Origin of the sequence: Micromonospora mirobrigensis, from assembly GCF_900091555.1 — a bacterium.
Classification (GTDB): Bacteria; Actinomycetota; Actinomycetes; order Mycobacteriales; family Micromonosporaceae; genus Micromonospora; species Micromonospora mirobrigensis.
In genome coordinates this window covers 1-230686 of sequence record NZ_FMCX01000001.1, presented here as the reverse complement: position 1 = coordinate 230686, position 230686 = coordinate 1, and the positions used below count along the sequence as shown (strand labels likewise).

Genomic DNA, 230686 nt, shown 5'->3' with positions numbered 1-230686 from the left:
CGAGCCCCGCAGTCGCGATCAGAGGTGACCCTGTGACCCGACAGACGCTGCACGAGGGCTGGACGCTGCGGGCCGTACCGGGGGCCGGGGTGCCGGCCGAGGTCGCCGAGCGGGCCGTGCCGGCCACCGTGCCGGGTTGCGTACACACCGACCTGCTGGCCGCCGGGCTGATCCCCGACCCGTTCGGTGACGACAACGAGACCCGGCTGGCCTGGATCGGCCGCACCGACTGGGTCTACGAGAGCAGCTTCGACTGGCAGCCCGGCGACGACGACCGGGTCGACCTGGTCTGCGCCGGCCTGGACACCGTGGCCACCGTGGACGTCAACGGGATCGAGGTGGGCCGGACGCAGAACATGCACCGCGGCCACCGCTTCGACGTCCGGTCGCTGCTGCGGCCGGGCGGCAACACGCTCACCGTGCGGTTCGACTCGGCGTACCGCTACGCCGAGGCGCAGCGGGACCGGCTCGGCGACCGGCCCAACGCCTACCCGGAGCCGTTCCAGTTCATCCGGAAGATGGCCTGCAACTTCGGCTGGGACTGGGGTCCCACCGTGGTGACCGCCGGCATCTGGCAGGAGATCGGCCTGCACGCCTGGTCGACCGCCCGGCTGGCCGACGTCCGCCCGGTGGTCACCGTGGCCGACGGCACCGGCCGGGTGGAGCTGCACGTCGAGGTGGAGCGGGCCGCCGACGCGCCGCTGACGCTGCGCGCCGCCGTGGCCGGCGCGACCGGCGAGGTCACCGTCCCGGTGGGGGAGCGCACGGCCGTGCTGACCCTCACCGTCCGCGAGCCCGAGCTGTGGTGGCCCCGAGGGTACGGCGAGCAGCCGCTGTACGACCTCGACGTCACCCTCTGCGCCATCGACGGCCGGGCGCTGGACGGCTGGTCGAAGCGGATCGGCTTCCGCTCGGTACGCCTCGACACCACCCCCGACGCGCACGGCACCCCGTTCGTCCTGCACGTCAACGACGTGCCGGTCTTCGTGCGCGGCATCAACTGGATCCCGGACCACCCGTTCCTCACCGAGATCACCCGGGAGCGGCTGGCCGAACGCTTCGACCAGGCCCTCGGTGCGAACATCAACCTGCTGCGGATCTGGGGCGGCGGCCGGTACGAGTCGGACGACTTCTACGAGCTGGCCGACGAGCTGGGCATGCTGGTGCAGCAGGACTTCCTCTTCGCCTGCGCGGCGTACCCGGAGGAGGAGCCGTTCCGCACCGAGGTCGAGGCGGAGGCGCGCGAGCAGGTGACCCGGCTGGCCGCCCACCCGTCGCTGGTGCTCTGGACCGGCAACAACGAGAACATCTGGGGTTGGCACGACTGGGACTGGCAGGAGCCGCTCGCCGGCCGCACCTGGGGGCGCGGCTACTACCTGGAGCTGCTGCCCGCCATCGTGGGCGAGCTGGACCCGACCCGCCCGTACTGGCCGGGCAGCCCCTGGTCGGGTAGCGACGACATCCACCCGAACGACCCGGCGCACGGCACCATGCACATCTGGGACGTCTGGAACGACGACGACTACACGAAGTACCGGGAGTACGTCCCCCGCTTCGTCGCCGAGTTCGGCTACCAGGCGCCCCCGGCGTACGCGACGCTGCGCCGGGCGCTGACCGACGAGCCGCTCGCGCACGACTCGCCGGGCATGGCGCACCACCAGAAGGCGATCGACGGGGACCGGAAGCTCCAGCGGGGGCTGGACGCACACCTGCCCGCCCCGGCCGACTTCGACGACTGGCACTACCTGACCCAGCTCAACCAGGCCCGCGCCATCCAGCTCGGGGTGGAGCACTTCCGGTCGTACCGGCCGGTCTGCATGGGCACCATCGTGTGGCAGCTCAACGACTGCTGGCCGGTCACCTCCTGGGCGGCGGTCGACGGCGACGGCCGGCGCAAGCCGCTCTGGTACGCACTGCGCACCGCGTACGCCGACCGGCTGCTCACCGTGCAGCCGCGCGACGGCGGGCTGGCGTTGGTGGCGGTGAACGAGACCGGCGAGGCGTGGAGCGCGCCGGCCACGGTCACCCGGCTCACCCTGGCCGGGGAGCCGAGGGCGAAGACCTCGGTCCAGCTCGACGTCCCGGCGTACTCGGCGGTGACCCTGGCGCTGCCCGCGGACCTGGCCGGGCCCGAGCAGGCCGACCGGGAGCTGCTGGTGGCCGAGGCCGGCGAGACGGCGGAGCGGGCGTTGTGGTTCTTCGCCGAGGACCGGGACATCGACTGGCCGGCGCCGGAGTTGGACGCGGTGGTCGAGCCCGCCGACGGTGGCCAGCGGGTCCGGGTGACCGCCCGCAGCGTGCTGCGCGACCTGACCCTCTTCCCGGACCGGCTCGACCCGTCCGCCGGAGTGGACCGGGCACTGGTCACCCTGCTGCCGGGGGAGTCGGCCACGTTCACCGTGCACGCGGACGGGCCGCTGGACCCGGCCGCGCTGACCGCCCGTCCGGTCCTGCGCTGCGTCAACGACATCCGATGAAAGCAGGGGCCCCTTCTTAACGCCTGGCGTATAGCAGGGGCCCCTTCTTAACACCTCGTCCGAGAGGGACACCGATGAGAAGAAGGCTCGCCGGCGTACTGCTGGCGCTGGCCGGGCTGCTCACCGCGACCGGCGTGACGGCCCCGCCCGCCGCGGCCGCCGCCGGCCGGCCCGGTGCCGGCTTCGTGGTGCGCAAGGGGGACCGGCTCTTCCTGGACGGCAGGCCGTTCCGGTTCGCCGGCAGCAACAACTACTACCTGGAGTACAAGTCCCGCGCGATGGTCGACGACGTCCTCGCCGACGCGAAGGCCGCCCGGTTGACCGTGCTGCGGCACTGGGGCTTCCTGGACATCGGCACCCCGGGCGGCACCGACTCGGTCTCCGGCCCCTCCGACGGGGTCTGGTTCCAGTACTGGGACGGCACGAGACCGGCCTACAACGACGGCCCGGACGGGTTGCAGCGCCTCGACTACGTGCTCTACGCGGCCCGCCGCGAGGGTCTCAAGGTGGTCGTGCCGCTGGTCAACAACTGGCGCGACTTCGGCGGCATGGACCAGTACGTCCGCTGGCGCGGCGCCGCGCACCACGACGACTTCTACACCGACCCGGTGATCCGGGGCTGGTACCGCGACTGGGTGTCGCACGTGCTCGACCGGGTCAACCCGCTGACCGGGGTCGCGTACAAGGACGACCCGACGGTGCTGGCCTGGGAGCTGGCGAACGAGCCGCGCTGCAAGGGCTCCGGGGTCTACCCGACCTCGCCGGGCTGCTCGACGGCGACGGTCACCGGCTGGGCCGACGAGATGAGCCGGCACGTCAGGTCGGTCGACCGCCGGCACCTGGTCGGCGTCGGCGACGAGGGCTTCTTCTGCGACGACCCGGCCGCCGCGGAGTGGACGGTGAACTGCGGCGAGGGCGTCGACGCGGTGGCGCTGGCGAAGCTGCCGGCCGTGGACCTGATGGGCTACCACCTCTATCCGGACCACTGGGACAAGGACGCCGACTGGGGTGTCGCCTGGATCGAGCGGCACAACCGGGAGGCTGAGGCGGTCGGCAAGCCGGCCGTGCTCGGCGAGTTCGGCTGGGCCGACAGGGCCACCCGCAACCCGGTCTACCAGCGGTGGACCGACGCGGTGATCCGCGGCGGCGGAGCCGGCTTCCTCTACTGGATCCTCGCCGGCAGCCAGGACGACGGCACGCCCTACCCCGACTACGACGGTTACACCGTCTACTGCCCGAGCCCGGTCTGCACCACCCTGAGCAACGCCGCCGACCGGATCCGGCGCGGCTGGCGGCCACGCCCGCCGGTCGCCGACCACGACACCGCCACCACCACCGCCGGCACGCCGGTCACCCTCACCCCGACGGGCAACGACATCGCGTACGTGGGCCGGGTGCAACCGTCCACTCTCGATCTCGACCCGGCGCTCGCCGGACAGCAGCGCGTCACCTCTGTCGCAGGTGGCTCCTTTGCTCTGTCGACCGCCGGGGACGTCGTCTTCACCCCCTCGGACGGCTTCCAGGGCAGGGCGACGGGGCACTACACCGTCCGCGACGTCGCCGGGCAACTGTCGAACGTCGCCGACCTGACGATCACCGTCAAGCCGGCGCCCGGCGACCCGATCCGCCTCGCCTCCTGGGAGTCCGGAGTGGAGGGCTGGGGGCCGGGAAGCTGGCAGGCCGACGCCGGCACGGTGGCGCAGACCGCCGCCTTCCACACCGACGGCGCGTACGGCCTGTCGGTCGCGGCGACCGGCGGTGGCTGGTTCGGGGTGACCCTGCCCGCGCCGGTCGACCTGTCCGCCAAGGGCACCCTGAGGTACGACCTGCGGACCTCGCCGACGGCGGGCACCTCCGCGGCGATCGCCCTGCAGACCGGGTCCGGGTTCACCTGGTGCCAGTCCACGTTCGGCTGGGTGCCCGAGGGGACCAGCACCACGGTCGAGGTGGACCTGCTCAACCAGATGTCCTGCGACCCGGCGGCCCTGACCGACGTACGCGGGGTGCTGATCTGGGTCAGCCCGGGCACGCACGACCTGGACGACCTGCGCGCCGAGTGATCCCCGGTGACCGGGCGGCGGTTGGACCCACCGCCCGGTCACCGGACAGGTCTCAGGCGCCGGTCCGTCCGTCGACGAGCTCCCGCACGACGTCTAGGTGGCCGTTGTGGCGGGACGTCTCCTCGATGAGGTGGAGGATCACCCACCGCAGGTCCACGTGGCGGCCGTCGCTGATGGGACGCTTGGCCGCGGTGTCCAGCTCGTGGTCGGCCACCAGGCGACGGTAGCGGGCGCTCTGCTCCTCGTACTCGGCGAGAAGCTGGGGCAGTGGGACGTCGACCGCCTTGCGCATCTCCGGGTCGGGATCGTCGTCGGTCGCCTCGCTGAGTGGCCCGGCAAGCTCCTCGCCGAGGAACATCACCTGGAACCAGTAGTACTCGACCCAGCGCAGATGGCTGATCAACCCGCACAACGTCATCAGCGGCGAATCGGGGAGTGGGGCCCTGCGGGCGTCTGCTGCGGACACGCCCTCACACTTGGCTCGTGCGGTGTCGCGCGCGTAGTCGAGGAAGGTGGCCAGCTGCGTACGCTCGTCCCAGGTGGGCGGCGTGTCGGTTCGTCGAGGCATCGCCGGGAGTCTCCCTCACGCCGGAACCGCTGTCGACGTAATTGATCGGGAGCACCGCCGCGTGCCGAGGCGCCGCCGTGATCCGGCTTCCATGGTCGACACGATCCGACCTAGCCCGGCAGGGCGCCGAGACCGGCCAGCAACTCCCAGCGCTCGGCCTCGGTGAGCACCGCGTACGCGGGCCCGTCGCGGCGGTCGGTCTCCGCCTCGACGGCGGCCCGCTCCGGCCCGTCCGGCAGCGCCCTGATCTCGGCGGCGGTCAGACCGGCGGCCCGCCACGCCGCCCGGTGCGCGTCGGCGCGGTGGTGACGCAGCGAGCCGAGCCGGGTGACCAGCAGCAGCGCGGGCGGGGCGTCGTCCGGCTCGTACGGCGGGCTCATCGCCCGGAATGCCGGCCCGCCGGTCGCCAGACCGTGCTCCAGCACCCGGCCGACCAGCTCCGCCAGGCGCGGGACGGCGGCCAGGCCGGGTAGCACCCCCCGGCCACCGGACCACAGCTCCTCGGCCGCCTCGGCGGTGGCCCGCTGGGCGTACGTCGCCAGCTCCCGGCCCAGCTCGGTGAGGTGCCAGGTGCCCGAGGCGTCGACGGTGGTCACGCCCTGGGCCAGCTCCGCCGCCATGCTGCCGGTGGTGTAGACGAGCGCGTCGGCGAGTGCCGTCGCAGGCATGGGCCGGGCGAGCACCCCGGAGAAGAAGCTGCTCTCGTAGCCGCGGTCGACGCCCCGCTCGGCGTAGAACGCCTTCAAGCGGGGCGCTGCGGCGAACCGGGCTGCCCCGTAGACCCGGTCGACGACCGGGCGGATCAGCCGCGCGTAGCTCTCGGTCGTCCCCACGGACACGGAGCCTAGTGGGACAGGCGTTAAGAAGGGGCCCCTGCTATACCGCAGGCGTTAAGAAGGGGCCCCTGCTTTCACTCTGGGACGCGGCGGTAGGCGCCGTCGCTGGCCGAGGTGGCCATCGAGGCGTACGCCCGCAGCGCCGCCGACACCGGCCGCTGCCGGTCGGTCGGCGTGTAGGGCTTGTCCCGCTTCTCCTCGGCGACCCGGCGGGCCTGGAGCTCGTCGGCGGGAACGTCGAGCGAGATCGACCGGCCGGGGATGTCGATGACGATCTCGTCGCCGTCGCGGACCAGGGCGATCAGCCCGCCGGAGGCGGCCTCGGGGGAGACGTGCCCGATGGAGAGCCCGGAGGTGCCGCCGGAGAACCGGCCGTCGGTGAGCAGCGCGCAGGCCCGGCCCAGCCCCCGGCCCTTGAGGAACGAGGTGGGATAGAGCATCTCCTGCATGCCGGGGCCGCCCCTGGGGCCCTCGTAGCGGATCACCACCACGTCCCCGGCGACGACCTGCTTGGCCAGGATGGCCGTCACCGCGTCGTCCTGGGACTCGTAGACCTTGGCCGGGCCGCGGAAGGTCAGGCACTCCTCGGGGACGCCGGCGGTCTTCACCACGCAGCCCTCGGGCGCCAGGTTGCCGTGCAGGATGGCCAGCCCGCCGTCCGCGCTGTACGCGTGCTCGCGGTCCCGGATGCAGCCGCCGGCCGGGTCGGTGTCCAGCGACGACCAGCGGTTGGTGGTGGAGAAGGGCTCGGTGGTGCGCACCCCACCCGGGGCGGCGTGGAACAGCTCGACCGCCTCCGGCTTCGGTGAACCGCCCCGGACGTCCCAGTCGGTCAGCCACTGGGCCAGCGAGGGGGAGTGCACGGCGTGCACGTCCCGGTGCAGCAGGCCGGCGCGGTCCAGCTCGCCGAGGATGGCCGGGATGCCGCCGGCCCGGTGCACGTCCTCCATGTGGTACTGCGGGGAGTTCGGGGCGACCTTGGCCAGGCAGGGCACCCGGCGGGAGATGGCGTCGATGTCGGCCACGTCGAAGTCCAGCTCGGCCTCGCGGGCGGCGGCGAGCAGGTGCAGGATCGTGTTTGTCGACCCGCCCATCGCCACGTCCAGGGCGACGGCGTTCTCGAACGCGGCCCGACCGGCGACCGCGCGGGGCAGCACCGAGGCGTCGTCGCCGTCGTACCAGCGCTTGGCGATCTCCACCGCGGTCCGGCCGGCCTCGACGAAGAGCGACCGGCGCGCGGCGTGGGTGGCCAGCGTCGAACCGTTGCCCGGCAGGGCCAGGCCGATCGCCTCGGTGAGGCAGTTCATCGAGTTGGCGGTGAACATGCCGGAGCAGGAGCCGCAGGTCGGGCAGGCGGAGCGCTCGATCTCGCCGAGCTGCTCGTCGGTGACCGCCTCGTTGGAGGAGGCGATCATCGCGTCGATCAGGTCGATCTTGGAGTGCACGACGCCCTCGATCGCCACCGTCTTGCCGGCCTCCATCGGGCCGCCGGAGACGAAGACCGTCGGGATGTTGAGCCGCAGCGCGGCCAGCAGCATGCCGGGGGTGATCTTGTCGCAGTTGGAGATGCAGACCAGGGCGTCCGCGCAGTGCGCGTTGACCATGTATTCCACCGCGTCGGCGATCAGCTCGCGGCTGGGCAGCGAGTAGAGCATCCCGCCGTGGCCCATCGCGATGCCGTCGTCGACCGCGATGGTGTTGAACTCCCGGCCCACCCCGCCCGCCTCGGCCACCGCGTCGGCGACCAGGCCGCCGAGGTCCTTGAGGTGTACGTGACCCGGAACAAACTGGGTGAAACTGTTGGCGATGGCGACGATCGGCTTGCCGAAGTCGTCGTCGGTCATCCCGGTGGCCCGCCACAGGGCCCGGGCACCGGCCATCGTCCGACCGTGGGTGGAGGTCCTCGACCGCAGCTCAGGCATGGCTACCAGTGTTGCACCACCGGATCCCCGCCCCGGCCGCGCGCGACCCGTGTCCCAACAGATGCACACCCGGTCCCCCGCCGGGTGCGGTCATCCGGCACAGTTGAGGGCGTGCAGTCCCCACCGGGCATGGTCGCCACAGCGGTGCTGAGCGGGCTGGTCGCCGCGGGCTCCGCCGCGCTGCTGACCTGGTCCGCCCGGCGGCGCTCCGGCGCGTACGCCACGGCCCGCCTGCTGGTCGCGGGCGCGGCGGTGCTCGCGCTGGTCAGTCTGCTGGTCGGGGTGACCGCGACGGTGACCGGCCCGCCCCGCTGGGCCGGTCCGGAGGCCGGGCACAGCGGCTGGGCCGAGCTGGTCGCGGCCGGCACGGCCCTGGCCGGGCTGGCCTTCTGCGGCGGCCTGCTCCGGCTGCCCGGCGCCGGCACCGGCGCGGCGGCGACCGGCCGGCTGGTCCTCGACGGGCTGGTGGTGGCGACCGCCCTCTGGTTCGTCGGCTGGGTGCTCTGCTCCGAGCCGACCCGGCTGCTCGGTGCGGCCACCCCGGTGGCCTGCCCGACGATCCTGCTCGCCTCGATGTCCGCCGCGCTGACCACCGGGCTCGCCGTGATCGTGGTGGTGCGCTCCGCCGCGCCGCGCCGCCGGCTGGCCCTGCTGGCCGCCGGCGGCACGGTGACCACCTGGGGCGGCCTCGCCGTCGCCGCGGGGCTCTGCCAGGCCGGCCCGGCGGTGGTCGCGGTGGGCGCGGTGCTCACCGCACTGGGGTTGGCGGCCTGCGCGGTGGCGGCCCGCCGGGTGGGCCCACCGGGGCAGCTGGACGTCGACCCGATCGGCCGGGACGGCGAGTACGCGTTCGTCCCGATGTTCGGCATGGCCGCCTCGGCGATGTACCACCTCGCCCAGGGCGGCCGGTTCGACGCGCTGGCCATCGTCGCCGGCAGCCTGGAGGGCTTCGCGCTGGTGGCGCGGCAGTACCTCACCCTCAACGACGTGCGCGGGTACGCCGCCCGGCTGGCCGAGCGGGAGCGGCACTTCCGGGAGCTGGCGCACACCGACCCGCTGACCGGGCTGGCCAACCGCCGTGGCCTGCTGCGTGCCCTGCACCGCTGCGCCGAGGCCGGGGTGCCCTGCGTGCTACTCGTGCTCGACCTGGACGGCTTCAAGAACGTCAATGACATGCGTGGCCACGACGTCGGTGACGCGGTGCTGGCCGAGGTGGGGTTGCGGCTGCGCGGCAACCTGCGCCCCGGAGACCTGGCCGCCCGGCTCGGCGGGGACGAGTTCGCGGTGCTGGTGCACGGCGGGCACGCCGAGGCCGACCCGGTCGCCGAGCGACTGCTCGCCCTGCTGGGCCGCCCCTACGAGCAGTTGGACGGGCCGGTCTTCCTCTCGGTCAGCATCGGTCTGGCCGAACCGGCCGGCACCCCGGACGTGGAGCTGCTCCAGCGCAACGCCGACCTCGCCCTGCGCTACGCCAAGCAGCGGGGCAAGAACCGGATCGAGCGCTACGACGCCGCGTACGACCAGCTGCTGCGCCGGCGGACCACGCTGGAGCACGAGCTGCGCGGCGCGATCGACCGCAACGAGCTGCGGCTGGCCTTCCAGCCGGTGGCGTCGCTGCCGTCGGTGCGCCCGGTCGGCGCCGAGGCCCTGCTCCGCTGGCACCACCCGGAGCTGGGCAACGTCCGGCCCGACGAGTTCATCCCGCTCGCCGAGGAGTGCGGGATGATCTCCACGCTCGGCGCCTGGGTGCTGCACCAGGCCTGCTGGCAGCTGTCCCGTTGGCTCGCCGACGGGCACGACGTGTGGGTGTCGGTGAACGTCTCACCGCGCGAGCTGCACGCCCCGGAATACGTGGTGCAGGTGGCCGAGGCGTTGCGGACGCACCACGTGCCACCGCAGCGGCTGGTGCTGGAGGTGACCGAGCACGCGGTGGCGACGGACCTCGACGAGCTGATCCGGCGGCTGGCCGCGCTGCGGCTGACCGGGGTACGGATCGCCCTGGACGACTTCGGGGCCGGCTACTCGTCGCTGGGGCAGCTGCGCCGGCTGCCGATCGACATCCTCAAGATCGACCACAGTCTGGTGGCCGAGCACGAGCCGGTCCGTCCCGTGGGCCGGGACGGGCCCGCCTTCGCCCCGATGGTCGACATCGTCATGCGGTTGGGGCACCAGCTCGGGTTGGAGGTCATCGCCGAGGGGGTGACCACGCCCACGGAGCTGGCCGCCGTGGTGGCCGCCGGCTGCCGCTTCGGGCAGGGCGCGCTCTTCGGCTGGGGGGTGCCGGCCGAGCACCTGGAGGCGATGCTCGACGCGGCCACCTCACCGGCGGCCCGGCCGACGCAGCTGCCGGTGGTGCCCGCGCAGCGCTCCGGTGATCGGTCGGCGGGCAGGTCGGCGCAGGCGGCCCCGGGCGCGCCGGTCCCACCGACGGGTGATCCGTCGCTCTCCGTTAACCAAAATGTGGGATCAGTTGACTCATCGCGTGAGATGCGTCAGGCTTGACCGCATGCCGTCCCAGTGGTCGTCGCGAGTACTTACCTGAGCGCACTCTCCCTCGTCGAGAGTGCGCTGGCCCCGTGCGTTGAGCACGTGGGCTTTTTTGTTGCCGTCGGAACCCGGCGGGGCGGGCACCGCCCGCGTTGCACTCCTTGAAGAGCCACATCACTTCAGCCGAAGGTCTGAACCGCCATGACGAGACCCACGCCCGAGACCCTCGCCCACTCCGCCCGCCGGAATCGTGCCGTCGTCGAGCCCGACGCCGAGCCCACCCCGGCCCCGCGTACCGCCCCCGTCCCGGCCCCGCCGGCGGTACGGCAGCCCGCGCCGGTCCAGGTCTCCGGCGCCGGCTCGCTGGTCCGCTCGCTGGAGGCGCTCGGCGTCGACGTGATCTTCGGTATCCCCGGCGGCGCGATCCTGCCCGCGTACGACCCGCTCTACGACTCCTCGGTCCGGCACATCCTGGTCCGCCACGAGCAGGGCGCCGGGCACGCCGCCACCGGCTACGCGCAGGCCACCGGCAAGGTCGGCGTCTGCATCGCCACCTCCGGCCCGGGCGCGACGAACCTGGTCACGCCGATCGCCGACGCGTACATGGACTCGGTGCCGATGGTCGCGATCACCGGCCAGGTGGCGCGTCCCTCGATCGGCACGGACGCCTTCCAGGAGGCGGACATCCAGGGCATCACCCTGCCGATCACCAAGCACAACTTCCTGGTCCAGACCCCGGAGGAGATCCCGCAGGTGCTGGCCGAGGCGTTCCACCTCGCCGCCACCGGCCGGCCCGGCCCGGTCCTGGTCGACATCCCCAAGGACGTGCTCCAGGCGCCGACCACCTTCGCCTGGCCGCCGACCCTGGACCTGCCCGGCTACCGGCCCACCCTGCACCCGCACGGCAAGCAGATCCGGGAGGCGGCCCGGCTGCTGACCAGCGCCCGCCGCCCGGTGCTCTACGTCGGCGGCGGGGTGCTCAAGGCCCGGGCCACCGAGGGGCTGCGCCGGCTGGCCGAGCTGACCGGCGCCCCGGTGGTCACCACCCTGATGGCGCTCGGTGCGTTCCCCGACTCGCACCCGCAGCACCTGGGCATGCCCGGCATGCACGGCACGGTCTCCGCCGTGTACGGCCTCCAGAAGGCCGACCTGATCGTGGCGCTCGGCGCCCGCTTCGACGACCGGGTGACCGGCAAGCTGGACTCGTTCGCCCCGGACGCCACGGTGGTGCACGCCGACATCGACCCGGCCGAGATCGGCAAGAACCGGCACGCCGACGTGCCGATCGTCGGCGACGCCCGGCACGTGATCGACGAGCTGATCGCCGCGGTCACCGTCGAGCAGGCGGCCGGGCACCGCGCCGAGCTGGCCGACTGGTGGACCCAGCTCGACGACCTGCGCAGCCGCTACCCGCTGGGCTACGACGAGCCGACCGACGGCACCCTCTCCCCGCAGTACGTCATCAAGCGGCTGGGCGAGATCGTCGGCCCGGACGCGATCTACGTGGCCGGGGTGGGCCAGCACCAGATGTGGGCCTCCCAGTTCATCTCGTACGAGAAGCCGTACACCTGGTTGAACTCCGGCGGGCTGGGCACGATGGGCTACGCGGTGCCGGCGGCGATGGGCGCCAAGGTCGGCATGCCGGACACGGTGGTGTGGGCGGTCGACGGCGACGGCTGCTTCCAGATGACCAATCAGGAGCTGGCGACCTGCGCGCTGGAGGGCATCCCGGTCAAGATCGCGGTGATCGACAACGGCAACCTCGGCATGGTGCGGCAGTGGCAGACGTTGTTCTACAACGAGCGCTACTCCAACACCGAGCTGGGCACGCACAAGCACCGCATCCCGGACTTCGTCAAGCTGGCCGAGGCGCTGGGCTGCGTGGGGCTGCGCTGCGAGACCGCCGAGGACGTGGACAAGACGATCGAGGCGGCCATGGCGATCACCGACGCGCCCGTGGTGATCGACTTCGTGGTCGGCAAGGACGCCATGGTCTGGCCGATGGTGGCCGCCGGCACCAGCAACGACGAGATCCAGTTCGCCCGGGGCGTGCGCCCGGCCTTCGACGAGGACGACATCTAACTATGACGATGCACACGCTCTCCGTGCTGGTGGAGAACAAGCCGGGTGTGCTGGCCCGGGTCTCCGGGCTCTTCTCCCGCCGCGGCTTCAACATCAGCAGCCTCGCCGTGGGCGAGACCGAGGACCCGAACGTCTCCCGGATCACCATCGTGGTCGACGCGGAGTCGTCCCCGTTGGAGCAGGTCACCAAGCAGCTCAACAAGCTGGTCAACGTACTCAAGATCGTCGAGCTGGACCCGCAGGTCTCGGTGGCCCGGGAGCTGGTGCTGGTCAAGGTCCGCGCGGACCGCACCGTCCGCGGCCAGGTGCTGGATACGGTGAACCTGTTCCGCGCCCGGGTGGTCGACGTCGCCCCGGACACGCTGACCATCGAGGCCACCGGCACCCCGGACAAGCTCGACGCGCTGCTGCGCGACCTCGAGGCGTTCGGCATCAAGGAGATGGTCCAGTCGGGGCTGGTGGCGATCGGGCGCGGCTCGCGTTCGATCACCGCCGGCCCGGCCCTGCGGGCCGCCTGAAACCCCGACCCCGACGGCGCCCGCGCGCGTCGTCACCCACAGATCCACGACGGGCCGCCCGGACCGCCGTACGAAAGGGAAGTCCATGAGCGTTGAGGTGTACTACGACGACGATGCCGACCTGGGCCTGATCCAGGGGCGCAAGGTCGCGGTGATCGGCTACGGCAGCCAGGGTCACGCCCACGCGCTGTCGCTGCGCGACTCCGGCGTCGACGTGGTGATCGGCCTGCCGGCGGGTTCGAAGAGCCGGCCGAAGGCCGAGGAGCAGGGCCTGCGGGTGCTCAGCCCGGCCGAGGCGGCGGCCGAGGCCGACGTCATCATGATCCTCGCCCCGGACACCGCGCAGCGGGCGCTCTACACCGAGGCGATCGCCCCGAACCTCGCCCCCGGCAAGGCGCTCTTCTTCGGCCACGGCTTCAACATCCGGTACGGCCTGATCACCCCGCCGGCCGATGTGGACGTGGCGATGGTCGCCCCGAAGGGCCCCGGACACCTGGTCCGCCGGCAGTACGTCGACGGCAAGGGCGTGCCCTGCCTGGTCGCCGTGGAGCAGGACGCCAGCGGCACCGCCTTCCAGCTCGCCCTGTCGTACGCCAAGGGCATCGGCGGCACCCGGGCCGGCGCGATCCGGACCACCTTCACCGAGGAGACCGAGACCGACCTCTTCGGCGAGCAGGCGGTGCTCTGTGGTGGCGCGGCGGCGCTGGTGCAGACCGGTTTCGAGGTGCTCACCGAGGCCGGCTACGCCCCCGAGGTGGCCTACTTCGAGTGCCTGCACGAGCTGAAGCTGATCGTCGACCTGATGTACGAGGGCGGCATCGCCCGGATGCGGTACAGCGTCTCCGACACCGCCGAGTACGGCGACCTGTCCCGGGGCCCGCGGGTCATCGACTCGCGGGTCAAGGAGAAGATGCGCAAGATCCTCGGTGAGATCCAGTCCGGTGAGTTCGCCCGCGAGTGGGTGGCCGAGGACGAGGCCGGCCGCCCGAACTTCGCCAAGTGGCGGGCCGAGGGCGCGGCGCACCCGATCGAGGAGACCGGCCAGAAGCTGCGGGCCATGATGAGCTGGGTGGACCGGCCGATCACCGAGACCGCCTGACGCCTCGGCGGACGCTCCGCGACCCGACGCTCTCCCCGGCGTCGGGCCGCGGAGCGGACCTGCCTGTCAGGCCGCGGCCGGGCCCTGCCCGCCCACGAGGCCTGTGAGGGCACTCACCCCCTGGTACGGGACACGCCGACCGCACCGCCACCTACCATCCCTGGTAGGTGCCCAGCCCGCACCTGACGGCCATGGCACGGATCAGCGCAGGGGCGCATCGCGGCGTCCCGACGCACCGGACCGACCGCATACGACGTCTACGAGGACCGATGAATCCTGTCGTACTGATCGCCGAAGAACTCGCCCCCGCCGCCATCGAGGTGCTCGCCCACGACTTCGACGTACGTCACGTCGACGGCACCGACCGCCCGGCCCTGCTCGCAGCGCTCGCCGAGGCCGACGCGGTGATCGTGCGCAGTGCCACCCAGATCGACGCCGAGGCGATCGCCGCCGCGCCGCGCCTGAAGGTGGTCGCCCGGGCCGGCGTCGGCCTGGACAACGTCGAGGTGCCGGCCGCCACCGCGCGGGGCGTCATGGTCGTCAACGCTCCCACCTCCAACATCGTCTCCGCGGCCGAGCAGGCCGTCGCGCTGCTGCTGGCCGTGGCCCGCAACACCGCCGCCGCCAGCGCCGCGCTGAAGGCGGGGGAGTGGAAGCGGTCCAAGTACACCGGCGTCGAGCTCCAGGGCAAGACCGTGGGCGTGGTGGGTCTCGGTCGCATCGGCGTGCTCTTCGCCCAGCGGATCGCCGCCTTCGGCACCCGGCTGATCGCGTACGACCCGTACATCCAGCCGGCCCGGGCCGCGCAGCTCGGGGTCCGCCTGGTCGGGCTGGAGGAGCTGCTGCGGGAGGCCGACTTCATCTCCATCCACCTGCCCAAGACCCCGGAGACCGTGGGCCTGATCGGCGAGAAGGAGCTGGCGATCGTCAAGCCGGGCGTCCGGATCGTCAACGCCGCCCGCGGTGGCCTGGTCGACGAGCAGGCCCTCGCGGACGCGATCGCCGAGGGCCGGGTCGCCGGCGCCGGCGTCGACGTGTACGCCAAGGAGCCGTGCACCTCCTCGCCGCTGTTCGCCTTCGACAACGTGGTGGCCACCCCGCACCTGGGCGCCTCCACCGCCGAGGCGCAGGACAAGGCCGGTCTGGCCGTGGCCAAGAGCGTGAAGCTGGCGTTGCAGGGCGAGTTCGTGCCGGACGCGGTGAACGTGCAGGCCGGCGGCGTGGTCGCCGAGGACGTCCGCCCGCTGTTGCCGCTGGCCGAGAAGCTGGGCCGGGCGTTCACGGCCGTCGCGGGCGGGATCGCCGCCAGCGTCACCGTGGAGGTACGCGGCCAGGTCGTCGACCACGACGTGTCGGTGCTGAAGCTCGCCGCCACCAAGGGGCTGTTCAGCTCGGTGGTGGAGGAGCAGGTCACCTACGTCAACGCGCCGCACCTGGCCGCCGAGCGGGGCGTGGAGGTGGCGCTGGACGCCCAGTCCGAGACCGTCGACCACCCGCTGCTGGTCACCGTCCGGGGCGCGCTGCCCGACGGTCGGACGGTCAGCGTCTCCGGCACGGTCACCCAGGCCGGCACCCGGGACGTCATCAAGCTGACCGAGGTGGACGGCTTCGACGTGGAGATCGGCGCGGAGGGCATCCTGGTCTTCCTGCGCTACGTCGACCGGCCGGGCGTGGTCGGCACCGTCGGCACCCTGCTCGGCGAGGCCGGCGTCAACATCGCGGCCATGCAGGTGGCCCGTCGGGAGGCCGGCGGCGAGACGCTGATGACCCTCACCGTCGACCAGGCGCTCGGCGCCGACCTGCTCACCTCGGCCGCCGAGTCGATCGGCGCGGTCGCGGCCAGCGCCGCGGACCTGCGCGACGAGTAGTCCGGTCAGGACGGTGCGGGGGCCCGGCCGGGAGGCCGGGCCCCCTTCGTCGTCCTGGTCGGTCGGTGGGTGGCGGGTCAGTGGCCGACGCGGGCCGGCGGCGGGTAGACCGAGCCGTCCTGGGCGTCGAAGAGCATCAGCCCGTGCTCCGCGGCCAGCCGTTCGATGTCGAGCAGCACCTGGTCGGCGCAGGTCGGGTCGAGGTTCATCTCGACGTGGTCGGCGGACGCGTGCAGCGGCGCGACCTCCCACGGGGTGCCGGGCCCGGCGGGCCGGTCGGGGTAGCTCGCCGTGATCGCCCGGTAGAAGCCCACGACCCGCGGGTCGGGATGGCGGTCACCGTGCCGCCCCTCGCGGCACCGCTGCACGGCGGCGCGCACGTCCGCGCCGGTGGCCCCGTCGGGCAGGGCCCACACGCTCAGATCGAAACTCACGGCGGACAGCGTGCCATCCGCCGGGGCCGGTGTCGAAACTGCCCCGCCGCAGGTCGTCGGTCGATTTGTCGACGGTGGTGACCGGACGGTCCGCTGTGGAGACTCTTGCGTCGAGTTGCGTCGATTCGCTAGCGTACCGGTGCGGTCACCGGCTGGATCGGCGCCGGCTCGTCTTCGGGTGACGCGGCCTGACGTCCGGCCGCCCGGGCCCGCGCCCCTCGATTGCGCGAGCCACGCGCACTCGTCGCTGGCCGGCCCCCACGGTCGTTGCCGAGACCGTGGGGGCCGATCGCGGACCCCCCCCGCCCGGGATGCGAAGCGCCGGGCGGGCCGCGGGTCAGCGACGACGGTCGGCGAGCAGGGCCCGGTAGTCGGAGCCGGCGCGGAACCAGGACAGTCCCGCCCGTCCGGCTGCGTAGAGCGCGGTAGCGTAGGCGTCGGCGACGGCCAGGTCGGGTCCGACCACAGTGGCGGCGGCCAGCTGGTCGGCCGGTTCGCCGGTGTGCGGGTCCACCACGTGCCCGTGCCGGCCGCTCACCCCGGACGTGCCGACCGCGCCCGCGGTCATCTCCAACACCAGCGGCGGGCGTCGGCCGTCGGTCGGGTGGTGCACCGCGACCCGCCACGGGCCGCCGTGCGCGGCGTGCCCGCGTACCACCAGGTCGGCGCCGGTGAGCACGGCGTAGTCGTGGACGCCGGCGGCGCGCAGCCGGGCCGCCGCCCGCTCCACCGCCCAGCCGCCGAGCAGCCCGCCCGGGTCGAAGCCGCCGGGCACCGCCCAGGCGTCGAACCAGCCGTCGGTGGCGGCCCGCATCGCGGCGCACCGGTCCACCAGGTCGGCCAGCGGCGGGTACGACTCGGGGCTGATCTCGCCCCGGCGCAGCCGGGAGACGAGGCTCTCCGGCCGGCTGGGGCCGTACGTCAGGTCGACGGCGCGCAGTTCGGCGACGGCGTCGCGCAGCGCGTCGCCGAGGCCCTTGTGCCCGAACCAGCCGGGCGCGTTGAGCACGAGGGTGTATTCGGCGGTGGTGGTGCGCACGGTGTACCGGACGGCGAGCCGGTCGGCGGTGTCGGTGGCGGCCCGGTCGACCCGGTGGCTGTACGTGCCGAGGCGCAGGTCGGGGCGGCGGCTGCGGTACGCGGGCTGGGCCGCCGGGCGGTCGGTGGGACGGCGCTCGATCCAGGTCGTCCGTGGTTGCTCGTCCATCCGCATCGCACCCGCTCCTCGCCGTCGCGCCGCGACGCCGCGGCGGATCCGGTCCCGGGCCCCCGTGACCCGTACCCACCGACCCTAGGCAGCGGAGTTGACCACATCATGAATGCCAGCTGGGAGAGGGCTGTGCATCCTGGTATTCCATATTATGGAAGATGCGTACCGGGAAGCGGGACGGCGACGTACGGTGGCCGGGACCGACGAGGTGAGGAGCGGCAGGTGGCACGGATCGCGGTGGTGGCCGGGGACGGGATCGGACCCGAGGTGGTCGCGCAGGCCCGCAAGGTCATCGATGCGGTGCTGCCCGGCGTCGAGGCCACGGAGTACGACCTGGGCGCCGCGCGCTACCACCGGACCGGCGAGGTGCTGCCCGACTCGGTGCTGGACGAGCTGGCCGGCCACGACGCCATCCTGCTCGGCGCCGTCGGCGACCCCACGGTGCCCCCCGGAGTGCTGGAGCGCGGGCTGCTGCTCAAGCTGCGGTTCGCCTTCGACCAGTACGTCAACCTACGCCCGTCCCGGCTCTGGCCCGGGGTGACCGGCCCGCTGGCCGCCGTCAAGCCCGGCGAGGTGGACCTGGTGGTGGTCCGCGAGGGCACCGAGGGGCTGTACGCGGGCGCCGGCGGCAGCCTGCACCGGGACACCCCGGCCGAGGTGGCCACCGAGGAGAGCCTGAACACCCGGCACGGCGTCGAGCGGGTGATCCGGGACGCCTTCGCCCGGGCCGCCGCCCGGGAGCGCCGCAAGGTCACCCTCGTGCACAAGACCAACGTGCTGACCCACGCCGGCTCGCTCTGGGCCCGCGCCTTCGCCGCGGTCGCCGCCGAGCACCCGGACGTGGCCACCGAGTACCAGCACGTCGACGCCGCCGCGATGTTCCTGGTCACCCAGCCCCAGCGGTACGACGTGGTGGTCACCGACAACCTCTTCGGCGACATCCTCACCGACATCGCCGCCGCCGTCACCGGCGGCATCGGGCTGGCCGCCAGCGGCTGCATCAACCCCGAGGGGCGCTACCCGTCGATGTTCGAGCCGGTGCACGGCTCCGCGCCGGACATCGCCGGCAGGGGAGTGGCCGACCCGGTCGCCGCCGTGCTCTCCGCGGCCCTCCTGCTCGACCAGCTCGGCCATCCGCAGGCCGCCGCCCGGGTCACCGCCGCGGTCGCCACCGAGCTGGCCGGCCGGACCCCGGGCGTACCCCTGCGCACCGACGAGGTGGGCGACCGCCTCGCCGGGTACGCGGTGGCCTGACCGGGCCCTTCTCCCGCCCCGGGCCGGCCCGCCGGACCCGTCCCCGGGCTCACCCGTACCCCCTGCGCAGCCGGGCGTCCTGACCTGCATCGGAATCGTTCGATGCGGGCGGACGGCGCTATCGGCTGAACGACCGTTGGGGGTAAGTTTCTGGCACCAGTGATGCGGTGTGCGCTCCCGTACGCCGTTGGAGTCCCCAGGGAGGTCAGTGCGATGAGCGGTGGTGACAAGCTCGATTTCGAGATCCGTCCGAATCCCGCGGCGGTATCGGCAGCCGACCGGGCCGCCCTGCTGGCCAACCCGGGCTTCGGTCGGGTCTTCACCGACCACATGGTCACCATCCGCTACGCCGAGGGCAAGGGCTGGTACGACGCCCGGGTCGAGGCCCGCGCGCCGATCCCGATGGACCCGGCCGCCGCCGTCCTGCACTACGCGCAGGAGATCTTCGAGGGGCTCAAGGCGTACCGGACGACCGATGGCGCGGTCACCATGTTCCGGCCCGAGGCGAACGCGGCCCGGTTCATCGCCTCCGCCGGGCGGATGGCCATGCCGGAGTTGCCGGCCGAGACCTTCGTCGAGTCGCTGCGCCAGCTGGTGGAGATCGACCGTGAGTGGATCCCGGACGGGCCGGACGCCAGCCTCTACCTGCGGCCGTTCATGTTCGCCAGCGAGGTCTTCCTCGGCGTCCGCCCGGCCAACGAGTATCTCTACTGCGTGATCGCCTCGCCGGCCGGCGCGTACTTCACCGGCGGGGTCAAGCCGATCACGGTGTGGGTGTCCCCGGACTACACCCGCGCCGCGCCCGGCGGCACCGGCGCGGCCAAGTGCGGCGGCAACTACGCCACCTCGCTGGTGGCCCAGGCCGAGGCGATCGAGGCCGGCTGCGACCAGGTGGTCTTCCTCGACGCGGTGGAGCGGCGCTTCGTCGACGAGCTCGGCGGGATGAACGTCTTCTTCGTCTACGACGACGACACCCTGGTCACGCCGCCGCTGACCGGCACCATCCTGCCGGGCATCACCCGCGACGCGATCCTCACCCTGGCCGCCGAGTCGGGGCTGCGGACGCAGGAGCGACCGGTCAGCTTCGCCGACTGGCAGGCGGACGCCGCGAGCGGGCGGCTGCGCGAGGTCTTCGCCTGCGGCACGGCCGCGGTGATCACCCCGATCGGTCGGGTGAAGTTCCCGGACGGCGAGTTCCTGGTCGGCGGCGGCGAGCCGGGCCGGACCACCAACGCGCTGCGCCAGCAGCTGGTGGCGATCCAGCGCGGTGAGGCCGAGGACCGGCACGGCTGGGTCCGCCAGGTGCTCTGAGCTGTAGGGAGGGGCCCTTGTCGACGCATCCGGTATGGCAGGGGCCCCTTCTCAACCCTCCGCGCCGGGCCGCGCGGGCACTGCCCGGGCCCGCCCGGCCGCGCGGATCGTGCGGGCGCTCAGTCGAGCAGGTGGGCGCGGAGCGCGGCGAGCTGGGCGTCGGTCACCCCGGCGTGCCGCAGGTAGCCCTTCGCCGAGCCGTACCCGGTGCGCAGCTCGGTGAGGAAGAGCCGCATCGCCTCGGCGGGGGAGGCCAGGAACGGGCGGGGCAGCTCCGGCGCGTCCGGCATGGTGGCGGCGATCCAGGCGCTGAACCGGGCGGACGCCTCGGTGCTCAGCGCGTAGTCGGCGGCGATGTCGTCGTCGGCGACGCCGAGCACCGCCAGGGTCAGCGCACACACCACGCCGGTGCGGTCCTTGCCGGCCACGCAGTGCACCACCACCGGCGCGTTGGCGCTGTCGGCGATCAGCCCGACCGCCTCGGCCAGTCCGGCGGTGCCGGTCCGGGCGAGTCCGGCGTACCGGTCGGCGAGCCAGCGGGCGACGCTCTGCTCCTCGGGGTGCGGGATCCGCGCCCAGTCGTCGTGCTCGGGGTGGATGTGCCGGTAGGTCAGGCCGGGCAGCTCGGGCACCCGACCGTCCCGCTCGACCTCGCGGGGCCGGCGCAGGTCGATCACGGTGCGGATGCCGAGGGCGGCGAAGGCCGCCCGGTCGGTGTCGTCGAGCCGGTGCGGGGAGTCCGAACGGTAGAGCCGCCCGGAGCGGACGGTGCGGCCGTCGAGGCCGGTCGGCCCGCCGACGTCGCGGAAGTTGAACACGGTGGTGAAGGGGCTGCGGCGGTTTGCCTCGGTGGCGTCCACCCCGGACACGGTAGACGGCCGGTGGGAGAACCTCCCACCGGCCGTCGGGTCCGCCGCGCAGGGCGCGGGCGGTACGGGTGTCAGACCCGGCCGGGCGCGTCCGGCGGCAGGGCCGAGTAGTTCTCGCCGTAGTAGCCGCCGAGGCGGTCCCGGTAGGCCGGGTCGCTGTGGCTGGTCTCGTCGTACTCCGGGGCGGCCTTGATCTGGTCCTTGTCGCGGTCCACGTAGACCTTGCGGTCGTCGTGGTCGACGCGGTTGACCGTGCCGGCCGGGAGCATCACCTTCTTGCCGAAGATCCACGGGCCGGTGTCGACGACGAGGTAGCTGTCGTCGACGTCATGGCTGGCCCGGTCGATCTTGCCGATCCCGCCGTCGGTCGCCTCGACCTTGTAGCCGACCAGGTCCGCGCCGGCGACGCCGGCCTCGTCCCGGTAGCGCCACGGGTCGAACGCGCCGCCCGTGGCGCCGGTGGCGTAGCCGGCCGGGTCACCGTGGACCGCGGAGGCGGGGATGGTGTTCGGGGTCTGCGGGTCGAGCCTGTCCATGGGTAACTCCTGCCTCGACTGTCATAGTCGTTATGGGAGAAAAGCTCATGTCGTGTCCGGATAAGTGGTACCCGGCCCGGCCGCCTCCTACACCCGTACCCGCGGCAACGACGACGGGCCGGCGCCGCGGTCGCGGCTGCCGGCCCGTCGGGCTTACGGGTCAGGCCAGTGCGGCCCGGGCGTCCAGGGCCACCGCCGCAGCGTGCACGACGGCCGCGATCCGCAGCGCCTCGTGCACCTGCTCACGGGTGAAGCCCGTGGCGCGCAGCGTCTTCTCGTGCGACTCCAGGCACACCCCGCAGCCGGTGATCGCCGAGACGGCGAGGCACCAGAGCTCGAAGTCGCCCTTGTCCACGCCGGGCCGGGCGATGATCTGCATCCGCAGCCGGGCCGGCATCGAGGCGTACTGCTCGTCGCCGATCAGGTGCTTGGCCCGGTAGTAGACGTTGTTCATCGCCATGATGGTGGCGGCGCCCTTGGCCGCCTCGACCGCCTCCGGCGTCAGGTGGGCGGCCGCCTCCTCCGCGATCTCCCGCAGCAGCTCGCCGTTGCGGGCGGCGACGGCGCAGGCCAGCGCCGTGCCCCAGCCCTGCTCCGGCCGGAGCGTCGAGGTGCCGACGGTCGAGCCGAGGTTGAGCTTGATGTCCTTGGCGTACTCGGGCAGCGCCGCCTTGACCGCGTCCAGACCCATGATCAGGCCCCGGCGCCGGCGAGCAGCCGGGTGGCGTCCAGGGTGGCCCCACCGGAGTTCCAGTTGCACGGGCAGAGCTCGTCGGTCTGGAGGGCGTCGAGCACCCGCAGCACCTCGGAGACGTTGCGGCCGACCGAACCGGCGGTGACCATGGCGAACTGGATCTCGTTGTTCGGGTCGACGATGAAGGTGGCCCGCTGGGCGACGCCGTCGGAGCCGAGCACGCCGCACGCCTCGGTCAGCTCGCGCTTGATGTCGCTGATCATCGGGAAGGGCAGGTCGCGCAGGTCCGGGTGGTCCTTGCGCCACGCGTAGTGGACGAACTCGTTGTCCACCGACACGCCCAGCACCTGGGCGTCGCGGTCGGCGAACTCGCCGTTGAGCCGGCCGAACTCGGCGATCTCCGTCGGGCAGATGAAGGTGAAGTCCTTCGGCCAGAAGAAGACCACCCGCCACTGGCCCTCGTGGGACTTGTGGTTGATCGTCTCGAACGCCTTGTCGGCGTCGAGCGACACGCAGGCGGTGAGTTCGTACTCGGGGAAGCGGTCACCGACGGTGAGCACAGGTCCTCCTTGACAGTGGCTCGTCAGCGGCTCTGGGCCGATAACTGGATCGGTTCCAGATACTTCCGCAGGGCACTTCGTGCCTGCTCGGCTCCCGGACCACTTGTGAAGTCGATCACCGGCGGGCGGGCCGGGACCGGGCCGGCCGGAGCCGGGACGACGGCGACCCTCAGTGACCATCCCGCAATGTGGATTACTTCTCCCAAAACCGGCGGGGCGGTGGCAGACTACGAATCGTGACCAGCACCGTACTGATCATTAGCCCCTGACGCGCCGGCATCCTCCCCCTCGCCGAGCGCGTAGACCTCCCGCATCCGCTGGAGGTCTTTTTGTTTGCTCCGCACCGCCCCCGACCGATCCGCACGCAAGACAGAAGGGACCCCCATGACCTTCCAGGTGTACGACACCACGCTGCGCGACGGCGCGCAGCGCGAAGGGCTCAGCTACTCCGTGGTCGACAAGCTGGCCGTCGCCCGGCTGCTCGACGAGTTCGGGGTGGGCTTCATCGAGGGGGGCTGGCCCGGGGCGGTACCCAAGGACACCGAGTTCTTCCGCCGGGCCCGCAAGGAGCTCGACCTGCGCCACGCGGTCTTCGCCGCGTTCGGGGCCACCCGCCGGGCCGGCGTCGCGGTGGACGCCGACCCGCAGGTGCGCGGCCTGCTCGACGCCGAGACCCCGGTGGTCACCCTGGTCGCCAAGGCCGACCTGCGGCACGTCGAACGGGCACTGCGGACCACCCCGGCCGAGAACCTGGCGATGATCCGCGACACGGTGGCCCACCTGGTCCGCCACGACCGGCGGATCTTCGTCGACGGCGAGCACTTCTTCGACGGCCACCGGCACGACCCCGCCTACGGCGCCGCCGTGGTGGAGACCGCCCTGGCCGCCGGCGCCGAACGGTTCGTGCTCTGCGACACCAACGGCGGCATGCTCCCCTCGCAGGTCACCGCCGTCATCACCGACCTCACCGCCCGGACCGGCGTCGCCCCGGAACTGCTCGGCATGCACGCCCAGAACGACACCGCCTGCGCCGTGGCCAACACCATCGCCGCCGTCGAGGCCGGGGTCCGGCACGTCCAGGGCACCGCCAACGGGTACGGCGAGCGCCCCGGCAACGCCGACATCTTCGCCGTGGTCGGCAACCTCCAGCTCAAGCTCGGGCTCCCCGTCCTACCGGCCGGTTGCCTGGAGCAGATGGTGCGGGTCTCGCACGCCATCGCCGAGATCGCCAACATCGTCCCCGACACCCACCAGGCGTACGCCGGGGCCGCCGCCTTCGCCCACAAGGCGGGGCTGCACGCGAGCGCGATCAAGGTCGACCCGCTGCTCTACAACCACGTCGACCCGTCGGTGGTGGGCAACGACATGCGGATCCTGGTCACCGAGATGGCCGGCCGGGCCAGCGTCGAGCTGAAGAGCCGCGAGCTGGGCCTCGACCTGGCCGGCCATCCGGAGGCGCTGTCGAAGGTGACCGGCCGGGTCAAGGAGCTGGAGGCGGACGGCTGGTCCTTCGAGGCCGCGGACGCCTCCTTCGAGCTGCTGGTCCGCTCCGAGCTGCCCGGCGGGGCGGCCCCCCGACCGTTCGCCCTGGAGTCGTACCGGGTGCAGGTGGAGCACCGGGAGGACGGCGCGGTGGTCTCCGAGGCCACCGTCAAGATCCGGGTACGCGGCGAGCGGGTGATCGCCACCGCGGAGGGGAACGGCCCGATCAACGCCCTCGACGAGGCGCTGCGGGTCGGATTGTCCCGGCACTACCCGGAGCTGCTCGGCTTCGAGCTGGCCGACTACAAGGTGCGGATCCTGGAGGGCAGCCACGGCACCGGGGCGGTGACCCGGGTGCTGGTGGAGACCGTCGACGGTGCCGGCAACGACTGGACCACCGTCGGGGTGCACCCGAACGTGGTCGAGGCCTCCTGGCACGCCCTGGTCGACGCCCTGACCTACGGCCTCGCCCGCACCCGGGTGTAAGGAAGGGCCCCCTCTTAACGCATTTCGTATAGCAGGGGCCCCTTCTTAACACCTCAGCCGGCGGGCAGGCGCAGTTCGGCGAGGACCGCCCGGTGGTCGCTGCCGGGCAGCGGGTGCACGTCGACCGCGCGTACCGCGATCCGGCGGTCGACCAGCACGTGGTCGATGGTGACCGGCGGGATCAGGTCGCCGTCGTACGGGCCCCAGGTGCCCGACAGCCCGGCGCCCACCGCGTCGGCGGCGTCGGCGTACCCGGTGTCGAGCAGGGCGCGCAGCGGCGCGTGGTCGAGCGTGGCGTTGAAGTCGCCGGCCAGGATCCGCAACGGTCCGTCCGGAGTGGCCGGCGGCTGCCCCGCCAGGTCGGTGCGCCAGTCGTCGACCACCGCCACCGACCAGGGCGCCGCCGGGTGGGCCGACTCGACCCGGACCGGTGGCGCCCCGGGCGCGGCGACGGTGGCCGACGCCTGGGTGAAGTTGAAGCCCCGGTTGCGGCGTACCTGGGGATCGCTGAGCGGGAACCGGCTGTAGAGCCCCGACCCGGTGGTGCCCACCTCCGGGTTGAGCTGCCGGTGGGGGAGCAGCGCGCCGAGACCGGCCCGGTCCAGGCCGGCCTCGGCGCCCGGGGTGAACTCCTGCACCACCAGCACGTCGACCCGGTGGCTGCGGACCAGCTCGACCAGCTCGCCCGGATCGGCGTCGCCGTGCAGCAGGTTGGCGGTGAGCAGCCGTACCGGCGGCCCGCCCGCGTCGGGCTGCCGGGCGGGCAGCGCGCGAGGGGCGACCACGCCGACCAGTGCCACCGCCGTGAGGCCCGCGACCAACGCCGGCCACCGGCGCCGCAGGGCGAGCGCCGCCACCAGCGCGAGCAGGCTCCAGCCCGCCAGGTACGGGGTGAAGGCGACCGCCTGCACGAGTGGCCCCCGCTCCAGGCCGGGAAGCCGGACCACGGTCCAGCCGAGGCCCGGCGCGACGAGGGCCCAGCAGAGTGCCGTGCCGCCCCGGCGCCGGCCCACCTCCGCCGGCCGGGTGTCGGTGATCATGCGCCCACGGTAGTCCACGCCCACCGCCCGCCGCTGCCCGTGCGGCATTTCGTGAATGCCGACGGCCTCACGTTTCGTAATTATTGACGGGACTGTTGATAATGCGTCGGACGGTGTTTCGCCATTGACTGTGCGGTTTTGTCGGTGCTACGTTTCGACCTGGTTGAAGAGTCGCAGATCAGCGCAGTAATGCCTGCTCAGAGCGGGTGTACTGGCCGCACGGTCGCCATCGGAAATGTGTGGGAAATGGGCGGTCGTAAGCGCGGATCCTGATGCCGGCCTGCCGGCATCCGTCATTTCCGACCCGCCTACCGCGGGTCGGCCGCATCGCCTCGGTCGCTCAAGGGAGACCTGTCATGACCACATTTTCCCGACGCAAGGTGACGGCACTGGCCGTCGGCGTCCTCGCGCTCACCCTGGCCGGCGGGGGGATCGCCGTCGCCCAGCCCGGCACCAGGGCTCCGCAGGGGTCCGTCCAGCCGGCCGTGCGTCAGCCCGGCAACAGCGGCCAGCCCGCGGTGAGCGCGGCGGACGCCCGCGCCGCCAAGGCCGCCATGTCCCAGCGGATCGGCATCACCTCGACCGGCCCCGGCACCGTGGCGTGGGCCGTGGTCAGCGACGCCGGGGTGCTGCTGCGCGGATCGCCCGACGTGGTCAGCGCCAAGCGCTACGGCACCGGCCAGTACCAGGTGCTCTTCAACTACAACGTCAGCGGCAAGAGCTACGGGGCGACCGTCGGCACAACGGACGCGCTGAACGTGCCCCCGGGCGGCGAGGCCTCGGTCGCCCCGCGGCGCGGGACCCCGAACGGCGTCTTCGTGCAGACCCGGACCTCGACCGGTGGGGTGGGGAACCGGCCCTTCCACCTCGTCGTCCACAACTGACCCGACGCCACGAGCGCCGGTCCCGGGCACCTTCCCGGGGCCGGCGCTTCGCGTTGCGGCCCGGGCCGCTCGGCAGGGACGGGCCGACGCGCGGCCCGTCGACCGGATCCGACGGGTCTTCACCGGTTCCATGCCGGACGGGCAGGGTGTCCTGATATCGCCGCCGCCGCGTGATCAGGCATGGATAATCCGACGTTTGCTGCCCGCCCGCCCGGGAAGCAAGCACCGTGACGGACATCTCGGACACCCTGGCCGGCCTGCCCAGCCCGGCCACGGCCGACCCGGCCGGTGCGGACCTGGAACAGACCCTCCTCGAGGTCAAACGCGTGATCGTGGGGCAGGACCGGCTCGTCGAGCGCCTGCTCACCGCCCTCGTCGCCGGCGGGCACTGCCTGCTGGAGGGGGTGCCCGGCGTGGCCAAGACGCTGGCCGCGCAGACCCTCGCCACCGTGGTCGGTGGCACGTTCTCCCGGATCCAGTTCACCCCGGACCTGGTTCCCTCGGACATCGTGGGCACCCGCATCTACCGGGCGTCCCAGGAGAGCTTCGACATCGAGCTCGGGCCGATCATGGCGAACCTGGTGCTGGCCGACGAGATCAACCGTGCGCCGGCGAAGGTGCAGTCCGCGCTGCTGGAGGCGATGGCCGAGCGGCAGGTCTCCATCGGCGGCCGGAGCTGGCCGGTACCCGATCCGTTCCTGGTGCTCGCCACCCAGAACCCGATCGAGTCCGAGGGGGTCTACCAGCTCCCGGAGGCGCAGCGCGACCGGTTCCTCATGAAGATCATCGTTGACTACCCGAGCGACGCGGACGAGCTGACGATCCTCTACCGGATGAGCAGCGACCGGCCCACCGCGCGGGTGGTCCTCGACCCGCACCGGCTGCGGGACCTGCAACGCCGGGCCGAGGGCGTCTTCGTCCACCACGCGATCGCCGAGTACGTCGTCCGGCTCATCCTGGCCACCCGCGACCCCGGCCGGTTCGGCGTCTCCGACGTGGCGGCCCAACTGGCGTACGGGGCCAGCCCCCGGGCCACCCTCGGCCTGGTCGCGGCGGCCCGGGCCCAGGCCCTGCTGCGCGGCCGGGAGTACGTTACCCCGGAGGACGTCCGGGAACTCGCCGTCGACGTGCTGGCCCACCGGCTGGTGCTCACCTTCGACGCGGTCGCCGACGGGGTGGCCGCCGAGTCCGTGGTCCGCCGGCTGGTCGAGGCGGTGCCACCGCCCCGGGTCGCCGCGCGGCCCGAGTACCCGGCCGACCTGGCGGCGGCATGAGGCGTCGACCGGCGCCCGCCCCACCGGCCGGACCCGGCCTGGGTGCGCTCACCCCGGACCAGCGGCTGCGCCGGCTGGAACTGACCGTCACCCGCCGCCTGGACGGGCTCCTGCACGGCCAGCACCGGGGCCTGCTCCCCGGCCCGGGCAGCGAGGCCGCGGGCAGCCGGGAGTACCGGCCGGGGGAGGACGAGGTCCGCCGGATGGACTGGGCGGTCACCGCCCGCACCGCCGTCCCGCACGTACGCGAGGTCGACGCCGACCGGGAACTCACCACCTGGCTGCTGGTGGACGCCAGCCCCAGCATGGAGTTCGGCACCGCCGAGCTGGACAAGCGGGAGCTGGCGGTGGCGGCCGTCGCCGCGGTCGGCTTCCTCACCGCCGGCACCGGCAACCGGCTCGGCGCCCAGGTGCTCGGTCCGACCGGGCTGCGCCGGTTCCCGGCCCGCGGCGGGCGTACCCACCTGCTCGGGCTGTTGCGCGCCCTGCTCGACGCGCCCCGCGCCGGCGAACGGCCGGGAGCCGACGGCCCGCCGGGAGCCGGTGGCCGGCCGACGGTCCCGGTCGGTTCGGCCCCGCCCGCGCTGGCCGAGGCGCTCGCCGCGGTTCAGCGGGTGGCGCACCGGCGTGGCCTGGTCGTCCTGGTCTCCGACTTCCTCGACGACCTGCCCGACGATCCGGCCGCCGCGGCGGCCTGGGAACCGGCGCTGCGCCGGCTCGCCGCCCGCCACCAGGTGCTCGCCGTCGAGGTGACCGATCCGCGGGAGTGGGAGCTGCCGGACGTCGGCCTGATCACCCTCACCGACCCGGAGACCGGCCGGCGGCGTGAGGTCTGGACCGGTGATCCGGGGCTGCGCCAGCGGTTCGCCGACGCCGCGGCGGCCCAACGCGACCAGGTACGCCAGCTGCTGCGCCGGTGCGGGGCGGCCCACCTGGCGCTGCGTACCGACCGGGACTGGGCGGCCGACATCGTCCGGCACGTGTACGCCCAGCGCCGGCTCGCCGCCGCGCCGGTCGGGGCGGTCCGGGGAGGTGCGGCGTGACCTGGCAGTCACCCGTACGCCTGTGGTTGCTGCTCGGCGTGGCGGCCCTCGCCGTCGGCTACCTGGTCGCCCAGCGCCGACGCAGCCGGTACGCGGTCCGCTTCACCAACCTGCGGCTGCTGGACCGGGTCGCGCCGCACCGCCCCGGCTGGCGGCGGCACCTGCCGGCCGGCCTCTTCCTGGCCATGCTCGCCCTGCTGGTGGTCGGGTTCGCCCGGCCCAACGCCGAGGTGCGGGTGCCCCGGGAGCGGGCCACCGTGATGGTGGCGGTGGACGTCTCCACCTCGATGCTCGCCAGCGACGTCGAGCCCGACCGGCTCGGCGCGGCCCGGGACGCGGCCCGGCGATTCGTCGACGGGCTGCCGGACGAGTTCAACGTGGGGCTGGTGGCGTTCGCCGGCAGCGCCGCCGTGGTGGTGCCGCCGAGCACCGACCGGGAGGCCCTGCACGAGGGCATCGACCGGCTGGCCGAGGGGATGACCGGGGTGCAGGGCACCGCGATCGGGGAGGCGATCAGCACCTCGCTGGGCGCGGTGAAGAGCATCGACGGCAAGGCCGCCAAGCATCCGCCACCGGCCCGGATCATCCTGCTCTCCGACGGCGCCAACACCTCGGGGGCGGACCCGATGGAGGCGGCGGCGTCGGCGGTGGCGGCCAAGGTGCCGGTGCACGCGATCTCGTTCGGCACGCCGACCGGGTTCGTGGACCGGGGCGGCCGGGCGATCCAGGTGCCGGTCGACGGGCAGACCCTCAAGGCGGTCGCCGAGCAGACCGGCGGCGGCTTCCACGAGGCCACCACCCGGCAGGAGCTGCGGGCCGTCTACGACGACATCGGCAGCTCGGTCGGCTACCGCACCGAGCGGCAGGACATCTCCGCCCGGTTCATCGGGCTCGGGCTGGTCTTCGCCATGGGCGCCGCCGCCGGGTCGATGCGCTGGTTCTCCCGGCTGCCCTGAGCCGGCGCCGCGACCCGTACCGAACATGTGAGGAGCGATGCATGGCCGTGCAGACCGGACTGGGCGAGCCCCGCGGCCCCTGGTTCATCTCCCCGGACCTCGGCCCGGACGGGCGGATCGTCCCGGGCGGGCCGGGGTCGGGGCCGGCGGACGGGCCGGGCCGCCGGTGGCGCCGGCCGGGACGGCTGCTGACCGCGCTGGCGGTGGTGGCGCTCTCCACCGTCTCGGGCGCCGCGGCCGGTGGCTGGGTGGCCGGGCGGGACGGTCCGACCGGTCCGGCCGCCGCCTCCGCCGCGCCGGTGCCGGCGGAGCTGGTCACCGCCGCGCAGAAGACCGTGCCCGGGGTGGTGTCGGTGATGGTGGGTGGGGCGGGTGGCGCCTCGGCGACCGGTTCCGGCTTCGCCATCGACGACGAGCAGCACATCGTCACCAACGACCACATCCTGGCGAAGGGGGGCGGGGGCGCGGTGACGGTGGAGATGCCCGACGGGCGCCGGTTCACCGCCCAGGTGGTGGGCCGGGAGCCGGCCAGTGACCTGGCCGTGCTCAAGGTGCCCGCCTCCGCCGGGCTGTCCCCGTTGCCGCTGGCCAAGCCCAACACCACCAGGGTCGGTGAGCCGGTGCTCGCGGTCGGCTCGCCGCTCGGGTTGGCCGGAACCGTCACCGCCGGCATCGTCAGCGCGTTGAACCGTCAGGTACGACTCGGTGCCGGGCGGCACAGCGCGGTGCAGACCGACGCCTCGATCAATCCCGGCAACTCGGGTGGGCCGCTGGTCAACGCCCGCGGTGAGGTGGTCGGGGTGAACACCGCGATCGCCACGATCGACGGCAGCGGCTCGATCGGAATCGGCTTCGCCATCCCGATCGACCAGGTCCGGCAGACCGCCGACATCATCATCGGCAAGGGCGGCTGACCCGACCGGCGAACAGTTCTTAACGGGAAAAGTGTCAGATATCGGCAGTGAGTCCATCGGGGCATGGAAATATCACGCTGGGTATGGATACTGCGTGGGTGGAGCAGCTTCTTCTGGGGGTCCTGCTGCTGGTGGGACTGGTCATCGGATCCGTGCTGGGCGCGGCGTACGCCCGGGCGCGGCGCGGTTGGGCCGACTATCGGACGGCCAGGAGCACGGTGCCCGGCGCCCGCCGGACCGCCTGGCTGCTGATCCGGGCGGTCACCACCAAGGTCGGGGTGATCCTGCTGCTGCTGGTGGGGGCGGTCGCCTACGCCGCCACCGCGCCCGACCACGACCGGGCGGGCCCCGGCCCCTCACCCACGCCGATCACGTCCGGCCGGGCCGGGCGATAGCCTGACCGGGTGGACGACGGACTGCGGGTGACCGACCGGTGGGTGGTGCCCGCCGTCGAGCTGCGGGAACGCTTCTCCCGTTCATCCGGCCCCGGTGGCCAGGGGGTGAACACCACCGACTCCCGGGTCGAGCTGAGCTTCGACCTGGCCGCCACGCCGGGCCTGCCCGAGCCGCTGCGCGCCCGCGCCCTGGAACGGCTCGCCGGTCGGCTGGTCGACGGGGTGGTCACGGTCACCGCCAGCGAACACCGGGCGCAGCTGGCCAACCGGGAGGCCGCCCGGGCGCGGTTGGCCGCCCTGCTCCGCGAGGCGGTCGCCCCACCACCGCCACCGCGACGGCCCACCCGGCCGTCCCGGGGCGCCAAGGAGCGCCGGCTCGCCGAGAAGAAGCGGCAGTCCCAGCGCAAGCGGGACCGCCGGGCGGACGGCGACTGAGGCCGGTCAGGCGCGGCCCCGGGGCAGCAGCCAGTGGTTGAAGTCCCGCCCGAAGACCGAGGTGCAGGTCAACCGGTCCACCCCGGGCTTGAAGCCCCAGAAGTCCAGCCGGCCCAGCCCGTGCGCGGCCAGTTCCTTCGCCGCCGGGTCGGTGGTCGCCAGGTCGGTGTCGTCCAACACGACCAGACCGTGCGGGGTGAGGTGGTGCGGCGCGACCCGGGCGCACACCGTGCGGGAGGCGCCGTCGATCAGGACGACGTCCCACGGGCCACCGTCGGCGATGGACCGCACGTACGGCGAGTCCTCCGACCCCTCCCACCAGCCGTCCGTGCACGGCACGTACCGCAGCTCACCGTTGGACGGCGGGGTGAGCTGGGCGTGCCAGGAGGCGTCGTGCTCGACCGAGACGATCTCCCGGAGCCGGCCGGGCCGGGCGAACCAGGCCGTCGACGATCCGGCGCCGTACTCGAACATCCGCACCGACGGGTCGAGCACCACGTCGAGCCAACGCACCGCCGAGTAGCTCAGCCAGGGCATCGGGGCGCCGGCGCCGTCCACCGGCGGCTTGCCGACCGAGCTCTGCCAGCCCTCCCGGCGCAGCGTGGCGAGCGCCTGCAACGAGGTACGCATCTCGTGGCGCGACCGGGGGATGCCCGGAGCGGTCCGGGCGAGCAGGCCCCGGGCCCGTGCGGTGAGCGGTCTTCTCGGCATGGCGTCGTCCCCCAGCTGGCGATGTCGTCGTACAGGGGGAGCAACGAGGCGCGTGACGCAAGGTGATGCCGTGGTGACGTAGGGGTCAGAGTTGGTCGATCGCCGCGAGCAGGCGGGCGCGCAGCCCGGCCGCCCGTTCGGCGAAACCGCGCTGGGCGGTCGCGTACTCGGTCCGGCCCTGCGCCGTCTCCACCCGCACCGGCGGATGGCCCAGCGCCGCCAGGTCGTACGGGCTGGCCCGCATGTCCAGCGTCCGGATCTCCCGGGCCAGCTCGAAGCAGTCGGCGACCAGCTCGCTCGGCACCAGCGGGGAGAGCTTGTACGACCACTTGTAGAGGTCCATGTTGGCGTGTAGACACCCCGGCTGCTCCAGCGCGTGCTGGGTCTCCCGGGTCGGGGTGAGCAGGTTCAGCGGCCGGGCCGGCGCGGTGAAGAACCGGTACGCGTCGAAGTGGCTGCATCGCACGCCGCGCTCCCGCACCACCTCCGCCGTCCGCTCCGGCGTCAGGCGCAGCGGCCAGGCGTTGTGCCGGACCTCCTCCTGGGTCTGCCGGTAGACCATCGCCCACTCGTGCATCCCGAAGCAGCCCAGGTGGGCGGGGCGGGACGCGGTCGCGGCGAGCAGGTCCCGGATCCAGCTCAGCGATTCGGCGCGCCGCGCGCGTACCCGATCGGTGTCGAGGGTGACCCCGGCGGCGTCGGCGCGGTAGTCCCGGCCGAACTCGGCCGGGTCGGCGTCGCGCAGCGTCACCCCCGCGCCCGGGTGCCAGCGGCGCAGCTGGGCTGGGCGGTGCGAGTAGTAGGTGAAGAGGAAGTCCTCGACCGGGTGCCGGCCGCCGGCGCGGCGGCGGGCCAGGTGCGGGGCGAGCCGGTCGTCCATCCGGCGCTCGTGCGCCGCCCGCCGGGCCCGCCAGTCGGCCGCGTCGAGCACGGTGGCGGGGGCGAGGGCGGCGGTCACCGAACCAGGGTACGACCGCCGCCGGCGCCCCCGTCAGGGCACGTCCACCCGGACCCCGGCGGAGAACACCCCGCTGCGCAGTTCGAGCTGTTTCGGCGCGTCCGTGCCGTTGACCGTGAAGACCAGCGGCAGCACCTTGCGGCTGCCCGCCGACACCGGTTCGGCGAAGACGTCCCGACCCTGGTTGGCGGCCCGGGTGGCGGCCTCGTCGGCACTGACCCAGGTGCCCCCCGGCAGGTAGGCCCGCTGGAGCTGGCCGTGCCAGGTCTGCTGCTCCGGCGTGAGGTTGCGCACCCCGACCGTCGCCTGGCACTCCCGGTCGCTGACCGCCGTCGCCGCGGCGGCGCAGGCCACCCGGTAGACGGTGAACTCGAACGCGGTCTCCCGCAACGGCGCCCCGACCGGGCCGCTGACCGTCCGTCCCACCCAGGCGCCGCTGGTCGGCTGCTTCTGGGTGTCGATGGCGGCGACGCGTTGGGTGGCGGTCCAGGCCGCCGCGCCGACCACTCCGGCGAGGACCGCCGCGGCCACCCCGACCGCCAGCCAGACCGGCGGCGTGCGCCGGCGTCTCGCCGGCCCGGGCGCCGCCGGCTGCGGATAGACGCTGCCCCGCACCGGTACACCCGAGTAGAGCGGCGTGCCGGGGCCACCGGCCGACGCCGGGGGTCGCCCCGGTCCGGCCGCGGTGGCCCGACCGCGGCGTCCGCGCTGCCACCACCAGAGCGCGCCGATCGTGATCACCAGCGCCGCGGTCAGGGCGGCGAGCAGCACCGGGGTACGCCGCCACACCGGCGCCGGGGTCACCTCCGCCGCCGCGACGGTGCCGCCCGACCAGGTCGCCGTGGCGCAGTCGTACGGCTGGCTGCCGTCCTCGCTCAGGGCGCAGGCCGGTGCGGTGACCGCCCGGCCGCGCGGCGGGGCGGAGAGCGCCGTGTGCAGCGTCGTGGTGCTGCGTGCGGGCAGGGTGAGCTGCCAGGTGATCTCACCGGGCGCGGCCCGCCCGGCGGCCCGGGTCGTCGTACCGCCGGCGGTGACCGTGGTGGCCCGGGTGCCGTCGGGCAGCTCCTGGCGCACCGTGGCCGGCACCGGCGTGCCGCTGGCGTTGCGCACCTCGATCCGGTAGCCCGGCGCGGGTGTCCCGGCCGAACTCATCGCCACGGTGACCGCGCCGGGCGCGATCGCCCGGACCAGCTGCCGGGACGGCGGAGTCGCGGTTCCGGAGCCGGCCGCCCGGGGAGTCGCCGGGCCGGCCGGCGCCGCGGTCCCGGCGGGACCGGTCGGCACCGTCGCGTCGGACGCCGCCGGCATCGGTGCCGCCGGCCCAGGCGCGTTGGGCGCCGCCCCACCGGGCCCGGGCGCGTTGGGTGCCGCTCCGCCCGGTGCCGGCGCGTTGGGCACCGGCCCGCCGGGCGCGGGTGCGGCCGGCGCCGCGGGAGCCGGCCCGCCGGGTCCCGGCGCGGCCGGCTCCGGGGCGGGTGGCTCCGGCGCGGGCACGGCGACCGCGACGGGCGCCGCGTGCGGCGCGGGATGGTGGACCGCCGGTACGGCGGCGAGGATGCCGAGGCAGTTGACCAGCACTGCGAGGGCCCTGTGGTGTCGTCTCGATGCAGGCATACGAACGAACCTCCGGAGCCGACGCTAGGGGCGTGGTCACGTCGAGCGGGTACGAAGTCACGATTCCCGCCCCCGCCGCCCAGGGGTGACGTAGGGTGCGCCGGCGCCGAGCCGCCCGCCCGCGCCGTCGCCGGGAGCTACATTGAGCTGGTGCGTATCGCTCGTTTTGCTCATGCCAAGGGAATGTCGTTCGGGGTCGTCGAGGGAGAGCCGGAGGCCGGCCCGCAGGGGCTGACCATCGCCGAGATCGAGGGTCACCCGTTCGGTTCCATCCAGTTCAGCGGCGCCCGGTGGGCGCTGTCGGACGTCCGGCTTCTCTCGCCGATCCTGCCCAGCAAGGTGGTGTGCGTCGGCCGCAACTACGCCGAGCACGCCGCCGAACACGGCAGCGAGGTGCCGAAGGAGCCGCTGCTGTTCTTGAAGCCGTCCACCTCGGTGATCGGTCCCCGGGACGCCATCCGGCTGCCGGTCTTCTCCAAGCAGGTCGAGCACGAGGCCGAGCTCGCCGTCGTGATCGGCGCCCCGGGCGCCCGACGCGCCGACCGGGCCGCCGCCGAGCGGGCCATCTTCGGCTACACCTGCGCCAACGACGTGACCGCGCGGGATCTCCAGCGCTCCGACGGGCAGTGGACCCGGGCCAAGGGCTTCGACTCGTTCTGCCCGATCGGCCCGTGGATCACCACCGGGCTGGACGTGCGGGACCTGGAGATCCGCTGCGAGGTGGGTCGCAACCCGGAGGAGATGGAGGTACGCCAGCTGGGTCGGACCAAGGACATGGTCTTCGACGTCCCGGCCCTGGTGTCGTACATCTCGCACGTGATGACGCTGCTCCCCGGGGACGTGGTGCTGACCGGCACTCCGGCGGGGGTTAGCCCGCTCGTCGACGGGGATACGGTCAGCGTCCGCATCGAGGGCATCGGGGAACTGAGCAACCCGGTGGTCCCGGTCGCATGACACGCATCGGGCCCTGAACCCCCAGGTCAGGGACGGTTTCGGGGGCCCGATTTGGCCTCGGCGGTGCCGGGAGGGTAATGTTTCTTCCCGGCACCGCAAGGCGCCGATGGGGTATGGGGTAATTGGCAGCCCGACTGATTCTGGTTCAGTTAGTCTAGGTTCGAGTCCTGGTACCCCAGCGCTGCCGAGGGTCGCGAGATCCTCCGGCCGCTGGATTCTTCCGAGTTCAGCTCCGACCTCCGCGAGGGGCCGGAGTTGTTCTCTGATAGAGTGCAGCTTCCCTGCCCGCGAGGGTCGGGGGAGCAGTCGAAGTTCTGGCCCCGTCGTCTAGCGGCCCAGGACGCCGCCCTCTCAAGGCGGTAGCGCCGGTTCGAATCCGGTCGGGGCTACAGTGCGGAAGCCCGTCCCACCTCGGTGGGGCGGGCTTCTTCGTGTCTCGGCCCGGTCGTTCCTGGCCCGGCCCCCGTGGTCTGCGGGCCCGGTCCTGCCCACCCCGGCCGCAGGCGCGTCGTCGGATTCCGTTAGACTACTTCCGCACCGCTCGTCAGGGCGGTGATGCGAGAAAGTTCTGGCCCCGTCGTCTAGCGGCCCAGGACGCCGCCCTCTCAAGGCGGTAGCGCCGGTTCGAATCCGGTCGGGGCTACATCCACGACGAGCCCGTCCCACTTCGGTGGGGCGGGCTCGTCGTTTCTTTGCGCATCGGTCGGGCCCGGCCAGCGCGCCGGTCTGTGCGCCCGGCTCCTGGCGACCCGCTGTCGACCTGATGTCGTGAACGGATCACCGCGGCCGGCCGGCCGTGAGGCGGCCACGACAGCACCGGTTGTGGCCGCCGGCCTCCGGGATGCCCGGTCAGAGGCCGGAGAGGCGCTGGCCGGCGCGGACGATGGCCATCGCGTGACGCTCGCCCGGGCGGCGGCCCAGTCGTTCGATCGGGCCGGAGATGCTGATCGCGGCGATCACCCGGCCGGTGCGGTCGCGGATCGGGGCGGAGACGCTGGCCACGCCGGCCTCCCGTTCCGCGACGCTCTGCGCCCAGCCCCGGCGGCGTACCTCGGCGAGGGTGCGCCCGGTGAACTTGGAGCGGGGGAGCAGCGGCATGACCGCCTCGGGCGGCTCCCAGGCCAGCAGGATCTGCGCCCCGGACCCCGCCGTCATCGGCAGCACGGAGCCTACCGGGACGGTGTCCCGCAGGCCGCTGGCCCGTTCGGCGGCGGCCACGCAGATCCGCTCGTCGGCCCGGCGCAGGTAGAGCTGCGCGCTCTCGCCGGTGGCGTCCCGCAGGGCGGCCAGCAGCGGTTCGGCCGCCGTCAGCAGTACGTCCGGCGCGGCGTTGGCGAGCTCGCCCAGGCGCGGGCCCGGACGCCAGCGGCCCTGGGTGTCCCGGACGAGCATGCGGTGGATCTCCAGTGCCTGGGCCAACCGGTGCGCGGTGGCCCGCGGCAGCTTGGTGCGCTCGACGAGTTCGGCCAGGCTGGCGCCGTCGACGCAGGCGGCCAGGATGACCACCGCCTTGTCCAGTACGCCCACGCCACTCATGCTGTGTCCCACGAGCCGAAACATACCTCCCAGAATCTAGGATGTCCAGATCGTGGGAGCCGCGTCACGCCCCACTCGGCCGCCCTTCCGCCGGGCGACCGGTCGGTTCCCGCCCGCCCGGTCGGGTGCCGGATCGACGGACTCCACCCATCCATCATGGACCATCGAGCCCGCCCCGCGCTCCCCGGCGGAGCACTCGTCGCGGTCGCCCCCGTCGGGCAGCCCGGCGGCCGGTTCCCATTTGCGGGCGGCGATGGACCGTATTCGTCGACATGATTCCCGGTCCCCCGGGTGCGACCGGAACCATTTACCCGTACGGCTCCTGGGAACCGGTCGCCCGAGTCGGCCGGAAGACATTGGACCCGCCGTACGCGATGCCCCTGCCAGGCTCGCGCCACCCGCTCCGCCGTTCCACCGTCCCCCCGGACGCCTGACCGGGCCTCGGTTTTCACCCCCGCTCCACGGTCGGTGAGGGTGAATCCCTTGCGACACAAGGGCTTTTTTCCACCGAATGTTTGTGTCCCGGCAGCACAGGGCATACCGTGCGCGCAGAATGGCTCGCGTCGAGTCAGTTGCACAATCGGGAGGAAGTCGTGAACAAGGCCGAGCTCATCGAGGCGCTCGCCGTTCGCCTGGGGGACCGGAAAACGGCGACGGCCGCGCTCGACGCGGTCCTCGCTGAGGTCCAGGCGGCGGTCACCAAGGGCGAGAAGGTGGCGATCACCGGATTCGGAGCGTTCGAAAAGCGCGTCCGGGGCGCCCGAACAGCGCGCAACCCACGGACCGGCGAGGCGGTGAAGGTCAAGAAGACCTCCGTCCCGACCTTCCGCCCGGGTGCCGGATTCAAGGAGATGGTGGCCAGCGGCAAGGTGGCGAAGACCGCCGCGCCGGCCAAGAAGACCACCACCACGGCGGCGGCGAAGACCACCGGCGCCAAGGCCACCAGCGCCAAGGCGACCGGGGCCAAGGCGACCGGCGCGAAGGCCACCGGGGCCAAGGCGACGGGGGCGAAGGCGACCGGCGCGAAGGCGACGGCGGCCAAGAAGACCACCACCGCCAAGGCGACGGCGGCCAAGAAGACCACCACCGCCGCCACCAAGAAGACCACGGCGGCCAAGGCGACCAAGACCACGGCCACCAAGAAGGCCACGCCGGCGAAGAGCGCCGCGAAGTCCACCGCGGCGAAGAAGACCACCACCGCCAAGGCGACGGCGGCCAAGAAGGCCCCGGCGAAGAAGGCTGCGGCCAAGAAGGCAGCTGCCAAGCGCTGACCGCGCCTGGTCCGAGGGCGTCCACCGGAACGGTGGGCGCCCTCAGCCCTTCTCCCCTCGAACCCGTTGCGTCAGAGCCGGTCGGTGCCGATCAGCCGCGGCCCCGCGAAGGCCAGCAGCCACCCCCCGCCCTTCGGCGTGGTGAAGTCGTCCGCCCGCCCGGTCAGCAGCTCCAACGCGCCCGGGATCACCTTGCCCTGGCTGCACAACGCGACCGGCTCACCGGCGCCGCCCAGCTCGGTCAGGCGGGCCGCCGCGGCCAACCGGCGCTCGTCGGGCTGCTGACCGGGCTCCGGCTCGTCCAGGTCGCCCAGCACCTCGATCGGCAGGTCGAGCAGCTCCGCCGCCGGATCGAGGGTCTGCCGGCAGCGTCGGGGGGAGGCGGAGAGCAGGCGTACCGGGCGGACCAGGGCGACCAGCGGGGCCAGCCGGTGGGCCTGCGCCTGCCCGGTGGCGTCCAGCGGCCGGCCGGTGTCCGGCCCCGACCAGGTCGCCCGCCTGCCGGCCTGGGCGTGCCGCACCAGCATCAGGGCGCCGGTCACCGGGGCCAGCGCGGCGAACGTGGCCAGCACCTCCGCGTCGTGCGGATAGCTGACCAGGCGTACGGCGTCGTCGACCGGGAGCCAGCGGATGCCGTCCACCTCGGTGTCCGGCTGGAAACCGCCCTCGCCGGCGGCCCGCATCGACCAGTAGTCGACCGTCTTGGGTCGTCCCTCGCTGCGGTAGCCGACGGTGGGCAGGCGTACCTGCGGCACCGCCCGGACGCCGGTCTCCTCGGCGACCTCGCGGACGGCGGCCAGCAGCGGATGCTCACCCCGCTCCAGCTTCCCCTTCGGCAGCGACCAGTCGCCGTAGCGGGGGCGGTGCACCAGGCACACCTGCACGCCGTCGTCGGCCGGCCGCCAGACCACGCCGCCGGCGGCGTGGATGCCGGTCACGGCAGCCATCGGGTACGCCTGCCTCGGCCGGCCCGCCGCCAGGCCGCCGGGAACTCGGCGCGGGACCGGCGTACCGTCGCGCGTTCCCGTTCCAGCAGCCGGCCCGCGGCCACGGCCAGGTCGTGGTCGTCGGGGTGTTCGGCGGCCAGCGCCACCCAGGTCCGGCCGGCCACCGCCGCGTCCTGGTGCTCGCCGAGCAGGTCCTGCACCCGGGCCAGCGCCCTGCCGAGCCTGCGGGCGTCCGGGCCGGCCACCGGCGTCACCGCCTTGACGGCGTACCGGGCCTGCTTGGCGGCCTTGCGCACCGCGTGCCACTCGTCGTCCGGGCCGTCCGGGGTCAGCTCCGGGGCCTGCTCGGCCAACGTCCGCCACGGCTTGGCGACCAGCTTCGGCAACGCCCTGCGCGCCGGCCGGGCCGCCCGGGCGCGCAACCGGGGGGCCCGGGCGGCCAGCACCAGCGCGTCGACCAGCGCCAGGTAGCGCGGGGACCGAAGGGCCGTGTCCACCGCGGCCAGCGCCGCCTCCTGCCGGACGGTCAGCGCCGCGTCCAGGGCCTCCACCGCGTCCGGCGGAACCGGGCAGGTGGGGTCGGCCGAAGCGGTACGCCGCAGCCGCGCCCGCAGCACCTCGGCGTCCCGGGCCGCGCCGAGCACCTCGCCCAGCCACCTCAGCTCGGCGCGCAGCGCCCGGGCCTGCTCCGGTTCCAGCAGCCGCCGGAAGGTCCGCAGGTCGCTGCGGAGCCGCCGGCAGCCCACCCGCATCCGGTGCACGGCGGTGTCGTCGTCCCCGACCGGCGCGCGCAGCCGCACCAGCGGGTCGTGCGTCAACACCCGGGCCACGCCGTCGCGGATCGCCTCGACGGCCACCTCACCGGCGCTCGGCTTGGCGGGCAACCCGGCCGGCGCGACCGGATCGGCGGGCTCCTGGGCCCGTGGGCCGAGCGCCCGCACGTGCTTGGGCACGAACGCCCCGCCCCGCGCCCCGGCGCCCTCCAACGCCGCGCCCACCTCGTCGAGCAGCGACCGGTCACCGGCCTTGCGTTCCACCTCCAGCTCGCGGAAGGCGTCGGTGGTCCGCCCGGCGGCGTCGAGCACCGTCACCCGGTCGTCGACCAGCTCGGCCAGCACCGCGCCGTCGCGCCCGCACACCTCGTACGCGTGCCGCACGGTCCGCACCACCGCCACCGGAGCCAACCCGGCGCCCCGGGCGTACACGGTGACCAGGCCGGACAGCTCGGCCGGCGGCTCACCGGGCGGACCGGGTCGGGAGATCTCGTGCCGCACCCCCTGGGCGGCGGTCGGCAGCTTGACCGTCCACGGCAGCGGGTCGCCCTCCCGGTGCCGCAGCGAGACGCCGGCCCGGGCCAGCCGCAGGTCCGCGGTGTCGACGTAGGTGGCGACCAGGGTCACCACCGGCACCTCCCGCACCTCGCCGCCGGTGGGCGCCACGGTGGACAGGTCCGGCAGCACGAAGTCGTCGGTCACCGCGTACTTGCGTTCCTCCTCGACCATCACGTCACCCTATGGCCGCTCAGCCGGCCGTGCCGCCGACGCGGCGCAGCAGCGTCTCCTGGAGGTGCACCAGGGGCGTGTCGTCGGCGCCGGCACGCCGGGTCCAGCTGCCGTCGGCGGCCAGCTCGAACGCGTCCACCTCGGGGCTCATCGCGCAGGTCAGCACGTGGTCCAGTTCGGCCCGGGCGACCGGGTCGCTGACCTGCACCAGCGCCTCCACCCGGCGGTCCAGGTTGCGGTGCATCAGGTCCGCCGAGCCCATCCAGAACTCCGCCTCGCCGTTGTTGCCGAACCGGAAGATGCGCGAGTGTTCCAGGAAGCGGCCGAGGATGGACCGGACCCGGATGTTCTCCGACAGGCCCGGTACGCCGGGACGCAGCGTGCACATCCCGCGGATGATCAGGTCGACGTGCACGCCGGCCCGGGAGGCCCGGTAGAGCGCGTCGGTGATCTCCTCGTCGACCAGCGAGTTCACCTTGAACTGCACCAGCCCCGGCATGCCCAGGCGGACGTGCGCGATCTCCCGCTCGATCCGCTCGATCAGGCCGCTGCGGATGCCCTGCGGCGCCACCAGCAGCCGCCGGTACGCGGTCTGCCGGCTGTAGCCGGTGAGCACGTTGAACAGGTCGGTCAGGTCGGCGCCGATCTCCGGGTCGGCGGTGAGCATGCCGAAGTCCTCGTAGAGCCGGGCCGTCTTCGGGTGGTAGTTGCCGGTGCCGATGTGGCAGTAGCGGCGGATCTGGTTGCCCTCCTGGCGTACCACCAGGGAGGTCTTGCAGTGCGTCTTCAACCCGACCAGGCCGTAGACCACGTGGCAGCCGGCGCGTTCCAGGGTGCGCGCCCAGCCGATGTTGGCCACCTCGTCGAAGCGGGCCTTCAGCTCCACCAGCACCACCACCTGCTTGCCGGCGGCGGCCGCGTCGACCAGCGCGTCGACGATCGGGGAGTCCCCGCTGGTGCGGTAGAGGGTCTGCTTGATGGCCAGCACGTTCGGGTCGGCGGCGGCCTGCTCGACGAAGCGCTGCACGCTTGTCGCGAACGAGTGGTACGGGTGGTGCACCAGCACGTCCCCGTCGCGCAGGGTGGCGAAGACGCTGCGCGGCACCTCGCCCTCGGTGAGCCGGGGGTGGGTGGCCGGCACGAACGGCGGGTCCTTGAGGTCGGGGCGGTCGGCCTCGCCGTACACCTGCCACAGGGCGGAGAGGTCGAGCAGGCCACGCACCCGCAGCACGTCGTGGCTGTCCATGTCCAGCTCGCGGACGAGCAGCTCCAGCATGTGGTCGGAGATGGAGGCGGCGACCTCGAGGCGTACCGGCGGGCCGAAGCGGCGGCGGGCCAGTTCCCGTTCCAGGGCCTGGAGCAGGTCCTCGTCGCGGTCCTCGTCGACCTCCACCTCGGCGTTGCGGGTGACCCGGAACAGGTGGCACTCGACCACCTGCATGCCGGAGAAGAGCTGTCCCAGGTGTACCGAGATCAGGTCCTCCACCGGCAGGAACCGCACCCCGGCCTGCTCCCGGTCCACCCGGACGAACCGGGGAACGTTGTTGGGCACCTTCACCCGGGCGAACAGCTCCGAGCCACCGCCCGGGTCGCGGACCGCCACCGCCAGGTTCAGCGACCGCCCGGAGATGTACGGGAACGGGTGCGCCGGGTCCACGGCCAGCGGGGTGAGCACCGGGAAGATGTGTTCCCGGAAGTAGGTGCGCAGCCGTTCCCGCTCGGCGGCGTCCAGCTCGGCCCAGCGGACGATCCGGATGTCCTCGGCGGCGAGCTTGGGCAGCACGTCGTCGACGAAGCAGCTGGCGTGCCGGGTGACCAGGTCGGCGGCCTTCTCGGAGATCAGCTCCAGCTGGTTGCGCAGCGGCATCCGGTCGCCGCCGCGCACCGGCAGCCCGGCGGAGAGCCGGCGCTTCAGCCCGGCCACCCGGACCATGTAGAACTCGTCGAGGTTGCTGGCGAAGATGGCCAGGAACTTCGCCCGCTCCAGCAGTGGCGTGCGCGGGTCCTCGGCCAGCGCCAGCACCCGGGCGTTGAAGTCGAGCCAGGACAGCTCGCGGTTGAGGAACCGGTCGGCGGGCAGCGGGTCGGCGGCCGGTCGCGCCTCGGTCGGCACGGCCGGGTCGAGGACCTCTTCCAGGCCGGCCGAGTCGGCGGCCCCGTCCGGACCGGCCGGGCCGGCGACGCTCGCGGGCGGTGCGCCGGCCGGCTCGGCGGAGGCCGCCGGGTGCGGCGGGCGGCTGAACCGGCCGCCGGCGCCGCGGCGGCGGGCGCCGTTGCGGGACTGCGGGGGCTGCGGTCGGTCGGTGGCGGACGGCTGGCTGGCGGGTTCCTTGCGAGGGGTGCTCACCAGCCCATAATCACCCGATCCGGGTTAACGCAAAATGAACTTGGCCGGGATCATGCCATCGTCGGCAGGGTGACCCGGACCACCTCGCCCTGGGCGTCGACGTCCACCCGGACCCGCTGGCCGAGGCGGAGCAGCCGCAGGCCGGAGGCGTCGAAGGCCCGGGCGGGGAACGGCAGCTCGGTGCCGTCGTCGAGGAGGAGCAGGCCGCTGCGGGTCTGCGCGTCGTAGGTCGCCACGGTGCCCTGCATGCCAGCACCGTACACCGGTGGGCCGCGGCGGCCGGTGCGCTCAGCCGGCGGGGGCGGCGTCGAGCAGCGCGGCGGTGGCCGGGCCGAGCCCGAGCCGGGCGGCGGCGGCCAGGTCGGCGGCGGTGTCCACGTCGCGGCGCAGCGTCGGCCAGGCGCCGGCCAGCGGTAGCGCCCCGCCGGCCGCGTGCGCCGCCGCCGAGCCGACCCCGAAGCGCGGCTCCAGGGGTACGCCGGGCGGTGCGGCCAGCAGCACGGTGCCGGTGCCCGGGGCGTCGGCCACGAACCGGCGTACCCCGGTCGGCCCGTCCTGGGCGGCGGTGAGCGCCTGCGCCAGCTCGGCCGGGCGCAGCGCCGGCAGGTCGGCGGTCAGGCCGGCCACCCACCGCCCGCCGGCGGCGACGGACGCGCCGTGCCGGAAGGCGGCGTTCAACCCGCCGCCCGGCGGCTCGGGCGCCACCCGGGCCCCCAGCGCCGCCAGCTCCGCCGCGACCCGGTCGTCACCGGTGACCACCAGCACCTCGGCGACCGCGGGACAGGCCCGGACCGCGCGGACCGTGTCGGCCGCCAGGGCCAGCGCCAGGCCCTCGTGGGGTACGACCGGCAGCGCGCCCCGCAGCCGGCTCTTCGCCCCGTCGAGGCGCTTCACCGGCACCACCACGGTCCAGGTCGGCTGACGCACGGCATCACATCCTGCCAGCCGGCGGCGGTACCCTCACTGGCCGGACCCGGGGCGAGCAGGCATGATTTCCCAGCGACCACACCGCGGGTGCGGGCGCGCGGGCAACGAGGAGGCAGGGTGACACGGCGCAGGCTGGGATTCTGGCAACGGTTCGCCGTGGTGCTGGTCAAGCCCGTGATGACCGTCTGGAGCCGGCGCACCTGGCAGGGCATGGAACACCTGCGTGAGCCCGGCGGCGTCATCATCGTGCCGAACCACCTCTCGCACGCCGACCCGCTGGTCTCCGCCCACTTCGTCTACGACTCCGGCCGCTGGCCGCAGTTCCTCGGCAAGGCCAGCGTCTTCCGGGTGCCGGTGATCGGCTGGATCCTGCACCGGTGCAAGCAGATCCCGGTGGAGCGCGGCACGGTCGACGCGGTGAAGTCGCTGGACAAGCTGGTCGCCGCGCTCGACGCCGGCGGCGCCGTGGTGATCTACCCGGAGGGGACCACCACCCGCCATCCGGACATGTGGCCGATGAAGGGCAAGACCGGCGCGGCGCGGCTGGCGCTGGCCACCGGGGCGCCGGTCGTGCCGGTGGCGATGTGGGGACCGGAGAAGATCTTCGACCCGCGTACCAACCGGTTGAGCCTGCGTCCGCGGATCCCGGTCACCGTGGTCGCCGGCCCGCCGATGGACCTGAGCCGGTGGGCCGGGGCCACCCCGACCCGGGCCACCCTGGAGGAGATGACCGAGGCGATCATGCTGCGGCTGCGCGACATGCTCGCCGAGATCCGGGGCGGCACACCGCCGCCCCTGTGGGAACGTCCCGGCCGGAGCCGGCCCAGCGACCAGCACCCGGAGGCGGCAGCGTGAGCGGACACGTGGCGGTGCTGGGAGCGGGCTCCTGGGGCACCGCGTTCGCCAAGATCCTCGCCGACGCCGGCCGGGAGGTGACCGTGTGGGCCCGGCGGGCGCCGGTGGCCGAGGCGATGCGCACCCACCGGCGCAACCCGGAGTACCTGCCGGAGCTGCTGCTGCCGGAGCGGGTGTCGGCCACCGGCGACCCGGTCGAGGCGATCACCGGCGCCGAGCTGGTGGTCCTTGCCGTGCCGTCGCAGACGCTGCGCGGCAACCTCGCCGAGTGGGTGCCCCACCTGCACCCCGACGCCACCCTGGTCTCCCTGATGAAGGGGATCGAGCTGGGCACCACCAAGCGGATGAGCGAGGTGATCATGGAGACCGCCGGGGTGACCGGTGACCGGGTGGTCGTGGTCTCCGGCCCCAACCTCGCCCCGGAGATCGCCGCCGAGCAACCGGCCGCCACCGTGGTCGCCGGCACCGACCCGGGCCGGGCCACCCTGGTCCAGACGTCGATCCGGACGCCGTACTTCCGGCCGTACACCAACGACGACGTGATCGGCTGCGAGCTGGGCGGGGCGGTCAAGAACGTCATCGCCCTGGCGTACGGCATCGCCACGGCGATGGGCTTCGGCGACAACACCCGGGCGATGCTGATGACCCGCGGCCTGGCCGAGACCGCCCGGTTGGGCGTGGCGCTCGGCGCCGACCCGATCACCTTCGCCGGCCTGGCCGGCATGGGCGACCTGGTCGCCTCCTGCTCGTCGCCGCTGGCCCGCAACCGCACCTTCGGCGAGCACCTGGGTCGCGGCGAGACGTTGGAGCAGGCCCAGACGGCGACCCGGCAGACCGCCGAGGGCGTGAAGAGCTGCCTGGCCATCCGGGACCTGGCCCGGGCACACGGGGTGGAGATGCCGATCACCGAGCAGATCGAACGGATCTGCCACGAGGGGATGGACCCGCGACTCGCCGTGGACACCCTGATGAGCCGGACCGCCAAGCCGGAGTCGTACGAGTGAGCGGCGGGTGGGGGGACGGGACGCGCAGTGTGCGGGCCGGGCTGCCCGAGCCGGTGCCGGGCCAGCCGTTCCTGCCGGGGCCGGTCTTCGCCGCGCCGTACCACCTCGACCCGTGGCAGGGACCGTCGGCCGCGGCCAACGGCTACGGCCGCCCGGACAACCCCACCCGGCGGCTGCTGGAGGCCGCCGTCGGGGAGCTGGAGGGGGGCGACTGCCGCGTCTTCGCCAGCGGGCAGGCGGCCATCACCGGCCTGCTGCTGGCCCTGCTGCGGCCCGGTGACACCGTGGTCCTCCCCGCCGACGGCTACTTCCCGGTGCGCGCCTTCGCCACCGACACCCTCGCCGGCATCGGCGTACGGGTGCTGTTCGCGCCGACCGCCGGCCCGTACCCGTCGTTCGACGGGGTGAAGCTGGTGCTGGTGGAGACCCCGGCGAACCCCGGCCTGGACGTGGTCGACCTGGTCGAGCTGACCGGGCGGGCGCACGCCGCCGGGGCGCTGGTGGCCGTCGACAACACCACCGCCACGCCGCTCGGGCAGCGCCCGCTGGACCTCGGCGCGGACCTGGTGGTGGCCTCCGGCACCAAGGCCCTGACCGGGCACTCGGACCTGCTCCTGGGCTATCTGGCCACCCGCTCGACCGAGCTGCTGGAGCCGTTGACCGCCTGGCGGACCGTCACCGGCGCCGTCCCGGGCGCATTCGACGCCTGGCTGGCCCACCGCTCGCTGGCCACCCTCGACCTGCGGCTGGGCCGGCAGAGCGGCAACGCCGAGGCGGTGGCCCGGGCCCTGGCCGGGCGGCCCGACGTGACCGGACTGCGCTGGCCGGGGTTGCCCGACGACCCGGCGTACCCGGTGGCGTCGGCGCAGATGCGCCGGATCCCCGGGGTGCTCTCCTTCGACCTGGGCGGCGCCGAGCGGGTCGCCCGTTTCCTGGACGCCTCCCGGCTGGTCGGCGCCGCCACCTCGTTCGGTGGCCTGCACACCACGGCCGACCGGCGGGCCCAGTGGGGCGACGACACCGCGCCCGGCTTCGTCCGGCTCTCCTGCGGGGTGGAGGACCCGGCCGACCTGGTGGCCGACATCGTGGCCGCCCTGGACGCCGCCGGCCCGGACCGCGCCTGAGACTTCCGAGTGCGTGGTCCGCCGCGCCGGTGCCCTCCGGGCGGTGGTCCGCCGCGCGCTCGGGTCGACGAGTCCGTCGAGCGTGATACCTCGGAGTCATCAAAATTCCTCTGAGGTATCACGCTCGAAAAGAATTCCGCCCCGACCGGGCGACGCCGAGGCGCGCAGCGCAGGGCGGAACCGCTATCGTCATGGCGGCCCCGCGGTGGGGCCTCGACCCCGAGGAGGTGAGTCCGATCCGTCAGTCAGCAGGACCGGCGCTCCCTCCCGAGTCCGGGTCGCGATAGCGGCCCCGGGAGCGCCGACGAGCGTTCCCGGAAGGTTTCCCATGGCATCCGCCACGCACCACCCCGACCGTCCCGCCCTCGTCCGTCGGCTCCGCGCCGCCGGCTGCGTCTTCGCCGAGGACGAGGCCGAGCTGCTCATCGCCGCCGCCGACTCGCCCGTGGCGCTCGCCGCCCTGGCCGACCGCCGGATCGCCGGTGAGCCCCTGGAACATCTGCTCGGCTGGGCCGAGTTCGACGGCCTGCGGGTCGCCGTGGACCCGGGGGTGTTCGTCCCGCGCCGACGTACCGCCCTGCTGGTGCGGGCGGCGGCGCAGCGGGCCGCGCCGGACCCGGCGATGGTCGAGCTCTGCTGCGGCACCGGCGCGGCGACGCTGGCCCTGGCCCCGCTGGTCCGGCCCCGCTGGGCCGCGGCGGTGGACGTCGACCCCGCGGCGGTGGCCTGCGCCCGCCGCAACCTGGCCCCGCTCGGCGTCGAGGTGTACGCCGGCGACCTCTTCGACCCGGTCCCGGTGAGCTGGCGGGGCCGGCTGGACCTGGTGGTGGCCAACGCGCCGTACGTCCCGACCGACGCGGTGGCGCTGCTGCCGCCCGAGGCGCGGCTGCACGAGGCCCCGGTGGCGCTCGACGGCGGGCCGGACGGGCTGGCCGTGCTGCGCCGGGTGGCGGCCGGGGCGGCCCGGTGGCTCGCGCCCGGTGGTCACCTGGTGGTCGAGGCGAGTGTCGGGCAGGCCCCGACGCTCTGCGCGGTGCTCACCGGGCAGGGCCTCACCCCGACCGTGCTGCACGACGACGAGCTGGGAGCCACCGCGGTCGCCGCCCGCCGCGGCCCGGGGTAGCCGCGGAGCGTGGCGGGCCGGCGAACGGGGAACTAGCCTCACGTCAGGCGGTTCGGCGGCGAGAGGTGGCGCGGTGGGCAGCGTGGGTGTCCCGGTGGTGGTGGGCCTCGACAACGGCGGAACCAGCAACAACGCCACCGTGCTGACGCTCGACGGGCGGTTCCTGGTGGACGGGCTGATGGAGACCCCCAGCGACGTCCGCTCCGGTCCGCAGGTGGCCGTCGAGGCGCTGGCCCGGGCGTTCGACGGGGTGTTGGCGCACACCGGGGTGCCGCGTGAGCTGGTCCGCGCGGTCGGGCTGGACACCCCCGGCCCGGCCTCCGCCACCGGCGTGATCTCCTCCCGCGGCTCCACCAACTTCGCCCACCCCGCCTGGCGGGGCTTCGACGTGCGGGGCGCGCTGCAACGGCGGCTCGACCTGCCGGTGGTCTACCACAACGACGGCAACGCGGCGGCACTCTACGCCCACCACGTCCACTTCGGATCCGACGCGATGCGCCGGTCCTCGGTGTCGGCCATCGTCGGCACCGGGTTGGGCGGCGGGGTGGTGGAGGGCGGCCGGGTGGTCACCGGCGCGGCCGGGATGGCCGGCGAGTTCGGCCACGTGCACATCCCGCTCACCGGCCTGCTCGGCCCGGGCCAGGCCGTGCCGACCTGCGCCTGCGGCTTCTCCGGCGACGCGGAGAGCGTCGCCTCGCTGACCGCGATCGAGCGGAACCTGCTGCCGTACTGGCTGCCCCGTCACCCCGGCCATCCGCTCGCCGCCGAGCCGCCGGCCCGGGCCGCGAAGCTGGTCCGGGGGTACGGCGAGCGCGGCGACACCCTGGCCCGGGAGGTCTTCGCCCAGCAGGCGATGGCGCTGGGCCGGCTGTTCACGATCGCGGCGAACTTCACCGACCCGCACGCGTACTTCGTCGGGGGAGGGGTGGTGGAGGCGGCACCGGAGTTCCGGGACTGGTTCCTGGCCACGGTGCGGGAGCACACCGTGCTCCGTGACGAGCAGGCCGAGGTGGCCACCTTCGCCCTGGTGCCCGAGCGGGACATGGCCGGCGCGCGGGGGGTGGCCATCGCGGCGGTGGAGGCGCTGCGGGCCGGGCCCGCTCCCGGGCCGCTGGTGGGCGGTTAGCGCCTCCCGGTCCGCCGGTCAGCGGCGGGGCGGGGATCCGGCGAAGGCGGCCCAGGCGGCGGGTGCGAAGAGCAGGGCGGGGCCGGTCGGGTCCTTGGAGTCGCGTACGGCCACCGTGCCGGGCAGGACGGCCATCTCCACGCAGGCGCCCTCGTCGCCGCTGCGGCTGCTCTTGCGCCACCGCGCCGCGGCCAGGGCCGCGCTGGTCGTCGGTGTCATGGTCCTACCGTCCCTTCAGGAGCTGGTGGAGCTGCTCCCGGCTCGCCGCGGGGGTCAGCGCGACGGTCCGCAGGTGCTCCATGATCTTGGTGCAGGTACGCAGGTCGCCGGGCCGGTCGAGGACCATCTGCCCGGCCACGGTCTCCACCGAGGCGATGATCGGGTCCTCCGGGTCGGCGAACTCCAGGATGTGCAGGGATCCCCGGGTGCCCCGGTGGTAGCCGGCGCGCAGTGGGATGACCTGGACGGTGATGTTGGGCAGCTCGGCCATCTTCAACAGGTGTCGAAGCTGCCCGTCCATCACCGTCCGGTCGCCGACCGGCCGGAGCAGGGCGGCCTCGTCGATGATCGCGTCGAAGATGGGCGGCTGGTCGCCGGTCAGCCGCTGCTGCCGGTCCAACCGCAGGTGCACCCGCTGTTCGACCTGCTCGTCGGTGAGGGTGTGCGGGCCACCGCGCATCACCCCGCGGATGTAGTCGGCGGTCTGGAGCAGGCCGGGCACCACCGAGGGTTCGAAGTTGGCGATCCCGGTCGCCTCCGCCTCCAGCGCGATGAAGTCGATGGTGCGCCGGTCGAGCAGGTACGAGTAGGAGACCCACCAGCCGGGCTTGCGGGCGTCCTTGGCCAGCTCGACCGCCGCGGCCACCTCGTCGGCGCCCACGCCGTAGCAGGTGAGCAGGGCGCGTACGGTCGCCGGGCTGATCAGCGTCTGGGCGTTCTCGTACCGGGAGAGCGTGCTGCGGGTGCTGTTGATCTCGTCGGCGGCGGCCTCGAGGGTGAGGCCGGCGGCCTCCCGGTGGGCGCGCAGGGCGATGCCGAGCCGTCGCGCCCGGGCGGTCTTCGGAGCCATACGTCGATGGTGGCACATGTCCGCGGGAAGGGGTACATGAGAGAACGTCGATGAGAGTTGCATTCATGCGTTCGCACATGTCAATCTGTGAGCACGTCCTCACCGCCGGTTGTCGTGGCGACGGCGGGGGTGAGCGACTGGAGGGGATGGGGTGCGCGGCGATCGGGTTTGTCCCCCGGGCCCGATCGCCGCGTGCCACGCCACCGGGCCGGGAGGGAGCTGCGATGCCGACGGGCAGACGACCGCGCGGTGGGGCCCGATGACCCGCTTCCTGGTGGTGCTGACCGACGTCCGCCCCCTCGCCGGCACCGAACGCAACGAGCGGGCCTGCCCGGAACGACGCCGCCAGGTCGTCGGGGCGAGCAGCCGGGAGGCGGCCGACCGGATAGCCGGCGCCTTCATGGCGCTCGGCATGGTCCGCGCCGGCCGCCAGCGGGTCAAGGTGATCGCCGTCGGCCGGCGCCGCGAGGGTTGACCTCAGAGCATCCGGCGCCGCTTCAGGTACGCCACCAGGTCGTCGTAGACCCCACCCTCGTTGGCGAACATCGCGACGTTGCGGGCGGTCGACAGCCACGGCCGGGTGGAGGGCCGGACCTCCCGCAACGCCCGCTCCAGATCCCGCTGCTCGATCATCCGCACCTCGCCGGTACGCACCGAGTCGGCCATCGCGAACTCGGCGGCCGTCTCGCAGAGGTGGGCCAGGTCCGCGCCGGAGTAGTCCTCGGTCGCCGCGACCACCTTGCGCAGGTCCACGTTGGCGATCGGCCGCTCGCGCAGGTGGTACTGGAGGATCGCCGCGCGGGCCTCGGCGTCCGGTGGCAGCACCAGCACCACCCGGTCCAGCCGGCCCGGCCGGCGCAGTGCCGGGTCCACGTCCCACGGGGTGTTCGTGGCGGCCAGCACGAAGACGCCCTCGTTGCTGCCCTCCATCCCGTCCAGCTCGGCCAGCAACTGGTTGCCGAGCGTCCGCATCGCGCTCGACCCCACCTGGGACCGTTTGTGGCCCAGCGCGTCCACCTCGTCCAGGAAGAGCACGCACGGGGCGTTGCGGCGGGCCGCCTCGAACAGCTCGTGCAGGTTCCGCTCCGAGTTGCCGATCCACATGTCCAGGACGTCCACGATGGACAGCGAGAGGAACTTCGCACCCATCTCGCCGGCCACCGCCCGGGCCAGGAAGGTCTTGCCGCAACCCGGCGGTCCGTACAACATCAGGCCGCCGCGCAGGCTCTTGCCGTACATCCGGCGCAGCTCGGGGTTGCGCAGCGGGCCGAGGAAGGCCAGCTCCAGCCGCTCCTTGACCGCGGTCATCCCGCCCACGTCGGCCAGCCGGATCCCGCTGGACTCCACGTCGTAGACCCGGTCGCCGTCGCCGGCCACCGGCTCCGGCTCGTCGCCGGCCCGGGCGAAGCGCGGCGGGACGACGTCGGCCAGCTCCCGCTCGTACGCCGCCAGCGGGTCCCCGCCGTCGCCGCTGCGGCCGTCGGTCCCACCTCGGCCGGCGGCCCCGGCGCGGTCTGCGTCACCACCGCGGCCGGCTGGGCCGGTCCGGTCCGCGGTGCCGGCGCCGGCCGGTGGGACGGCGGACCCGGTCAACGCCCGCTGCATCAGCGCCCGGGCCGGCTCGTTGCCCGGGTCCCGGGCCAGCGCCTGGCCGATCTGGGCGACCGCCTCGCCCTGCCGGCCGGCGTCGAGGAGCAACCCGGCCAGGTGCAGCCGCAGCGGCAGGTCGTCCGGCTGGCCCTCCACCGCGGCGGTGAGGCTGGCGATGAGGGCATCGGTGCTCATAGGACGAGCAGCGTAGTGCCCCCCGGCGCGACCCGTCCGGCACCGCCCCTGTCGTTACGCTACGTATACAACCCGCTGACCGGTTGCGGGGCATGCGGGTAGTCGCCGGGTATCACCAGCCGGCCCTCGCCACGCACAGTAAGGTCAACCGGGTGAGCGCCCCGGGCGAGCACGGCCAGCCGCAGTCGCGAGCGAAGAGGTGACCCCAGTGACCACCCCAGGCAAGACCCGCGTGGCGATCGTCTTCGGCGGGCGCAGCCCCGAACACGGCATCTCCTGCGTCAGTGCGGGCAGCGTGCTCGCCGCCCTGGACCCGGACGAGTTCGAGGTGGTGCCGGTGGGCATCACCCGGCAGGGCCAGTGGGTCCTGGCCAGCGGCGACCCCGCGCAGCTGGCCATCACCGACCGCAGGCTGCCGGAGATCACCGCCGGCTCCGGCGCGGAGCTGGTGCTGCGCGCCGACCCCACCGCGGCCGGTCTCCTGGTGCTCGACCCCACCCAGGGCCCGCGGGCGCTCGCGGACGTCGACGTGGTCTTCCCCGTGCTGCACGGCGCGTACGGCGAGGACGGCACCATCCAGGGCATGCTGGAGATGGCCGACATCCCGTACGTCGGGGCGAACGTCTTCGCCTCCGCCGCGGCCATGGACAAGGAGTTCACCAAGAAGCTCTGCGCCGCCGAGGGGATCCCGGTCGGGCCGTACGTGGTGCTGCGCAACGGGATGACCATGACCGAGGCGGACAAGGAGCGCCTCGGCCTGCCGGTCTTCGTCAAGCCGTCCCGGGCCGGTTCCTCCTTCGGCATCACCAAGGTCGACGACTGGGCGCAGCTCGACGCGGCCGTCGCCACCGCCCGCGAGATCGACACCAAGGTGCTGGTCGAGGGCGCGATCGTCGGCCGGGAGATCGAGTGCGGCGTGCTGGAGGGCGAGGCGGGCGGCGCCCCCGAGGCGTCCGTGCTGGCCGAGGTCCGGGTCGTCTCCGGCCACGACTGGTACGACTTCGAGGCGAAGTACATCGACGACGCCTGCGAGTACGACATCCCGGCCGGCCTGCCCGACGACGTCACCCGCCGGGTACGGGAGTACGCCACCCGCGCCTTCACCGCGCTGGACTGCTCCGGGCTGGCCCGGGCCGACTTCTTCGTCACCCCGGAGCTGGAGATCTACCTCAACGAGATCAACACCATGCCGGGCTTCACGCCGACGTCGATGTTCCCGCGGATGTGGGCCGCCTCCGGCCTGGAGTACCCGAAGCTGGTCAACCGGCTGATCCGCACCGCCCTGCGCCGCGCCGGCCGCTGAGCCGGCGCGGGTCAGCCGGTGCAGCCGGAGGGGACCGCCTTCGCCGAGGGCACCGAGGCCACGATCGCCTCGGCGATCGGCGCGGACCACTGGAGCGCCCCGTCGTAGGCGCGCGGCACGGTGACGGTCACCGGCACCTCCCGGTCGACGGTGGTGAGCGCGGTCGGGCCGTCCTTGACCTCCACCGGGTGCCAGCAGACCCCGTTGACCCGCCAGACCTCGTCGGTGGACGGGAACTGCGGCTGCGCACCGCCACAGGCCACCGTGAGCGCGGGATCGCCGTACGCGGCGTTCTGCTCCGGGCCGGCGGTGACCGGCCGCTGGGCCAGGTCGCGGACGGTGTCCGGCAACTGGGAGACCAGCGCGCGGCAGACCACGCCCTGGCGGGCCGCCAGCGCCGGGGCCGGCATCTCCACCGGCCCGGTCGCCTGGGCGCGGGCCGTGCTGGTGGCCGGCGCCGGCGCGGCGGCCGGCTCCGGCGGGGAGAGCCTAGCCAGGACCAGCGCTCCGACCAGGGCGGTCACCGGCACGGCGACCAGGGTGGCGATCAGCGCCGCCCGGCGGGTCGACCGGTCGGCGACCGGGGCGGCCGCCGGGGTCGCCGTGAGGTCGATCACGGTGTCGTCGTCCGGCCGGGGCCGGTCGTCCACCGCGCGGGAGGAAGTGATCTCGTCCACTTAGAGGCGCACCACCGAACACGTGAGGGTGCGGGTGATGCCGGGCACCATCTGCACCTTGCTGACGATGAGTTTGCCGAGCTCGTCGACCGTGTTGGCCTCGGTCAGCACGACCACGTCGTACGGCCCGGTGACGGCGTCGACGCGGACCACGCCGGCGATGTCCGCGATCCGACCGGCCACGTCACGCGCGCGCCCGACCTCGGTCTGGATGAGGATGTACGCCTGTACCACGACTCGACCTCCGTCCGCCGCCGCTCGAGGGCGGCCCGAAGGGTGAAACTACCTTACGGAGCAGGCGTGACCCCGATCGGTGGTCACGGAGAAGCGGTGAGCGAGCAGGGCGAGGGAGCAGGATGAGCGTGACCGGTGTCGGGGAGTTCGGACTGATCGGGCGGGTCACCGCCCGACTGTCGTACGGGCCGACCTGCCTGCTCGGGCCCGGTGACGACGCGGCGCTGGTCACCGCGCCCGACGGGCGGGTCGCCGCGTCCACGGACGTGCTGGTCGAGGGGCGGCACTTCCGGCGGGACTGGTCCAGCGCGCGGGACGTCGGGCACCGGGCGGCGGCGGCGAACCTCGCCGACATCGCCGCCATGGGAGCCGCGCCCACCGCCCTGCTGGTCGCCCTCTGCGCGCCGCCCGACCTGCCCGCCAGCTGGGCCGAGGAGCTGGCCGACGGGCTGGGCGCCGAGGCCGCCTCGATCGGGGCGAGCGTGGTCGGCGGGGACATGTCGGCCAGCCCGACGCTCACCGTCGCCGTGACCGCCCTGGGCGACCTGGCCGGCCGGGCCCCCGTGCTGCGCTCCGGCGCCCGCCCCGGGGACGTGCTGGCGCTCTCCGGGCGGACCGGCTGGGCGGCGGCCGGCTACACCGTGCTGTCCCGCGGTTTCCGGACACCGAAGCTGCTGGTCGAGGCGTACCGCCGGCCGCAGGTGCCGTACCGGGCCGGACCGGAGGCCGCCGCCGCCGGGGCGACCTCGATGATCGACGTCTCGGACGGGCTCCTCGCCGACCTCGGGCACGTGGCCCGGGCCAGCGGGGTCGCCGTCGACGTCCGGCGGGACGCCTTCGAGGTGCCCCGCCAGATGGGGGACGCGGCGCAGGCGCTCGGCGTCGACCCGTACACCTGGATCCTGACCGGTGGCGACGACCACGCGCTGGCCGCGACCTTCCCGGCCGGGACGGAGCTGCCCCCGGGGTGGCGACCGGTCGGCGCGGTGACCGACGGCGAGGGCGTCACCGTGGACGGGCGCGCCTGGGACGGCCCGGCCGGCTGGGACCACTTCCGCTGAACCGCTCTCAGCCGGCCGGGAACGCCCCGTCCGGACGGGCCCCGAGCAGCGCCTCGCCCGCCCCGGTGCGCCGGTAGTAGACCAGCAGGCCGTCCCGGAACCGGGTCACCATGCCGGCCCGCAGCAGCACCCCCAGGTGGTACGAGACGGTCGCCGGCGCCAGGGTGTGCCGGCGACTCAGCTCGCCGGTCGACCGGGGCGTCCCGAGATCGGCCAGCAGCGCCGCCCGACTGCGTCCGACCAGTCCGGGCGTCGCCGGCCGGGGCGCCGCGGGCGACGGGGTGCCCTGGGCGGGGTACATCAGCACCCCGGCGCGGGGCCGGGCGAACTGCTTGAAGAAGAGCGGCCAGCCGAGCACCGTCGGGACCAGCACCAACCGGCCGCCGGTGAACGACAGGTCGACGTAGCCGGGCCGGTCGACCCGCAGCCGCCCGTCGTCCCAGCGCACGTCGGGGTGCATCGAATCCAGCAGCGCGCCCACGCCGCGCCGGCCAGCCAGCTCGCAGCGCCGGGAGATGTCGTTCTCCAGCACCGTCTCCAGGGCCGTCCAGTCGTCGGCGAGGGTGGCGCGCCAGAACCGCCAGAGGCCGTTGGCCGCCCGGGCGCCGAAGGTGCCGGCCTCGATCGCGTCCCGCACCTGCGGAGGCGGTGGTGTCGCGCCGAACACCTCCTGAAGTTGCCGGGCGACCTCGTCCGGGTCGGTCGCCGCGAGCGCCTCCAACTGGTGGCGCAGCGCCTGCTTCGGCTGGGCGGGGTCGTACTCGGGGGTCAACAGGTCCGGGAAGCCCTGCGAGCCGCGACCGGGCAGGACCGCGGAGACGAGCGCCACGTCGGGATGGCGCAGGGCGGCCGCGGCGCGGGGGCCGGTGGGCCCGGCGCTGGGGTGGGGACGGTCCACGGCCGCGTACCGGAGCCACTCGATCGCCTCGAAGGCCGGCGAGGCGTGCATCTGTACGCCGGCCAGCGTGGCCGCATCCAGTGCAACGTTGAACATGAATGACGATGATAAATGTGTCGCACCCTTCGCGGTGACCTGGATCCGACCGGACGCGAGCGACCCCGGTCACTTTTCCCGGGGGTTTTCGAGCCGGTTCGAATCGCTGGTCCGGTGTCCGACCGCCTCCCTAGCGTCCTCCTCGTCGCCCGGCGCACCGGGCGTCGGAGTTCCGTACGGCGGCGCCCTTCCCGGTGGCCGCCGACGGTCGAGCGAGGAGAGGTACCACCATGCGCATCAGCAGACGGGGGCTCGGCGCGGTCATCTGTGCGGCCCTCAGCACACTCCTGATCGGCGCCGGGGCCGTGCCGGCCTCGGCCGGATCCGGCACCGGCCGGGGCGACGTCCGGCCTGGGCAGGTCACCCCCATGTACCTGGACGGGGGCTCGTTCCTGGAGATCGACACCGCCGGGGCCCTGTGGGAGTGGTCGGACAGTAGCTCCGGCTTCTACCGCACCCTGAAGGGCAACGGCTGGGGCAACAGCCGGCGGATCACCTCGCTGGGCCTCTGGCAGGGCGTCTGCAAGGACTTCCTCGAGGTCAAGGGGGACGAACTGGTCGAGTGGATGGACTGCGGTTCCGGCTACCAGCGCTCCCACGTCATGTGGGGCTGGTCGAACGCCCGGCTCGTCACCGGCATCGACAACGACACCTTCATGGAGATCAAGACCGACGGGACGCTCTGGCAGTGGACCTGGAACGGCTCCGCGTTCGTCGGCGCGCTGAAGGGCAACGGCTGGGGCAACACCCGGATCATCAGCGGCATCGGCAGGACCTCGGACGGTTGCACCATGTTCCTCGAGGTCAAGGGGGACGAGTTGCGGCGCTGGGCCGACTGCGGCCACGGCTTCAACGTCGAACACGTCATGTGGGGCTGGTCGAACGCCCGGCTGATGGCCTCGGTCTCCGGGCCGACCACCGTCGAGAACGACGACGTCTTCGTCGAGGTCAAGACGGACGGATCGCTGTGGCGGTGGAGTGGGGTCAACGCCACCTACCGCGGTGAGCCGGCCGGGAACGGGTGGGGCAACGCCCGCCTGCTCGGCTGACTCCGACCGTGGCCCCCGCCGGACCACCACCGGCGGGGGCCACGCCGTACCGGCGCGGCGAGGCGCCGGACACCGTCCGGGGCACCACCGTCGGTAAGCGGTCACCCCGGTCGTACCCTTTACCGGTGAACGAGATCAAGATCCGCGTCCACCCCTTCGACGCGCCCGAGTCGCAGGCGCTGATCCGGGCCACCCTGGCCGACCTGGGCGAGCGGTACGGCGGCACCGGCGACGAGACCCCCGTCGATCCGGCGGAGTTCGCCCCGCCGAACGGCGAGTTCCTGGTCGCCTACCTCGACGGCGAGCCGGTCGCCTGCGGCGGCTGGCGCAGCCACGGCGGCTCGGACGACGCCGCAGAGCTGAAGCGGATGTACACCGCGCCGGCGGCCCGCGGCCGGGGCATCGCCCGGGCGTTGCTCGCCGCGGTCGAGCGCTCGGCCCGCGAGTCCGGCCGCAAGCGGGTCATCCTGGAGACCGGTGACAAGCAGCCCGAGGCGATCGCGCTTTACACCTCGGCCGGGTACGAGCCGATCCCGAACTTCGGCTACTACAAGGACGAGCCGGGCTGTCTCTCCTACGGCCGCGTCCTCTGACCACGGCCCGCATCCCGGGCCGGCGGACCGGGGTGCGGGCACGACGACAGCCGGCGGGCCCGAGGGGCCCGCCGGCTGCGACGATGATCAGGCTGTGGCGCTACCGCGTCAGGCGCGGGTGACCTTGCCGGCCTTGATGCACGAGGTGCAGACCTGCAACTTCTTGGTGTTGCCGCCACCGGCCGGGGTACGCACCGACTGGATGTTCGGGTTCCAGCGGCGGTTGGTCCGCCGGTGCGAGTGGGACACGTTGTGGCCGAAGCCCGGTCCCTTGCCACAGACGTCGCACACGCTAGCCACGGGATACTCCTGGGATTGATACGTTCATGAGGTCGCCGGCAGGCGCTGCCCGGGCAACCTGGTCAGGTTACCCGATGACCCCTGCGCCCGGCCAACCGGCCTGGTGGAGGCCGGCACTGTGGGCGCGGTCACGCGCCCGTCCGGTCACCTGGGCGACCGGTGCCCCGTCCCTGCATCGAGGTCGTACGAAGGGACGCAGACCATGAGGATAGTGCTCGCCGGAGCCTCCGGCACGATCGGGACCCCGCTGGTCCGCCGGCTCGTCGACGCCGGCCACCAGGTGGTCGGCATCACCCGTACCGAGGCGAACGCCGCCCGGCTGGCGGGCGCCGGCGTTCGACCGGTGGTCGCCGACGTGCTCGACCGGGACCGGCTGCTCGCCGCGGTCGACGACCTGCGCGCCGACGCGGTGGTGCACGAGCTGACGGCGCTGCGCCGACCGCCGGTGCGGCACGCCGACATGACCGCCACGAACGTCCTGCGTACCACCGGCACGGCGAACCTGCTGGCGGTGGCCCGGGCGGTCGGCGCGCAGCGGTTCGTCGTCCAGTCGATGGTCCTCGGCTACGGCTACCGGGACCACGGGGACCGGACGCTGACCGAGGACGACCCGTTCGGCGGGCCGGAACCGGGCGCCGCCGGGCGGCACCTGGCCGCCATGCGCTCCGCCGAGGAGCAGGTGTGCGGCGCCACCGACCTGGCCGGTGTCGCGCTGCGCTACGGCCTGTTCTACGGCGCCGACCCGAGCACCCGGGCGATCGCCGGCATGCTGCGCCGGCGCCGGTTCCCGGTGCCCCGCTCGGGTGGCGGGCTGGTCAACCTGGTCCTGATCGACGACGCGGCGGCGGCCACCGTGGCGGCGCTGGAACGGGGGCGGCCCGGTGCGGCGTACAACGTGGTGGACGGGGCGCCGGTGCGCTGGGGCGACTGGCTGGACGAGATGGCCGCCGTCATCGGCGCGCCCCGGCCGCCCCGGGTTCCGGGCGGGCTGCTGCGCGTCGTCCCGTACGCCCACCGGATGCTCAGCACCTCGATGCGGGTCGACAACGCCCGGGCCCGGGAGGAGCTGGGGTGGCGGCCGACGGCCCCGGACCACCGGGCCGGCCTGCGCGGGTTGGCCGGGGTGCTGCGCTGAGTGGCGGTCGCCGGCCGCCCGACGGGCCGGCGGTCGCCGGCCGGGTGGTGACACGCCGGTGCCGTTGCGGGCGACCCCGGCGGCTGTCGGTGCGCGCCAGTAGGCTTCTCGCCGTGCTGGAGACCCTCGACGCCGCCGCGGTGCGCCGCTGGTGCGCGAGCGGGCTGGCCGCGTTGCGCCGCCACCAGGGAGAGATCGACGACCTGAACGTCTATCCGGTGCCCGACGGGGACACCGGCACCAACCTGGTGCTCACCCTCAACTCCGCCCAGCAGGCCCTGGCGATGGACCTGGACACCCTCCCCGACGGCGGGAGCACCCCGCACGGCCACGCGCTGCGGCTGATGGCCCGGGGCGCGCTGCTCGGCGCCCGGGGCAACTCCGGGGTGATCCTGTCGCAGATCCTGCGCGGTTTCGCCGACGCGCTCGCCGTCGCCCCGGCGGTGCGGGGCCGCCAGTTGGCCGCCGCGCTGGGCGGCGCCACCACCGCAGCCTACGCGGCGGTCGCCCGGCCGGTCGAGGGCACCCTGCTCAGCGTGGTGGCGGCCGCCGCGCGGGCCGCCGAGCAGACCGACAGCGACGACCTGTGTGTGGTCGCCCGGGCGGCGGCCGGGGCCGCCGCGACCGCGCTGGCGCGTACCCCGGAGCAGTTGCCGGCGCTGGCCCGCGCCGGGGTGGTCGACGCCGGCGGCCGGGGTCTGTGCGTGCTGCTGGACGCGCTGGTCGAGGTGATCACGGGTGAGCTCCCGGAGCGGCCGGAGCCCGCGCCGCCCCGGGTCCGACCGCCCGCCACGGCCGTCCGGGAGACCGGCTCCGACGCGTACGCCTACGAGGTGCAGTTCCTGCTCGACGCCGGCCCGGCGGCGGTGGACCGGCTGCGGGCCGAGCTGGCCGAGCTGGGCGACTCGCTGGTGGTGGTCGGCGACGGCGCCTCCGACGGCGGCACCTGGAACGTGCACGTGCACGTCAACGACGTGGGCGCGGCGATCGAGGCGGGGGTGGTCGCCGGCCGGCCGTACCGGATCTCGGTGACCCGCTTCGCCGACCAGCTGGCGGCCCGGCCGGCACCCGGCGCCCGACCGGACGGCCGGGGCGCGGTGGTGGTCGCGCCCGGCAGCGGCATCGCCGAGATCTTCGCCGCGGAGGGCGCGACCGTCGTCCCGGCGAACCCGTCCACCGGTGAGCTGCTGGACGCGGTCCGGGCCACCGGAGCGGCCCGGGTGGTGGTGCTGCCCAACGACCCGAACACCCAGGCCGTGGCGAACGCCGCCGCCCGTGAGGCGCACGCGCTCGGGGTGAAGGTGAGCGTGGTGCCCACCCGTTCGCCGGTGCAGGCCCTGGCGGCCCTCGCCGTCCGCGACCCGGAGCGCCGGTTCGAGGACGACGTGATCGCGATGGCCGAGGCCGCCGGCGCCTGCCGGTACGCGGAGGTCTGCCAGGCCTCGAAGGAGGCGCTGACGGTGGCCGGCCCGTGCCGGCCCGGGGACGTGCTGGCCCTGGTCGAGGGGGAGGTGCACCTGATCGGCGCCGACCTGGTCGACACCTGCGCCGCCCTGCTCGACCGGATGCTGGGTGGCGGTGGCGAGCTGGTGACCCTGCTCTGCGGCGCCGACGCCCCGCAGGGGCTGGCCGACGCCGTACGCGAGCACGTGCAGCGGCGCTGGCCGTTCGTCGAGGTGCAGGCGTACGAGGGTGGGCAGCCGCACTACCCGTTGCTGGTGGGGGTGGAATGACGTCCGAGCCGTCCACGGTGGACACTCCGTTGAAGAAGCTGGTGGGGGAGAAGACCGCCAAGGCCCTGGCGAGCCACCTCGACCTGCACACCGCCGGCGACCTGATCTACCACTTCCCCCGCCGGTACGACGAGCGCGGCGAGCACACCGACATCCGTTCGCTCGACGTCGGCGAGCAGGTGACCGTGCTGGCCCAGGTGCAGCGGACCGCGGTCCGGCCGATGCGCCAGCGGCGTGGCAACCTGCTGGAGGTCACCGTCGGCGACGGCTCCGGCGGGGTGCTGACGCTGACCTTCTTCGGCAACCAGGCGTGGCGGGAACGGGAGCTGCGGCCGGGCCGGTGGGGCCTGTTCGCCGGCAAGGTCACCGAGTTCCGCGGCAAGCGCCAGCTCAACGGCCCGGAGTACGTCCTGCTCGGCGAGGGCGGCGACGGCGAGGCGGCGGCCAACGAGGAGGTCGAGGAGTTCGCCGGCGCGCTGATCCCGGTCTACCCGGCCGCCGCGGCCGTGCCGACCTGGGTGATCGCCCGTTGCGTACGGGTGGTGCTGGACACCTTCACCCCGCCGGAGGATCCGCTGCCGGCGACCGTGCGGGCCAACCGGAACCTGGTGGGCATCGGGGCGGCGCTGCGCGAGATCCACCGGCCGTCGAGCCAGGAGGAGCTGTACCGGGCCCGCCGCCGGCTCAAGTGGGACGAGGCGTTCGCCGTCCAGCTGACCCTGGTGCAGCGCAAGCTCCGGGCCGCCTCGTGGCCGGCGAAGGCGCGCCCGCCGAAGCCGGGTGGTCTGCTCGACGCGTTCGACGCCCGGCTGCCGTACGAGCTGACCGCCGGCCAGCGGGACGTCGCCGTGGAGATCGCCGCCGACCTGGCCGAGCCGCACCCGATGCACCGGCTGCTCCAGGGCGAGGTGGGTAGCGGCAAGACGGTGGTGGCGTTGCGGGCCATGCTCCAGGTGGTCGACGCCGGCGGGCAGGCGGCGCTGCTCGCCCCGACCGAGGTGCTCGCCGCCCAGCACTACCGGGGCGTGCTCGACCTGCTCGGCCCGCTCGCCCGCGCCGGCGAGCTGGGCGCGGCCGACGACGCGACCAGGGTGGAGCTGGTCACCGGCTCACTCGGCGCGGCGGCCCGACGCCGGGCGCTCGCCGAGGTCGCCGAGGGGCGGGCCGGCATCGTGCTGGGCACCCACGCGCTGCTCTACGAGGGCGTCGACTTCGCCGACCTCGGGCTGGTGGTCGTCGACGAGCAGCACCGCTTCGGCGTGGAGCAGCGCGACGCGCTGCGCGCCAAGGCCGACCAGCCGCCGCACGTGCTGGTGATGACCGCGACCCCGATCCCGCGCACCGTCGCCATGACCGTCTACGGCGACCTGGAGACCTCCGTGCTGTCCCAGCTGCCGCAGGGGCGCTCGCCGATCGCCTCGCACGTGGTCCCGGCCGCCGAGAAGCCGGCCTTCCTGGACCGGGCCTGGCGCCGACTGCGCGAGGAGGTGGCCGCCGGGCACCAGGCGTACGTGGTCTGCCCGCGGATCGGCGAGGGTCCGGTCTCGGACGAGGAACCGCCCCGGGAGGACGACAACGGTCGGCGTCCGCCGCTGGCGGTGACCGAGGTGGCGCCGCTGCTCGCCGAGGGGCCGCTGCACGGGCTGCGGATCGGGGTGCTGCACGGCCGGTTGCCGGCCGACGAGAAGGACGCGGTGATGCGCTCCTTCGCCGACGGCGGGATCGACGTGCTGGTGGCGACCACCGTGGTCGAGGTCGGGGTGAACGTGCCCAACGCCACCGTGATGATCGTGCTGGACGCCGACCGGTTCGGGGTGTCGCAGCTGCACCAGCTCCGCGGCCGGGTCGGCCGGGGCAGCGCGGCGGGCCTCTGCCTGCTGGTCAGCGAGGCGGCCGAGGGTTCGTCGGCGCGGGTGCGCCTGGACGCGGTGGCGTCCACCACGGACGGCTTCAAGCTGGCCGAGCTCGACCTGGAGCAGCGGCGCGAGGGTGACGTGCTGGGCGCGACCCAGTCCGGTCGCCGGTCCCACCTGCGGCTGCTGTCGCTGCTGCGGGACACCGACCTGATCCGGGACGCCCGGGCCGAGGCGGTGGTGCTGGTCGAGGAGGATCCCGACCTGTCCCGTCATCCGGCGCTGGCCGCCTCGGTGGCCGCCCTGGTCGACGAGGAACGCGCGGAATACCTGGAAAAGGGCTGACCGGCTCGGACCCGACGGCCACCGTCGTGGCCCCCTGCAGCGGGCCGCCGGGCCGCCGGGCCGCCCGGCCACCCGGCCGACGGGCACGGGCCCGGCCGACATTCGCCCCCGCTCGACGCGCAACCGGTGGGCTGGGCGGGCAGTCGCCGCGGACCGGGCGCGCTGGCGGGCATGACTTTTTCGAGCGTGATGACTCTGAGGAATATTTATACCTGAGAGTCATCACGCTCGTCGCCGCATCAGCACTCCGCCTGGGACACACCCGGACGAGGTGCAGGCGCGCACCCGGCGTATCGCAGGCGCACACCGGCGGAACGCAGGCGCGCACCCCGGGGAGACGCAGGCGCAGATCCGGGCTGGACCCTGGCGACTCTCGTCGGCGCTGGCAGGCGCACAGGCAGCGGCGTTCTCGAGTGGGGGGCAGGTGGGGCCGCCCCGGCGGGTAGGGGTGCCCCGGGCGGAGGGCGCAGACGGCGAGGGCGCAGACGGCGAGGGCGCGCCGACCAGACGGTCGGCGCGCCCTCGGGCGTCGTGCGGTGGATCAGGCGGTGAAGCGGACCTTGCGGCGGCGGGCCACCACGAAGAGCGCCACACCGGCGGCGAGCAGCACCGCGGCGCCGGCCACGATGGCGCCGGTCGCGGCACCGGTCAGCGGCAGGGTCGGGCCGTCCTCGTTGCCGCCGCCCGCGCCGGGGGCGCAGTCGGCCGGCTTCTCCCACGCCACGGCGTCGGCCGGGTTGGGCTTCTCGCCGGGGAAGCTCGGGGTGACGGTCAGACCCTCGTACGCCTCGAAGACGACCTCGGTCTTCTTGCCCGGCACCAGCTTGAGCTCCTTGGTGGTGCCCTTGTCGGTGGTGAAGACGATGGTGGCGGTCACCCCGTCGGCCGGGTTGTCGGCGGTGACGGCCAGCGCGTCACAGGCGAAGATGATCTCGAAGACCGGGGCGTTCGGCTCCTCGGGCACCAGCGGGCCGGTCGGCTCGCTCGGCTGCGGGGTGGGGGCCGGCGAGGTCGGGGCCGGGGTGGTCGGCGCCGGGCTGCTCGGGGCCGGGCTGCTGGGCTCCTCGCTCGGCGAGGTGCTCGGCTCCGGGCTGGTGGTCTCCTCCGGCGTGCTCGGGCTCGGGGTGACCTCGGGGCTCTGCGACGGCTCCGGGCTCTGAGTCGGCTCCGGGCTGCTCGGCTCCGGGGTGGGGGTGCTGGTCGGCGCGCAGTCTCCGGAGAGGACGGCGGTCTGCGTCACGGTGTTGGTGATGCGCCGGTCGCCGCGCCACCACTCGGCGCTGATCTTCAGCTCGGCCTTCTCGCCGGCCTTGACGACCTGCTGGCCCTTCAGTTCGCCGTCGGGGGCCTTGGGCAGGTCGGTGCCGACCGCGATGCCGACGATCTCGGTGGCGGACGGCGTCCACACCTCGGTGATCTTGCCGGCGATGTCCCGCTCGCTGTTCTGCACGGTCCACTGGACCTCGTAGTCGCCCGACTCCAGCTTGCAGCCGGTGCCGGAGACGATCGAGTGGTGCGCGCTGGCGGGGGCGGCGACGGCGGTCGCGGCGGCCAGGCCGACCAGGGTCGCGCCGATGAGGGCGAGCGGTCGCCGCGGCGACAGCTTCGGACGGATCACGGGTACTCCTGGGGTGAAGGGCTTCGGGTGGCGTGGGCTGAGGCCGACGGTCGCCTGCGGGGAGTGTTGCGGCCCGCGGCGGCGCCTCGCCGACGCCGCGTGCCGGCGGACCTCCCCGCCGACACCCGGCAGACCCTAGCGAGAACGCTCTTCACGTCACAGCGCTCAGCGGCCACTAAGGATGATGATGCGAATTCGTGATCATTGATAGGCGTTGCGTCACCTGAACCTCCCCTTGGGCATACGCACCGTGTTTGTCGGTTCGGGCCGTACGTCGCGTAGCGTCACGGGTGTGAGTGAGCACCTCGACCGGGCCGGCCGACCGGCCCAGACGGTCCCGGCCGGCGGGAGGGGCGCGTGACCCGGATCGTGGCCGGCACGCACGGCGGCCGCCGGATCGCCGCGCCGCCGGGCGCCGGCACCCGGCCCACCTCCGACCGGGTCCGGGAGGCCTTGTTCAGCGCCGTGCAGACCGAGGTGGACCTGGTGGGCGCCCGCTTCGCCGACCTGTACGCCGGCTCCGGCGCGGTCGGGCTGGAGGCGCTCTCCCGGGGTGCCGAGCACGTCCTGCTGGTGGAGTCCGACGCGCGGGCGGCCCGGGTGATCCGGGAGAACGTGGCGGCCCTGCGGGCCGTGCCGGCCGCCCGGCTGGTCACCGGGAAGGTGGCCACCGTGCTGGCGGCAGGTCCGGGCGGTGAGCCCTACGACGTGGTCTTCGCCGACCCGCCGTACGCGGTCGCCGACGACGAGATCACCGCGGTGCTGACCGCGCTGGTCGAGCGGGAGTGGCTGGCCCCGGACGCCCTCGTGGTGGTGGAGCGGTCCAGTCGTACCGGGCCGGTCGACTGGGTGCAGGGGCTCACTGCCGAGCGCAGCCGCCGCTACGGCGAGACCACCCTTTGGTACGGTCGCCGATCATGAGACGTGCGGTGTGCCCCGGCTCCTTCGACCCGGTCACCAACGGACACCTCGACATCATCGGGCGGGCCAGCCGGCTGTTCGACGAGGTGATCGTGGGCGTGCTGGTCAACCAGTCGAAGAGCGGCCTGTTCACGGTCGAGGAGCGGATCGAGATGCTCCGCGAGGTGACCGCGTCGTACGACAACGTCCGGGTGGAGTCGTTCCGCGGGCTGCTGGTCGACTTCTGCCGGGCCCAGCGTGCCAGCGTGCTGATCAAGGGGCTGCGCGCCGTCAGCGACTTCGACTACGAGTTGCAGATGGCCCAGATGAACATCGGCCTGGCCGGCGTGGAGACCCTCTTCATGCCGACCAACCCGCTCTACTCGTTCCTCTCCTCCAGCCTGGTCAAGGACGTGGCCAAGTGGGGCGGCGACATCTCGGCGCACGTGCCGGACGTGGTCCGGGAGGCGCTCCAGTCCCGCCTCGGCCCGCAGCCGCGCGCCTGATCACGACCACCGTCAGCCGGCCCGACCCGGCCCGCTGCCGACGAGACACGGCGCGCCGGGCCGGCCGCGTGGCTCTCCCGTCGCCCGTGCAGGACATGATTGACGCAAGCGGGAACCCGGCCGCAGCCCGCATCATGTAGGTCGGCCGACGAACGACAGGAGTGAGGTACCGGTGGACCCGCTCGATCGCATCGACGAACTGATCGCCATGGTGGAGCAGGCGCGCTCCGTCCCGATGTCCCGGAACAACTGCATGGTCGACCGGGGCGAGATGATCGCGGCCCTCGACGAGCTGCGCGCCGAGCTCCCCGCCGACCTTCGCCGGGCGGCCGCGCTGCTGGAGGAGCGGGACAAGATCATGGACGCCGGCAAGCGCGAGGCGGACCGGATCATCAGCGAGGGTGAGGCGGAACACGCCCGGCTGGTCTCGGTGAACGAGATCACGGTCTCGGCCGAGCACGAGGGCGCCCGGATCGTGGCCGAGGCCCGGGCCGAGGCGCAGCGCCTCCGCGAGGAGGTGGACGACTACGTCGACACCGCGCTGGCGAACTTCGAGCAGTTCCTCACCCGGGCGCTTGCCTCGATAGAGCGTGGCCGGGACAAGATGCACGCGCTGCGGGAGATCGGCACCTTCGGTGGGGACGAGGCGGAACGCCCGCTGCCGTTCTGATCCGGTCCGCGCCCCGTCCGTGACCCGGGACGCCGGTGCGGTGCGGCAGCGCAGAGACCAACGGAGTGGAGAGAAGATGACCGACCGCCCGTCGACCGCCGAGTCGAACCGCACCCTCGCCCTGCTCTGCGCGTTCACCTCGCTCCTCATCGCGCTGGCCGCCCTCACCCTCGGCGGCGCGGTGGGTTGGGTGGTGCAGGGCCTGCTCGTCGCCTTCCTGGTGGCGTGCGCCGCCCTGGTCGGTGCGAACCTCGCCCGCCGGCGCCCCTCCGGGCGGTGACCGGGGCGGTCGGTCCCGAGCGGCCGGGCGGTCCCCGTCGCGGCGGTGCGTCCCGGTGGGCGCGCTACCCTTGCCGGCGGTACGCGTGTCGCCGGCCACCGCCGGCAGCCGCCCGCCGGGGAGGACCGACGCCCCCGGTTCGACGGTTCGCGTCCCTTCCAGGTAACCTTTTTCGTCGGCCTCTACCGGCCGGAGTCTAACTATGCCCAAGCACTCGCCTTCATCACTCGACCCCAGGGCGCCGCTGGTCCTCGACACGAGGGACCTGCCGCGTCGCCCTGGTGCGTTGCGTACCGTCAAGCGGGTCGTGCCGGCACCGGCGGACCTCGGCGTGGAGATGATCAGCGTGCCGGAGGGCGCGGACCTCGACCTCGACCTGAGGTTGGAGTCGGTGTCCGAGGGCGTGCTCGTCTCCGGGACCGTCAGCGGTCCCGTCAGGGGCGAGTGCGGGCGCTGCCTGCGCGAGATCGACGACTCGTTGACCGTGAACGTCCAGGAGCTGTACGCGTACGAGAACAGCACCACGGACGAGACGACCGACGAGGACGAGGTGGGCCGGATGCAGGACGATCTGATCGACCTGGAACCGGCGCTGCGGGATGCGGTGGTGCTCACACTGCCGACCAACCCGCTCTGCCGGGAGGACTGCCCAGGTTTGTGCCCCGAGTGCGGGGTGCACTGGGACGATCTGCCGGCCGATCACAGCCACCAGCAGATCGACCCGCGTTGGGCGGGCCTGTCGCAATTGAACCGTACAGAGGAGTAGGAACCGTGGCCGTCCCGAAGCGCAAGATGTCGCGCAGCAACACCCGGTCCCGCCGGGCGAACTGGAAGGCGGCCGTGGTGGCGACCGTGGCCTGCCCGCAGTGCAAGTCGCCGAAGCTGCCGCACGCGGCCTGCTCCGTCTGCGGCACGTACAACGGCCGCCAGGTCCTCGAAGTCTGACCTGGACGCCGAGTGACGCCCCCGACCCCGGGTCGGGTGGCGCGCACGACCGGGCGATCCCCCGGTGCCCCGGCTCCCTCCGACGCCGGCCGGCCTGATCCGGCCGGCGTTGCGGTGGAGCCGGGCACCGCGCGGATCGCCGTCGACCTCCTCGGCGGGGACGATGCTCCCGCCGTCGTGGTTGACGGCGCTCTGCGGGCCATCCGCGTCGACCCGCACCTGCACCTGCTGCTCGTCGGCCCCCACGAGGTGGCCGGCGAGCTGATCGACGCCCTCGACCCGGCGCAACGCGCCCGGGTCACCTCCCGTGCGGTGCGGGTCGCGGTCGGCATGGCCGACCATCCCACCGCGGCCCGTGCGCACAGCACCGTCCGGGCCGCCGTCGCGGCGGTCCACGAGGGCGCCGCGGACGGGCTGGTCTCCGCCGGTTCCACCGGCGCCACCGTCACCGCCGCCGCCCTCGGCCTCGGCCGCTGGCCCGGCGTCCGTCGGCCGGCCCTGGCCGCGTCGCTGCCGACCGCCGCCGGCCGGGTGGTCCTGCTCGACGTGGGCGGTTCCCTGGAGCCCCGGGCCGCCACCCTGGCCCGGCACGCGGTGCTCGGCGCCGCCTACGCCACGGTGGCGCACGCCGTCGAGGCGCCCCGGGTGGGGCTGCTCTCGGTGGGCACCGAGGCGGGCAAGGGCGACCGGGTCCGGCGGCTCGCCGACGGCGTCCTCGCCGCCCAGGCGCTGCCCTGCGGCGGGCACTACGTCGGCCTCGTCGAGGGCTACGACGTCACCCTCGGCGCCCGCGCCGACGTGGTGGTCACCGACGGCTTCACCGGCAACGTGCTGCTCAAGGCCATCGAAGGCGCGTACGCGATGGCGGGTGGCGGGCCGGCCGCCGACACCACCCCCCGGGCCGCCGCCCTGCTCGGCGTCGGCGGGACGGTGGTCGTCTGTCACGGCGCCGCCCGGGCCGACGACGTGGCCTCCGGCATCGCCCTCGCCGCCCATCTGCACCGCCGCGGCGCCGTCGAGCGGGTCGCCGCACTGCTGGCCGGTACGCCACCGGCCGACGCCGACCTCCCCGTAGACACCACCGACACCGAGGTGACAGCACCATGAGCAACGACAAGCGCCGCCGCGCCCCCGTCGCGCACCTGGAGACGGCCTTCGGCGTCTCCCTCGACCCGGAGCTGCTGGAGCGCGCCCTGACCCACCGCTCGTACGCGTACGAGAACGGTGGCCTGCCCACCAACGAGCGGCTGGAGTTCCTCGGCGACTCGGTGCTCGGCGTGGTGATCACCACCGCCCTGTTCTCCAACCACCCGGACCTGCCCGAGGGGCAGCTGGCGAAGCTGCGGGCCAGCGTGGTCAACATGCGGGCGCTGGCCGACGTGGCGCGCGGCCTCGGCCCCGACGGGCTCGGCGCGTACCTGCTGCTCGGCAAGGGCGAGGAGGCCACCGGCGGGCGGGACAAGGCCAGCATCCTCGCCGACACCCTGGAGGCGCTGCTCGGCGCGATCTACCTCCAGTACGGCCTGGACACCGCGGCCATCGTGATCCACCGGCTCTTCGACCCGCTGATGGCCGAGTCGGCCGGGCGGGGCGCGGCCCTGGACTGGAAGACCAGCCTCCAGGAGCTGACCGCGGCGCTCGGGCTGGGCGTGCCGGAGTACCGGATCGAGGGCACCGGCCCGGACCACCTGAAGACCTTCACCGCCTGGGTGGTCGTCGCCGGCAACCGGTACGGCGGCGCGGACGGGCGGAGCAAGAAGGAGGCCGAGCAGCGGGCCGCCGAGTCGGCCTGGCGGGTGCTCACCGAGCAGGCGGACGCCGAGGCGGCAGAGACCACCCCCGCCGGGGCCGAGCCGGCGGACGTCCCGCCCGTGCCGGTGTCCGTGCCCGGCGCCGGGGCGACCGTCGACGAGAGCGACGCCGGCCGTGCCTGAGCTGCCCGAGGTGGAGACCGTCCGGCAGGGGCTTCACCGCTGGGTCACCGGCCGCCGGATCTCCTCGGTGGAGGTACGCCATCCCCGCGCCGTACGCCGGCACCTGCCCGGTGACGCGCACTTCGCCGACGTGCTCTCCGGCCGGACGGTGCAGGACGTCCGGCGCCGGGGGAAGTACCTCTGGCTGCCACTGGACAGCGGCGACGCGCTGGTCGGGCACCTCGGCATGTCCGGCCAGCTGCTGCTGCAACCCGCCGACGCGGCCGACGAGCTGCACCTGCGGGTCCGGTTCCGGTTCGCCGACGACGGGCCGGAGCTGCGCTTCGTCGACCAGCGGACGTTCGGCGGGCTGTCGGTCAGCGAGGGTGGCGCGGAGCTGCCCGACGAGATCGCGCACATCGCCCGGGACCCGATGGACCCGGAGTTCTCCGACGCCGGCTTCGTGGCCGGGCTGCGCCGCCGGCGTACCGAGGTGAAGCGGGCGCTGCTGGACCAGACCCTGATCTCCGGGGTGGGCAACATCTACGCCGACGAGGCGCTGTGGCGGGCGAAGCTGCACGGCGCCCGGCCCACCGACGCGCTGACCGCGCCGGCCGCGTCCCGACTGCTCGGGCACGTCCGGGACGTGCTCGGTGAGGCGATCACCTCCGGCGGCACCAGCTTCGACGCGCTCTACGTCAACGTCAACGGGGAGAGCGGCTACTTCGACCGGTCGCTGAACGCGTACGGGCGGGAGGGGGAGCCGTGCCGGCGGTGCGGGGCGCCGATCCGCCGGGAGGCGTTCATGAACCGGTCGTCGTTCAGCTGCCCGCGCTGCCAGCCCCGACCCCGGGGTGCCCTGAGGGGGTGACCCCGAACCGGCTCGGGGTTGCGGCGGTGTGCTGCGTACCCCGGCCGGGGGACACGCCCGTACCCTTCGCCGGTTCCGGCCCGATCCGCCCGGCCCGGCGGCCCGCGTGGCCCCGGCCGGCGCGCTCGCCGGTTCTCCGGGACGAGCGGGGGACGCACCCGGATGTCCGACTCCGCCCGGATCCCTAGCGTCGGCATGGTCGGCACGGTGCCGACCGTGGTGGAGGTGTGACGGGGCGATGGGCAGACGACCGGTGACGGTGCGGTTGGCGCGGTGGAGCGCGGAGCATCCCTGGCGGGCGATCGCGCTCTGGGTGGTGTTCGTGGCGGTGTGCTTCGTCGGCGGGAACGCCGCGGGGCTGAACGAGGCGACCGACGCCGACCAGGCGATCGGCCAGTCGGGCCGGGCGCAGCTGATCGTCGCCGACGGCGACTTCCACGACCCGGCCGTGGAGAACGTCCTGATCACGGCGCGGGGCGGGACGCTGGACCGGGCCGCCGCGCGGGCCGCCGCCGCCGACGCGACGGCCCGGCTGCGCCAGGTCGACGGGGTGGCCTCGGTGGGTACGCCGGTCCCGTCCCGCGACGGTGCCGCGCTGCTGGTGCCGATCACCATGTCGGGCGACCCGGAGACCGCTTCCGACCGGGTCGGCCCGCTGCGGGACGCCACCGCCTCGGTGCAGGCGGCGCACCCGGCGCTGCGGGTCGAGCAGGTCGGCGGTCCGTCGATCGGCAAGGCCCTGGACGACACGCTGGGCAAGGACTTCAAGCGGGCCGAGCTGCTCAGCCTGCCGGTCACCCTGGCCATCCTGATCGTCGCGTTCGGCGCGCTGATCGCCGCCGGCGTGCCGGTGCTGCTGGCGCTGAGCTCGGTGGCCGCCGCGATGGGCCTGTCCACCCTCGCCTCGCACCTGGTGCCGGCGACCGACACCACCTCCAGCGTGATCCTGCTGATCGGGATGGCGGTCGGGGTCGACTACTCGCTGTTCTACGTCCGCCGGGAGCGCGAGGAACGGGCGAAGGGCCGCGCCGGACTGGACGCCGTGGAGATCGCCGCGGAGACCTCCGGGCACGCCGTGGTGGTCTCCGGCATCGCCGTGATGATCTCGATGGCCGGGCTGCTGCTCGCCAACGACGCGATCTTCTCCTCGCTGGCGGTCGGCTCGATCCTGGTGGTGGCGGTCGCGGTGACCGGTTCGCTCACCGTGCTGCCGGGCCTGCTGGCCAAGCTGGGCCGCTGGGTGGACCGGCCCCGGGTGCCGCTGCTGTGGCGGCTCACCGCGCCGCGTACCGGGTCCTCCGGGCCGCGGTTCTGGCCCGCGGTGCTGCGGCCGGCGCTGCGCGCGCCGCTGGCCACCCTGGTCGTCTCGGTCGGGCTGCTGCTCGCGTTGGCCGCGCCCGCGCTGGGCATGAAGCTGAAGTTCCCCGGGATGGAGGACGTGCCGCGGACCACGCCGGCCATGCAGGCGTACGACCGGCTCACCGCCGCCTTCCCCAGCAACGGCACCAGTCACACCGTCGCCGTGCGAGCGCCCGCCGACCAGGCCGACCGGGTGCACGCGGCGCTGACCGGACTGGCCGCCCGGACCGCCGACGACCCGCTCTTCGCGCCGGCCGAGGGGGACGGCCCGAAGATCCGGGTGTCGGCGGATCGGACGGTCTCGGTGCTGGAGGTCGCCACCCCGTACGCCACCCGCAGCGACGAGGCCACCCGGTCGATGCACGAGCTGCGCGACTCCTTCGTGCCCGCCGCGCTGTCCGGGCTGCCCGGCGCCGAGTACGCCGTCGGCGGCGAGGTGGCCGGCAGCGAGGACTACGCCGCGCACATCCGGGAGAAGCTGCCGATCGTGATGGCGTTCGTGCTGGCGCTGACCTTCCTGGTGATGGCGCTGACCTTCCGCTCGGTGGTGGTGGCGCTCACCTCGATCGTGCTCAACCTGCTCTCCGCCGGCGCCGCGTACGGCCTGCTGGTGCTGATCTTCCAGGGGGATTGGGCCGAGGGGCTGCTCGGGTTCACCTCGATGGGAGCGATCGTCTCCTGGCTGCCGCTGTTCCTGTTCGTGGTGCTCTTCGGGCTCTCGATGGACTACCACGTCTTCGTGGTCAGCCGGATCCGGGAGGGGATCCGGGCCGGCATGTCGAACCGCGACGCCGTGGCGTACGGCATCAGCTCGTCGGCGGGCGTGGTGACCAGCGCGGCGATCGTGATGGTCGGGGTCTTCTCGATCTTCGCGACGCTGAGCACGATCGACTTCAAGCAGCTCGGGATCGGCCTGGCCGCGGCGATCCTGCTGGACGCCACGATCATCCGGGCGGTGGTGCTGCCGTCGCTGATGACCCTGCTCGGCGACGCCAACTGGTGGGCGCCGCGGTTCCTGCGGGCGAAGCCGGCGGCCGGGCCGGCCGAACCGCCGGCCCCGACCCCGGAGCTGGTCGGCGCCCGCTGAGTCACGCCGTCCCGGGGGCTCCTGGTCGACCGACGTCGGTCGACCAGGAGCCCCGCAAACCTGTTCGCCGCTGAGAGGTTGCTGAAGGATTAACTTCCGGGCCGGCTGGGCATCTCGCCCGCCATGGACGAAGAGCTGGAGCCGGGGGCACATCGGCGTGCCCCGGCTGCCCCCGTAGCCCCCCGGAGGACGTCATGAGCGCGGACGTGCAGACCGGAACGGTACGCACCAACGTTCCGGCCCGGTTGGACCGGCTGCCCTGGTCCCGATGGCACTGGATGATCGTCATCGGGCTGGGCACGGTGTGGATCCTCGACGGTCTCGAGGTGACCATCGTCGGTAACCTCTCCGGCAGGCTGGCCGAGCCGGGCAGCGGGCTGAGCATCACCCAGAGCCAGGTCACCGGCCTGGCCGCGGCGCTCTACGTGGCCGGCGCGTGTGTCGGCGCGCTCTTCTTCGGCTGGCTGACCGACCGGTTCGGCCGCAAGAAGCTCTTCCTGCTCACCCTGGGCCTCTACCTGGTCGCCACCGCGATGACCGCGCTCTCCTTCGACACCTGGTGGTTCTTCCTGTTCCGGTTCCTGACCGGCATGGGCATCGGCGGCGAGTACGCGGCGATCAACTCGGCGATCGACGAGCTGATCCCGGCCCGGCACCGCGGCCGGATCGACATCATCATCAACGGCACCTTCTGGCTCGGCGCCGCGATGGGCGCGCTGCTGACCGTCCCGCTGCTCAACGGCCTGCCGACCAACCTCGGCTGGCGGGTGGCGTTCGGGCTGGGCGCGGTGCTGGGCGTGGTGATCCTGCTGGTCCGCCGGCACGTCCCGGAGAGCCCACGGTGGCTGTTCATCCACGGTCGGGCCGACGAGGCGAACCGGTTGGTCGACTCGGTCGAGGCCGAGGTCGAGCGGGAGACCGGCAAGGAGCTGTCCGAGGCCGACAGCTACATCGAGATCCGGCAGCGCAAGAGCACCAACTTCCTGGACATCGCGAAGACCCTGTTCCGGCGTTACCCGAAGCGTGCCGTGCTGGGCTTCTCGCTCTTCATCGGTCAGGCGTTCCTCTACAACGCGATCACCTTCGGCTTCGCCCAGATCCTGCAGACCTTCTTCGACGTCCCGCCGGGCAACAGCGGCTACTACTTCGCGGTGATCGCGGTCGGCAACCTGCTCGGCCCGCTGCTGCTGGGCCGGCTCTTCGACACCGTCGGCCGGGTGCCGATGATCGCCGGGTCGTACATCGTCTCCGGGCTGCTGCTGCTCGGCACCGCCTGGCTGTTCCACTCCGGCGTGCTGAGCGCCACCACGATGACCGCCTGCTGGTGTGTGGTGCTCTTCTTCGCCTCGGCCGGCGCGAGCGCGGCGTACCTGACGGTGAGCGAGATCTTCCCGATGGAGACCCGCGCCATGGCGATCGCGTTCTTCTACGCGATCGGCACGGCGGCCGGTGGCATCACCGGCCCGCTGCTCTTCTCCAAGCTGGTCGGCACCGGCAAGGTCGGCGACACCGTGCTCGCCTTCGTGATCGGCGCCATCGTCATGATCATCGGTGGTCTGGTCGAGCTGGCCCTCGGCGTCAAGGCCGAGGGCAAGTCGCTGGAGGACCTGGCCACCCCGCTCAGCGCCGAGCACGCCGGCATCCCCGGCCAGCGCGGCGCGGGCACGGACGCCCCGGCACCGGCCACCGGCGCCACCACCGGCTGACCCCACCTCCCGCTCCACGACGCCGCCCCCGCCGTCCGCGGGGGCGGCGTCGCGCCGTCCGGGCCCGGTCGGCGGGGCCACGGCGGCGGGCAGGGTCGGTGGAGGTCACGGCGGTGGGCAGGGGCGCCGCCAGGCGTCCAACGTCCGGTTCTTCCGGATCGAGGAGAAGCCGTACCCGACGCTGGTGACGCAGAAGACGCCGGTGGCGCCGGTGAACTCGACGTGGAACACCGGCTTGCCGGCGTCGACGAACGGCAGCAGCTTCGCGCACTGGCGCAGCCGTACGCACTCCTGGTTGACGGCGAAGTCGAAGTCGGGCGCGAGCGCCACCACCTGCGCCACGTCGTCGACCAGCCCGGGGGAGAGGCCCAGCGAGCGGGCCAGGTCGGCTGCCCGGCGGTTGAACACCAACTGGTCGTCGAAGCCGAACGGGAAGCCGGGCCGGTGGGCGTACCCGTCGGCGTCGGCGAACGCCACCGCGCCGAAGCCCTTGCCGCGGCAGAGCCGGAAGCGGTCGGCCAGCACCGGGCGCAGCACGTCCCAGCGGCGCACGTCGAGCCAGTGCCCGCCGCTCCGCCGGGTGGCGGCGCCACGCACCGCCGCCGGGAACCGGGTGGCGTCCGGGTCGCTCCCCGCGTACGACCCGACCGGCACCTGGCAGGCCAGCCGCCGCCCCTGACGCCGCAGCGCGGCGGTCTCGGTCGAGGTGACCCGTACCGGGTCGAGCAGGAACACGTCGGCGTCGACGCCTGTGTCGACCGGCCCGCGCAGCTGCCACTGCCACCGCCAGTACCCGCCCGGCGGGCTCGCCCACGGGGTCGGGGCGCCCGGCGGGACCAGTTCGGCGCGGCAGCCGTACAGCGGGGTGAGGAGCGTCAGCACGACGGCCGCCGGGGCGAGCCGGCGGAACGCCGCGGCCGGCAGCGTCGCCACGGCCCGCACGGCGGACGCTGGCAGCCGGATCCGCATCGGCAGCTCCCGGGTCGCGGGGCGACGCCGCGCCGCCCCTGCGGTCCGTCCACCCCACCTCGGTGGGGCGGACGGACCTTCACCCGGTCAAACGAACGCCGCCCGGTGGCGACGCGCCCGGTCAGCGGGGAGTGGCGAAGTCCTGGGTCCAGTACGGCCCGTTGCTGCGCGCCACGCCGACGCCGATCTCGGTGAAGCCGCAGTTGAGGATGTTCGCCCGGTGCCCGGGGCTGTTCATCCACGCGTCCATCACCGCGGCCGGGGTCTGCTGGTTCCAGGCGACGTTCTCGCCGTACGAGCTCCAGCTGTAACCGGCCCGGTCCAGCCGGTCCCCGGCGTCGCTGCCGTCGCTGCCGTCGTGCGACATGTTCTGGTGGTCGGCCTGGTCCTGGCTGTGCCGCTGGGCGGCCAGGTTGAGCTTGCCGTCCACGCTCAGCGCCTTGCAGCCGGCCTTGGCCCGTTCCTGGTTGACCAGGTCGACGACCTGCTGGAGCTCGGCGCTGAGACCGGCCGCGGTCGTGGTCGCGGTGCTGGTGGCGGCGGCGCTGCTCGGCGCGGTGGTGGTGGGGGCGGCGGTGGCCCTGGTGGTGCTGCGGTCCACGTTGCGCCGCGACGGCGCGGTGGTCCGGCTCGGCGCCGGGGTGGTGGCCCGCGCCCGGGTCGGGGACGGGACCGGACGGCTGGTGGTCGGCGCGACGCTCGGCGCGGCCGACGTCGGTGCCGGGGTCGGCGCCGCGGTCGGAGTGTCGGCGAGCCCCGGCAGCGCGGGGGCCGTGGCCACGGTGTCGTCGGCGGCGCTCCGCTCGGCCGGCTGGTCGCCGCCGGGCAACGCCAGCGCGGCGGCGCCCAGGCTGACCACCAGGGTGGCCGCGGCGGCCGCCCCGCCGACCAGCAACGGACGCCGCAGGCGTCGGCCCTGCCGGTGCCGGCCCTCGGCCGCGGTCTCGGCCGCGCCGGCGCGGGCGTCGATCTCCACCGGGGCCGGCCAGCCGTCGGCCGCGGACGCGTCCGGCGTCCGGTGCCCACCCGCGACCGGCGGAAGGAGGTGGGTCTGCGGGTCCGGTCCGGTCGCCCGGGGTCCCGCCTGCCAGCGTCCGGGCTCCTCGGCCTGCTCGGCCGACCAGTGGCCGGGCTGCTCGGCCCGGTCCGTCGGCCACGGCTCGGCCTGCTCGGCCCGCTCGGCCGGCCACCGGTGCTCCTGGCCGGCCTCCCAGGCGCCGGTCGGCTCCGGCTGCCGCCAGAGCTCGGTCCGCTCCGCCTGCCACGGCTCGGGGCGTTGGGCCCGCCACGGCTCGGCCGGCTCCGGCTGCCCGGTGGTTCCCGGCTGTCCGGCCGGCGCCGCCGGCTCGTCCCCGAACAGGTACGCCGATCGCGGCTCGGGTCGGTCGGTCAGCCAGGACGGCTCGTCCGTCGGCGGTTGCGGGCGCCGGGGAGCTCCGTCGCGGTCGATCGGATCGGTCCAGCCGTGCACGCTGTTCCTCCACGGGGTCGGTTTCGCAGGCCGGAGTGACGCTACGGGTGGCCGCTGAACTGCGGCAACGTGGCTAAGAAAGAGTTAAGGCGAATCGAACTCACCGCGTCACCGTTACCGCAATACCGGGCGTACAGTAAAGGCGTCCGGACAGAGCGTGTCCGAGCCTTGCGGCTGCCCCCGGCAAGTGGACTGGTTGGCGTGGAGATGATCTACGGCCTGCGAGAACTTGACGAAGGAGGGGGTGTCAGCTCAATATGTAGGTGTCGCCACTCGCGCCCGGTCATGCCCGCAATTTGCTGGGATGACCCTCGCGAACCAAGTGGGCGCGCGTTGGCCGGCCTTTCCGGCAGCGCATATCAAGGAGTCAGCATGGCGAAGGCCCTCTACGGCCACGTAGGTGCAGCGCCCGACCGGCGTCTGCTCGACGAGGTCACCCGACTGCGTGCCAGGGTTCAGGCACTGGAGTTCGAGATCACCCGTCTGCGTGCCGACAACGATCGGCTGGCGGCGGCAGCGGCGGAGGCCGACGACCTCCTCCGGCTGGCCGAGCCGGCGCTGACCTGATCTTCGGATGTCGGAAAACTGAATCGCACCACCAAGAAAACGCGCGCCGACACTTTTGTGCCGGCGCGCAGCTCTGTTCCCGGAGCAGTTCGGCCGCACCCAATTCCTGATCTTGTCCGCCGCCCGCTGATCACGCTCCGGGCCGGATTCGGTGATCGGGGCGGACGACCTACCTGATGATCCTGCCTACATCCTGGTGATCCGAACGACGAGTACTCCGGCCACCCCTCGGTGCGGCGGCCGGTCCGTCAGGAATGGTCCTTCCCGCGACGATGGGCGGTGCCGGTCCAGGTGGCCGGTTCGGTGGCCCCCACCGCCCCCGGTGGGCGGGACGGGCGGGTCGCGTGCCGAGGCGGTCCCGACCGCGGGTTAGTCTGCGGGTCAACCCAGGTCCGCGGCTCCGGCGACGGTACGGCGGCCACCGGACGAGGATCGAGAAGGTGCATCTCAAGAGCCTGACGGTGAAGGGCTTCAAGTCCTTCGCCTCCGCGACGACGCTGAAGCTGGAGCCGGGGATCACCTGTGTGGTGGGCCCGAACGGCTCCGGCAAGTCCAACGTCGTCGACGCGATCGCCTGGGTGCTCGGCGAGCAGGGGGCCAAGGCGCTGCGCGGCGGCAAGATGGAGGACGTCATCTTCGCCGGCACCGCCGGGCGGGCACCGCTGGGCCGGGCCGAGGTCACCCTCACCATCGACAACACCGACGGCGCGCTGCCGATCGAGTACACCGAGGTCTCCATCACCCGCCGGATGTTCCGCTCCGGCGAGAGCGAGTACGAGATCAACGGCGACACCTGCCGGTTGCTCGACATCCAGGAGCTGCTCAGCGACTCCGGCATCGGCCGGGAGATGCACATCATCGTCGGCCAGGGGCGGCTGGACGGCATGCTGCACGCCAAGCCGGAGGACCGGCGGGCGTTCATCGAGGAGGCGGCCGGCGTCCTCAAGCACCGCAAGCGCAAGGAGAAGGCGCTGCGGAAGCTCGACGCGATGCAGGTGAACCTCAACCGTCTGACGGACCTCACCGCCGAGCTGCGCCGCCAGCTCAAGCCGCTGGGCCGGCAGGCCGAGGTGGCCCGCCGCGCCGCCGCCATCCAGGCCAACCTGCGTGACGCCCGGCTCCGGTTGCTCGCCGACGACCTGCACACGCTGCGCAGCACGCTGGACAAGGAGATCGCCGACGAGACCGCGTTGCGTGAGCGGCGCGAGCAGATCGAGGCGGAGCACGCCGAGGTGCAGGGCCGCCTCGGCGAGCTGGAGGCGGCGCTGGCCGAGGACGCCCCGCTGCTCGCCGCCGCCCAGGACACCTGGTACAAGCTCTCCGCCCTCGCCGAACGGTTCCGCTCCATCGAGCAGCTGGCCCGCGAGCGGCTGCGCCACCTCAGCAGCGGCGCCGACGACGAGCGCCCCGGCCGGGACCCGGAGCAGTTGGAGGCCGAGTCCCGGCGGGTCCGCGAGCAGGAGGAGGAGCTGCGGGCGGCGCTCACCGACGACCAGATCCGGCTGGCCGAGGCGGTGGAGCACCGGCAGGAGCTGGAACGGCAGCTGGCCGCCGCCGAGCGGGAACTGGTCGCCGCCGCGAAGGCGATCGCCGACCGGCGGGAGGGACTGGCCCGGCTGACCGGCCAGGTGAACTCGGCCCGGGCCCGGACCACCAGCGCCGGTGAGGAGATCGACCGGCTGGCCGCCGCGCACACCGACGCGATGGCCCGGGCCGAGCAGGCCCAGGCCGACCTGGACGCGGTCGCCGAGCAGTCCACCGAGGCGGACCGGGACAACGCCGACCTGGACGCCCGGCACGCCGAGGCGGTCGCCGACCACGAGCGGGCGCAGGCCGCCGTCCGGTCGCTGGCCGACGCCGAGCGGGCCGCCGAGAAGGACGCGGCCACCTGGAAGGCACGGGAGGAGGCGCTCGCCCTCGGCCTGCGTCGCAAGGACGGCGCCGGCGCGCTGCTGGCCCGCGCCGACGACGTGCCCGGGCTGCTGGGCAGTCTCGCCGGCCTGCTGACGGTCGCCCCCGGCCACGAGGCGGCGCTCGCCGCGGCGCTCGGCGGGTTGGCCGACGCGGTCGCCGTCACCGGTGTCGACGAGGCCGTCGAGGCGATGCGGCTGCTCAAGATCTCCGATGCCGGCCGCGCCGGCCTGCTGGTGGGCAGCGCGGCCGGTCCCGGCATGGACGGCCCGGCCGACGCGCTGCGCCCGAAACTGCCCGACGGGGCCCGGTGGGCGCCCGACCTGGTGGAGTGCTCGCCCGAGATCCGGCCCGCGGTGCACCGGGCGTTGCGCGACGTGGCGCTCGTCGACGACCTGGCCGCCGCCGCGGAGCTGGCCGCCGCCAACCCCGAGCTGCGCGCGGTCACCCCGGAGGGCGACGTGGTCGGGGCGTACGCGGCGGCCGGCGGGTCGGCCAAGGCGCCCAGCTTCATCGAGGTGCAGGCCGCCGTCGAGGAGGCCCGGGCCAACCGGCTCGCCGCCGAACGCACCGGCGCGGAGCTACGCGAACAGCTCGTCGACGCCCGCGCCGAGGTGGCCGCCGCGAAGGAGGCCGTGCAGCACGCCGCCGCCGCCAAGCGGGAGGCGGAGAGCCACCGCAACGCGGCCGCCCGCCGCCTGGCCGAGCTGGGCGCCGCCGCCCGCTCCGCCAAGGCGGAGACCGACCGGCTCGGCGAGTCCAGGGCCCGCGCCGAGGCCGCCCGGGAACGCGACCTGCTGACCCTGGCCGAGCTGGAGGAGCGGCTGCGGCTGGCCGAGGACACCCCGATCGACGCGGAGCCCTCCACCGAGGAACGCGACCAGCTCGCCGCGATGGTGCCGCAGGCCCGGCAGAACGAGATGGAGGTCCGGCTCGCGGTGCGTACCGCCGAGGAGCGGGTCTCCTCGATCGCCGGCCGGGCCGACTCGCTGGCCCGGCAGGCAGGCGCCGAACGCGCGGCCCGGGAGCGCGCCGCGGCCCGGCGGGCGGCCCGGGCCCGCGGCGCCGGCATCGCCCGGGCCGTGGCCGGCGGCGCCCGGCAGGCGCTGACCCGGCTGGCCGTCTCCATCGCCCGCGCCGAGGAGCACCGCGACGCCGTGGCGCGCGAGCGGGCCGCGCGGGAGGCCGAGCTGTCGGAGGTACGCGGCGCGGCGAAGCGGCTCGGCGCCGAGCTGGACCGGCTCACCAGCCAGGTGCACCGCGACGAGGTGGCCCGCGCCGAGCAGCGGATGCGGATCGAGCAGTTGGAGGCGAAGGCCGCCGAGGACTTCGGCCTGGACGTGGAGTCGTTGGTCGCCGAGTACGGCCCGCAGCAGCCCGTCCCGCCCACCCAGGCCGACCTGGTGCTGGCCGAGAAGGAGGGCCGGCCGGCGCCCGAGCCGGTCCGCTACGAGCGGCCGGTGCAGGAGAAGCGGGCCGCCAAGGCGGAACGGGAACTGGCCCTGCTCGGCAAGGTCAACCCGCTGGCGCTGGAGGAGTTCGCCGCGCTGGAGGAGCGCTACAAGTTCCTCTCCGAGCAGCTGGAGGACCTCAAGGCCACCCGCCGGGACCTGCTCACCGTGGTCAAGGACGTCGACGAGCGGATCCTGGACGTCTTCGCCAGCGCGTTCGCCGACACCGCGCGGGAGTTCGAGCAGGTCTTCACGGTGCTCTTCCCCGGCGGCGAGGGGCGGTTGATCCTCACCGACCCCGAGGACCTGCTCACCACCGGCGTCGAGGTGGAGGCCCGGCCGCCGGGCAAGAAGATCAAGCGGCTGTCCCTGCTCTCCGGCGGCGAACGCTCGCTGACCGCGGTGGCGATGCTGGTGGCGATCTTCCGGGCCCGGCCCAGCCCGTTCTACATCATGGACGAGGTCGAGGCGGCCCTCGACGACGTCAACCTGGGCAGGTTGATCACGTTGCTGGCACAGTTGCGGGAGAAGAGCCAGCTGATCGTCATCACCCACCAGAAGCGGACCATGGAGATCGCCGACGCGCTCTACGGCGTGACCATGCGCAGCGGCGTGACCCAGGTGATCAGCCAACGGCTCAACCGGGCCGACAACGACGACGACCAGCGGCAGCGCCGCGGCGAGGAGAACGAGTAGTGGCACGGGAACGCGCGACGGCGCTCCTGGTGGACTTCGACGGCGTGCTGCGCCGCTGGGACCCGGCGGTCGCCGCCGGCGTCGAGCGGGAGTACGGGCTCTCCGAGGGGGTCCTCGGCGAGATCGCCATGCAGTGGGGGCGGCTCCAGCCGGTGCTGACCGGCCGGGTCAGCCACGCCGAGTGGGTGGCCAGCGTCGCCGACGCGCTCGCCGAGTCGGTGGGCAGCCCGGAGCGGGCCCGCGCGGCGATCGAGCAGTGGCAGCGCTACCGGGGTGAGATCGACCCCGACGTGCTGGCGCTGGTCCGCGAGGTGCGGGCGGCGGGCGTACGGGTGGGGCTGGGCACCAACGCCACCGACCTGCTCGACGCCGACCTGGCCGCGCTCGGGCTGGTCGGGGAGCTGGACGTGGTGGTCAACTCCTCGGTGATCGGGGTGCACAAGCCGGCCCCGGAGTACTTCCAGGCGGCCTGCGCGGCGTTGGAGACCCCGCCGGCGCGGGTGCTCTGCGTCGACGACCAGGACTGGGTGATCCGGGGCGCCCGGGCGGCCGGGCTGTCGGCGTACCGGTGGAGCGGGCCGGAGGGGCTGCGCTACGTGCGGGCGGCGCTGGCGTACTGACCGGCCCGGCTCCCCAGGTCGGGATCAGTCCCCGGTGACGCCGTCGATCCGCTCGCGGAGCAGGTCGGCGTGGCCGTTGTGCCGGGCGTACTCCTCGATCATGTGCAGGTAGGCCCAGCGCAGGTTCCGGTGCTCGGGCGTGCCGTCGCGGCGCGGCCGGGGGAAGGTGGTGTCCAGGGGGAGCCCGGCGACGGCCTCCCGGGCGGCGGCGACCTCGGCGGCGAAGATCGCGAAGTCGGCCGCGGGGTCGGCGTCGGCGTAGTCGTTCAGGTCGGCGTCCGGGTCCTCGGGATTCTCGTACAGGCCGGGGACGTCCTGGCCGGCGGCGCGGATCCGGAACCACCAGCGCTCCACGGCGGCCATGTGCCGGACCAGGCCGAGCAGGGTCAGCGTGGACGGCTCGACGCTGGGCGTCTTCAGCTGCTCGGCGGTCAGGCCGGCGCACTTGTGCAGCAGGGTCTGCCGGTGCCAGTCGAGCCAGCCCTCCAGCATGATGCGCTCGTCGCCGACGTACGGCTCGGTGGTCCGGGTGATCTCCGGTGCTCTCCAGGTCATGAGGACCATGATCGTCGCCCGGCTCCGGCGGCGCGACCGGGTATCCCGCCCGGGCGGTGTTAAGAAGGGGCCCCTGCTATACCGGATGCGTTAACAGGGGGCCCCTCCTTGCACCTCAGGGGACGACGACGACGGGCCAGCGGCCGGTGCGGACCAGCCGGGTGGCGACCGAGCCGACCAGGCGGTGCCCGGCCTGCTCGGAGGAGCCGACCACGACCAGGTCCGCGCGGGTCTCGTCGGCCGCCCGGCACAGCTCGGCGTACGCGTCGCCACGCCGGCACAGGAAGGTCACCGGCAGGCCCAGCTCCTCGGCCCCGCGCCGGCACTCGGCCCGCAGCTCGGCGGCCAGCTCGTCGTGGGTCTGCTGGACCGCCCCGGCCACCACGCCGGACATGATCCCGGAGTACGGGGCGGGCGAGCTGACGAAGACCACCACCAGGCCGGCGCCCTGTCGGCGGGCCAGCCCGGCCGCGTACGCGGCGGCGCGCAGCGCGGTGCGGGTGCCGTCCGTGCCGACCAGCACCACCCGGGGCCCGTCCGTGCCGCGCTCGAACGGCGACGGACGGGCCTGCGGGCCGTACTGCTCACGCTCGACGGGTGCGCTCATCGCTGATCAGTCCCGGATACCGGTCCGGACCACTGCGGCGCCGGCGCCGGCGGCGACGGTCGACTCCTGCTCGACCTCACCGGCGATCGGGTCGCTGTTGCGCTGCCGCAGCGGGATCTCCTTGATGAAGCAGACCGCGATCAGGGCGATCAGCCCGAACGGGGCGGCGGCCAGGAAGATGTCCCCGGCGCCATGCCCGTACGCGGACTCCACCACGGTCCGGATCGGGGCGGGCAGGGTGTGCACGTCGGGCAGGACCCCGCCGCTGCCGGAGCTGGACGCCTTGATGCCCAGGCCGGCCAACCCCTCGGCGATGTAGTCCTTGACCTTGTGGCCGAGGATCGCGCCGAGCGCGCTGACGCCGATCGCGCCGCCGAGGCTGCGGAAGAAGGCCACCACCGAGCTGGCCGCGCCGAGCTCGTGCGCGCTCACCGTGTTCTGCACGGCGAGCACCAGGTTCTGCATGGTCATGCCGAGCCCGAGGCCGATCAGCGCCATGTAGATGCTCATCAGCCAGTACGGGGTGTCGTAGCGCAGCGTGCCCATCAGCGCGAAGCCGACGGTGAGCAGGGCCGAGCCGAGGACCAGCCACCGCTTCCAGCGGCCGGTGTTGGTGATGATCCGGCCGACCACGGTGGAGGCGATCAGCAGGCCGAGGATCATCGGCAGGGTCATCAGGCCGGACATGGTCGGGCTCTCGCCGCGGCTGATCTGGAAGTACTGGCCGAGGAAGACCGAGGCGCCGAACATGCCGACGCCGACCGCGATGCTGGCGACCACGGCGAGGGTGATGGTGCGGTTGCGGAACAGCCGCGGCGGGATCATCGGCTCGTCGGCCCGGTTCTCGACCCGGATCGACAGGGCGCCGAGGAGCAGGGCGCCGGCCACCATGACGGCGGTCTGCCAGGAGATCCAGTCGTACTTGTCGCCGGCCAGGGTGACCCAGATCAGCAGCAGCGAGACGGCCGCGGTGATCAGGGTGGCGCCCCACCAGTCGATCTTGACCTGGCGCTTGACGACCGGCAGGTGCAGGGTCTTCTGGAGCACGATCAGGGCGGCGATGGCGAACGGCACGCCGACGTAGAAGCACCAGCGCCAGCCGAGCCAGTCGGTGTCGACGATCACGCCGCCGATCAGCGGGCCGCCGATGGTGCCGACGGCCATCACGGCGCCGAGGTAGCCGCTGTAGCGGCCGCGCTCACGCGGGGAGATCATCGTCGCCATGATCACCTGGGCCAGCGCGGTCAGGCCGCCGGCGCCGACGCCCTGGAGCACCCGGCAGGCGATCAGCTGCCCGGTGGACTGGGAGAGGCCGGCCAGCACCGAGCCGAGCACGAAGACCGTGAGGGCGAGCTGGACCAGGAGCTTCTTGCTGCTCAGGTCGGCGAGCTTGCCCCAGATCGGGGTGGTCGCGGTGGTCGCCAGCAGCGTCGAGGTGACCACCCAGGTGTACGCGGACTGGCCGCCCTTGAGCTCGGTGATGATCCGCGGCAGCGCGTTGGAGACGACCGTGGAGGAGAGGATCGCGACGAACATGCCCAGCAGCAGTCCGGAGAGGGCCTCCAGGATCTGCCGGTGGGTCATGTCGACGGCGGTCGCCCGGGTGGGCGCTGTCGCCTGCGTCATCGTGGGGTGCCTCCGGTGGAGTGGGAAAGAGTTGCTTGAGGCAACCGTATGGGTTCGTTGCCTGAAGCAACAACCGGACGTGGCGCAGATCTATTCCGCGTCGCAACCTTCCACAGGTCCGATTCCGCCCGGTCCGGGGCTCAGAGGAAGGCGTCGTTGAACCGGCGCAGCAGCCGACCGAAGTCCTCGATGTCCTCCGGCGACCAGCTCTCCAGCGTCTGCCGGATCTGTCCCAGCCGGGAGGCCCGGGCCGCGTCGAACCGGCGGGTGCCCTCGTCGGTGAGGCTGATCTGCGCGGCCCGCCGGTCAGAGGGGTCCGGCTCCCGCCGGACCAGGCCCAGCGCCTCCAGCGAGTGGATCTGCCGGCTCAACGTGCCCTTGCCGATGCCCAACCGGACCGCCAGGTCGGTCAGCCGGGTCGAGCCGGACCGCCGCAGCCAGAGCAGCAGGCCGTACGCGTTCGGCTCCAGGTTCGGGTGCACCTCCCGGGCGATCTCCCAGGAGATCGCCCGACCCCGGCGCAGCAGCGCCCCCAGCTCGTGCTCCACCGCCCGCAACGGCTCCGGCAGCTGCTCCTCCACGGCACAGAGCGTACGGGGCGACGATCATTCGGTGGCGGTCAGCCGCTGCCGGGCCACCTCCCGCAGGTGCCCGTCGCTGGTGGTGCCCTCGATCACCACCTCGGCGGCCCGGCCGGTGTGCGCCAGGGTGGCGATCGCGTTGCCGAAGTACGGTCCGGCGAGCTTCTTCCAGCGCACCAAGGGGCGGCGCACCCCGGCCGAGCGGGCCAGCGCCCGGGTGGCCGAGGACGGCCCCGGGTTCCAGCCCAGCTTCATCAACGGGCGCATCGCCGCGGGCACCTGGTTGTGGATCGGTGAGCAGGTCAGCTGGTGCACCGGGGTGTGCACCGACGGGTCGGCGAACCGGGCCCGGGCCACGTACGAGTGGTGCACGTCCCCGCCCAGGACGCTGATCGAGGCCGGCGCGGCGTACGCCGGCCCGGCGCCGATCCGGTCCCCGGTCCGGGCCGCGCGGCCGCTGCCGAGCCGGGCGAAGAGCTCGCCCAGGGCGTCGAAGGAGCGCCGGAACGACGCCCAGTGCTCCAGGTCCCAGGCCCGGCGCATCTGCTCGGCCAGCTTCGCCACCCACGGCCGCCCCGAGTCGGCCAGCTTCTCGTTCCACGCCTCCACGTGGTGGATGCCCGGCGGCAGCAGCCAGGGCAGCGACGCGCCGACCACCAGGTGGTCGTAGACGCCGTGCGCCTGGTCCAGGAACCAGGACCACTCGCCCGACGGGAGCATCGCCCGCTGGCCGGGCTCCAGCACCCGGCTGGAGCGGTTGTCCAGCATCACCAGCCGGGTCCGGCCCAGGTCCAGCGCGTAGCTCCACTGGTATTGCACGGCCCGCCAGCGCTCGGTGTCGTGCGCGACGTCGGCCTCGGTGTCGACCCGCTCGCCGAACTCGTGCAGCACCCCGCTGGCGTCCTCGGCGGCGACGACCTTGGCGTACACCGGGTCGGCGGCGATCTCGTCCGGGGAGAGGTTGCCCAGGTGCTGGTAGACCCAGTACGAGGCGAGGCCGCTGCGGATCCGCTCCGGCCACCACGCCTGCCCGCGCATGTCCGCCCGCCACGACTTCGAGGTGTTCCAGTCGTCGATCACCTCGTGGTCGTCGAAGATCATCACGCTCGGCACGGTGGAGAGCAGCCAGCGGATCTCCGGATCCCGCCAGGACTCCAGATAGAGCTTGGTGTACTCGTCGAAGCTCACCACCTGTGTCGCCGGGGCGTCCTTCGGCCGGCGCCGGCGCCGCTTGAGCAGCCGGCGCACCGTGGGCGAGGTCTCGTCGGCGTAGACCTGGTCGCCGAGCAGCACCAGCAGGTCGGGCAGGGCGGCCGGGTCGGGGGCGGCGATCAACCGCCGGGCGTACGCGTCGAGCGCGTCGGGGGGCAGCTTGCGGGCCGTGGCGTGCTGGGTGGTCTCCCGGCAGGAGCCGAAGAGCAGCCGGACCGGCTGGTCGGCGTCGTCGGCGGCCCGGGTCCGGATCACGCTCGGCGGGAAGCCGCCGCCGGGCACCGGCCAGGTGACCTCGTCGTCGACGCGCACCTCGTATTCGGTGGCGCTGTCCGGGGTGAGCCCCTCCACCACCACGATCGCGTAGTGGTGGTCGTACGCGGTGAAGGTCGGCGCGGAGCCGAAGGCCCCGTCGGTCGTGCGGACGGTGACCACGGCGGGCCCGCTGGTCTCCACCCAGACGGTCGCCCGCGTGCCCACCACCCGACGCAGCAGGGGCCCGATGAGCAGGCGGGGACTGGGCACGACGCACCTCCGACGAAGATCTTGTTGATCATCTTCTACCCGGCCGGCGGTTGCGGTACGCCTACCGAACGCGAGCGTACCTGCAGCTCGTTCGCATGCCGAGGCGGTGAGTGGGACGCGGTCGCCGGCATCTGACAGGATTTCGGCATGAAGGAATACCTCCTCGTCGCACTCGCCCTGCTCGGCGTGCTGATCCTCGGCGGCCTCAGCCTCGTGGTGCCGAAGCTGCGCCGGCGTCCCCAGCCGCCGCTGCCGGAGACGGAGGTCGACACCCGGGCCGAGGAGGACCTCGCCGGTCCGCCGGTCGAGGCGGCGGAGTCCGACCTGTCCACCGGCGTGCTGGTCGAGCCCCCGCCGGTCGTCGAGGCCCCGGCCCCCACCATCGAGGTCCCCGAGCCCACCGCCGGCCGGCTGGTCCGGCTGCGCTCCCGGCTGTCCCGCTCGCAGAACGTCTTCGGCAAGGGCCTGCTCGGGCTGCTCAGCCGCGACCACCTCGACGAGGACACCTGGGAGGAGATCGAGGACAGCCTGATCACCGCCGACGTCGGCATCGACTCCACCCGGGAGATCGTCGACCGGCTCCGCGAGCGGACCCGGGTGCTCGGCACCCGCTCGGCCACCGAACTGCGCGCGCTGCTCGCCGCCGAGCTGGTCAACGCCCTCGACCCGGAGCTGGACCGGTCGCTGAAGACCACCGGCACCCAGGGCGTGCCCGCGGTGCTGCTGGTCGTCGGGGTCAACGGCGCCGGCAAGACCACCACCTGCGGCAAGATCGCCCGGGTGCTGATCGCCGACGGCCGTACCGTGCTGCTCGGCGCCGCCGACACCTTCCGCGCCGCCGCCGCCGACCAGCTGGAGACCTGGGGCGGCCGGGTGGGCGCCGAGACCGTCCGCGGCCCCGAGCGCGCCGACCCGGCCAGCGTCGCCTTCGACGCCGTCAAGCGCGGCATCGACACCGGCGTCGACACGGTCCTGATCGACACCGCCGGCCGGCTCCAGAACAAGATCGGCCTGATGGACGAGCTGGGCAAGGTCAAGCGGGTCGTCGAGAAGCACGGCCCGATCGACGAGACGCTGCTGATCCTGGACGCCACCACCGGCCAGAACGGCCTGGAGCAGGCCCGGGTCTTCACCGAGGTGGTCAACGTGACCGGGGTGGTGCTGACCAAGCTCGACGGCACCGCCAAGGGCGGCATCGTGATCGCCGTGCAGCGCAAGCTCGGCATCCCGGTCAAGCTGGTCGGCCTCGGCGAGGGTCCGGACGACCTGGCCCCGTTCGACCCGGCGCAGTTCGTCGACGCGCTGCTCGGCACCGAAGCCGCCTGACCACGTGACCACCGACGATCGCGCCTACCGCGGCTGGCGCGACCCCAACGAGCCGACCCAGCGTCTCGGCAGACCGTACGTGACGGCGCAGGAGATCCCGCTGCACGGCGGGAACGTGAGCACCGTGGTCCGGGTGGGGGACACGGTCCGGCGCAACGCCGGGCCGTGGACCCCCTCGGTGCACGCGCTCCTGCGCCACCTGGAGTACGTCGGCTTCACCGGCGCGCCGCGCGCCCTCGGCATGGACGAGCGCAACCGTGAGGTCCTGTCGTACCTGGAGGGGGAGTGCGGGGAGTACCCGCTCGCCCGGCACTGGGTCACCGACGAGGCCCTGGTCACCGTGGCCACCATGCTGCGGATGTTCCACGACGCGCAGTACGGTTTCGTGCCGCCGCCCGGCGCGGTCTGGCGCTCGTTCGGGCCGCCGCCGCCGGACACCGAGGTGATCTGCCACCACGACGCCGCCCCGCACAACGTGATCTGGCGTCCCGACGGCACCCTTGGCCTGATCGACTTCGACCTCGCCTCGCCCGGCGCCCGGATCTACGACGTGGCGTACGCGGCCTGGACCTGGGTGCCGATCTTCTCCGACCGGGACTCGATCACGCTGGGCTGGAAGCGCCCCGACCGGCCGCGCCGGTTGCGCCTCTTCGCCGACGCCTACGGGTTGATCCCGCGCGACCGGCACCGGCTGATCCGGACCATCCGCAAGCGGATCGTCGACCACGTCGAGGGGATCCGTCGGATGGCCGCGGCCGGTGAGCCGGCGTTCGTCCGGATCGTGCACAAGGGTCACCTCCGTCGCCCGATGCGTGACCTGCGCCTGCTCGACTACGAGCGGCACGCCCTGGAGCACGCCCTGCGCTGACGGGCCCGTCGCGATGCAGGGGCCGTTCCGTACCCGGAACGGCCCCTGCTCCCGTTCCCGCCCAAGATCGGTGTTCTTCACACGTCGGAAACAACGTGTCACGCGCCGGAAATCGAGGGGTGTCGGTGAAGGAAACAGCCGCCGACCAAGCTTCGGCCCAACCGGCGACGGGCGACGCTGCCCCGGAAGCCGCGAAGGAGGACTTCACCTTTAGGAGGCCAGCGTGCCTGAAGCACCGACGATCGACGGCGGCAACACCGTTTGGCTGCTGGTTTCGACCGCTCTCGTGCTGCTCATGACCCCGGGGCTGGCGCTGTTCTACGGCGGCCTGAACCGGTCCAAGGGCGTACTCAACATGATGATGATGAGCTTCTCGGCCATCGGGCTCATCTCTGTTCTGTGGTGGTTCTACGGCTTCAGCGTCGCCTTCGGGACCGACGTCAACGGGTTCTGGGGCGATCCCGGTGCCTACCTGGGCACCAAGACGTTCCTCGCCGAGACCGACCTGTGGGGCGCGACGGCGGAGAACCCCAGCGGCATCGGTGTCCCGCTCTACGTCTTCATGGCGTTCCAGATGGTCTTCGCGGTGATCACCGTCGCGCTGATCAGCGGCGCCATCTCCGACCGGGCCAAGTTCTCCGGCTGGCTGCTCTTCGCCTTCGGCTGGGCCACCCTGGTCTACTTCCCGGTCGCCCACTGGGTGTGGGGCGGCGGCATCATCGGCGCCAAGCTGCACGCGCTGGACTTCGCCGGCGGCACCGCCGTGCACATCAACGCCGGTGCGGCGGCGCTCGGCGTGGCCCTGGTGCTCGGCAAGCGGATCGGCTGGCCCCGCGAGGGCATGAAGCCGCACAACATCCCGCTGGTCGCGCTCGGCGCCGGCCTGCTCTGGTTCGGCTGGTTCGGTTTCAACGCCGGCTCGGAGCTCACCGTCGACTCGGTCGCCGGTCTGGCCTTCCTCAACACCCAGCTGGCCACGGCCGCGGCGGTGCTGGGCTGGCTGGCCGTCGAATGGGTCAAGGACCGCCGGCCCACCATGGTCGGCGCCTCCTCCGGCGCGGTCGCCGGCCTGGTCGCGATCACCCCGGCCTGTGGCTTCATCGCCCCGTGGGCCGCGGTCCTGCTCGGCGTCGTCGCCGGTGTGGTCTGCGCCCTGGCCATCAGCCTGAAGTACAAACTCGGCTACGACGACTCCCTCGACGTGGTCGGCGTGCACTTCGTCGGCGGCTGGATCGGCTCGCTCTGGCTCGGCCTGTTCGCCACCAACTCGGTCAACGCCGCGATCAGCGACGTGGTCGGCGGCTCCGACGGCCTCTTCTACGGCGGCGGGCTGACCCAGCTCGGCCGGCAGGCCCTCGCCGGCCTGATCGTGACCGTCTGGTCCGGCGGGGTGGCCTGGTTGCTCGCCTTCGCGATCCAGAAGACCATCGGCTTCCGGGTCAGCCCCGAGGCCGAGGTCGAGGGGATCGACTACGCCGAGCACGCCGAGAGCGCGTACGACCTGTCGCCGACCACCGGCAGCAGTGGTGGGGCGTTCGCGATGGCCGGGATCAGCCCGGGCGCCGCGAAGCAGCCGGCCTCGGAGGAGGCCCCCGCACCGGCCACCGCGCCGGTGGACGAGAAGGTCGCCGGTTAACGTTCCTGGGATGGAGGGGTTGGACATGAAGCTGGTGACCGCGGTCATCAAGCCGTACCAGCTGGACGCGGTGAAGGAGGCCCTGCACGCCCTCGGCGTGGCCGGGCTGACCGTCAGCGAGGTCCAGGGGTACGGCCGGCAGAAGGGGCACACCGAGGTCTACCGGGGTGCCGAGTACACGGTCGAGTTCCTGCCCAAGATCAAGGTGGAGGTGCTCACCGACGAGATGGACGTGGACAAGATCGTGGACGCGATCGTGGCCGCCGCCCGGACCGGCAAGATCGGTGACGGCAAGGTCTGGGTGACCGCCGTGGAAGAGGTGGTCCGGGTCCGTACCGACGAACGCGGCCTCGACGCCCTCTGATCCGGGCGACCGACATGACCTCGTTGATCAAGGAGAACGCGTCGGGACGCACCGACGACGGTGACGCGAACCCCTTGGTCAACGAGGTCGTCGGCGTCCGTGGCGGGATCGGGGAGTCGGCTCGGCGGGGGCGGGCGGCGGCCTTCGACGGGTGGCTGCGGGGGCTGGTCCCGCTGCCGCCCGGGGTGGCCCTGGTCGCCGTGGGTGGGTTGGGGCGGCGGCAGTGCGCGCCGTACGGGGACCTCGACCTGGTGCTGGTCCACGCCGGGGTCGCCGGCATGGACGAGCTGGCCCCGCGACTGTGGTACCCGATCTGGGACGCCGGACTGCGGCTGGACCACTCGGTGCGCACCGTGGCCGAGGCGCTGTCGGTGGCCCAGGACGACGTCAAGGTGGCCCTGGGGCTGCTCGACGCCCGCTGGGTCGCCGGGGACCGGGCGCTGGCCGACTCGCTGATCCGCACCGCCGCCGACCACTGGCGGCGTACCGCCCTGCGCCAGCTGCCCCGGCTGCGGGAGCTCACCGCCGCCCGCTGGCAGGCCCACGGGGAGCTGGCCTTCCTCCTCGAAGGCGACCTGAAGGAGGCCGCCGGCGGGCTGCGCGACGTCGGCATCCTGCGGGCCATCGCCACCGCCGGGATCACCGACGCGCTGCGCCCCGCCGTGCACGCCGCCCACCGGCGCCTGCTCGACGCCCGGGACGCCCTGCACCAGCAGGTCGGCCGCCGGGTCGACCGGCTGGTCGCCCAGGAACGCGACGGGGTGGCCGTGCTGCTCGGCCTCCGTCACCTCCCGGCCGGCCCGCCCGACGGCGAGCCACAGCCCGGGGGCCCGCCCGACGATGAGCCGCCGCCCGACGGGCCGCCGGTCGCCGGGGGCGACGCCACCCCCGCCGGCCGGACCGTTGTCGGCACCGAAGCCACCCGCGGTGACGGGGACGCGCTGCTGCGCCGGGTCGCCGGGGACGCGCGTACCGTCAGCCACGCCCTGGACGACGCCTGGCGGGCCGCCGACCGGCTCCGCTCCGGCCGGGGCCGGCGGGGCGTCGACGGTCGCCCGCTGCGCCGGCCGGTCGCCCGCGACGTGGTCGAGCAGGACGGCGAGCTGGTGCTGGCCCGTACCGCCATCGGCGCCCGCCCCGACCCCAGCATCTCGCTGCGGGTGGCCGCCGCGGCCGCCACCACCGGGCTGCCGATCGCCCGGGCCACCTGCGAGTGGCTGGCCTCGTACTGCCCGCCGCTGCCCACTCCGTGGCCGCCGGCTGCCCGGGCCGCGCTGGTCACCCTGCTCGGCGCCGGTCCCGGCCTGGTGCCCGCCTGGGAGACCTGCGACCGGTACGGCCTGGTCGACGGCTGGCTGCCCGAGTGGACCCGGCTGCGCAGCCTGCCGCAGCACAACCCGGTGCACCGGTTCACCCTGGACCGGCACCTGGTGCAGACCGCGTACGAGGCGAGCCGGCACACCCGCGAGGTGGACCGCCCGGACCTGCTGCTGCTCGGCGCCCTGCTGCACGACATCGGCAAGGGGCTGCCCGGCGACGCGACCGGGGCCCCCGCCGACCACAGCGTCGTCGGCGTGCCGCTGGCCGAGGCGGTGGCCACCCGGATCGGCCTGTCGGAGCCCGAGGTGACCCTGATCGGCACGCTGGTCCGGCTGCACCTGCTCCTGCCCGACGTGGCAACCCGACGGGACCTCACCGACCCGGTGACCATCGCCGGCGTCGCCGACCGGGTCGGGGACACCGGCACCCTCGACCTGCTGCACGCCCTGGTCCGCGCCGACGCCGCGGCCACCGGCCCGGCCGCCTGGTCGGACTGGAAGGGCCGGCTGATCGGCGAGCTGGTCGGCCGGGTCCGCACCGCGCTGGACACCGGCGTGCTGCCCGCCCCGCCCGCACCGGACCCGGCGCTGCTGGTCGGAGCGCTGCCGGTCGTACACCTGACCGAGGACCGGGTGGCGGTGGCCGCGGCGGACCGGCGCGGCCTGCTCGCGACGGTGGCCGGTTGCCTCGCCCTGCACCGGCTGGAGGTGATCTCCGCCGACGCCTCGGCGGTCGACGGCCGGGCCCTGGTCGAGTGCCGGGTCCAACCCCGCTACGGCCTGGCGCCGGACCCGATCGCGCTCGGCGCCGACCTGCGCCGGGCGCTCGGCGGCGACGTCTCGGTCAACCAACGGCTGCGCGGTCGCGCCCTGGCCGCCCGCGGCGCCGGCGCCGCGCCCCGGGTGGTCTGGCACCGGGCGGCGGCCACCGACGCGGTGGTGCTGGAGTTGCGGGCGGCCGACGCCGCCGGCCTGCTCTACCGGGTGACCTGCGCCCTGGACGAGGTGGGCGCCCAGGTGCGGGCGGCCAGGATCTCCACCCTCGGCGGCGACGTCGTGGACACCTTCTACCTCGTCGGGGGCTGGCCGGCGGACGCCGACCGGGCCCGGCTGGAGGCGGCCGTGCTGGCCGCCGCCGGCTGACCGCCGACGGGCGGTCGCCCTGGTCAGTGGCTATCATCCGCCGGGTGTCCTCACCGCCCGCGACCCTGGCCGCCGCTCCCGCCCCCGCCCCCTCCGTCGGGTCGGAGTCGACCTTCCGGGGTGACATCGAGGGGCTGCGGGCGATCGCGGTGCTGCTGGTGGTGCTCTCGCACGCCGGGGTGGCGGGGCTGGCCGGTGGTTTCGTCGGGGTGGACGTCTTCTTCGTGATCTCCGGGTTCCTGATCACCTCGCTGCTGATCCGGGAGCTGGGTCGGACCGGGCGGATCTCGATCAGCGGCTTCTACGCCCGCCGGGCGGTCCGCCTGCTGCCCGCGTCCTCCGTGGTGATGGTGCTGACCCTGGTCGGTTCCTGGCTGTGGCTGTCCCCGCTGCGCTCGGCCGAGTACGCGTGGGACGGCATCGCCAGCGCCTTCTACTTCGTCAACATCCGGATGGCGCAGACCGGCACGGACTACTTCGCCGCGGAGGCGTCGCCGTCACCGTTCCAGCACTTCTGGTCGCTGGCGGTGGAGGAGCAGTTCTACCTGGTGTGGCCGTTGCTGATCCTGCTGGCGACGCTGGTGGGTCGGCGGCGGGGGCGGGTGCGGATGGCGCCGGTGGTGGTGGCTCTGGCGTTGTTGAGCGTCATCTCGTTCGTCCTGAGCGTGACCGAGACGCAGCGCAGCGCGCCGTGGGCGTACTTCGGGGCGCACACCCGGGCCTGGGAGCTGGGGTCGGGCGCCATGGTGGCGCTGGCGGTGGGCCGGTTGCGGCAGGCGCCGGCGTGGTTTGCGGCCCCGCTGACCTGGGTGGGGATCGCCGCGGTGATCATGGCGGCGGTGCGGTTCGACGAGACGACGCCGTTCCCGGGCAGCGCTGCGGCGTTGCCGGTGGTCGGTGCCGCGCTGGTGATCGCCGGTGGTTGTGCCGCCCCTCGCCTCGGGGCCGGACTGCTGCTCGGGCGGGCGCCGCTGCGGTGGGTCGGGAAGCTCTCCTACGGCTGGTACCTGTGGCACTGGCCGGTGTTGATCATCGCGCCGTCGGCCTTGGGCGTGGAACCGAGCGTGCCGCTGAACCTGGCGCTGTGCGCCTGTGCGCTGGTGTTGGCGGCGGTGTCGCTGCGGCTGGTGGAGGACCCGGTCCGGCACCGCCGGTCGCTGCGGGTGCGTCCCGGCCGGGGAATCGGCCTGGGGCTCTCCCTGTCCGTCGCCGTCGCCGTCGGCGCGGCCGTGGTGCTGGTCGTGCCGCCGACCGTGCCGACCGGCGCCGACCGGGCGGACCTGGGCGCCGCGCTGGCCGGGGCGCGGGACCCGCAACGGGTGCTGGACCGCTTCATCGCCGAGGCGGCCCGCACCACCGAGCTGCCCGCCAACCTGTCCCCCTCGCTGGCGGAGTCAACCGACGCCCGCCCGGTGATCTACGCCGACGGTTGCCACGTCGATGCGCCGGTGACCAGACCGAAGCTGCCCTGCGCGTACGGCGACCCCGCCGCCGCCACCACCGTGGTGCTGCTCGGCGACTCGCACGCCGCGCACTGGTTCCCCGCCCTGGACCAGGTGGCCCGGGAGCGGCACTGGAAGCTGGTGTCGCTGACCAAGAGCGGCTGCTCCCTGGTCGACCTGCCGATCCGGATCGATGGCCTCGCCCGGGAGTACACCGAGTGCGCGCAGTGGCGGCGCAACGCCCTGCGGGCCATCCGGGACCTGAAGCCCGACCTGGTGGTAGCGGCCTCCCACGTGAACTTCCTCGCCCCCGCCGGGCAGACCGACGAGCAGTGGACCGCCCGCTGGCGGGCTGGCTGGGGGCGTACCTTCGCCGCGTTGCGGCGCGCCGCCCAGCGGGTGGTCACCATGGTCGACACCCCGCGGCTCGACGAGGACGCCCCGGAGTGTGTGGCGCAGCACCCGCAGCAGATCGACGCCTGCGCCACGCCCACCGCCGAGGCGCTGCGCCGCCCCGCGCTGCGGGCCGCGATCGGCGAGCAGGCCGAGCGCAACGGGGTGGGCGTGATCGACCCGACGCCCTGGCTCTGCGCCGCGCGCTGCCCGGTGGTCCTGGGCAACGTCCTCGTCTACCACGACTCCGGCCACCTCACCACCCGGTACGCCGAGCTGCTCGCCCCGCTGCTGGGCAGGCGGCTGCCGGCGCTGACCGCGGAATGAGCCCGCGACCGATGCCCTGGCTCTGCCGCGCCACCTGCCCGTACGTGGTGGGCAACGTCCTCGTCTACCACCACAACAACCACCTCACCACGGCGTACTCGACGATGCTGGCGCCGCTGCTCTACTCCCGACTGCCCCGGGTCGCCGCCGGCTGACCGACGCGGACGTACGTCCTGCCGCGTACCCGGATCTTCGCCCGTGGCGGTACGGATGCCGGCGCCGCGAGCGGCACAATGACGGCGTGCGGCCGGCGGCGTCATCCCGGGACCGGCGCCGGCGGGAGTCGGCGGCGGACCTGGCGTTCGCCCTGGTCCTGCTACCGCTGGTGCTGCTGGCCACCCGGCTGGCCGGCCAGGTCCGGCCGGATGCGACGCGGGTGGACGGGACGGCCCTGGCGCTGGTGACGGTGGCCGTGCTGGCGCTGGCCGCCCGCCGGCTCCTCCCGCGGGTCACGCTCGCCGTGGTGACCGCGGCGGTCTCGGCGTACCTGGTGCTCGGTTACCCGTACGGGCCGGTGCTGCTGGCGGTGCTGGTGGCCGTCGGCACGGTGGCCGTCCGGCTCCCGCCGCGGCCGGCGGTGGTGGCCGCCGCGGCGGCGCTGGTCGTGCTCCTGGCCCACCTGCTCTGGTCGCGGGGGGAGCGGCCCGGCTGGTTCGGGGTGCTGCCCGGATCGGCCTGGGTGGTGGTGCCGTTCGCGCTGGGCGTGACCGTGCGGGCCAACCGGGAGAGCGTGGAGCGCGTCCGGGCCGAGCAGGCCCGGCGGCAGGCCGACGAGGAGCGGCTGCGGATCGCCCAGGAGGTGCACGACGTGGTGGGGCACGGTCTCGCGGCGATCAGCATGCAGGCCGACATCGCGCTGCACCTGATGCCGCGGCAGCCCGAGCAGGCGGTGACCGCGCTGGCCGCGATCAGCCGGACCAGCCGGGAGGCGCTGGACGAGCTGCGGGTCACCCTGGGTGCGGTGCGCCGGGGCGCCGGGCGGGAGCCGGTGCCGGGGCTGGCCCGGCTGGACGCCCTGGTGGGCCGGCTCGCGGGCGCGGGACTCCGGGTCGAGCTGCGGGTGACCGGTGAGCCGGGGGACCTGCCGCCGCCGGTGGACCTGGCCGCGTACCGGGTGGCGCAGGAGGCGTTGACCAACGTGCTGCGGCACGCCGGGGTGGACCGGGCCGCGGTGACCGTCCGGCACGCGCCGGGGGAGGTGAGCGTCGAGGTGACCGACGCCGGGAGCGGTGGGGACGGCGGCGCGGGCCACGGCCTGGCCGGCATGCGGGGGCGGGTCGCGGCCCTGGGCGGGGAGCTGGCCGCCGGCCCGCTCCCCGGCGGCGGCTTCCGGGTGTACGCCCGGCTGCCGGTGGAGCCGACCCGGTGATCCGGGTGCTGATCGCCGACGACCAGGACCTGGTCCGGATCGGGCTGCGCGCGCTGGTGTCGAGCGAGGACGACCTGACGGTGGTCGGCGAGGCCGCGGACGGGCTGCGGGCGGTGGAGCTGGCCCGCCGGGAACGCCCGGACGTAGTGCTGATGGACGTCCGGATGCCCGGCGTCGACGGCATCGAGGCGACCCGGCGGATCGTGGCCGACCCGGAGCTGGCCGGCTGCCGGGTGGTGGTGCTGACCACCTTCGAGCTCGACGAGTACGTCTTCGACGCGCTGCGGCACGGCGCCAGCGGCTTCCTGACCAAGGACACCCGCCCGGCCGAACTGCTGCGCGCGATCCGGCTGGTGGCCGCGGGGGAGGCGCTGCTGTCGCCCTCGGTGACCCGCCGGGTGGTCCGGGAGTTCGCGACCCGGCCGGCCCGGGTGCCCCGCCCGCATCCCCGGCTCGGCGCGCTGACCGAGCGGGAACGCGAGGTGGTCGGGCTGGTCGGCGAGGGGTTGAGCAACGAGGAGATCGCCGGGCGGCTGGTGGTGAGTCCGGCGACGGCGCGTACCCACGTGAGCCGGGCGATGGTCAAGCTGGGCGCCCGGGACCGGGCGCAGCTGGTGGTCTTCGCCTACCAGTCGGGACTGGTCGACGGCTGACCTCGCGGTCGGCAGGGCGGGGGTCGGGCCGGCCCGGAGCGCGGGTAGGGGCGGCGGGCTACCCTAGCGATGGGCTGGACACCTGCCCGGCCGCCCTGCGCCCGCCGACCACGACAAACGGGATGTTCGCGTGTTTGACACCTTGAGTGACCGCCTGTCCGGGATCTTCACCAAGCTCCGCGGCAAGGGTCGGCTCACCGACGCCGACATCGACGCCACCGCGCGCGAGATCCGGATGGCACTGCTGGAGGCGGACGTCGCCCTGCCGGTGGTCAAGGGCTTCATCGCCAACGTCAAGGAGCGGGCGCGCGGCTCCGAGGTCTCCGAGGCGCTGAACCCGGCCCAGCAGATCATCAAGATCGTCAACGAGGAGCTGATCAACGTCCTCGGTGGCGAGGGGCGGCGGCTCCAGTTCGCCAAGCAGCCGCCGACGGTGATCATGCTGGCCGGCCTCCAGGGTTCCGGCAAGACCACCCTCGCCGGCAAGCTGGCCCGCTGGCTCAAGGCCCAGGGCCACCAGCCGCTGCTGGTCGCCGCCGACCTCCAGCGCCCCAACGCCGTCGGGCAGCTCCAGGTGCTCGGTGGTCGCGCCGGCGTCGAGGTGTACGCCCCGGAGCCCGGCAACGGCACCGGTGACCCGGTGCAGGTCGCCCGCGCGTCGATCGAGCACGCCAGGCGGGCCGCCCGCGACATCGTCATCGTCGACACCGCCGGCCGGCTCGGCATCGACGCCGAGATGATGCAGCAGGCCGCCGACATCCGCGACGCCGTCGACCCGGACGAGGTCATCTTCGTCATCGACGCGATGGTCGGTCAGGACGCCGTGCGTACCGCCGAGGCGTTCCGCGACGGCGTCGGCATCACCGGTGTGGTGCTGTCGAAGCTCGACGGCGACGCCCGCGGTGGCGCCGCGCTGTCGGTCCGGGAGGTCACCGGGCAGCCGATCCTCTTCGCCTCCACCGGCGAGAAGCTGGAGGACTTCGACGTCTTCCACCCCGACCGGATGGCCAGCCGGATCCTCGGCATGGGCGACGTCCTCACTCTGATCGAGCAGGCCGAGGCGGCCTTCGACACCGATCAGAAGGAGAAGATGACCGCCAAGCTGATGGGCGGCGAGCAGTTCACCCTGGAGGACTTCCTCGACCAGCTCATCGCGGTCCGGCGGATGGGCCCGATCGCCAACGTGCTGGCCATGATGCCCGGCATGGGGCAGATGAAGGACCAGCTCGCCGAGCTGGACGACAAGCACTTCGACCGGGTCACCGCGATCATCCGGTCGATGACCCCGGGCGAGCGCACCAACCCGAAGATCATCAACGGTTCCCGCCGGGCCCGGATCGCCAGCGGTTCCGGGATGACCGTGATGGACGTCAACCAGCTGCTCAACCGCTTCGCCGACGCGCAGAAGATGATGAAGCAGATGGGCGGCATGATGGGCCTGCCCGGTGGCGGCCGGCGCAAGGCGACCAAGTCGCCGAAGAACAAGCGCAAGGGCACCAAGGGCGGCAACCGGCCGCGTACCGGGGCGGGCGCCGGGATGCCGGGTGGCTTCCCGGGCGGCATGCCGCAGCTGCCGCCGGGGATGGACCCGGGTGACCTGGCCGGTGGGCAGGGGCTGCCGCCCGGCTTCAAGCTCCCGAAGATCGACTTCAACAAGCTCGGCAAGGGGGATCAGCGCCCCCGCTGAGCGCGTGTCGGTGGCGGTGGGTGACATCATCATCTCCTAGGGTGATGTCGCCCCCTGGAAGGAGATGTCAATGACCGCAGCACCGATCCTGCCCGAACGGCACGAGTGGACGGTCGACGACCTGGGTGACCTGCCCAAGGACCTTCCGTACGAACTGATCAACGGAAGGTTGATCGTGCCGTCGCCGACTGCCCTGCACCAGGACCTCTGCGTCCGCCTGCTGCTCGCCCTGGAAGTGAACTGCCCGCCCGGATACCTCGTCAGCATCGACCTGTCGATGCAGGTCGACCGGCGCAACGAGCCGCGCCCGGACGTCGTCGTCATTCGCCGCCGGAACGCCGGCCGGTCACCGGTCCCGGTCGAGGACGCGCTGCTCGCCGTCGAGGTGGTGTCGCCGACCTCCACCTTCCGCGACATGTACGACAAGGCGAAGGTCTACGCGCACGCCGGGGTCCGCTCCTACTGGGTGGTGGACCCGTTGCAGGACAAGGTGGTCCTCACCGAGTACGTGCGCGGCGTGAACCGGGAGTACGAGCAGGTGGCCAACACCGAGGATCTGTTCGTCACCGAGACGCCGTGGAAGGTCTCGGTCGACCTGCCCGCGCTCACCGCCCGCCGCGACGCCCTGCTCGCCCCCGACGGGGAGTGATCGGGTAGGACTGTGCACATGGCTCTGCATGTGCGCGGTGTGCTCCTGCCCGACGACGAGGTCCGGGACCTGTGGCTGGTCGGCGACCGGGTCACCTTCGAACCGGTGCCCGGCGCGGAGACTGTGGTCGACGGCGGTTTCGTCCTCCCCGGCCTGACCGACGCGCACTGCCACATCGGCATCGCCCGCGGTGGCGCCCCGATCACGTCGGTCGACCAGGCCCGTGAGCTGGCCCGGATCGACCGGGACGCGGGCGTCCTCGCCATCCGCGACGCCGGCTCGCCGTACCCGTATCCGGAACTGGACGACGAGCCGGAGCTGCCCCGGCTGGCCCGGGCCGGGCGGCACGTCGCGCCGCCGAAGCGCTACCTGCGCGACATCGGGGTGGAGGTCGGCGCGGCCGAGGTGGCCGCCACGGTGGCGGCGCAGGCCGCCGCCGGCAACGGCTGGGTCAAGCTGGTCGGCGACTGGATCGACCGGGGCGTGGGCGACCTGGCCCCGGCCTGGGACGCCGACACGATGACCGCGGCGGTCGCCGCCGCGCACGCCGCCGGGGTACGCGCCGCGGTGCACACCTTCTCCGAGTCGGCCGTGGAGATCGTGGTCCGGGCCGGGGTGGACTCGGTGGAGCACGGCACCGGGCTCAGCCTGGACCTGGTCGACCTGATGGCCCGGCAGGGCACCGCCCTGGTCCCCACGATGATCAACATCGCCACCTTCGGCGGCATCGCCGAGCAGGCGCGCGCCAAGTTCCCCGGGTACGCCGACCACATGATCGCCCTGCGCGACCGGTTCCCCGAGGTGGTCCGCGCCGCCCACGAGGCGGGGGTGCCGATCTACGTCGGCACCGACGCCGGCGGTGGCATCGACCACGGGCTGGCCGCGGAGGAGATGCTGCTGCTGCACGAGCGGGCCGGCATGTCCGCCGAGGACGTCCTCGCCGCCGCCTCCTGGCGGGCCCGGGAGTGGCTGGGCTTCCCCGGGCTGGTCGAGGGGGGCCTGGCCGACCTGACCGTCTATCCCGAGGACCCGCGCCGCGACCTGCGGGTGGTCCGCACCCCGTCCCGCATCGTCCTGCGCGGCCGCATCCTCCGCTGACCCCCGCGCGCCGTCCCGCCCCCGCGCCCCTGCGTCCGTCGGAGGCGGCAACTTCACGGAACCTGCCGCCTGCGCGCGACGGGAGCCAGCACCTTCCCCGAAGTTGACCGGACCCTCCGGCCGCGACGTCCCTGCTCGCGGCGGGGCGGTCAGGCGGGTGGGGTGGTGGCCGTGCGGAAGAGGTGCACAGCCAGGTCGGCCAGCTTGTCGGCGGTCTCGTCCACCGGGGCGCCGGGCAGCACGATGTGGCTCACCACCAGGCGGACGACGCTGTCCGCCGCGAACGCCAGCGCCGCCGGATCGGCGTCGGGCAGGTGGCGGCCCGCCCACTCCAGCAGCACGGCGGTCGACTCGGCGAGGACCAGGTCGGCGCGGGTGGTCAGGTAGGGCAGCAGCTCGTCCGAGCCGCCCCGGGCACTGGTCAGGATCGCCTTGACAAGCGGATTGTCGGCGGCCGAGGCGAGCGTGCGGCGGATCGCCGCGTACGCGGCCGCACGTACGTCGACGCCGTGCTCGGCCAGCGCGGCCCGTACCTCGCCGACGAACCGGTCCACCTCGTGGCGGGCGAGCGCCTCGGCCAGGCCCGCCTTGGTGCCGAACTCGTTGTAGAGCGTCTGCCGGCTCACCCCGGCGGCCGCGGCCACCGCACCCATCCGGACGCCGTCCCAGCCGCTCGCGACGGTCAGCGACCGGGCGGCGTCGACGATGGCGTCGCCCACCGGTGTGGTGTTCCTCGACCCAGTCATGGTGTCCGGAAGTCTACGGGCGACGACGCCGTACCGATCGCCGTGACCGGCAGCCGCCGGGCAGGTCGGTGGACGACGAGGTGGTACTCGGCCCGCACCCAGAAGCCACCGCCGTCGGTGCCGCCGGAGCCGCCCCCGTCCGGTCCGCGCGGTACGGGCGCGCCCGATCGCGGCACCCCTTCCGGCGGCGCATAGGATGTGCGGTCATGGCACGCGTGCTCACTCCCCGTGCGGAGGACTTCCCCCGCTGGTACCAGGACCTGATCGCCAAGGCGAAGCTGGCCGACAACGGCCCGGTCCGCGGCACCATGGTCATCCGACCGGCCGGCTACGCCATCTGGGAACGGATGCAGGCCGAGATGGACGCCCGGATCAAGGCGGCGGGCGCGGAGAACGCGTACTTCCCGCTCTTCATCCCGGAGAGCTACCTCAAGCGCGAGGCGGAGCACGTCGAGGGCTTCTCGCCGGAGCTGGCGGTGGTCACCCACGGTGGCGGCAAGCAGCTCGCCGAGCCGGTGGTGGTCCGCCCGACCAGCGAGACGGTCATCGGCGAGTTCATGGCCAAGTGGATCGACTCCTACCGGGACCTGCCGCTGCTGCTCAACCAGTGGGCCAACGTGGTCCGCTGGGAGCTGCGCCCGCGGATCTTCCTGCGTACCAGCGAGTTCCTCTGGCAGGAGGGGCACACCGCGCACGCCACCCGTGAGGACGCCCGGGCGTACGCGCGGCGGATCCTGCACGAGGCGTACGAGGACCTGATGGTCAACGTGCTCGCCATCCCGGTGGTGGTCGGCCTGAAGACCGCCCGGGAGCGCTTCGCCGGGGCGACCGCCACCTACACCTGCGAAGGCATGATGGGTGACGGCAAGGCGCTCCAGCTGGGCACCAGCCACGAGCTAGGACAGAACTTCGCCAAGGCGTTCGACATCAGCTACTCCGCGAAGGAGGGCGGCCGGGAGCACGCCTGGACGACCTCCTGGGGCACCTCCACCCGGATGCTGGGCGGCCTGATCATGGCCCACGGCGACGACAACGGCCTGCGGGTGCCGCCGAGGATCGCGCCGGTCCAGGCGTACGTGATGATCGTCAAGGACGGCGAGGGCGTCGGCGAGGCGGGGCGGAAGATCTCCGACGCGCTGCGCGACGCCGGCGTCCGGGTCGCGCTCGACGACCGCACCGACACCGCGTTCGGCCGCCGGGCCGTCGACGCCGAGCTGCGCGGCTATCCGGTACGCGTCGAGGTCGGCCCCCGCGACCTGGCCGCCGGCAACGCGGTGGTGGTCCGGCGTACGGACGGCTCCAAGTCCCCGACGCCGGTCGCCGACGTGGTCGGTGCGGTCCTGGCGGCGCTGGACGCGGACCAGAAGGCGCTGCACGACCAGGCACTGACCCACCGCGAGTCGCGCACGGTCGAGGTGGCCACCCTGGCCGAGGCGATCGAGGCGGCGGCCACCGGCTGGGCCAGGGTGCCGTGGTCGGCGGTCGGGGTCAAGGGCGAGGCCGAGGCGAACGGTCAGGGCGTGACGGTCCGCTGCCTGCTCCGCGCCGACGGCTCGGTGCCGGACTCCGAGGACGAGCCCGACCTGGTGGCCATCCTGGCCCGCGCCTACTGACGTGTAAGCAAGGGCCCCTTCTTAACGCATTCGGTATAGGAGGGGCCCCCTCTTAACAGCCTGGGGGGATCCGTGCGCTTCGAACCGGGGCGGCTGGTGGTGCACCGGAACGTGCGTCGGGGGCGGATCGGGTGGGTGCGGTCGGCGCGAGTGGTGCTGGACGACGACCGAGGGCTGCTGCTCTGGGTGGCCCGGGACTCGCCGGTGGCGCACGAGGTCGCCGCCGACGGCCGGGGCATGCGGGCCATGCCGTTCACCGAGTGGATCACCACGGGGTACCGGCTGGAGCAGGCCCGGTGGAACGGTCCGCCGGTGTTGAAGTTCCTGCCCACCGGGGCCGCCCACTCGGTCTGGTGGTTCCGGGACGCGCACGGCCGGTTCAGCAACTGGTACGTCAACCTGGAGGAGCCGGGTGTCCGCTGGGACGACGGCACGGCGGCCGGCGTCGACATGGTCGACCAGGACCTCGACGTGGTGGTGTACCCGGACCTGAGCTGGGAGTGGAAGGACGAGGACGAGTTCACCGAGCGCCTCGCCCACCCCGAGCACTACTGGGTGCCCGACGAGAGGGCGGTACGCGCCGAGGGGGAGCGGGTGATCCGGCTCGCTGAGGCGGGCGGGTTCCCGTTCGACGGCACCTGGTGCGACTTCGTCCCGCCCGCCGAATGGGACGTACCGGACAAGTTGCCGACCGGATGGGACCGGCCACCGGTCCGCTGACGGTGTCGTCCGTCACCCGGCGCCCTGGTCCGGGCGCCTCGTCCGGGTCCGGTGCGGGAGATCGACGCCCGATCTGGCAGAATGGGTCGCTGGTATCCGGCACGCGTCAGGCGCCCTCTAACCCGGGCGCGTCGCCAGTCCACCGAGCAGTCTCCGGCCCAAACCCCACTGTGCCGGTCGGCGCTCACCCGCACACCGCCCGTACCGGGCCGGTGAGATCGCAACAGGAGCGAAACAACTGTGGCCGTAAAGATCCGGCTCCTGCGGATGGGCAAGATCCGCAACCCGCAGTACCGCATCGTCATCGCCGACTCGCGTACCAAGCGTGACGGCCGGGCGATCGAGTTCGTCGGGGTTTACCAGCCCAAGGAAGACCCCTCGATCATCGAGGTCAAGTCGGAGCGGGTCCAGTACTGGCTGTCCGTCGGCGCCCAGCCGAGCGAGGCCGTGCAGCGCCTGCTGGAGCTGACCGGTGACTGGCAGAAGTTCAAGGGCCTGCCGGCCCCGCCGCCGCTGAAGGTGGCCGCCGAGCGCGCCGACCGCAAGGCGGCGTACGAGGCCGAGGCGAAGGCCGCCGCCGGGCTGGCCTCGGAGACCCCGGCCAAGCCGGCCAAGAAGGCCGCCAAGGCCGAGGCCCCCGCCAAGGCCGAGGCCCCCGCCAAGGCGGAGGCCCCCGCCGAGACCGAGGCGCCGAAGACCGAGGCTCCGGCCGAGGCCCCGGCCGCTGCTGCCGACGCCGGTGAGCAGGCCTGACGTGGCACTGCGTCCCGCGCTGGAGCACCTGGTCAAGGGCATCGTCGACAACCCGGACGACGTCCGGGTGCGGATGGTCGATTCCCGTCGGGGCAAGCGGCTCGAAGTCCGCGTGCACCCCGAGGACCTCGGTACGGTGATCGGGCGGTCCGGCCGGACCGCCAAGGCGCTGCGCCAGGTGATCGGCTCCATCGGTGGACGCGGGGTACGCGTCGACATCGTCGACTCGTACTGATGGACCTCGTCGTCGGCAGGATCGGCAAGCCGCACGGGATCCGCGGTGAGGTCACCGTGGAGGTGCGGACCGATGAGCCCGAAGCTCGTTTCGCCCCGGGGACGGTGCTGCGCACCGAACCCGGGGCGAAGCCCCGGGCTCCGATGCCTGAAACTGGGCCGCGCACCGACCCCGGGGCGGACACGGCCGGCGCCTACCGGGTGCCGGTGGAGCTGACCATCGAGGCGGCCCGGTGGCACCAGGGTCACCTGCTGATCGCCTTCGACGGGGTGCTGGAGCGCAACGTCGCCGAGGCGCTGCGCGGCACCCTCCTCGTCGTGGACAGCGCGGACGTGGCGCCCCCGGAGGACCCCGAGGAGTTCCACGACCACCAACTGGTCGGCCTGGCCGTGGTGACCCCGGCCGGTGAGCGGCTCGGCGAGGTGGCCCGGATCGACCACGCGCCCGCCTCGGACATGCTGGTGCTGCGTCGGCCCGAGGGGCGTACCGCGCTCATCCCGTTCGTCAAGGCGATCGTGCCCGAGGTGGACCTCGCCGGCGGTCGCGTCGTCGTCGACCCGCCGGGCGGACTGCTCGACCTGTAGAGCTGGAGCCCACCCCCCATGCGCGTCGACATCGTGTCGATCTTTCCCGAGTACTTCGCCCCGCTGGACCTGTCGCTGATCGGCCGGGCCCGCGCCATCGGGACGTTGCGGCTGGCCGTACACGATCTGCGGAGCTGGACCCACGACGTGCACCGCACGGTCGACGACACGCCGTACGGCGGCGGCCCGGGCATGGTGATGCGGCCCGAGCCGTGGGGCGAGGCCCTCGACGCCCTCGCCCCCGACGAGCTCAGCCCGGATGGGCACACGCTGCCCCGGCTGCTGGTCCCGTCCCCGGCGGGCGTCCCGTTCACCCAGGCCATGGCGCACGAACTGGCCACCGAGTCGCACCTGCTCTTCGCCTGCGGCCGGTACGAGGGCATCGACCAGCGGGTACTCGACCACGCGGCGACCCGGATGCGGGTGACCGAGGTCTCGCTCGGTGACTACGTGCTCTTCGGCGGCGAGGTCGCGGTGCTGGTGATCCTGGAGGCGGTCACCCGGCTGCTGCCCGGGGTGCTGGGCAACGCCGGCTCGCTGGACGAGGAGTCGCACGCCCACGGCCTGCTGGAAGCCCCGATGTACACCAAGCCGGCGACCTGGCGTGGGCTGGAGGTGCCGGAGGTGCTCCGCTCCGGCGACCACGGGCGGATCGCCCGTTGGCGGCGCGACGAGGCGCTGACCCGCACGGCCACCCGGCGCCCCGACATGATCGCCGCGTTGGCGCCGCAGAACCTGGACAAGCGGGACGCCGCGGCGCTGGACCGGGCCGGATTTCAGCTGCCGCCGGGGGATGTGGCAAAGTAGAGGGGTTGCCGCATCCGACCACGCCGTGGACGGCTGCGAGGACCCCCGGTTTCGGGGGTCAGAATCACCCATCCGCGCATCGAGTGACGGTGCGCCGTGAGCCTCACGAGGACACAGCGATGAACATCCTGGACGCCCTTGACGCCCAGTCGAAGCGGGTCGACCTCCCCGACTTCCGTGCCGGTGACACCGTTAAGGTGCACGCGCGGGTCGTCGAGGGCAACCGGTCCCGTGTCCAGATCTTCCAGGGCGTGGTCATCCGCCGCCAGGGTGACGGCCTGCGCGAGACCTTCACGGTCCGCAAGGTCAGCTTCGGCGTGGGTGTCGAGCGGACCTACCCGCTCAACGGCCCGGGCATCGACCGGATCGAGATCGTGACCCGCGGTGACGTCCGCCGGGCCAAGCTCTACTACCTGCGCGAGCTGCGCGGCAAGAAGGCCAAGATCAAGGAGCTGCGCGAGAAGCAGCCGGCGAACTGACCGACCGCTCGCCACGCCGCCCGAACTGCGCGGATGTCGTACGCGCCGGAGCACACTACTCTGGTCGTACGGGCGCAGGAGGGCACCACGTCGCGGTGACCGCGACGACGGAAAAGTCCACCACCGCCCGTGGGGTCTCGACGAGACTCCCGGGCGGTGGTGTTTTTCTGCGGACCGGAGAGTGGCATGGTGCAGATGCTTGACGAGGACGGCACCGTCGATCCCTGGCGCAGGCGGGCCCGGAGCGGCCGCCGGCAGATGCCGCTCTGGCAGGAGCTGCCGCTGCTGCTGGTCGTCGCGTTCTGCCTCGCGGTGCTGATCCGCACCTTCCTGCTCCAGGCGTTCTTCATCCCCTCCGGTTCCATGGAGGACACCCTCCTGATCGGCGACCGGGTGCTGGTCAACAAGGTCGTCTACGACGTCCGGGAACCGGTCCGCGGCGAGATCGTGGTCTTCCGGGGCACCGACAAGTGGGTCGCCCAGGAGGTCCAGGAGCCCGAGCCGGGCCTCGCCGGCAAGGTCGGCCGCACCCTCGGCGACCTGGTCGGGGTGAGCCGCCCCGGCGAGAAGGACTTCATCAAGCGGGTGATCGGCGTCCCCGGCGACAAGGTCCGCTGCTGCGACAAGCAGGGCCGGGTGATCGTCAACGGGGTGTCGTTGAACGAGCCGTACGTGGTCCGCGACTCACCGCTGGACGTGCCGCCCAATCCCCGCGAGTGCCGGTCGCGCTTCTTCAACGAGGTGGTCGTGCCACCCGGGCAGATCTGGGTGATGGGCGACCACCGGCTGGTCTCCCAGGACGCCCGCTGCCAGGGTCCGGTGCCGATCGACAACGTGATCGGGCGCGCCTTCATGGTGGTGTGGCCGTCGTCGCGGTGGGCCTCGCTGCCCGTGCCGGACACCTTCGACGGGCTGGACCGGCCGGTGGCGGCGCCGGCGGGTGCGCCCGCGCCGGTGGAGCCGGTGCCGCAGGGCGGCGCCGGGCTCGTCCTGCCCGTCGTGGCCGCCGTGTCCGTTGTCGCGCGTTCCGGTCGGTGCCGTCGCGCCCGGCAACGTAGGCTCCTTCCGTGATTGACGAGCAGACCGACAAGTCGCGTAGCTCCTTCTGGAAGGAGCTGCCCATCCTCCTGGGCGTGGCGATCCTGGTCGCGGTGCTGGTGCGGGCCTTCGTACTGCAGACCTTCTTCATCCCCTCCGAGTCCATGGAGAACACCCTCAAGATCGACGACCGGGTGCTGGTCAACAAGCTTGTGTACGACTTCCGGTCGCCGCACCGCGGCGAGGTGGTGGTGTTCAAGGCGCCGACCGAGTGGAGCGGCGACCCCAAGGGCGAGGACTTCATCAAGCGGGTGATCGGTGTCGGCGGTGACCACGTGGTCTGCTGCGACGACGACCGGCTGGTGATCAACGGCAGGCCGCTGACCGAGCCGTACATCTACTCCGCCGACGGCGTGCGGGACAAGCCCGCCGACCAGGAGTTCGACATCACCGTCCCGAAGGGGCGGCTGTGGGTGATGGGCGACCACCGGTCGGCCTCCGGCGACTCCCTGGAGCACTGGCAGCAGTCGGGTCAGAACATCGACAGCGCCACCATCCCCACCGACCAGGTGGTCGGCCGGGCCTTCACCGTCTTCTGGCCGGTGAACCGGGCCACCTGGCTGACCGTGCCGAAGCAGTTCGACGGCATCCCCAACCCGTAGCCGGCCGCCGGCCGCGCCGGACGGGCGTGGTCGTTCGTCGGTGCCGTCTGGCAGTCTGGTCCGGTGACCGTCTACACCCCTCGCCGCGCCGCGCGCGTGCTGCTGGTCGACGCGGCCGACCGGGTGCTGCTCTTCGCGGGCGTCGACCCGGCCCGGCCCGAGCACCGGTACTGGTTCACCCCTGGCGGTGGCCTGGAGCCCGGCGAGACCTACCCGGCCGCCGCGGCGCGTGAGCTGGCCGAGGAGACCGGGCTGCGGCTGCCTCCGGCCGCCTTCGGGACGCCGGTGCACCGCGACGTGACCGAGTTCCCGTTCGGCGGGGTCTGGTACCGCCAGGATCAGGAGTTCTTCCTGGTCCGGGTCGACTCGCACGACGTCGACACGGCGGGGTTCAACGAGATCGAGCGGGCCAGCATGCTCGACCACCGCTGGTGGCCGGAGCCGGACCTTGCCGCCACCGCCGAGCGGTACTACCCGCCCGACCTGCCGGCGATCCTGCGCCGGGCGCTGGCCGGGCCTCCCGCGGCGCCGGAGCGGGCCGTCCCCGCCCCGCCCGGACCCCCGGTCGGCAGCGCCGGCCCGACCTGCCGCGGCGGTGGGGAATGCTGACGCCCCCGCGCACCGTGGTGCGCCGCGACGGCGGCCTGTACGCGTTGGAGCGGGCGTTGCAGCGGCGTGGCTTCCGGCACGTCGCCGGCGCCGACGAGGCCGGCCGGGGCGCCTGCGCCGGGCCGCTGGTCGCCGCCGCGGTGGTCCTGCCCGAGGGGCGGCGTGGCGAGATCGACGGTCTGGCCGACTCGAAGCTGCTCACCCCGGCCAGCCGGGAGCGGATCCACGACGAGGTGGTGGCCCGGGCGTTGGCGTACGCGGTGGTGGTGATCCCCGCGGAGGAGGTCGACGCCCGGGGCCTGCACGTGTGCAACCTGGCCGCGATGCGCCGGGCGCTGGCCTCGCTCACCACCCGCCCGGAGTACGTGCTGACCGACGGGTTCGGCGTCGACGGGCTGGACGTGCCGGGCCTGGCGGTCTGGAAGGGCGACCGGGTGGCGGCCTGCGTGGCGGCGGCCAGCGTGCTGGCCAAGGTCACCCGGGACCGGATCATGGTGGAGCTGGACGCCAGCTTCCCCGGCTACGGCTTCGCCGAGCACAAGGGCTACATCACCGCCGAGCACACGGCGGCCCTGCGGGAGCACGGTCCCTGCGTCGAGCACCGGTTCTCGTACGTCAACGTCGCCGCGATCTCCGGCCGGGAGGGGCGGCCTCCCCGGTCCCGCCGGCCGGCCCCCGGCGGTCGACCCGAGCCGATGGCGCGTTCGGCGGCGGCAGGGGGTACCGTCGGCGTGGCGTTGGACGAGCAGCCTCGGCCCCCGGCGCCGGTGGGGGAAGATGTGGTCATGGAAGGCGGAGAGCGATGAGCGCGGAAGATCTCGAGAAGTACGAGACCGAGATGGAGCTGCAGCTCTACCGGGAGTACCGCGACATTGTCCGCCAGTTCTCCTACGTCGTGGAGACCGAGCGCCGCTTCTACCTCGCCAACCAGGTCGACCTGCACGTGCGCAACTCGGACGGCGAGGTCTACTTCGAGGTCGAGATGCACGACGCCTGGGTGTGGGACATGTATCGTCCCGCGCGGTTCGTCAAGAATGTCCGGGTGATGACGTTCAAGGACGTCAACGTCGAGGAGCTGGAGAAGCCCGACATCTCCCTCCCCGCCGACTCCGGCTTCGGCGGCTGACCGCCCGCTGACCCGGGCCCGACGGCCCGCCGCCGGGTCACGCCGGTAGGACCACGACCTCCACCCGCTGGACCAGGTTGTTGGCGAAGCCGCCCCGGTTCCACGGCTGCTCGACCGGCTGGCTGCGCCCCGAGGCGTCCGTGGCCCGCGCGCCGAGCACGTACCGACCCGGCTCCGGCGTCCACGCGTACCGCCACCGCCGCCACGTCCACTCGCCGCCGCTGGGTGGATCCAGGTCCGCCGGCGCCCAGCTCGACCCGCCGTCGACGGTCACCTCCACCGCGTCGACCGGCGCGTGCCCCGACCAGGCCCGGCCGTCCAGCACGCACGCCCCCGGACGCAGCACCCGGGTCCGCGACATGAAGTCCGGGAAACCCGGCGGCCGGACCAGCGCCCGCGGCTCGATCCGGGTCACCGGCACGCCCGGATCGTCCGCGTCGCGCCGCAGCCGGTAGGCGACCGCGTTCTGGTAGCCGTCGAACGGCTCGGTGGTCACCGTGACGCCCCGCAGCCACTTCACGTGGGCCATGCCGTACCAGCCGGGCACGATCAACCGCAGCGGCGCGCCGTGCTGCGGCAGCAGGGGAGCGCCGTTCATCTCGTACGCCAGCAGCACCTCCTCGCGGAGCGCGTCCGCCACCGGCAGCGCCCGCTGGTAGTCCTGCTCGACGCCGCGCTCGACCCCGTGGTCCGCGCCGGTGAAGACCACGTCCACGGCGTCCGGCGACAGGCCCGCCTCGCGCAGCAGCGGCGCCAGCGGAGTGCCGGTCCACTCTGCGTTGCCGACCGCCTCGACCAGCCAGGGCTGGCTCACCGGACGCGGGTGCAGCAGCGCCCGCCCGTTGCCGGCGCACTCCAGGGTGACCCGGTGGCTGACCCGGGGACGCTCCCGCAGCGCGGCCAGGTCGAGCTCGAGCGGCCGGTCCACGGCGCCGTCGACGGTCAGCGTGTGCGTCGCCGGGTCCAGCTCCGGGATGTCGTAGTGGATCAGCAGGTAGTGCAGGCCGGCCGGGGTCACGTCGTAGCGCAGCGCCTCCAGCGGGATGCCGTGGTTGCGGGCGGCCAGTTGCAGCTCCTCGGCGCTGATCGCCTCGTCCGCACCGGCCACCCGGGAGGGGCGGCTGACGTCGTCCATCGTGGTCATTCCGGGCTCCCGGGGGGTCGGTCGGAGATCGCTGGCCGGGCGCACACCGGCGGTACGAGTATGCCGAGGGGCGGCGGTCGACGCGAGTGGCCGTCCCTGCGGCACGACCGGTCGCCGGCGCCCGGTGCGACCGCCCGCTCCCGTTCGACGTCACCCCGGCGGATCGGGGGCATAGCAGATCACCCGGTCCGGCGGTGGTCGTCCACAGCGCCGGGTCCGTCCACAGGCGGGCCTCCGGCGGGTGGCGGGTGACCGGCGGGGCGGAGCAGGCTGCCGTCCGTGCGAACGACTCCGCGGCGCTGCGCCGCCACCCTGCTGGTCGGCGTCCTGCTCCTGATCCTGGCGTCGACCCCGGTGGCCGGTGCGGCGTCCCCACCACCGGCGGGAGCGACCCGGTGGTCGGCGTCTCCCGCACTGCCGTCCCGGCCGGCATTGCCGTCCCGGCCGGTATTGCCGTCCCGGCCGGTATTGCCGTCCCGGCCGGTATTGCCGTCCCGATCGGTGTCGCCGTCCCGGCCGGTGTTCGGGTGGCCGCTGGCCGGGACACCCGTGCCGGTCCGCCGCTTCGCGCCGCCCCCGCGGCCCTGGCTTCCCGGCCACCGGGGCGTCGACCTGGCCGGCGGGCCCGGGGCCGTGGTGCGGGCGCCCAGGCCGGGGGTGGTGCTCTTCGCCGGGTCGGTCGCCGGCCGCCCGGTGGTCACCGTCGGGCACGCCGGCGGGCTGCGGACCACCTACGAGCCGGTCCGGCCCGCCGTGCGGGTGGGTGAGGTGGTGGTGGCCGGCGCGACGCTGGGCGCCCTGCTGCCCGGGCACGCCGGCTGCCCGGTCGCGGCCTGCCTGCACTGGGGACTGCGGCGGGGCGCGGAGTATCTCGATCCGCTGGCGCTGGTGGGCGCCGGACCGGTCCGGCTGCTCCCGGTCGACCTGCCGCCCGCCGGGCCCCACTGAGCCGCCCGGCCGTCGGCCTGCTGATCCCCCGGCCGTCGTACCGCTGATCCGACGTCGTACCGCCGATCCGCCCGGCCGTCGGTCCGCTCCGACTCGCGGCCGGGTCACCCGGGGCACGGCCGGTGGGGACGTCGATCAGGCGGCGGCGAGGAAGGGTGGCAGTCGCACGGCCAGCCGGTCGTACTCGTCGGGAGAGTTGTAGACCTGGCCGCAGAGCCGCAGCCAGCCGCGTCCACCCCAACTGGTCACCGCCACCTCGGTGGCGAGCCGGTCGGCGATCCGTTTCTGCAACTCCCGAGCCGCGTCGAGGGTGGTGGCGACGCCCGGTGGGAGCGGCACGATCCGCATCGCCACCGACGGTCCATCGGGCTCCGGCAGGTCGGTCGGCGCCACGCCCAGGGCGTCCCCGACCACCCGCTGCCCGTACGCGGCCAGCGCGGCGTTGTGCGCGCGTACCCGCTCGACGCCGAGGCTGCGCAGCGTGTAGAGCCCCACCGGCGCGGCCAGCCACGGCGTGTAGTCCAGAGTGGCCTGCCACTCCACGTTTCCGGGGAACCCGGCCGGCTGCTCCCAGGAGACCACCAGCGGCTCGATCCGGTCCCGCCAAGGGGGCGCCACCACCAGGGCCGCCGTGCCGCGCGGGGCGTAGGCCCATTTGTGTAGATTGCCCACCCAGAAGTCGGCGCCGACGCCGGCCACCGGCGTGGGCAGCATGCCCGGTGCGTGCGCGGCGTCGACCAGCACCGGCACCTGGCGTTCCCGAGCCAGGCCCACGATCGCGGCGGTCGGCAGCAGCTTGGCGGTGGGCGAGGTGAGCTGGTCGACGATCAGCAGCTTGGTCCGGCCGGGACGCAGACCGGCCCGGACGATCTCGACGACCTCCTCGTCGGTGGCGGTCAGCGGCACCCGCAGCACCCGGTGGCTGGCGCCGGTGCGTCGGCACTCCCGCTCGACGGCGAACGCGACCGCGCCATACCCGTGGTCGGTGGTCAGCAGCTCGTCCCCGGGGCGCAGGCCGAGCGAGCCGAGGACGACCGCGACCCCGGTGGTGGTGTTGCCGACCAGGGCGGTGCCCTCCGGGTCGGCGCCCAGGAAGGTGGCCAGGTGCCGTCGGGTGTGCGTGATCCGGTCGATCAGACCCTGCGTGAAGAACCGCAGCGGGTTGGTCTCCATCTCGTCGCGCAGGCGCTGCTGCGCCCGTTGCACGCCGATCGGCACCGCGCCGAAGGAGCCGTGGTTGAGGTGGCTCACCGCCGGGTCGAGCGAGAAGAGCAGCCGGGCGCCGGGAACGGGCTCGGGCGGCTGCGGAACGCTCACCGCGTGATCCTAGCCCGCCGGCGATCACCCCAGCGCGCTTCGGCTCAGGCCCGGGGATGCGCCTGCCGGTACGCGGCGCGCAGCCGCTCCACCGAGACGTGGGTGTAGATCTGGGTGCTGGCCAGCGAGGAGTGCCCCAGCAGCTCCTGCACCGACCGAAGGTCCGCGCCACCCTCCAGCAGGTGGGTCGCGGCCGAGTGCCGCAGCCCGTGCGGGCTGACCGGCGGCAGGCCGGCGGCCTCGGCGTAGCCGCGGACGATCCGTCGGGCCGTGGTCGGGTTGAGCCGGCCACCGCGCGCGCCGAGCAGCAGTGCCCCGTCCGGCGTCGTACCGGCAAGCGTGGGACGCCCCAGGTCCAGCCACTCCCGCAGGGCCCGTTCGGCCGGCAGGCCGTACGGCACCGAGCGTTCCCGGCCGCCCTTGCCGAGCACGCGGACCACCCGGCGACCCTGGTCGACGTCGGCGACGTCCAGGCCGCACGCCTCGCTGACCCGTACCCCGGTGCCGTAGAGCAGCTCCAGCAGCACCCGGTCCCGCAGCAGCACCGGTTCCCCGGGGCCCGTCCCGTCGGGCGTGGTGTCCCCGGACGGCGCGACGCCGGCCCGGCGGCCGGGGGCCTCGACCAGCGCGGCGGCCTGCTCGGCGCGGAGCACGACGGGCAGTTCCCGGTGGGCGCGCGGGCTGGCCAGCGGGGCCGCCACGTCGGAGGGGAGCAGACCGGTCCGGTGCGCCCAGGCGCTGAACGTGCGCGCCGACGCGGCCCGCCGGGCCAGCGAGGTACGGGCGGCGCCGGTGGTCCGCTGGCGGGCCAGCCAGCTGCGCAGCACGGTCAGGTCCAGCTCGGCTGGCTCGGCGCAGCCCATCCGCACGGCGTGGTCCAACAGCGACACCAGGTCGGTGACGTACGCCCGGACGGTGTGCGCGGACCGGTTGCGGACCCCGGACAGGTGGCCGGCGAAGTCGTCCACCGCCTCCCGCATCGCCGGCGGCAGCGTCTCGTGGGTTGCCCGGGTGCCCCGGCCGGTCGGCGCCGGCTCGCCGGCGGGGCGGCCGTCCTGGTCACTGCGCACCTCCCCAGCCTAGGGGTGGGCTCACCCGGCCGCTCCCGGCGCGCCGTCGGGGCTGGTGGGCGGCGCTCCGGCGGGCGAAACTGGACCGACGGGCGGACGTCGCCGGTCACCACCCGCCGTGGTGAGCCATCGCGCCGCAGCGGGGTGCGGCGGACCGTCCAGGAGGGAGCCACCGGGCATGGGTGTGGATGTGGTCCTCTACCGGATCGTCCGGGCCGGACCCGGGAAGCGGCGGCCCTCCCACGTCACCGCGGAGGTGGTCCCCGACCCGGAGGACGTGCTGCTGGAACTGCTCCGGCGGGTACGCGGCGGTGGCCGTACCCCGCTGCTGGACCTGGTCGACCCGCTCGGTCAGCTGGTGGTCGGCGCAGAGGCGGCACCCCGGCTGATGGCGGAACTGCGGTGCCTCGCCGAGGTCGCCACCGCCCCGTCCGAGGTCGGCCACGTCCGGCGGCTGGGGCTGCTCGTCCGGCGCTGCCTGCGGGACCGCGACGTGGAGATCCGCTTCGAGGGCGACTGATCAGGCGTCGCCGCCCCGACGGACCGGCGGCTGGGTCAGGGCGTAGCCGTCCGCGCGGCGGACCACCAGGGCCAGTTCCTCCAGCAGGGAGAGCTTCCGCATCGCCGTGCGGACGTCCACCCCGGCCCGGGCGGCGATCGCGTCCACCCCGAGCGTCCCGCGCCGGGGCAGCGACTCCCGGATCAGCGCAGCCTCGTCGTCGAGCAGGTCGGTCGGGCGGTGCGGGCCGCGGGCCGGCTCGGCCAGGTCGTCGCCGATCCGGCCAACCTCCTCCAGCACGTGGGGCAGCCCGGTGACCAGGCGGGCCTTCGGGTACTCGCGGAGCAGTTCGTGGGCGCCCACCGACATGGCCGAGGTGACCGGCCCCGGCACCACCATGGCCTGCCGCTCGATGGCCAGCGCCCGCCGCATCGTCTGCGTCGCCCCGCTGCGCGCCGACGCCTCCACCAGCACGCTGCCCCGGGTGGCGGCGGCGATCACCCGGTTGCGGATCAGGAACCGTGGCCGTAGCGGCTCGGCGCCCGGTGGCCACTCGCTGACCAGCAGCCCCGTGTCGGCGATCCGGTCGAAGAGCGCCGTGTTGCCCATCGGGTAGGGACGGTCCACCCCGCAGGCCAGCACCGCCACGGTGACCCCGCCGGCGCTCAGCGCGCCCCGGTGCGCGGCGGAGTCGATGCCGAACGCCCCGCCGGAGACCACCGTCCACTGCCGGTCGGCGAGCCCGTACCCGATCTCGGTGGCCACGTGCACGCCGTACCCGGTGGCGGCCCGGGCGCCGACCACGGCGACCGAACGGTCGAGGGCCTCGGCCAGCGGCCAGCCGCCGCGCACCCAGAAGCAGAGCGGCGGCGCGGTCTCCCGGTCCACCTTGCGGTCGGCCACCGGCAGCACGAGCCGGCGCAGGTCACCGACCCGCCGGGGCCACTCGTCGTCGCGCGGGACGACCAGCCGGGCGCCCAGCCGGTCGGCGCGGGCCAGGGCCTCCGCGGCGACGCCCCGGGGATCCCCGGCGCCGAGCCGGGCCGCGACGGCGGCCCGCAGCTGCTCGTCCGGGGCACCGCCGTCGAGCAGCAGGTCCAGGGCGCCGGCGGCGCCCTGCTCGCCGACCAGCCGGTGCACCGACCGGGTGCCCGGTTCGGCCAGCCAGGTCAGGGCCACCCGGGCCAGCCGGTCCTCGTCGTCGGTCATACCCTGTCTCCCGTCCTGAGTCCGATGGCCTCCCGGACGTCCTCCCGCCCGGGCCGGCTCCGGCCGTCCAGGTCGGCGACGGTCCAGGCGAGCCGGATGATCCGGTCGAAGCCCCGGGCCGAGAGCGAGCCGCTGTCGAGCCGGCCCCGCAGCTCCGCGGTGTCCCGCGCCGGCAGCCGCCAGGGCAGCTGACGGAGCAGCGGCCCGGGGATGTCGGCGTTGAGCCGGCGCCCGACCGTCGCCCACCGTTCGGCGGCGGCGGCCCGGGCCGCCGCGACCCGGGCCGCGACGACCGCCGACGACTCGGCGGCGGCGTCGACCTCCATCAACTCGGCCGCGCGTACCGGGTTCACCGTGATCTGCACGTCGATCCGGTCCAGCAGTGGGCCGGAGAGCCGTCCCAGGTAGCGCCGCCGCGCCAGTGGGGTGCACTCGCAGAAGGCGTCACCGGCGGGCTTCGCGCAGGGGCACGGATTGGCGGCGAGCACCAACTGGACCCGCGCCGGGTACTCCGTACCGCCCCGGCTGCGCGCCAGGTGGACCCGGCCACTCTCCAACGGTTGGCGCAGCGCCTCCAGTGCGCCCTTGGCGAACTCGGCCGCCTCGTCGAGGAAGAGCACGCCGCGGTGCGCGAGCGACACCGCGCCCGGCCGGGCCAGTCCCGATCCGCCCCCCACCAGCGACGCGACCGTGGCGGTGTGGTGCGGCGCCTGGAACGGCGGCCGGCGCAGCAGCCGCCCGTCCGGCGGGAGCAGCCCGGCGATCGAGTGCAGGGCGGTGACCTCCAGCGCCGCGTCGTCGTCGAGCTCCGGCAGGACCGAGGGGAGCCGCTCGGCGAGCATGGTCTTACCGGCGCCCGGTGGGCCCAGCAGCGCCAGGTGGTGGCCACCCGCCGCGGTGACCTCCAGGGCCCGGCGACCGAGGCCCTGACCAGCCACGTCGGCCAGGTCGGGGCCGGCGGCGACGGCGGGCGGCCCGGGAACCGGTGGTTCCAGCAGCGGGGTGCCCTCCCGGACGAAGCTCACCAGCCGGTGCAGGGTGTCCACCGCCCGGACCCGGACCCCGGGGATCACCGCGGCCTCGGCGGCGTTGTCGACCGGTACGACCACCCGGTCCAGTCCGGCCCGGGCGGCGGCGGCGACCATGGGCAGGATGCCGCGCACCGGTCGGACCGTGCCGTCGAGGCCCAGCTCGCCGAGGACCACCACCCGCTCCAGCGGCAGCAGGGGCAGCTCGCCCGCGCCGCCGAGCAGGGCCGCCGCGATCGCCAGGTCGAAGGCCGAGCCGTGCTTGGGCAGCGTGGCGGGGAGCAGGTTGATGGTGATCCGACGGTTGGGCCACTTCTGGCCGGAGTTGACCACCGCGGCGCGCACCCGGTCCCGGGCCTCGTGCAGGGCGGTGTCCGGCAGGCCGGAGATCACCACCGCGGGCAGCCCGGCGGCCAGGTCGGCCTCCACCTCCACCACGTGTCCGGTCACCCCGACCAGACCCACGCAGAGCACCTTGGCGTAGCTCACCTCAGAAAGCGCCCTTGACGTGCTCGACCCGGGCCGGGCCGGCGTCCGGCAGTTCGACGGCGAGCACGTCGAAGCGCACCTCCTCGGCGCTGGTGCCGGTCTCGGCCAGCCAGCGCGCGGCGAGGATCCGCAGCCGCCGCGCCTTGGCCGGCACGATCGCCTCGGCCGGGGTGCCGAACCGGCCCGAACGCCGGGTCTTGACCTCGCAGAACGCGAGCACCACGCCGTCCCAGGCGACGATGTCGATCTCACCTGCGGAGCAGCGCCAGTTCCGGTCGACCGGGCGCAGCCCGGTGTCGATCAGGTGGCGCACGGCGCAGCGTTCGCCGTACGCGCCGACGGCCTGGTTCCGTGTCGTCATGGCGGTGACGGTGCGCCGGGGCCGACCGGCGGCGCCACCGGCGGGGACGGGCCTGTGGACGGCGGGAGGCGCTGTGGACGACCGGACGATCATGCGGTCGGTGTGCTAGGGGCCACTCGTTCGGCGGCCGGGCCGCTAGCCTTCGCCCATGATCGACGACTGGCGGGCCGACCGGGTCCGCTCGGCCCTGAGCGGCACGAATCCCACCGTGCTGCGCCGGCTCTCCGCCGGCTTCGCGGTGATCGGCGACGTCCAGTTCCTGCCCGGGTACTGCGTCCTGATCAGCGACGACCCGGCCGCCGACCGGCTGGCCGACCTGCCCCGGCAGCGTCGGCTGGCGTTCCTGGCCGACATGGACCTGCTGGGCGAGGCGGTGCACCGGGTCTGCGCCCGGCGGGACCCGGCGTTCCGGCGGGTCAACTACGAGATCCAGGGCAACCTCGACGCCTTCCTGCACGCCCACGTGCGGGCCCGGTACGCCTGGGAACCCGAGCACGTCCACGGCCGGCCGGTGACGGCGTACCCGATGGAGGTGTGGCGTGATCCGGCGAACGCCCTCGGTCCCCGGCACGACGAGCTCCGGGCGGAGCTGACCGCGACGCTCGACGAGCTTGCCGGCCGGGCCGAGGGGGAGCCCACGGCCCTTCACTGACGCTCCGGAATCGGCTGGTCACGCGCCCGTCGGGCGGTTGCGGACCACGAATGGCGCGGGACCGGCGCGTCGCATACGGTGCCGGACGTGGACGGACGACGGAGCTATCCCGAAGATCAGGAGTCGCGCTGGTATCCCGGCGGGGAGCGCGGATACGGCGAGCCGGACTGGCGCAGCGCGGGCGAGCGGTACCGCGACGACCAGCGCGCCGACGACAGCCGGTACGCGGAGCCGGGCAACCCGGCGGAGGGGCGGTACGCGGAGCGCTTCGGCGCCGACCCGCTCACCGAGAATCGTCCGGACGACGGCGGCTACCGGGCACCCCGGATGCGCCGGCCGGACGCCGACCCGGAGTCCTCGGGCGAGCTGCCCGCCGAGCGGGGTGGCCGACGCGCCGCCCGCGAGACGGCGACCGCCGCGCCGATCGAGACCGAGGGCGCCCGGCCCGCGCCGTTGGCCGGCTACCCGGTGGTCGACCCGTCCCGTGCCGGGGACGCCTCGTTGGCCGGTTACCCGGTGACCGACCCGTCCCGTTCCGGGGAGGTTCCGCTGACCGGTTACCCGGTCTCCGACCCGACCCGCGCGGCGGAGCTGCCGCCGGCCGGCTACCCGACCGTCGACCCGTCCCGCGCCGGTGACCCGTCCCGTGCCGCTGACCCGGTCCGGGCCGGCGACGCCGCGCGTGCGGGCGAGCCGCCGCGGCCGGTCGACGGGACGCACCCGCTGGACGTGCCCACCGGGCCGATGCCCGCGGTCGGCCTCCGCCCCGACGGCGCGCCGGTCTTCCCGCCGGTCGGCGCCCCGGATCCGGCCGCCCGGCCGGGCGACGGCGTCTACCGGACCCGCCGACCGGCGCTGGCCGTGGTCCTCGCCGTGCTGGTGGTGGTCTTCGAGGCCCCCGCGCTCCGGGTGCTCTTCAACGGCCTGGTCGGTGACCCGGTCTCGGCGACCAACGTGGTGGTGGGCACCTTCCTGGTGGCCGGTCTGCCGATCTTCGCCGCCGGGCTCTACGGGCTGCGTACCGGCGGGTTGGCGCTGGCCGACGGCAGCCGGGGCTGGCTGCGTCCGCCCACCGCCTACCTGACGGTGGGTCTGGTGCTCTTCGTCGCCGCTGCCCTCGCCGCCGGCTGATCCGCTCGAACGGGTCGGAAGCGGTCACGCGGGGGTCCCGCGTACCCGCGGGGTGGGCAGCGGAGCAGGGGCGTACACTGGTCGACTGGCGACCGCCTCGCGCGGTCGACCTCGCGCGCCCTCCCCACGGTTGATCGTGGGGCGGCGGCCTCCCTGGTCCCGATCTTGGTCGGGCCCACCATGGCCGGCGACCGGGCGCCAGGACGCCCGGCCGCCGGCCGGGCGTGGACAACCAGGGATCACAAGGAGTACCCCATGGCCGTCGTGACCATGCGTCAGCTGCTGGAGAGCGGTGTCCACTTCGGGCACCAGACCCGGCGCTGGAACCCGAAGATGAAGCGCTTCATCTTCACCGAGCGCAACGGCATCTACATCATCGACCTGCGCCAGACCCTCGACTACATCGAGAAGGCGTACGCGTTCGTGCGCACCACGGTGGCCGAGGGCGGTTCGATCCTCTTCGTCGGCACCAAGAAGCAGGCCCAGGAGGCCATCGCCGAGCAGGCGACCCGGGTCGGCCAGCCGTACGTCAACCACCGCTGGCTCGGCGGCATGCTGACCAACTTCCAGACGGTGTACAAGCGCCTTCAGCGGATGAAGGAGCTGGAGGCCCTGGGTGACCTGACCGGCACCGCCGCGGGTTACACCAAGAAGGAGACCCTCCAGCTGTTCCGGGAGAAGACCAAGCTGACCAAGACCCTCGGTGGTCTGCGGGACATGCAGAAGCTCCCGGCCGCGGTGTGGATCGTCGACACCAAGAAGGAGCACATCGCCGTCGACGAGGCCCGCAAGCTGGGCATCCCGGTGATCGCGGTGCTCGACACCAACTGCGACCCGGACGAGGTCGACTTCCCGATCCCGGGCAACGACGACGCGATCCGCTCGGCCGAGCTGCTGACCAAGGTCGTGGCCGCCGCCGTGGCCGACGGTCTGATCGCCCGTTCCGGCCGCCGCCGCGGTGGGGACGAGAAGCCGGAGGCCGGTGTCGGCACCGGCGAGCCGCTGGCCGAGTGGGAGCGCGAGCTGCTCGAGGAGCCGAAGAAGGCCGACGAGCAGCAGCCGGCCGCCGCCGCCCCGGCCGAGCAGCAGCCGGCCGCCGCCGCCCCGGCCGCCCCGGCCGCCGCGGCCCCGGCCGAGCAGCAGCCGGCCGCCGCAGCCCCCGCCGCCGCCCCCGCGGAGTGATCCCGCCGCCGTTCCTCCGCCGCCCGTCGCGGACGGCGGAGGAACGGCGGACCCGCCGGGCAGATCCGGCCCGGATCCGGGTAACCGGCACCCAGACCATCCACCGCAGTTCCGACACGACACCGAAGAGAGAGTCATGTCCAACTTCACCGCCGCGGACGTCAAGAAGCTCCGCGACCTGACCGGCGCCGGCATGATGGACTCCAAGAAGGCGCTGACCGAGGCCGAGGGCGACTTCGACAAGGCCATCGAGATCCTGCGCGTCAAGGGCGCCAAGGACGTCGGCAAGCGGGCCGGCCGTACCGCCGCCAACGGCCTGGTCGCGCACTCCGGCAAGGCGCTGCTCGAGCTCAACTGCGAGACCGACTTCGTCGCCAAGAACGACGCCTTCGTCGCCCTGGCGCAGCAGCTGGTGGAGCACGGCGAGCGCAGCGGCGTGACCTCCGCCGAGGAGCTGCTGGCCAGCACCCTCGACGGCAAGACCGTCGCCGACCTGATCCAGGAGCAGTCCGCCAAGATCGGCGAGAAGCTGGTGCTCAACCGCTTCGGCAAGCTGGACGGCACCACCGCGGTCTACCTGCACCGCAAGAGCCAGGACCTGCCGCCGGCCGTCGGCGTGCTGGTCGAGTACGCCGGCAAGGCCGACGAGGCCGGCGACGCCGACGCCCGTGGCGTGGCCATGCAGATCGCCGCGATGCGCCCGAAGTACCTCACCCGGGACGAGGTTCCGGCCGAGGTCGTCGAGTCCGAGCGGCGGATCGCCGAGCAGACCGCCCGCGAGGAGAACAAGCCCGCGGCGGCGCTGCCGAAGATCGTCGAGGGTCGGGTCAACTCCTTCTTCAAGGACTTCGTCCTGCTGGAGCAGGCGTCGGTCGCCGACAACAAGAAGACCGTGAAGCAGCTGCTGGCCGACGCCGGCATCGAGGTGACCCGCTTCCTGCGCTTCGAGGTCGGCCAGGCCTGAGCCGACCCGGCCGGGCGCGCATGCCGCGCCCGCCGGCAGGGAAACGTGGACGAGGAGGCCGCCGGTGTACGTGACAGGCACCGCGGCCTCCTCGTCACATAGGGTCAGCAGCGGCAGTTTCGCAGTACGCGGCGCACGTGAGGCGCGCGAGGGAAGGGCGGGCGGATGACGCAGGTTGTGAGTGACCGGAGCCTGGCAGCGGACGATCCCACGGCGCCACCGCCGGGGCGGGCCCGTCGGGTGGTGCTGAAGCTCTCCGGTGAGGTCTTCGGCGGCGGCGCGATCGGCGTCGACCCGGACGTCGTCCAGGCCATCGCCCGGCAGATCGCCACCGTGGTGCGCCGCGGCGTGCAGGTCTCCGTGGTCGTCGGCGGGGGCAACTTCTTCCGCGGCGCGGAGCTCCAGAAGCGCGGGATGGACCGGGCCCGGGCCGACTACATGGGCATGCTGGGCACCGTGATGAACTGCCTCGCCCTCCAGGACTTCCTGGAGAAGGAGGGCATCGAGACCCGGGTGCAGAGCGCGATCACCATGGCGCAGGTCGCCGAGCCGTACATCCCGCTGCGGGCGATCCGGCACCTGGAGAAGGGCCGCGTGGTCATCTTCGGCGCCGGCGCCGGCATGCCGTACTTCTCCACCGACACGGTGGCCGCCCAGCGCGCGCTGGAGATCCACGCCGATGTGGTGCTGATGAGCAAGAACGGGGTGGACGGGGTCTACTCCGCCGACCCCCGGATCGACTCCTCCGCGAGCAAGTTCGACTCGATCACCTTCTCCGAGGTGCTGCGCCGCAACCTGCGGGTCGCCGACGCCGCCGCCTTCAGCCTCTGCATGGAGAACGGCCTGCCGATGCTGGTCTTCGGCGCGCAGGGCGACGACACGATCATCCGCGCCGTGGGTGGCGACAAGATCGGCACCTTGATCACCGCCTGAGCCGGCCGGCGGGGTTGCCCGCCGACGACCGCAGCGGTCCTCCGACACGACAGCAGAGCCCAACGAGCACAGAAGGAGGCGAGGAGACCGGTGATCGACGACACCCTCCTCGAGGCCGAGGAGAAGATGGAGCGTGCGGTCGAGCACGCCAAGGAGGAGTTCGGCGCCATCCGCACCGGTCGCGCCAACGCCGCCATGTTCTCCAAGGTCATCATCGACTACTACGGCACGCCGACCCCGCTGCCGCAGATGGCCTCCATCGCGGTCCCGGAGCCGCGCATGGTGATCATCAAGCCGTACGACAACTCGCAGATCAACGCCATGGAGAAGGCGATCCGCGACTCCGACCTCGGCGCGAACCCGAACAACGAGGGCAACCAGCTGCGCCTGCTCCTCCCGCAGATGACCGAGGAGCGCCGCCGCGAGATGATCAAGGTGGCCCGGCACAAGGGTGAGGAGGCCAAGGTGGCCATCCGCAACATCCGCCGCAAGGGCAAGGAAGAGCTGGACCGGATCGTCAAGGACGGCGAGGCCGGCGAGGACGAGGGTCGCCGCGCCGAGAAGGAACTCGACGACCTGACCCAGAAGTACGTCGCCCACGTCGACGAGCTGGTCAAGCACAAGGAGTCCGAGCTGCTCGAGGTCTGAGCCGTTCGGCACGACGTCGCCGGAGAGGCCCGCCCCCGCTCGGGGCGGGCCTCTCCCGTGCTCAGCCCGGAATCCGGACGGTGGCGGTGGCCTCGGCCAGCACCGACCCGTCGGTGTTGCTGTGCAGCTGGAACCAGACCCGCGCCCGGCCCGGGTGCAGGACCGGGTCGGCCCGGTAGAACGCCATCGCCGCGACGCCGGTGCCGCCGTCGCAGATCACCTCACCGGCCCCGCGCGCGGTGGTGGCCCATTCGGTGGGCAGCCCGTCCTGCTCCAGCGTCGCCGACAGCCAGTAGCTGCCGTCCGGGCAGTTCCGCACCGCGCCTCGGACGGAGGTGGCCGGGTACGTCGGCCCGCCGCCGTCGAAGCTCGGGTCGTACGGGTACAGCGCGCCGGCCCGGTGCGCGATCCGGATGGTGGTGTCCGGTCCGGCGGCGACCGCCGGCGAGCCCACCCCCAGCACGGCGGCGACCACCGCCAGCGGGACCAGCTTCGTTCTCCCCATGTCCGCTCCCTTCCGCCGCCGGCCGGCGTGCCGGCGTTCCCGGTCAGCCGACCACCGGTGGTGCCGGAGGACATCCACCGTTCGGCCGGCCGGTCCGTCGGGTAGCGGACCGACGCGGGTTGCGGCCCGGCCGGGGCCCATCGTCCGCCGTGTCCGGGTGGCGGGTGCAGTAGGCTCGGCACGATTCCCGGCCATCCACCAAGTGAACGGCGGGGATCGGCCGGCCGTCGGGCCGGTCAACCGGACGGAACAGTCGCGCCAGTAGGGGATGGTCTTGGTCTTGCGTCATGCGGTGGAACTCGTACCGAGCCTCTTCGGTGCGTGATGTCCCACCTCGACCCCTACGGCGCCGCGGAGCGCGGCTGGGACCGGCCGGAGCAGCCGGCGGGCCTGCCCTGGCCCGAGCGGGACATCGAGCCCGGCCCGGCCACCAGGCGTCCGGCCGCCGGCCCTGAGCTGTACGCCGAGCCGCAAGCCCGTCCCGACCGGTACGCCGAGCCGCCGTACGAGCGTCGCGGCAGCCGCTACGACGACCGTCCCGCAGGCGGGTCCGGGCGGCCGGGGGAGTCTTCCCGGTCCGGCCCCGACCAGCCCTGGCCGGGCCACCACCCGGAGCCGCCCTACCGCGACGAGCCGCCCTACCGCGACGAGCCCGGCGAGCGGGCCGGACACGGCGGGGTGCCGTGGCCCGACGAGCAGCGTCCCGGGCGGCAGCCGGACGAGGAGTACCCGACCGCCCGGTTCGCCCCGGTCCCCGGCGAGCCCTCGATGCCGGGTGAGCCGCCGGTCTCCGGTGCGTCGCCGGCCCCCGACGATCCGGTGGCCGCGGGCCCGGAGCCGGAGCAGCCGTCCGGCCGGCGGCAACGCGGCCGGCGGCGGGCCAGCGCGGACCGCCCGGCGACGCAGCAGGCCGTGCCGAGCCGGGCCGGCCGCAACCTGCCGGCGGCCATCGGGGTGGGGTTGGGCCTGGGCGCGGCGATCGTGGTGCCGCTCTTCCTCTACCCGCCCGCCTTCCTGGCCGTGGTCGTCGCGGCCGTCGCCGTGGGCACCTGGGAGATGGCCCGGGCGGTACGCCGCAGCGGCGCCCACCCGCCGCTGGTGCCGCTGATCGCCGGTGGCGTGCTGACCGTGGGGCTGGCCTGGTGGGCCGGCCCGGACGCACTGAGCCTCGGGCTGCTGGTCACCGTGCTGGGCACGATGATCTGGCGGTTGGGTGACGGCCCGGCCGGCTTCCAGCGGGACCTGACCGCGGCCACCCTGATCGCCGTGTACGTGCCCTTCCTGGCCGGTTTCGCCGCGATGCTGGCGGCGGCCCCGGGCGACGGCCCGTGGCGGGTGCTGGTGACCCTGGTGGCGGTGGTGCTCTCCGACACCGGCGGGTACGCGGCCGGCGTCACGTTCGGTAAGCACCCGATGGCGCCGTCGATCAGCCCGAAGAAGTCCTGGGAGGGCTTCGCCGGCTCGGTGACGGCGGCGGCGGTGGGCAGTGCGGTGCTGATCTGGCAGCTCTTCGACGTGGCCCCCTGGTGGGGTGCGGTCTTCGGGGTGGCGGTCTCCGGCGCGGCGGTGCTCGGTGACCTCGCCGAGTCGATGATCAAGCGGGACCTGGGCGTGAAGGACATGAGCAACCTGCTGCCCGGGCACGGTGGCCTGATGGACCGCCTGGACTCGGTCCTGTTCGCCGTGCCGACGGCGTACCTGCTGCTGGCGGTCTTCGTGCCGGTGGTGGGCTGAGGGATGAATCACGCCGGTGGGCCCGGGTCATTCGTCTGGTGGGAGCCGATTGGGCACCTCCGGAGGGGTGCGTTCCGGCGGCGGCGTGACAGACTGGATCCGTCATGACGAGCCTGCCACTGATCCCCGTAGACCCTGACGCCCCCGGGCGCCGGCCCAAGATGCCTCCCCGCCACCTCGCCGACCTGGACCTGTCCGGCCGGCAGGAGTTGGTCACCGAGCTGGGGGAGCCTGGCTTCCGGGCCAAGCAGGTCTCCAACCACTACTTCGGCCGGCTGGTCCGCGACCCCGCCGAGATGACCGACCTGCCGGCGGCCACCCGGGAGCGGCTCGCCGAGTCGCTGCTGCCCCGGCTGCTCACCCCGGTCCGCGAGCTGGCCTGCGACGACGGGGCGACCCGCAAGGCGCTCTGGCGGCTGCACGACGGCTCGCTGGTGGAGAGCGTGCTGATGGGTTACCCCGACCGGGTCACCGTCTGCATCTCCAGCCAGGCCGGCTGCGGCATGGCCTGCCCGTTCTGCGCCACCGGCCAGGCCGGGCTGACCCGCAACCTCTCCACCGCCGAGATCGTCGACCAGGCGGTCTATCTGGCCGGGGTGGCCGCCTCCGGGGCGGTGGCCGGCTCACCCCCGCGCCTGTCGCACGTGGTGTTCATGGGCATGGGTGAGCCGTTGGCCAACTACGCCCGGGTGGTGGCTGCCATCCGTCGGCTGGTCTCCCCGGCGCCGGAGGGGCTGGGCCTGTCCCAGCGGCACATCACCGTTTCCACGGTGGGCCTGGTGCCGGCCATCCGCCGACTGGCCAGCGAAGACCTCTCGGTGACCCTTGCGCTGTCGTTGCACGCGCCCGATGATGATCTGCGCGACGAACTGGTGCCGGTCAACCAGCGCTGGAAGGTGTCCGAGGTGCTGGACGCGGCCTGGGACTACGCGGCCCGCACCGGGCGTCGTGTGTCGATCGAGTACGCGATGATCAAGGACGTCAACGACCAGCCGTGGCGGGCCGACCTGTTGGGTCGGCTGCTGGCCGGCAAGCTGACCCACGTTAACCTCATCCCGCTCAATCCGACCCCGGGCAGCCGTTGGGACGCCAGCCCGAAGCCGGTCGAGCGGGAGTTCGTCCGGCGGTTGCGCGCCGCCGGTGTCTCGACGACCGTGCGGGACACCCGGGGGCGCGAGATCGACGGCGCGTGTGGGCAGCTGGCTGCCGCCCAGGACCAGGACACCGACGTGTCGCGCGAGGCCATGGCGTGACCGGGCGTAGCGAACGAGACCAGGAGACATAGTGGCGAGTCAGGGTCAGCGTTTCCGGCGTAAGGCGCTCCGCCGGGGATACAAGGTCGACGAGGTGGACGCCTTCCTGGATCGGGTGGAGGCGACTCTCGCCGGCCAGCCGGTCGGTGCCCCCGTCGCCTCCCAGGAGGTCCACGACGTCGTCTTCCGGGTCCGCTTCAACGGCTACGACGAGTGGCAGGTCGACCTGCACCTGGACCGCGTGGAGCGGCAGCTGGCCGAGCTGGAGGAGCGCGGTGGCCCCGCCGGCCGCGGCGGTGACCCACGCAAGATGGACCGGCTCGGTCCGCCGATGCGCGACGACCGGGGCCTGTCGCCCGTGCCGCAGCCGATGCCGCCGCGCGCCATGCCGGCCCAGGCCGGCCCCCCGGTGGACCGCTACGGCCGGTACGACGAGCCGACCGGCGCCTTCGCCGGCGGGTACGACGCTCCCCGCGGCGGTTACGACGGCCCGCGCGGCCCCGGCCCGATGGGTCCGGGTCCCCAGGTGGGGCACGGCGGTCCGCCGCCGCACCGTGGCCTGCCGCCGGGCCCCGGTGGGTTCGGCCAGGACGAGCAGTCGCACCGTGGCCTGCCGCCGGGCCCTGGCGGGTTCGGCCAGGACGAGCAGTCGCACCGTGGCCTGCCGCCGGGCCCTGGCGGGTTCGGCCAGGACGAGCAGTCGCACCGTGGCCTGCCGCCGGGCCCTGGCGGGTTCGGCCAGGACGAGCAGCGTTTCGACGGCTTCGAGGCCGGCCGGCACGGCCGGACGGACATGACCGCCGAGATCCGGATGAACGACCGGGAGCTGCGCGACATGCGCGGTCGCGGGCCGGCCGGCCCGCCGTCGCTGCCGCAGCAGGCCGGTGGCCCGCCGCCGATGGCCGCCCCCCAGCTCGGTGGCCCGCCGATGGGTGGCCCGCCGATGGTGGGGCCGCCGATGGCCGGCCCGCCCGGCAGCGACCTCTACCGGGTGGACCAGATCCGGCGCCGTTTCCAGGTGCGCCGGTTCGGCAGCGGGTACGACCCGGACCAGGTCGACCGCTTCTTCGAGAGCCTGCTCGGGGGCATGCAGGGGCGCAACCCGATGCCGGTGAACCCGAAGGACCTGGACACGCTCCGCTTCGGGCTGGTGCCGGGCGGCTACTTCGAGGCCGAGGTCGACGCGGCGCTCAAGGACGTGCAGGACATCCTCTTCGGCCGCTGACCCGTACGACGTGACGAGGGCCCACCCCCGGGCGGGGGTGGGCCCTCGTGCGTCTGGGTGCGACGGGTCAGGAACGCAGGCCGTTGCGGCGCAGCACCGCGTCGCCGATGACGATGGCCAGCAGGACCACGGCGATCCCGATCAGCCAGAGGTCCTCGACCTTGCCCTCGTGGTTGCCGCACAGCATCGCCAGCAGCACCAGCGCGGAGAGCACCGCGCCGATCCGGCCGGCCTTCCGGTGCCCGGGCTTGTGCTGATCTGGCGCGGTTACCGGCTCGCTTCCTGCCACTGTCGGTCCTTCCCTCGCGATCGGATCTCCGGTTAGTCTGGCACGCCCCCCGCCGGCCCTGGCGCAGGGTCCGACCTGAGGGGGAGACAGGATGACCGCCGCGGCCGACCGGGAGCTGCTGAAGACCGCGTACGAGGCGTGGGAGGCATCTGACTGGGCGCTCGCCGCGGAGTCGTTGGAAGCGCTGCTGCGCCGGCACCCGGACCGGCCCGGCGCGCAGGCGGTGCACGTCGCGGCGCCGCCCGCCGAGGTGGCCGCGCTGATGGACGCCTGGGTCGCCGAGGCGCCGTCGGGCAGGAGCTGGACCGGCCCGGTCCCGGCCTGACCTCGCGGGTCCTTGGACCCCTCTTCGGGCGGGCACACCGGCACTACCGGCGTCGCGGGGCGGTGGCCAGACTGCCTCCGGTAGCGTCTTGACGTACACCTTGATTGTCGTTTTGAGGGGGACTGCGGTGCGAGTGACCGGTACGGGACATGCCAGCATGCGGATCGACACGGCCGCGGGCAGCATCCTGTGCGACCCGTGGGTCAATCCCGCCTACTTCGCCTCCTGGTTCCCCTTCCCGGACAACTCCCTGCTCGACTGGGAGGCGCTGGGCCAGGTCGACTACCTGTACGTGTCGCACCTGCACCGGGACCACTTCGACGCGAAGCACCTGCGTGACTTCGTCTCCAAGGACGCCACCGTCCTGCTCCCCGAGTTCCCTACCTCGGAGATGGAGGACGAGCTGCGGGAGCTGGGCTTCACGAAGTTCCTGAAGGCGCCGAACGAGCAGGTCGTGGAGCTGCCCGGCGGGCTGAAGATCATGATCCAGGCGCTGACCAGCCCGACCGACGGCCCGATCGGCGACTCCTCGCTCTGGGTGGAGTACGACGGCGTCCGGCTGCTCAACCAGAACGACGCCCGCCCGACCGACCTGACGGTCTTCGCCGAGCTGGGCCACGTGCACGCGCACCTGCTCCAGTTCTCCGGCGCGATCTGGTATCCGATGGTCTACGAGCTGCCGCAGTCGGCGAAGACCGCGTTCGGCAAGCAGAAGCGGGATCGGCAGTTCGACCGGACCTGGCGCTACATCGACGACCTGAAGGCCGACCACGTCTTCCCGATCGCCGGCCCGCCGTGCTTCCTCGACGACGAGCTGTGGCAGTTCAACGACATCTTCGGCGACGAGGGGAACATCTTCCCCGACCAGTCGGTGTTCCTGTCCGAGTACGCGAAGGTCGGCGGCACCAACGGCATCGTGCTGCTGCCCGGCAGCGTCGCCGAGGTGACCACCTCCGGCGCGACCACCACCCACCCGCAGCCGGTGGAGGAGTTCTTCGCCAACAAGAAGGCCCACCTGGAGGAGATGCGGGAGCGCAAGCGCCCGATCATCGAGGCGGAGAAGGCGTCCTGGCGGCACCCCGAGGTGGACGTGCTGGACGGGATGAAGCGCCGGATCGAGCCGCTGCTCGACGAGTCGATCTACCTGGCCAAGGGGGTCGGCGGCCCGGTCCGCTTCGACCTGGTGGGGTACGACGGAGAGTCCGTCGAGTCGATCGTGGTGGACTTCCCGGGCAAGGAGGTCCGGCCGTACGCGGACGAGAAGGTCCGCTACCGGTTCCGCACCGAGCGGGCGCTGATCGAGCACCTGCTGCACATCGAGGAGGTGGACTGGGTCAACTCGCTCTTCCTCTCCTGCCGCTTCTCGGCGGCCCGGATCGGGCAGTACAACGAGTTCGTCTACGCCTTCTTCAAGTGCCTTTCGGAGGAGCGCCTCCAGTACGCCGAGGGCTGGTACGACGAGCACGAGCGGGCCGTCGACGCCGAGGACATCACGCTAAACGGCTGGGTGGTGCAGCGCCGGTGCCCGCACCTGAAGGCCGATCTGAGCCGCTTCGGCATCGTCGACGGCGACCAGCTCACCTGCCAGCTGCACGGCTGGAAGTTCGACCTGCCCAGCGGCCGCTGCCTGACCAGTGTCGGGCACAAGGTCCGGGCGCACCGGGTCGACGCGGAAACCCCGGCCCCGGCCGGGGAGGCGCTGAGCTGAGTTTCCCCCCGCACGCCGCCCCCGTCGGGTGACCATGAGGTCGGAAGGGGGGCGGCGTGACGGATCCCGAGGCGGGGGAGCGGCGGTACCGCTACGGGCGCCGCCGGGAGATGTCCCGGGACACCTCCCGGGTGGAGACGTTCAGCGACGGGGTCTTCGCGGTCGTGCTGACCGTGATGGCCGTCGAGCTGCTCCAGAACGGGCCGGCCCGGGCGGGCGGCCGGGAGTTGCCGCAGACCCTCGCGGACGCCTGGCCGTCCTACCTGGCGTACGTGATCACCTTCGGGATCGCCGGCCAGATCTGGCTCGGCCACCACAACATGTGGCGGTACGTGGTCCGGGTCGACCAGCTGCTGCTGGTCTTCAACCTGCTCGTGCTCCTCTTCGTGGCCACCATCCCGTTCACCGCCGACCTGCTCTCGGACAACCTGCGCGGCACTGCCCGGGACCAGCAACTGACCGCCGCCCTCTACCTGGCCACCGTGCTGGGCGAGTCGCTCTTCTTCAACCTGAGCTGGTGGTGGGCGCGGCGGTGCGGGCTGCTCGACCCGGGCCTGGATCCGCAGCTGGCCGCGGCGATCTCCCGACGGCTGCTGGTCCGTCCGGTGCTCTACCTGACCGCGTTCGCCTTCGTCTTCGTCGACCCGATCCTCAGCCTGGTGCTCTACCTGCTGCTGGTCGGCCTCTCCCTGATCCGCCGCCCCGGCGACCTGCCCGGCGGGTGTTAAGAAGGGGCCCCTGCTCTACCGAATGCGTTAACAGGGGGCCCCTCCTTACCTGCCGAGGTCGGCGAGGATGCGGCGGGCGGCGTTGTGGCCGGCGGCGCCGATCACGCTGCCGGCGGGGTGACAGCCGGCGCTGCCCGCGTACACGCCGTCGACGCCGGTGGCGTAGGGCATCCGGTCGGTGAACGAGACGGTGTTGTCGACGTGGTGGATGTGCCCGCCGGTGATGCCGAAGTGCGCCTCGATCCCGGGCGGGGGCAGCGGCACCGCGTCGGCGATCAGGTCCGCGGTGCCGGGGGCGTACCGCTCGCAGATGGCGATCAGCTTCTCCACGTAGCCGGGGAGCGCGGCCTCCCAGGTCGTGCCGGCCAGCTCGTAGGGCACGGACTGGACGAAGAGCGCCGACGAGTGGTGCCCGGCGTCGTCGGACAGCGACGGGTCGACGGTGGTGTGCAGGTACCACTCGATGGTCGGCTCCTCGGGCAGCCGGCCGGCCTGCACGTCGGCCCACATGGCGCGCAGCGCCGCCATCGGCGACTCGCCGCCGCCGTCCACCAGCGAGGCCGAGCCGGGCAGCAGGTGGATGGTGGAGCCGAACGGGCTGGGCGCCTCCGCCGGCAGGCAGGAGAAGCGGGGCAGCCCGGTCAGCGCCAGGTTGAGCTTGAGGGTGGTGCCGGTACGGCGGACCGCCGCCATCCGCTCGCCGAGCGGCGCCGGGAGCGCGCCGTCGGGCAGCAGCCCCATCAGCCGGTACGGGTCGCAGGCCCCGAGCACCACGCCGGCGGCCACCTGCCGGCCGTCGGCGAGCACCACCCCGGAGGCGGCCCCGCCGTCCAGCGTGATCGCGGTGACCGGCACGCCGGTCAGGATGCGGGCCCCGGCGGCCCGGGCGGCCTCGGCGAAGGTACGCGAGACGGTGCCCATGCCGCCCCGGGCGATCATCCAGGTGCCGTCCGCGCCGGGGAGGCGACACATGTTGTGCACGAGGAAGTTGTGGCCGGTTCCGGGGTCGTCGGGGCCGGCGTTGAGGCCGGAGAGGCCGTCGGTGACCGCGTACATGCTGACCAGCAGTTCGGAGCGGAAGTCGAAGCGGGCCAGGTGGTCGGCGACGGAGCCGCGGACCAGGTCGACGAAGACCTGGCGCAGCGCGGGGCGGACGTACCGTTGCGCGGTTTCCTCGACCGGCAGCGGCTCGGCCAGCCAGGCGGGCGCCAGGTCCGCGCGGAGCTGGGCCAGCTCGGCCTGGAGCGCGTCGTCGGCGGCCACGTCGGCGGGGGAGAACATCTCGGTGAGCTGCCGCCGGGTGGCCGCGGTGTCGCGGCCGTTGAGCAGGTACGGCGCGCCGGGCCCGCCCGGGGTGGGCAGGAAGTAGTGCGGGTCGCGGCGCAGCACCGGGATCTCCACGTCGAGGGTGGCGAGCAGCTCCGGCGGCATCAGCCCGAGCAGGTACGACCCGGTGGAGTGCCGCAGCCCGGGGACCCTCGGGAACGGGTTCTCGGTGCGGGTGGCCCCGCCGATCACCTCGGCGGCCTCCAGCACCAGCACGTCGAGACCGGCCCGGGCCAGCAGGATCGCCGACACCAGCCCGTTGTGCCCGGACCCGACGATCACCACGTCCGCGCGACCCGGCAGCTCACCAACATCACTCATACCCGCGCACCCTAGTGCGGCGGGCCGCTCACCGGGAGGGGGTCGCGCGCTGGGCGCGCCAGCGGGACAGCGCCAGGGTGGCGGAGTAGCCGGCCAGGACGATCACGTGGAACAGGTAGAGCCAGAGCAGCACCGCCACCCCCGCGCCGATCTCGTCGAAGCCGCCGAACGGCACGCCGAGGTCCAGCGGGAGGGAGCAGAACAGCACGAAACCGTGCAGAAAGCCGGAAAGGTTCGCCGCGGTGAACGAGCCGAGCGCCAGCGTCGACAGCCAGTCCGGCGAGGCGGGCCCGACCACCCGGAACACCCACATCAGCACCGGGGTGAGCACCAACCACACCGCCAGGAATGACAGCACGATGCCGAGGGCGGCCACCCAGCCGCCCTGCCGGACCAGCCGGGTGGTCACCGGCAGCGCGATCAGGATCGACAGCAGCAGGGCGGGGGCCGGCGCGAGCAGGGGGAGCAGCAGCAGCCGGCCGCGCCAGCCGACCAGCGCCCCGGACTCGCTGCGCGGCTCGGCCACCGACACGAACGCCCGGCGCAGGCCCTCGCCGTAGAGCGACGCAGGCAGCAGCGACGCCAGCGCCAGCAGCGGGGTCAACCCCAGACCGGCCTCGACCAGCGCGGCCACCGCCCGGTTGGCGCCGATGTCGGTGGGCAGGGTGTCGATGGCGTACGACGTGAGCCGGCGGACGTGGTCGTCGCCGGCGATCAGCCCGGTCATCCAGATGGCGAGCAGCGCGACCGGCACCACGGCGATCGCCCCGTAGAAGGTGATCGCGGCGGCGTGCAGCGACAGGTCCCGGCCGCGTACCGGCCGGAACGCCGCGCTGGTGATCCGCTTCGCCCGCTGCCACCCTGCTCCCATCGTGATCTCCTTCCCCCTCCGGGAGCCGGGTACGCATTACGATCCCGCGACATGACCGTCCTCACCACCGAACGACTGCTCGTCCGGAACTGGACCGACTCCCCGCCGGACCTGGCGCGGCTGCACGAGATCTACTCCCGCCCGGAGGTGGCGCGGTTCCTGACCGTGCCGTGGCTGCCGCTGACCGGCCCGGAGCAGGCCGCCGCCCTGCTGGCCCGGTGGCGGGCCCGGCACGCCGACCACGGCGACCGGTACGGCACCTGGGCGGTCGAGCGGCGGGACGGCGGCGGGGTGGTCGGCACGCTGCTGCTCAAGCCGCTGCCCAGCCGGGACGAGGAGGTGCTGACCGACGACATCGAGGTGGGCTGGCACCTGCACCCGGACGCCTGGGGGCACGGCTACGCCACCGAGGCGGCCCGCCCGGCGATCGAGCGGGAGCTGGCCCTGGGCACCCCGCAGGTGTTCGCGGTGGTGTCGCCGCGCAACTCCGCGTCGATGGCGGTGGCCCGCCGGTTGGGCATGACCCACCTGGGCCGGCGCACCGACTGGTACGGCGGCGAGGAACTGGAGACCTTCGTCCGGAGCGCGGCTCCGCCCGTCTGACCGGCTCAGCGCGTGGACGGCCCGTCCGGCCCCGCTCGATCGGCGGCGGGAGCGGACGGGCCGGTCGCGGTCGGGCTATGGGACGTAGGGCGGTTGGCTGTAGGCGTACGTCAACGCGTCCAGGCCGGCCGACCTGGGGTTGAGCGTGCCCCAGTCACCGTCGCTGTTGAAGTAGTTGGTCATCCGGATCCGCGGCAGCTGTGCCACGGCGGCAGGCACCTGCCGGATCCACTCGGCCTGGGTCGGCGAGGTGAACGTGTAGTTGGTGCCGTACTCGGCGATGATCACCTGCTTGTCGGCCGCCTCGGTGGGCAGCTTGGGCAGCCAGCCGTAGGTGCGGCTGAACACCTGGTACGGCGTCCGCGACGGTGCCGCGTGGTTGTAGGGGTTCCACTGGAGGTAGTCCACCCCGTCCACCCCGCCGACGTACGAGCGCAGGAAGCTCGCCTCGTCCCAGCCGCCCATGCCGGCGGTGAAGGTGGCCCGGGGGACCCGGGTGCTGTGCTGCCGGAAGTACCGGATCAGGTACTGCATGGCGGGGACGGCCATCGCGTCGGCCTGGGCCCAGGTGTAGCCGACCCCGTTCTGGGTGATGCCGTTCTGGTGGGTGGTGTCCCGCTCCGAGGTGAACTGGATGTTGACCGGGCCCGCGGGAAGCGCGTCGAGCTGGCTGACGGCGTTGCACAGCAGGCCGTCGAGGGCGCCCGAGGTGACCTGGTCGTAGCCGTAGTACTTCACGGTGGAGCCGGTGAACCCGGCGGTCATGTTGCCCGTCGGGATGCTGTAGGTCCGCCCGCCGCAGGTGATCGAGCTGCCCGGTGGACCGCCGTACTGCTTGAGTTCGATGACGAAGTTGGGCTCGACGCCGTGATCCGTCATCAACGAGGTGATCCACTGCGCGTTCCAGCCGGGAAAGACGTTACGGTCGTACAGGCTGCGGTACGTGGTGAGCGATCCCAGGTTCATTCCCCGGCCGACCGTGTCCGCGGTGATGTCGCCGTTGCCCGGGTTGTAGAAGCCGCCCCGGACGGGTTGCGGGACGCCGTACACCTGGAACTCCCACAGCGAGTAGCCCCAGTTCTGGGTGCAACCGGTGCATCCGCGGGCGGTGCCGTACATCCGGACGTACCGGGCGCTGGCGGAGAGCCCGGTGATGTCGTCGACCCCGCCGTCCCCGGTGCTCGTCGACCAGATCGAGGTCCAGGCCGTCCCGTCAAGGCTGGTCTCGATCCGGTAGGTGGTGGCGTGCGCCCGTTCCCAGTCGAGCTGTACCCGACCCACCCGGACGGTCCGGCCCAGGTCGACCTGGATCCACTGCGGGTCGACGAGGGACACGCTCGCCCAGCGGGTGGTGGTGTTGCCGTCCGTCACGTTGCTGGCCGCGTACCCGCTCAGCGTGCTGCTCGCGGCGACGGGCCGTCCGGCGGAGACGAGCGGGTCGGCCGCCTGCGCCGGGCCCGCCACCGCGACGGCCGACCCGGTCGCGCCGAGCAGCGCGAGCAGTAGTGCGGCAACCCGTGCCGACCGGCGCCGCGCTGTTGGTCGTCGCCTGGGCGGTCCCGTCTGGACACTTCCCCCGTGGATGGTCATGCTGCTCCCTCTGTCGTCGGGGTGGACTGGTTCGACATCCGCGATCGCCCCGAGCCATCGCGGCACGTCAATCCTGCGGGAGAACCGTCCATTCCACTGTCACGAACTCGTAACGCCGCCCGATATCCATTTCGGACCGTCGGCCGCCGTGCGGCCGGCGCCGGGCGCGACGACGACGGGCCCGCACCGGAGGAGGTGCGGGCCCGTCGCCGTGTCGCGGGGCGGTCAGCCGAACGACTTGACCGAGTTCCAGTTGTCGCCCAGGACGACCTTCACCGGCGCGTTGGTGTTGGTGGTCGACGGGTGGTAGATCCGCATCGCCCCGTCCGACGCCAGCCGGGCCCAGATGTCGGGCACCCGGTCACCGTTGACGTCGGGGATGCCGATGGCCGCGTTGACGTTCGCCTCGGTCCAGCCGGTGCCGTAGGAGATGTCACCGCTGCGGGAGGCGGCGGCCGACTTGAGCGAGTCGAGGCTGACGCTGCCCGCCACCGACCCCGGCTTGCCGTGCCGGATGTAGAAGGTGCCGGCGTCCAGGTTGCGCCAGAGCATGTCCGGCGTGCCGTCGAGGTCGACGTCGGCCACGTTGACGATCTCCCGGCGGGCCCAGGCGGTGCCCTCCATCAGGGTGGCCTCCTGGAAGCTGCCGCCGGTGTAGCCGCTGAGCACCCAGAACGCGGTGCCGGCCCGCAGGATCACGTCGGGTTGCTTGTCGCCGGTGATGTCGCCGATCGCCTTGAGCTGGATCCAGGTCGCCGGGTCCGGGGCGTTCGCCGGCAGGATGACCCGCAGCCGCTTGTCGACGTTGAAGCTGCCGTACCCGTCGCCCGGGTAGAGCCAGAAGCCGCCGTCAGGGGTGCGGGCGAACAGGTCGGTGGAGCCGTCACCCGGGTACGCGTCGGCGAACTTGGCGATCAGGGCCGCCTTGCCGGTGGCGGGGTCGAACCAGTGGCCAGGCGGGTTCAGCGTGCCCTTGTCGTCGTACGAGGCGGTCTGCCACGCGTACAGCTCGCCGTCGACGTCGCCGGCGTAGTTGCGCAGCTTGCCGGTGGAGTCGATCAGGAGCAGGTCGACGATGCCGTCGCCGCCGGTGTCACCCGGGGCGTCCGCGGTGTCGCGCGGCGGCACGTAGAAGTAGTAGTCGGTGCGGGCGCTGCGGTTGCCGACCGCGTCGTAGGCGTACACGTGCAGGGTGGTGGGGCCGGCGTGCCGCGGCTTCAGGTCGGGCACGGTGGCCGCTCCCGAGGTGGCGTTGACGTACGTGGTGCCGATGCCCTCGAAGGCGTAGCTGAACTTGGCCGCGCCGGCGGCGGTGAAGGAGATCGCACCGGTGCCGCCGAACTTCACCGTGGCCCAGGTCGCGCCGTCCGGCGTGGCCTCCTTCCAGACCGCGCTGGTGACGTCGGGCGCGGGCGGCGCGGAGGCGTCGATGGTGAAGCGGCACGGCTCGGTGCCCGGCGGGAAGTACGACGACGTGGCGCCGGAGGTGTCCTCGGAGCGGACGTCCCAGGAGTAGGTCGTCTTGTCGACCAGGCTGGTCGTGGGGATCGTCAGGCTGCCCTTGCCGCTGGTCAGGCTGGTCACCAGCGTGCCGGCCGGCACCGTGCCGCCGGTCGGCCACCAGCGGAAGCGCAGGCCCTTGAGGTTGCCGTCGGCGTCGGTGGCGCTGGCCGACAGGACGATGTTGGTCTTGGCGATGGTGACGCCGTTGCCGGGGCCCGGGGTGCAGGCGCCACCGGGGGAGGTGGTGCCGCCGGTGGGCTCGTTGGGCGGCCGGTTGTAGACGACCGACAGCGCCGCGGTGCTGGCCTGGAACTTGCGCCAGGTGTACTTGTCGCCCTCACTGCTGGCGCGCATGCCGAGGGTGAGGGTGGACCAGCCGCCGTCGGCCGCCTGCTGGGCGGCGTTCAGGACGTTGAAGCTCTCGTAGTCGTCGGCGCAGCTGCTGGAGTAGCCGTGGGCGAAGGAGAGCTTCTGCTGCAACGTCGTCCAGGCGGGCTGCTTGTTCCAGGTGGTGCCGGTGGAGATCGCGCCGGTCAGCCAGAGCTGCATCTCCCGGGCCGTGCAGGACCAGGAGTAGTTGTTGAGGATCTTGAAGCTGGCCGAGCTGATCGTGGCGCCCCTGAGGCTGCTGCTGTAGCCCATCCGCCAGAAGGCGCGGGAGGTGCCACCGGTGTCGGACTCGTAGCCGACCCGGGCGTCGCTGGTGCCGCCGTTGAAGCTGGTGCCGTTCCAGTAGTTGCTGTTCGGGTAGGGCTTGTAGGCGAACGTCCAGCCCGTGTTGCCACTGTTCAGCGTCGGGTCCAGGAAGAGCGGGAAGGTCACGTCGCCGCGGGTGAGCAGCCCGGTCGCGGCGGCGTCCAGGTGCAGCAGCACGTCACCGGTGCCGTCCCGGTCCAGGCGGGTGGGCAGCGGCGCCTGGTGGGCGCCGGGCTCGATACCGCTGAGGCCGGAGAGCTTCAGCACCTCGGCGGGGGAGCCGACGGCGGTGCGCGGCGCGGTGCCGGGCTCGGCGTCGACGTCCCGGCCGGCGGAGTCCCAGGCGAACGGGGTGGGGATCGAGCTGACCTCCCGGCCGGCCCGGTCCAGGGCCCGGACGCCGCCGGTGAGGTCGTCGTGCCGGAACACCAGCGTCCTGGAGCGCAGCCCGTAGCTGAGGGTGCGGACCGCCTGGAGGGTCTGGGCCGAGCGGTTCTTGACGATCAGCAGCTGCGCGAAGCCGCCCTCCTCGCGGGCGACGACCAGCAGGTCCACCCCGGAGCGGACCTCCGGGTAGAGGGCGCGCGGCCCGTCGAGCACCGGCTCCGGCAGGGCGCCGGGCCAGGTGTACGCGATGGTGTGGCCGGCCACGTCCGCCTCGGCGAGCACGGTTCCGGCGTTGCCCGGCGTCGCGGCGGAGCCGCCGGAGAAGCGGACCGGGGCGGGGACGTTGACCGGGCGTACGTCGAGGCCGCCGGCGCTCTTCCCGCCCCGGACGAGGCTGTTGTCGATGTCCTTCCACTGCCCGGCGGCGTCCCTGGCCCGCTGCGGGGCGGCGTGGAACTCGGAGCGCAGCTTTCCGTCGGGGAGCGCCCAGGTGCGGGAGGTGGCGGTGGTCGCCGTGTCCACGAGGACTTCCTTGCCGGTACGGCGGGCGTCGGCCATGGCGATCACCTCGCTCCGCGGCCCGACGGGCGCCGGCGCGGCGGCGGCGGTTTCGGTCGCCTCGTCGGTCCCGAGCCAGAGCGGCAGCGGGGCGGCGACGAGGGTGGCCAGCGATAGGCCCAGGGTGAGGGTCAGCCTGGTGCGCGTACGCACGAAGGGGCTGAACAGGCGAGGCGCAGTCACGGCGGTCCACTCCCGTTGGGGGCCAGGTGGATGGGAAGGCACATCAGACGGCCCCGGTCGGCTGGCCGAGGGGCAGAACGCGGGCACACGATCGCACGACGACCGGGCCGGTCGGCTACCCCGTGAACGTTATGAATTTGTGATCATCCTTTAAGGAGTTACACGGCTGGTGCTCAGATTCCGGGATTCTGTCTGGATTTGCGGACCGTCCATAAGCGACATGCCGGGATTGGAGTGGGATCGCGGCTCTTGTTGATCTTCGCCGTCTTGTCGACCTAAACCATTTGTGACCGGCATCACTTGTTGCCCAGGTCAACAGCCTCTACCGGCCTTGAGCGCAGGCGCGTACTGACGCACAGTGCTCACGCACGTGCCGCACCTGGCGCATGCCTCTTCGCGGGTTTTCCGCGCCTTCTCTTTCGTTCTTGCGCCTGGGTGGGAGTCGACGCGTATGCGTGCTATCGGTTTGCTGTCTCGGCGGTGGCAAGGCCGCCGGACCCCGACGGGCCCCGGTCAACCCCGGTGGCGTCGGGCCCGGACGGCCACCATGCTGGCCCTGTCCACGACGCTGGTCGCCACGATGCTGCCCGCGCAGGCGTGGGCGGTCCCCGGCGCCGGCATGGCGCGCGAGGAGACCAACCTCGACCTGCCCGACATCCCGCAGAGCGAACTCGTCAGCGAGGACGACTCCGCCGAGAAGAACCTGACCACGGCGGACGAGGTCCCGGTGGAGCCGTACGCTCCGACGGCCGTCACCCCGTGGCAGCAGGACTCCGGCGTGGTGGACCTGACCGGCGTGGCCGCCGGCGACACCGTGCCGGTCGACGACCTGCCGGTCGCGCTCGGCGTGCCGGCCGGCGCCGACCCAGCGACGCTCGCCGGCACCTGGACCGTCGACCTGGCCGCCCCCACCGCGTCCCAGGACGCCGGCGTCTCCGGCCTGATCATGAAGATCACGCCGCCGGCCACCGCCGACCCGGCCGCCCAGGTCGCGCTCAGCGTCGACTCCACCCCCTTCGTCGACCTGTACGGCCCGCAGGCCGCCGACCGGTTCGGCGCCGTGCTGCTGCCCAGCTGCGTCTACGACAGCCCGGACACCGGCGAATGCGCCCCGGACACCACCACGACGACCACCGCGCCGGTGCAGACGCTCTCCAGCGACGTCGAGCTGGTCCCCGCCGCCACCGCCGGCTTCCGCATCGCCGCCGCCGGTGAGCCGACCACCCGCCGGGTGATCACCACCAGCGTGCCGGTGGCCCCGCTGCTCTCCGCCGGGGCCGGCGCCCGGTCGCTCGCCGCCGCCTCCGAGCCGAACGTCGTCGGCGTGCTGGACACCGGCGCCTCGGCCTCCGGCGACTACACCGCCACCCCGCTGCTCTCCTCGGGGTCCTGGGCTGCCGGCGCCTCCTCCGGCGCGTTCACCTACTCGTACCAGGTGCAGGTGCCGGAGACCGCCGGCGGCCTGATGCCGAAGGTGGCGCTGGGCTACTCCTCGCAGTCCGCCGACGGGCGCACCTCCGCCACCAACAACCAGGCCTCCTGGATCGGTGACGGCTGGGACTACAACGCCGGTGAGATCACCCGCAGCTACGCCAACTGCCGCCAGGACTCCAAGAAGACCGGCTCGAACAACAAGGACCACCGCACCGCCGACCTGTGCTGGGGTTCGCAGAACGCCACCCTGTCGCTGGGCGGCATGACCACCGAGCTGGTCTGGGACGAGGCCAAGGGCGCCTGGTTCACCGCCAACGGTGACGGCTCCAAGGTGGAGCGCCGCAAGGACACCAGCAAGGGCAACGGCGACGCCGACGGCGAGTACTGGGTGATCACCACCCGGGACGGCACGAAGTACCACTTCGGCCTCAACCGCCTGCCGGGCTGGTCGGACAACGGCACCGCCGCCGACGACCCGGAGACCAACTCCGTGCTCACCGTGCCGGTCTACGGCAACCACCTCAGCGACGGTGACCCGGCCGAGACCTGCTACAAGTCCGGCGGCGCCGACGCCTGGAAGGCCTCCGTCTGCACCCAGGCCTGGCGCTGGGGCCTCGACTACGTCGAGGACGTCCACGGCAACGCCATGAGCCTGTGGTGGGGCAAGGAGAAGAACTACTACGCGCGTGACTTCAACTTCAAGGCGCCGGTGGAGTACGACCGCGGTGGCTACCTGACCCGGATCGACTACGGCCAGCGCAAGGACACCCTCTTCTCGGCGGAGGCGCCGGCCCGCGTCCGCTTCGTCACCGCCGAGCGCTGCTTCACCGAGGGCACCCTCACCTGCACCGAGGAGAACTTCACCGCGAAGGATCCGGGCAAGTACCGGATCTGGTACGACACCCCGGCCGACCTGCGCTGCGGTCCCGGCAGCAACACGGTGAAGTGCTGGAACGCGGGCCCGTCCTTCTTCACCCGCAAGCGGCTCGACATGATCAGCACGTCCGCCCAGCGGCGGACCGACACCACCGCCCGCCAGGTGGTCGACGAGTACCAGCTCAAGCAGTCCTTCCCGGTGCTGCGGACCGGCCCGAACACCGCGCTCTGGCTGGAGTCGGTCACCCGCACCGGCTACGGCCGCAACGGCACCACGGACGCGAAGGTCACCCTCAACCCGGTGCGCTTCGAGCCCAACGCCGAGGACATGCCCAACCGGGTCAAGGACGACAACCGGCCCGGCTTCTCCCGGCTGCGCATCGCCCGCGTCATCAACGAGTACGGCGGCGAGACCGCCATCACCTACAAGGCGCCCGTCGGTGACTGCGCCACCGGCGTCGGCCTGCCCACCAAGGCCGACACCGCCGAGCTGAAGTCCAACACCCGGCTCTGCTACCCCTCCTTCTGGCACCCGGACCCCGAGGCCGAGCAGATCGACTGGTTCCACAAGTACGTCGTGGACACCGTCGAGGAGCTCCCCGCCCTCGACGGCTCGCGTGGCACCGTGACGCACTACGCCTACGCCACCCCCGGCTGGAAGCTCGCCGAGCAGGAGTTCACCAAGAAGTCCACCCGCACCTGGTCGCAGTTCGCCGGCTTCGCGCAGACCACCGTCATCACCGGCGAGGACGACCCGGCCATCGGCAGCAAGCGGACCAAGGCCGTCACCCGGTACTTCCGCGGCATGGGCGACACCGTTCCGGTCAACGACATCGCCGGCGTCGAGATCGCCAAGGACCGGGAGCCGTTCGCCGGCCGGGTCGCCGAGGAGCTGACCTACAGCGAGGCCAGCGACGCCGACACGAACTGGCTCACCCGCAGCGTCACCTACCCGGCGGCGCAGCTGCTGGCCAGCCGCACCCGCGACGACGGGCTGAGCCCGCTGGAGGCGTGGCGGGTCACCGAGCCGCGCACGGTGTCGTGGACGAAGTCCTCGGGCACCGGGGACGACACCCGCACCGTGCGGGCCGTCGAGACGAAGACGACGTTCGAGTCGACGTACGGGCTGCCGACGTACGTGGAGTCGCTGGGCGACACCGGCAAGACCGGCGACGAGTCCTGCACGTTCAACGAGTACGTGCACCGGACCGACAAGAACATCATCGGCCTGACCTCGCAGGTGCGGACCAGCCCGACGACCTGCGCCGCCGCGACCTTCGACAACCTGACGACGCTCAGCTCGGCGGGTCGGGTCGGCTACGACAGTCAGCCCTACGGCACCGCCCTCGGCGCCACCACCCGGGGTCTCGCCACCGAGACCTGGTCGCTGAAGGGCGACGGCTCGGGGTTCCAGACCGACGGGACCACGGGCTTCGACGCGGTCGGCCGGGTCACCTCGATGACGGACCCGGACAACAAGACCTCCACGATCACCTATACCCCGGCCATCGGCCAAACGTTCACGGTCACCGAGCAGAACTCGCTCGGCCACCAGCAGGTCCAGGAGCTGGAACCGGGCCGGGGGACCGCGGTCAAGACCACCGACGCCAACAACCGGGTCAGCGAGGGCAGGTACGACCCGCTGGGCCGCCTCGTCGAGGCCTGGGGCGCGGGTCGTACCCCGTCGGCCACCGCAGTGCCGGACTTCAAGGCGGAGTACGCCACTCCGGTCGGCAAGCCGCCGTACGTCACCACCTTCAGCCGTGGGCACGACAACCGGATCCAGACCTCGGTCACCCTCTATGACGGCCTGGGCCGGGAGCGGCAGAGCCAGGAGGAGGCCACCGGCGGCGGCCGGCTGATCACCGACACGCTCTACAACAGCTCCGGCGAGGTGTGGCAGACCAACAACGCCTACTTCACCCAGGGTGGTCCGGTCGGCACCCTGTTCACGCCGCTGGCCGACACCGCTGTTCCCAACGCCACCCGCTACACCTACGACGGCCTCGGTCGGGTCACCCAGGAGATGCCCGTCCTGCGGGGCGTCGACCAGCCCTCGCGGGCCACCAGCTACACCTATGGCGCCGACCACTCCTCGGTGATCAACCCGGCGGGGGCTTCGTCCTACCGGATGTACAGCGACGCTCTGGGCCGGACCGACCGGCTGGACACCTTCACCAAGGATGACCGCAGCGAGTTCACCACCATGCGTTATCGATACGATGCGCGCGGTGACATGGTGCAGGCCACCCACTCTGTCGATCCGACCCACCCGTGGACGTGGACCTACGACCAGCGTGGCCGACTGGAGACCGCCACCGACCCGGACAGCGGGACCACCCGGCTCACCTACGACCAGCGTGACCGGCAGCTGACGACCACCAACGCGCGCGGTGTCACCGTCTGGAACGGCTACGACCAACTGTCCCGCCCGGTCCAGCAGCGTCTGGGCGGCAGCACCGGGGCGGTGCTCTCCGAGTACACCTACGATACTGCCGCGGGCGGCAAGGGCCTTCCCGCCACCGCTACCCGCTACACCGACGGCCTCGCGTACACGCAGACGATCGGTGGGTACACCACCGACTACCAGCCGACGTCGACCACGCTCACGCTGCCGCAGTCCATCGCCGACACGTGGGGTCTGCGGACCTCCTACACCTACGACTACACGTACACGGACACCGGCCTCACTGAGTCGGTCGGCCTGCCGTCGGTCGGCAGCCTTCCCTCCGAGAAGCTCCTGGTCCGCTACACCAAGGACGGCCTGCCGCTCTCGGTCTCCGGCAAGGACTGGTACGGCGCGGAGACGGTCTACTCCCCGTACGGGCAGGTGCTGCGATCGACCCTCGGCGCCCAGCCGTACCGGGTGTGGACGATGGCGACCTACGACGACGCGAGTGGCGCCCTCACCGACCAGCAGGTCTACCGGGAGCAGACCGGCGACAAGTCGCTCGTCGGCGCCAACCTGGTCTCGCACCGTTCCTACTGGTACGACAACGCCGGCAACGTCACCTCGATCCGTGAGCGTTCGCTCGGCATCGAGGAACGGCAGTGCTTCCGCTACGACACGCTCGGCCAGATCAAGACCGCCTGGACGGCGAAGGATCAGGCATCGTGTCTCGCGGATCCGGCCGCCACCACGGTGACGGGCGGCACCGACGACGCCGGCTATTGGCAGGAGTACGAGTACGACCTGCTCGGTAACCGCAAGAAGCTGGTGGAGAAGGACCTCAGCGGCAACACCGCCAAGGACGCCACCACCACCTACGACTACGGCAAGGCCGACGGCAGCCAGCCGCGCACCCTGACGAAGGTGACGAAGAACTACGTCACCCCGGCGGGGGCGGCGGTCACCGCGGCGGCGGAACGGCTGTACGAGCTGACCGGCGAGACGAAGTCCGTCACGTCGGTGCAGAACGGCGACCAGCAGACGCTCTCCTGGACCTACGACGGTCAGGTCGAGCGCATCGTCGGCCAGGGCGGCAAGGGGAAGACGGCATACGTCGGCCTGGGTAACAAGTGCATCGACCTCAGCGCCGGCATGGCGGTGGCGAGCCAGCCCATCCAGCTGTACTCCTGCAACGGCACGATCGCGCAGAAGTGGAACTTCGCCCCGGCGCCGAACCAGGCCAACGCCAACCTGGGCACCCTGTCGATCGCCGACAACTGGTGTGTCCAGCCGGCGGCGAACACGGCCGGTTCGGCCTTCCGGATCCAGAAGTGTGACGGATCGACCGGCCAGCGCCTGGAGCGCAGCTCAACCGGTCAGCTCAAGCACACCGACTCGGGGCTGTGCCTCGCGGTCAAGGACGCCAGCACCGCCAGCGGCACTCCGCTGGTGCTGGCGGCCTGCGACAGCGCCGCTGCCGCACAGCAGTGGGAGGCGCAGAACGAGACCCGTCACATCTACGGGCCCGACGGCAACCGTCTGCTGACCGTCCAGGGCCGGCAGGCCACGCTGAACCTGGCTGAGTCCCAGGTGGTGGTGCAGAAGGGCGGGACGCTGGTCAACACCCAGCGGACCTACGCCGCTCCTGGCGGCTCGGTGCTGCGCTATTCGCACGGCACCAGCGCGTCGGCCCTGGTCGCCATCGCCAGCGACCACCAGGGAAGCCCCTACGCGGAGATCGGTCTCTACGGCAGCATGCCGGTCCGGATTCGCAAGCAGGACCCGTTCGGCAACCAGCGGGGCGCGGACAAGTTGGCGAGCAACATGCAGACCAACGCCGGCTTCCTCGGCGCCAACCGCGATGATGCCTCCGGCTACACCCCGCTCGGTGCGCGCCTGTACGACCCCGTGGTCGGGCGATTCATCTCCGCCGACCCGGTGCTGGACCTGACGGACCCAGTGCAGTCCAACGGGTACGCCTACGCCCACAACAACCCGGTGACGCTGTCGGACCCGTCGGGTCTGTCGGTGTCGCTGAACGCCTCGGAGATGGCGTCGGCGCTGGCCGGTGCGGGGCTGTCGGCCGCGCAGGTTGCCCAGGCGCAGTCCACCATGGGCCGATCGCTGACGTCGGTGATCCTGGAGACCGCCTGGTCGATGCTGAAGGACTTCATCGGCATCACCGACGCGATCAATTGCTTCGGCGGTGACATGTGGTCCTGCGGCAGCCTGATCATCCAAGCGATTCCGTGGGCCAAGCTCGGCAAGATCCCGGCCGTGATCAAGGCCGTCAATCGAACGATCGACGCGATCCAGGCGTTCTTCCGGGCGAAGAAGGCGGCGGAGGCCATCCTGGCGGCCGCTCGTGCTGCTGAGGCGGCGGCGCTCACGGCCAAGAAGCTGGCCATCGAGCGGGCGAAGAAGGCCGCGCAGGCCGCCGCGAAGAAGGCGGCTGAAAAGGCCAAGAGGACCAGCGACAGGGTCGTCAACCAGACGAAGAAGACGGGCAACCCGGTCCACAAGCAGGCTCAAGCCAAGGCCAACCCGAGGGGTTCCTCCGCGGCGTCGGCTGGCGGTAAATCCGGTGGCGGTAAATCCGGTGCTGGAAAGTCGGGCGGCTCTTCGGGCAGTTCCTCCCGCGGCAAGGGTGGCTCCAGTGGCGGCGGCAACTCTGGCAAGGCCGACGCTGGCGGTGGTGACTGCAAGACCAACAGTTTCGTCCCCGGCACCAAGGTCCTCATGGCTGACGGCTCGGCCAAGCCGATTGAGGATGTGAAGCCGGGCGACCAGGTCGTGGTCACCGATCCAGACACGGGTCGCACCAAGGTGGAGACGGTTGCTGCCACGATCAAGGGCGATGGTGTCAAGCGCCTGGTGAAGATCACCATCGACACCGATGGCAAGCGTGGCTCAGCGACGGCAGAGGTCACCGCCACCGACGGTCACCCTTTCTGGGTACCGGAGCTGGGTGAGTGGCTCGACGCCAAGAACCTCAAGTCTGGTCAGCTTCTTCGGACCAGCGCCGGCACCTACGTTCAGATCACGGCGATCGAACGGTGGAACGCGCCGCGGGCCACCGTCCACAACCTCACCGTGGCGAACACCCACACGTACTATGTGCTCGCTGGCGCAACACCGCTGTTGGTCCACAACTGCAACCTCAAGGAGATCGCGGCAGACCATCGCCAGAATGCCAACGGTGGAGTGGGTGTCGGGCGTAAGAAGAACATCGCGGTCGCAGAGGTGCAGATCGAAGGTGCCGAGTCCAGCATCATGAAGGCGACCAGTGGTGAGCATGTGAATCCCGGCGAGGTCGGCATGCCGTCGACGCGGCAATTCAATCCGGGAAGTCGGCCGTTCGACTCGGAGACTCACATCTTCGAGACGCTCGCCGCAAAGCTCAGTCCTGGAGCCAAGGGTAGGATCGACCTGTACTCCGAACTAAAAGTGTGCCCAAGCTGCGAAGGCGTAATCGACCAGTTCAAGCAGAAATTCCCCGGTATTGAGATCGGCATCACGTGGGGATAGCTATGCTTAGTATCGAAGAGGTTGCTAGACGAATCCGTGAGGTCGACGAAAACGCTGTCGAAGGCCTCAGCCTGGCCGAGGTCCGCCAGGTGAGCGATTCCTGGGGTGTCGACCGTCTGCCGGACGCCTATGTCGAATTTCTCGTGCAGATGGGCGTTCGTGGGGGGAGACTCTTGCAGGGCACGGAGGCCTTCTTCCCGGAGATCCTTGAATTGCCGAGAGACGCGGAGGAGTTCTTCCAGGAGGACGAGGGAGGGATGCCCCTTCCTCGGGGGGCTCAGGTCTTCGCGATGCATCAGGGGTATCAGGTGTATTGGCTGAGTGACTTGCTTGTACCTGATCCTGAGGTGGTCTTGTACATGGAGAGAAGGTCCGAGCCGATGGAGGTGTGGCCGTCGTTCACTCACTTCATCAACGCTGAGTTCCAGCTCAGCTACCCAACGGGCGAGTGATGTTCGGGGGGAGTTCCTGACAAGGCCGAACGACAGACGAGATAGCGGAGCCCCGTCAGTCCGTGACGGGGCTCCGCCCGCGTCCCTTGAGTAGCAGGTTCAAAGGCGCCACGGGCGGGTCCAGCCGACGAATCGGGCGAAGAACTCTGCCGGGTCCACCTCGTCCGGCCGCAGCCGCAACCGGTCCGCCACCGCCTCGTGCAGCAGCCCGCACAGATACACCGCCAACCCCACCCGGTCCCCGGCGTACTCCGCCCGCAGCCCCAGCTTCGCCGGCTGGCACGGCCACGGCGCGCCGCACGCCCGGCACAGCCAGACCGGCCGCGCGGCGACGTGCCGCCGCAGCTCGGCCCGGGACACGCTCACCGCGGCTCACCCGCCGCGCCCCGCCGCAGGGCCGCCACCCGCACCAGCGCGCTGCGGGTACGCCCACCGGCCGCCTCGGTCCCGTCGCGCCGCAGTTCCACGCCGATCAACTCCACCCGCTCGATCCGGGGATGGTCCAGCCCGACCGGCTCCTCGGTGAGCCGCAGCCGCAGCGACCCGGTGCCGTAGCAGTAGTCCGCCTCGGCAACGGTCACCACCTGCCCGAGATGCGGAAAACGGTGGTCCATCGGCTTGCTCCCCTCGCCGCGCCTGGTCACACTCTGCTGTGGACCTGACTACGGTCGGAAGGTGCCGCGAGCCCTCATTGCCGCCTGTGCCGGTGGGGTGCGGGCCCGTGGCAGGACTGTGGTGACCGGCGGGTGAGCTGTGGTGGAGGTGTGATGGGCGGCGGGGCTATGTCGACGCTGGAGTTCCTGGGCGCGGAGCTGCGCCGGGCGCGGAAGGAGGTCGGGCTCAGCCAGGAGGAACTGGCCCAGCGGATCAGCTACTCCTCGTCGCTGGTGGGGATGGTGGAGATCGGCCACCGCACCCCGTCGCAGGACTTCATCGCCCGCGCCGACGCCGCCCTGGCCGCCGGTGGCCTCTTCGAGCGACTGCTCGCCCTGGTCCGCGCCGACGCTGCGCCACCCTGGTTCAGGGAGTGGATCAGCGTGGAACGGGAGGCCACCCTGATCCGCTGGTTCGAGCCGTCGCTGGTCCCCGGCCTGTTGCAGACCGAGGCGTACGCCCTGGCGGTGCTGCGCGGCGGCCGGATGCTGCGGGAGACCGAGGTGGAGCAGCGGATCACCTCGCGGATGGAGCGCCAGGCGGTGTTGCGCCGGGAAACACCGCCGGAGTTCGTGGCGGTGATCGACGAGGCGGTGCTACGGCGGGCGGTGGGGGAGCCGGCGTTGATGGTGGAGCAGTTCGAGCATCTGCTCCGACTTACCGAGCAGCCGCACGTCACGCTGCACGTGGTCCCCGCCGACGCCGGCATGCACGCCGGCCTGGCCGGCGCGTTCATCCTGGCCCGCACCCCCGAGGGCGGCGAGGTGGCCCACCTGGATACACCGTTGAGAGCGCACGTCACGGACCGGCCGGACGACGTTGATAGCCTTCAACACAGGTGGGAGAGCCTGCGGGGCGAGGCGTTGCCCCGCCGGGCCTCCCGGGAGCTGATCCGGGAGTTGGCGAAGTCATGGACCTGACCGGCGCGGTCTGGCGCAAGTCCACCCGCAGCGACAACGGCGGTGCCACCTGCGTCGAGGTGGCCACCAACCTGCCCGGCGTGGTCGGCGTACGCGACAGCAAGGACCGCCGCGGCCCGGTGCTCGCCTTCCCGCCCGCCGCCTGGAGGGCCTTCGCCCACGCCGCCGCTACCGGCCGCCTCGCCGGACCCCACTGACCCGGAACCACCGGCCGCCTCTGTTATGGACACCGAGTCTGAGTGGCCGACGTCCGGGCATGTGCCGGCGGCTGAGTTGGCGCGGCGGCAGGGCGCCGGACCGGTCGACTCGGTTGGCGACCTGAGCTGCCCACATCTCATCGAGTCGGACGAGGAACTCGATGAGTCCTTGGCCGATCTGTATTCGTCCAGGCGCTCGGATGCCGCGTGAGCCTTGTCGTCCTGGAGACCGACATGGCGTCCCCGATTCTCCCTGGCCGGCTTGTGACCAGACCGACCGGCCTCGTCAGGGCTGCGGATCGCCAGCCAGCGGCGTCCCCGGCCGCCGAGTCCGCAGGATGTGGCCGGTCTTGGACACTTTCCGTTCGCCGCGAACGGAAAGTGTCCAAGATTCGGAGTCGACCGCCGCATCGGTTAGCGCGGGCGGCCCGACCGAGGCGGTTACGCGGGCAGGGTGAGGATCTCGGCTCCGTCGTCGGTGATGGCGATGGTGTGTTCGCTGTGCGCCGTACGGCAGCCGGTCACGCTGCGCAGCGTCCAGCCGTCGGCGTCGGTGACCAGTTCGGCGGTGTCCGCCATCACCCACGGCTCCAGGGCCAGCAGCAGGCCGGGGCGCAACCGGAAGCCGCGGCCCGGCCGACCCGTGTTCGACACGTGCGGGTCCTGGTGCATCGTCGAGCCGACGCCGTGCCCGCCGAACTCGGTGTTCACCGAATAGCCCGCTTCGCGCAGGACCGTGCCGATGGCGTGGGAGATGTCGCCGACCGGCACGCCGGGACCGGCCGTGGCGATGCCGGCGCGCAGGGCGCGCTGCGTCGCGTCGATCAACGCGACGCTCTCCGGCGGCTGCGTGTCGCCCACGATGAAGCTGATGGCCGAGTCGGCGACGACTCCGCCCAGGTTGACGGCGAGGTCGAGGGAGAGCAGGTCACCGTCGGCGAGCTGGTAGTCGTGCGGCAGGCCGTGCAGGACGGCGTCGTTGACCGAGGTGCAGATGTAGTGGCCGAACGGCCCGCGCCCGAAGGACGGCTCGTAGTCGACGTAGCAGGAGGTCGCCCCGGCCTCGGTGATCATTTCGTGGGTCCACCGGTCGATGTCGAGCAGGTTCGTGCCCACCGTGACGCGGCTCTTCAGGGTCTGGAGCATGCCGGCGACCAGGGCGCCGGTCTCCCTCGCGCGCAGCAGTTGGGTGGGGTTCAGGATCTCGATCACGCGACGCCTCACTCACGACCAATAAGTATCCCGGCCATGCTATCCCGGTACTAGAATACGGGCCATGGTCAGGTTGCCACTCACCCCCGCGGAGGTCGAACGCGGGCAGCGCCTCGGCGCCCTCCTGCGTCGCGCGCGGGGAGAGCGTTCGATGCTGCTCACCGCGCTGGACGCCGGCGTGTCGCCGGAAACCCTGCGAAAGATCGAGTCCGGTCGGGTGGCCACCCCCGCGTTCCCCACCATCGCCGCGATCGCCGACGTCCTCGGCATCTCCCTCGACGCCGTGTGGTCGGAGATCAACCGGACCGACGACGGCGTCCGATCCGCCGGCCCGACCCAACGCCTGGCCTCGTGACGCAGATGCCGGAGCCGACCGAGCCGTCGTTCGACGTGCTGCGCTGGCGCGACGAGCCGTGGACCGCCCAGCTCGCCCTCGACCTGTTGCCGGAGACCAACGGTCCCAAGGTCGAGGTCCTGAGCGGAAGCGTGATCGTGACACCACATGCCGGATTTGACCACCAGAACGCCGAGCTCGATCTCGCCTACCTGCTCAAGCAGGCGGCCCGACGAGCCAAGCTGTGGCTCTACCACGAGGTCAACATCGTCTCGGGTGATGACTTGTTCATCCCTGACATTGCCGTTCTCCGTTCCTCCGGCGGAGGTCGGGCGGCGATGGACATCGCCGAGGCGGTGCTCCTCGGTGAGATCGTGTCGCCGGGCAACCGGCGCAAGGACGTGATCGACCGCCCCCGCCAGTACGCAGCCGCCGGTGTGCCGTTCTTCCTCCGCGTCGACCTTCGGAACCGGGTTCCGGCGATGGCGCTCTACGAGCTCCTCGAGGGGGAGTACCAGCCGGTGTCGGCGGCCGCCGCCGGCACCACCTTCGTGATGCACCAGCCCTTCGCCTTCTCCGTCGACCCGGCCGACCTGCTCGACGAGCAGGAGACCGAGAACCAGGACGAGGAGCAGGCCGAGGAGCAGGCGGACGGCGAGGGCTGAGGCTCCCAGCGGGCGCACAGCACCGCCGGGGCAGAATGACCCCGTGACATCTCCCCGAGACCTCGTGCTGCTCGGCTCGACCGGCTCGATCGGTACCCAGGCCATCGACATCGTCCGGCGCAACCCGGACCGGTTCCGGGTGGTCGCGGTCGGCGCCGGCGGCGGCAACGTGGAACTGCTCGCCGCGCAGGCCCTGGAGCTGGGCGTCGAGGCGGTCGGTGTGGCCAGGGCCTCCGCCGCCCAGGACCTCCAGCTGGCGTTCTACGCGGAGGCCAGCCGCCGCGGGTACGCCACCGGCGACTTCAAGATCCCGAAGATCGTGGCCGGCCCGGACGCGATGACCGAGCTGGCCCAGTGGCCCTGCGACATCGTGCTCAACGGGGTGGTCGGCTCGCTGGGCCTCGCTCCCACGCTGGCCGCGCTGGGTGCTGGTCGTACCCTCGCGCTGGCCAACAAGGAGTCGCTGGTGGCCGGCGGCCCCCTGGTCAGGGCCGCGGTGACGCGGCCGGGGCAGATCGTCCCGGTCGACTCGGAGCACACCGCGTTGGCGCAGTGCCTGCGCTCCGGCTCGCACGGCGAGGTGCGGCGGCTGATCGTCACGGCCAGTGGCGGTCCCTTCCGGGGTCGGAGCCGCGACGAGTTGACCCAGGTCACCCCCGAGCAGGCGCTCGCCCACCCGACCTGGAACATGGGGAAGGTCATCACGATCAACTCCGCCACCATGGTCAACAAGGCCCTTGAGGTGATCGAGGCGCACGAGCTGTTCGACGTGCCCTACGCCGACATCACCGTGATGGTCCACCCGACGTCGGTGATCCACTCGATGGTCGAGTTCGTCGACGGTTCCACCATCGCCCAGGCCAGCCCGCCCGATATGCGGCTGCCGATCGCGGTGGCGCTGGGCTGGCCGGACCGGGTGCCGGACGCCGCCGCCGGCGTGGACTGGACGAAGGCGCACACCTGGGAGTTCGCCCCGCTGGACGACGCGGCGTTCCCGGCCGTGGCGCTGGCCAAGGCGGCCGGCGAGACGGGGCGCTGCCGGCCGGCGATCTACAACGCCGCCAACGAGGAGTGCGTCGCGGCGTTCGTCGCCGGGCGGCTGCCCTTCCTCGCCATCGTCGACACCCTGGAACGGGTGCTGGAGGACGCTCCCGACTTCACCGAACCAGGTACCGTCGAGGACGTGCTCGCCGCCGAGTCGTGGGCGCGCGCGCACGCGCAGGAGATCATCGCGGGTTCGGTGGAAGGAGCTTGATGGCGTACCTGCTCGGGGTGGTGCTCTTCGCCCTCGCGATCCTCATCTCGGTTAGCCTGCACGAGGCGGGGCACATGGCCACCGCCAAGGCCTTCGGGATGAAGGTCACCAAATACTTCGTCGGCTTCGGCCCGACCCTCTGGTCCACCCAGCGGGGCGAGACCGAGTACGGCGTCAAGGGCGTCCCGCTCGGCGGCTTCTGCAAGATCGTCGGGATGACGCCGCAGGACGACGACGTCGACCCGGCCGACGAGCCCCGCGCGATGTGGCGCTACCCGGTCTGGAAGCGGACGATCGTGATGTCCGCCGGCTCGATCACCCACTTCGCCCTCGCCCTGGTCGCGCTCTGGATCATGGCGGTCTCGGTGGGCCTGCCCAACCCGAAGTTCCCGTCCACCGACACCCAGGCCCGGCAGGAGCCGGCGGTGATCGCGCTGGCCCCGTGCGTGGTGCCCGAGGCGACCGCGCGGGAGTGCACGGCGAGCGACCCGGCCAGCCCGGCCGCCCAGGCGAAGCTGCGCGACGGCGACCGGATCACCTCGCTAAACGGCAAGCCGGTCGCCAACTACGGCGACCTGCTCACCGCGCTGCGGGCCGTCAAGCCCGGCGACCGCGCCGAGATCGGGTACGTCCGCGACGGCCAGCCCGGCACCACCAGCACCGTGCTGGCGCAGACCCAGCGCCCGCCGCTGGACGACCCGAAGGGCACCGTCGGGCCGGTCGCCGCGCTCGGCGTCGGCCCGCGGTTCAGCACCCCCGCCCGGGTCGAGTACGGGCCGGTCGGGGCGTTCGGCGCCACCGCCGACTACACCGGCCAGATGGCGGTCGGCACGTACGAGGCGATGAAGCGCATCCCGCAGAAGGTGCCCGCCCTGTGGACCGCCATCACCGGCGGCGAGCGGGACGTCGACACCCCGATCAGCGTGGTCGGCGCCAGCCGGCTCGGCGGCGAGGCGGTGGAGAACAACGCCTGGTACCTCTTCTTCATGTTGTTCGTGTCGCTGAACTTCTTCATCGGCGTGTTCAACCTGCTGCCCCTGCTGCCGCTCGACGGCGGCCACATCGCCATCGCCTGGTTCGAGCGGGCCCGCTCCTGGCTCTATGCGAAGATCGGCCGCCGCGACCCCGGCCGCGTCGACTACCTGAAGCTCATGCCCCTCACGTACGCGGTGATCCTGATCGGTGGCGCGTTCACGCTGCTGACCATCACCGCGGACGTCATCAACCCGATCACGCTCTTCTCAAGGTGAGTGCCTGAAGTGACCTCGATCAGTCTCGGTATGCCGGCCGTACCGCCCCCGCCGCTGGCCCCGCGCCGCGCCAGCCGCCAGATCATGGTCGGCTCGGTGCCGGTCGGTGGCGGAGCGCCCGTCTCGGTGCAGTCGATGACCACCACCCTCACCTCCGACGTCAACGCCACCCTCCAGCAGATCGCCGAGCTGACCGCCTCCGGCTGCCAGATCGTCCGGGTCGCCGTCCCGTCGCAGGACGACGTGGAGGCGCTGCCCGCGATCGCCCGCAAGTCGCAGATCCCGGTGATCGCCGACATCCACTTCCAGCCCAAGTACGTCTTCGCCGCGATCGACGCCGGCTGCGCGGCCGTCCGGGTCAACCCGGGCAACATCCGCCAGTTCGACGACAAGGTCAAGGAGATCGCCAAGGCGGCCGGCGACGCGGGCGTGCCGATCCGGATCGGCGTCAACGCCGGCTCGCTGGACAAGCGGCTGCTCGCCAAGTACGGCAAGGCCACCGCCGAGGCGCTGGTCGAGTCGGCGCTGTGGGAGTGCTCGCTCTTCGAGGAGCACGGCTTCCGGGACATCAAGATCTCGGTCAAGCACAACGACCCGGTGGTGATGATCCGGGCGTACCGGCAGCTGGCCGCGCAGTGCGACTACCCGCTGCACCTGGGCGTCACCGAGGCCGGCCCGGCCTTCCAGGGCACCATCAAGTCGGCGGTCGCCTTCGGCGCGCTGCTCGCCGAGGGGATCGGCGACACCATCCGGGTGTCGCTGTCGGCCCCGCCGGTCGAGGAGATCAAGGTCGGCAACCAGATCCTCGAGTCGCTGGGCCTGCGCGAGCGCGGCCTGGAGATCGTCTCCTGCCCGTCCTGCGGCCGGGCCCAGGTCGACGTCTACAAGCTCGCCGAGGAGGTCACCGCCGGCCTGGAGGGGCTGCCGGTGCCGCTGCGCGTGGCCGTCATGGGCTGCGTGGTGAACGGCCCCGGTGAGGCCCGCGAGGCCGACCTGGGTGTCGCCTCCGGCAACGGCAAGGGGCAGATCTTCGTCAAGGGCCAGGTCATCAAGACCGTGCCCGAGGGGCAGATCGTGGAGACGCTGATCGAGGAGGCGCTGCGGCTGGCCGACGAGATGGGCGCGGAGATCCCCGAGGAGCTGCGCGACCTCGTCCCCGGCGCCACCGTCACCGTGCACTGACGCTCACGTCCGAAAAGGGCGGCCTTCCCGGTGGGAGGCCGCCCTTTCGCGTACGCGGCCACCGGCCCGGGTGCTTTCGAGCTGATGACGCGGACGACTCACGTCGCGCGCCCGGCCTGATCCGTCCACGTCATCAGCTCGAAAGGGCGCGCGGGGGATGTGCTGCCGTCCGACGGCCGGGGCCAGCCGGGCGCGTTCCCGGACCGCCCGGCACCGGCGGTCCCCGGGTCCGGCCGCCGGGCGGTCGGCTCGTCTGGCAGGCTGGTAGCCGTGTTGACGGTGCCGGTACGGCAACTCGGGGAGTCGGAGCGCCGCGCGGTGGAGCGGCTGCTCGACCGCGATCCGTACGCGGGTGCGCAGGTCGCCGAGCGGATCGCCGCGCGCGGGCTGGCCTGGTGGCGGGCCGAGGGCCGGATCCTGGGGTACGGCAACCGGCGCAACCTGGAGTCGATCTGCTGGCTGGGTGGCAACCTCACCCCGGTGCTGGCCTCGGAGCCGGCCGTCGACGCGTACGCCGACCTGCTGGCCGGGGAGGAGCGCCTCTGCTCCTCCATCGTCGGCCGGGCCGACGCCGTGCTCGGCCTCTGGGACCGGCTGCGCGGGCACTGGGGGCCGGCCCGGGACGTGCGCGCCAACCAGCCGCTGCTGGCCGCCGACCGGCCGCCCGAGCTGCCCGCCGACCCGCAGGTGCGGCCGGTTCGCACCGGTGAGGTGGACCGACTCTTCCCGGCCGCGGTCGCCATGTACACCGAGGAGGTCGGCGTCTCGCCGCTGGCCGAGGACGGTGGGCGGGGCTACCGGCGGCGGGTCACCGACCTGGTCCGCGCCGGTCGGGCGTACGCCCGGTTCGTCGACGGCAGGGTGGTCTTCAAGGCGGAGCTGGCGGTGGTGACCCGGCGGACCGCGCAGATCCAGGGGGTTTGGGTGGCCCCGGAGTGGCGTGGGCGCGGGATCGCCACCGCGGCGATGGCGGCCGTGGTCCGTGACGCGCTGATCCGGGTCGCCCCCACGGTCAGCCTCTACGTCAACGACTTCAACGTGCCGGCCCGCCGGGTCTACGCCCGCTGCGGCTTCCGCCCGGTCGGCACCCTGGCCACCGTCCTCTTCTGAGGCGCCCCGCCCGGGTGGGGTGGGGCGGGTCACGTGCGTCCGGCTTGAGGTGAACGGGACACCGGGGACTATGCTGAGCATGTTTTTGTACTGACCAGTCAGTTTAGTTGGGGGAGTGATGAGCGTCGTCGTGGAGGCCAGCGGGCTGGGACTGCGTACCCGCCGGGGCTGGGTGTTCCGGGACGTCGACCTGACCGCCGCCGAGGGCGAGCTGCACGCGATCACCGGGCCACCCGGCAGCGGACGTACCTCGCTGCTGCTCGCCCTGGCCGGGCGCTTCCCGGTCGGCGAGGGTCGGGTGCTGCGGCACGGGTCCGCCGCCCTCGGCCAGGTGGCCGGGGTGCACGAACCCGACCCGGCGCTCACCGTCGGCGAGCACATCCAGGAACGCCTGCTGCTGCTCGGTCCGGTGCCCCGCCGCCGCCGGCAACTGGTCCCCGTCGCCGCCGTGCGCGCCCGCCGCGCCTACCGGCGGGACGCCTTCGCCACCGCCATCTCCGGCGCCGGCTTCACCGGTGACGTCCCCTTCGACCCCGACACCCGCGGCCGCGACCTCACCCCGCTGCAACGCCAGGTGCTCGGCCTGGTCCTGGCCACCCTCAGCGGACCCAAGCTGATCGTCGCCGACGACGTGGACAGCGGCTCCGACGCCCCCGAGCGGGCCTGGCTCTGGGCCGCGATGGCCCGCCTCGCCGAACAGGGGTACGCCGTCGTGGCCAGCGCCCGCGCCGTCGAACCCGGCAGCGCCGCCGTCGAGCACCGGCTCGCCGACCCGGCCGCCGTCCCCGCCCGCCCCACCCTGATCCTGCCCCGGCCGACCCCGGCCGCCACCCCCGCGGAGGTCACCCGATGAGCGTGTTCCGCCTGGCCCGCTTCGAGTTGCGCCGGATGACCCGGGGCCGGCTGCCGCGCGCCGCGCTCGCCGTGCTCACCGTCATCCCGCTGCTCTACGGCGCCCTCTACCTCTACGCCTTCTGGGACCCGTACGGGAACCTCAACCGGATCCCGGTGGCGATGGTCGTCGCCGACCGGCCCGCCGAGGCCGGCGACGGCACCGTCGTGCACGCCGGCCAGGACCTCGCCGACGAACTGCTCGACCGCAAGGTCTTCGGCTGGACGGTCACCGACGAGCGGGACGCCCAGTCCGGGCTGCGCGACGGCCGCTACCACCTGGTCTTCGAGATCCCGGCCGACTTCTCCGCCAGCCTTGCCGCCGGCCCGGAACCGGACCAGGCCGCCCACCGGGGCGAGCTGAAGGTGGTCAACGACGACGCCACCAACTACCTGTCCGGCCTGCTCGCCCGCTCCGCGTTCGCCGAGATCCGGGCCGCCGCCGGGGAGAGCGCCTCCGCGTCGTACTTCGAGAAGATGCTGATCGGCTTCACCGACCTCAAGGCCGAGACCGGCAAGGCCGCCGACGGCGCCGGGCAGATCCACGACGGACTGGGCGACGCCGGGTCCGGCGCCGGGAAGATCGCCGGCGGGATCGACCGGTCCGAACAGGGCGCCGGGCAGCTCGCCGACGGGCTGGGCAGCGCCGCCAAGGGCGCCGACGAGCTGGCCGACGGCATCGGGCAGCTGCGTACCGGGGCGGCGAAGATCGCCGACGGCACCGCCCGGGCGGCCGCCGAGACCAGCGCCGCCGCCAGGAAGGTCGACTCGGCGGCGAACCGGATCGAGCCGGTGCTGCGGGACAACGCCGAGGAGATCCAGCGCTCCGCCACCGCCGTCGCCACCGGCGCGCAGGCGCTCGCCGACAACATCGACGCGCTGCCGCAGACCGCCCGGCAGGCCGCCACCGACGCGCAGCAGGTCCGCGACCGGCTGACCGCGCTGGTCGCCGCCCACCCGGAGCTCGCCGGCGACCCCGACGTGGTCGCCGCCCGCAAGGCCGCCGACGAGGCCGCCACCGCTGCCCAGAAGGTGGTGGCCGGGCTGGACGGCGCCGACCTGGCCGGACTGAAGGCCCGGATGAACCAGGTGGCCGCCACCGCCCGGGAGATCGCCGCCGCCGCGCCGCACCTCGCCGACGACGTGGCCTCCGCCCGGGCCAAGGTCGACCAGCTCGCCGCCGGCCTGGACACCCTCGCCGACGGCAGCGCCCAGCTCCGCGACGGGCTCGGCGACGCCGCCACCGGCGCCGAGCAGCTGCGCGGCGGCCTCTTCCGGCTCGCCACCGGCGCCCGCGAGCTGGACAGCGGACTGAACCGGCTCACCGGCGCCCAGCAGCAGCTGGTCGGTGGGCTGAGCAAGCTGGAGGGCGGGGCCGGCGACCTCGCCGACGGGCTCGCCGCCGGGGAGAAGAAGATCCCCGGGTACGACGACGCGGGCGCCCGCTCCGACGTGCTCGGCGACCCGGTCGCCCTGGACCGGCAGGCGCGCCACCCCGCCGCCTCGTACGGGGTGGGCTTCGCCCCGTACTTCCTCGGGCTGGCGCTCTGGGTCGGCGCGATGATCACGTACATGCTGCTGCGGCCGGTCAACCGGCGGCACGTGATGTCCGGCGCGGCCGGCTGGCGGGTCGCGCTCGCCGGCTGGCTGCCCGCCGCGGCCATCGGCCTGGCCCAGGCCGGGGTGCTCTTCGGAGTGGTCACCCAGGTCCTCGGCCTGGACCCGGTCCACCCGGCGGCCACCCTCGGGCTGCTCGCCCTGGTGTCGCTGGCCTTCACCGCGATCATGCAGTGGCTCGGCGCCCAACTCGGCCCGGCCGGGCGGCTCGCCGCGCTGGCCCTGCTGATGCTCCAGCTGACCTCCTCCGGCGGCACCTACCCGGTGCAGACCTCGCCCGGCTTCTTCCAGGCCGTCCACCCGTGGCTGCCGATGACCTACGTGGTCGCCGGCCTGCGGCACACCATCAACGGCGGCCCCACCGGCCCGGTGCTCACCGGCGCGCTCGTGCTCGCCGCGTTCGGCCTCGGGGCGCTCGCGCTGACCGTCGGGGCGACCCGCCGGTCCCGGCGGCTGACCCCGTCGAAGCTGCACCCCGAACTGACCATGTGAGGATGCTGATGACCCGGGCGGCGACGCACCGGTGCGGCGCCGGCCGCACCGGCCGGGAGGTGGGACGGGGAGGTTCGGTGGCGGACGGACGGTCACGGCGACGGGAGGACACCCGGCAGCGTCTCTTCGAGGCGGCCGTGCAGCTCATCGCCGAGCAGGGCTTCTCCGCCACCACCGTGGACGACATCGCGGCCCGGGCCGGGGTGGCGAAGGGGACGGTCTACTACAACTTCCAGTCCAAGACCGTCCTCTTCGAGGAGCTGCTCCGGCACGGCATCGGGCTGCTCACCGCCGAGTTCCGGGCCGCCGTCGACGGGCTGCCGCCCCGCGAGGCGCTGGCCGCGCTGGTCCGCGCCGAGCTGGAGTACATCCGCCGCTACCGGGCCTTCGCCCAGCTGCTGCTCTCGGAGATGTGGCGGACCAACCGGGAGTGGCAGCAGACCCTGCGGCTGCTGCGCGGTGAGGCGATCGAGGTGATCGCGGAGACCGTCCGGGCCGGGGTGGCCAGCGGCGACCTGCCCGCCGACCTGGACGTGCCGACCGCCTCGTCGGCGCTGTTCGGAGTGGGCCTGGTGGTGGCCGTCGACTGGCTGGTGTTCCAGCCGGACCGGCCGATCACCGACGTGCAGGACGCGCTGCTCGGCATCGTCCGGCGGGTCGCCCAGACCTGAGCCGGAGGCTCTGCCGGCGGCGAAAATGCGTTGAACTGTCCCGCCGCGCGGACCAGGCTGGGGGTACCGCCCCCCAGCCGAGTCCGGAGGACCTTCCATGCGCCTGCTCCGAGACTTCTGGACCGCCGCGCCCCGGCGGGTGGCGGCCGCGTTCCTGCTGATCCTGCTGACCTCCGTCGGGCAGGTGGGCGCCGCCGCCCTGGCCGGGCCGGTGCTGGTGCACCGCTCGACGACCTGGTTCGTCGCACTCGCCGCCGCTCTGGCCGCCGCCGTCCTCGCCGACCTGGCCGTCGGCCTGCTGATGGCCGGGCTCACCGCCGACTGGTCCGCCGACGTGCGCCGCCGGTTGTGCCGGGTGGCGCTCGGCCAGGACCTGCCCACCCTGGAGACCACCCCGGTCGGCGAACTGCTCGACCGGATCGACGGTGACGTCTACCAGGTGGCCGCCGAGATCCGCAACACCGGCTGGCGGATGATCCAGGCGCTGACCGGCGGGGCACTGTCCACGCTGGTCGCCTTCTACGTCTGGTGGCCGGCCGGGTTGGGCATGCTGGCGCTGACCGGCCTGCTGGTGGTCACCCTGCGTCGCCCGGCCGCCCGGATCAGGCCCGCCCGGATGGCCGAGGAGGAGGCCTGGTCGGACCTGGCCGCCGTGATGGAGGAGGCGGTGCACGGTCAGGACGACGTGCGCACCAGCCTGGCTCGGCCGTACGTGCTGCGCCTCTACGCCCAGCGGGCCGCCGAGGTGCTCGCTCGCGGCCGGCGGGTCTTCCGGCTCAACGCCCGGTTCACCCTCTCGGCCGTCGCCACCACCCGCACCGCCGTCGCGCTGGTGGTGCTCGGCGGGGCCTGGGCGCTGGCCACCGGCCGGATCGACCCGGCCCGGCTTACCGCCGTCTGGCTGCTGGTGATCGGCTTCGGCGCCCTGATGGAGCACATCACCCGGATGCTGCCCCACCTCCAGTTCGCCCTCGGCGCCTGGGGCCGGGTACGCCTGCTGCACGACTCCGCGCAGGAACCCTCCGGCGGCGCCGACCCGGTCGAGGGCGACCTGACCGTACGCGGGCTGACCTTCCGCTACCCGGCCACCGGGGAGGGCGAACGCGGGCCGGCCCTGCGCGAGGTGCACCTGAGCTTCGTCCGGGGCCGCTCGTACGCCCTGGTCGGGCGGACCGGCTCGGGCAAGTCGACGCTGGCCAAGGTGCTCACCCGGGCGGTGGAGGTGCCACCCCGCACCGTCTTCCTGGCCGGGACCGACCTGCTGGACCTCGACGTCGAGGAGCTGCGCCGCTGGGTCGCGGTGGTGCCGCAGCGCACCGAGATCCTCGCCGGCACCCTCGCCGAGAACGTCGCCCTCTTCGACCCCGACCTGCTCGCCGCCGTCCCCGAGGCGCTGGCCGAGCTGGGGTTGACCGGTTGGGTCGACGAGCTGCCCGACGGGGTGCACACCCGGCTCGGCGAGGGCGGGCACGTGCTCTCCGCCGGCCAGGAGCAGCTGGTGGCGTTCGCCCGGATCCTGGTCCGCGACCCGCACGTGGTGATCCTCGACGAGGCCACCGCCCGACTCGACCCGGTCACCGAGGCCCGGGTCCGACGGGCCACCGAACGGCTGCTCGCCGACCGGATCGGCATCCTCATCGCCCACCGGCTCTCCTCGGTGCGGCGCTGCGACGAGGTGGTGGTGATGGCCGACGGGGCGGTGCTGGAGGCCGGCCCGATGAAGGAGTCGGAGCGCTTCGCCGAGCTGCTGGCCGCCAGCCACGCCGGCGCGTACGCCGGGGTGGGTGCCGGGCGGGGCGGCGTGGACCTGCTCCCCGCGCCCGACGCCGAACCGGCCGAGGGCCCGACCGGAGCGGCCGGCCCGGCGCGGCCGGTGGTGGCGCTGCCGCGCACCGACCCGCCGCCGCTGCCGCCGACCCCGCGCGCCGGGACGCTGCGGGAGATCCTCCGGCTGGGCCTCAACGACCGCCGGTACGGCCTGCTCTCCATCACCATGTTCGCGGTGATGACCCTGCTGGGGCTGGACGGCGCGGTGCTGCCCTGGCTCTGGGCCGACCTGATCGGCGGGGGAGACCCGTGGCTGCCGGCGTTGGGCATCGTGGCCGCTTTGCTGGTGATCCTGCCGATGCCCTACCTCACCAACCTGCTCTTCCCGCAGTGGTGGGTACGCCAGCTGCTGCGGATCAGCCTGCGCCTGGTGCACGGGCAGACCGGGCCGCGCCGGGTCAGCGCGCACACCCCGGCCGAGGTGGTCGCCCAGGCCGGCGACACCGAACGGGTGGTGCAGCTGGCCGACAACCTGATGGACCAGTTCATCGCCCTGTTCATGGTGGTGGCGATGACCGTGGTGACCGGCAGCGTCGTACCCGGGCTGTTCTTCCTCGGCACCATGGTGGTATCCGGGCTGGCGGCGACCCTGTTCGGGCCGCGGCTGGAACGCTCGGCGCACGCCACGGTCAGCGCCCGGGCGGCGTTCGCCACCGCGCTGGTCTCCGCGCTCTCCGCCGCCCGTACGGTGAAGCTGGCCGGCGCGACCCGTCCGGTGCTGGACCACCTGGCCCGCCTGGACACGGTGCGCAGCGACCGGCAGCGGCGGGAGATCGCCATGCAGGTCTGGTCGCGGTCGACGCCCGCGGTCACCACCGGGCTGCTGCCGATCGTCGCGTGGGCGCTCTACCTGGGCGGGACGCTCTCCGCGGGCGCCACGCTGGTGGTGGTCTCCACCCTCGGCACGGCCCGGTGGTTCGCCTGGACCAGCGCCTCCCTGGTCTCGCAGCACCCGTCGGCCCGGGTCTGGACCCGGCGGACGGCCGCGATGACCGGGGTGTCGGCGTACTCGGCGGCGGTGTCCGGGGTGGACCTGGCGGCCGGCACCGCGCCGGCGCCGGCGCCGCCGGCCCGGTGGCCGCTGCGCCGGCTGGAGCTGGCCGGCTTCGGGGCGCTGCACACCGACGGGACCCTCGCCGTGCGCGGCGTCGACCTGACCGTCGAACGGGGGCAGCTGGTGCTGGTGGTCGGGCCGGTGGGCAGCGGCAAGTCGTCGCTGCTGCGGGCGCTGGCCGGGATCGTGCACCACACCGGTGAGCTGCGCTGGAACGGCGAGCCGGTCACCGAGCCGGAGCTGTTCCTGCGCCCGCGGCAGGTCGGCTACGTCGGGCAGCTGCCCCGGGTGCTCTCCGGCACCGTGGCCGACAACATCGCCCTCGGACACCAGGTGGACGCGGCCGGCGCGGTGGCCACCGCCCAGCTCGAACACGACCTGGCCGCCGCCGGGGGCGGGCTCGGGCTGCTGATCGGGCACAAGGGCACCCGGCTCTCCGGCGGCCAGCTGCAACGGCTGGCGCTGGCCCGGGCGCTCGCGCCGCGTACCGAGCTGCTGGTCGCCGACGACGTGTCGTCCGCCCTGGACGTCACCACCGAGCTGGCGCTCTGGGCGGCACTACGCGAACACGGCGTCACCGTCGTCGGCTCGACGTCGAAGCGCGCCGCCCTCACCCGCGCCGACCACGTCGTGGTCCTCACCGACGGCACCGTGGCCGCCCAGGGCCCCTGGCGGGACCTCGACCCCCACTGGGGCCACCTGGCCGGCTGACCCGCGCACCCGCGCACCCCGCCCCCACACCACGTGGCCCCGCCCACGTTGTCGCCGTTGATCATGAAGTTTGCCGCAGTAGAACGGGACGAAACGACCCGCTAACTTCATGATCAACGGCGCGGGCCGGGGGGTGGGGGCCGGGGGTGGGGTGGGGGTGGGGTGGGGTCAGTGGGCGCGGGTGTACTGGTTGGGCCAGGTGGGGGTGGCGCCGAGCTTGGCGGCGGCGCGGTTGGGCCAGTAGGGGTCGCGCAGCAGCTCGCGGCCGAGCAGGACCAGGTCGGCCTCGCCGGCGGCGACGATCTGCTCCGCCTGCTCCGGCTCGACGATCAGCCCCACCGCGCCGGTCAGCACGCCCGCCTCGCGGCGGATCCGGGCGGCCAGCGGCACCTGGTAGCCGGGACCGACCGGGATGGCCGCCGTCGCCGCGGCGCCACCGGAGGAGGCGTCGACCAGGTCGACACCGGCCGCGGCGAGCTCCCCGGCCAGCACCACGCTGTCCTCGACGGTCCAGCCGCCCTCGACCCAGTCGGTGGCGGAGATCCGGGTCAGCACCGGCACGTCCTCCCCGACTGCCGCGCGGACCGCGCGGGCCACCTCCAGGGTGAGCCGCATCCGCCCGGCCCGGTCGCCGCCGTAGCCGTCGGCACGGTGGTTGGTCAGCGGGGAGAGGAACTCGTGCAGCAGGTAGCCGTGCGCGGCGTGGATCTCCACGGCCGCGAAGCCGGCGTCCAGGGCCCGGCCGGCGGCGGTGGCGAACGCGGCCACCACGGCGGCGATGCCACGCTCGTCCAGCGCGGTGGGGCGCCGGTACTCGGGCACGAACGGCTCGGACCCGGGGCCCACCGGGGTCCAGCCGCCCTCGGCGTCGGGCACCCCGCCGCGCTCGGCGTCCCACGGGCGGTGGGTGGAGGCCTTGAAGCCGGCGTGGGCCAGCTGCACGGCGGGCACCGCGCCGTGCTCGGCGAGGAAACGGGTGATCGGCCGCCAGGCGTCGATGTGCGCGCCGGACCAGAGGCCGGTGTCCTGGGGGCTGATCCGCCCCTCGGGGACCACGGCGGTGGCCTCGGTGACGATCAGGCCGACGCCGCCGACGGCCCGGGAGCAGAGGTGGACCCGGTGCCAGTCGGTGGGCAGCCCGTCGGGGCCGGCGCTGTACTGGCACATCGGGGCCATGGCGACCCGGTTGGGCAGGGTGACGCCGCGCAGGGTCAGCGGGGAGAACAGGGCACTCATGGGGGTGATCCTCCGGGACGTTCGGTGGGTTTGGCACCACGAAGCCAGGCGGCGACCCGCCGGAGACCGGCGGGTCGCCACGGGTGGCCACGGATCAGGCGGGGACCGGCTCCAGCCGCTCCGCCGGGCGGTCGGCCGGGTCCGGCTCGGTCAGGTCCCGCTTGCCGGCCGTGTCGTACGCGGCCCGGTCCAGGGTGCCCTCGCGGGCGGCGACGATGGTCGGCACCAGCGCCTGCCCGGCCACGTTGGTGGCGGTGCGGATCATGTCGAGGATCGGGTCGATGGCCAGCAGCAGGCCGGCGCCGGCCAGCGGCAGGCCCAGCGTGCTCAGGGTCAGGGTCAGCATCACCAGCGCGCCGGTCAGGCCGGCGGTCGCCGCGGAGCCGACCACCGAGACGAAGGCGATCAGCAGGTAGTCGCCGACGCCGAGCTGCACGCCGAAGACCTGCGCCACGAAGATCGCCGCCAGGGCCGGGTAGATCGCGGCGCAGCCGTCCATCTTCGTGGTGGCGCCGAAGGGCACGGCGAAGGAGGCGTACTCGCGGGGGACGCCGAGCCGCTCGACGGAACGCTGGGTCACCGGCATGGTGCCCACCGAGGAGCGGGAGACGAAGGCCAGCTCGATGGCGGGCCAGGCGCCGGCGTAGAAGCGCAGCGGGTTGAGCCGGCCGGCGGCCACCAACAGCACCGGGTAGACCACGAGCAGCACGATGGCGCAGCCGACGTAGACGGCGGTGGTGAACTTGGCGAGCGGGGCCAGCAGGTCCCAGCCGTACGAGGCGACGGCGTTGCCGATCAGGCCCAGGGTGCCGATCGGGGCGAGCCGGATCACCCACCACAGCGCCTTCTGCACGATGGCCAGGACCGAGCGGTTGAGGTTCACGAACGGCTCGGCGGCCTCGCCGATCAGCAGCGCGGCGGCACCGACCACCAGGGCGAGGAAGACGATCTGGAGCACGTTGTTGTCGACGAACGCGCCGACCGGGTTGGTCGGGACGATCCCGGTGAGGAAGTCGGTCCACGAGCCGGCCTTGGTGGGCGCCTCGGCGCCGGCGACGTTCAGGTCGACCCCGCGGCCCGGGTCGACCAGCAGGCCGAGGCCGATGCCGACGGTCACCGCGATCAGCGCGGTGATGCCGAACCAGAGCAGCGTCTTGACCGCCAGCCGGGCGGCGTTGGCCACCCCGCGCAGGCTGACCACGCTGACCACGATCGCGGTGAAGACCAGCGGCGGGACGGCCAGCTTGAGCAGCTGGACGAAGAGGCCACCGACGGTGTCGAGGGTGGTGGTGAGCCAGCTCAGGTCGTTGGCCCGGGCAACGAAGCCGAGCGCCACGCCGAGCACGAGGCCGAGGAGGATCTGTACGGAGAAGGGGATCTTGCGCAGGGCGGAAGCCATGGGACGTCCAAGTCGGGAAGGGCGGAACGGGGCAGGCGTCAGGAGAGCGGCTGCGCCGGACAGATGCCGCTGGCCTGCAGTCGAAGGTCGACATACAGGCGCACGGTCAGGTCCCAGACGTTGGTCATCGCCTGCCGACGGTACTCCCGTCAGGTCCACAACTGGAATGAGCGATGCCGGTGACGCTCCTTACACACGCTGTTTCTCGCGCGGTGACCCGTTCGTCACGTTCACGGCCGAACGGGTCCGCCGTCCCAGCACCGCGGCGGTGCCCAGACCCCAGGCTGCGCCGACCGCAAGCAGCAGCCGCTCCAGCCCGCCCAGCAGGCTGCCCCGGCCCACCGTCACCAACCCGACGGCGATCGCGCCGGCCACCGGCAGCGCCACCGCCACCGCCAGCCGCGACACCCGGCGCAGCCGGGGTGCCGCGTGCGGGGAGAGCGCGATCACCAGCATCGCGAAGACCGTCGACGCCATCGCCACGATGCTCGCCCCGGCGTGCACCAGGTCCGCCACGGTCGCCGCCTCGAACGGCGGCAGCGGGCAACCGGCGCTGCACGTCACCGCCCCCGACAGGGCCGTGAAGACCGCGCCGGCGCCGAGCAGCCCGGCCGCGACCGGCAACGCCGGGGGCAGCGCCGCGGCGAGCAGCAGCAACGCCGCCGCCAGGGCGAACACCCCGATCCGGTACGTCGGGGCGTACCCGCTGCTGGCGATGCCCGCCTCGCTGACGTACCCGGTCAGGCCCGCGCCCGTGCCGGCGACCACTGCGAACGTCACCGCGGCCGTGCCGGCCAGCACGCACCCGGCGGCGACCGACGCGGCGGCGACCCGGGCCACGGCGCCGCTGTCCCGCCCGGCCGGGCCGCGCTCAGCCACGGCCGTGCGGCGTGGCCCAGCCGGAGGTGTCCGGACCCAGCGGGACGATCCGGGTCGGGTTGATCGCCTCGTGGGTGCCGTAGTAGTGCCGCTTGATCTGGTCGAAGTCCACCGTCTCGCCGAAACCGGGGGTCTGGAACAGGTCCCGGGCGTACGCCCACAGCACCGGCATCTCGGTCAGCTTCTGCCGGTTGCACTTGAAGTGCCCGTGGTACGCCACGTCGAAGCGGACCAGCGTGGTGAACAGCCGCACGTCCGCCTCGGTGATCGCGTCGCCCATCAGGTAACGCCGGCCGGCCAGCCGCTCCGACAGCGCGTCCAGCCGGGCGAAGAGCGCCGTGTACGCCTCGTCGTACGCCTGCTGGGAGGTGGCGAAGCCGCACCGGTAGACGCCGTTGTTGACGTCGGTGTGGATCTCCGCCATCAGCGCGTCCATCTCCGGCCGCAGCTCCACCGGGTACAGGTCCGGCGCGTCGGGAGCGTGGAACCGCCGCCACTCGGTGGAGAGGTCCAGCGTGAGCTGCGGGTAGTCGTTGGTGACCACCCGGCCGGTGAGCGTGTCCACCAGCGCCGGCACGGTCACCCGCCCGGTGTAGTCCGGGTCGGTGGCCAGGTAGGCCTCCGACAGGAACCCGATGCCGAGCACCGGGTCGAAGCCGTCCGGGTCGAGGGCGAACCGCCAGCCCCGCTCGTCCCGGATCGGGTCGACGGTGCCCAGCGAGATCACGTCCTCCAGGCCGAGCAGGCTGCGCACGATCCGGGCCCGGTGCGCCCACGGGCAGGCCCGGCACCAGATCAGCCGGTACCGGCCGGCCTCCAGCGGCCAGCGCCCCTGCTCGTCCGGACCGCCGCCCTCGGGTGAGGTGGAGTGCGGGGTGACCCGACCGGTGAACCGGTTGGGCTGGCGGACGAACCGGCCGCCGCCGGCGGTCTCTGCGCTGAACTGGGCCCGGGCCATGCCGCAAACCTATCCGGTCGGCGCGCGGATATCCTGGCGCCGGGCACGCCCGTGACCCGGGCCATTCCCGCGACCGCCAGCCCCTTCCCACCCCCGAAGGACGTGAGCGCCGATGACCGTCGCCTACCTCGTGGCCGGAGTCCGCACCCCGATCGGCCGGTACGCCGGCGCCCTCGCCGGGGTACGCCCCGACGACTTGGCCGCGCACGTGATCCGCGAACTGGTCACCCGCCACCCGTCGGTGGACTGGGCCCGCACCGACGACGTGGTCCTCGGCTGCGCCAACCAGGCCGGCGAGGACAACCGCAACGTGGCCCGGATGGCGGCGCTGCTGGCCGGCCTCCCCGAGGAGGTGCCCGGCAGCACGGTCAACCGGCTCTGCGGCTCCGGCCTGGACGCCCTGGCCACCGCGGCCCGGTCCATCGTGGCCGGCGAGGCCGACCTGGTGGTCGCCGGCGGGGTGGAGAGCATGAGCCGCGCGCCGTTCGTCATGCCGAAGGCGACCACGCCGTTCTCCCGCTCCGCCGAGGTGTACGACACCACCCTCGGCTGGCGGCTGGTGAACCCGCTGATGAAGGCCGGCTGGGGCATCGACTCGATGCCGGAGACCGCGGAGAACGTCGCCGCCGAGTTCGGCGTCGACCGGGCCGCCCAGGACGAGTTCGCGCTCCGCTCCCAGCAGCGGGCCGCCAAGGCACAGGCCGACGGCCGGTTCGCCGAGGAGATCGTGCCGGTGACCGTGCCCGCCGGCCGGCGGGAGACGAAGCTGGTCGACGTCGACGAGCACCCCCGGGAGACGTCGATCGAGAAGCTGGCCGCGCTGCCCACCCCGTTCCGCGACGGCGGCACCGTGACGGCCGGCAACTCCTCCGGCGTCAACGACGGCGCGGTGGCCCTGCTGGTCGCCTCCGAGGCCGCCGTCGCCCGGTACGGCCTCACTCCCCTCGCCCGGGTCGGCGGCGCGGCGGCGGCCGGCGTACCGCCCCGGATCATGGGCATCGGCCCGGTGCCGGCCACCCGCAAACTCCTCGACCGCCAGGGCGTCGCGCTGGCCGACGTCGACGTGGTCGAGCTGAACGAGGCGTTCGCCGCGCAGGGCATCGCGGTGCTGCGCGAGCTGGGCCTGCCCGAGGACGCCGAGCACGTCAACCCGAACGGCGGCGCCATCGCCCTCGGCCACCCGCTCGGCGCCAGCGGCGCCCGGCTGGCGCTGACCGCCGCGCTGGAGCTGCGCCGCCGCGGCGGCCGGCGGGCCCTGGCCACCATGTGCATCGGCGTCGGCCAGGGCATCGCCCTCCTCCTCGAGTCGGCGTGAGGCCTTCGGGCCGGGGGCCCCGGGCGGCCGGTCGGGCGGCCCGGGGCGGCGAAAAGTGGATCTCCCGTTGGTGGCCGGGCGCGCATAGAGTGGTCAGCACCACTCGATCCGCGGGTCGGCCGGTTCCCCTCGCGCGCTGCGCCGCGCCCGACGACCGGCGTGCTCCCGCGCCGCGGCGACGACCAGGGGCGAAGCCATGCAGAAGCCGGAGAACATCCCCACCGAGATCGACCTGACGCGGCCCAGCGCCGCCCGGGTCTACGACTACTTCCTCGGTGGGGCGCACAACTTCGAGATCGACCGGCAGCTCGCCGAGCAGATCGCCGCGATGACCCCCAACCTGGCGGCCACCATGCGCTCCGGCCGGGAGTTCCTCCGCCGCGCCGTCCGGGTGCTGCTGGACGCCGGCATCGACCAGTTCCTCGACATCGGCTCCGGCATCCCCACCGTCGGTAACGTGCACGAGGTGGCCCAGGCCGCCAACCCGGACGCCCGGATCGTCTACGTCGACATCGACCCGGTGGCGGTGGCGCACAGCCGGGAACTGCTCGCCGGCAACGACCGGGCCGTCGCCGTCCACGCCGACCTGCGGGACCCGAAGCTGATCCTGGACGGGGCCCGGGGCAGCGGGCTGATCGACTTCGACCGGCCGGTGGGCATCCTGCTCGCCGGGGTGGTGCACTTCATCCCGGACGCCGACCGTCCGGGCGACATCCTGGCCACCCTGCGGGCCGCCGCCGTCCCCGGCAGCTTCCTGGTCATCTCCCACTCCACCTTCGAGGACCAGCCGCAGGAGATGCTCGACGCGCAGCGGCTGTCGGCGCGTACCGCCACCGAGATCACGCTGCGCTCCCGGGCCGAGATCAGCGGCTTCTTCGGCGACTGGACGATCCTCGAGCCGGGCGTGGTGCACATGCCGCTCTGGCGGCCCGACTCGCCGTCCGACGTCGACGAGCACCCCGAACGGTTCGGCGCGTTCGGCGGCGTCGCCCGCCAGGACCGTCCGGGCGGCTGAGGCAGCGCCGTGGCTCCCGGCGAGGAGGACGTCAGCCGACCGGGCGCCCACGAGTACGCCTCGGCGTGGGCCCGGGCGGTGCGCCGGCTCGGCTTCGTGCCGCTGAGCGCGGCGGAGACCGAGCGGCTGCTGCTGGCGCAAACGGTACGACTCGCGCAGGCGGCCCTGGCCGAACCGTTCTCCGCCCGGCCGGCCCGGGACGTCGGGCGGGCGCTGGTCGAGGCGCACCTGACCGAGCCGGGCGTACTCGACTGGTCGGTGCGGGCGCTCGGCGAGCGCTTCGTACCCGTGGTGCTGCCGGACCGGGGCGGCCCCGGCGGTGTGGCCGACCGGGTCGACGCGTTGCAGGCGGCGCTGGCCGCCGGCTTCGCCGCGGCCCTGCGCGACCGGACCTTCAGCCAGCAGGAGCGGATCGCCCGGTCGGCCTGGCAGGCCCGGGACGCGGTCGAGCAGGCGTTGCGGGACAGCGAGGCGCGGTTCCGGGCGGTCTTCACCGGCGCGGCCATCGGCATCGGCATCGCCGGCATCGACGGCGTGATCATCGACGTGAACCAGTCCTTCGCCGACATGCTCGGTTACACCATCGGTGAGCTGCGGCAGACGAACGTGGCGGCGCTGTTCCACGTCGACGACGCGGCCGGGATGTGGGAGCTCTACCAGGAGCTGATCGACGGCAAGCACGACACGGTCCGGGTGGAGAAGCGCTACCACCGCAAGGACGGCAGCGTGGTCTGGACCGACCTGGCGGTGTCGCTGGTCCGGCACGACGACGGCCGGCCCCGGTTCACCGTGGCGATGATCGAGGACATCACCGAACGGTACGAGCTCCAGCAGCGGCTGCGGTTCCAGGCGCTGCACGACCCGCTCACCGGGCTGCCCAACCGGACGCTGTTCTTCGAGACCCTCGGTCACGTCCTCCAGGCCGCCCCGCCGGACCAGCCGGTCGGGGTCTGCTTCCTGGACCTGGACGGCTTCAAGGCGGTCAACGACAGCCTCGGCCACGACCTGGGTGACCGGCTGCTGGTGGTGATCGCCCGGCGGCTCGCCGACTGCGTCGCCGCACAGGGGCACCTGGTGGCGCGGATGGGTGGCGACGAGTTCGTCATCCTGGTCCGGACCGGTGGCGACGGCCGGGCGGTGGCGGTGGCCGAGTCGGCGCTCGCCGCGGTGGCCGCCCCGGTGGTGATCGGCGACCAGCAGTTGGCCGTCTCGGCCAGCATCGGGATCGTGGAGTGCCCGGCCGGGGAGACCAACGCCTCCGACCTGATGAAGGCCGCCGACACGACGCTCTACTGGGCGAAGGCGGAGGGCCGCGGTCGGTGGGCGGTGTACGACCCGGAGCGCAGCGCCCGGGACATCGCCCGGTCGGCGCTGGCCGCCGGCCTGCCCGCGGCCCTGGACCGGGGCGAGTTCGTGCTGCACTACCAGCCGATCGTGTCCCTGTTGGACGGTTCGATGCGAGCCGTCGAGGCGCTGGTCCGCTGGCGTCACCCGGAGCTGGGCCTGATCGGCCCGGACCGGTTCATCGGCCTGGCCGAGGAGACCGGGCTGATCGTCCGGCTCGGCGCCTGGGTGCTCGAGCGGGCCTGCCGGGACGCCGAGGCGTGGTGGCGGTCCTTCCCGGCGGCCCGGCTGGTGGTCAGCGTCAACCTGGCCGCCCGGCAGGTGGAGGAGCCGGCCGTGGTGGAGATGGTGGCGGGCGCGCTCGCCACCAGCGGCCTGCCCGCGGAGCTGCTCCAGCTGGAGCTGACCGAGAGCGCGGTGATGGGCACGGCGGGGGAGCCGCTGCGGGCGCTGCACCGGCTGGCGGCGCTCGGCGTACGGCTGGCCGTGGACGACTTCGGCACCGGCTACTCCAACCTGGCGTACCTGCGGCGGCTGCCGATCCACAGCCTGAAGCTGGCCGGGCCGTTCGTCGAGGGGATCCGGGCCGGGGACGCCGACGGGCCCGCCGACCATCGGGACGAGCGGATCGTGGACGCGCTGGTGCGGCTGGCACACGCGCTGGAGCTGTGGGTGACCGCCGAGGCGGTGGAGACCGTTACGCAGGCCGAACGGTTGCGGGCGCTGCGCTGCGACACCGGGCAGGGCCGCTGGTTCGGCGGCCCGGTACCGGCCGAGGAGATCACCGCGCGGCTGCGCGGCGACGCCGTGACGGTGTGAACGGACGGGAGTGGGCGTGGGGTTGACGGATTCGCAGGCGGCGGTGTCGGTGGTGGCGGCGCTGGCCATCCTGGCCGGGTTGGCCGGGGTGGTGGTGCCGGGCCTGCCCGCGCTGCCACTGTGCTGGGGTGGGGTGCTGATCTGGGCGTTCTTCGGCGGCACCGGCCCGGGCCGGTGGGCGGTGCTGGCCGCGGCGACGGTGGTCGCCGCCGGCGGGACGATCGTCAAGTACGCCTGGCCGGGCCGGAACCTGAAGCGGACCGGCGTGCCCACCTCCTCGCTGCTCGCCGGTGGCCTGCTCGGGCTGGTCGGCTTCTTCGTGATCCCGGTGGTCGGCCTGGTGATCGGCTTCGTCGCCGGGGTGTGGGTCGCCGAGCGGCTGCGGCTGGGCAGCAACCAGTTGGCCTGGCCGGCCACGAAGCAGGCGTTGGGCGCGGCCGGGCTGTCCCTCCTGGTCGAGTTCACCGCCGGCGTGGTGGTCGCCGCGCTCTGGGTCTTCGGCCTGGTCTTCACCTGATTCGGGGCGGACGCCAGGCCCGGCCGGTGCGTAGGGTCACGGGGTGCGGATCACCGTTCTGGGGGGTCGTGGCGCCTGGCCCGGCGCAGACCAGGGCTGCTCCGGTTTCCTCGTCGAGCACGGCGGTTTCCGGCTGCTGGTCGACCCCGGGTACGCGACCGTGCAGCCGCTGCTGGCCCGGCTGCCGGCCGTCGCGGTCGACGCGGTGTACGTCAGCCACGGCCACCCCGACCACTGCGCCGACCTGCAACCGCTGCTGCGGGCCCGGGTGCTCACCGACCGCGCCCCGGCGGCGCTTCCGGTGTACGCACCGGCCGGCAGCCTGGACGCGTTGCTGGCGATCGACGAGCCGGGCCTGGTCGACGGGGCGTACCGACTGTGCGGGTTCGCACCGGGGGAGGGCTTCGAGGTGGGCCCGTTCGCGGCGCGAACCTGGGCGCTGCCGCACTGGGTGAGCAACGCCGGCGTCCGCCTCACCTGCCCCGGTGGGGTGCTGGCCTACACCGGGGACACCGGCCCCAGCCCTGACCTGGTCGAGCTGGCCCGGGATGCCGACCTGCTGATCGCCGAGGCGACGTACGTCGACGACATCCCCGACCGGCACGCCGGCAACCTCTCCAGCGCCGCCGAGGTCGGCCGGTACGCCGCGCTGGCCGGCGCGCGGTCGGTGCTGCTCACCCACCTCTGGCCGGGCACCGAGCCGACCGACGCCGTGGCGGCGGCGCGGCGGGCGTACGGCGGGCCGGTCGACGTGGCCGCCCCCGGCCTGGTGCGGGTGCTCGAACCCTGACCCGGCGTTCCCTCGGGGGTGGGAGTGAGCCGCCCCCGTCGGCGGGAGGCTCCTGCCCCGGCGGCTGCCTAGCGTCGGCTCATGACCCTTCACCCCCCGGCGACCGACCGTTCCGCCCCCACCGCCGGCGGGCCGGCGGGCCGCCCGGGTGCGCCGCCCGGGCCGGCGGCCCGGGCCGGGGCGCTGCTCCGGTTGACCCGCCCGTGGTTCTGGCCGCTGGGTTGGGCGGCGGCATGGTTCGGGTCGGTCCTGGCGACCCGGAGCTGGCTGCCCTCGCCGGCGGCGGCGCCCCGGACGGTGGCCGCGCTGCTCGTGCTCGGCCCGCTGGTCTGGGGCGCGGTCCTCGCCGTCAACGACCTGCATGACCTGCCCAGCGACCGACGCAACCCGCGCAAGGCGACGGCCCCGCTGGTCACCGGCGTGCTGACCGAGGCCGACCTGGCCGCCTGGCACCGCCGGTTCGCGGTCGCCGCCGTGTCGGTGGCGTTGGTGGCCGGCCCGGCCTTCGCCGCCGGCACCGCCGTCGTCCTGCTGCTCGGCTGGCTCTACAGCGCCCCGCCGGCCCGGCTCAAGGGCCGTCCCGGGGTGGACGTCGCGGTCAACGCCGTCGTGGTGGGCGTGCTCGCGCCGGTCGCCGGCTGGTCGCTGCACCGGCCGGTGGGCGACTATCCGCTCGTGCTGGCCGTGCTGGGGCTGCTGCTGGCGGCGGCGCTCTACCTGCCGACCACGGTGCTCGACGTGGCCGCCGACACCGGCGCCGGGGTCACCACGGCGGCGGTGCGGTGGACGCCGCGGCGCTGCCGCCGCCTCGGGCTGGGGCTCTGGGTGGTCGCGACGGTGGTGTGGCTGGTCACCTGCCACCTGGACCCGATGGTCCGCGGGGAGTCGTGGGCCGTTCAGGTGGCCCTGGCGCCGGTGCTGATGGTGGCGTACGCGGTGGCCACCCGCCGGCCGACGATCGGCCGGATGGCCGCGGTCTGCCTGGTCTTCGCCGTCCCCGGGATCGACTTCCTGCGGGCCTGCGTCAGCGGGTGAGGGGTCGGCCGGATGCGGCGGCGCGGGGTGTCCGGGTGGTACGGCGGACCGCCGTACCCGAGAGAGAGGTGGACGCCCCGCGCCGCCGCGCACCGGGCGGTGCCGAGCGCCCGGGGGAAGGCCCGTCGCGATCGGGCCTGGTCACGGCTTCAAGGATGCCGGCGGCGGGACGTGGGGGCAACGCAATTAGCGAGTTCGGCACGGGCAACTGATTGACCATCGTCAGCAGCGGGAGCAGACTCGGGCGCACTCGTACCGGGGATCACCTCGAGGAGGTGTGCAGTGGCCACGACGCCCGTGCCGACCGCCGAGCAACCGATGGACGACGACGCCCGACGGCTCGCCGAACTCGGTTACCGACAGGAGTTGCACCGCAAGTGGAGCGGCTTCTCCAACTTCGCCATCTCGTTCTCGATCATCTCGATCCTGGCCGGCTGTTTCACCACGTTCGGCCAGGCGTGGAACAACGGCGGCCCGGTCGCCATCTCCTGGGGCTGGCCGCTGATCTCGCTGTTCATCCTCATCATCGGCTTCTGCATGGCGGAGCTGGTGTCGGCGTACCCGACGGCGGGCGGGATCTACTGGTGGGCGGCGACGATGGGGCGCCCGGTGCACGGCTGGTTCACCGGTTGGCTCAACCTGATCGGCCTGGTGGCGGTCACCGCGTCGGTCGACTACGGCTGCGCCACCTTCCTCAACCTGACCCTGTCGGCGCTCTTCGACGGCTGGGCGGGGACGCTCACCCAGACCTTCGGCCTCTTCGTGGTCATCCTGGCCCTGCACGGGCTGATCAACATCTTCGGGCACCGGATCATCGACGTACTCCAGAACGTCTCGGTCTGGTGGCACGTGGCCGGCGCGGCGGCCGTGGTGGCCATCCTGCTGCTCGTCCCCGACGACCACCAGAGCTTCCGGTTCGTCTTCACCGAGCGGTTCAACAACTCGGGCTTCGGCGACGGCGACAGCGGCGGGCTGACCTTCTGGTTCTACGTCCTGCCGCTGGGTTTCCTGCTCACCCAGTACACGATCACCGGCTTCGACGCCTGCGCGCACGTCTCCGAGGAGACCCGGGGCGCGTCCAAGGCCGCCGCCCAGGGGCTGTGGCGGTCGATCGCCTACTCGGCGGTCGGCGGCTGGATCCTGCTGCTGGCGTTCCTCTTCGCCGCCACCGACGTGGACGCGATCAACGACGCGGGCGGCTTCTCCGGGGCGATCTTCGAATCCGCGCTGACCCCGTTCTTCTTCAAGACGGTGATCATCATCTCGACGATCGGGCAGTTCTTCTGCGGGATGAGCTGCGTGACCTCGATGAGCCGGATGGCGTACGCGTTCAGCCGCGACCGGGCGGTCCCCGGCTGGCGGCTCTGGTCCCGGGTGGACCGCAACGGCACGCCGGTGAACGCCATCATCGGTGCGACGCTGGCCGGCCTGGTGCTCACCCTGCCCGCGCTGTACCAGTCCGGCGGCGTGCCGGTCGCCTTCTACGCGGTGGTCTCGGTGGCGGTGATCGGGCTCTACCTGTCCTTCCTGATCCCGATCTTCCTGCGGCTGCGGTTGGGTGACCGGTTCGTTCCCGGGCCGTGGACGCTCGGCCGGCGGTACCGGCTGCTCGGCTGGATCGCGGTGGTGGAGATCGCGGTCATCTCGGTCTACTTCGTGCTGCCGATCGTGCCGGCCGGGGTGCCCGGGCACGCCGACTTCACCTGGTCGGCGGTGAACTACGCGCCGCTGGCCGTGGGCGGGGTGCTGCTCGGGGTGGCGGTGTGGTGGTGGGCCTCGGCACGGAAGTGGTTCACCGGTCCCCGCCGTACGGTGGACCACAGCCCCGACTGAGGTGCCGCCTACTGCGGCGTGCTCAGCAGCTCTTCTTTGGCGCCGTGACGGATCAGCCACAGCGTTGGCCGCCAAGCGGCGAAGAAGCCGATGATCGACCCGATCTGGACAATGAGCCAGAACACCGGACTACTGGGATGCAGAGTCTCGTGGAAAACCATCAACTCCATCAGCGCCAGCCAGCCCAACAGGGCGAACTCGAAGACGGACACGCTCAGTAGGTCTCCCTTGAGAAACCTCCGTATTGCGGCCAATGCTCTTCGACCACGCGTACCGGCTTCGGTGAAGTAGCGGAACGCAAGGCCCACCATCGCTGCGGCCAGGTAGTCACCGATGAATTCCGGCCACAATCTTCTGCCGAACAGTTCGAGACTCAGGGCGAAGACGACAACGGTGGCAATGATGGCGCCCAGCACGCAGTGCGTCGCGCAGTGCAGCGTTTCGATCGTCGTGACAGCATGTCGCGGCGTCCTGGGCGGGGTGCGGTGCCGCTCCAGCCACCGGGGAGCCTGAGGTCTACCCCACTGTCGGTAGGCCAGGACGGCTGCCGGGCCGAAGTAGAGCGCGGTTGCCGGCCAGACGATCTCCATGACCCTGGCCGGCTGGCGATACCGCAGGACAAGGAGGTCGACAACGATGACGACGGCGCTGACGACACCCACTGCCAGCACAACCCACGAGAGCGCGACGAGCCATGTCGGTTGCAGAACCGTCTCCTTTTCATCCCGAGAAGCTCGGCCCGGAGCGGATCGAGGGCGGTCTGCGCCCGCCCTGCCCTTGCTATCACCAGGCGAGCCCGCGCAGCGTCAACTCGGCGGAGTCGCGTCTCCACGAGGGGTCGGCCACCCTCTGGGAACGTCGCGTCGGTGCCGGCGGTGACTGCCGCCGCTCCGCAGTTCCCGACCTCGACGGAGGTCAGGTTCCGGGCGTCGGCGACCCCTTCCGAGCAGCGGATGCCACCCGGCGTGCAGGGGCTGGCGCCCGTCGAGCCGGTGGCGTGGCCCTCGGGACGTCCACAGGAGCATCACCCGAAGTGGTCACCTGGCCGCCGGCTCAGGTGCCGACAGCCGCACCCCCGCGCTTCCTACCCGAAGGGGTAAGGAGTCGCCGATTTCAGGTAGGCGGCTGCCGGGCCGTTGGATGATGCCGGTCTTGGCGTTCGGCGCATCCCCGGGACAGGCCGGTGGGCCGATCGAACATGGTCGGAAGGAGCAGGCGTCGGATGAGCACGATGCATGCCGTGAGAGCTCATAGCAGGGGCGGACCGGAGCAACTCGTGTACGAGGAGGTGCCGCGGCCCGAGCCGGGGCCCGGGGAGGTGCTGGTGGCGGTGAAGGCCGCTTCGATGACGCCCACCGAGCTGACCTGGTCGGCAACCTGGACGCACAGTTTGGACGGGTCAGGACCGGAGCGCACTCCGATCATCCCGTCGCACGAGTTCTCCGGCGTGGTCGCGGCCTCCGGGGTGGAGGTGGAGAGCCCCGCCGAGGGCGCGGCCGTGTACGGGTTGATCCCCTTCAACCGCGATGGCGCAGCCGCCGAGTACGTCGCCCTGCCCGCGCACGTCCTGGCGGCCAAGCCGGCCAGCGTCGACCACGACCAGGCCGCGGCGCTTCCACTGGCCGCGTTGAGCGCCTGGCAGGCACTGGTGGACCACGCCGACCTTCAGGCCGGCCAGCGCGTTCTGGTGCAGGGCGGCGCCGGCGGCGTGGGGATCTACGTGGTGCAGCTCGCGGCCGGTCTCGGTGCCCGGGTGAGCGCCACGGCGGCGGCGGCCGACCTGGAATTCGTCAAGGGTCTGGGTGCCGAGCAGGTCATCGACTACGCGCACGACCGCTTCGAGGAGCATGTCCGCGACGTGGACGTAGTCGTTGATCTTGTGGGTGGAGCGACGCAGTCGCGGTCCTGGTCGGTCCTGAAGCCGGGCGGTGTCCTGGTCTCCCTCGTCACCCCACCCGACCAGCACGAAGCCGCCCGGCATGGGGTTCGCGGTCTGTACTTCATCGTCGAGCCCGACCGGGACGCGTTGCACTCCATCGCCGAACTCGTCGACGACGGCCGGTTGAAGCCGGTGCTGGACCGCGTACTACCACTGACTGAGACGCGCTCAGGTTACGAGGCGCTCGAGACCGCCAAACGCCGTGGCAAGATCGTCATCCACGTCGCAGACTGAGGCGTGTCATCACGTCCACCTTCACCGTCCGACCGATCCGGCCGCCGGCGTCGCCGGCCGCCTGCGAGCCCGACCGACTACCGACTCGGTAGCAGCCCCCGATCGGTCATGAAGGCGCGCAGCGTCTCGGCGTCCCCGCTGGACATCAGGTCGCGGGGGATCACGGTGGCCGGCATCCGGCCGACGTACACGATCCAGAAGCCGGGGGTGTCGCGGACCTCGGTGACCCCGTCCCAGGCGATGCCGCTGGACTCCGAGCCGCTGCGCATCATGATGTTGTGGTCGGTGATCTCGTAGCCGCCCTCGACGGCGTAGTCACCGGAGCGGCGCCGGGCGCGCCAGCGCACCCACGACGGATAGAGCATCGACAACACACCGGCCACGACCAGCGTCGTCCACAGCGACGAGAACCGGCCACCCGGCGCGACGGCGAAGCCGACGACGCCGGCCGCCGCCAGCGCCGCGCCGATCCGGGCGAACCGGCGCAGCCGGACGGCGCCGAGGGCGGCGGCCACCCGGCCCGGATAGGCGGGATCGGCGGGTACGTCGAAACGGATCTGCACGCCGCAACGGTAGTGCCCCCGTCACGTCCCCCGGTGGTGAAGGTGCCCGACTACGGCGTCCGTGTGGGTCTGGCCTTCTGCGGGTGGATGGTCTCCTGGCGGGCCAGCATGGCGACGAACTCGGCGATCTTGCGTTGGCGGGTCTCCGCCCGCTTGACGGCGTTCACGCGGTGGATGAGCGAGAACCGGTTGGTCTTCGTGAGCACGTCGAACATGGCCTGGGCGGCGGGGTTGGCGGCGATGGCGTCCCGGAGATCCGCCGGCACCACCGCCTCCGACGGCGGCGCGTAGGCCGCCGCCCACCGGCCGTCCGCCTTGGCGGCCTCCACCGCGGCCCGGCCCGAGGGCCGCATCCGACCCTGCTCCTCCAGCCGGGCCACGTGGGCGACGTTCCGCTGGGACCAGGAGCTGCCGGGCCGGCGGGGGGTGAACCGGATCCAGGAGGTCTCCTCGTCCCGCCGGCGGGCCTGCCCGTCGATCCAGCCGAAGCAGAGCGCCTCGTCGACCGCCTGCTGCCAGGTCAGCGTGGTGACCGTGCCGCCCTTCTTCGTCAGGGCGAGCCAGACCCCGGGAGAGGTGGCGTGGTGGGTCGACAGCCAGTCGCGCAGCGCGTCGGCGTCCGCGACGATCAACTCATTCAGCTCGGCGCTCGGCATGACGGCAGGCTACCGCCGCCCTGTGACATCGGATCGCCCTCAGCGGTGCCGGTCCAGGACCTCGCGCAGCTTGCGCGCGAAGGCCTCGGGCCGGCCCGGGTAGCCGGAGTCGGCACCGAGGAACCCGCCGTGGTGACTGGGGAACACGGTCGGCTCCTGCCCGAGCAGCTCGGCGGTGGCCACCGAGGTCCGAGCGGTGAAGGTGCCGGCGGACTCCTCGCCGACCGCGATCACGATGCGGGTCGGCGCGGCGGTCAGGGCGTCGACCCGGGGGCGGTAGCCGCTGACCGCCCGGGACCGGTCGGAGAGCAGAGGATCGTCCCGCGAGCCGTCGTCCTCGCCCGGCATGCCGAACCGGGCGGGGTCCGGCGGGGGCGCGGCGAAGTACTCGTCGGTGAACTCGCCCGGCCACGACGTCATGGCGATGAAGGCGGCCATGCCGGCGTTCGATCCGTCGGCCTGGTAGGCGCTCCGGACGCGGCCGAAGGCCCGCTCGGCGGCCTCGGCGTCCGGGAGCACGGGGATCAGTGGCGGCTCGTGCGCCACCAGGGTGCTCACGTCGTGCGGATGCGCCGTCACCAGCGCCAGCGCGGTCACCGCGCCACCGCTGCTGGCGAACATCTCGACCGGTCCACCACCGAGCGCTTCGACAAGGGCGTGGACGTCGGTCGCCTGGACCTCGGGGTCGTGGTCGATCCGGCCGTCCTTGCGGACGCTGCGACCGAGGCCGCGGGGGTCGTACGTGACCACGGTGCGATCGGGTAGCTGCGCGGCCAGGGCGGTGAAGCCGTCGGCGGTCATCGGCTGCGCGATCAGAAACAGTGGTGGTCGCCGGTCGGCGGTGGGCAGCGGGCCGCGCACGTCGTACACGATGTCGGCCCCGGCGGTCTCCAGGGTGTGCGTCTTCGTCATGACAGGGTCGACTCCAGCGGGACGCGGAACTCATCGCCCTGATGCGGTCGGATGTCGTACCCCTGTGTGAGTCTGCGGGGCATGGCCACTTTCGTTCTGATCCACGGCGGCGGAGGCAGCGCCTGGGACTGGCACCTGCTGGCGTCCGAGCTGACCGCCCGGGGGCACGACGTGGTCGTGCCGGAGCTGCCCATCGACGACGAGTCGGCGGGGCTCGCCGAGTTCGGCCGGACGGTCGTCGACGCGATCGGCGACCACACCGACCTGGTGGTCGTCGGCCAGTCGTACGGTTGCTTCACCGCGCCGCTGGTCGCCGACGAGCTGCCGGTGCGGCTGCTCGTCCTGCTCACCCCGATGATCCCGCGCCCCGGCGAGAAGCCGGGGGACTGGTGGGACGCCACCGGCTACCGCAGCCCGGAGGGGCTCAGCGAGGCCGAGCAGTTCTACAACGGCGTGCCGGCCGAGCTCGTGGCCGAGGCCCCGTCACACGTCCGTCAGCAGGTCAGCGCGGAGTGGAACGAGCCGTGGCCGCTGGCCGCCTGGCCGGACGTGCCGACGAAGGTGCTCCTGGCCCGCGACGACCGGTTCTTCCCGGCGGACTTCGTGCGCCGGGTGGCCGCCGACCGGCTCGGCGTCGTCCCGGACGAGGTCGACGGCGGCCACACCGTGGCGCTCAGCCGGCCGAAGCAGCTCGCCGACCGGCTGACCGGCTATCTCGGGACAGCAGGGCGTGCAGGACAGCCATCGCCAGGCTGAGGCCGAGCAGCGGTGGTTGTCGGGCGCCCGCGACCCGCCTAGTCGAGGCAGAACTCGTTGCCCTCGACGTCCTGCATGACGAGGCACGACTCGTTCTCCTCGTCGGCGAGCATGAGTCGTACGCGCTTCGCGCCGAGGGCTTCCAGGCGGGCGGACTCGGATGCGAGCACGGCGAGTCGCTCCTCGCCCACCAGCCCGGTGACCACCCGGACGTCCAGGTGCACCCGGTTCTTGGCGACCTTGCTCTCGGGGACGCGCTGGAAGTACAGCCGGGGGCCCGCCCCGGTGGGGTCCTGGGCCACCGCCCAGGCACCGCGCTGCTCCTCCGGCAGCGTCTGCTCGTAGTCGTCCCAGGAGTCGAACCCCTCCGGCGACGGCGGCGGGACATACCCCAGCGCCTCGCACCAGAAGCGGGCGACGCGTCGAGGCTCGGCGCAGTCGAACGTGACCTGGACCTGCTTGATCGGGCTAGCCATGGCGCCACCCTAGGTGAAGATCCTTTGCGGTCGCCAGGTGATTCTCGGAGCCCCTTCCCATCGGCGGTTTCAACCCACTGGTTGACGTGTTGGGTGATAGGAGGTACGTTGACTTTCAACTTGAGAGTTTAAAGCTGGAGGTGCGGATGGCGGTGGACACGCTGTCGCGGGTCTTCGCGGCTCTCGCGGACCCGACCAGGCGGGACATGGTGACCCGGCTGGCAGCCGGGGACGCGACCGTCGGCCAGCTCGCCGAGCCCTACCCGATGACGCTCCAGGCGGTCTACAAGCACCTTAAGGTGCTGGAGGACGCCGGGGTGGTGAGCCGGCCGGCGGGGCCGCAGCCCCGCCCGGTGCGGCTGGAGGCGGAGGTCTTCGACCTGATGGACGGGTGGATCGAGCGCTACCGGCGGCAGGCCGAGGAGCGGTACCGCCGCCTCGACGCCGTGCTGGCGGAGATGGACCAGGACACGAGCGACGACCAGAAGGGAAGCGCGGCATGAACATCGCCGAGACCACCATCGAGGCCGACCCGAAGGTGCCGGTGATCCGGCTGCGCCGGGAGTTCAACGCCAGGCCCGAGCAGCTGTTCCGGGCGCACACCGATCCGAAGCTGTTCGCGCGGTGGGTGGGACCCGACCGGATGGACAACCGCATCGAGGAGTGGGACGCCCGCCCGGGCGGCAGCTGGCGCTACGTCGCCACCCGCGACGGCCAGGAGTACGCGTTCCGCGGCTGCTTTCACGACGTGCGCCCGGACCGGATCGTGCAGACGTTCACCTTCGAGGGGCAACCCGACGGCGTGGCGTTGGAGACGCTCTGCTTCGACGACCTCGGCGGCGGTCGTACGCTGCTGCGCGCCCAGTCGTTGGTGGACAGCTTCGAGGCGCGGGACGCCTGGCTGGCCAGCGGCATGGAGGTCGGAGTCGACCAGGGCTACGCCAAACTCGACGGGATGCTCGCCGATGGCACTGTCTGACCTTCCCGCGCAGCGGCACCGGCAGGTCGGCGCCGGGTTCACCGACCGGGTCCGGGGCACCCGGTCATGGGACGCGCCCGCGCCGGTCCCCGGGTGGACCGCCCGGGACGTCGTACGCCATCTCGTCGAATGGTTGCCGCCGTTGCTGGCCGGCGGCGCCGGTGTCCGGCTGCCCGCCGGGCCGTCGGTCGACGACGACCCGGTCGGCGCGTGGCAGACCCACTGCGACGCGGTGCAGTCCCTGCTGGACGACCCGGCCACCGCCGGCCGCCTGTTGTCGAACCCGCACCTCGGCGAGCTGCCGCTCGACCGCGCGATCGACCAGTTCTACACCAGCGACGTGTTCATGCACACCTGGGACCTGGCCCGGGCCACCGGCCAGGACGAGCGCCTCGACCAGGACTTCTGCGCCCAGCTGCTGGCCGGGATGGAGTCGATGGAGGAGATCATCCGCTCGTCCGGCCAGTACGGCCCCCGCGTGCCGGTGAAGGAGGACGCCGACCCGCAGACCCGGATGCTGGGCTTCATCGGCCGCGACCCGGAGTGGACTCCCTGAGCGGTCAGGTGGTCGCCGACCGGCGCCCGCCGTGCGAGGCGACCAGGGCGTCGGCCACGATCGCGGCGTCCGCCTCGGCGACGTCGGCGGGATATTCCGGCAGCAGGTCGTCCCAGACGGGCAGCCACGACCCGAAGAACTGCGCCTGCCCCTCGGGCCGGGCGAAGAACCAGATGTGCAGGTGGGCCGCCCCGTCGCCGATCCGGTAGACGTGGGCGCGGGAGATGTGCGGCAGGGCCTGCACGTGCCGGGCGATGCGGGTGGTCAGCAGGCCCAGCTCCGCGGCGAGCTCGTCCGGGAGGTCCGCCAGGTCGTGGTGGTCGCGCGGGTAGAGCATCAGCACCAGCGGTACGCCCACGCCGGTGACCCGCGCCAGCCGCCAGTTGTCGTCGAACCAGATGCCCTCGTCGCGGTCCCGGCACGGCCCGCAGTCCGCCGGATCCTCGCCGTGCCGGGCGTGCTCGGGGAGCACCGGTGGGCGCAGCGGCGTGACCCGCAGCCCCTGCTGTTCGAACGGGCTGATCTCCCAGCCCGTCATCCGGGCCAGCGGAAGCCGCCGCTCGTCGTCCGCGGCGGACAGGGCGTGCTGGTGGAACTCATCGGGACTCAAGGCCATGCCCGGCAGGCTAGTACGACCAAGATCTCCTCGTGGTCCCGCCGGCTATGGTGCGGTGCATGGCCGACCGTGACTGGCTCGACGACACCCGGACCTCCTACGACACGGTGGCGCAGAGCTACGCCGACCTGCTGCGCGACGCGCTCGCCGGCGAACCGTTCCAGCGGGGCGTCCTCGCGCTCTTCGCCGAGCTGGCGCGGGCGCAGGGGGCCGGGCCGGTGGCCGACGTCGGCTGCGGTCCGGGGCGGATCACCGCGTACCTGGACGGCCTCGGCCTGGACGCGTTCGGCGTGGACCTGTCGCCCGCGATGATCGACGTGGCCCGACGGGACCATCCCGAGCTGCGGTTCGAGGTGGGCTCGATGAGCCGGCTGGACATCGCCGACGAGAGCCTGACCGGGCTGCTGGCCTGGTTCTCGCTGATCCACGTCCCGGACGACGAGGTGCCGGCGGTCCTCGCCGAGTTCCACCGGGTGCTCCGACCGGGCGGTGTGGCGCTGTTCGGCTTCTTCGCCGGGGACGGCAGCAGGCTGAAGACGCAGGGCTACGGCGGGCACCCCATGCACGTGTACGTCCACCGCCGCCCGCCCGCCCGGGTGGCGGCCTGGTCGGAGGCCGCCGGCTTCGTGGTGGAGGCCGAGATGACGCACCGGCCGTCCCCGGACGTCGAGGGCGGCTTCGTCTTCGCCCACCGCTGACGCCCTCGGTCCCACACGGGACCACCGGCGAAGCGCGGTTGGGCAAGACTGGCGGCCATGGCGGACATGACCGATCCGAAGACCGCGCTGCTCCACTACCTCCGCGACAACCGCGACGACCTGATCTCCAAGCTGGACGGGCTGGGTGAACGCGAGGTCCGGCTGCCCCGCACCCCGACCGGCACCAACCTGCTGGGCATCGTGAAGCACTGCCTGAACGTCGAGGCCGGCTACTTCGGTCCGACCTTCGGGCGCCGCTTCCCGACGCCCGAGGAGTTGGTCTCCGACCAGGAGCAGGACGACGACCCGCAGGCCGACTGGTACGCCCGGGAGGACGAGACGAAGGACGGGCTGATCGACCTGTACCGCCGGGTCGCGGCGTTCGCCGACGAGACGATCGAGCAACTGCCGCTGGACGCGCCGGGGCAGGTGCCGTGGTGGCGGCCCGGTTCACCGCCGGTGACCCTGCACCGGGTCGTCATCCACGTGATCGGCGACGTCGCCCGGCACGCCGGTCACGCCGACATCCTCCGCGAGCAGCAGGACGGTGCGGTCGGTTGGCTCGGCGAGGGCGTCGGCGTCCCCGACGGGTACGACTGGCCGGCTTACGTGGCCAGGCTGACGAAGCTCGCCGACCGGTTCAGCTGACGGCCGGCTGGCGCGGCCCCCGGGTGCGCGCAGGATGCGGTCGTCCTCGGGGGCCGGGGTGGCGCGGCCGTCCCGGTTGCTGGTGGTCACCCAGAGTGAGCCGTCCGGCGCCCGCGCCACCGTTCGCAGCCGGCCGTACGCGCCGACCAGCTCGGGAGCCGGCGCGCCGACCGCACCGGACCGGTCCACCGGTACGGCCCACAGCCGCATTCCGCGCAGCGCCGCGACGAAGAGCGTGCCGTGGGCGAAGGCGGCGCCGCTGGGGGACGCCTCGGCGGGCCGCCACACCACCACCGGGTCGCGGAACCGGGGGTCGGCGGCGACGCCCTCGACGACCGGCCAGCCGTAGTTGCCGCCCGGCACGATCCGGTTGACCTCGTCCCAGGTGCTCTGGCCGAACTCGGTGGCGAAGAGCCGCCCGTGCCGGTCCCAGGCCAGGCCCTGCACGTTGCGGTGGCCGTAGCTGTAGACCGGCGAGCCGGGGAACGGGTTGTCCGCCGGTACCGTGCCGTCCGGGCGGATCCGCAGGATCTTGCCGTTGCGGCTGGCCAGGTCCTGGGCGTCGGCCGGCATGAGGGCGTCGCCGATGCCGGCGTAGAGCATGCCGTCGGGGCCGAACGCGATCCGGCCGCCGTCGTGGGCGGGGGCCCGCCGGACGCCGCCGACGATCACCTGCGGGGGCTGCGTCGAACCCAGCCGGAACCGGGCGATCCGCAGGTCGGTGGCGGTGGTGTAGCAGACGTAGACCAGCCGGTCCCGAACGAAGGTGGGGGAGACGGCCAGCCCGAGCAGTCCGGCCTCACCACCGGCCACGACGTCGGGGATGCGAGCCACCTCGCGGGGTGGCCGGCCGGGGCGTACCCGCAGCACGGTGCCCAGGTCGCGCTGGGTGACCAGCGCGCTGCCGTCGGGCAGGAAGTCCAGGCCCCAGGGCACGGCCAGCCCGCTGGCCACCGTCTCGGGGGTGCTGAGGTCGTAGCCGACCGGGGTGGGCGGCCGGTCGGGGCGGGGACGCGCCGCGGCCTCGCCGATGCCGGACACCAGCGTGAGTACGGCCGCGGCCGCGGCGGCGGCGACGATGCGACGGTTCAACTGTGCTCCTCGGTGCGGCGGTCCCTGCTGGGAGAACGCCGTCGAGCTGGAACAGTTGCGGACCGTGGCCGTGCCACCTGTCGCGGAGACTGTCGACCTGATGGCGTGAACGGCTCGACCGAGCGCCGAGTCGTTCACGTCATCAGCTCGAAAGGCGGCTCGGCGGGGATCCACCGGGGACGTGAGCCGGAGGGCGGGGGCCTCTCACCGCAGGGTGAGCGCCCGATCGGCGGCGCAGCCCGGCGGCACCTGCGCCGCCACCCCTGACACGGTGACCGTCCGCCCGTCGACGAGGTCGGCGGTCGGCGGGCCCAGCAGCGCCCAGGTCGTATCCTCGGCACGCAGCAGCACCCAGCGGCCGGAGCGGTCGACCGTGCCGGTGAGGCTGCGGTAGCCGCGTACCAGGTCACCCCGCCGGTCCGGGTCGGCGCTGCCGGTGGGGGCGGCGGCGGGCGGCGTGGGGGTGTTGGTCGGCGGTACGGGGGTGGCCGCGCTCCCCGACCCGGACGGCGGCGGGTCGCCGCCACTGGCGCAGGCGGTGACCAGCAGCAGGGTCGACGCGACCAGGGCGACGGTGCGGATGCTCGTCATGGCGGTGGGACGACGCGGCGACATCCGGGGTTCCTTCCGGGTGGGGGCGGGCCGGCCGCGGCCGACCCGCCCCGGTCCGCTCAGAGCAGGAACAACGGCGTCTTCCAGATGCCGCGCCCGTGGGTCGCGGCGTACAGGTTGCCGTCGATGCTGACGTGCAGGTCGAAGACCGCGGTCAGCGGGAGCGCCTTCGGGCCGCTGCCCGGCTCCCGACCGACCCGCCGCCACCGGATGGTCTCCGGGGTGGCCCGCCGGTCGGCGACCAGCACCCCGAGGTCGGTGCCGACGACCAGTTTGTTGCCGACCACCACCACGTCGGTGGCCGGTACGTCCGGGAAGCCGACCGACAGGTCGGTCCAGGCCACCGACACGCCGCCGGCGGTCTTCGTCAGCCTGCCCCGGTAGACGTGCTTCACCCCGGCGCCCGGGCCCTCGACGAAGCGTCGGTTGAAGCCGTTGAAGACCAGGTAGATGGTCGAGTTGGTGCGGTCGGCCGGGTCGAAGGTCACCGCGTTGGGATAGCGGTTGGGCAGCCCGGTCAGGTCCAGCTCGGTCCAGGCGCCACCCCAGTTGGTGGCGACACCCCGGGTGAACCCGGCGCTGTTGCAGTTCGCCTCGCCGCACCAGGCGGCCAGGTAGGTGTCCTTCGACGGGTCGGCCGGCGCCTTCGGGTCGGCCACCCCGTCGAGGCCGACGACCAGGCGGGCGCCGTCCTCGTCGAGGGTGTGGAGCTTGCGCCAGCCGTTCTCCTCGTCGGCCGCCGCCTCCGCCGGGGTGTAGGAGAACGCCAGGTCGTGCCGCCAGACGGAGTTGCCGCCGGCCACCCAACGCTCGCTGCTGCCGTCGCGGGTGTTGCGCGAGCCGCGGATCGCCCGGAAGGGCGCGGTGAAGCGGGAGTTCACGTCCGGCACCGTCACGTCGAAGATCGCGTTGGTGGTGCCGTTGCTCTGTCCGCAGTTCCTGGTCAGCCAGAGGTTCAGGTTGGTGTACTCGTCGAGGATCTGGCAGCCGTTGCGCGGATTGACGACGGTGTCACCGCCGTCGCCGCCGAACGGGCTGACCATCTTGCGCGCCCCGGCCCGCAGCAGCGAACCGCCGTTGTCCTGCAGGCCGCCGGAGACCGTCACGCCCCGCCGGTTCGGGTCCCGGCCGGTGCCGACCGAGTAGTACTGCAGGGTGCGCAGCCCGGCGTTGTGGTTGGTCCAGTCCAGCGCGTGCCCGTCGGCGTTCTCCCGGCTGACCGCCGGGGCCAGCGGCCGGGAGTAGACCCCGCCGTCGTTGCCGACCAGGACGGTGCCGCCGCTGATCGCGATGGAGTGCTGGTCGGAGTGGGTGGTGGGCGGGCAGCCACCGCGCGGGTCGGTGATCTTGAAGCAGGGGAACGGGAAGTTCCAGTACGGGCCGACGGTCTTCCAGCTGCCGCCGCCGTCCTCGCTCTCGTAGACCTCCTCCAACCCGAGGTAGACGTGTCGGGGGTTGGTCGGATCGACCTCGATGAAGTTGTTGTACCAGGCCTGCACGCCCGGCTGGTACGTCGGCAGCGCCTTCAACGCCGATCCCGAGTTCGCCAGCTTCGTGGAGTCGGCGATCCGTACCCACGGTCCGAGGATGCCGCCGGTGGACCGGTAGGCGCCCTTGAGCACCGACGGCTCACCCTCCAGCAACTGCTCCGGGCTCTCCTGCACCAGGTAGTAGCTGTGCCCGTCGGCGGAGACCGCGAACTCGGCGTTGCCCACGTCGTCGTTGTCGATGTCGCCGAGCAGGTCGACCCGGGTGAAGCTGCCGGCCCTGCCGCCCACGGTGGACAGGTAGTAGCCGTTGTACGCCGCCCCGGAGCGCCAGGCCGCGTTGATCAGCACCGTCCGGCCCTTCGAACCGGGGTCGACCAGGATGTCGTTGACGATGTTGTCGTACGGCTTGGTGACGTCGGTGTCCGACGCCGGGTTCGGCAGGAACAGCAGCTCCCACCGCTCGGCGTGCCGGCGCTCGTCGGTGGAGTGCTGCCACAGCCCCCGGGTGGTGGCGGCGTAGACGTGTCCGGCCCCGTCGAACTTGAGCTGGTTGATGCTGCGCGACTCCAGCTCGTCCCCGCCGACCCGGTCGGCCTGGGAGAAGCCGCGCGCCCGGCTGGCGTGCCGCAGCCGGTAGACGCCCGCCCCGGTGTAGCTGGTGGCGCCGGTGTTCGCCTCGCCGGTGGCGTACCAGAGGGTGTCGGAGGCGGCCTGATAGACCAGGTCGCCGGTGGACAGGGCGAGGATGCCGTCGGAGATCGGTGTCCACTTCCCGCCGGCGAGCCGCTTGCGGAACACGCCGCCGTTCGCGCCACCGGCGAAGACCTGCCCCCGCCCGGCCGCCAGGCCGGTGACCCGGCCGGCCACCAGACCGGCGCCGCCACCGGAGTTGGAGAAGTTCGGGTCGCGGTAGTTCGGGTCGTCGGCGTCGTACGGCTTGTCGGTGACCTCGGTCCACGGCGCGAGGGTGCCGCGCAGTCCCCGCAGGTCGGCCAGGGCCTCGCCGTACTCGCCGGGCGCCACCGACCCGTACGGGGCGAGCCGGGCCGACGCCTCCTGGGCGGCGTACGGCTTGATGCCCTTGGCGCCGGACTCCTCGCCCTCGTCCTCACCCGGCTCGGCGCGCGCCGGGGCGATCGTGGCCAGCAGGGTGACCGCCGCGGTCGCGGCGGCGACGAGGATGCGTCGGCGGTCCCGCCGACGGTGTTGAGCAGTGCGCATCGCGCTCCTCCCCATCATGGCCGGGCGCCTCCGTTGGCGCCCGACCCGTCTCGCACGCTAGCCATCGACGAATATCAAGAGAAGAAGTACGGAGCATCGGTCGGGTTTGCCGACGTGTCCACCAGGGGCATTGACGGTGATCGGGTTCGGCCAGTAGACCTTGGTGATGGAGGCGCACCCATGAGGAAAGCTCCGCTCACGCTGGAACAGCTCCGCGTCGCCGTCGCCGAGGGTGAGATCGACACCGTGGTGCTGGCCCTGACCGACATGCAGGGCCGCCTGCAGGGCAAACGCATCCACGCGCCGTACTTCCTCGACCAGGTGGTCGCGGGCGGCAGCGAGGGCTGCAACTACCTGCTCGCCGTGGACGTCGACATGAACACCGTCGACGGGTACGCGATGTCCAGCTGGGAACGCGGCTACGGCGACTTCGCCATGAAGCCCGACTTCGCCACGCTGCGCCGCACGCCCTGGCAGCCCGGCAGCGCGCTGGTCCTGGCCGACCTGGAGTGGCTGGACGGCTCCGGCCCGGTGGTCGCCTCGCCCCGGCAGATCCTGCGCCGGCAGCTCGACCGGCTCGCCGCCCACGGCCTGACCGCGTACGCGGGCACCGAGCTGGAGTTCGTCCTCTACCGCGACTCGTACGAGGACGCCTGGCGGAGCGGTTACCGCGACCTGACCCCGGCCAACCAGTACAACGTCGACTACTCGCTGCTCGGCACCGCCCGGGTGGAGCCGCTGCTGCGCCGGATCCGCACCGAGATGGCCGGCGCCGGGCTCACCCCGGAGAGCGCCAAGGGCGAGTGCAACCTCGGCCAGCACGAGATCGCCTTCCGCTACGACGAGGCGGTGGCCTGCGCCGACCACCATGTGATCTACAAGAACGGGGCCAAGGAGATCGCCGCCCAGGAGGGCATGTCGATCACCTTCATGGCCAAGCCGAACGCCCGCGAGGGGAACTCCTGCCACATCCACTTCTCACTGCGCGACGCCGACGGCCGCTCGGCGATGCTCGGCGACGGGCCGGCGCAGCTGAGCGTGACCGGGCAGCGGGTGCTGGCCGGACTGCTCGCCACCATGCGCGAGTTCAGCCTGCTCTTCGCCCCGAACATCAACTCCTACAAGCGCTATCAGCCCGGCTCGTTCGCGCCGACCGCGCTGCGCTGGGGCACCGACAACCGCACCTGCGCCCTGCGCCTGGTCGGCCACGGCCAGGGGATGCGGGTGGAGAACCGGGTGCCCGGGGCGGACGTGAACCCCTATCTGGCGATCGCGGCGCTGGTCGCCGGGGCGGTGCGCGGCATCGAGGCGGAGCTGGAGCTGGCCGACGAGTGCACCGGCAACGCGTACGACGACCCGGCCGCCGAGCGGGTGCCGGCCACCCTGCGCGACGCGCTCACCCTCTGGGAGGGCTCGTCGGTGGCCCGGGAGGCGTTCGGCGACGAGGTGGCCGACCACTACGCCAACCAGGCGAAGGTCGAGCTGGCCGCGTTCGACGCCGCGGTGACCGACTGGGAACTCACCCGTGGCTTCGAACGCCTCTGACGGGCAGGCTGGGCACATGACGAACGTGGTGGACCCGGCGACGGGTGCGGTGCTGACCGACGTCGCGGCGACGTCGGTGGCCCAGACGGACGCGGCGATCGAGCGGGCGGCCCGGGCGTACGAGTCGTGGCGGCACGTCGCGCCGGGGGACCGGGCACGGCTGCTGCGGCGGTTCGCCGCGGTGGTCGACGCCCACCGGGAGGAGTTGGCCGGGCTGGAGGTGCGCAACTCCGGGCACACCATCGGCAACGCCCGCTGGGAGGCCGGCAACGTCCGGGACGTGCTGGACTACTACGCGGGCGCGCCGGAGCGGCTGACCGGCCGGCAGATCCCGGTGCCGGGCGGGCTGGACGTCACCTTCCACGAGCCGCTCGGCGTGGTCGGGGTGATCGTGCCGTGGAACTTCCCGATGCCGATCGCCGGCTGGGGCTTCGCCCCCGCGCTGGCCGCCGGCAACACGGTGGTGCTCAAGCCCGCCGAGCTGACCCCGCTCACCGCGCTGCGCCTGGCCGAGCTGGCCCTCGACGCGGGCCTGCCGGAGGGAGTCTTCACCGTGCTGCCCGGCAGCGGCGGCGTGGTGGGCGAGCGGTTCGTCACCCACCCGGCGGTCCGCAAGGTCTGCTTCACCGGCTCCACCGAGGTCGGCACCCGGATCATGGCCGGCTGCGCCGAGCAGGTGAAGCGGGTGACGCTGGAGCTGGGCGGCAAGTCGGCCAACCTGGTCTTCGCCGACGCCGACCTGGAGCGGGCCGCGGCCACCGCGCCGGCGTCGGTCTTCGACAACGCCGGCCAGGACTGCTGCGCCCGCTCCCGCATCCTGGTCCAGCGCCCGGTGTACGACCGCTTCCTGGAACTGCTCGAACCGGCCGTGCGCGCCTTCCGGGTGCAGGACCCGGCCACCGAGACCGCCGAGATGGGCCCGCTGATCTCCGCCGGCCACCGGGACCGGGTCGCCGGCTACGTCGACGGTGCGAAGGTCGCCTTCACCGGCAGCAGCCCCGACGGCCCCGGCTTCTGGTACCCGCCGACCGTGCTGCTCGCCGACTCCCCGGCCGACCGGCACTGGCGGGAGGAGATCTTCGGCCCGGTGGTGTCGGTGCTGCCGTTCGACGACGAGGCCGACGCGGTCCGGCTCGCCAACGACACCGAGTACGGCCTCTCCGGCTCGATCTGGACCCGGGACGTCGGCCGGGCGCTGCGGCTGACCCGGGCGGTGGAGTCGGGCAACCTCAGCGTCAACTCGCACTCCTCGGTGCGCTACTGGACGCCGTTCGGCGGGATGAAGCGCTCCGGCCTCGGCCGCGAGCTGGGCCCGGACGCGCTGCACGCCTTCACCGACGTCAAGAACGTGTTCATCAGCACCGAGGAGTGAGCAGCATGCAGGGACGACTGACGGACCGGGTCGCCGTGGTCACCGGGGCGGGCAGCGGGATCGGCCTGGCGACCGTACGCCGGTTCGCCGCCGAGGGGGCGACGGTGGTCTGCGTCGACATCGACGCCGAGGCGGGCAGGCGGGCCGCCGACGAGGTGGCCGGCGACTTCGTCGCCTGCGACGTGGCCGACGACACCTCGGTCCGGGAGCTGTTCGACGGGGTGGTCGCCCGGCACGGGCGGGTGGACGTGGCGTTCAACAACGCCGGCATCTCCCCGCCGGACGACGACTCGATCCTGGAGACCGGCCTGGACGCCTGGGAGCGGGTGCTGCGGGTCAACACCACAAGCGTCTATCTCTGCTGCAGGCACGTCATCCCGCACATGCGCCGGCAGGGGCGGGGATCGATCATCAACACCGCCTCCTTCGTGGCGTTGATGGGGGCGGCCACCTCGCAGATCGCGTACACGGCGAGCAAGGGCGGGGTGCTGGCGATGACCCGGGAGCTCGGTGTGCAGTTCGCCCGGGAGGGGATCCGGGTCAACGCGCTCTGCCCCGGCCCGGTCGCCACCCCGCTGCTGCTGGAGCTCTTCGCCGCCGATCCGGAGCGGGCCGCCCGCCGGCTGGTGCACGTGCCGATGGGCCGGTTCGGCGCCCCGGAGGAGATCGCCGCCGCGGTGGCCTTCCTGGCCAGCGACGACTCCTCCTTCATGACCGCCAGCCAGTTCGTGGTCGACGGCGGGATCACCGGGGCGTACGTGACCCCCCTGTGAGCGCGAGGAGTGAGCCGGTTCTGCGAGCCCCGCAGTCGCGAACGAAAGGCGGCTCCGCTGTGACCAGGCCGGTGATCGGGATCACCGCGTACGTCGAGCCGGCCGGCTGGGCGGTGTGGCGGGACGTGCCCGCGGTGCTGGTGCCGCAGGCGTACGCCCGGGCGGTGACGGTGGCCGGCGGCCGGGCCGTGGTGCTGCCCCCGGACGACCGGGACGGCGACGTCGTGGGATTGCTCGACGGGCTGCTCGTCGCCGGCGGCCCGGACGTCGACCCCGGACGGTACGGCCAGCCGCCCGACCCGCGCACCGAGTCCCGCCCGGACCGGGACGCCGGGGAGCTGACCCTGCTCACCGCGGCGCTCGCCGCCGACCTGCCGGTGCTCGGCGTGTGCCGGGGGATGCAACTGCTCGCCGTCGCGGCCGGCGGCGCCCTGCACCAGCACCTGCCGGACGTGGTCGGTCACGACCGGCACCGCCCGGCACCGGGCCGCTACGGCAGCCACCGGGTCCGGTTCGCTCCGGGCAGCCTCGCCGCCGCGGTGATGGGCGACGTCGACCGGGTCAACTCCTACCACCACCAGGCGGTCGCCGACCCGGGTCGGCTCGCGGTCACCGGCTGGGCGGAGGACGGGGTGATCGAGGCGGTCGAGGATCCCGGCCGCCGGTTCGTCCTCGGGGTGCAGTGGCATCCGGAGAACGAGCCGGATCCACGCCCGGTCACCGCACTGGTACGCGCCGCTCGCCCCGCCGGAGCCGGCCCCACCTGCCCGAACGTCCTCGGCGCGGCCGGTGACGCCGACGTGAGGCACAGGTAACCAGCGCACGCCGGGCAGAATGCGTTACGTTGCTGGTCCGTCGGGGTACATGGGCGGACGCGGCGAGCGGATCAACGTTGCTCGTCGCCGACGAGGCCGGAGCGGGAGGCTGCATGAGCTCGGCCCTGGGGGGCGAGGACGGGGGACGACTGTCTCCTGCGGTGGCTGGCCGGGCCGGTCACGGCAGCCGGGTCACCCTCCCGCCGCTGCTCGCCGCCACCTTCGTCGCCGGCGGAGAGATGGGTCGCCGGCTGGACGCCTTCGACTGGTCGACCACCCCGCTCGGCCACCCCACCGACTGGTCCCCGGCACTGCGTCACGCGATCAGCATGATGCTCGGCTCCCGGGCGCAGATAGTGCTCTTCTGGGGCGAGGACCATCTCGCCTTCTACAACGACGCCTACCGGCCCACCATCGGCGCGAAGCACCCGCACGCCCTGGGCCGCCCGGCGAGGGAGAACTGGGCGGAGACCTGGGACGTGCTGGAGCCGTTGCTGGAACGGGTCCGCCACACCGGTGAGCCGTACCACGGGCAGGACCATCCCTTCGTGCTCCACCGGCAGGGCTTCCTGGAGGACGTCTACTTCGACATCTCCTACGACCCGGTCCGCGACGACGACGGCTCCATCACGGGGGTCTTCTGCTTCGTCAGCGAGACCACCGGCCGGGTCGTCGGCGAGCGCCGGCTGCGCGCGCTGGCCGAACTCGGCTCGGAGCTCGCCGACGTGCCCAGCAGCGCCGAGCTGGGCCGGGCCATCGCCCGGGTGCTCGACGGTCACCCCGACGACGTGCCGTTCGCGCTGGTCCACCTCCGCGACGCCGACGGCCGGCTGACCCTCGCGGGCACCAGCGGGGTACGTCCCGGGCAGGTCACCGGGGAGTTGCCGGCCGTCCTGGAGCAGGTCGCCGCCGGCGCTGTCGACGGTGGCTCGGTGCCGGTGTCCGAGCTGGTCGACGCCGCCCCGCCGGCCGCCGCCGAGCAGGCGGTCGTCCTGCCGGTCACCGCGGCCAACTCACCGACCGGGGTGCTGGTGCTCGGCGTCTCCCGCCGGCTGCCCTACACCGAGGAGTACCGCAACTTCCTCGACCTGGTCGCGGCGCAGGTCTCCCGGGCCGTCGGCCGGCAGCAGGCGTACGAGCAGGAACTGGCCCGGGCCGCGGAACTCGCCGCCCTGGACCGGGCCAAGACCAACTTCTTCGCCAACGTCAGCCACGAGTTCCGCACCCCGCTGACCCTGGTCCTCGGCCCGCTGGAGGACATGCTCGCCGATCCGCGGCTCCCGCCGGAGCTGACCGATCGGCTGACCGTGATGCACCGCAACGCGCTGCGGCTGCTCAAGCTGGTCAACACGGTGCTGGACTTCTCCCGGCTGGAGTCGGGCCGGCTCGCCGCCCACTACGAGCCGACCGACCTGGCCGACTACTCGGCCCGGCTGGCCAGCACCTTCCGCTCGGCCACCGAGCGGGCCGGGCTGCGCCTGGTGGTGGACTGCCCACCGCTGCCCGCGCCCGTCTTCGTCGACCGGGACATGTGGGAGAAGATCGTCCTCAACCTGGTCTCCAACGCCGTGAAGTTCACCTTCGACGGTGAGATCCGGGTCCGGGTCCGGGCGGAGGACGGCACCGCCCGGCTGGAGGTCAGCGACACCGGCGTCGGCATCGCCCCGGACGAGCTGCCGCACGTCTTCGAACGGTTCCACCGGGTGCCGGGCGTCCGGTCGCGTACCCACGAGGGCACCGGCATCGGGCTGGCCCTGGTCCGTGAGCTGGTCGAGATGCACGGCGGCCGGGTCGAGGCGCACAGCCGGATCGAGCGGGGCAGCACGTTCACGGTGACCGTGCCGTTCGGCACCGGACACCTGCCGCCCGAGCGGGTGGCCGCCGACACCGAGGTGTCCCTCGCCGAACCGGAACAGGCCCGGCTCTGGGTCGCCGAGACCGCGCTGTGGACCGACGGGGACGACCACCGGACGCAGGTGTCCCGGCCCGGTGAGCCGGCTGGCGGGTCCGGCCGGATCCTGCTCGCCGACGACAACGCCGACCTGCGCGAGCACGTCACCCGGCTGCTCGCCCCCTCGTACGAGGTGGTCGCCGTCCCGGACGGGCTGGAGGCGCTGCGACTGGCCGTCGAGTCCCCGTTCGACCTGGTGCTGACCGACGTGATGATGCCCCGGCTGGACGGCTTCGGTCTGGTCACCGCGCTGCGCTCCGATCCGGGCACCCGGCACGTGCCGATCGTCCTGCTCTCGGCCCGGGCCGGTTCCGCCGAGGCGGTGGCCGGCCTGGCCGCGGGGGCCGACGACTACCTCACCAAGCCCTTCTCCGGCCAGGAGCTGATCGCCCGGGTCCGGGCCAACGTGGAGCTGGGCCAGCTGCGCGGGCAGATCATCCGCCGGCTCAGCGGGCTCGCCGACGCGGCCGTGGCGGTGAACACCGCCCGCTCCACCGCCGACGTGGTGCGGGTGGCCGCCCAGCACGCGCTGCACCTGGCCGAGGCCGCCCGGGTGGTGGTCACCGCCACCGGGGCGCGGCACGAGGCGGACGCCGGCGGCGACAGCGGCACCGAACCCTCGTTCGTGCTGCCGCTGACCGGCACCACCGGCGAGCGGCTGGGCGAGCTGCGGGTGTGGCGCCGCGACGGCGACGGCACCGAGCAGGCCATCCTCACCCAGCTCGCCCGCCTGGTCGGGGTGCGGCTGGAGAACGCCCAGCTCTACGAGGCCGAGCACCGCATCGCCACCACGTTGCAGCACAGCCTGCTGCCCCGCACGCTGCCCCAGCTGCCCGGCGCGGTGGTCGCCAGCCGCTACCTGCCCGGCAGCGCCGACGTCGAGGTCGGCGGCGACTGGTACGACGTGATCGGCCTGGACGACGACGAGCTGGTGCTGGTCATCGGCGACGTGGTCGGCAAGGGCGTCCGCGCGGCCGCCGCCATGGGCCAGCTTCGCAACGCGCTGCGCGCGTACGTGCTGGAGGGGTTCGACCCCGGCCTGTCGCTGACCCGGCTGAACCGGCTGGTCGGTTCCACCGAGGGACGCTCCTTCGCCACGGTGGTCTGCCTGCACTTCAGCCCCCGCACCGGTCGGCTGCGCTACGCCAGCGCCGGCCACCCGTCCCCCCTGCTGATCCGAGGAGACGACGTGGTGTTCCTGCACGACCGTGCGCTCGGGCCGCCCGTCGGGGCGATCCCGGACGCGACGTACCGGACCGTGCAGGCGGAGCTGGCGCCGGGCAGCCGGCTGCTGCTCTACACCGACGGCCTGATCGAGGACCGGCACGCCGGCATCGACGCCGCCCTGGACCAGCTGCGGGTGGACGCCGCCGTCCCCGCCGAGCACGTGGCGGACGTGGTCGACGCGGTCGTCGAGCGGGTCGCCGGGCGGCCCCGGCACGACGACGTGGCGGTGCTCGCCCTGGAGGCCGCCGAGCTCAACCGGTTCGCGCTGCGGCTGCCCGCCGACCCGACCCGGCTGAGCGTGCTGCGCAAGCGGCTGGAGGACTTCCTCACCGCCCACCACGTGGGCGAGACGGACCTGTTCGACCTGACCGTGGCGGTCTCCGAGGCCGCGGCGAACGCCATCGAGCACCCGGTCGAGCCGGTCGAGCCGACCATCGACGTCGAGGTGACGATCTCCGACCGCACCGTGGTGGCCACCATCACCGACAGCGGCCGGTGGCGGGAGTCGACCGGCGCCGGGTTCCGGGGCCGCGGGCTGTCGTTGATCCGGGCGCTGGGGGAGTTGTCGGTGACCCGTACCGGGCGGGGCACCGAGGTGACGTTGCGCCGGCGGCTCCAGGACTGACCGGGGGGCTACAGCGGGCGCAGCCACCTCTGGTCGCCGAGACCGGAGATCTCCAGCACCCGGCCGACCTGGCGGGAGGGAAGCACGTCCAGCCGGTCCGGGAGGCGCTCGGCGAGCAGCACCACCGCATGGATGGCGGCCGAGTCGAAGAAGGTCACCGCGCGCAGGTCCAGCAGGACGTGCCCGGCCGGCTCGCGCAGGGCGCTCTGGAGCATCGCGTCGGCGGTCGCCATGTCGACCTCGCCGGTGACCACCACCCGGAGCCGGTCGCCGTCCCGCTCCGAGCTGACGGAGAAGACGGGAGTTTCGCCCCCTAGATCCACGCTGAAACAATGGCACAGGCGTTCTGCCACGGCAACAACCTGACCGGGCCGACGGTGGCGGGGGTCACCCTCGGCCCGGCGATAGGCTGTCGGCATGACCGTCCGTCCGCCGCTGACCCCCGGCACGCTGTCCGCGTGGCGACCGGTGCCCGCGCACATCCGCCGTCCCGAGTACGTGGGGAAGAAGAGCCCCCGGGAGTGGCGGGGCTCGCACGTGCAGACCCCCGAGACGATCGAGCGGATGCGGGTCGCCGGCCGCCTCGCGGCGCAGGCCATCCAGCTCGCCGGTGAGCACAGCAAGCCCGGGGTGACCACGGACGAGATCGACCGGGTGGTGCACGAGTTCCTCTGCGACCACGGCGCGTACCCGTCGACACTCGGCTACCGGGGCTTCCCGAAGTCCTGCTGCACCAGCCTCAACGAGGTCATCTGCCACGGCATCCCGGACTCGACGGTCCTCCAGGACGGCGACATCCTCAACGTGGACGTCACGGCGTACCTCGACGGCGTGCACGGGGACACCAACGCCACCTTCCTCGTAGGTGAGGTGGGCGAGGAGGCCCGGCTGCTGGTCGAGCGAACCCGCGAGGCCACCATGCGGGGGATCAGGGCGGTCCGGCCCGGCCGGCAGATCAACGTGATCGGCCGGGTCATCGAGTCGTACGCCAAGCGGTTCGGCTACGGGGTGGTCCGCGACTTCACCGGCCACGGCATCGGCGAGTCCTTCCACAGCGGCCTCTACGTGCCGCACTACGACAGCCCCCGGCCGACCGACGTGATGGAGCCGGGCATGACGTTCACCATCGAGCCGATGATCACCCTCGGCACGTACCAGTACGACATGTGGGACGACGGCTGGACCGTCGTCACCAAGGACCGGCGCTGGACGGCCCAGTTCGAGCACACCGTCGTCGTGACCGACGACGGCCACGAGATCCTGACCCTGCCGTGACCGACACCCCGGCGGCGCTGCGCGAGGCGCACCACGCGGACGTGTCCGGCGGCTGGCTGCGGCCGGCCGTGTTCGGCGCGATGGACGGCCTGGTCACCAACATCGCCCTGATCGCCGGCGTGGGCGGCGGCGGGGTCTCGCCGCGCAGCGTCGTGCTGACCGGCGCGGCCGGCCTGGTCGCCGGCGCCATCTCGATGGGGCTGGGCGAGTACACCAGCGTCCGGTCGGCCAACGAGCAGGTGGCCGCCGAGGTGGCCAAGGAGCGCCGGGAGCTGGAGCGGCACCCGGAGGCGGAGGCCCGCGAGCTGGCCGACGCGTGGGTCGCCCGGGGCCTGCCCCGGGACCTGGCCACGCAGGTCGCCGACGCGGTCCGGCGCAACCCGGAGGAGGCGCTGCGGGTGCACGTCCGGGAGGAGCTGGGCGTCGACCCGGACGAGCAGCCCAGCCCCTGGGCCGCGGCGGTCTCGTCGTTCGTCTGCTTCTCCGTCGGGGCGCTGGTGCCGCTGCTGACCTACCTGATCGGCTTCACCAGCCTCTGGCTGGCGCTCGCCGTGGGCGGGGTGGGGCTCTTCCTGGCCGGGGCGATCGTCGCCCGGTTCACCTACCGCCCCTGGTGGTCCAGCGGCCTGCGGCAGCTGCTGCTGGGCGCGGCGGCGGCCGGCGCGACGTACCTGGTGGGCTCCCTGATCGGCATCCAGGGCGGGCTGGGCTGACCGTCGGCCGCGCGGTCAGCCGGTGAGCAGTTCGTCGACCGTGCCGTCGACCGGCCGGCCGCGGGCCGCCAGTTCCTGCGCCTGCCGGCCCAGCACCGCGCCGACCTCCGTCATGTCGGCGCCGGCCAGCCCGGTCCGGCGGACCGCATCGCCGGGGTCCCGGTAGTAGGTGCGGCCGAGCAGGCCGGTCACCGTGGCCGCGGCGAGCCGGGCCTCGCCGAGCATCAGCAGCGCCTGGTCGGTCTCGTACCACTCGGCCAGCCGGGCGGCCCGGGCGTGCGCCGCCCAACCCCTGTACCACGCCTGCCGGGCGGCCGCGCTGAACTCGGCCGGGCGGGCCCGGGCCAGCCGGGCCAGGTGCTCGTCGCGCAGGGCGCGCAGCCAGCCGGTCGGGTCGTGCAACGCCCGGGTGGTGACGTACCGGTCGGCGGTCAGCGGCCAGAGCGCACCGATCGTCCGGGCCTGCCGGAGGTATTCCTCCGCCCCGGCCACGGTCAGGTCGACCAGCACCCCGTCCACCCGCCGGGTGGCCGGCGCCGGTCCGGCTCCCGGTCGGTAGGTGGCGAGCAGCAGCCCCACCTCGCCGTCGCCGCCCCCGTCGTCGTCGCCGTGTGCCAGCGGCCCGTGCACGGCGACGGCGAGCAGGTCGGCCGGGAAGCGCCGCAGGGCCGCCTCGGCGACCCGTTCGGCCACCTGCCAGCGGGGGTCGTCGAGGTCCGGGCCGGTGGTCGGTTCGGTGCTGGTCGCGTCCACCCGCTGCCCTTTCGTCGCGGTTCGTCCCTGCGGCCTCCACCCTAGCCACGCCGGGCCCGGGGCCCCGGGCCGACGCGCGCCGGGCGACCCCGGTCACCGCCCGGGGGCGCCGTCCGGGGGGCCGTCGGGCACCGGCACCAGCCGGAAGATCCGGATCTCCCGCCCGCCGGCCCGTTCGACGTACGTCCGGTACGCCGGCCACTCGGTCACCAGCAGCTGCCACAGCCGGTCCCGTTCGGCGCCGGTGGCCACCTCGGCGCGCACCCGTGTCCGGCGGCCCTTGATGTCGACCTCGGCGGCCGGATCGGCGAGCAGGTTCATCGCCCAGCCGGGCTGGTGCTGCTGCCCCCAGTTCGACCCGATCACCACGTACGCGTCGCCGTCCGGCACGTACAGCAGGGGGTTGCTGCGGGGTTTGCCGGAGCGCCGGCCGGTGGTGGTGACGACCAGGGATGGGATCAGCCCGAGCGCGACCACCCGCCCCCGGGTGAGCCGCCCGACCAGCCGGTCGGCGGGCACGAGCAGGCGGGCGGCGGCGCCGAACCAGCGGTGGTGGCCGACCCGGCGGGTGAGGCTTCCCAACACGGACACGCCCTCCAGTCTGCCCGTTCCCGGCCCGCCGCGGCACCCCCCAACCGATCGATGCTGGTCAGTCGAGTCGACGTTCCACGGGCAGCCGGGAGCGGGTGAACAGGCCGGCGCCGAGCATCGCCACCACGGGCACCACCACCACGACGGCGGCCACCGAAGCCGGCACCACCAGCGGGTACGGGGGCTCCACCGGCCACGACTCGGCGTACCGGCGGTTGACGGCGGTGAGGATGATCACGGCGGTGCCGAGGCCGGCCGCGATGCCCAGCACCGAGCCGGTCCCCGCGATCACCCCGGCCTGGCAGAGCGAGAGCAGCCGGCGTACGCCCGGACCGGCCCCGACCGCGGCCAGGGTGGACAGGTCGGCGCGGCCCTCCGCGGCGGCGAGCCCGGTGGCGATCGCCGACGCGCCCACCGTGACCACCCCGGCGGCCAGGGCCAGCAGGAGCAGCTGCGGGGAGCGGTCCTGTTCGGACGGGCCGCGCTCCACCTCGACGCTGATCCGCAGGTGCTCCCGCAGCGCCCGGGTGAACCGGTCCTGCTCGCCCCGGTTCGGCGTGCGGTCGGTGGCGACCACCCAACCGAGCTGCCGGCCGACCAGCCCGACCCGGGCGGCCGCGGCGGGGGAGAGGATCAGCCGGTCGGCCCGGATGCCGTCGGTCAGCGCGTACCCGGGCACCGTGGTCGTGGTCGTGGCGACCGGTTCCGGCCGGTCGTCGGTCCGGTTCACGCGCAGGGTGACCCGGCCGTCGACCACCCGGCGCGGATCGTCGACCACCACCCCGCCGGCCCGCAGCACCGCGGTGGCCGCCGCCGCCGCCTCCGCGCCGGCGCCGGTGAGGCCGGGCAGGGCGCTGCCGTCGTCGACGACCGCCATCCCCACCGACGGCCCGGAGTAGTAACCGTCGGACCGGTCGCAGCGCGGGTCGGCCAGGGCGGCGCGCTGTTCGGCGCGGCTCAGCGGCGGGCCGAGGTCGTACGGGCAGGCCCGGCCCGGCGGCAGCGACGCGGAGACGTCGCAGTTGCCGTCCCCGGTGGCGCAGGCCGGATAGGCGAGCGGCGCGGGACGGCCACCCGGTAGCTGCGTGCGGGCCAGCTCGGCGACCAGGGACAGCTGCGGCAGCGGGCCGGTGCCGTTCCCGTCGGTCCGGGTGACCAGGACGTGCCCGGGCGGCAGCGCGGGCCGGTACCGGCCCGCCTCCCGCTCGGCGCCGCCGGCCAGGTAGACCCCGATGGCGACGCTCCCGGCCACGGCGGCCATCACCGCGGAGATGGCCGGCGCCGCGGACGAGCGGTTGCGGCTGGCGTCGCGCAATGCGATCCGCGGGGCCAGCGGCAGCAGCCGACCGGCCCGGGCCAGCACGCCGAGCAGGGCCGGGGTGACGAAGACCAGACCCAGCTCACCGAGGACGAGGCCGGCCAGGACCCAGGTCGGGTTGGTCCGGGCGGCGCCGAAGGTGGCCAGGCCGGTGCCGGCGAGGGTGAGGACCACCCCGATCAGCAGCCACCGGCGGCGGTGCGGCGGCGCGGAGCGGCGCCCGGCCAGCCCGGCCACCACGTCGTGGCGGGCCGCGGTCCAGGCCGGGGCCAGTGCCGCCAGCACGCCGGCCACCACCGCCACCAGGGCGATGGTGGCCAGCGCCGCCGGGAAGCAGCGGTACCCGCCGAAGCGGGAGTTCATCAGGTACTGCTCGACCAGCGGGCGGCCGGCGAAGGCCGCCGCCACGCCCAACGCCAGACCCGCCGCCGCCCCGAGGGCACCCAGCACCACGCCGTCGGCCAGCACCACCCGGCGCAGCTGGGCGGCGTCCCCGCCGGCGACCGCCACCAACGCCAGGTCCCGGCGTCGACGCCGGACGCCGACGGCGAAGGCCGGCCCGACCAGCAGCACCACCTCCAGCAGCCCCAACCCACCGACCAGCACCCCGTTGCCCCAGTCGGTGGCGTCCGCCCCGGTGTCGGCACGCGGCAGCGGCGCGCCCGGCACCGGAGCCCGGGCGGCGACCAGGACGCCGTGGGCGTTGAGCCGCCGGACCAGGTCGTCGTCCACGCCACCGGGCAGGTCGACCAGCCAACCGGCATCCCCGCTGGGCTGTGTCCGGCCGACGGCGGACGGGTGCAGCGCGACCACCACGCCCAGGTCGTCGGGGAACTCCACCACCCCCACCACCCGGTAGGAGCGGGAGCCGTCGGCCACCGTCACCCGATCACCGACCCGGGTGGGCAGGTCGGACAGGGCGGCCCGGCTGACCGCGATCTCGTCGGCGCCGGCCGGCGCGCGACCGGAGAGCAACCGGGCGTGGGCCCGGGCCAGCGGGTCGGCCAGGTCCAGCGCTCGGGCGGCGATCGTCTGGTCGCGGTCGCCACGACGGACCTCGAACGGCACCCAGCGGTGCACCGGCACCGCCCGGCTGCCGGGCGGCAGCAGCGCGGTGATCTCCTCGACGGTTCCGGGAGGGACCATCCGCACCGTGCCCTCGTCGACGCTCCACGGGCCGGAGCCCCAGGCGTCCTGCCGGATCGGTCGGTCGGTGATCGCCCGCAGGTCCGCGTCGGCCACGCCCAGCCGGCGGTCGAGCTCCTCGGCCCGGGTCAGTCGGGCCATGTCGTAGCTGACCGCGACGAAGGTCAGCGCCAGCACCGGCAACATGATCATCGCGAGTACCAGCGCGGTCCGTCCCCGCGCCCGGCGGGCCTCCCGGCGGGCGATCCGCAGCGCGGCCCGCCAGGAGCCGAACCACGCGGCGAGGCGCAACGCCCGACGGCTCCCGGTGCGCCGGCGGCTCGCGGCGCCCGGGTGGTCCACCGGGGCGGCCGGGCGGCGTGCGGAGCCCAGCCGGCTCACCGGGGGCTGCCGGAGAGCAGCTGCTCCACGCTGCCCAGCGGGGCGGTCGAGTCGACCAGCACCCCGTCCCGCAGGAAGATCACCCGGTCGGCCCAGCCGGCGTGCCGCGCCTCGTGGGTCACCAGCACCCCCGCCGCCCCGGCGTCCACCCGCCGCCGCAGCAGGTGCAGCACCGCCTCCCCGGTCCGCGAGTCCAGTGCGCCGGTCGGCTCGTCGGCCAGCACCAGCCGGCGCTCGCCGACCAGCGCCCGGGCGATCGCCACCCGCTGCTGCTGCCCGCCGGAGAGCTGGTCGGGGAAGCGGTCGCCCAGCCCGTCCAGCTCCACCTCGGCCAGGGCGGCCAGGGCCTGCCGCCGGGCGGTCCGGACGCCCACGCCGTCCAGCTCCAGCGGAAGGGCCACGTTCTCCGCCGCGGTCAGGCTGCCCAGCAGGTTCAGCTCCTGGAAGATGTAGCCGATCCGGCGGCGGCGGACCCGGGCCAGCCGCCGGCGGTCCAGCACGCCGAGGCACTCGCCGTCGACGCGTACCTCGCCGGCGGTCGGGCTGTCCAGGCCACCGGCCAGCGCCAGCAGGGTCGACTTGCCGGAGCCGGAGGGGCCCATCACGGCGACCAGCTCACCGGGTGCGACGGTGAGGCTCACCCCACGCAGGGCGCGTACCGCCGCCGGGCCGGCGCCGTGGGTGCGGTGCACGTCACGGACGTCGAGCACCGGTTGGGCCGTACCGCTCACCGCCGGGCCTCCTGGTCTGTGCGGTCCACCGCCTCGTCCACCGGGGGGCCGGCCGCCGGACGCCCCGGGGTCGGTCGGTACCGGACCAGGCTCGTCTCGCAGTGGTCCAGCCAGCGGATCTCGGCCTCCGACTGGAACACCATCGCGTCCAGCACCAGCCGCCAGGGCAGGTCCTCCGGGCGGTCGCTGGCGAACTTCAACCGGGTCAACTCCTGGAGGGTGCGCATGGTGGCGGTCCGCTGCGCCTGGACCACCGACCGCACGTCCACGCCGGGGGTGGTCAGCGCGAGGGCCAGCTTGATCGCCAGCTCGTCGCGGGGCCGGTCGGTGCGGCTGATCGGGGTGGCGAACCAGAGCGCCAGGTCGGCCCGGCCGGCGTCGGTGATCTCGTACGGCCGCTGGCCGCCCTCGCTCTCCGGCAACGGTCGGACCAGGCCGTCGCGCTCCAGTCGGGCGAGGGTGGTGTAGACCTGCCCGATGTTCAGCGGCCAGGTCGAGCCGGTCGACTCCTCGAACGCGGCGCGGAGCTGGTAGCCGTACATGTGGCCGCGTTCGAGCAGGGCGAGCAGGCCGTGTCGGATGGACATGGCCCGGAGTATGCATACCTGGTATGCGGCCCGCAACCGGGACGGCGACAACCCCGCCCGCCGGGCCTCAGGTGGGACGGCCGGGGAACGGCATCGTGAGCGGGTTCACCCCGGCGACCCGGCGCCAGCGGGTGGCCCGCAGCGCGCAGTCGGTGAGGGCGGCCAGCGCCCGGTTCCGGTCGGCGCCCTCCGTCTCGGCCAGCGCCGCCCGCCAGAACCCGGCCGTCCGGTCCTCGATCTCGACGGCCAGCCGCAGGGCGCTCGCCCGGTCGGTCACCGGGAAGGGCAGGGCGTAACCGGCGTGGTCCGCCGGCACCTCGACCCCGGCGGCGGTGAGCTGGAGGACCAGGGCGTCGCGGCGGTTGCGGTGGGCCGCCTCGGCGGCGCGGGCGGCGGTCCGGGCGGCGTCGCGCAGGCGTACCCCGATCGGGCCGTAGGCATAGATGGCCGCGTACTCGGCGGTCAGCGCGGCGGTCAGCGCCGGGGTGGGGCCGGCGGGCGCGCGGCGGGTCATCCCAGCACCTCCACGTGGGTGGCGCGGGCGGCGGCGATCGAGCCGAGCAGCGCGGCCCGCTCGGCGGGCGCGGTGGCGCAGGCCTTCGCGGCGGCGACCTGCCCGGTCCGCTCGGCCGCGCGCAACTCGGCGACCAGGGCCGCGCCGGTGGTGGTCGGTGCGCTCGCGCCGGGCGTGGGGGACGGCGACCCGGACGGCGGGGTACGCCCGATCACCCGGCGCAGCTCGGCGGCGTGCGCCTCGTGCGCCTCGGCGATCGGGGTGAGCCGCTCGGCCAGGCCCGGGTCGGCGGCGAGCGCCGCCCGGTGCCGGCCGGCCAGCTCCAGCGCCCCGGCGACGAGCGGTTCCAGCGGGTCGGGCGCGGGCGGCGGGTCGTCCCCCCGGTCGAAAAGATCACAACCGGCCAGCGGTGCGGGCGCCCCGCCCAGCGCCAGTAGGGCGCCGGCCCGGAGCAGGTTTCGTCGGGAATGCCCGGTTGTCTCGTCGCGCTGTGTCGTTCTGCCCGTCGCCACCGGACAAGTCAACACCATCCGTGCCGGCCGGTGGGCCACCACCGTCCGGTGCGCCGCCGGGTACGCCGACCGGCAGGCGCGTTACGCTCTGCGCAGCCACCGGGCGCGTCCGCCCCGGTGGCGTGCCGGCATGGCGGCCGACCGGGCCGCCGCCGAACGCAGAAGGGTACGCCAGATGACGCAGCGTGGCCGTGCCACCAGGTCGACCGGCCCGTCGGGTCGACCCCGGCGCGCCGACGCCCCCCGCACCGACGCCCCCCGCACCGACGCCCCCCGGGCCGGCGGCCCGCGCGGTGGCGACCTGGGCGCCCGCCGCGCCAAGTTGCGCGAGGTGGTCGAGCCGGTGGTCACCGAGGCCGGCTACGTCCTGGAGGACCTCTCGGTCTCCCGCGCCGGCCGGCGGCACGTCGTACGCGTGATCGTCGACGCCGACGGCGGGATCAACCTGGACGCCGTCGCGGACGTCTCCCGGGCGGTCTCCGCGGCCCTGGACGCGGCCGAGGAGGCCGGCGGCGACCTGGTCGCCGGCGAGTATCAGCTCGAGGTCAGCTCTCCCGGCGTGGACCGGCCGCTGACCCTGCCCCGGCACTGGCGGCGCAACGTCGGCCGGCTGGTCAAGGTGACCGTGCGCGGCGCGGCGGGGGTGCCCGGGCAGCGGGCCGCCGGCGACCGGCAGCTCACCGGCCGGGTGGTCGGGGCCGACGACGAGCGGGTGACGCTGGAGACCGACTCCGGCCGCGTGGAGCATTCCTACGCCGAGCTCGGCCCCGGCCGGGTGCAGGTGGAGTTCAGCCGGCTCGACGAGATCGACGAGACCGAAGAGACCGGCGACATTGACGACATCGACGACGAAGATGATGTGGAGGACGAGGAGAGGTGAACATCGACCTCGCGGCGCTGCGCGCACTCGAGCGCGAGCGGGAGATCCCGTTCGACACGATCCTCGCGGCGATCGAGACCGCGCTGCTGACCGCCTACCGGCACACCGAGGGCTCCGAGCCGCACGCCCGGGTGGAGATCGACCGCAGGTCGGGCGCCGCCTCGGTGTACGCCCAGGAGCTGGACGAGGACGGCTCGGTGGCGCGGGAGTGGGACGACACCCCGCACGACTTCGGCCGGATCGCCGCGATGACCGCCAAGCAGGTGATCCTCCAGCGGCTGCGGGAGGCCACCGACGAGGTGCACTTCGGCGAGTACGTGGGCCGCGACGGTGACCTGGTCACCGGCGTCGTGCAGGCGCACGAGACCCGGCGTGAGAAGGGCATCGTCAGCGTCGACCTGGGCAAGCTGGAGGGCGTCCTGCCCCAGTCCGAGCAGGTCCCCGGCGAGCGGTACGAGCACGGCGAGCGGATCCGCTGCGTCGTGGTGCACGTCGCCAAGGGGATGCGCGGGCCGCAGATCACGCTGTCCCGCTCGCATCCGGGCCTGGTGAAGAAGCTCTTCGCGCTGGAGGTGCCGGAGATCGCCGACGGCACCGTGGAGATCGGGGCGATCGCCCGCGAGGCCGGTCACCGCACCAAGATCGCCGTACGCTCCACCACCCAGGGAGTCAACGCCAAGGGCGCCTGCATCGGCCCGATGGGCCAGCGGGTCCGCGCGGTGATGAGCGAGCTGCACGGCGAGAAGATCGACATCATCGACTGGTCCGACGATCCGGCCACCTTCGTCGGCAACGCGCTGTCGCCGGCCAGGGCGCTGCGGGTCGAGGTGGTCGACCTGGCCACCCGGACCGCCCGGGTGACCGTGCCGGACTTCCAGCTCTCGCTGGCGATCGGGCGGGAAGGGCAGAACGCCCGGCTGGCCGCCCGGTTGACCGGTTGGCGGATCGACATTCGGTCCGACGCCGAGCAGGCCGCACCGGCCGCGCGGGGCGGGGCTGATCACGTCAAGGAGCCGGGCGGCGCGATCTCGGGCGGCTAGGGGTAGACTTGCTCCGGTGGTACGACGCGCGCTGCCGGAGCGCACCTGTGTGGGTTGCCGGCGTCGTGCGCCGGCCGACGAACTGCTGCGGATCGTCGCGGTCGGCGACGAGGCTGGTCACAGCCTCAGACCCGACCCGGCCCGCAGGATGCCGGGTCGGGGAGCGAACATGCACCCGGATCCGGCCTGCTTCGCGCAGGCGGTGCGGCGCCGCGCCTTCGGGCGGGCACTGCGCATCACCGGGATCGTCGATCACGGTGAGCTGGCGGAGCACGTTGACGCGCCAACCTCTACGCCCGGTCAGCCCGACCGGACGAGGGATCGCTAGCAAGGTAGGACGACCAGCATGAGCACACGATGAAGTCCCTGAAATGACCAGGCTTCAAGTGCACGAGTGAGGTCGCTGCGGGTGCTGCCCGCACGACCTCGGAGTGAGGAGTGCAGTGGCAGGAAAGGCCCGCGTACACGAGCTTGCCAAGGAGCTCGGGGTCGAAAGCAAGACCGTGCTCGCCAAGCTGAAGGAAATGGGCGAGTTCGTCAAGTCCGCGTCGAGCACCGTCGAGGCGCCAGTCGCCCGCCGGCTGCGTAACGCGTTCGTCGCCTCCGCCGGGTCCGCCCCGGCACCGGCGGCTCCTACGGAGGCTCCGGCGCCGACCCCGACGCCGACCCCGACCCCGGGCGCCCCCCGGATCTCGGCCAGGCCGATGCCGCCTCGGCGGCCGACCGCGCCGGCTCCCGGCCCCGGACCCCGTCCAAAGGCGCCGGTTCCCGGCCCGCCGACCCCGTCGGCCCCGGTCGCCAAGCCGGCGAGCGCACACGACATCGAGGTGGCCGCCGCCGAGGCGCGTGCCGCCGCGCTGAAGGCTGAGCAGGAGGCCGCGGTCAAGGCCGCGCAGGCCGCCCGCCAGCAGCAGCGCGAGAACGTCCGCCGGGAGCCTCCGGCCGAGGGCGGTCCCCGCCCCGGCCCGCGTCCCGGCCCGAACGCCGCGCCGCCGCGGCCCGGTCCGGCCGCCGGTCGTCCCGGCGCGCCGACCCCGGGCCCGGGTGCCCGTCCGGGCGGCCGTCCGCCGGCGCGCGGCGCCGGTAACAACCCGTTCGGCATCCAGGGTGGCCAGCAGCAGCGGCCCCCGGCCGCCGGTGGCGCGGGTGGCCCCCGGCCGAGCCCGGCGGGCATGCCGCCGCGGCCCAGCCCGGCCTCCATGCCGCCGCGGCCCAGCCCGGCGTCCATGCCGAGCCAGCGTCCGACCACGGGTCGCCCCGGTGGCCCGGGTGCCGGTCGCGGTGGCCCCGGTGGCGGCGCAGGTCGTCCCGGTGGCGGCGCTGGCGGTGGCTTCCGCGGCGGTCCCGGTGGCGGTGCCGGTGGCGGTGGCTACCGTGGCGGTCCCGGTGGCGGCGGCGGTGGCGGTGGCTACCGTGGCGGTCCCGGTGGCGGCGGCGGTGCTCCCGGTGCCGGCGCGCCGGGTGGCGGTTTCCGCCCGGGTGGCGGCGGCGGTCGTCCCGGTGGCGGCGGTCGCGGCCGTGGCGGTGGCGCCGCGGGTGCCTTCGGGCGTCCGGGTGGTCGGCCGACCCGTGGCCGCAAGTCCAAGAAGCAGCGCAGACAGGAGTTCGACAACCTGTCGGCCCCGACCATGTCCTCGGGTGCTCCCCGGGGCCAGGGTCAGGTCGTCCGGCTCTCCCGTGGCGCCTCGCTGTCGGACTTCGCCGACAGGATCAACGCCAACCCGGGTTCGCTGGTCCAGGAGATGTTCAACCTGGGCGAGATGGTCACGGCGACCCAGTCCTGCTCCGACGAGACCCTGCTGCTCCTCGGTGAGCACCTCGGTTTCGACGTGCAGATCGTCAGCCCGGAGGACGAGGACCGCGAGCTGCTCGCGCAGTTCAACATCGACCTCGACGCCGAGGTCGCGGAGGACCGCCTGGTCAGCCGTGCGCCGGTCGTGACCGTCATGGGTCACGTCGACCACGGTAAGACCAAGCTGCTCGACGCGATCCGTAAGGCGAACGTGGTCGCCGGTGAGGCGGGTGGCATCACCCAGCACATCGGTGCGTACCAGGTCCACGTCCCGCACGAGGGCAACGACCGGGCGGTCACCTTCATCGACACCCCGGGTCACGAGGCGTTCACCGCCATGCGTGCCCGTGGTGCCCAGGTCACCGACATCGTCATCCTGGTGGTGGCGGCCGACGACGGCGTGATGCCGCAGACGATCGAGGCGCTCAACCACGCCAAGGCGGCGGACGTCCCGATCGTGGTCGCGGTCAACAAGGTCGACAAGCCGGACGCCAACCCGGACAAGGTCCGCCAGCAGCTGACCGAGTACGGCCTGGTCGCCGAGGAGTACGGCGGCGACACCATGTTCGTCAACGTGGCGGCCAAGCCGGGCACCGGCATCGAGGAACTGCTCGAGGCCGTCCTGCTGACCGCCGACGCGTCGCTGGAGCTGACCGCTCCGATCGACGGGCCGGCGCAGGGTGTGGCCATCGAGGCGCACCTGGACAAGGGCCGTGGTGCGGTCGCGACGGTGCTGGTGCAGAAGGGCACCCTGCGGGCGGGCGACTCGATCGTCGCCGGTGGGGCGCACGGCCGGGTCCGGGCGATGCTCGACGAGAACGGCAACCAGGTCGCCGAGGCCGGGCCGGCGCGTCCGGTCATGGTGCTCGGTCTGACCACGGTGCCGGGTGCGGGTGACACCTTCCTGGCGGCCGAGGACGACCGGACCGTGCGGCAGATCGCCGAGCAGCGGCAGGCACGGCGGCGGGCGGCGTCCTTCGCCAACTCCCGTGGCCGGGCCACTCTCGAGACGCTCATGGAGCAGCTCAAGGAGGGCGAGAAGACCTCGCTCAACCTGGTGCTCAAGGGCGACGGCTCCGGTTCCGTGGAGGCGCTCGAGGACGCGCTGTTCAACCTGGACATCCCCGAGGAGGTCCAGCTGCGGATCATCCACCGGGGTGTGGGTGCGATCACCGAGAGCGACGTCATGCTCGCGAGCGCCTCGTCCGAGGCGGTCACGATCATCGGCTTCAACGTGCGGGCCGCGAACAAGGTCCGTGAGATCGCCGACCGCGAGGGCGTGGAGATCCGGTACTACACGGTCATCTACCAGGCCATCGAGGAGATCGACGCCGCGCTCAAGGGTCTGCTGAAGCCGGAGTACGAGGAGGTCGAGCTGGGCAGCGCGGAGATCCGCGACGTGTTCCGCTCGTCCAAGATCGGCAACATCTCCGGTTGTATCGTCCGGTCCGGCATCATCCGCCGCAACGCCAAGGCGCGGCTGCTGCGGGACGGGGCGGTCGTGGCGGACAACCTCACGATCAGCTCCCTGAAGCGGTTCAAGGACGACGCGACGGAGGTCCGCGAGGGCTTCGAGTGTGGTCTGACGCTGGGCGGTTTCAACAACGTCCAGGTCGGCGACATCATCGAGACCTTCGAGATGCGGGAGAAGCCGCGCGCCTGAGCGGTGTGAAACGGTGAGACGGCGGCGGCCGGGGCCCTGGCGGGTCCCGGCCGTCGCCGTTCGCGCAGGCTGCGACAATTCCCGGCGTGCTCAGGTACGCGCTGCTCCTCGCCCCGTCCGCCAACCGGGTCTACGCCGACGCCGCCGGCCGGCTGGCCCGCGCCGAGCTGGAGATCTTCGCCGGCTCGGGGGTGCTCGACTCGCCGCCGGTCGACCCGGCGACGGAGCGGATCTGCGGGGTGGAGTACCTGACCTTCGCCGCTGCCGGGGACGGGCTCACCGCCCGGGACCTGGCCCACCTGGCGAACCTGTCGGCCGCGTACGCGCTCTTCGAGCGGGTGGGGGACGACCTGCTCCGGCCGGTGCCCCTGCACCCGCTGGCCCGCTACGACTCCGACCTGATCACCATCCCCAAGTACGCCGGCAAGACCAACGAGCAGTTCACCCGGCTGCTGCTGAACGCCACCGTGCTCGCCTCGGCCTCGGCGCCGGGGATGCTGGACCGGCAGCTGGTGGTGCTCGACCCGCTCTGCGGCCGGGGCACCACCCTCAACCAGGCCCTGATGTACGGCTACGACGGCATCGGTGTGGAGCACGACGGCAAGGACGTCGACGCGTACGCGGCCTTCCTGCGTACCTGGCTGCGACGCAAGCGGCTCAAGCACACCGCCGAGCTGGTGCCGGTGCGCAAGGACCGCAAGCTGGTGGCCCGACGCTTCGAGGCGGTGCTGGCGCCCTCGCGTGACGAGCACCGGGCCGGCGCCACCCAGCGGGTCACCGTGCTGCACACCGACACCACCCGGTCCCGCGAGGTGCTCCGCCCCGGCAGCGCCGACGTGATCGTCACCGACGCACCGTACGGCGTGGCGCACGGCGCGCGAACCGCCGAGCGGGGGCTGTCCCGCAGCCCGCTGGACCTGCTGGTCGCCGCGGTGCCGGTCTGGCGGGCGTTGCTGCGCCCGGGCGGCGCGCTCGGCCTGTCCTGGAACACGCAGGTGACGCCGCGGGCGGCGGCCGAGGCGGTGCTGGTCGAGGCGGGGCTGCGGGTGGTTGACGGGCCCGGCTACCGGGACCTGGCGCACCGGGTGGACCAGGCCATCGAGCGGGACGTCCTGGTGGCGGTCGCCCCGGCGGCAGCGGCGTCTCCGGCGGCGGAAAGCAGGTGATCGAGCCGGGTGTGTGGCGTACCGTTTCCCGCCGTGTACACCGGAACCGCACTCTTCGACCTGTTGCTGCCCGGGGACTCCCGCTCCCTGAAGGCCAAGCGTTCCTACGTCCGCCCGATCATCGCCGCGCTGCGCCGCTTCGAGGTCTCGGTGGCCGAGACCGGCGCGCTGGACCTGACCGGCCGGGCCGAGATCGGGGTGGCCGTGGTGGCCGCCGAGGCGTCCCACGTCCGTGAGGTGTTGGACTCGTGCGAGCGGCTGGTGGCCGGCCGGCCCGAGGCCGAGCTGCTGTCGGTGCGTCGCCGCCTGCACACCGAGGAGGACTGAGTCCGCAGGCGTCAAGCAGGGGCCCCTGCTCCACCGGATGCGTCAACAGGGGGCCCCTGCTCGCACGCCGGGCGGTGCCGCGCGGGGCGTGGGGCGGCGCAGGTAGTGTTCGAGGGGTTGGGCGGTCGGCCCGGCGGCGTCCGCGCCGCGGTGATCCGGCCGGGAGCAGAACGCCCTGGAGGTGGGGGAGATGTCGGATCCGGCCAAGGTACGCCGGCACGCGGAACGCATCCGTGAACTGGTCGCTTCACTGGTGCGGAGCCAGATCAAGGACCCCCGGCTGGGCATGATCACCATCACCGACGCGCGGATCACCGCCGACCTGCGGGACGCCACGGTCTTCTACACGGTGCTCGGTGACTCCGCCGCCCAGGCCAGCACGGCCGCCGCCCTGGAGAGCGCGAAGGGCATGCTGCGCAGCACCGTCGGCAAGGCCCTCGGGCTGCGCCACTCGCCGACGCTCACCTTCGTCCTTGACGACGTGCAGGACCAGGTCAAGCACATCGACGACCTGCTGGCCGCCGCGCGCAACGCCGACGCCGAGGTGCAGCGGCTGGCCGCCGGCGCCGCGTACGCGGGGGAGCCGCAGCCGTACCGGGTCGACGAGGACGACGACGAGGCCGACGAGGACGGGGACGCGGCCGACACCCCGCCCGCCACGGACCGGCGGTGACCGACTCCCCGGCACCGGCGACGGTGACCGGCCCGGACGAGGCCGACTGGGCGGCCGCCGAGGCGGCGGTACGCGCCCTGGCCGCCGACGCGCGGGTCCTGCTGGTCTGCCACGTCAACCCGGACGGCGACGCGCTGGGCAGCATGCTCGGCTTCGGGCTGGGCCTGCGCCGGCTCGGCGTACGGCACCTCCAGGCGACCTTCCCCGGGCCGCCGGAGGTGCCCGACCCGTTCCGTTGGCTGCCGGGGCTGGACCTGCTGGTCCCGTCCGACGAGGCGTACCGGGAGCCCGACCTGGTGGTCTGCTTCGACGCGGCGAGCGAGTCCCGGCTCGGGGAGCTGGCCGACCGGCTGGGCGGCCCCGGGCGCGCGCTGGTGCTCGACCACCACGGCTCGAACACCCGCTTCGGCGACGTGCAGCTGGTGGACCCGGCCGCCGCGGCCACCTCGGTGGTCGCCGAGGAGCTGCTGGCCCGGCTGGACGTGCCGTTGGACGCGGAGATCGCGGCCTGCCTCTACGTGGCGCTCACCACGGACACCGGCTCGTTCCGCTTCGAGGCGACCACACCCGCCGTGCACCGGCTCGCCGCGCGGCTGCTGGCCACCGGCATCCGGCCCGGTGACATCTCCCGCCAGGTCTTCGACACCCGCCCGTTCGGGGCGGTGCGGCTCTTCGGCGAGGTGCTCGGCCGGGCCCGGCTGGAGCCGACCGCCGCGGCCGGGCACGGCCTGGTCTGGACGTACGCCACCCAGGACGACCTGGCCCGGCACGACCAGCGGCCGTACGTGCTGGAGGCGTTGATCGACTCGGTGCGCTGCACGGCCGAGGCCGACGTGGCGTGCGTGTTGAAGCAGGTCGGACCGACCGAGTGGGCGGTGTCGATGCGCAGCAAGGGCGCGGTGGACGTCAGCCGGGTGGCGGTGGCGCTGGGCGGCGGTGGGCACCGGTTCGCCGCCGGGTTCACCGGTGCGGGCGACGCGGACGCCGTGGTGGGGCGGATCCGGGCGCAGCTCGACGGGGCGTTGCTGCCGGCCTGAGCCTCCGGCCGACTCCGGTACGTGCCGGTCTTCCCGCGCTGCGTGACGGCGGGGAGAATCAGCGGATGGAGCAGCCCGAGGTCGCCGCGCGGGCGCCCGGCGCGCGGGGCCGTGCGGCGGTCACCGTACCCGTGTTGATCGTGGTCGCCCTGGTCGGCGGTCAGCTGCCTTCCTTCTCCACGGCGGCCAGTCTGTGGACGCTGGGCACCGGGATCGTCCTGATCCGGCTCGGTCTCGGCGATCGGGCTTCCCGCCGGGCCGCTGCCCGCCCGCTCGGCCCGGGCGCGCTGTGGTGGCTGCTGCCGCTCGCCGTGTTCGGCGGCTTCGAGGCTGTCACCTTCGCGCTCTCCGCGGGTGACGACCTTCCCACCTTCTCCCGGCTGATGGACCCGGTGCTGGACCGGCCGGTGGCCCGTTCGGCGGCGTGGTTCGCCTGGTCGGCCGCGTTCTGGGGGTTGGTGCGGCGATGATGCGGGTGCTGGCCGTGGGCGGTTTCTCCTCGGCGCTGGCGCTGGTCGCCGCGCTGGTGGTGCTCGGCCGGCGGCCGGGGTCGCGGATTCCGTCCCTCGGGGCGGTCTGCGGGCGGGTGATGAGCTACGAGGTGGGCCCGGTGCCGGTGGGCAGGATCGGTCTGCTCGGCTTCTGGTGGTGGGTGGGCTGGCACTTCCTCGCCCGGTGAGCCTGTCCAGATGGCGGGAAGCCTGGGCAGCATGTGGAACTGAACGTTAACTTGGGAATTGGCCGACGTCCCCGTGGGGACCCAGGTCGCGGGCGGTGGCGCCACACCCGGCGTCGCCCCCCTCCAGGGTCTGACCGACCCGGGCTCACGCTGCCAGGCGAGCCGCTCCGGTGATCCCGGACCGCCCGCCCGGCGCTCAGCAGGACCGCCCGTAGGGCCGCCGCGTGCCGGTGGCTCGACACCCTGGAAGGAATCACCATGGCCAGCAAGCCCACCAAGACCGAGACCACCGACGAGGCCCGCGAGCAGATGCGGCGCGCGCTGCAGACGTCGATGGACACCCGCCAGTGACGCAGTCGGACCGGTGGTGACGCTGCCGACCGCACCCGAGGTCGTCAGCGCCACCGCCTGCCCGTTCCGGTCGGCCACCTCCCGCCGCCCGGTAACCTCCCGTCGGTGCGACGGATCCTGATCGTCGGCAGCGCGGGCGCCGGCAAGAGCACCCTGGCCCGCGAGGTCGCCGGCCGCCTCGACCTTCCCCTGGTCCACCTCGACCGGCACTACTGGCGTCCCGGCTGGATCCCCGCCGACGATGCCGACTTCCGCACCCAGGTCGCCGCGCTGGCCGCCCGCCCGAGCTGGGTGATGGACGGCAACTACGCCAGCACCCTCGATCTCCGGCTGCCCCGCGCCGACCTGCTGGTCCTCTGCGACCCGTCCCGGCTGGTCTGTCTGGCCCGGGTGCTACGCCGCCGCTGGGTCCACCGGGCGACGTCCCGGCCCGACCTCCCGGCCGGCTGCCCCGAGCAGATCGACCTGGGGTTCCTCCGGTACGTCTGGCGCTATCCCGCCCGGTCCCGCCCCCGGATCCTCGCCGCGCTGGCCGCCGCCGGAACGCGGCCCGCGTTCCGGCGCCTGCGCACCCCAGCGGAGACCCGCGCGTTCCTGGCCACCCTGCCGGTCGAGCCGCCCGCCGGGTGACCTCTGCTGGCGCCGCGACCCGCCGTCGGTCGGGTGACGCCCACGATGCCGCGATCCTCCGTCGGCCGTGACGCCCCTCGACGCCCCGACCCGCCGCCGGCCGAGTGTCCGGCCGGCCGGTCGACGTAAGCCATGGTCGGGGTTGCGACCCTTACCCGCCGCGTGCCAGGATCGGCGGCGATGAGCCAGCCCACCACCGCCGCGACCGCGGCCGACGCCTCCCCGCGCCGGATCGCCGGGCTCGCCCTGCCCGCGCTCGTGGTGCTCGCCGCCGAACCGCTCTACGTGCTGGTGGACACGGCCGTGGTGGGCCACCTGGGCCGGGTGCCGCTGGCCGCCCTCGCGGTCGGCGGCACGGTGCTGACCCTGATCGCCTGGCTGGGGGCCGTCGTCGCGTACGGCACCACCGGGCGCTCGGCCCGCCGGTTCGGCGCCGGCGACCGGGCCGCCGCGGTGGCCGAGGGCGTCCAGGCCTCCTGGCTGGCACTCGCGGTGGGTGTGCTGGTGGCGGTCGGCATGCAGCTCGGCGGCGGGGCGCTGGCACGTACCCTCGTCGGGGAGTCCGGTGCGGTGGCCGACGCCGCCGCGCACTGGCTGCGGATCGCGGCGCTGGGCGCCCCCGGCCTGCTGCTCGCCGCCGCCGGCAACGGCTGGCTGCGCGGCATCCAGGACACCCGCCGGCCGCTGTGGTTCGTGCTCGCGCCCAACCTGCTCTCCGCGCTGCTCTGCCCGCTGCTGGTCTATCCGGCCGGGCTCGGCCTGGTCGGCTCGGCCGTGGCCAACGCTGTCGCCCAGAGCATCTCGGGCGCGCTCTTCGCCACCGCGCTGGTCCGCGAGGGGATCTCCCTGCGGCCCCGGCCGCGCCTCATCCGCCAGCAGCTGGTGCTCAGCCGCGACCTGCTCGTCCGCGGCGTCGCCTTCCAGGCCAGCTTCCTGTCGGCGACCGCGGTCGCGGCCCGGTTCGGCGCCGCGGCGGTCGGCGCCCACCAGGTCGCCGTGCAGCTCTGGTTCTTCACCGCGCTGGTGCTCGACGCGCTCGCCATCGCCGCCCAGTCCCTGATCGGCGCCGCGCTCGGCGCGGGCGACGACACCGGGGCCCGGGCGCTGGCCCGCCGGCTGGCGCTGATCGGCGGGGCCTGCGGCGTCGTCTTCGCCGCGCTGATCGCGGCGGGCGCCGGCGTCGTACCCGCCTGGTTCAGTTCCGACCCGGAGGTACGCGAGCAGGCCATGGTGGCCTGGCCCTGGTTCGTGGCCCTCCAGCCGATCGGCGGCGTGGTGTTCGCCCTCGACGGGGTGCTGATCGGCGCCGGAGACGTCCGCTACCTGCGCAACCTCACCATCGTGGCGGCGCTGGGCGGGTTCCTGCCGGCGATCTGGCTGGCCTGGGCGTTCGACCTCGGGCTGGGCGGGATCTGGGCCGGGCTGCTGCTCTTCGTGCTGCTGCGCCTGGCCGCCCTGCTGCTGCGGTTGCGCTCCGGCGGCTGGGCGGTGGTCGGCGCGGTCCGCTGACGCCGGTCACCTGGTCACGCACCCGAGCCTCCTGTCGCGGGCCCGGTAGTCGGACGTGTTCAGATAATCCTGCTCGAGGACACCCTGCTTCACCCCGCGGCAGGTCGCGTTCTGCACGCCGGCCCGGTAAGAGTCGATCCAGAGACCCCTCGAGGTGGGCCGGACGTCGTCCGGGTGAGGGAAGTGCCAGACCACCTCGTCCCGCACCGTCACCAGCTCGGCGCCCGCCGGATAGAGCTGCGCCTGGAACAGGAGGAGCGGATAGACCCAAGTGAACCTGGTGGTGACGGCCAGCACCCGCACCCCCTCGGAGTCGGTGGTCGACACGTACTCGATGGTCCCCCGGACCCGGATGCCGGTCTTCTTCAGCCACGGACCGGCGATCCGCGTGGCGAAGCCGGGGGTCCCGCCCCGCTCCAGCTCCGCTCGGGCCGCGTCCCGGGTGTCGGGAGCGAGCCGGGCGAGGAGACCCGCGGGCTCACCCTGGAGCATCCTCGGGTCCAGCCGGCCGGCGATCAGGGCGGCGCGTACCTGGGTCAGCGCGTCGGCGACCTGTGCCCGGGTGAACGGCCCGGTCGGCCGGGCCGGCGGCAGGACGATCGCCGCCGGGCCGGCGGGGAAGTCCTGCGCCTCGGTGCCGAGGAAGACGCCCAGCGTGTTGCCGTCGGCGTCGGTGGGCCGAGGCTCGACCGACACGCCGCGCCGGGCGGGCAGGACCTGCTCGCCCCGTTGCACCTTCCCGACGAAGCCGTAGCCGGCGACGCCGACGAACCCGATCAGGGCCAGCGCCACCGCGCCGATCAGGCCGATCAGCGCCTTGCCGCCGTGCCGGTGGAACCGGAGCCGGAACCGCTCGCCCCGGGTGAGCTCGTACGCCACCTCCGGCTCGCGCATCCAGTCCGGCACCTTGACCGGCGCGTCGGCGCGCGCGAAGAGCTCGGTGAGTTGGCGCGGTGACGGCCGCTGCCCGTCCGCTGCTGACGGGGCGGCCGGGTCGCCGGTGTCCGGACCGGCCGGCTCACCGGCGGCAGCGGCCGGCTGGTCCGGAGCCGGCGGGGGTGCCGAAGCGGACGACGGTTCCGAAGCGGGCGCGGCGGGGGAGGTGTACGGGTCGCTGGTCATGGCGTGTCCAAGGTCCGGCGGGCGCGGCGCCGTGGATCTTCGCACGCCGTGCCCGTCCGTCGCTGTCCCTTTTCGCCGGCCCCGGGGGTCCCGCTCAGAGCTCGTGGTGGGTGATCTGGTGGAACAGGTAGAGGGTGCCGGTGATCAGCAGGGTGGCCGTCAGGGCGACGACGAAGAACGAGACGACGGCCGAGATCACCGGGTGCCGCTCGCTGTACCGGGTGCGGTCCCGCCACCGCCAGATCCGGCGTCGGGCCTCGTGCAGCGCCGGCACCGAGTCCACCAGCTCCGAGATCCGACGGCCCGGGGTACGACGCGGTGGCTCCGGATTGCGCATCCAGTCCGGCAGGTCGACCCGGGCACGGTGCCCACCGGTCGGTGGGGTGGGATCGCTCATCGCTGCTCCTGGGCGAGGGTGTGGCGGCTGCCACGGGGTGCAGCGCATTCTGCCCTGCGGTGACGGCCCACGCGATCCCGTCTGGCAGGCTTTGCGGTCGTGAGCACAGACGGTCTGATCGTGGTGGACAAGCCGGGCGGCATGACGTCGCACGACGTGGTGGCGCGGATCCGCCGGCTGGCGAGGACCCGCCGGGTCGGGCACGGCGGCACCCTCGACCCGATGGCCACCGGGGTGCTGGTGATCGGGGTGGGACGGGCCACCCGGCTGCTGACGTACGTGATCGGCGCCGGCAAGAGCTACGCCGCCACGGTCCGGCTCGGCCAGGCCACCGTCACCGACGACGCCGAGGGCGACGTGATCGCCACCACCCCGGCCGGTACGGTCACCGACGACGCGATCCGGGCCGCCTTCGCCGCGCTGACCGGCGAGATCGACCAGGTCCCCAGCGCGGTGAGCGCCATCAAGATCGACGGGCAGCGGGCGTACAAGCGGGTCCGCGACGGGGAGAGCGTGCAACTGCCGGCCCGGCGGGTCACCGTCTCCCGGCTCGACGTGCTGGCGATCCGCCGGGACGGCCCGGACGTGGTGGACGTGGACGTGGACGTGACCTGCTCGTCCGGGACGTACATCCGGGCGCTGGCCCGGGACGCGGGCCTGGCGCTCGGGGTGGGTGGGCACCTGACGGCACTGCGGCGGACCGCGGTGGGCGGGTTCGCGCTGGCCGAGGCGGCCACCCTGGAGGAGTTGGAGCAGCGGGCGCCGGAGGTGGTGAACCTGCCGCTGGACGCGGCCGCCGACCGGTTCTTCCCGCGCCGGGACGCCACGCCGGACGAGGCGAAGGTGCTCTCGCACGGCGGTCCGCTGGACCCGGCCGGCATCGACGGCCCGTACGCCGTCTTCGGCCCGGACGGCGGCCTGATCGCTATCGTCAGCGAGCGGGACGGGCGGGCCCGCGCGGAGATCGTGCTCGCCCCGGCCTGAGGGTGGCAAGCGTTAACAGGGGGCCCTTCCTATACACCAGGCGTTAACAGGGGGCCCTTCCTTACAGGGGAGGAGCGGCATGCAGCGGTGGCGGGGCTACGAGGCGGCGCCCGGCGGGTGGGGGCGCTCGGTGGTCACCATCGGCGTCTTCGACGGCGTGCACAAGGGCCACCAGGCGACCATCGGGCACACCGTGGCGCGGGCCCGGGAGCTGGGCGTGAAGTCGGTGGTGGTGACGTTCGACCCGCACCCGGCCGAGGTGGTCCGCCCCGGCTCGCACCCGGCGGTGCTCACCGAGCCGGCCCGTAAGGCCGAGCTGATCGAGGCGCTCGGGGTGGACGTGCTCTGCGTGGTGCCGTTCACCCCGGAGTTCTCCCGGCTGCCGGCCGAGCAGTTCGTGCACGACGTCCTGGTCGAGCACCTGCACGCCGCGCTGGTGGTGGTGGGGGAGAACTTCCGCTTCGGCCACCGGGCCGCCGGGGACGTGCCGCTGCTCACCCGGCTCGGCCGGACCTTCGGCTTCGGCGTCGAGGGCGCGCCGCTGGTGGCCGGGTCGGGCACCGTCTTCTCCTCCACCTACATCCGTTCCTGCGTCGACGCGGGCGACGTGGGCGCGGCGGCCGCCGCGCTGGGCCGCCCGCACCGGCTGGAGGGGGTGGTGGTCCGCGGTGACCAGCGCGGACGTGAGCTGGGTTACCCCACCGCCAACCTGCTCTGTCACCGGTACGCGGCGGTGCCCGCCGACGGCGTCTACGCCGCCCGGCTGATCCGGCGCGGGCACCGGGAGCCGCTGGCCGCGGCCGTCTCCGTCGGCACCAACCCGACCTTCTCCGGTCGGGAACGCCGGGTGGAGGCGTACGCGCTGGACTTCAGCGGCGACCTGTACGGCGAGCGACTGGCCCTGGACTTCGTCGCCCACCTGCGGGAGCAGCGCCGGTACGACGCGATCGAGCCGCTGGTGGCGCAGATCGCCGAGGACGTGGAACGCACCCGTCGGACGCTCGGCTGACCGCTGCGGCGACCCGTCGACACCGCCCTTGACCGGGCGTCCCCGATGTGTGCTGGTAGTCTGGCGGGGACGTCGGCTGACCGACGTGGGGCCTCGCGTGCCTGCACGACGCCGCGGGTGCGAGGTGCCGGTCCGGATCCGGTCTCCTGACCGATCGGGACAACCAACGATCAACCCACCGAAACAGGGAGAACATGGCGCTCGACCAGGAAGCCAAGGCCAAGATCCGCTCGGAGTACGCGACCGCCGAGGGTGACACCGGTTCGCCGGAGGTGCAGGTCGCGGTCCTCACCAAGCGGATCGCCGAGCTCACCGAGCACCTGAAGGTGCACAAGCACGACCACCACAGCCGCCGTGGGCTGCTGCTGCTGGTCGGCCGTCGCCGCCGGCTGCTCAACTATGTCCAGAAGAAGGACATCAACCGCTACCGGTCGCTCATCGAGCGGCTCGGCCTGCGCCGATGACATGACGGGGGAGTGGCCGCACCGGCCGCTCCCCCGTTCCGGTGCACCGCCCGCACGGGCGGCGCACCCCACAGAAGAAGACCGGGCCGCGCGACCAATCCGTCAGGGAGCCGGTCAGCGTACCGGTCTCCGGTAGTGGCCCCCGGGACCACCGGCAACTCGCCGACCACCCGGGCGCTTCGATCGAAGACCGGACGTCTGAGCAGCTCCGGCGTGTCGTGGGTCCACCGACGCGAAGGAGTACCACCGCACATGACCGAGACCAACCTCGGCACCGAATCCCGCACCGCCGTGATCGACAACGGGTCCTTCGGCACCCGTGAGATCACCTTCTCCACCGGCCGGCTGGCCCGTCAGGCCGCCGGTTCCGTCGTCGCCCAGCTGGGCGAGACGGTCGTCCTCTCCGCGACCACCGCCGGCAAGCAGCCGAAGGAGCAGTTCGACTTCTTCCCGCTGACCGTCGACGTCGAGGAGCGGATGTACGCCGCGGGCCGCATCCCCGGCTCGTTCTTCCGTCGTGAGGGCCGGCCCAGCGAGGACGCCATCCTCACCTGCCGGCTGATCGACCGGCCGCTGCGCCCGTCGTTCGTCAAGGGCCTGCGCAACGAGGTCCAGGTCGTCGAGACCGTCCTCGCGCTCGACCCGCAGCACCCGTACGACGTGGTGGCCATCAACGCCGCCTCGATGTCGACCAAGCTCTCCGGTCTGCCGTTCTCCGGCCCGATCGGGGCGACCCGGGTCGCGCACATCGACGGCCAGTGGGTTGCCTTCCCGACCCTGGAGGAGCTGGCCCGGGCCACCTTCGACATGGTCGTGGCCGGTCGTACCCTGCCGGACGGCGACGTCGCGATCATGATGGTCGAGGCCGAGGCCACCCCGAACGCGGTGACCCTGATCGCCGGCGGCGCCACCGCGCCGACCGAGGAGATCGTGGCCAGCGGCCTGGAGGCCGCCAAGCCGGCGATCCGCGAGCTGTGCCGCGCGCAGAGCGAGCTGGCCGAGGTGGCCGCCAAGCCGGTCGCCGAGTTCCCGGTCTTCCTGGACTACCAGGACGACGTGTACGACGCCGTGGCCGACCTGGTTCGCGCCGAGGTCGCCGAGGCCCTCAAGATCGCCGGCAAGGCCGACCGCGAGGAGGCCCTGGACCGGGTCAAGGCCAAGGTCGCCGAGGAGCTGGGCGGTCGTTTCGAGGGCCGCGAGAAGGAGCTCTCCGCCGCCTTCCGGTCGCTGACCAAGTCCGAGGTCCGCAACCGGGTGCTGCGCGAGCAGGTCCGCATCGACGGCCGTGGCCCGCGCGACATCCGGCCGCTGACCGCCGAGGTCGGCGTGCTGCCGCGGGTGCACGGTTCGGCGCTGTTCGAGCGGGGCGAGACCCAGATCCTGGGCGTCACCACGCTGAACATGCTCCGCATGGAGCAGATGGTGGACACCCTGTCCCCGGAGAACCGCAAGCGCTACATGCACAACTACAACTTCCCGCCGTACTCGACCGGTGAGACCGGCCGGGTGGGTTCGCCGAAGCGGCGCGAGATCGGCCACGGCGCGCTGGCCGAGCGGGCGCTGATCCCGGTGCTGCCGTCGCGCGAGGAGTTCCCGTACGCCATCCGGCAGGTCTCCGAGGCGCTCGGCTCCAACGGCTCCACCTCGATGGGTTCGGTCTGCGCCTCGACGCTGGGCCTGCTCAGCGCCGGTGTGCCGCTGAAGGCGCCGGTGGCGGGTATCGCCATGGGCCTCATCTCCGACGAGGTGGACGGCAAGACCCAGTACGTGACGCTGACCGACATCCTCGGCGCCGAGGACGCGTTCGGTGACATGGACTTCAAGGTCGCCGGCACGCCGGAGTTCGTCACCGCGCTCCAGCTCGACACCAAGCTCAACGGCATCCCGTCGGACGTGCTGGCCGCCGCCCTGCAGCAGGCCAACGAGGCCCGGCAGACGATCCTCGAGGTGATGCAGCGGGCGATCGAGGGTCCGGCCGAGATGTCGGAGTACGCCCCGCGGGTCACCACCGTCAAGATCCCGGTCGACAAGATCGGCATGGTGATCGGCCCGAAGGGCCAGACCATCAACGCCATCCAGGACGAGACCGGCGCCGAGATCTCCATCGAGGACGACGGCACGATCTACGTCGGCGCGACCAACGGCCCGTCGGCCCAGGCCGCGGTGGACCGGATCAACGGCATCGCCAACCCGACGCTGCCCAAGCAGGGCGAGCGGTTCCTCGGCACCGTGGTGAAGACCGCCGCGTTCGGCGCCTTCATCTCGCTGCTGCCGGGCCGCGACGGCCTGCTGCACATCTCCAAGGTGGGCGACGGCAAGCGGGTCGAGCGCGTCGAGGACTTCCTCAACGTCGGCGACCGGGTCGAGGTCGAGATCGCCGACATCGACGCCCGCGGCAAGATCTACCTGGACAAGATCCGGCCGGAGGGCGCCGAGGCGCCGGCCGCCGGTGAGTCCGCTGGTGAGTCCGCCGGTGGTGAGCGTCCGCGCGGCGGTGACCGCGGTGGCGACCGGGCCCCGCGCGAGCGCAGCGGTGATCGTGCCCCGCGTGGCGAGGGTGGCGACCGGGCCCCGCGTGGCGAGGGTGGCGACCGGGCCCCGCGCGGTGAGGGTGGCGAGGGCGGCGACCGGCCGCGTCGCCGGACCCGGCACAGCTGAGCAACGACCCGGCCGGGTGGCGACCACGTCGCCGCCCGGCCGGTTTCTCATCGCACCACCCACCCCTCGTCAAACTGGGAGCAGGTTTCCGTGAGTCGGGCCCCGCGTTCGTCTTTCCCTGCCGGTCGACGGGGGGTGTCGCCGTCCGGGGCCGCCCGGAACGCGACCGGCGCCGCCCGCTCCGCCGGGGGCTCGTCCCGGGCGGTCACCCGCACCCTCAGCGACGACCCGCTGGGTGGCACCGTCCGTCGTACCGTCCTCCCCAGCGGCCTGCGCGTGCTGACCGAAGCGATCCCGGCGATGCGCAGCGTGTCGTTCGGCATCTGGGTGGCGGTCGGTTCCCGGGACGAGACCGGGCCACAGGCCGGCGCCGCGCACTTCCTGGAACACCTGCTGTTCAAGGGCACGAAGAAGCGCAGTGCGCTGGACATCTCCTCGGAGATCGAGGCGGTGGGCGGCGAGACGAACGCCTTCACCACCAAGGAGTACACCTGCTACTACGCCCGGGTGCTCGACGAGGACCTGCCGCTGGCCATCGACGTCATGTGCGACGCGGTCGCCGACTCGGTGCTGGAGCCGGCGGACGTGGAGACCGAGCGGGGCGTCATCCTCGAAGAGATCGCCATGCACGACGACGAGCCCGGCGACGAGGTGCACGACCTCTTCGCCCGGGCCGTCTACGGTGACCACCCCCTCGGCCGGCTGATCTCCGGCACCGAGGAGACGGTCACCCCGATGACCCGCCGGCAGATCCAGGGCTTCTACCGGCGCCGCTACACCCCGCCGCAGATCGTCGTGGCCGCCGCCGGCAACCTCGACCACGCCGCCGTGGTCAGGCTGGTCCGCCAGGCGCTGGGCGGCACCCCGCTGGACACCGACCCGGCGGCGCCGGCGCCGCACCGGTCGGCCACCCCGGCGGTACGCGTACAGCCGGCCGCCACGGTGGTCGAGCCGAAGGAGACCGAGCAGGCGCACGTCATCCTCGGCTGCCCCGGCATCGACCGCACCGACGAGCGGCGGTTCGCCCTGGGGGTGTTGAACAACGTCCTCGGTGGCGGCATGTCCAGCCGGCTGTTCCAGGAGATCCGGGAGCGGCGCGGGCTGGCCTACTCGGTCTACTCCTACGCCAGCCAGTACGCCGACAGCGGCCTGTTCGCCGTCTACGCCGGCTGCGCCCCGGGCAAGGTCGACGAGGTGCTCCAGCTGACCCGCGCGGAGCTGGCCCGGGTGGCCGCCGAAGGGCTCACCGAGGAGGAGGTGGCCCGCGGCAAGGGGATGAGCAAGGGCTCCTTCGTGCTCGGTCTGGAGGACACCGGCTCCCGGATGAGCCGGCTGGCCAAGGGGGAGTTGCTCTACGGCGACCTGGTGCCGGTCGACGAGCTGCTGGCCCGGGTCGACGCGGTCACCGTCGACGAGGTGAACACCCTCGCCGCCGAGCTGCTGGCCCGCCCCATGTCGCTGGCGGTGGTCGGCCCGTTCAAGCCCACCGACTTCTCCGCCTGAGCGTCGCCGTCCGGCCGTCGTGGTGGTCTCCGCGCGTACCGGAGTCCGGGTTGGGATAGGTTGTGCCCCGTGACTGACGAGCAGGAGAAGAGCGCGGCGGAGCCGATCCGGGTCGGTGTGCTGGGTGCCCGGGGTCGGATGGGTCTCGAGGTGTGCAAGGCGGTCGACGCGGCCACCGACATGGACCTGGTGGCGATGGTCGACCAGGGCGACTGGCTGTTCAACGCCTCCGACGCCGGTGCCGAGGTGGTCGTCGACTTCACCACGCCGGACGTCGTCATGGACAATCTGCACTGGTGCATCGACCAGGGCATCAGCGCGGTGGTCGGCACCACCGGCTTCACCGAACAGCGGCTCGACCGGGTGCGGGGCTGGCTGGAGCGCAAGCCGGGCGTCGGCGTGGTGGTCGCCCCCAACTTCGGCATCGGCGCGGTGCTGATGATGCAGTTCGCCGCCCGCGCGGCCCGGCACTTCGAGAGCGTCGAGATCGTCGAGCAGCACCACCCGCGCAAGCTGGACGCCCCGAGCGGCACGGCCACCCACACCGCGCGGCTGATCGCCCGGGCCCGGGCCGAGGCCGGTCTCGGTCCGGTGCCGGACGCCACCTCCGACGAGGTGGCCGGCGCCCGCGGCGCCGACATCGACGGGGTACGCGTGCACGCCGTCCGTGCCACCGGTCTGGTCGCCCACCAGGAGGTGCTCTTCGGCACCGTCGGCGAGACGCTCACCATCCGGCACGACTCGTACGACCGGGCCTCGTTCATGCCCGGCGTGCTGCTGGCGGTCCGCGCCGTGCGCAACCGGCCCGGCCTGACCATCGGTCTGGACGCCCTGCTCGACTGACAGTGAGGATGTAGGTGGGGTCACCCGGTCCGGTCTGACTCACCGACTGACCGACGTTGCTGTCCTGTTGAGCGATTCGTCGATCGGTTCCGGGTGACCCCGTCCTGCACGTCACTGGCAGGGGCGTCGTGACCTGATAGGAGCCTGTGCAAGAGGCCCCGTCACTGTCCTGTCCGCCCGTCCCGGCGGGTGCGTGCCGACCCTGTCGGTGCAAGCGAAAGGGACGACGGTTCCAGGATGACAGCCAAGAAGCGCCAGGTCACGGGTGGGGTTGATACCCACGGGAAGACGCATCACGCCGCTGCGGTCGACCACGCGGGTCGGG

The 230686-nt window shown here is 73.5% G+C and carries 207 protein-coding genes, 3 tRNA genes and 4 pseudogenes; 141 read left to right on the top strand and 73 right to left on the bottom strand.

Annotated features, from left to right (window positions below; translation table 11 throughout):
* Positions 1-32 precede the first annotated feature (32 nt).
* Together GA0070564_RS01070 and GA0070564_RS01065 are read left to right on the top strand one after the other, a co-directional pair.
* On the top strand, positions 33-2477 hold the full coding sequence (locus tag GA0070564_RS01070) for a glycoside hydrolase family 2 protein (protein ID WP_091601256.1): 2445 nt from the start codon (positions 33-35) through the stop codon (positions 2475-2477).
* A gap of 74 nt (positions 2478-2551) precedes the next feature.
* Positions 2552-4537 (top strand): cellulase family glycosylhydrolase, encoded by a 1986-nt coding sequence (locus GA0070564_RS01065; RefSeq protein ID WP_091601254.1) that lies wholly within the window; start codon positions 2552-2554, stop codon positions 4535-4537.
* Between the two features lie 52 nt (positions 4538-4589).
* On the opposite strand, the gene GA0070564_RS01060 is transcribed toward GA0070564_RS01065, so the two are convergent.
* The 3 genes from GA0070564_RS01060 to ilvD form a co-directional block, all read right to left on the bottom strand.
* Entirely contained in the window at positions 4590-5105 is a 516-nt protein-coding gene (locus GA0070564_RS01060) for a DinB family protein (protein WP_091601252.1), read from the bottom strand.
* A 110-nt stretch (positions 5106-5215) separates the two neighbouring features.
* Positions 5216-5938 carry a hypothetical protein gene (locus GA0070564_RS01055; protein WP_091601250.1) on the bottom strand — a complete coding sequence of 241 codons (723 nt, stop codon included), beginning with the start codon at positions 5936-5938 and terminating at the stop codon, positions 5216-5218.
* Positions 5939-6015: 77 nt separating this feature from the next.
* The gene (gene ilvD / locus GA0070564_RS01050) at positions 6016-7863 is read right to left on the bottom strand and encodes a dihydroxy-acid dehydratase (RefSeq protein WP_091601248.1); all 1848 of its coding nucleotides are present in this window, start codon (positions 7861-7863) and stop codon (positions 6016-6018) included.
* A 111-nt stretch (positions 7864-7974) separates the two neighbouring features.
* On the opposite strand from ilvD, the gene GA0070564_RS01045 reads away from it, so the two are divergent.
* The 5 genes from GA0070564_RS01045 (at position 7975) to serA (ending at position 15917) form a co-directional block, all read left to right on the top strand.
* Positions 7975-10365 (top strand): putative bifunctional diguanylate cyclase/phosphodiesterase, encoded by a 2391-nt coding sequence (locus GA0070564_RS01045; RefSeq protein WP_091601246.1) that lies wholly within the window; start codon positions 7975-7977, stop codon positions 10363-10365.
* A gap of 186 nt (positions 10366-10551) precedes the next feature.
* Positions 10552-12432 (top strand): acetolactate synthase large subunit, encoded by a 1881-nt coding sequence (locus GA0070564_RS01040; protein ID WP_091601244.1) that lies wholly within the window; start codon positions 10552-10554, stop codon positions 12430-12432.
* Positions 12433-12434: 2 nt separating this feature from the next.
* Positions 12435-12950, top strand: a complete 516-nt coding sequence (gene ilvN, locus GA0070564_RS01035) for an acetolactate synthase small subunit (protein WP_091601242.1) — start codon at positions 12435-12437, stop codon at positions 12948-12950.
* 85 nt (positions 12951-13035) lie between these two features.
* A complete protein-coding gene (gene ilvC / locus GA0070564_RS01030; protein WP_091601240.1) occupies positions 13036-14049 on the top strand; it encodes a ketol-acid reductoisomerase in 1014 nt (337 codons plus the stop codon).
* Between the two features lie 269 nt (positions 14050-14318).
* Entirely contained in the window at positions 14319-15917 is a 1599-nt protein-coding gene (gene serA / locus GA0070564_RS01025) for a phosphoglycerate dehydrogenase (RefSeq protein ID WP_091601238.1), read from the top strand.
* A gap of 77 nt (positions 15918-15994) precedes the next feature.
* Here the strand turns inward: serA and GA0070564_RS01020 are convergent, their stop codons facing one another.
* Together GA0070564_RS01020 and GA0070564_RS01015 are read right to left on the bottom strand one after the other, a co-directional pair.
* Positions 15995-16351 carry a hypothetical protein gene (locus tag GA0070564_RS01020; protein WP_091601236.1) on the bottom strand — a complete coding sequence of 119 codons (357 nt, stop codon included), beginning with the start codon at positions 16349-16351 and terminating at the stop codon, positions 15995-15997.
* Positions 16352-16688: 337 nt separating this feature from the next.
* The gene (locus GA0070564_RS01015) at positions 16689-17564 is read right to left on the bottom strand and encodes an FAD:protein FMN transferase (RefSeq protein ID WP_091601234.1); all 876 of its coding nucleotides are present in this window, start codon (positions 17562-17564) and stop codon (positions 16689-16691) included.
* 219 nt (positions 17565-17783) lie between these two features.
* Here GA0070564_RS01015 and GA0070564_RS01010 point away from each other — a divergent pair, with 219 nt between their 5' ends.
* Positions 17784-18815 (top strand): 3-isopropylmalate dehydrogenase, encoded by a 1032-nt coding sequence (locus GA0070564_RS01010; RefSeq protein ID WP_091601232.1) that lies wholly within the window; start codon positions 17784-17786, stop codon positions 18813-18815.
* A gap of 213 nt (positions 18816-19028) precedes the next feature.
* The gene (locus GA0070564_RS01005; protein WP_091601230.1) at positions 19029-20126 is read left to right on the top strand and encodes a branched-chain amino acid aminotransferase; all 1098 of its coding nucleotides are present in this window, start codon (positions 19029-19031) and stop codon (positions 20124-20126) included.
* A gap of 119 nt (positions 20127-20245) precedes the next feature.
* On the opposite strand, the gene GA0070564_RS01000 is transcribed toward GA0070564_RS01005, so the two are convergent.
* The 4 genes from GA0070564_RS01000 to GA0070564_RS00985 form a co-directional block, all read right to left on the bottom strand.
* Positions 20246-20995: a tyrosine-protein phosphatase gene (locus tag GA0070564_RS01000; protein WP_091601228.1), complete on the bottom strand. Its 750-nt coding sequence runs from the start codon at positions 20993-20995 to the stop codon at positions 20246-20248.
* A gap of 71 nt (positions 20996-21066) precedes the next feature.
* Positions 21067-21531 carry a PRC-barrel domain-containing protein gene (locus tag GA0070564_RS00995; RefSeq protein ID WP_245669775.1) on the bottom strand — a complete coding sequence of 155 codons (465 nt, stop codon included), beginning with the start codon at positions 21529-21531 and terminating at the stop codon, positions 21067-21069.
* A 160-nt stretch (positions 21532-21691) separates the two neighbouring features.
* Complete coding sequence (gene ahpD / locus GA0070564_RS00990; protein ID WP_091601226.1) at positions 21692-22222, bottom strand: alkylhydroperoxidase, AhpD family; 531 nt, start codon at positions 22220-22222, stop codon at positions 21692-21694.
* A 2-nt stretch (positions 22223-22224) separates the two neighbouring features.
* Complete coding sequence (locus GA0070564_RS00985) at positions 22225-22785, bottom strand: peroxiredoxin (RefSeq protein ID WP_091601224.1); 561 nt, start codon at positions 22783-22785, stop codon at positions 22225-22227.
* A 384-nt stretch (positions 22786-23169) separates the two neighbouring features.
* On the opposite strand from GA0070564_RS00985, the gene cimA reads away from it, so the two are divergent.
* Complete coding sequence (cimA, locus tag GA0070564_RS00980; RefSeq protein WP_091601222.1) at positions 23170-24753, top strand: citramalate synthase; 1584 nt, start codon at positions 23170-23172, stop codon at positions 24751-24753.
* A 53-nt stretch (positions 24754-24806) separates the two neighbouring features.
* Here the strand turns inward: cimA and GA0070564_RS00975 are convergent, their stop codons facing one another.
* Complete coding sequence (locus GA0070564_RS00975) at positions 24807-25790, bottom strand: endonuclease/exonuclease/phosphatase family protein (protein WP_425412414.1); 984 nt, start codon at positions 25788-25790, stop codon at positions 24807-24809.
* A 359-nt stretch (positions 25791-26149) separates the two neighbouring features.
* On the opposite strand from GA0070564_RS00975, the gene GA0070564_RS00970 reads away from it, so the two are divergent.
* The 7 genes from GA0070564_RS00970 to arfB all read left to right on the top strand — a co-directional run bounded on the left by GA0070564_RS00970 (position 26150) and on the right by arfB (position 31694).
* On the top strand, positions 26150-26677 hold the full coding sequence (locus GA0070564_RS00970; protein ID WP_091601220.1) for a hypothetical protein: 528 nt from the start codon (positions 26150-26152) through the stop codon (positions 26675-26677).
* A gap of 227 nt (positions 26678-26904) precedes the next feature.
* The gene (locus GA0070564_RS00965; protein WP_091601218.1) at positions 26905-27951 is read left to right on the top strand and encodes an AAA family ATPase; all 1047 of its coding nucleotides are present in this window, start codon (positions 26905-26907) and stop codon (positions 27949-27951) included.
* Positions 27948-28994 (top strand): DUF58 domain-containing protein, encoded by a 1047-nt coding sequence (locus GA0070564_RS00960; protein WP_091601216.1) that lies wholly within the window; start codon positions 27948-27950, stop codon positions 28992-28994. The genes GA0070564_RS00965 and GA0070564_RS00960 overlap by 4 nt, the downstream gene beginning before the upstream one ends.
* A complete protein-coding gene (locus tag GA0070564_RS00955; RefSeq protein WP_091601214.1) occupies positions 28991-29950 on the top strand; it encodes a VWA domain-containing protein in 960 nt (319 codons plus the stop codon). The genes GA0070564_RS00960 and GA0070564_RS00955 overlap by 4 nt, the downstream gene beginning before the upstream one ends.
* 41 nt (positions 29951-29991) lie before the next feature.
* Positions 29992-30864, top strand: a complete 873-nt coding sequence (locus tag GA0070564_RS00950) for a S1C family serine protease (protein WP_091601212.1) — start codon at positions 29992-29994, stop codon at positions 30862-30864.
* A gap of 98 nt (positions 30865-30962) precedes the next feature.
* Positions 30963-31259: a hypothetical protein gene (locus GA0070564_RS00945; RefSeq protein WP_091601210.1), complete on the top strand. Its 297-nt coding sequence runs from the start codon at positions 30963-30965 to the stop codon at positions 31257-31259.
* Between the two features lie 9 nt (positions 31260-31268).
* Complete coding sequence (arfB, locus tag GA0070564_RS00940; protein ID WP_091601208.1) at positions 31269-31694, top strand: alternative ribosome rescue aminoacyl-tRNA hydrolase ArfB; 426 nt, start codon at positions 31269-31271, stop codon at positions 31692-31694.
* Positions 31695-31700: 6 nt separating this feature from the next.
* Here arfB and GA0070564_RS00935 read toward each other — a convergent pair whose 3' ends face one another.
* The 3 genes from GA0070564_RS00935 to GA0070564_RS00925 all read right to left on the bottom strand — a co-directional run bounded on the left by GA0070564_RS00935 (position 31701) and on the right by GA0070564_RS00925 (position 34977).
* A complete protein-coding gene (locus GA0070564_RS00935; RefSeq protein ID WP_141714680.1) occupies positions 31701-32405 on the bottom strand; it encodes a class I SAM-dependent methyltransferase in 705 nt (234 codons plus the stop codon).
* Between the two features lie 85 nt (positions 32406-32490).
* On the bottom strand, positions 32491-33363 hold the full coding sequence (locus GA0070564_RS00930) for a 3-methyladenine DNA glycosylase (protein ID WP_091601204.1): 873 nt from the start codon (positions 33361-33363) through the stop codon (positions 32491-32493).
* A gap of 33 nt (positions 33364-33396) precedes the next feature.
* The gene (locus GA0070564_RS00925; RefSeq protein ID WP_091601202.1) at positions 33397-34977 is read right to left on the bottom strand and encodes a hypothetical protein; all 1581 of its coding nucleotides are present in this window, start codon (positions 34975-34977) and stop codon (positions 33397-33399) included.
* A gap of 150 nt (positions 34978-35127) precedes the next feature.
* On the opposite strand from GA0070564_RS00925, the gene GA0070564_RS00920 reads away from it, so the two are divergent.
* From GA0070564_RS00920 to GA0070564_RS00905, 4 genes are all read left to right on the top strand, one after another.
* Positions 35128-35931, top strand: a complete 804-nt coding sequence (locus GA0070564_RS00920; RefSeq protein WP_091601200.1) for a fumarylacetoacetate hydrolase family protein — start codon at positions 35128-35130, stop codon at positions 35929-35931.
* Between the two features lie 107 nt (positions 35932-36038).
* Positions 36039-36110 (top strand) — tRNA-Gln (locus GA0070564_RS00915).
* A 137-nt stretch (positions 36111-36247) separates the two neighbouring features.
* Positions 36248-36320, top strand: a tRNA-Glu gene (locus tag GA0070564_RS00910).
* Between the two features lie 181 nt (positions 36321-36501).
* Positions 36502-36574 (top strand) — tRNA-Glu (locus GA0070564_RS00905).
* Positions 36575-36780: 206 nt separating this feature from the next.
* Here GA0070564_RS00905 and GA0070564_RS00900 read toward each other — a convergent pair.
* A complete protein-coding gene (locus GA0070564_RS00900) occupies positions 36781-37467 on the bottom strand; it encodes an IclR family transcriptional regulator (RefSeq protein ID WP_088970212.1) in 687 nt (228 codons plus the stop codon).
* Between the two features lie 593 nt (positions 37468-38060).
* Here GA0070564_RS00900 and GA0070564_RS00895 point away from each other — a divergent pair.
* Entirely contained in the window at positions 38061-38738 is a 678-nt protein-coding gene (locus tag GA0070564_RS00895) for an HU family DNA-binding protein (RefSeq protein WP_176730518.1), read from the top strand.
* 71 nt (positions 38739-38809) lie between these two features.
* On the opposite strand, the gene GA0070564_RS00890 is transcribed toward GA0070564_RS00895, so the two are convergent.
* From GA0070564_RS00890 to cofC, 5 genes are read right to left on the bottom strand one after another with little or no spacing between them, the layout of a single operon-like run.
* Positions 38810-39685 (bottom strand): NUDIX hydrolase, encoded by an 876-nt coding sequence (locus tag GA0070564_RS00890; RefSeq protein ID WP_091601196.1) that lies wholly within the window; start codon positions 39683-39685, stop codon positions 38810-38812.
* Entirely contained in the window at positions 39673-41187 is a 1515-nt protein-coding gene (locus tag GA0070564_RS00885) for a CYTH and CHAD domain-containing protein (protein ID WP_091601194.1), read from the bottom strand. Before GA0070564_RS00885 ends, GA0070564_RS00890 begins: the two co-directional genes overlap by 13 nt.
* A gap of 19 nt (positions 41188-41206) precedes the next feature.
* Positions 41207-43534 (bottom strand): RNA degradosome polyphosphate kinase, encoded by a 2328-nt coding sequence (locus GA0070564_RS00880; RefSeq protein WP_091601192.1) that lies wholly within the window; start codon positions 43532-43534, stop codon positions 41207-41209.
* Positions 43535-43584: 50 nt separating this feature from the next.
* Positions 43585-43782 carry a cold-shock protein gene (locus GA0070564_RS00875; RefSeq protein ID WP_091601191.1) on the bottom strand — a complete coding sequence of 66 codons (198 nt, stop codon included), beginning with the start codon at positions 43780-43782 and terminating at the stop codon, positions 43585-43587.
* 40 nt (positions 43783-43822) lie between these two features.
* Positions 43823-44461, bottom strand: a complete 639-nt coding sequence (gene cofC, locus GA0070564_RS00870) for a 2-phospho-L-lactate guanylyltransferase (RefSeq protein ID WP_091601189.1) — start codon at positions 44459-44461, stop codon at positions 43823-43825.
* A 117-nt stretch (positions 44462-44578) separates the two neighbouring features.
* Between cofC and GA0070564_RS00865 the strand changes: the two genes are divergently transcribed.
* The 5 genes from GA0070564_RS00865 to GA0070564_RS00845 all read left to right on the top strand — a co-directional run bounded on the left by GA0070564_RS00865 (position 44579) and on the right by GA0070564_RS00845 (position 49693).
* Positions 44579-45316 (top strand): lysophospholipid acyltransferase family protein, encoded by a 738-nt coding sequence (locus tag GA0070564_RS00865; RefSeq protein ID WP_091601187.1) that lies wholly within the window; start codon positions 44579-44581, stop codon positions 45314-45316.
* The gene (locus GA0070564_RS00860; RefSeq protein ID WP_091601185.1) at positions 45313-46320 is read left to right on the top strand and encodes an NAD(P)H-dependent glycerol-3-phosphate dehydrogenase; all 1008 of its coding nucleotides are present in this window, start codon (positions 45313-45315) and stop codon (positions 46318-46320) included. Before GA0070564_RS00865 ends, GA0070564_RS00860 begins: the two co-directional genes overlap by 4 nt.
* On the top strand, positions 46317-47444 hold the full coding sequence (locus tag GA0070564_RS00855) for a cystathionine gamma-lyase (RefSeq protein ID WP_091601183.1): 1128 nt from the start codon (positions 46317-46319) through the stop codon (positions 47442-47444). The genes GA0070564_RS00860 and GA0070564_RS00855 overlap by 4 nt, the downstream gene beginning before the upstream one ends.
* Positions 47445-47772: 328 nt before the next feature.
* Positions 47773-48567, top strand: coding sequence for a putative protein N(5)-glutamine methyltransferase (locus GA0070564_RS00850; protein ID WP_091601181.1), 795 nt, complete (start codon positions 47773-47775; stop codon positions 48565-48567).
* A gap of 73 nt (positions 48568-48640) precedes the next feature.
* Positions 48641-49693 (top strand): ROK family protein, encoded by a 1053-nt coding sequence (locus GA0070564_RS00845; protein ID WP_091601179.1) that lies wholly within the window; start codon positions 48641-48643, stop codon positions 49691-49693.
* Between the two features lie 18 nt (positions 49694-49711).
* Here the strand turns inward: GA0070564_RS00845 and GA0070564_RS00840 are convergent, their stop codons facing one another.
* Both GA0070564_RS00840 and GA0070564_RS00835 read right to left on the bottom strand, forming a co-directional pair.
* Positions 49712-49912 carry a DUF397 domain-containing protein gene (locus GA0070564_RS00840; protein ID WP_091601177.1) on the bottom strand — a complete coding sequence of 67 codons (201 nt, stop codon included), beginning with the start codon at positions 49910-49912 and terminating at the stop codon, positions 49712-49714.
* Positions 49913-49916: 4 nt separating this feature from the next.
* The gene (locus GA0070564_RS00835) at positions 49917-50762 is read right to left on the bottom strand and encodes a helix-turn-helix domain-containing protein (protein WP_091601175.1); all 846 of its coding nucleotides are present in this window, start codon (positions 50760-50762) and stop codon (positions 49917-49919) included.
* A gap of 259 nt (positions 50763-51021) precedes the next feature.
* On the opposite strand from GA0070564_RS00835, the gene GA0070564_RS00830 reads away from it, so the two are divergent.
* Complete coding sequence (locus GA0070564_RS00830) at positions 51022-51237, top strand: hypothetical protein (protein ID WP_091601173.1); 216 nt, start codon at positions 51022-51024, stop codon at positions 51235-51237.
* A gap of 2 nt (positions 51238-51239) precedes the next feature.
* Here the strand turns inward: GA0070564_RS00830 and GA0070564_RS00825 are convergent, their stop codons facing one another.
* Positions 51240-52547 carry an ATP-binding protein gene (locus GA0070564_RS00825; RefSeq protein WP_091601171.1) on the bottom strand — a complete coding sequence of 436 codons (1308 nt, stop codon included), beginning with the start codon at positions 52545-52547 and terminating at the stop codon, positions 51240-51242.
* A 208-nt stretch (positions 52548-52755) separates the two neighbouring features.
* Here GA0070564_RS00825 and GA0070564_RS00820 point away from each other — a divergent pair, with 208 nt between their 5' ends.
* Positions 52756-53850 carry a D-alanine--D-alanine ligase family protein gene (locus GA0070564_RS00820; protein WP_091601169.1) on the top strand — a complete coding sequence of 365 codons (1095 nt, stop codon included), beginning with the start codon at positions 52756-52758 and terminating at the stop codon, positions 53848-53850.
* 11 nt (positions 53851-53861) lie between these two features.
* Here GA0070564_RS00820 and GA0070564_RS00815 read toward each other — a convergent pair whose 3' ends face one another.
* Positions 53862-54527 carry a DUF3515 family protein gene (locus GA0070564_RS00815; RefSeq protein ID WP_176730517.1) on the bottom strand — a complete coding sequence of 222 codons (666 nt, stop codon included), beginning with the start codon at positions 54525-54527 and terminating at the stop codon, positions 53862-53864.
* Positions 54528-54761 carry an Lrp/AsnC ligand binding domain-containing protein gene (locus GA0070564_RS00810; RefSeq protein WP_088970229.1) on the bottom strand — a complete coding sequence of 78 codons (234 nt, stop codon included), beginning with the start codon at positions 54759-54761 and terminating at the stop codon, positions 54528-54530. It lies immediately after the preceding gene.
* A gap of 122 nt (positions 54762-54883) precedes the next feature.
* On the opposite strand from GA0070564_RS00810, the gene GA0070564_RS00805 reads away from it, so the two are divergent.
* Positions 54884-55822 (top strand): thiamine-phosphate kinase, encoded by a 939-nt coding sequence (locus GA0070564_RS00805; protein WP_091601167.1) that lies wholly within the window; start codon positions 54884-54886, stop codon positions 55820-55822.
* Between the two features lie 7 nt (positions 55823-55829).
* On the opposite strand, the gene GA0070564_RS00800 is transcribed toward GA0070564_RS00805, so the two are convergent.
* Entirely contained in the window at positions 55830-56816 is a 987-nt protein-coding gene (locus GA0070564_RS00800) for a DUF5937 family protein (protein WP_141714678.1), read from the bottom strand.
* Positions 56817-57046: 230 nt separating this feature from the next.
* Between GA0070564_RS00800 and GA0070564_RS00795 the strand changes: the two genes are divergently transcribed.
* The gene (locus tag GA0070564_RS00795) at positions 57047-57865 is read left to right on the top strand and encodes a hypothetical protein (protein WP_091601163.1); all 819 of its coding nucleotides are present in this window, start codon (positions 57047-57049) and stop codon (positions 57863-57865) included.
* Positions 57866-57990: 125 nt separating this feature from the next.
* Positions 57991-58458 (top strand): GNAT family N-acetyltransferase, encoded by a 468-nt coding sequence (locus tag GA0070564_RS00790; RefSeq protein ID WP_091601161.1) that lies wholly within the window; start codon positions 57991-57993, stop codon positions 58456-58458.
* Between the two features lie 108 nt (positions 58459-58566).
* Here GA0070564_RS00790 and rpmB read toward each other — a convergent pair whose 3' ends face one another.
* Positions 58567-58758 carry a 50S ribosomal protein L28 gene (gene rpmB, locus GA0070564_RS00785; protein ID WP_007456456.1) on the bottom strand — a complete coding sequence of 64 codons (192 nt, stop codon included), beginning with the start codon at positions 58756-58758 and terminating at the stop codon, positions 58567-58569.
* Positions 58759-58960: 202 nt separating this feature from the next.
* On the opposite strand from rpmB, the gene GA0070564_RS00780 reads away from it, so the two are divergent.
* The 3 genes from GA0070564_RS00780 (at position 58961) to recG (ending at position 63824) form a co-directional block, all read left to right on the top strand.
* Positions 58961-59893, top strand: a complete 933-nt coding sequence (locus tag GA0070564_RS00780; RefSeq protein WP_091601159.1) for an NAD-dependent epimerase/dehydratase family protein — start codon at positions 58961-58963, stop codon at positions 59891-59893.
* Between the two features lie 113 nt (positions 59894-60006).
* Positions 60007-61626 (top strand): DAK2 domain-containing protein, encoded by a 1620-nt coding sequence (locus tag GA0070564_RS00775; RefSeq protein WP_091601157.1) that lies wholly within the window; start codon positions 60007-60009, stop codon positions 61624-61626.
* Entirely contained in the window at positions 61623-63824 is a 2202-nt protein-coding gene (gene recG, locus GA0070564_RS00770) for an ATP-dependent DNA helicase RecG (protein ID WP_091601156.1), read from the top strand. The genes GA0070564_RS00775 and recG overlap by 4 nt, the downstream gene beginning before the upstream one ends.
* A 541-nt stretch (positions 63825-64365) precedes the next feature.
* Here the strand turns inward: recG and GA0070564_RS28725 are convergent.
* Positions 64366-65442 (bottom strand): LPXTG cell wall anchor domain-containing protein, encoded by a 1077-nt coding sequence (locus GA0070564_RS28725; protein WP_141714677.1) that lies wholly within the window; start codon positions 65440-65442, stop codon positions 64366-64368.
* A 357-nt stretch (positions 65443-65799) separates the two neighbouring features.
* Here GA0070564_RS28725 and rsmD point away from each other — a divergent pair, with 357 nt between their 5' ends.
* The 11 genes from rsmD (at position 65800) to GA0070564_RS00710 (ending at position 75679) form a co-directional block, all read left to right on the top strand.
* A complete protein-coding gene (gene rsmD, locus GA0070564_RS00760) occupies positions 65800-66363 on the top strand; it encodes a 16S rRNA (guanine(966)-N(2))-methyltransferase RsmD (RefSeq protein ID WP_091601154.1) in 564 nt (187 codons plus the stop codon).
* On the top strand, positions 66360-66848 hold the full coding sequence (gene coaD, locus GA0070564_RS00755; RefSeq protein WP_091601152.1) for a pantetheine-phosphate adenylyltransferase: 489 nt from the start codon (positions 66360-66362) through the stop codon (positions 66846-66848). The genes rsmD and coaD overlap by 4 nt, the downstream gene beginning before the upstream one ends.
* Before the next feature lie 172 nt (positions 66849-67020).
* Positions 67021-67518, top strand: coding sequence for a hypothetical protein (locus GA0070564_RS00750; RefSeq protein ID WP_091601150.1), 498 nt, complete (start codon positions 67021-67023; stop codon positions 67516-67518).
* 76 nt (positions 67519-67594) lie between these two features.
* The gene (locus GA0070564_RS00745) at positions 67595-67798 is read left to right on the top strand and encodes a hypothetical protein (protein ID WP_091601148.1); all 204 of its coding nucleotides are present in this window, start codon (positions 67595-67597) and stop codon (positions 67796-67798) included.
* Positions 67799-68000: 202 nt separating this feature from the next.
* Positions 68001-68564, top strand: coding sequence for a YceD family protein (locus GA0070564_RS00740; RefSeq protein WP_091601146.1), 564 nt, complete (start codon positions 68001-68003; stop codon positions 68562-68564).
* Between the two features lie 5 nt (positions 68565-68569).
* A complete protein-coding gene (rpmF, locus tag GA0070564_RS00735) occupies positions 68570-68743 on the top strand; it encodes a 50S ribosomal protein L32 (RefSeq protein WP_088646032.1) in 174 nt (57 codons plus the stop codon).
* A 114-nt stretch (positions 68744-68857) separates the two neighbouring features.
* Positions 68858-69850, top strand: coding sequence for a phosphate acyltransferase PlsX (locus GA0070564_RS00730; RefSeq protein ID WP_091601144.1), 993 nt, complete (start codon positions 68858-68860; stop codon positions 69848-69850).
* Positions 69847-70677 (top strand): ribonuclease III, encoded by an 831-nt coding sequence (gene rnc, locus GA0070564_RS00725; RefSeq protein WP_091601142.1) that lies wholly within the window; start codon positions 69847-69849, stop codon positions 70675-70677. The genes GA0070564_RS00730 and rnc overlap by 4 nt, the downstream gene beginning before the upstream one ends.
* Positions 70670-71527, top strand: coding sequence for a bifunctional DNA-formamidopyrimidine glycosylase/DNA-(apurinic or apyrimidinic site) lyase (gene mutM / locus GA0070564_RS00720; protein ID WP_091601140.1), 858 nt, complete (start codon positions 70670-70672; stop codon positions 71525-71527). The genes rnc and mutM overlap by 8 nt, the downstream gene beginning before the upstream one ends.
* Positions 71528-71765: 238 nt before the next feature.
* On the top strand, positions 71766-73973 hold the full coding sequence (locus GA0070564_RS00715; protein WP_091601138.1) for an MMPL family transporter: 2208 nt from the start codon (positions 71766-71768) through the stop codon (positions 73971-73973).
* A 194-nt stretch (positions 73974-74167) separates the two neighbouring features.
* Entirely contained in the window at positions 74168-75679 is a 1512-nt protein-coding gene (locus tag GA0070564_RS00710) for an MFS transporter (RefSeq protein ID WP_091601136.1), read from the top strand.
* Between the two features lie 105 nt (positions 75680-75784).
* Here GA0070564_RS00710 and GA0070564_RS00705 read toward each other — a convergent pair whose 3' ends face one another.
* Together GA0070564_RS00705 and GA0070564_RS00700 are read right to left on the bottom strand one after the other, a co-directional pair.
* A complete protein-coding gene (locus tag GA0070564_RS00705; RefSeq protein ID WP_091601134.1) occupies positions 75785-76648 on the bottom strand; it encodes an endo alpha-1,4 polygalactosaminidase in 864 nt (287 codons plus the stop codon).
* A 121-nt stretch (positions 76649-76769) separates the two neighbouring features.
* Entirely contained in the window at positions 76770-78119 is a 1350-nt protein-coding gene (locus tag GA0070564_RS00700) for a CAP domain-containing protein (protein WP_091601132.1), read from the bottom strand.
* 372 nt (positions 78120-78491) lie between these two features.
* Between GA0070564_RS00700 and GA0070564_RS00695 the strand changes: the two genes are divergently transcribed.
* The 3 genes from GA0070564_RS00695 (at position 78492) to GA0070564_RS00685 (ending at position 83364) form a co-directional block, all read left to right on the top strand.
* Positions 78492-78686 carry a hypothetical protein gene (locus tag GA0070564_RS00695; RefSeq protein ID WP_007456482.1) on the top strand — a complete coding sequence of 65 codons (195 nt, stop codon included), beginning with the start codon at positions 78492-78494 and terminating at the stop codon, positions 78684-78686.
* Between the two features lie 440 nt (positions 78687-79126).
* On the top strand, positions 79127-82744 hold the full coding sequence (gene smc / locus GA0070564_RS00690; protein ID WP_091601130.1) for a chromosome segregation protein SMC: 3618 nt from the start codon (positions 79127-79129) through the stop codon (positions 82742-82744).
* Entirely contained in the window at positions 82744-83364 is a 621-nt protein-coding gene (locus tag GA0070564_RS00685; RefSeq protein ID WP_091601128.1) for an HAD family hydrolase, read from the top strand. Before smc ends, GA0070564_RS00685 begins: the two co-directional genes overlap by 1 nt.
* Before the next feature lie 24 nt (positions 83365-83388).
* Here the strand turns inward: GA0070564_RS00685 and GA0070564_RS00680 are convergent, their stop codons facing one another.
* The 5 genes from GA0070564_RS00680 to GA0070564_RS00660 all read right to left on the bottom strand — a co-directional run bounded on the left by GA0070564_RS00680 (position 83389) and on the right by GA0070564_RS00660 (position 88470).
* Positions 83389-83919: a DinB family protein gene (locus GA0070564_RS00680; RefSeq protein ID WP_091601126.1), complete on the bottom strand. Its 531-nt coding sequence runs from the start codon at positions 83917-83919 to the stop codon at positions 83389-83391.
* Positions 83920-84034: 115 nt separating this feature from the next.
* The gene (locus tag GA0070564_RS00675) at positions 84035-84526 is read right to left on the bottom strand and encodes a universal stress protein (RefSeq protein WP_091601124.1); all 492 of its coding nucleotides are present in this window, start codon (positions 84524-84526) and stop codon (positions 84035-84037) included.
* A 6-nt stretch (positions 84527-84532) separates the two neighbouring features.
* Positions 84533-86152, bottom strand: a complete 1620-nt coding sequence (locus GA0070564_RS00670; RefSeq protein WP_091601122.1) for an MDR family MFS transporter — start codon at positions 86150-86152, stop codon at positions 84533-84535.
* Between the two features lie 140 nt (positions 86153-86292).
* Complete coding sequence (locus tag GA0070564_RS00665) at positions 86293-86733, bottom strand: MarR family winged helix-turn-helix transcriptional regulator (protein ID WP_281181997.1); 441 nt, start codon at positions 86731-86733, stop codon at positions 86293-86295.
* A 24-nt stretch (positions 86734-86757) separates the two neighbouring features.
* Positions 86758-88470 (bottom strand): alkaline phosphatase D family protein, encoded by a 1713-nt coding sequence (locus tag GA0070564_RS00660; protein ID WP_091601121.1) that lies wholly within the window; start codon positions 88468-88470, stop codon positions 86758-86760.
* Positions 88471-88617: 147 nt separating this feature from the next.
* Here GA0070564_RS00660 and ftsY point away from each other — a divergent pair, with 147 nt between their 5' ends.
* From ftsY to GA0070564_RS00605, 12 genes are all read left to right on the top strand, one after another.
* Positions 88618-89796, top strand: coding sequence for a signal recognition particle-docking protein FtsY (ftsY, locus tag GA0070564_RS00655; protein ID WP_091601119.1), 1179 nt, complete (start codon positions 88618-88620; stop codon positions 89794-89796).
* A 4-nt stretch (positions 89797-89800) separates the two neighbouring features.
* Positions 89801-90664, top strand: a complete 864-nt coding sequence (locus GA0070564_RS00650) for an aminoglycoside phosphotransferase family protein (protein ID WP_176730516.1) — start codon at positions 89801-89803, stop codon at positions 90662-90664.
* A 223-nt stretch (positions 90665-90887) separates the two neighbouring features.
* Positions 90888-92300, top strand: a complete 1413-nt coding sequence (locus GA0070564_RS00645; RefSeq protein WP_091601117.1) for an ammonium transporter — start codon at positions 90888-90890, stop codon at positions 92298-92300.
* 25 nt (positions 92301-92325) lie between these two features.
* On the top strand, positions 92326-92664 hold the full coding sequence (locus GA0070564_RS00640; protein WP_176730573.1) for a P-II family nitrogen regulator: 339 nt from the start codon (positions 92326-92328) through the stop codon (positions 92662-92664).
* A gap of 14 nt (positions 92665-92678) precedes the next feature.
* Positions 92679-95126, top strand: a complete 2448-nt coding sequence (locus tag GA0070564_RS00635; RefSeq protein ID WP_091601113.1) for a [protein-PII] uridylyltransferase — start codon at positions 92679-92681, stop codon at positions 95124-95126.
* 44 nt (positions 95127-95170) lie between these two features.
* Positions 95171-97288 (top strand): acyltransferase family protein, encoded by a 2118-nt coding sequence (locus GA0070564_RS00630; protein WP_091601111.1) that lies wholly within the window; start codon positions 95171-95173, stop codon positions 97286-97288.
* Entirely contained in the window at positions 97285-97443 is a 159-nt protein-coding gene (locus tag GA0070564_RS29120; RefSeq protein ID WP_176730515.1) for an SGNH hydrolase domain-containing protein, read from the top strand. The genes GA0070564_RS00630 and GA0070564_RS29120 overlap by 4 nt, the downstream gene beginning before the upstream one ends.
* A gap of 86 nt (positions 97444-97529) precedes the next feature.
* Positions 97530-98657, top strand: a complete 1128-nt coding sequence (locus GA0070564_RS30120; RefSeq protein ID WP_091601109.1) for a sensor histidine kinase — start codon at positions 97530-97532, stop codon at positions 98655-98657.
* Positions 98654-99310: a response regulator transcription factor gene (locus GA0070564_RS00620; protein WP_091601107.1), complete on the top strand. Its 657-nt coding sequence runs from the start codon at positions 98654-98656 to the stop codon at positions 99308-99310. The genes GA0070564_RS30120 and GA0070564_RS00620 overlap by 4 nt, the downstream gene beginning before the upstream one ends.
* Before the next feature lie 130 nt (positions 99311-99440).
* The gene (ffh, locus tag GA0070564_RS00615) at positions 99441-100997 is read left to right on the top strand and encodes a signal recognition particle protein (RefSeq protein WP_091601105.1); all 1557 of its coding nucleotides are present in this window, start codon (positions 99441-99443) and stop codon (positions 100995-100997) included.
* Positions 100998-101067: 70 nt separating this feature from the next.
* On the top strand, positions 101068-101646 hold the full coding sequence (locus GA0070564_RS00610) for a Uma2 family endonuclease (RefSeq protein WP_091601103.1): 579 nt from the start codon (positions 101068-101070) through the stop codon (positions 101644-101646).
* A gap of 18 nt (positions 101647-101664) precedes the next feature.
* Complete coding sequence (locus tag GA0070564_RS00605) at positions 101665-102744, top strand: amidohydrolase family protein (protein WP_091601101.1); 1080 nt, start codon at positions 101665-101667, stop codon at positions 102742-102744.
* A 149-nt stretch (positions 102745-102893) separates the two neighbouring features.
* On the opposite strand, the gene GA0070564_RS00600 is transcribed toward GA0070564_RS00605, so the two are convergent.
* On the bottom strand, positions 102894-103490 hold the full coding sequence (locus GA0070564_RS00600; RefSeq protein WP_091601099.1) for a TetR/AcrR family transcriptional regulator: 597 nt from the start codon (positions 103488-103490) through the stop codon (positions 102894-102896).
* Between the two features lie 206 nt (positions 103491-103696).
* Between GA0070564_RS00600 and proS the strand changes: the two genes are divergently transcribed.
* The 12 genes and pseudogenes from proS (at position 103697) to GA0070564_RS00540 (ending at position 112116) form a co-directional block, all read left to right on the top strand.
* Positions 103697-105103 carry a proline--tRNA ligase gene (gene proS, locus GA0070564_RS00595; protein ID WP_091601097.1) on the top strand — a complete coding sequence of 469 codons (1407 nt, stop codon included), beginning with the start codon at positions 103697-103699 and terminating at the stop codon, positions 105101-105103.
* A 72-nt stretch (positions 105104-105175) separates the two neighbouring features.
* Positions 105176-105823, top strand: a complete 648-nt coding sequence (locus tag GA0070564_RS00590; RefSeq protein ID WP_091601096.1) for a ribonuclease FAU-1 family protein — start codon at positions 105176-105178, stop codon at positions 105821-105823.
* Between the two features lie 240 nt (positions 105824-106063).
* A complete protein-coding gene (gene rpsP / locus GA0070564_RS00585) occupies positions 106064-106576 on the top strand; it encodes a 30S ribosomal protein S16 (RefSeq protein ID WP_091601094.1) in 513 nt (170 codons plus the stop codon).
* Entirely contained in the window at positions 106551-106811 is a 261-nt protein-coding gene (locus GA0070564_RS00580) for an RNA-binding protein (protein ID WP_091601092.1), read from the top strand. The genes rpsP and GA0070564_RS00580 overlap by 26 nt, the downstream gene beginning before the upstream one ends.
* Positions 106811-107395 (top strand): ribosome maturation factor RimM, encoded by a 585-nt coding sequence (rimM, locus tag GA0070564_RS00575; RefSeq protein WP_091601090.1) that lies wholly within the window; start codon positions 106811-106813, stop codon positions 107393-107395. The genes GA0070564_RS00580 and rimM overlap by 1 nt, the downstream gene beginning before the upstream one ends.
* A gap of 18 nt (positions 107396-107413) precedes the next feature.
* On the top strand, positions 107414-108202 hold the full coding sequence (trmD, locus tag GA0070564_RS00570; RefSeq protein ID WP_091601088.1) for a tRNA (guanosine(37)-N1)-methyltransferase TrmD: 789 nt from the start codon (positions 107414-107416) through the stop codon (positions 108200-108202).
* Positions 108203-108321: 119 nt separating this feature from the next.
* Complete coding sequence (gene rplS, locus GA0070564_RS00565; RefSeq protein WP_091601086.1) at positions 108322-108681, top strand: 50S ribosomal protein L19; 360 nt, start codon at positions 108322-108324, stop codon at positions 108679-108681.
* A gap of 186 nt (positions 108682-108867) precedes the next feature.
* Positions 108868-109739 (top strand): annotated as a pseudogene (gene lepB / locus GA0070564_RS00560) (signal peptidase I).
* A 9-nt stretch (positions 109740-109748) separates the two neighbouring features.
* Positions 109749-110381 (top strand): signal peptidase I, encoded by a 633-nt coding sequence (gene lepB, locus GA0070564_RS00555; protein ID WP_091601084.1) that lies wholly within the window; start codon positions 109749-109751, stop codon positions 110379-110381.
* A 63-nt stretch (positions 110382-110444) separates the two neighbouring features.
* Positions 110445-110990: an NUDIX hydrolase gene (locus GA0070564_RS00550; protein ID WP_091601082.1), complete on the top strand. Its 546-nt coding sequence runs from the start codon at positions 110445-110447 to the stop codon at positions 110988-110990.
* Entirely contained in the window at positions 110984-111796 is an 813-nt protein-coding gene (locus GA0070564_RS00545) for a ribonuclease HII (protein WP_091601080.1), read from the top strand. Before GA0070564_RS00550 ends, GA0070564_RS00545 begins: the two co-directional genes overlap by 7 nt.
* Positions 111793-112116, top strand: coding sequence for a DUF2469 domain-containing protein (locus tag GA0070564_RS00540; RefSeq protein WP_007075222.1), 324 nt, complete (start codon positions 111793-111795; stop codon positions 112114-112116). Before GA0070564_RS00545 ends, GA0070564_RS00540 begins: the two co-directional genes overlap by 4 nt.
* Before the next feature lie 37 nt (positions 112117-112153).
* Here GA0070564_RS00540 and GA0070564_RS00535 read toward each other — a convergent pair whose 3' ends face one another.
* The gene (locus GA0070564_RS00535) at positions 112154-113260 is read right to left on the bottom strand and encodes a sulfite oxidase (RefSeq protein ID WP_091601079.1); all 1107 of its coding nucleotides are present in this window, start codon (positions 113258-113260) and stop codon (positions 112154-112156) included.
* A 354-nt stretch (positions 113261-113614) separates the two neighbouring features.
* Between GA0070564_RS00535 and GA0070564_RS00530 the strand changes: the two genes are divergently transcribed.
* On the top strand, positions 113615-114208 hold the full coding sequence (locus GA0070564_RS00530) for a murein hydrolase activator EnvC family protein (protein ID WP_176730572.1): 594 nt from the start codon (positions 113615-113617) through the stop codon (positions 114206-114208).
* 135 nt (positions 114209-114343) lie between these two features.
* On the opposite strand, the gene GA0070564_RS00525 is transcribed toward GA0070564_RS00530, so the two are convergent.
* Positions 114344-115525, bottom strand: a complete 1182-nt coding sequence (locus tag GA0070564_RS00525) for an aminotransferase class V-fold PLP-dependent enzyme (protein ID WP_091601077.1) — start codon at positions 115523-115525, stop codon at positions 114344-114346.
* A 44-nt stretch (positions 115526-115569) separates the two neighbouring features.
* On the bottom strand, positions 115570-116505 hold the full coding sequence (locus GA0070564_RS00520) for a tyrosine recombinase XerC (RefSeq protein ID WP_091604294.1): 936 nt from the start codon (positions 116503-116505) through the stop codon (positions 115570-115572).
* Between the two features lie 268 nt (positions 116506-116773).
* Here GA0070564_RS00520 and GA0070564_RS00515 point away from each other — a divergent pair, with 268 nt between their 5' ends.
* Positions 116774-117115 (top strand): hypothetical protein, encoded by a 342-nt coding sequence (locus GA0070564_RS00515; protein ID WP_091601075.1) that lies wholly within the window; start codon positions 116774-116776, stop codon positions 117113-117115.
* On the opposite strand, the gene GA0070564_RS00510 is transcribed toward GA0070564_RS00515, so the two are convergent.
* Genes GA0070564_RS00510 through GA0070564_RS00500 form a run of 3 tightly spaced genes read right to left on the bottom strand, consistent with a single transcriptional unit; the run spans position 117116 to position 120181 of the window.
* A complete protein-coding gene (locus GA0070564_RS00510) occupies positions 117116-118303 on the bottom strand; it encodes a DNA-processing protein DprA (RefSeq protein ID WP_091601073.1) in 1188 nt (395 codons plus the stop codon).
* Complete coding sequence (locus GA0070564_RS00505) at positions 118300-119820, bottom strand: YifB family Mg chelatase-like AAA ATPase (protein WP_091601071.1); 1521 nt, start codon at positions 119818-119820, stop codon at positions 118300-118302. The genes GA0070564_RS00510 and GA0070564_RS00505 overlap by 4 nt, the downstream gene beginning before the upstream one ends.
* A 1-nt stretch (position 119821) precedes the next feature.
* Entirely contained in the window at positions 119822-120181 is a 360-nt protein-coding gene (locus GA0070564_RS00500; RefSeq protein ID WP_091601069.1) for a YraN family protein, read from the bottom strand.
* Between the two features lie 148 nt (positions 120182-120329).
* Here GA0070564_RS00500 and GA0070564_RS00495 point away from each other — a divergent pair, with 148 nt between their 5' ends.
* From GA0070564_RS00495 to frr, 6 genes are all read left to right on the top strand, one after another.
* Complete coding sequence (locus GA0070564_RS00495; protein ID WP_091601067.1) at positions 120330-120833, top strand: diadenosine tetraphosphate hydrolase; 504 nt, start codon at positions 120330-120332, stop codon at positions 120831-120833.
* A gap of 78 nt (positions 120834-120911) precedes the next feature.
* Positions 120912-121964 (top strand): hypothetical protein, encoded by a 1053-nt coding sequence (locus tag GA0070564_RS00490; RefSeq protein ID WP_141714675.1) that lies wholly within the window; start codon positions 120912-120914, stop codon positions 121962-121964.
* Positions 121965-122219: 255 nt separating this feature from the next.
* Positions 122220-123146, top strand: a complete 927-nt coding sequence (gene rpsB, locus GA0070564_RS00485) for a 30S ribosomal protein S2 (RefSeq protein WP_091601065.1) — start codon at positions 122220-122222, stop codon at positions 123144-123146.
* A gap of 136 nt (positions 123147-123282) precedes the next feature.
* Complete coding sequence (gene tsf / locus GA0070564_RS00480) at positions 123283-124110, top strand: translation elongation factor Ts (RefSeq protein ID WP_091601064.1); 828 nt, start codon at positions 123283-123285, stop codon at positions 124108-124110.
* 165 nt (positions 124111-124275) lie between these two features.
* Positions 124276-125043 (top strand): UMP kinase, encoded by a 768-nt coding sequence (gene pyrH, locus GA0070564_RS00475; RefSeq protein ID WP_091601062.1) that lies wholly within the window; start codon positions 124276-124278, stop codon positions 125041-125043.
* Between the two features lie 90 nt (positions 125044-125133).
* Positions 125134-125691 (top strand): ribosome recycling factor, encoded by a 558-nt coding sequence (frr, locus tag GA0070564_RS00470; protein WP_088970282.1) that lies wholly within the window; start codon positions 125134-125136, stop codon positions 125689-125691.
* 61 nt (positions 125692-125752) lie between these two features.
* Here frr and GA0070564_RS00465 read toward each other — a convergent pair whose 3' ends face one another.
* Positions 125753-126196: a hypothetical protein gene (locus tag GA0070564_RS00465; RefSeq protein ID WP_091601060.1), complete on the bottom strand. Its 444-nt coding sequence runs from the start codon at positions 126194-126196 to the stop codon at positions 125753-125755.
* 324 nt (positions 126197-126520) lie between these two features.
* On the opposite strand from GA0070564_RS00465, the gene GA0070564_RS00460 reads away from it, so the two are divergent.
* The 3 genes from GA0070564_RS00460 to GA0070564_RS00450 all read left to right on the top strand — a co-directional run bounded on the left by GA0070564_RS00460 (position 126521) and on the right by GA0070564_RS00450 (position 130408).
* Positions 126521-127930 (top strand): phosphatidate cytidylyltransferase, encoded by a 1410-nt coding sequence (locus GA0070564_RS00460; RefSeq protein WP_091601058.1) that lies wholly within the window; start codon positions 126521-126523, stop codon positions 127928-127930.
* A 104-nt stretch (positions 127931-128034) separates the two neighbouring features.
* On the top strand, positions 128035-129183 hold the full coding sequence (gene rlmN / locus GA0070564_RS00455; protein WP_091601056.1) for a dual-specificity RNA methyltransferase RlmN: 1149 nt from the start codon (positions 128035-128037) through the stop codon (positions 129181-129183).
* Positions 129184-129214: 31 nt separating this feature from the next.
* Positions 129215-130408, top strand: a complete 1194-nt coding sequence (locus GA0070564_RS00450) for a DivIVA domain-containing protein (protein ID WP_091601054.1) — start codon at positions 129215-129217, stop codon at positions 130406-130408.
* 67 nt (positions 130409-130475) lie between these two features.
* Here GA0070564_RS00450 and GA0070564_RS00445 read toward each other — a convergent pair whose 3' ends face one another.
* Positions 130476-130697: a DUF2631 domain-containing protein gene (locus GA0070564_RS00445; protein ID WP_088970287.1), complete on the bottom strand. Its 222-nt coding sequence runs from the start codon at positions 130695-130697 to the stop codon at positions 130476-130478.
* 91 nt (positions 130698-130788) lie between these two features.
* Here GA0070564_RS00445 and GA0070564_RS00440 point away from each other — a divergent pair, with 91 nt between their 5' ends.
* The 3 genes from GA0070564_RS00440 (at position 130789) to GA0070564_RS00430 (ending at position 133458) form a co-directional block, all read left to right on the top strand.
* Complete coding sequence (locus GA0070564_RS00440; RefSeq protein ID WP_091601052.1) at positions 130789-131022, top strand: hypothetical protein; 234 nt, start codon at positions 130789-130791, stop codon at positions 131020-131022.
* A gap of 127 nt (positions 131023-131149) precedes the next feature.
* Positions 131150-132730, top strand: coding sequence for a Rieske 2Fe-2S domain-containing protein (locus GA0070564_RS00435; RefSeq protein WP_091601050.1), 1581 nt, complete (start codon positions 131150-131152; stop codon positions 132728-132730).
* Positions 132731-132840: 110 nt separating this feature from the next.
* Positions 132841-133458 carry a TMEM175 family protein gene (locus tag GA0070564_RS00430; RefSeq protein ID WP_091604291.1) on the top strand — a complete coding sequence of 206 codons (618 nt, stop codon included), beginning with the start codon at positions 132841-132843 and terminating at the stop codon, positions 133456-133458.
* Positions 133459-133503: 45 nt separating this feature from the next.
* Here the strand turns inward: GA0070564_RS00430 and GA0070564_RS00425 are convergent, their stop codons facing one another.
* Together GA0070564_RS00425 and GA0070564_RS00420 are read right to left on the bottom strand one after the other, a co-directional pair.
* Complete coding sequence (locus tag GA0070564_RS00425) at positions 133504-135105, bottom strand: phytoene desaturase family protein (protein WP_091601048.1); 1602 nt, start codon at positions 135103-135105, stop codon at positions 133504-133506.
* A gap of 28 nt (positions 135106-135133) precedes the next feature.
* A complete protein-coding gene (locus GA0070564_RS00420) occupies positions 135134-135976 on the bottom strand; it encodes a YhjD/YihY/BrkB family envelope integrity protein (RefSeq protein WP_091601046.1) in 843 nt (280 codons plus the stop codon).
* Positions 135977-136027: 51 nt separating this feature from the next.
* On the opposite strand from GA0070564_RS00420, the gene GA0070564_RS00415 reads away from it, so the two are divergent.
* The gene (locus tag GA0070564_RS00415) at positions 136028-136579 is read left to right on the top strand and encodes a GNAT family N-acetyltransferase (RefSeq protein WP_091601044.1); all 552 of its coding nucleotides are present in this window, start codon (positions 136028-136030) and stop codon (positions 136577-136579) included.
* A gap of 75 nt (positions 136580-136654) precedes the next feature.
* Here the strand turns inward: GA0070564_RS00415 and GA0070564_RS29585 are convergent, their stop codons facing one another.
* Both GA0070564_RS29585 and GA0070564_RS00405 read right to left on the bottom strand, forming a co-directional pair.
* Positions 136655-138169: a discoidin domain-containing protein gene (locus GA0070564_RS29585; RefSeq protein ID WP_091601042.1), complete on the bottom strand. Its 1515-nt coding sequence runs from the start codon at positions 138167-138169 to the stop codon at positions 136655-136657.
* A 225-nt stretch (positions 138170-138394) separates the two neighbouring features.
* A complete protein-coding gene (locus GA0070564_RS00405; protein ID WP_091601040.1) occupies positions 138395-141496 on the bottom strand; it encodes a DNRLRE domain-containing protein in 3102 nt (1033 codons plus the stop codon).
* Between the two features lie 451 nt (positions 141497-141947).
* Here GA0070564_RS00405 and GA0070564_RS00400 point away from each other — a divergent pair, with 451 nt between their 5' ends.
* Both GA0070564_RS00400 and GA0070564_RS00395 read left to right on the top strand, forming a co-directional pair.
* Complete coding sequence (locus GA0070564_RS00400; protein ID WP_091601038.1) at positions 141948-149723, top strand: ricin-type beta-trefoil lectin domain protein; 7776 nt, start codon at positions 141948-141950, stop codon at positions 149721-149723.
* Between the two features lie 2 nt (positions 149724-149725).
* Positions 149726-150175, top strand: coding sequence for an SMI1/KNR4 family protein (locus GA0070564_RS00395; protein ID WP_091601036.1), 450 nt, complete (start codon positions 149726-149728; stop codon positions 150173-150175).
* A gap of 99 nt (positions 150176-150274) precedes the next feature.
* Here GA0070564_RS00395 and GA0070564_RS00390 read toward each other — a convergent pair whose 3' ends face one another.
* Both GA0070564_RS00390 and GA0070564_RS00385 read right to left on the bottom strand, forming a co-directional pair.
* Entirely contained in the window at positions 150275-150541 is a 267-nt protein-coding gene (locus tag GA0070564_RS00390) for a hypothetical protein (RefSeq protein ID WP_091601034.1), read from the bottom strand.
* On the bottom strand, positions 150538-150789 hold the full coding sequence (locus GA0070564_RS00385) for a hypothetical protein (protein WP_141714674.1): 252 nt from the start codon (positions 150787-150789) through the stop codon (positions 150538-150540). Before GA0070564_RS00385 ends, GA0070564_RS00390 begins: the two co-directional genes overlap by 4 nt.
* A 153-nt stretch (positions 150790-150942) precedes the next feature.
* Between GA0070564_RS00385 and GA0070564_RS00380 the strand changes: the two genes are divergently transcribed.
* Positions 150943-151749 carry a helix-turn-helix domain-containing protein gene (locus GA0070564_RS00380; RefSeq protein ID WP_141714673.1) on the top strand — a complete coding sequence of 269 codons (807 nt, stop codon included), beginning with the start codon at positions 150943-150945 and terminating at the stop codon, positions 151747-151749.
* Entirely contained in the window at positions 151740-151946 is a 207-nt protein-coding gene (locus GA0070564_RS00375; RefSeq protein WP_091601028.1) for a DUF397 domain-containing protein, read from the top strand. The genes GA0070564_RS00380 and GA0070564_RS00375 overlap by 10 nt, the downstream gene beginning before the upstream one ends.
* Before the next feature lie 441 nt (positions 151947-152387).
* Here the strand turns inward: GA0070564_RS00375 and map (GA0070564_RS00365) are convergent, their stop codons facing one another.
* Positions 152388-153158 carry a type I methionyl aminopeptidase gene (gene map / locus GA0070564_RS00365; RefSeq protein WP_091601024.1) on the bottom strand — a complete coding sequence of 257 codons (771 nt, stop codon included), beginning with the start codon at positions 153156-153158 and terminating at the stop codon, positions 152388-152390.
* A 64-nt stretch (positions 153159-153222) separates the two neighbouring features.
* On the opposite strand from map (GA0070564_RS00365), the gene GA0070564_RS00360 reads away from it, so the two are divergent.
* The 10 genes from GA0070564_RS00360 (at position 153223) to GA0070564_RS00315 (ending at position 166217) form a co-directional block, all read left to right on the top strand.
* Entirely contained in the window at positions 153223-153513 is a 291-nt protein-coding gene (locus GA0070564_RS00360; protein WP_091601022.1) for a helix-turn-helix domain-containing protein, read from the top strand.
* A 5-nt stretch (positions 153514-153518) separates the two neighbouring features.
* Complete coding sequence (locus GA0070564_RS00355; RefSeq protein ID WP_141714672.1) at positions 153519-154157, top strand: Uma2 family endonuclease; 639 nt, start codon at positions 153519-153521, stop codon at positions 154155-154157.
* Positions 154158-154200: 43 nt separating this feature from the next.
* Positions 154201-155412: a 1-deoxy-D-xylulose-5-phosphate reductoisomerase gene (dxr, locus tag GA0070564_RS00350; RefSeq protein ID WP_091601019.1), complete on the top strand. Its 1212-nt coding sequence runs from the start codon at positions 154201-154203 to the stop codon at positions 155410-155412.
* Positions 155412-156662: a M50 family metallopeptidase gene (locus GA0070564_RS00345; RefSeq protein ID WP_091601018.1), complete on the top strand. Its 1251-nt coding sequence runs from the start codon at positions 155412-155414 to the stop codon at positions 156660-156662. Before dxr ends, GA0070564_RS00345 begins: the two co-directional genes overlap by 1 nt.
* A 9-nt stretch (positions 156663-156671) precedes the next feature.
* Positions 156672-157844 carry a flavodoxin-dependent (E)-4-hydroxy-3-methylbut-2-enyl-diphosphate synthase gene (ispG, locus tag GA0070564_RS00340; RefSeq protein WP_088970304.1) on the top strand — a complete coding sequence of 391 codons (1173 nt, stop codon included), beginning with the start codon at positions 156672-156674 and terminating at the stop codon, positions 157842-157844.
* Between the two features lie 270 nt (positions 157845-158114).
* Entirely contained in the window at positions 158115-158954 is an 840-nt protein-coding gene (locus tag GA0070564_RS00335; RefSeq protein WP_091604288.1) for a GNAT family N-acetyltransferase, read from the top strand.
* A gap of 118 nt (positions 158955-159072) precedes the next feature.
* Positions 159073-159807, top strand: a complete 735-nt coding sequence (locus GA0070564_RS00330) for an ABC transporter ATP-binding protein (RefSeq protein WP_091601016.1) — start codon at positions 159073-159075, stop codon at positions 159805-159807.
* On the top strand, positions 159804-161954 hold the full coding sequence (locus tag GA0070564_RS00325) for a YhgE/Pip domain-containing protein (protein ID WP_091601014.1): 2151 nt from the start codon (positions 159804-159806) through the stop codon (positions 161952-161954). Before GA0070564_RS00330 ends, GA0070564_RS00325 begins: the two co-directional genes overlap by 4 nt.
* Before the next feature lie 77 nt (positions 161955-162031).
* Positions 162032-162625: a TetR/AcrR family transcriptional regulator gene (locus tag GA0070564_RS00320; protein WP_218104864.1), complete on the top strand. Its 594-nt coding sequence runs from the start codon at positions 162032-162034 to the stop codon at positions 162623-162625.
* Positions 162626-162722: 97 nt separating this feature from the next.
* Positions 162723-166217: an ATP-binding cassette domain-containing protein gene (locus GA0070564_RS00315; RefSeq protein WP_091601012.1), complete on the top strand. Its 3495-nt coding sequence runs from the start codon at positions 162723-162725 to the stop codon at positions 166215-166217.
* Between the two features lie 168 nt (positions 166218-166385).
* Here the strand turns inward: GA0070564_RS00315 and GA0070564_RS00310 are convergent, their stop codons facing one another.
* The 4 genes and pseudogenes from GA0070564_RS00310 to GA0070564_RS00295 form a co-directional block, all read right to left on the bottom strand.
* The gene (locus tag GA0070564_RS00310; protein WP_091601010.1) at positions 166386-167453 is read right to left on the bottom strand and encodes an NADH:flavin oxidoreductase/NADH oxidase; all 1068 of its coding nucleotides are present in this window, start codon (positions 167451-167453) and stop codon (positions 166386-166388) included.
* A 94-nt stretch (positions 167454-167547) separates the two neighbouring features.
* On the bottom strand, positions 167548-168840 hold the full coding sequence (locus GA0070564_RS00305) for a dicarboxylate/amino acid:cation symporter (RefSeq protein WP_176730569.1): 1293 nt from the start codon (positions 168838-168840) through the stop codon (positions 167548-167550).
* Between the two features lie 201 nt (positions 168841-169041).
* Complete coding sequence (locus tag GA0070564_RS00300; protein ID WP_425412413.1) at positions 169042-169653, bottom strand: DUF998 domain-containing protein; 612 nt, start codon at positions 169651-169653, stop codon at positions 169042-169044.
* Positions 169629-170689 (bottom strand): annotated as a pseudogene (locus GA0070564_RS00295) (glutathione S-transferase family protein). The gene GA0070564_RS00300 and the pseudogene GA0070564_RS00295 overlap by 25 nt, the downstream one beginning before the upstream one ends.
* Before the next feature lie 112 nt (positions 170690-170801).
* Between GA0070564_RS00295 and pcaF the strand changes: the two are divergent.
* The 7 genes from pcaF (at position 170802) to GA0070564_RS00260 (ending at position 179357) form a co-directional block, all read left to right on the top strand.
* Complete coding sequence (pcaF, locus tag GA0070564_RS00290) at positions 170802-172004, top strand: 3-oxoadipyl-CoA thiolase (RefSeq protein ID WP_091601004.1); 1203 nt, start codon at positions 170802-170804, stop codon at positions 172002-172004.
* 196 nt (positions 172005-172200) lie between these two features.
* Complete coding sequence (locus GA0070564_RS00285) at positions 172201-173019, top strand: SAM-dependent methyltransferase (protein WP_091601002.1); 819 nt, start codon at positions 172201-172203, stop codon at positions 173017-173019.
* 9 nt (positions 173020-173028) lie between these two features.
* Complete coding sequence (locus GA0070564_RS00280) at positions 173029-175182, top strand: putative bifunctional diguanylate cyclase/phosphodiesterase (protein WP_091601000.1); 2154 nt, start codon at positions 173029-173031, stop codon at positions 175180-175182.
* A 16-nt stretch (positions 175183-175198) separates the two neighbouring features.
* The gene (locus tag GA0070564_RS00275) at positions 175199-175699 is read left to right on the top strand and encodes a DUF456 domain-containing protein (protein WP_091604279.1); all 501 of its coding nucleotides are present in this window, start codon (positions 175199-175201) and stop codon (positions 175697-175699) included.
* 43 nt (positions 175700-175742) lie between these two features.
* A complete protein-coding gene (locus GA0070564_RS00270) occupies positions 175743-176489 on the top strand; it encodes an MBL fold metallo-hydrolase (protein WP_091600998.1) in 747 nt (248 codons plus the stop codon).
* Positions 176490-176570: 81 nt separating this feature from the next.
* Entirely contained in the window at positions 176571-177524 is a 954-nt protein-coding gene (locus tag GA0070564_RS00265; protein WP_091600996.1) for a UbiA family prenyltransferase, read from the top strand.
* Positions 177525-177806: 282 nt separating this feature from the next.
* Positions 177807-179357 carry an amino acid permease gene (locus tag GA0070564_RS00260; RefSeq protein ID WP_091600994.1) on the top strand — a complete coding sequence of 517 codons (1551 nt, stop codon included), beginning with the start codon at positions 177807-177809 and terminating at the stop codon, positions 179355-179357.
* An 8-nt stretch (positions 179358-179365) separates the two neighbouring features.
* On the opposite strand, the gene GA0070564_RS00255 is transcribed toward GA0070564_RS00260, so the two are convergent.
* On the bottom strand, positions 179366-180019 hold the full coding sequence (locus GA0070564_RS00255; protein ID WP_141714671.1) for a DUF4396 domain-containing protein: 654 nt from the start codon (positions 180017-180019) through the stop codon (positions 179366-179368).
* A gap of 614 nt (positions 180020-180633) precedes the next feature.
* Between GA0070564_RS00255 and GA0070564_RS00250 the strand changes: the two genes are divergently transcribed.
* The gene (locus tag GA0070564_RS00250) at positions 180634-181530 is read left to right on the top strand and encodes an NADP-dependent oxidoreductase (RefSeq protein ID WP_218104863.1); all 897 of its coding nucleotides are present in this window, start codon (positions 180634-180636) and stop codon (positions 181528-181530) included.
* A 77-nt stretch (positions 181531-181607) separates the two neighbouring features.
* Here the strand turns inward: GA0070564_RS00250 and GA0070564_RS00245 are convergent, their stop codons facing one another.
* The 3 genes from GA0070564_RS00245 to GA0070564_RS00235 are packed head-to-tail and all read right to left on the bottom strand — an operon-like array spanning position 181608 to position 183661.
* Positions 181608-182093 carry a YcxB family protein gene (locus GA0070564_RS00245; RefSeq protein WP_091600990.1) on the bottom strand — a complete coding sequence of 162 codons (486 nt, stop codon included), beginning with the start codon at positions 182091-182093 and terminating at the stop codon, positions 181608-181610.
* 50 nt (positions 182094-182143) lie between these two features.
* On the bottom strand, positions 182144-182749 hold the full coding sequence (locus GA0070564_RS00240; RefSeq protein WP_091600988.1) for a YdeI/OmpD-associated family protein: 606 nt from the start codon (positions 182747-182749) through the stop codon (positions 182144-182146).
* Positions 182750-182788: 39 nt separating this feature from the next.
* A complete protein-coding gene (locus GA0070564_RS00235; RefSeq protein WP_091600986.1) occupies positions 182789-183661 on the bottom strand; it encodes an alpha/beta fold hydrolase in 873 nt (290 codons plus the stop codon).
* Between the two features lie 81 nt (positions 183662-183742).
* On the opposite strand from GA0070564_RS00235, the gene GA0070564_RS00230 reads away from it, so the two are divergent.
* Complete coding sequence (locus GA0070564_RS00230; protein WP_091600984.1) at positions 183743-184417, top strand: alpha/beta fold hydrolase; 675 nt, start codon at positions 183743-183745, stop codon at positions 184415-184417.
* A gap of 38 nt (positions 184418-184455) precedes the next feature.
* Here the strand turns inward: GA0070564_RS00230 and GA0070564_RS00225 are convergent, their stop codons facing one another.
* Entirely contained in the window at positions 184456-184893 is a 438-nt protein-coding gene (locus GA0070564_RS00225; RefSeq protein WP_091600982.1) for a VOC family protein, read from the bottom strand.
* 146 nt (positions 184894-185039) lie between these two features.
* Here GA0070564_RS00225 and GA0070564_RS00220 point away from each other — a divergent pair, with 146 nt between their 5' ends.
* Genes GA0070564_RS00220 through GA0070564_RS00210 form a run of 3 tightly spaced genes read left to right on the top strand, consistent with a single transcriptional unit; the run spans position 185040 to position 186428 of the window.
* Positions 185040-185396, top strand: coding sequence for an ArsR/SmtB family transcription factor (locus tag GA0070564_RS00220; RefSeq protein ID WP_091604273.1), 357 nt, complete (start codon positions 185040-185042; stop codon positions 185394-185396).
* On the top strand, positions 185393-185872 hold the full coding sequence (locus GA0070564_RS00215) for an SRPBCC family protein (protein WP_091600980.1): 480 nt from the start codon (positions 185393-185395) through the stop codon (positions 185870-185872). Before GA0070564_RS00220 ends, GA0070564_RS00215 begins: the two co-directional genes overlap by 4 nt.
* Positions 185859-186428, top strand: a complete 570-nt coding sequence (locus tag GA0070564_RS00210) for a TIGR03086 family metal-binding protein (RefSeq protein WP_091600978.1) — start codon at positions 185859-185861, stop codon at positions 186426-186428. The genes GA0070564_RS00215 and GA0070564_RS00210 overlap by 14 nt, the downstream gene beginning before the upstream one ends.
* 4 nt (positions 186429-186432) lie before the next feature.
* Here the strand turns inward: GA0070564_RS00210 and GA0070564_RS00205 are convergent, their stop codons facing one another.
* Complete coding sequence (locus GA0070564_RS00205; RefSeq protein WP_091600976.1) at positions 186433-187044, bottom strand: HIT family protein; 612 nt, start codon at positions 187042-187044, stop codon at positions 186433-186435.
* 59 nt (positions 187045-187103) lie between these two features.
* On the opposite strand from GA0070564_RS00205, the gene GA0070564_RS00200 reads away from it, so the two are divergent.
* Together GA0070564_RS00200 and GA0070564_RS00195 are read left to right on the top strand one after the other, a co-directional pair.
* The gene (locus GA0070564_RS00200) at positions 187104-187742 is read left to right on the top strand and encodes a class I SAM-dependent methyltransferase (protein ID WP_091604271.1); all 639 of its coding nucleotides are present in this window, start codon (positions 187104-187106) and stop codon (positions 187740-187742) included.
* 57 nt (positions 187743-187799) lie between these two features.
* Complete coding sequence (locus GA0070564_RS00195; RefSeq protein WP_091600974.1) at positions 187800-188390, top strand: DinB family protein; 591 nt, start codon at positions 187800-187802, stop codon at positions 188388-188390.
* Between the two features lie 27 nt (positions 188391-188417).
* Here the strand turns inward: GA0070564_RS00195 and GA0070564_RS00190 are convergent.
* The 3 genes and pseudogenes from GA0070564_RS00190 to GA0070564_RS00180 all read right to left on the bottom strand — a co-directional run.
* Positions 188418-189482, bottom strand: a pseudogene (locus GA0070564_RS00190) (PQQ-dependent sugar dehydrogenase); the annotation flags it as partial.
* A 204-nt stretch (positions 189483-189686) separates the two neighbouring features.
* Complete coding sequence (locus GA0070564_RS00185) at positions 189687-190097, bottom strand: DUF5818 domain-containing protein (protein ID WP_141714670.1); 411 nt, start codon at positions 190095-190097, stop codon at positions 189687-189689.
* A gap of 56 nt (positions 190098-190153) precedes the next feature.
* Positions 190154-192805 carry a hypothetical protein gene (locus tag GA0070564_RS00180; RefSeq protein WP_091600970.1) on the bottom strand — a complete coding sequence of 884 codons (2652 nt, stop codon included), beginning with the start codon at positions 192803-192805 and terminating at the stop codon, positions 190154-190156.
* A 180-nt stretch (positions 192806-192985) separates the two neighbouring features.
* On the opposite strand from GA0070564_RS00180, the gene GA0070564_RS00175 reads away from it, so the two are divergent.
* The 5 genes from GA0070564_RS00175 to GA0070564_RS00155 all read left to right on the top strand — a co-directional run bounded on the left by GA0070564_RS00175 (position 192986) and on the right by GA0070564_RS00155 (position 201113).
* A complete protein-coding gene (locus tag GA0070564_RS00175; RefSeq protein ID WP_091600968.1) occupies positions 192986-194350 on the top strand; it encodes a glutamine synthetase family protein in 1365 nt (454 codons plus the stop codon).
* 16 nt (positions 194351-194366) lie between these two features.
* Positions 194367-195722, top strand: a complete 1356-nt coding sequence (locus GA0070564_RS00170) for an aldehyde dehydrogenase family protein (protein WP_091600966.1) — start codon at positions 194367-194369, stop codon at positions 195720-195722.
* 5 nt (positions 195723-195727) lie between these two features.
* Positions 195728-196495: a 3-oxoacyl-ACP reductase gene (locus tag GA0070564_RS00165; protein WP_091604268.1), complete on the top strand. Its 768-nt coding sequence runs from the start codon at positions 195728-195730 to the stop codon at positions 196493-196495.
* Between the two features lie 59 nt (positions 196496-196554).
* Complete coding sequence (locus GA0070564_RS00160; RefSeq protein ID WP_176730514.1) at positions 196555-197310, top strand: gamma-glutamyl-gamma-aminobutyrate hydrolase family protein; 756 nt, start codon at positions 196555-196557, stop codon at positions 197308-197310.
* Between the two features lie 113 nt (positions 197311-197423).
* Positions 197424-201113: a SpoIIE family protein phosphatase gene (locus GA0070564_RS00155; protein ID WP_091600964.1), complete on the top strand. Its 3690-nt coding sequence runs from the start codon at positions 197424-197426 to the stop codon at positions 201111-201113.
* A gap of 8 nt (positions 201114-201121) precedes the next feature.
* Here the strand turns inward: GA0070564_RS00155 and GA0070564_RS00150 are convergent, their stop codons facing one another.
* Positions 201122-201436, bottom strand: a complete 315-nt coding sequence (locus GA0070564_RS00150; protein WP_245669771.1) for an STAS domain-containing protein — start codon at positions 201434-201436, stop codon at positions 201122-201124.
* A 94-nt stretch (positions 201437-201530) separates the two neighbouring features.
* On the opposite strand from GA0070564_RS00150, the gene map (GA0070564_RS00145) reads away from it, so the two are divergent.
* Together map (GA0070564_RS00145) and GA0070564_RS00140 are read left to right on the top strand one after the other, a co-directional pair.
* Positions 201531-202388 (top strand): type I methionyl aminopeptidase, encoded by an 858-nt coding sequence (map, locus tag GA0070564_RS00145; RefSeq protein WP_091600960.1) that lies wholly within the window; start codon positions 201531-201533, stop codon positions 202386-202388.
* Positions 202385-203101, top strand: a complete 717-nt coding sequence (locus GA0070564_RS00140; RefSeq protein WP_091600958.1) for a VIT1/CCC1 transporter family protein — start codon at positions 202385-202387, stop codon at positions 203099-203101. The genes map (GA0070564_RS00145) and GA0070564_RS00140 overlap by 4 nt, the downstream gene beginning before the upstream one ends.
* Positions 203102-203116: 15 nt before the next feature.
* Here GA0070564_RS00140 and GA0070564_RS00135 read toward each other — a convergent pair whose 3' ends face one another.
* The 7 genes from GA0070564_RS00135 to GA0070564_RS00105 form a co-directional block, all read right to left on the bottom strand.
* On the bottom strand, positions 203117-203854 hold the full coding sequence (locus tag GA0070564_RS00135) for a hypothetical protein (RefSeq protein ID WP_091600956.1): 738 nt from the start codon (positions 203852-203854) through the stop codon (positions 203117-203119).
* A gap of 93 nt (positions 203855-203947) precedes the next feature.
* Entirely contained in the window at positions 203948-204445 is a 498-nt protein-coding gene (locus GA0070564_RS00130; protein ID WP_091600954.1) for a nitroreductase family deazaflavin-dependent oxidoreductase, read from the bottom strand.
* Positions 204446-204503: 58 nt separating this feature from the next.
* Positions 204504-207290: an FtsX-like permease family protein gene (locus tag GA0070564_RS00125; RefSeq protein ID WP_218104862.1), complete on the bottom strand. Its 2787-nt coding sequence runs from the start codon at positions 207288-207290 to the stop codon at positions 204504-204506.
* Complete coding sequence (locus tag GA0070564_RS00120; RefSeq protein ID WP_091600952.1) at positions 207287-208021, bottom strand: ABC transporter ATP-binding protein; 735 nt, start codon at positions 208019-208021, stop codon at positions 207287-207289. Before GA0070564_RS00120 ends, GA0070564_RS00125 begins: the two co-directional genes overlap by 4 nt.
* Positions 208018-208608: a PadR family transcriptional regulator gene (locus GA0070564_RS00115; protein WP_091600950.1), complete on the bottom strand. Its 591-nt coding sequence runs from the start codon at positions 208606-208608 to the stop codon at positions 208018-208020. The genes GA0070564_RS00120 and GA0070564_RS00115 overlap by 4 nt, the downstream gene beginning before the upstream one ends.
* 67 nt (positions 208609-208675) lie before the next feature.
* Positions 208676-209122: a ferritin-like domain-containing protein gene (locus GA0070564_RS00110; RefSeq protein ID WP_091600948.1), complete on the bottom strand. Its 447-nt coding sequence runs from the start codon at positions 209120-209122 to the stop codon at positions 208676-208678.
* Positions 209119-209577: a hypothetical protein gene (locus GA0070564_RS00105; protein ID WP_176730568.1), complete on the bottom strand. Its 459-nt coding sequence runs from the start codon at positions 209575-209577 to the stop codon at positions 209119-209121. Before GA0070564_RS00105 ends, GA0070564_RS00110 begins: the two co-directional genes overlap by 4 nt.
* A 232-nt stretch (positions 209578-209809) precedes the next feature.
* Here GA0070564_RS00105 and rimP point away from each other — a divergent pair, with 232 nt between their 5' ends.
* The 12 genes and pseudogenes from rimP to GA0070564_RS00045 all read left to right on the top strand — a co-directional run bounded on the left by rimP (position 209810) and on the right by GA0070564_RS00045 (position 221381).
* Positions 209810-210514: a ribosome maturation factor RimP gene (rimP, locus tag GA0070564_RS00100; protein ID WP_091600946.1), complete on the top strand. Its 705-nt coding sequence runs from the start codon at positions 209810-209812 to the stop codon at positions 210512-210514.
* Positions 210511-211554, top strand: a complete 1044-nt coding sequence (gene nusA / locus GA0070564_RS00095) for a transcription termination factor NusA (RefSeq protein WP_091600944.1) — start codon at positions 210511-210513, stop codon at positions 211552-211554. The genes rimP and nusA overlap by 4 nt, the downstream gene beginning before the upstream one ends.
* Before the next feature lie 16 nt (positions 211555-211570).
* Positions 211571-211904, top strand: a pseudogene (locus GA0070564_RS00090) (YlxR family protein).
* Between the two features lie 93 nt (positions 211905-211997).
* The gene (gene infB / locus GA0070564_RS00085; protein WP_091600940.1) at positions 211998-215009 is read left to right on the top strand and encodes a translation initiation factor IF-2; all 3012 of its coding nucleotides are present in this window, start codon (positions 211998-212000) and stop codon (positions 215007-215009) included.
* A gap of 86 nt (positions 215010-215095) precedes the next feature.
* Positions 215096-216175 carry a TRM11 family SAM-dependent methyltransferase gene (locus tag GA0070564_RS00080; RefSeq protein ID WP_091600938.1) on the top strand — a complete coding sequence of 360 codons (1080 nt, stop codon included), beginning with the start codon at positions 215096-215098 and terminating at the stop codon, positions 216173-216175.
* A gap of 33 nt (positions 216176-216208) precedes the next feature.
* Positions 216209-216502, top strand: a complete 294-nt coding sequence (locus tag GA0070564_RS00075; RefSeq protein ID WP_088970345.1) for a DUF503 domain-containing protein — start codon at positions 216209-216211, stop codon at positions 216500-216502.
* A 190-nt stretch (positions 216503-216692) separates the two neighbouring features.
* Entirely contained in the window at positions 216693-217175 is a 483-nt protein-coding gene (rbfA, locus tag GA0070564_RS00070; protein WP_091600936.1) for a 30S ribosome-binding factor RbfA, read from the top strand.
* Positions 217172-218212: a DHH family phosphoesterase gene (locus GA0070564_RS00065; RefSeq protein ID WP_091600934.1), complete on the top strand. Its 1041-nt coding sequence runs from the start codon at positions 217172-217174 to the stop codon at positions 218210-218212. Before rbfA ends, GA0070564_RS00065 begins: the two co-directional genes overlap by 4 nt.
* Positions 218213-218277: 65 nt before the next feature.
* Positions 218278-218682: a hypothetical protein gene (locus GA0070564_RS00060; RefSeq protein WP_091600932.1), complete on the top strand. Its 405-nt coding sequence runs from the start codon at positions 218278-218280 to the stop codon at positions 218680-218682.
* Complete coding sequence (locus tag GA0070564_RS00055) at positions 218682-218891, top strand: DUF6186 family protein (protein WP_176730567.1); 210 nt, start codon at positions 218682-218684, stop codon at positions 218889-218891. Before GA0070564_RS00060 ends, GA0070564_RS00055 begins: the two co-directional genes overlap by 1 nt.
* A gap of 456 nt (positions 218892-219347) precedes the next feature.
* Positions 219348-219872 carry a P-loop NTPase family protein gene (locus GA0070564_RS00050; RefSeq protein ID WP_245669770.1) on the top strand — a complete coding sequence of 175 codons (525 nt, stop codon included), beginning with the start codon at positions 219348-219350 and terminating at the stop codon, positions 219870-219872.
* Between the two features lie 180 nt (positions 219873-220052).
* Positions 220053-221381, top strand: a complete 1329-nt coding sequence (locus GA0070564_RS00045; RefSeq protein WP_091600928.1) for an MATE family efflux transporter — start codon at positions 220053-220055, stop codon at positions 221379-221381.
* A 6-nt stretch (positions 221382-221387) separates the two neighbouring features.
* Here the strand turns inward: GA0070564_RS00045 and GA0070564_RS00040 are convergent, their stop codons facing one another.
* On the bottom strand, positions 221388-222503 hold the full coding sequence (locus GA0070564_RS00040; RefSeq protein ID WP_091600926.1) for a hypothetical protein: 1116 nt from the start codon (positions 222501-222503) through the stop codon (positions 221388-221390).
* 94 nt (positions 222504-222597) lie between these two features.
* On the bottom strand, positions 222598-222900 hold the full coding sequence (locus GA0070564_RS00035) for a hypothetical protein (protein ID WP_091600924.1): 303 nt from the start codon (positions 222898-222900) through the stop codon (positions 222598-222600).
* 99 nt (positions 222901-222999) lie between these two features.
* Here GA0070564_RS00035 and truB point away from each other — a divergent pair, with 99 nt between their 5' ends.
* The 6 genes from truB (at position 223000) to dapB (ending at position 230361) form a co-directional block, all read left to right on the top strand.
* Positions 223000-223884: a tRNA pseudouridine(55) synthase TruB gene (truB, locus tag GA0070564_RS30115; RefSeq protein WP_091600922.1), complete on the top strand. Its 885-nt coding sequence runs from the start codon at positions 223000-223002 to the stop codon at positions 223882-223884.
* Positions 223885-223963: 79 nt separating this feature from the next.
* The gene (locus GA0070564_RS00025) at positions 223964-224893 is read left to right on the top strand and encodes a bifunctional riboflavin kinase/FAD synthetase (protein WP_091600920.1); all 930 of its coding nucleotides are present in this window, start codon (positions 223964-223966) and stop codon (positions 224891-224893) included.
* A gap of 194 nt (positions 224894-225087) precedes the next feature.
* Positions 225088-225357, top strand: coding sequence for a 30S ribosomal protein S15 (gene rpsO, locus GA0070564_RS00020; protein WP_067302624.1), 270 nt, complete (start codon positions 225088-225090; stop codon positions 225355-225357).
* Positions 225358-225609: 252 nt separating this feature from the next.
* Positions 225610-228015, top strand: coding sequence for a polyribonucleotide nucleotidyltransferase (locus GA0070564_RS00015; RefSeq protein ID WP_091600918.1), 2406 nt, complete (start codon positions 225610-225612; stop codon positions 228013-228015).
* Between the two features lie 135 nt (positions 228016-228150).
* Entirely contained in the window at positions 228151-229518 is a 1368-nt protein-coding gene (locus tag GA0070564_RS00010) for a M16 family metallopeptidase (RefSeq protein WP_091600916.1), read from the top strand.
* 69 nt (positions 229519-229587) lie between these two features.
* On the top strand, positions 229588-230361 hold the full coding sequence (gene dapB / locus GA0070564_RS00005) for a 4-hydroxy-tetrahydrodipicolinate reductase (RefSeq protein ID WP_091600914.1): 774 nt from the start codon (positions 229588-229590) through the stop codon (positions 230359-230361).
* The last annotated feature ends 325 nt before the right edge of the window (positions 230362-230686 follow it).

Bases quoted from the DNA above. Each gene is read 5' to 3' on its own strand.
- GA0070564_RS01065 (WP_091601254.1), top strand. From the start codon at position 2,552: ATGAGAAGAAGGCTCGCCGGCGTACTGCTGGCGCTGGCCGGGCTGCTC.
- GA0070564_RS01060 (WP_091601252.1), bottom strand. From the start codon at position 5,105: ATGCCTCGACGAACCGACACGCCGCCCACCTGGGACGAGCGTACGCAG.
- ilvD (WP_091601248.1), bottom strand. From the start codon at position 7,863: ATGCCTGAGCTGCGGTCGAGGACCTCCACCCACGGTCGGACGATGGCC.
- GA0070564_RS01040 (WP_091601244.1), top strand. From the start codon at position 10,552: ATGACGAGACCCACGCCCGAGACCCTCGCCCACTCCGCCCGCCGGAAT.
- ilvN (WP_091601242.1), top strand. From the start codon at position 12,435: ATGACGATGCACACGCTCTCCGTGCTGGTGGAGAACAAGCCGGGTGTG.
- ilvC (WP_091601240.1), top strand. From the start codon at position 13,036: ATGAGCGTTGAGGTGTACTACGACGACGATGCCGACCTGGGCCTGATC.
- serA (WP_091601238.1), top strand. From the start codon at position 14,319: ATGAATCCTGTCGTACTGATCGCCGAAGAACTCGCCCCCGCCGCCATC.
- GA0070564_RS01015 (WP_091601234.1), bottom strand. From the start codon at position 17,564: ATGCGGATGGACGAGCAACCACGGACGACCTGGATCGAGCGCCGTCCC.
- GA0070564_RS01005 (WP_091601230.1), top strand. From the start codon at position 19,029: ATGAGCGGTGGTGACAAGCTCGATTTCGAGATCCGTCCGAATCCCGCG.
- GA0070564_RS00995 (WP_245669775.1), bottom strand. From the start codon at position 21,531: ATGGACAGGCTCGACCCGCAGACCCCGAACACCATCCCCGCCTCCGCG.
- ahpD (WP_091601226.1), bottom strand. From the start codon at position 22,222: ATGGGTCTGGACGCGGTCAAGGCGGCGCTGCCCGAGTACGCCAAGGAC.
- cimA (WP_091601222.1), top strand. From the start codon at position 23,170: ATGACCTTCCAGGTGTACGACACCACGCTGCGCGACGGCGCGCAGCGC.
- GA0070564_RS00970 (WP_091601220.1), top strand. From the start codon at position 26,150: ATGACCACATTTTCCCGACGCAAGGTGACGGCACTGGCCGTCGGCGTC.
- GA0070564_RS00960 (WP_091601216.1), top strand. From the start codon at position 27,948: ATGAGGCGTCGACCGGCGCCCGCCCCACCGGCCGGACCCGGCCTGGGT.
- GA0070564_RS00950 (WP_091601212.1), top strand. From the start codon at position 29,992: ATGGCCGTGCAGACCGGACTGGGCGAGCCCCGCGGCCCCTGGTTCATC.
- GA0070564_RS00935 (WP_141714680.1), bottom strand. From the start codon at position 32,405: ATGCCGAGAAGACCGCTCACCGCACGGGCCCGGGGCCTGCTCGCCCGG.
- GA0070564_RS00925 (WP_091601202.1), bottom strand. From the start codon at position 34,977: ATGCCTGCATCGAGACGACACCACAGGGCCCTCGCAGTGCTGGTCAAC.
- GA0070564_RS00900 (WP_088970212.1), bottom strand. From the start codon at position 37,467: ATGAGTGGCGTGGGCGTACTGGACAAGGCGGTGGTCATCCTGGCCGCC.
- GA0070564_RS00890 (WP_091601196.1), bottom strand. From the start codon at position 39,685: ATGGCTGCCGTGACCGGCATCCACGCCGCCGGCGGCGTGGTCTGGCGG.
- GA0070564_RS00885 (WP_091601194.1), bottom strand. From the start codon at position 41,187: ATGGTCGAGGAGGAACGCAAGTACGCGGTGACCGACGACTTCGTGCTG.
- GA0070564_RS00875 (WP_091601191.1), bottom strand. From the start codon at position 43,782: ATGCAGGGCACCGTGGCGACCTACGACGCGCAGACCCGCAGCGGCCTG.
- GA0070564_RS00850 (WP_091601181.1), top strand. From the start codon at position 47,773: ATGGCATCCGCCACGCACCACCCCGACCGTCCCGCCCTCGTCCGTCGG.
- GA0070564_RS00840 (WP_091601177.1), bottom strand. From the start codon at position 49,912: ATGACACCGACGACCAGCGCGGCCCTGGCCGCGGCGCGGTGGCGCAAG.
- GA0070564_RS00835 (WP_091601175.1), bottom strand. From the start codon at position 50,762: ATGGCTCCGAAGACCGCCCGGGCGCGACGGCTCGGCATCGCCCTGCGC.
- GA0070564_RS00830 (WP_091601173.1), top strand. From the start codon at position 51,022: ATGACCCGCTTCCTGGTGGTGCTGACCGACGTCCGCCCCCTCGCCGGC.
- GA0070564_RS00825 (WP_091601171.1), bottom strand. From the start codon at position 52,547: ATGAGCACCGATGCCCTCATCGCCAGCCTCACCGCCGCGGTGGAGGGC.
- GA0070564_RS00805 (WP_091601167.1), top strand. From the start codon at position 54,884: ATGAGCGTGACCGGTGTCGGGGAGTTCGGACTGATCGGGCGGGTCACC.
- GA0070564_RS00800 (WP_141714678.1), bottom strand. From the start codon at position 56,816: ATGTTCAACGTTGCACTGGATGCGGCCACGCTGGCCGGCGTACAGATG.
- GA0070564_RS00795 (WP_091601163.1), top strand. From the start codon at position 57,047: ATGCGCATCAGCAGACGGGGGCTCGGCGCGGTCATCTGTGCGGCCCTC.
- GA0070564_RS00780 (WP_091601159.1), top strand. From the start codon at position 58,961: ATGAGGATAGTGCTCGCCGGAGCCTCCGGCACGATCGGGACCCCGCTG.
- recG (WP_091601156.1), top strand. From the start codon at position 61,623: ATGACGTCCGAGCCGTCCACGGTGGACACTCCGTTGAAGAAGCTGGTG.
- coaD (WP_091601152.1), top strand. From the start codon at position 66,360: ATGAGACGTGCGGTGTGCCCCGGCTCCTTCGACCCGGTCACCAACGGA.
- GA0070564_RS00745 (WP_091601148.1), top strand. From the start codon at position 67,595: ATGACCGACCGCCCGTCGACCGCCGAGTCGAACCGCACCCTCGCCCTG.
- GA0070564_RS00740 (WP_091601146.1), top strand. From the start codon at position 68,001: ATGCCCAAGCACTCGCCTTCATCACTCGACCCCAGGGCGCCGCTGGTC.
- rnc (WP_091601142.1), top strand. From the start codon at position 69,847: ATGAGCAACGACAAGCGCCGCCGCGCCCCCGTCGCGCACCTGGAGACG.
- GA0070564_RS00715 (WP_091601138.1), top strand. From the start codon at position 71,766: ATGGGCAGACGACCGGTGACGGTGCGGTTGGCGCGGTGGAGCGCGGAG.
- GA0070564_RS00710 (WP_091601136.1), top strand. From the start codon at position 74,168: ATGAGCGCGGACGTGCAGACCGGAACGGTACGCACCAACGTTCCGGCC.
- GA0070564_RS00705 (WP_091601134.1), bottom strand. From the start codon at position 76,648: ATGCGGATCCGGCTGCCAGCGTCCGCCGTGCGGGCCGTGGCGACGCTG.
- GA0070564_RS00695 (WP_007456482.1), top strand. From the start codon at position 78,492: ATGGCGAAGGCCCTCTACGGCCACGTAGGTGCAGCGCCCGACCGGCGT.
- GA0070564_RS00680 (WP_091601126.1), bottom strand. From the start codon at position 83,919: ATGACCTGGAGAGCACCGGAGATCACCCGGACCACCGAGCCGTACGTC.
- GA0070564_RS00675 (WP_091601124.1), bottom strand. From the start codon at position 84,526: ATGAGCGCACCCGTCGAGCGTGAGCAGTACGGCCCGCAGGCCCGTCCG.
- GA0070564_RS00670 (WP_091601122.1), bottom strand. From the start codon at position 86,152: ATGACGCAGGCGACAGCGCCCACCCGGGCGACCGCCGTCGACATGACC.
- ftsY (WP_091601119.1), top strand. From the start codon at position 88,618: ATGAAGGAATACCTCCTCGTCGCACTCGCCCTGCTCGGCGTGCTGATC.
- GA0070564_RS00640 (WP_176730573.1), top strand. From the start codon at position 92,326: ATGAAGCTGGTGACCGCGGTCATCAAGCCGTACCAGCTGGACGCGGTG.
- GA0070564_RS00635 (WP_091601113.1), top strand. From the start codon at position 92,679: ATGACCTCGTTGATCAAGGAGAACGCGTCGGGACGCACCGACGACGGT.
- GA0070564_RS29120 (WP_176730515.1), top strand. From the start codon at position 97,285: ATGAGCCCGCGACCGATGCCCTGGCTCTGCCGCGCCACCTGCCCGTAC.
- GA0070564_RS00610 (WP_091601103.1), top strand. From the start codon at position 101,068: ATGACCGCAGCACCGATCCTGCCCGAACGGCACGAGTGGACGGTCGAC.
- GA0070564_RS00605 (WP_091601101.1), top strand. From the start codon at position 101,665: ATGGCTCTGCATGTGCGCGGTGTGCTCCTGCCCGACGACGAGGTCCGG.
- GA0070564_RS00600 (WP_091601099.1), bottom strand. From the start codon at position 103,490: ATGACTGGGTCGAGGAACACCACACCGGTGGGCGACGCCATCGTCGAC.
- proS (WP_091601097.1), top strand. From the start codon at position 103,697: ATGGCACGCGTGCTCACTCCCCGTGCGGAGGACTTCCCCCGCTGGTAC.
- rimM (WP_091601090.1), top strand. From the start codon at position 106,811: ATGGACCTCGTCGTCGGCAGGATCGGCAAGCCGCACGGGATCCGCGGT.
- trmD (WP_091601088.1), top strand. From the start codon at position 107,414: ATGCGCGTCGACATCGTGTCGATCTTTCCCGAGTACTTCGCCCCGCTG.
- rplS (WP_091601086.1), top strand. From the start codon at position 108,322: ATGAACATCCTGGACGCCCTTGACGCCCAGTCGAAGCGGGTCGACCTC.
- GA0070564_RS00545 (WP_091601080.1), top strand. From the start codon at position 110,984: ATGCTGACGCCCCCGCGCACCGTGGTGCGCCGCGACGGCGGCCTGTAC.
- GA0070564_RS00540 (WP_007075222.1), top strand. From the start codon at position 111,793: ATGAGCGCGGAAGATCTCGAGAAGTACGAGACCGAGATGGAGCTGCAG.
- GA0070564_RS00535 (WP_091601079.1), bottom strand. From the start codon at position 113,260: ATGACCACGATGGACGACGTCAGCCGCCCCTCCCGGGTGGCCGGTGCG.
- GA0070564_RS00520 (WP_091604294.1), bottom strand. From the start codon at position 116,505: ATGCGGGAGGCGGTGGACGACTTCGCCGGCCACCTGTCCGGGGTCCGC.
- GA0070564_RS00515 (WP_091601075.1), top strand. From the start codon at position 116,774: ATGGGTGTGGATGTGGTCCTCTACCGGATCGTCCGGGCCGGACCCGGG.
- GA0070564_RS00510 (WP_091601073.1), bottom strand. From the start codon at position 118,303: ATGACCGACGACGAGGACCGGCTGGCCCGGGTGGCCCTGACCTGGCTG.
- GA0070564_RS00500 (WP_091601069.1), bottom strand. From the start codon at position 120,181: ATGACGACACGGAACCAGGCCGTCGGCGCGTACGGCGAACGCTGCGCC.
- GA0070564_RS00495 (WP_091601067.1), top strand. From the start codon at position 120,330: ATGATCGACGACTGGCGGGCCGACCGGGTCCGCTCGGCCCTGAGCGGC.
- rpsB (WP_091601065.1), top strand. From the start codon at position 122,220: ATGGCCGTCGTGACCATGCGTCAGCTGCTGGAGAGCGGTGTCCACTTC.
- tsf (WP_091601064.1), top strand. From the start codon at position 123,283: ATGTCCAACTTCACCGCCGCGGACGTCAAGAAGCTCCGCGACCTGACC.
- pyrH (WP_091601062.1), top strand. From the start codon at position 124,276: ATGACGCAGGTTGTGAGTGACCGGAGCCTGGCAGCGGACGATCCCACG.
- GA0070564_RS00465 (WP_091601060.1), bottom strand. From the start codon at position 126,196: ATGGGGAGAACGAAGCTGGTCCCGCTGGCGGTGGTCGCCGCCGTGCTG.
- GA0070564_RS00460 (WP_091601058.1), top strand. From the start codon at position 126,521: ATGTCCCACCTCGACCCCTACGGCGCCGCGGAGCGCGGCTGGGACCGG.
- rlmN (WP_091601056.1), top strand. From the start codon at position 128,035: ATGACGAGCCTGCCACTGATCCCCGTAGACCCTGACGCCCCCGGGCGC.
- GA0070564_RS00440 (WP_091601052.1), top strand. From the start codon at position 130,789: ATGACCGCCGCGGCCGACCGGGAGCTGCTGAAGACCGCGTACGAGGCG.
- GA0070564_RS00430 (WP_091604291.1), top strand. From the start codon at position 132,841: ATGTCCCGGGACACCTCCCGGGTGGAGACGTTCAGCGACGGGGTCTTC.
- GA0070564_RS00425 (WP_091601048.1), bottom strand. From the start codon at position 135,105: ATGAGTGATGTTGGTGAGCTGCCGGGTCGCGCGGACGTGGTGATCGTC.
- GA0070564_RS00420 (WP_091601046.1), bottom strand. From the start codon at position 135,976: ATGGGAGCAGGGTGGCAGCGGGCGAAGCGGATCACCAGCGCGGCGTTC.
- GA0070564_RS00415 (WP_091601044.1), top strand. From the start codon at position 136,028: ATGACCGTCCTCACCACCGAACGACTGCTCGTCCGGAACTGGACCGAC.
- GA0070564_RS29585 (WP_091601042.1), bottom strand. From the start codon at position 138,169: ATGACCATCCACGGGGGAAGTGTCCAGACGGGACCGCCCAGGCGACGA.
- GA0070564_RS00400 (WP_091601038.1), top strand. From the start codon at position 141,948: ATGCGTGCTATCGGTTTGCTGTCTCGGCGGTGGCAAGGCCGCCGGACC.
- GA0070564_RS00395 (WP_091601036.1), top strand. From the start codon at position 149,726: ATGCTTAGTATCGAAGAGGTTGCTAGACGAATCCGTGAGGTCGACGAA.
- GA0070564_RS00385 (WP_141714674.1), bottom strand. From the start codon at position 150,789: ATGGACCACCGTTTTCCGCATCTCGGGCAGGTGGTGACCGTTGCCGAG.
- GA0070564_RS00380 (WP_141714673.1), top strand. From the start codon at position 150,943: ATGGGCGGCGGGGCTATGTCGACGCTGGAGTTCCTGGGCGCGGAGCTG.
- GA0070564_RS00375 (WP_091601028.1), top strand. From the start codon at position 151,740: ATGGACCTGACCGGCGCGGTCTGGCGCAAGTCCACCCGCAGCGACAAC.
- GA0070564_RS00360 (WP_091601022.1), top strand. From the start codon at position 153,223: ATGGTCAGGTTGCCACTCACCCCCGCGGAGGTCGAACGCGGGCAGCGC.
- GA0070564_RS00355 (WP_141714672.1), top strand. From the start codon at position 153,519: ATGCCGGAGCCGACCGAGCCGTCGTTCGACGTGCTGCGCTGGCGCGAC.
- GA0070564_RS00345 (WP_091601018.1), top strand. From the start codon at position 155,412: ATGGCGTACCTGCTCGGGGTGGTGCTCTTCGCCCTCGCGATCCTCATC.
- GA0070564_RS00330 (WP_091601016.1), top strand. From the start codon at position 159,073: ATGAGCGTCGTCGTGGAGGCCAGCGGGCTGGGACTGCGTACCCGCCGG.
- GA0070564_RS00325 (WP_091601014.1), top strand. From the start codon at position 159,804: ATGAGCGTGTTCCGCCTGGCCCGCTTCGAGTTGCGCCGGATGACCCGG.
- GA0070564_RS00315 (WP_091601012.1), top strand. From the start codon at position 162,723: ATGCGCCTGCTCCGAGACTTCTGGACCGCCGCGCCCCGGCGGGTGGCG.
- GA0070564_RS00310 (WP_091601010.1), bottom strand. From the start codon at position 167,453: ATGAGTGCCCTGTTCTCCCCGCTGACCCTGCGCGGCGTCACCCTGCCC.
- pcaF (WP_091601004.1), top strand. From the start codon at position 170,802: ATGACCGTCGCCTACCTCGTGGCCGGAGTCCGCACCCCGATCGGCCGG.
- GA0070564_RS00285 (WP_091601002.1), top strand. From the start codon at position 172,201: ATGCAGAAGCCGGAGAACATCCCCACCGAGATCGACCTGACGCGGCCC.
- GA0070564_RS00265 (WP_091600996.1), top strand. From the start codon at position 176,571: ATGACCCTTCACCCCCCGGCGACCGACCGTTCCGCCCCCACCGCCGGC.
- GA0070564_RS00240 (WP_091600988.1), bottom strand. From the start codon at position 182,749: ATGCCGAGCGCCGAGCTGAATGAGTTGATCGTCGCGGACGCCGACGCG.
- GA0070564_RS00235 (WP_091600986.1), bottom strand. From the start codon at position 183,661: ATGACGAAGACGCACACCCTGGAGACCGCCGGGGCCGACATCGTGTAC.
- GA0070564_RS00230 (WP_091600984.1), top strand. From the start codon at position 183,743: ATGGCCACTTTCGTTCTGATCCACGGCGGCGGAGGCAGCGCCTGGGAC.
- GA0070564_RS00225 (WP_091600982.1), bottom strand. From the start codon at position 184,893: ATGGCTAGCCCGATCAAGCAGGTCCAGGTCACGTTCGACTGCGCCGAG.
- GA0070564_RS00220 (WP_091604273.1), top strand. From the start codon at position 185,040: ATGGCGGTGGACACGCTGTCGCGGGTCTTCGCGGCTCTCGCGGACCCG.
- GA0070564_RS00215 (WP_091600980.1), top strand. From the start codon at position 185,393: ATGAACATCGCCGAGACCACCATCGAGGCCGACCCGAAGGTGCCGGTG.
- GA0070564_RS00210 (WP_091600978.1), top strand. From the start codon at position 185,859: ATGGCACTGTCTGACCTTCCCGCGCAGCGGCACCGGCAGGTCGGCGCC.
- GA0070564_RS00205 (WP_091600976.1), bottom strand. From the start codon at position 187,044: ATGGCCTTGAGTCCCGATGAGTTCCACCAGCACGCCCTGTCCGCCGCG.
- GA0070564_RS00200 (WP_091604271.1), top strand. From the start codon at position 187,104: ATGGCCGACCGTGACTGGCTCGACGACACCCGGACCTCCTACGACACG.
- GA0070564_RS00195 (WP_091600974.1), top strand. From the start codon at position 187,800: ATGGCGGACATGACCGATCCGAAGACCGCGCTGCTCCACTACCTCCGC.
- GA0070564_RS00185 (WP_141714670.1), bottom strand. From the start codon at position 190,097: ATGTCGCCGCGTCGTCCCACCGCCATGACGAGCATCCGCACCGTCGCC.
- GA0070564_RS00180 (WP_091600970.1), bottom strand. From the start codon at position 192,805: ATGCGCACTGCTCAACACCGTCGGCGGGACCGCCGACGCATCCTCGTC.
- GA0070564_RS00175 (WP_091600968.1), top strand. From the start codon at position 192,986: ATGAGGAAAGCTCCGCTCACGCTGGAACAGCTCCGCGTCGCCGTCGCC.
- GA0070564_RS00170 (WP_091600966.1), top strand. From the start codon at position 194,367: ATGACGAACGTGGTGGACCCGGCGACGGGTGCGGTGCTGACCGACGTC.
- GA0070564_RS00165 (WP_091604268.1), top strand. From the start codon at position 195,728: ATGCAGGGACGACTGACGGACCGGGTCGCCGTGGTCACCGGGGCGGGC.
- GA0070564_RS00155 (WP_091600964.1), top strand. From the start codon at position 197,424: ATGAGCTCGGCCCTGGGGGGCGAGGACGGGGGACGACTGTCTCCTGCG.
- map (WP_091600960.1), top strand. From the start codon at position 201,531: ATGACCGTCCGTCCGCCGCTGACCCCCGGCACGCTGTCCGCGTGGCGA.
- GA0070564_RS00115 (WP_091600950.1), bottom strand. From the start codon at position 208,608: ATGTCCATCCGACACGGCCTGCTCGCCCTGCTCGAACGCGGCCACATG.
- GA0070564_RS00110 (WP_091600948.1), bottom strand. From the start codon at position 209,122: ATGACCCGCCGCGCGCCCGCCGGCCCCACCCCGGCGCTGACCGCCGCG.
- rimP (WP_091600946.1), top strand. From the start codon at position 209,810: ATGACGCAGCGTGGCCGTGCCACCAGGTCGACCGGCCCGTCGGGTCGA.
- rbfA (WP_091600936.1), top strand. From the start codon at position 216,693: ATGTCGGATCCGGCCAAGGTACGCCGGCACGCGGAACGCATCCGTGAA.
- GA0070564_RS00060 (WP_091600932.1), top strand. From the start codon at position 218,278: ATGGAGCAGCCCGAGGTCGCCGCGCGGGCGCCCGGCGCGCGGGGCCGT.
- GA0070564_RS00055 (WP_176730567.1), top strand. From the start codon at position 218,682: ATGCGGGTGCTGGCCGTGGGCGGTTTCTCCTCGGCGCTGGCGCTGGTC.
- GA0070564_RS00045 (WP_091600928.1), top strand. From the start codon at position 220,053: ATGAGCCAGCCCACCACCGCCGCGACCGCGGCCGACGCCTCCCCGCGC.
- GA0070564_RS00040 (WP_091600926.1), bottom strand. From the start codon at position 222,503: ATGACCAGCGACCCGTACACCTCCCCCGCCGCGCCCGCTTCGGAACCG.
- GA0070564_RS00035 (WP_091600924.1), bottom strand. From the start codon at position 222,900: ATGAGCGATCCCACCCCACCGACCGGTGGGCACCGTGCCCGGGTCGAC.
- GA0070564_RS00025 (WP_091600920.1), top strand. From the start codon at position 223,964: ATGCAGCGGTGGCGGGGCTACGAGGCGGCGCCCGGCGGGTGGGGGCGC.
- rpsO (WP_067302624.1), top strand. From the start codon at position 225,088: ATGGCGCTCGACCAGGAAGCCAAGGCCAAGATCCGCTCGGAGTACGCG.
- GA0070564_RS00015 (WP_091600918.1), top strand. From the start codon at position 225,610: ATGACCGAGACCAACCTCGGCACCGAATCCCGCACCGCCGTGATCGAC.